Here is a 230,686-nt window from a genome sequence, read left to right on the forward strand (position 1 = left end):
AAGGGCGAACGGTGGATGCCTTGGCACCAGGAGCCGATGAAGGACGTGGGAGGCCGCGATAGGCCTGGGGGAGCTGTCAACCAAGCTGTGATCCCAGGGTGTCCGAATGGGGAAACCCGGCATCAGTCATGTGATGTCACCCGCACCTGAACACATAGGGTGTGTGGGGGGAACGCGGGGAAGTGAAACATCTCAGTACCCGTAGGAAGAGAAAACAAATAGTGATTCCGTGAGTAGTGGCGAGCGAAAGCGGATTGAGGCTAAACCGGCTGCGTGTGATACCTGTCAGGGGTTGCGTGGTCGGGGTTGTGGGACCCTGCTCAACAGACTGACATCTGTTGGAGAAGTTACAAAGCCAGTGGTTAGTCGAACAGTCTGGAATGGCTGACCGTAGACGGTGATAGTCCGGTAGGTGAAAGCTGCTGGTCTTCTGTGGGTGTTCCCGAGTAGCGGCGGACTCCTGAAATCTGCCGTGAATCTGCCAGGACCACCTGGTAAGCCTAAATACTTCCTGGTGACCGATAGCGGACAAGTACCGTGAGGGAATGGTGAAAAGTACCCCGGGAGGGGAGTGAAATAGTACCTGAAACCGTTCGCCTACAATCCGTCGGAGCCTTGCGGGGTGACGGCGTGCCTTTTGAAGAATGAGCCTGCGAGTTAGTGGCATGTGGCGAGGTTAACCCGTGTGGGGGAGCCGTAGCGAAAGCGAGTCTGAATAGGGCGTTTTTAGTCGCATGCTCTAGACCCGAAGCGGAGTGATCTAGCCATGGGCAGGCTGAAGCGCGGGTAAGACCGCGTGGAGGGCCGAACCCACCAACGTTGAAAAGTTGGGGGATGACCTGTGGTTAGGGGTGAAAGGCCAATCAAACTCCGTGATAGCTGGTTCTCCCCGAAATGCATTTAGGTGCAGCGTCGCGTGTTTCTTGCCGGAGGTAGAGCACTGGATGGTCTAGGGGGCCCACAAGCTTACCGAAATCAGCCAAACTCCGAATGCCGGTAAGTGAGAGCGCGGCAGTGAGACTGCGGGGGATAAGCTTCGTAGTCGAGAGGGAAACAGCCCAGATCACCAGCTAAGGCCCCTAAGCGTGTGCTAAGTGGAAAAGGATGTGGGGTCGCATAGACAACCAGGAGGTTGGCTTAGAAGCAGCCACCCTTTAAAGAGTGCGTAATAGCTCACTGGTCAAGTGGTTCCGCGCCGACAATGTAGCGGGGCTCAAGCACACCGCCGAAGCTGTGGCATTCACATTTTAACTTCGTGCCTCCTTGATGGGGTATGCAGGTGTGTGGATGGGTAGGGGAGCGTCGTGCCGGGGGTGAAGCAGCGGGGTGACCCAGTTGTGGACGCGGCACGAGTGAGAATGCAGGCATGAGTAGCGAAAGAAGGGTGAGAAACCCTTCCGCCGGATGACCAAGGGTTCCAGGGCCAGGCTAATCCGCCCTGGGTGAGTCGGGACCTAAGGCGAGGCCGAGAGGCGTAGTCGATGGACAACGGGTTGATATTCCCGTACCCGCGAAAGAGCGACCCTGACGAACCTCGTTGTGCTAACCACCCGAACCGCCGGCGGTCTTCGGACCAATGGTGGGGAGCGTGGGAACCTGGCGGGTAGTAGTCAAGCGATGGGGTGACGCAGGAAGGTAGCTGAGCCCGGCCGGTGGTTGTGCCGGGGTAAGCGTGTAGGCCGGTGTGTAGGCAAATCCGCACACCATTGAGGCTGAGACGTGATGCCGAGCCGATTCAGGTGAAGTCAGTGATCCTATGCTGCCGAGAAAAGCCTCTAGCGAGTTCTTAGCGGCCCGTACCCCAAACCGACACAGGTGGTCAGGTAGAGAATACCGAGGCGATCGGGCGAACTGTGGTTAAGGAACTCGGCAAATTGCCCCCGTAACTTAGGGAGAAGGGGGGCCGGAGACGTGAAGCCCCGCGCGGGTGGAGCGTTGTATGGCCGCAGAGAGCAGGGGGAAGCGACTGTTTACTAAAAACACAGGTCCATGCGAAGAAGTAATTCGATGTATATGGACTGACGCCTGCCCGGTGCTGGAACGTTAAGGGGACCTGTTAGCTCTTCGGGGCGAAGCGGAGAACTTAAGCGCCAGTAAACGGCGGTGGTAACTATAACCATCCTAAGGTAGCGAAATTCCTTGTCGGGTAAGTTCCGACCTGCACGAATGGCGTAACGACTTCCCCACTGTCTCAACCACAGGCCCGGCGAAATTGCATTACGAGTAAAGATGCTCGTTACGCGCGGCAGGACGGAAAGACCCCGGGACCTTTACTATAGCTTGACATTGGTATCTGAATTAGCTTGTGTAGGATAGGTGGGAGCCGGTGAAGTCCATACGCCAGTATGGGTGGAGGCAATCTTGAAATACCACTCTGGTTGATTTGGGTATCTAACTTCGGACCGTTATCCGGTTCAGGGACAGTGTCTGGTGGGTAGTTTAACTGGGGCGGTTGCCTCCTAAAGGGTAACGGAGGCGCCCAAAGGTTCCCTCAGCCTGGTTGGCAATCAGGTGTTGAGTGCAAGTGCACAAGGGAGCTTGACTGTGAGACTGACAGGTCGAGCAGGGACGAAAGTCGGGACTAGTGATCCGGCACTGGCATGTGGAAGCGGTGTCGCTCAACGGATAAAAGGTACCCCGGGGATAACAGGCTGATCTTCCCCAAGAGTCCATATCGACGGGATGGTTTGGCACCTCGATGTCGGCTCGTCGCATCCTGGGGCTGTAGCAGGTCCCAAGGGTTGGGCTGTTCGCCCATTAAAGCGGTACGCGAGCTGGGTTTAGAACGTCGTGAGACAGTTCGGTCCCTATCCGCCGTGCGCGTAGGATACTTGAGAAGGGCTGTCCCTAGTACGAGAGGACCGGGACGGACGAACCTCTGGTGTGCCAGTTGTCCCGCCAGGGGCACGGCTGGTTAGCTACGTTCGGAAGGGATAACCGCTGAAAGCATCTAAGCGGGAAGCTCGCTTCAAGATGAGGTATCCCACCCACTTTGTGGGGTAAGGCCCCCAGCTAGACGACTGGGTTGATAGGCCGGAAATGTAAGCCCGGTAACGGGTTCAGTTGACCGGTACTAATAGGCCGAGGACTTGACTACTAAGCTGCTACGCGTCCACTGTGCAACTCTGAACACACAACAACCCGTGGTTGGTTGTTTGATATGTTCATAGAGTTACGGCGGTCATGGCGGAGGGGAAACGCCCGGTAACATTCCGAACCCGGAAGCTAAGCCCTCCAGCGCCGATGGTACTGCACTCGGGAGGGTGTGGGAGAGTAGGACACCGCCGGACAAACTTCCAGTCGAGGGCCGCCCCAGCAGGGGCGGCCCTCGACTGCGTTAGCGTTCTCGGCGGAAACGCCATCAGGAAGGATGTACCTGTGAGTTCAGGACCCCAGGGCGGGGACCGCCCCCGTCGTTACGAGGATCGCGCCGACCGTGGCCAGGGGCGTGGTGACGCCGGCCGCGACGGCCGTCGCGATGACCGTCCCTCGTACCGGGGCGGCCGCGACGACCGCCCGGGCGGCTTCCGTGGTGGCGACCGTGACAGTGGTGCCCGGAGCGGTGACCGCCGTGAGGGCGGTTTCCGTGGTGGCGACCGTGAGGGTGGGTTCCGGAGTGGGAACCGCCCGGGCGGCGACCGTCGCGAAGGCGGGTTCCGTGGAGGCGACCGTGACGGTGGCTTCCGTGGCGGTGAGCGTCGCGAGGGTGGCTTCCGTGGCGGCGACCGTCGCGAGGGAGGCAGCCGCGACGGCGGCTTCCGCGGTGGCGACCGCCGTGAAGGCGGCTCCGGCGGCGGTGACCGTCGTGAAGGTGGCTTCCGTGGCGGTGACCGTCGTGAGGGCGGTTTCCGTGGTGGTGACCGTGAGGGTGGGTTCCGGAGTGGGAGCCGCCCGGGCGGTGACCGTCGCGAAGGCGGGTTCCGGGGGGGCGACCGTGACGGTGGCTTCCGCGGTGGTGAGCGTCGCGAGGGTGGCTCCGGCGGCGGTGACCGTCGTGAAGGTGGCTTCCGTGGCGGTGACCGTCGCGAGGGCGGCTTCGGCGGTGGCGACCGCCGTGAGGGCGGTTTCCGCGGTGGCGACCGTGAGGGCGGGTTCCGGAGTGGAAACCGCCCGGGCGGCGACCGTCGCGAAGGCGGGTTCCGGGGCGGCGACCGTGACGGTGGCTTCCGTGGCGGTGAGCGTCGCGAGGGCGGCTTCCGCGGTGGCGACCGTCGCGAGGGCGGCGCCCGCGACGGCGGCTTCCGTGGCGGTGACCGCCGTGAAGGTGGCTTCGCCGGTGGTGACCGTCGTGAGGGTGGCTTCCGTGGCGGCGACCGCCGTGAGGGTGGCTTCCGGGGCGGCGACCGCCGTGAAGGTGGCTTCGCCGGTGGTGACCGTCGTGAGGGCGGCTTCCGCGGTGGCGAGCGCCGTGAGGGCGGTTTCCGTGGTGGCGACCGTGAGGGTGGCTTCCGCGGCGGGGAGCGCCGTGAAGGCGGCTTCGGCGGTGGCGACCGGCGCGACGGTGGTTTCCGTGGTGGTGACCGCCGCGAGGGTGGCGCCCGCGAGGGCGGTTTCCGTGGCGGTGAGCGTCGCGAGGGCGGCTTCCGGGGCGGTGACCGTGAGGGCGGTTTCCGTGGTGGGGACCGTCGTGAAGGTGGCTTCGCCGGTGGTGACCGTCGTGAGGGCGGCTTCCGCGGTGGCGAGCGCCGTGAGGGCGGTTTCCGTGGTGGCGAGCGCCGCGAGGGCGGCTTCCGCGGTGGTGACCGTGACGGTGGTTTCCGTGGTGGCGACCGTCGTGAAGGCGGTGCCCGCGAGGGCGGTTTCCGTGGTGGTGACCGTCGCGAAGGTGGCTACCAGGGCGGCGACCGCCGGGAGAGCTACGCCGGTGGCGACCGCCGCGAGGGCGGTTCCCGGGGCGGTGACCGCGACCGTGGCTTCCAGCGCGACGACCGGGGGCCGGGCGGTTTCCGGGGTGAGCGGGACGGCGAGCGCCGTGGCTACGGTGACCGGCCGGGTGGCGACGACCGCCGTGGCAACTACGGTCCGCAGCGCGAGCGCCGGGACGAGCGTGGCGAGGGGCGTACCGGTGAGGCGCCGGAGCTGCCGGACGAGGTCGTCGCAAGCGACCTCGACTCGCCCGTCCGGGCGGAGCTGCTCTCCCTCGCCAAGCCGGTCGCGGAGACTGTCGCCCGGCACCTGGTCGCGCCCGGGCTGCTGATCGACGAGGACCCGTCGCTGGCGCTGGCGCACGCCATGGCGGCCCGCCGGCTCGCCTCGCGGATCGCCGCTGTGCGGGAGGCCGTCGGGCTTGCCGCGTACCACGCGGGTGAGTGGCAGACGGCCATTGCCGAGCTGCGGACGTACCACCGGATGAGCGGCCTGCAGAGCCACCTGGCCGTACTGGCCGACTGCGAGCGGGCCCTGGGCCGGCCGGAGCGGGCGATCGACCTGTTCCGCGGGGCCGACCGGGACAAGCTCGACCAGGCCGTCGCGATCGAGCTGCTCATCGTGGCCGCCGGCGCGCGCGGCGACCTCGGGCAGAAGGACGCGGCCGTGGCGATGCTGCAGGTCCGCGAACTGACCGGCGACTCGGCCGAGCCGTGGGCCGCGCGACTGCGCTACGCGTACGCGGACGCCCTGCTGGCGGTGGACCGGCGCGAGGAGGCGCGGGAGTGGTTCTCCCGGGCTGCCGACGTCGACTCCGAGGGGGAGACCGACGCCGCCGAGCGGCTGCTGGAGCTGGACGGCGTGGTCATCGAGGGCGACGACGAGCCGGAGGACGACGCGGACGCGTCCGAGCCCTCGGCCGAGGACACCCGCGACGAGGACGACGACGAGGACGACCTCGACGACGACGATGACGACGATGATGACGATGATGACGATGATGACGATGATGACGACGACGATGACGACCTCGACGATGACGACGACCGCGAGGATGACGCGCGTCTGAGCGGCGGCGACGACATCACGTCGGGTGCCGGCGGGGACGCGGCACGGGCCGGCTACCGGGACCGTGACGCCGGCGATCTGGACGACGACGAGCTGACCGACACCGAGGCCGGCTCCCTCGCCACCAGCACCGCCACCACCCCGACCTTCGTCGCGGCGGCCGACGAGCCGACCACCACCGCTCCGGACGCCGACGACACCACGGCGGACAAGGCCGACGCCGACCGGCCCGCGCCGGGCGACGCCGCGGCCGGCGAGGGCGAGGCGGCGGAGCGCCGGTGACCGGGTACGGCGGGGACACCGCTACCGGCGCGGACCAGGGGCGACCCGGCCGCGCCGGTGCGGGCGGCCGGCTGGTCGACGCGTACTCGCTTGTCGTCTTCGACCTGGACGGCGTCATCTACCTGATCGACCGGCCCATCCCCGGCGCGGTCGAGGCGGTCGGCCGGCTGCACGCCGAGGGGCGCGCCGTCGCGTACGCGACGAACAACGCCTCCCGGCGCTCCAGCGAGGTGGCGGACCTGCTCACCGGCATGGGCGTCCCGGCGCAGCCGGCGGAGGTGCTCACCTCCGCGGCGGCCACGGCCGAGCTGCTCCGGGACCGGCTGCCCGAGGGCGCGCCGGTGCTCGTGGTCGGCGCGGAGGCGCTGCGGGCCGAGCTGCGCGCGGTGGGCCTGCGGCCGGTGTCCACCGCCGACGAGGAGCCCGCCGCCGTGGCCCAGGGCTACGGTCCGCAGGTCGGCTGGTCCGACCTGGCCGAGGCGTCCCTGGCGGTACGCGCGGGCGCGCCCTGGTACGCCACGAACACCGACCGCACCCTGCCCAGCCCGCGCGGCCCGCTGCCGGCGAACGGCTCACTGGTCGCGGTGCTGCGTACCGCGTTGGGTCGTGACCCCGACGTGGTGGTGGGCAAGCCGGAGCCGGCGCTGTTCGCCACCGCCGCGCGCCGGGCCGGGAGCGGGCGCACGCTCGTGGTGGGGGACCGGCTGGACACCGACATCGAGGGCGCGCGCCGGGCCGGGCTGGACAGCCTGCTGGTGCTCACCGGGGTCAGCGACGCTGCCGAGCTGCTGGCCGCGCCCGAGGAGCGCCGCCCCACGTACGTCTCGTTCGACCTGGCGGGGCTGTTCGACCCGGCCGCGGTGGTGGCGGTGCCGGGCCGGGCGACCGCAGGCGGCTGGTCGGTGACGGAGGCCGGCGCGGACCTCGTGCTCGACGGCGCGGGACCGCCGCTGGAGGCCCTCGCTGCGCTCTGCGCGGTGGCCTGGACGGCGTCGGCCGGGCCGCGCGTGCGGGCGCAGTCCCCGGCGGCGGCGGAGGCGCTCGCCGCGTTCGGCCTCGACGGCTGAGCGGCGAACCGGCCCGACGGCTGAGCGGCGGGCGGCCTGCGCGGCGGATCGACTAGAGCAGCTTGCGGAGCTTCATCAGGTCGAACGGGTTCGCCTTGATCGAGACCCGCCGGGAGGCGACCGCCGACATCACGTCGAGGCGGCCGTGCACCAGCGCGACCAGGTCGTCGCTGCCCGCGCTCAGGGCGATCTTCGCCTTCGGATCGTCGCCGTCGGCCAGGTCAACCAGCCGTCCGCCCTCCAGCCGCCCGTGAAAAGCCGTGTCGAGATCGGTGATCCGGCAGGCCAGGGTGCGGTCGAGGTCGATGCGTCCCTGCGCCTCGGCGTTGCGGTCCAGCCGCGCGGCCAGGTCGTGCAACGCCTGCCGGCACTCGTCCACGCTGGCCACATCGTCTCCTCACCACGAACCACGCCGTTTCCCGGCACCGTACCGCAATGGGGCGTCCGGGGTGCCCGGTAGCGTGGCACCTGCACACCTCGCCCCGCGGAAGGACTCAGGCATGCAGGACGCGTGGCGCGCCTACCTCGAGCTGGCCATGGGCCTGACGGAGGCGCCCCGGAAGAAGGCACAGGACGCGGTCATGCGCGTCGTCGGCCAGGGTGGCGCGACCGCCGCCCAGATCCAGACGCTCGCCGAGGAACTGGTCGCCACCGGCCTGGCGAACCGGGAGTCGCTGACGAAGCTCGTCCGCTTCGAGGTGGACCGGGCGCTGGGCGCGGTCGGGCTGGCCACCGCCGACGAGGTCGCCGAGCTGACCCGCCGGGTGCACGACCTGGAGCGGCAGTTGCGCGAGGCGCGCGGCAACCTCGGGCCCGGCGAGACGCCGCCCGCCGGAGCGTCCGAGCCCGCCGCCCCGACCCGGGCCGCCGCGGCGCCGTCCGGCGCGGCCGCTCCGGAGACCGAGCCGTCCAGCGCCGAGCCGTCACCGGCAGCGCCGTCCGGGGCCGGGCAGCCGAAGGCCGCCGCCGGGACCCCGGCGACGACGCCGACGAAGGCGGTGGCGAAGAAGACGGTGGCCAAGAAGGCGATCGCGAAGAAGCCGCCCGCCACCATGGCCCGTACCCCTGCCGACGGCTCGCCCGCCGCGCCCGCCCGGCCGGCGAAGAAGGCCACCGGGCGCCGGGCGGACGGCTCGTGACCGCGCCCCGGCCCGGTCCGCCGCCGGGCCCGCGGCCCGGACCGCCCCCTGGGGTACGCCCCGCGCCGGTCGAGGAGTTCGGCGAGGCGCGGCACCCGGCGGTGGACGCCGCCGTGCTCGGCATGGCCAACGCCGAGGCGCTCGCCCCGGCCGACCAGATCGCCCAGTACGAGGCGGCGTACGAGACGCTGCGCGAGACCCTCGCCACCATCGACCAGGCCTGAGCAGAGGCGGAGACACACCTGATGGCTCGTCGTACCCGGCTGGACGCCGAACTGGTCCGGCGCGGCCTGGCCCGTTCCCGGGAACAGGCCGCCGCGCTCGTGGAGGCCGGTCGCGTCCAGCTGCGTGGAGTGCCGGCGCGAAAGGCCGCGGCGATGGTCGACCCGGCCGACCCGCTGCTGGTCACCGGCGAGGATCCGGCGCAGGAGTACGTCTCCCGGGGCGGCCACAAGCTGGCCGGCGCGCTCGCCGCGTTCGCCCCCGGCGGGCTGACCGTCACGGGCCGGCGCTGCCTGGACGCCGGCGCGTCGACTGGTGGTTTCACCGACGTGCTGCTGCGCGGCGGCGCCGCAGAGGTGGTCGCCGTGGACGTCGGCTACGGGCAGCTCGCCTGGTCGCTGCGCACCGACGAGCGGGTCCGGGTGTTCGAGCGCACGAACGTGCGTACGCTCACGCCGGAGGCGATCGGCGGCCCGGTCGACCTGACGGTGGCCGACCTGTCGTTCATCTCACTGCGCCTGGTGCTGCCCGCGCTGGCCGCGTGCACCGGCCCCGGCGGCGACCTGGCGCTGATGGTCAAGCCGCAGTTCGAGGTCGGCAAGGAGCGGGTCGGCGCCGGCGGTGTGGTCCGCGATCCGGCGCTGCGCGCGGAGGCGGTGCTGGACGTGGCCGCGGCGGCCGCCGGGCTCGGTCTCGGGCTCGCCGGTGTGGCGGCCAGCCCGCTGCCCGGGCCGAGCGGCAACGTCGAGTTCTTCGTATGGTTGCGCGGGGACGCGCCCGCCGCGGACCCGGAGCGGGTCCGCGCGGTGGTGGCCGCCGGTCCGCAGGGCGCCGCCACCACGGCGGCCACGACCGAGGAGGTGTCCGGGTGAGCCGCACCGCGCTGCTGGTGACGCACACCGGCCGTCGACGCAGCACCGAGCACGCCCGCGCGGTGGCCGCCGACCTGATCGCCGCCGGTTTCGAGGTGCGGGTGGTGGCCGAGGAGGCCGACGACCTGGACCTGCCCGGAGTGGTGCCGGTGACCGGTCCGGAGGCGGCCGAGGGCGCCGAGATCGTCTTCGCGCTCGGCGGGGACGGCACGTTCCTGCGCGCGGCCGAGCTGGCCCGTCCGACGAAGGTCCCGTTGCTGGGCATCAATCTCGGCAAGGTCGGCTTCCTCGCCGAGGCGGAGATCGACGACCTGGACACCGCGGTACGGGACGTGGTCGAGCGCAACTACAGCGTGGACGAACGGCTCACGCTGGACGTCACCGCCGAGTTCGAGGGCGGGCCGACCATCGAGTCGTGGGCGCTCAACGAGATCAGCGTGGAGAAGGGCGAGCGCGCCCAGATGCTGGAGCTGCTCGTCGACGTGGACGGCCGGCCGCTGTCCCGGTACGGCTGCGACGGCGTGATCTGCGCGACCCCGACCGGCTCCACGGCGTACGCGTTCTCCGGCGGTGGGCCGGTGGTCTGGCCCGAGGTGGAGGCGCTGCTGCTGGTGCCGATCAGCGCGCACGCGCTGTTCAGCCGCCCGCTGGTGACCGCGCCGACGTCGACGTTCGTCATCACCGTCGACCCGTTCACCACCCTGGCCGTGCTCTGCTGCGACGGCCGGCGCGTCTACGACCTGCCGCCCGGCGCCCGGGTCACGGTACGCCGGGGCACGTTGCCGGTGCGCATCGTGCGGTTGCGGGCGCGCCCGTTCACCGACCGGCTGGTGGCCAAGTTCGACCTGCCCGTCCAGGGCTGGCGGGGCAACCGTCGCTGACCGACGGATCAGCGGAAACCTCCGTTCGGACCACCGGTCCGGGCCGCCGCGCGCGTTACGGTGGGCGTACGGGCCGCGATGAGGTGAGTCCGGGCGCGGCGGTGAGGCCCGCCGCTTCCGGATGCGTGGCCCCGATGTCGCGGGCTCGGCCAGGGGGTGGTCGGGGCCGCGACGGTCGGGACGCCGGAGCGTCGAAGCCGGCCGCGGCGGGCGGACCGGCGCGCCGCGTCCGATCGGGTGTCGACCCCGTCGGGCGGACAGGTCGCGGAGCCGCCGCCGGAGGAAGCGGCGGCGCGCGAGCTGGGCGACGCGATCTCCGGCGTCCCGGCCCTCCACCGCGCTGTGCTCGTGTCCACCGGCGACATGCCGCCGGTGCGGCGGCCGTCAGGTCGGCCAGCCGCCGTGGTCGGACACCAGCGGGCAGATCGCGGTGCGACCGTCCGCCACGGCCAGTCGGCGGCCCAGCCGCTGCGCGAGCTCACCGACCCGGGCCGTGTCCGCCCGTACCAGGCTGCGGTGGAGCTCCTCCTCGTCCGGGTCAGGCCTCCAGCACGGGGCTGAACCGTACGGATGCCCGCGGCTCGACCTGCCGGCTGGTCAACTGTCACACGGCGGGGCTACTGTCGGGTGCTGTGCTGGAAGAGCTGCGCATCACCGGACTGGGCGTCATCGAGGACACCACGCTGCCGCTGGCCGCGGGGATGAACGTCATCACCGGCGAGACCGGCGCCGGGAAGACCATGGTGGTGACCGGCCTCGGCCTGCTCTTCGGCGGCCGCGCCGACGCCGGCCGGGTGCGCGCCCAGCCGGGCCGCGCGGTGGTGGAGGGCCGGCTGCGCCTGGGCGGGCGGGTCGCCGAGTCGGTGCACGCCCGCATCGTCGACGCCGGCGGTGAGCCCGACGAGGACGGCTCGCTGCTGCTCAGCCGCACCGTCACCATCGAAGGGCGCTCCCGCGCGCACCTGGGCGGCCGGGCCATGCCGGTGTCCACGCTCGGCGAGGTCGGCGAGCAGGCGCTCGCCGTGCACGGCCAGTCCGACCAGCTGCGGCTGCTGCGCCCGGCCGAGCAGCGGGCCTCGCTCGACCGGTTCGCCGGCCCGGAGCACGAGAAGCTGCTCGAGGCGCTGCGCGAGACGTACGCCCGGTGGCGCACCGTCGTCGACGACCTGGCCGACCGGCGGCGCAACGCGCGCGAGCGCAACCAGGAGGCCGATCTGCTGCGGCTGGGCCTGGACGAGATCACCCGGGTCGACCCCCAGCCGGGGGAGGACGACGAGCTGAAGGCGGAGGCGCAGCGGCTGGAGCACGCCGAAGGGCTGCGCACCGCGGCGCAGGTCGCGCAGCAGTGCGTGGCCGGCGGCGTCGAGGCGGCCGACGAGACGCCGGACGCGGCGACGCTGCTCGGTACCGCGCGGCGCACGCTGGAGGCGCAGGCCGGCACCGACCCGGCGCTGGGCGAGCTGGCGGCCCGGCTGGAGGAGGCCGCCACGCTGGTCACCGACGTGGCCGCGGAGCTGTCCACCTACCTGGCCGCGCTGGACGCCGACCCGGCCCGCCTGCAGACCATCTACGAGCGGCGGGCCGCGTTGCGCGGGCTCACCCGCAAGTACGCCGACGACGTCGACGGCGTGGTCGCCTGGGCCGAGCGGGCCCGGACCCGGCTGTCCGATCTGGACACCTCCGACGAGCTGCTGGACGAGCTGGACCGCGAGGCGACCCGGCTCGCCGGTGAGGTGGCCGACCTCGCCGGCCGGGTGTCGGCGTCCCGGCGGGAGGCCGCGGTCCGCTTCGCCGAGCAGGTGACTGTCGAGCTGGCCGGGCTGGCCATGCCGCACGCCCGCATCGAGGTGGCGGTGCTGCCCCGCCCGGCGGGCCGGTCCGAGCCGAGCCTGCCGGTCAACGGCGTCGAGACCGGCGTCGGCGCGGACGGCGCCGACGAGGTGGAGCTGCGGCTGCTGGCCCACCCGGGCGCGCCGGCGCTGCCGCTGCAGAAGGGCGCCTCCGGCGGCGAGCTGTCCCGGGTGATGCTCGCCATCGAGGTGGTCTTCGCCGGTTCCGGCGGCCCGCCCACGCTGGTGTTTGACGAGGTCGACGCGGGTGTTGGCGGCCAGGCCGCGGTGGAGATCGGCCGCCGGCTGGCCCGGCTGGCCCGCAGCCACCAGGTGCTCGTGGTCACTCACCTGCCGCAGGTCGCCGCGTTCGCCGACCGGCACCTGGTGGTGGCCAAGGACACCGGGGGAGCGGTCACCACGAGCGGGGTGCGCGTGGTGGAGGACACCGAGCGCGCCCGGGAACTCGCCCGGATGCTCGCCGGTTTGCCGGACTCGGATCTGGGTATCGCCCATGCCGAGGAGCTCCTGGCCGTGGCGGCCAAGGAAAGGCGTCCGTGATACCCCGATTGTGAGCGCAAGCACACCGGGGCGGGTTCCGGTGTGCTTCCCTGGGTAGGCGGCCCTGCTCAGGCATGTCGCGACAGCAAAACCTGCCTCACATGCCAGGATGGTCACGATGCGTCTACCCATACTGCGCCGGAGCCGGAACCCGGAGCCGGGCTCCATCGTCGGCACCGCGCGCCTCGACCGCCGGACGAAACGGCTGGTCGGGCGGCTGCGCCCCGGCGACATCGCGGTCATCGACCACGTCGACCTGGACCGGGTGGCGGCCGACTCGCTCGTCGCGGTGGGCGTGGCGGCGGTGCTCAACGCCAAGCCGTCGGTCTCCGGGCGCTATCCCAACCTCGGTCCGGAGGTGCTGATCTCCGCGGGCATCCCGCTGCTGGACGACCTCGGTGAGAGTGTCTTCGAGCAGGTCCGCGAGGGCGACCGGGTCCGCATCGAGGGCAACACGGTCTTCGTGGGCGACGAGCCGGTCGCGCACGGCACGTTGCAGGACGCCGAGACCGTGGCCAAGTCGATGGCCGACGCCCGGGAGGGCCTGTCGGTGCAGTTGGAGGCGTTCGCCGCCAACACGATGGACTACCTGCGCCAGGAACGTGACCTGCTGCTCGACGGCGTCGGCGTACCGGAGATCCAGACCCAGATCCAGGGCCGGCACTGCCTGATCGTGGTGCGCGGCTACGACTACAAGGCCGACCTGGACGTGCTGCGCCCGTACATCCGGGAGTTCAAGCCGGTGCTGATCGGCGTCGACGGCGGGGCCGACGCGCTCGTCGAGGCGGGCTACACCCCGGACATGATCATCGGGGACATGGACTCGGTCACCGACGACGTGCTGCGCTGCGGCGCCGAGGTGATCGTGCACGCCTACCCGGACGGGCGGGCCCCGGGCCTGGCCCGGGTCAACGGCCTCGGCGTACCGGCCATCACCTTCCCGGCGGCGGCCACCAGCGAGGATCTCGCCATGCTGCTGGCCGACGAGAAGGGCGCCTCCCTGCTGGTTGCCGTCGGCACCCACGCCACCCTGGTGGAGTTCCTGGACAAGGGCCGCGGCGGCATGGCGTCGACGTTCCTGACCCGCCTGAAGGTGGGCGGCAAGCTGGTCGACGCCAAGGGCGTCAGCCGGCTCTACCGGCAGAGCATCTCCGGGTCATCGCTGCTGCTGCTGGTCCTGTCGGCGGTGGCCGCGATGGCCTCCGCGGTGGCGGTCTCCACCGTCGGGAAGGCGTATTTGGGCGTGGTCTCCGAATGGTGGGACAATTTCGTGTTCCAGCTCGGCCAGCTCTTCTAGCTCCCCCGACGATCAAGAGGCTGCAAGCGTGATCAACTTTCGCTACCACGTGGTGTCCCTGACCGCGGTCTTCCTGGCGCTGGCGATCGGCCTGGTGGTCGGCACCGCCGCGCTCAACGGGCCGGTCGCCGACTCGCTGCGGGAGAACGTCAACGGTCTGCGCAAGGACAACTCGCTGATGCGCCAGACAGTCAACAGCATGCAGAAGCAGCTGGAGACCGAGGAGGACTTCGCCGCCGAGATGGCCCAGCTCGTCCTGCCCGGCAAGCTGACCGGCCGCCGGGTGCTGGTGCTCACCCTGCCCAGCGGCCGCGACCAGGCCGAGGGCGTGACGAAGATGCTCCAGACCGCCGGGGCCGACGTCACCGGCCGCATCGACGTCCAGGACAAGTTCGTCAACCCGGACAGCAACAACAACCTGCTGGAGCTGGCCGTCACCGCCGCCCGGCCGAACAGCGCCCCCACCGCCAACCTGCCCGGCAACGGGCACGGCGTGGAGACCTCCAGCGCGCTGCTGGCGAACGTCCTGGTGGACCGCCCCGCGGGCAGCCCGGCGGTCAGCGAGGCCGACCGGCGCACCGTGCTGGAGCACTACGCCACCGCCGGCTACCTCACCCCGGCGGACAAGATCTCCACCGCCGCAGAGGCGGTGGTGATGGTCACCGGCCAGCCGTACGTGGACAAGGACTCGGCGAAGAAGGACGAGTCGGTGGTGAAGATCGCCGAGCAGTTCGACCATGCCGGGGCGCTCGTGGTCGCCGGCATGGGCTCGACCGGCGGGAACCTGGTCTCCGTGGTGCGGGGCGACCCGGTGCTGGCGCAGACCATCTCCACCGTCGACAACGCCAACACCGTGCAGGGCCAGCTGGGCACCAGCCTCGCCCTGGCACAGCAGCTCACCGAGAAGAAGACCGGCCAGTACGGCGTGGGCGACAACGCCACCTCCCGGGTGCCTACACTGCCCCGGTGACCGCTGCGGGCCGCCCGGTCCGTGCCGCGTCGCGTTCGAAGTCCGGATCGAGGAGGTCCCGTGAGACTGGGTCGGCTGCTCGCCGTGGGCGCGGGGGTGCTGGCCGCCCGCTACGCGCTGCGCCAGACGCGCACGTCGCCGGGCGGGCCGGCGCTGGAGCGCACCAACTACCGGGGCCGCACCGTGACCCTGGCCGCCGGACCGGCCCTCGCAGTGGGCGCGGCGACCGGGGCCGCGCTGGGCGCCGGCAGCGCCCCGGCCGGCGCCGCCGCGCTCGTCGCCGGGCTCGGCGCGGGCGCTGTCGGCCTCTACGACGACGTGGTCGGCGCACGCCCCGAACAGAAGGCCGCCAAGGGCTTCGCCGGGCACCTCGCCGCGCTGCGCGAGGGCCAGGTCACCGCCGGGATGGTGAAGGTCGCCGGGGTGGGTGTGGCCGGGCTCGGCGCCGCGGCGCTGCTCGCCGCCGACCGGCGGGTCGCCGCACACCCGCGCCGCCAGCGGGCCGGCGCCTTCGGCCGAGGGCTCGACGTGCTGCTCGGCGCCGGCGTGGTGGCCGGCACCGCCAACCTGGTCAACCTGCTCGACCTGCGGCCCGGCCGGGCGCTGAAGTCCGGCATGCTGCTCGGCGTGCCGCTGACCGCCGGCCAGTACGGCGGCATCGCGGCGGGCGCCGTGGGCGCGTCGGCCGCGCTGGTCGGGGACGACCTGGGCGAACGGGTGATGGTCGGGGACAGCGGCGCCAACGCGCTCGGTGCGCTGCTCGGCGTGAGCCTGGCCGCGCGTACCGGGCCGCTGGGCCGCGCCGGCGTGCTGGCCGTGCTCGCCGCGCTCACCGCCGCCAGCGAGAAGGTCAGCTTCACCCAGGTCATCGCGTCCACGCCGGGGCTGCGGCACCTCGACGAGCTGGGCCGGCTCCCGGACTGACGTGACGAAACCGGCTCCTCTCGCCGCCGCCGGCCGGGTCGCCGGGGCGGCCGCCCTCATCGCCGTCCTCACCGTCCTCAGCCGGCTCGCCGGCTTCGGCCGTACCGCCGTGTTCACCTGGATGCTGTCCACCAGCGACCTCGGCGGCGCCTACCTGGTGGCGAACTACGTCCCGAACTTCATCTTCGAGATCGTCGCGGGCGGGGCGCTCGCCAGTCTCGTCGTACCGCTGCTGGCCGGCGCCGTCGAGGCGGGTGACCGGCGCGCGGTGGCCGCCACCACCGGCGCGCTGCTGACCTGGACGCTGAGCCTGCTGGTTCCGCTGGCGGTGCTGGTGGCGGTCTTCGCCGACCCGCTGCCGGGCCTGATCGGCGACGGCCTCAGTGAGGCGCAGCAGGCGTCCGGGGCCCGGATGCTGCGCGTCTTCGCGCCGCAGCTGCCGCTCTACGGCGTGGGCATCGTGCTCACCGGGGTGCTCCAGGCGCACCGCCGGTTCGCCTGGCCGGTCATCGCGCCGCTGCTGTCGAGCATCACCGTCATCGGCGTCTACCTCGCCTTCACCGCGACCGAGGGACGGCTGGCCACGATCGGCGAGGCCGGGCGCGGCGGTGAGCTGCTGCTGTCCGCCGGCACCACGCTCGGCGTGGTGGTGCTCTCGCTGTCGCTGCTGATCCCGCTGCGCCGGCTGAGGCTACGGATCCGGCCGGGCTACCGGTTCCCGGCCGACGCCCGGGCCCGGGTCGGCGGCCTGGCCGTCGCCGGGGTGGTCACCGTCGCCGCCCAGCAGATCGCCCTGGTCGTCGCGCTCAACCAGGTCACCTACGGCCGGACCGCCGACGTCGGCGTCTACAACCTGGCCCAGACCGTCTACTTCCTGCCCTGGGCGGTGCTGGCGGTGCCGCTGGCGGTGGCGGCGTACCCGACGCTCGTGGCGGCCCGGGCCGGCGGCGACGAACGGGCCTACCGGGAGACGCTCGCCCCGGCGGTACGCGGCGTGGTGCTGTTCAGCCTGCTCGGCGCCGCCGCGCTCGTCGGCACCGCGATCCCGGTCGGGCACTTCTTCTTCGCCGACCCGCTCGACGCGCGCACCGCAGCGGCCGGGATCGCCGGATTCGCGCCCGGCCTGCTCGGCTACGGCCTGTTCGCGGTGCTGACCCGCGCCCTGTATGCGCGCGGCGAGACCCGCTCGGCCACCGTCGCCACCGCGCTCGGCTGGCTCAGCGTGCCCGCGTTCGCTGTCCTGTTCGCCCAGGCGCTGCCGCTGGCCGACCGGGTCCTCGCGGTGACGCTGGCGACCTCCGCCGGCATGGTGCTGCTCGGCGCGCTGCTGCTCGCCGCCGTACGGCGTGCCGCCGGGGGTGAGGCGCTCGCCGGGATCGGCCGGGCCGGCGCCGCCGGGCTGCTCGCCGCAGTGGTCGCCGGAGCGGGCGGGGCGGCCGTCGCGGCGGGACTCGCCGCGCTGGGTGACGGCACCCCGACGACACCGCAGGCCCTCGCGCAGGGCATGCTGTCCGGGGTCGTGGTCGGTGTCCTGTTCCTCGCCGTCGCCTGGCTGACCGACGCCCGCGACCTGCGGCCGCTGCTCGCGGCCGTGACCCGCCGGCTGGGCCGGCGACGCCCGTCCGGCGGGGACGACGGCCCGCCGGCGCAGCAGCACCCCGGCGAGCGGGGCGACGGAAAGGAGACCGTTTCCTCATGACGGACGCCTCGCCCGCACCGCGCTGGCCCGGGTCGGTGGCCCTGGTGCTGGCCTCCAGCACCGGCGGGGTCGGGCAGCACGTGCGCTCGATCGTCGGAGGACTCACCGAGGCCGGAGCGTCGGTGCTGGTGTGCGGCCCGGCCGCCACCGAGGAGCAGTTCGGCTTCACCGGCGCCGGCGCCCGGTTCACCCCCGTCGAGATCCCGGCCAGCCCCACACCGGGCGACGCGCGCGCGGTCACCGCGCTGCGCCGCGCGCTCGCGGACACACCCGTCGACGTGGTGCACGCGCACGGGCTGCGCGCCGGCCTGGTCGCCGCGCTCGCCCGACCCACCGCACCGCTCGTCGTCACCTGGCACAACGCGGTCCTCGCCACCGGGCTGCGCGGCGTGGCGTCCCGGCTGGTCGAGCGGATCGTCGCCCGCGCCGCCCGGGTCGCCCTGGGCGCCTCCGCCGACCTGGTCGAGCGCGCCGCCGCGCTGGGCGCCGCCGACGCGCGCCTGGCCCCGGTCGCCGCGCCCACCCTGCCCGCGCCGCGCCGCCGCCGCGCCGCCGTCCGCGCCGAGTTCGGCGTCACCGCCGACCGTCCGCTGATCCTCTCGGTGGGCCGGCTGCACCCGCAGAAGCGGTACGACCTGCTCATCGACGCCGCCGCCCGCTGGCGAACCCGTACCCCCGCCCCGGCCGTGGTGATCGCCGGCAGCGGACCCGCGTACCTGCCGCTGGCCGCCCGGATCTCGGCCGCCCGCGCGCCGGTCACGCTGCTCGGGCACCGCACCGACGTGGCGGACCTGCTGGCCGGCGCCGACCTCGCGGTGGTGACCAGCGACTGGGAGGCCCGCCAGCTGTTCGCGCAGGAAGCGCTGCGCGCCGGCGTACCGCTCGTCGCGACCGCCGTCGGCGGGCTGCCGGAGCTGGTCGGCGACGGGGCCGTGCTGGTGCCACCCGGGGACGTGGACGCCGTCGACGCGGCCGTGCGCGACCTGCTCGACGACCCGGCCCGCCGGGCCGAGCTGGGCCGCCGGGGCGCCGCCCGCGCCGCGACCTGGCCCACCGAGGCGGACACCGTGGCCGCCCTCGCCGACCTCTACGCCGAGCTGACACCCCAGCACTCCGCCGGGAACCGCTGATGCTGCGCCGACTGACCCCGGTCCTGCTGACCCTGGTCGTGGTGGCGCTGGGCATCACCGCGCTGGCCGCCCGGCCGGACGACGGCGCGCACCGGCCCGGCGCCGACTTCGTGGTGCTCGTCGGCGCGGCCGGCCTGCGCTGGGACGACGTCGACCCGGAGAACACGCCGACGCTGTGGCGGATGGCCGAGCAGGGCGCGATCGGCTCCCTGTCGGTGCGTTCCGCGCACCGGCCAACCTGCCCGGTCGACGGCTGGCTCACCCTCGGCGCCGGGAACTTCGCCGCCTGGCCCGGCGCCCGCCCGGGCGGTGGCTGCCCGGCCGCCGGCGTCACTGTCGAACGGCCCGACGGCATCGGCGCGAACCTGCCCGACCAGCCGAGCGTCGTGGCGCACAACCAGGAGCAGCTCGCCTGGGGCGCCAAGCCCGGCGCGCTGGCCGAGTCGGTGCGTTGCTCGGTTGCGGTGGGGCCGGGCGCCGCGGTGGCTGCCGCCCGTCCGTTCGGCCGGGTCGACAGGTACGCGCCCACGCTGCCCGAGAACCCGGCGGACCTGCTCGGCTCCTGCGTGCTGAGCATCGTCGACGTCGGCACCGTCGACGACGACGACCCGGCCGTACGGGCGGCTCAGGCGCGGCAGGCCGACGCCCGGCTGGCCCGGGTGCTCGCCGCCCGTCCGCCGCGCTCGCTGGTGCTGGTAGCGGGCGTCTCGGACACCGACTCCCCGGCGCGGCTGCACGTCGCGATCGCCGACGGCCCCGGCTGGGACGGTGGCTGGCTGACCTCGCCGAGCACCGCCCGCTCCGGCTACCTGCAACTCGTCGACCTGGCCCCGACGGTGCTCGCCGTGCTGGACCGACCCGCCCCGGATCGGGCCTTCGTCGGCCGGCCCGCTGTCACAGTCGACGACCGGCCCGACGACCTGCGGGCCGCCATCGAGGCGCCGGCCGACGCGGACCGGGAGGCCGCCGCCCAACGGCGCGTCGCCGGCTGGTTCTTCACCCTGCTCGCCGCCGCCCAGCTGGCCCTCGCGGTGGCGGTGCTGCCGCTGTTGCGCCGGGCCCGCCGGCACGCCGGACCGCACGGCCCCGAACCGGTGTCCCGGCGCGTCGTGGCGGTGGTGGAGCTGCTGCTGATCGCCGCCGCCCTCGCCGTGCCCGCGGCGCTGCTGGCCGACGCCGTGCCCTGGTGGCGCGGCAGCCACGCCGGCCTGTGGTACGCCTCGGTGACCGCGCTGCTCGTCGTCGGCGGCACCGCCCTCGTCCGGTTCAGCCCCGGGCACGAGCGGACGCTCGGCCCGCTCGGCGCGGTCGCCGGGCTGGCCGCGCTCGTGGTCGGCGTGGACGTGCTCACCGGCTCCCGGTTGCAGCTCAACGGCGTGGTCGGCTACTCCGCGCTGGAGGGCGGCCGGTACGCCGGGCTGGGCACCGTCGGGCTGGGCGTGTTCGTCGCCGGGTCACTGCTGTGCGGCGGCTGGCTCGCCCAGCGGTTCCGCAAGGGCTGGCGGCCGATGGTGATGGTCGCCGTCGGAGGACTGGCCGTGGTGATAGTGGGCAGCCCGTACCTGGGCGCCGACTCGATCGGCGCGATCGCGCTCACCGCCGGGGTCAGCGTGGCGGCCGCCATCTGCACCGGCGGCTGGCTCACCGTGAGCCGGCTGGCCTGGGCCACCATGGCCGCGCTCGCGGTCACCATCGGCTTCGCCCTGGTCGACCTGGGCCGACCCGCCGAGGAGCGGGGGAGCCTGGGCCGGTTCCTGGCCGCGCTCGGCGACGGCACCGGCGGGCTCACCGTGCACCGCTCCGGCGACTCCAACATCCAGACGCTGGTGAACAGCCCGCTCACCGTGCTGGCCCTGGCCTGTGCGGCGCTGGTCTGGCTGGCGTTGCTCCAGCCGTGGGGCGGGCTGATGCGGCTGTTCGGCATCTACCCGGCGATCCGGGCGGCGATCGCCGGCACCGCCGTGGCCGTCGGGCTGGGCGGTGTGCTGGGCGGCTCGGCGTTGGACGTGGCCGGTGCGGCGGCGGCGCTCGTGGTGCCCATGGCGGCGCTGTCGGCGCTGCGGGTGCTCGACCACTCCACCGACCGCACGTTGCCCGACAGCGGCCGTCCCGGCGGCGAGAGGGATGCGGTCCCACCGGGCGGCCCGGACAGCCCTTCCCGAGGCGGCCCGGCTGGCGACGGCCCGGCTGGCGACGGCCCGGCTGGCGACGGTGCGGGTGGCGACGGTGCGGGTGTTGGCCGGCCGGCGGGCGACGGGCTGGCCGATGGCGGTGCGGATGGTGGTGGCCGGCCGGCTGCCGACAGGCTGGGCGGTGGCGATGGGTCGGCGGGTGACCGCCCAGTCGGCGACGGTGCGGGTGGTGGTCGGCTGGATGATGCCGGCCCGGTCGGTGACGGTGCCGGCGATCCGGGGGAGGCCGGAGAACCGGCCGAACCCGATCGGCAGGGCCATGTCGGCAGTGAGGCGCCGAACGGGCCGCCCGTCGCAGGGGCGCGGGTCCCCGCACAGCCGACCCCGGCGTCCTCGGAGATCCCCGCCGGCTGACCCGTCCCGCGGCCCTCCGGGTCGGTGTGCCGCCCCCGCCCCGCCCGCCAGTTCGGGGAGGTGGTGGGGTCGAGGCCCTGCGGAAGGCACCACACCGGCGATGTGGTGTTGATCAAGGGCCCGGACCGGGCTGGACCCGGGCCGGAGGAGCGCCCTACGAGCGCCGGGGGAGGGCCGGCACCGGCCTCACGTGCGCCGACAGCGGGTGCGACGCCGGCTCACGGTCCGGATGGTGTTACCGTGGAATCCCGTGGATCGCGTGATCACTTGTCTGATCGGCACGGCGGTTCGCACGACCGCTACGGACGACACGGGAGCAGGCCTTGGCCCCTACAGCACGGACGACCAGGCACATTTTCGTCACCGGGGGCGTCGCCTCCTCGCTGGGTAAGGGCCTCACCGCCTCCAGCCTCGGCAGTCTGCTGACCGCGCGCGGACTGCGCGTGGTGATGCAGAAGCTCGACCCGTACCTGAACGTCGACCCCGGCACGATGAACCCGTTCCAGCACGGCGAGGTCTTCATCACCGAGGACGGCGCCGAGACCGACCTCGACGTCGGCCACTACGAGCGGTTCCTCGACCGGGACCTCTCCGGCAAGGCGAACGTCACCACCGGGCAGATCTACTCGGCGGTGATCGCCAAGGAGCGGCGCGGGGAGTACCTCGGCGACACGGTGCAGGTCATCCCGCACATCACCAACGAGATCAAGGCCCGGATCCGCGGCATGGCCGACCCGGACGCCGACGGCCAGGTGCCCGACGTGGTGATCACCGAGGTCGGCGGCACGGTCGGCGACATCGAGTCGCTGCCGTTCCTGGAGTCGATCCGGCAGATCCGCCACGACCTGGGCCGGGACAACTGCTTCTACCTGCACGTGTCGCTGGTGCCGTACCTGGCGCCGTCGGGCGAGCTGAAGACCAAGCCGACCCAGCACTCGGTGGCGCAGCTGCGCAGCATCGGCATCCAGCCCGACGCGCTGGTGCTGCGTTGCGACCGGGAGATCCCGGACAAGGTCAAGGAGAAGCTGTCGCTGTACTGCGACGTCGACCGGGAGGCGGTCACCGCCGCCCCGGACGCGCCGAGCATCTACGACATCCCGAAGGTGCTGCACCGCGAGGGCCTCGACGCGTACGTGGTGCGCCGGCTCGGTCTGTCGTTCCGCGACGTCGACTGGACCCGCTGGGACGACCTGCTGGAGCGGGTGCACCAGCCGCGGCACACGATCACCGTCGCGCTCGTCGGCAAGTACGTCGACCTGCCCGACGCGTACCTGTCGGTCAGCGAGGCGGTCCGGGCGGCCGGGTTCGGCCACCGCGCCCGGGTGAAGCTCAAGTGGGTGCCGAGCGACGACTGCGTCACAGCGGCCGGCGCGGCCGCCGCGCTGTCCGGCGTCGACGGCATCGTGATTCCCGGCGGCTTCGGCGTCCGCGGCATCGAGGGCAAGGTCGGCACCGCCCGGTACGCGCGGGAGAACGGCATCCCGCTGCTCGGCCTCTGCCTCGGCCTGCAGTGCATGACCATCGAGGTGGCCCGTCACCTGGCCAACCTCGACGGGGCGAACTCCCTGGAGTTCGACGAGGAGGCCGTGCACCCGGTCATCGCCACCATGGCCGACCAGGAGGACATCGTGGCCGGCCGCGGCGACCTGGGCGGCACCATGCGGCTCGGGGCGTACCCGGCGAAGCTGGCCGAGGGGTCGATCGTCGCCGAGGCGTACGGCAGTACCGAGGTCAGCGAGCGGCACCGCCACCGGTACGAGGTGAACAACGCCTACCGCGACCAGCTCACCAAGGCCGGGCTGACCATCTCCGGCACCTCGCCGGACGGGCGGCTCGTGGAGTTCGTCGAGCTGGACCGCAACCTGCACCCGTTCTTCGTGGCCACCCAGGCGCACCCGGAGCTCAAGAGCCGCCCCACCCGCCCGCACCCGCTGTTCGCCGCGTTCGTCGGCGCCGCCGTGGCGTACTCGCAGGCCGACCAGCTGCCGGTGGACCTGGACGGCGCGTCGAAGAAGGCCGGCCGCGGCGGTGGCGCGAAGGCCTCGGCCAAGTGAGCGGGCGGTCCGCGCGGGCGTGCGGGGAGGCGGCGTGAGCGGCGTCGAGCACCGGTACGAGGTGACCGCGCGCCGCCAGATCTGGTCCGGCCGGATCTTCTCCGTGGTCAGCGACGACGTCACCATGCCCGGTGGCGGCGAGGCGACCCGGGACTACGTGCGGCACGTCGGCGCGGTCGCCGTGGTGGCGCTCGACGACGCCGGTCAGGTGGTGCTGATCCGCCAGTACCGGCACCCGGTCGGCCGGCACCTGTGGGAGCTGCCCGCCGGGCTGATGGACGTCGGCGGCGAGGACCTGGCCGCCGCGGCGCTGCGTGAGCTGGCCGAGGAGGCGGACCTGACCGCCGGGCGCGTGGACGTCCTTGTGGACCTGCACAGCTCGCCCGGCTTCGCCGACGAGGTGGTCCGGGTGTTCCTGGCCCGTGAGCTGGCCGAGGTGCCGGCGGAGCAGCGGCACGACCGGCACGACGAGGAGGCCGACCTCCAGGTGGTGCGCGTCGACCTGGACGAGGCGGTGCGGATGGTGCTGGCCGGTGAGATCACCAACGCGTCCTGCGTGGCCGGGCTGCTCGCCGCGGCCCGCGCCCGCGAGACCGGCTTCACCGAGCTGCGCCGGCCGGAGGCGCCGCTGCCGCGCTGATCGGGAACCGACGACGAAGGGGCCGCGCGGCGCTGTGCGCCGGGCGGCCCCTTTCCGTTCCGGTGGTCAGTCGCGCAGCGGGCGGCCCTGCCCGTCGACACCGCCGTTGACGAGGATCAGGATGCCGTCGACGAGGCCCCAGATCGCGCCGATACCGCACGTCACGAGCGTGACGATGAGCTGGATGACACCGGTCTTGGTGTCGCCCATGTAGAACCGGCCGATGCCGAAGCCGCCGAGGAGGATCTGGAGCACACCCGCGACGACCTTGCTCTTGTCCGAGACGCCCTGCGGGTACTGCTGGTAAGGAGTGGTCATGAGCGGACACAATAGTGATCGACTCGCGTCCTGTCGGCCCCGGCACCCCGTTCGTGGAAGGATATTTACCGAACTCTGTCCTGTCGGCTGATGACGTCTCCACCGGCCAGCCTGGCCCACGCCTGACACACCGTCAGCACCAGCGGGCACCGGATGTCACAGTGTCGCCGTCCGTGGGCTTCCCACGGCTCTAGACTGCCGCCGGCGGGACCGGTGTACCGCGCCGGCAACGGAGCCGGCGCGGCGCCGCGCAGTCGGGGGTGAGCAGCCCCGGAGGAAGGTGTCTGCATCGTGAAGGTCGGAATCCCCCGCGAGGTCAAGAACCACGAGTACCGGGTGGCGATCACGCCCGCGGGCGTCAACGAGTTCACCCGCCACGGCCACGAGGTCTTTGTCGAGGCCGGCGCCGGCGTCGGCTCCAGCATCACCGACGACGAGTTCGCCGCCGCCGGCGCGAAGATCCTGGCCACCGCCGACGAGGTGTGGGACACCGCCGAGCTGGTCCTCAAGGTCAAGGAGCCGATCGCCGAGGAGTACCACCGGATGCGCGAGGGACAGGTGCTCTTCACGTACCTGCACCTGGCCGCCTCCCGCGAGTGCACCGACGCGCTGGTCGACCGCAAGGTCACCGGCATCGCGTACGAGACCGTCGAGCTGCCCGACCGGTCGCTGCCGCTGCTCGCCCCGATGTCCGAGGTGGCCGGCCGGCTCGCCCCCCAGGTGGGCGCCTTCTACATGATGCGCACCGGCGGCGGGCGGGGCGTGCTGCCCGGCGGCGTCTCCGGCGTGTACGCCGCAAAGACCGTTGTCATCGGCGCGGGCGTGTCCGGCCTCAACGCCGCCGCCATCGCGCTGGGCCTGCAGTCCGAGGTGCTGCTGCTGGACAAGAACGTGGCCCGGCTGCGCCAGGCCGACGCCATCTACCGGGGTCACCTGCAGACCGTCGCCTCCAACGCGTACGAGATCGAGCGGGCCGTGCTCGACGCGGACCTGGTCATCGGCGCGGTGCTGGTGCCCGGCGCGAAGGCCCCGAAGCTCATCTCCAACGAGCTGGTCTCCCGGATGAAGCCGGGCAGCGTGCTCGTCGACATCGCCATCGACCAGGGCGGCTGCTTCGAGGACTCGCGCCCGACCACGCACGCCGACCCGACCTACAAGGTGCACGACTCGATCTTCTACTGCGTGGCGAACATGCCCGGCGCGGTGCCGAACACCAGCACCTACGCGCTGACGAACGTCACCCTGCCGTACGCCCTCGAACTGGCCAACCAGGGCTGGCAGCAGGCGCTGCGCAACGACCCGGCGCTGGCGCTGGGCCTCAACACCCATGCCGGCAAGGTCGTCTACGGCCCGGTCGCCGAGGCGCACGGCATGGACGTGCTGCCGCTGGACGAGGTGCTGAACTGACCGACACCGTGGTGCGCAGGGCCGGCGCGGAACCCGCGCCGGCCCTGCGCCGCGCGGTCCGCACGTACCTGGACCACCTCACCGTCGAGCGTGGGCTGTCCGCGAACACGCTCGCCTCGTACCGCCGGGACCTGGACCGCTACCTGGCCACGCTGGCCGCGGCCGGGGTGACCGACCTGGCCGCCGCCGGGCCCGCGCAGGTCGAGGCCCACCTGGCCCGGCTGCGCGCCGGCGACGACGACCACCCGCCGCTCGCCGTCTCCTCCGCCGCCCGCGCCGCCAGCGCGGTACGCGGCCTGCACCGCTTCGCGCTGCGCGAAGGGCTCGCCGCCGCCGACCCCAGCCGCGACGTCCGCCCGCCCGCGCCGCCGCGCCGGCTGCCCCGGGCGCTGCCCGTGGACGCGGTCCTGCGGCTGCTGGAGGCCGCCGACCTGCCCGGCGCCACCGGCGACGCCGCCGCCCGCGCGCTGCGCGACCGCGCGCTGCTGGAATTCCTGTACGGCACCGGCGCGCGCATCTCCGAGGCGCTCGGCGCCGCCGTCGACGACCTGGACCTCGACGCCGGCGCCGTGCTGCTGCGCGGCAAGGGCGGCCGGACCCGGCTGGTCCCGGTCGGCGGGTACGCGGCCGACGCGCTGCGCGCCTGGCTGGTCCGGGGCCGCCCGGCGCTGCTCGCTGCCGGACGCGGCACCCACGCGGTCTTCGTCAACGCCCGCGGCGGCCCGCTCACCCGGCAGGGCGCCTGGGCCGTGCTGCGCGCCGCCGCCGGCCGGGCCGGCCTGCCGGTCGACGGCCCGGACGCGATCTCCCCGCACACACTGCGCCACTCGTACGCCACGCACCTGCTCGACGGCGGCGCGGACGTGCGCGTCGTGCAGGAGCTGCTCGGCCACGCCTCGGTGACCACCACCCAGGTCTACACGCTGGTGACTGTGGAACGGCTGCGCGAGGTGTACGCCACCGCCCACCCCCGCGCCCGCTGAGCGCTCCGGGCTCGCGGCCCCGGGGTCTGTGATCGGGCCGCGCCCGCGGCTGACGGGCGGCCGACACGCCGACCCGCTACCGAACGTGCTGCTGGCCGGTGGCGTACAGTCGGCATCGGCGCGGGCCTCCAGGTACGACGGACCGGGGGTGCGCAGCGGCGCCGCGAGGGACGTCGGACGGCTCCGACGCCGGGTGGTCGTCGGGAGGGGGCAACGAGGACATGGCAGGAAACGGTGACCGTGCCGAGACCTGGACGTCGGAGCTCCGTGAGCAGCAGGCGACGCTGGGTGCCGATCTCGGCCCCGCCGACCCGGCCACCGCCACCATGCGCAAGCCGATCCCCGAACCCATGCCGACCGACCGGCACGGCCCGGCGCGGATCATCGCGATGGCCAACCAGAAGGGCGGCGTCGGCAAGACCACGACGACCATCAACCTGGGCGCGGCCCTGGCCGAGTACGGCCGCAAGGTGCTGCTCGTCGACTTCGACCCGCAGGGTGCCCTCTCGGTCGGGCTGGGCGTCAACCCGCACAACCTGGACCTGTCGGTCTACAACCTGCTCATGCAGGACGACGTCACCGCCGAGGACGTCCTGATCAAGACCGACGTGGCCGGCCTGCACCTGCTACCAGCCAACATCGACCTCTCCGCCGCCGAGATCCAGCTGGTGAACGAGGTCGCCCGGGAGATGGCCCTGGCGCGGGTGCTGCGCACCATCCGCAAGGAGTACGACTTCATCCTGATCGACTGCCAGCCCTCACTGGGACTGCTGGCGATCAACGCGCTCACCGTCGCGCACGGCGTGCTCATCCCGCTGGAGTGCGAGTTCTTCAGCCTGCGCGGTGTCGCGCTGCTGCTGGACACCATCGACAAGGTGCGCGAGCGGCTCAACTTCGACCTGGAACTCGAAGGCATCCTCGCCACCATGTACGACAGCCGCACCACCCACTGCCGCCAGGTGCTGCAGCGGGTGGTCGAGGCGTTCGGCGACAAGGTCTACCAGACCGTCATCACCAAGACGGTGAAGTTCCCCGAGTCCACGGTGGCCGGCGCCCCGATCACCACCCTCGACCCGGCCTCCTCCGGCGCGCGCAACTACCGGCAGCTGGCCCGGGAGGTCATCGCCGCCCAGGCGGACCGGTAGGGCGCACGCCGGCCGCCCGCCGCGTCGTCTACGGTTTCCCGGTGACCGCACCGCCCCTCGACCCGCCACACGGCACCGGTGACCCCGCCGTAGCCGCGGAGTTGGCCGCCGAGGTCGACGGTGTGGTGCCCGCCGACGCGGGCACCGGCGAGCAGACCAGTGGCTTCACGGTCCGGCTGGACAACTTCACCGGCCCGTTCGACCTGCTGCTCCAGCTGATCAGCAAGCACAAGCTGGACGTCACCGAGGTCGCGCTGCACAAGGTCACCGACGAGTTCATCGCGTATCTGCGGGCGATGGGCGACCAGTGGGACCTGGACGAGACCAGCGAGTTCCTGCTCGTCGCCGCCACCCTGCTCGACCTCAAGGCGGCCCGGCTGCTGCCCTCGGCCGAGGTCGAGGACGAGGAGGACCTGGCGCTGCTGGAGGCGCGGGACCTGCTGTTCGCGCGGCTGTTGCAGTACAAGGCGTACAAGGAGGCCGCCGCGCACATCGCCGAGCTGGAGGCGGTCGGCGGCCGCCGCTACCCGAGGGCGGTCACGCTCGAACCGCGGTACGCCGAGGCGCTGCCCGACCTGGTGCTCGGTATCGGTCCCGAGCGGCTGCGCAAGCTCGCGGTCAAGGCGATGAGCCCGAAACCGGTGCCCGAGGTGTCGATCGCGCACGTGCACATGGTCCGGGTCAGCGTCCGCGAACACGCCGGCATCATCGCCGACCGGCTGCGCCGCGCCGGCATCGCCACGTTCTCGCTGCTCTGCGCCGACTGCGAGATGACGCTCGAGGTGGTGGCCCGGTTCCTGGCGCTGCTCGAGCTGTACCGGCAGGGTCTCGTGGCGTTCGTGCAGGAGCAGGCGCTGGAGGAGCTGACCGTTCGGTGGACCGGCCCGGCCGACGGCGAGGCCGAGCTGACAGTCGACGAGTACGCCGGCAACCCCGAGCCCACCCCCGCCGCCGTGCCCGGCGACGGCACATCGGCCGACGCTGCCGCATCCGCTGACGCCGCCGTGCCCACCGAGGCGGCGGACGAACCCGCACCGACGCAGGAGTGAACGGATGAGCGACGAGGAACGCCGCGACTCGCTGGCCGACCAGGCCGCCGCCTGGATCCCCCCGTGGCAGCGCCCGTCCGCGCCCAGTCCCGAGGCTGAGCCGGACGACTCCAGCTCTGCGCCCGAGCCGCTCACAGATCTTGGAAGCCAAGGGCCCCTGGAGGGGCCAGATTCTTCCAAGATCGCTGAAACCACGGCGGATCTTGGTACGGAGGCGCCCCTTGAGGGGCGGGACCGTACCAAGATCTCGGGTGGAAGCCCGGCGGCGGGCGCCGACGGGCGCATCGAGCCCTCGGCCGACGCCGGCACCGACCCGGCCGCCTCCGCCGACACAGCCGGCGACGCGAACGCGCAGGAGCCGCGGGACCGGGCGGGTGGGGGAGCGGCGGGCGGCGTACCCCAGAAGCGGGGACGTCGGCGGGCCGCGCCGGAACCGCCGCCCGCGCCCGTCCTGGACGACGCGGAGCTGCGCGGCGCCCTGGAGGCGATCCTGCTGGTGGTGGACCAGCCGGTCAGCGAGCTGACGCTGGCCGAGGTCCTGGAACAGTCCCCGGAGCGGGTCGGCGCGATGCTCGACGAGATCGCCGCCGGGTACACCGCTGCCGGGCACGGGTTCGACCTGCGCCGGGCTGCGGGTGGCTGGCGTCTCTACACCCGGCCGGAATACGCCACCTACGTCGAGCGGTTTGTGCTGGACGGGCAGTCCGTGCGGCTGACCCAGGCCGCGCTGGAGACGCTCGCCGTGGTCGCCTACCGGCAGCCGGTGACCCGTTCGCGCATCTCGGCCATCCGGGGTGTCAACTGCGACGGGGTGCTCCGTACCCTGGTGGGTCGCGGCCTGGTCGAGGAGTGCGGCACCGAAGCGGACAGCGGCGCCTACCTCTACCGGACCACCACCATGTTCCTGGAGAAGCTGGGGCTCAACTCGGTGGACGACCTGCCGCCCCTGGCCCCGTTCCTTCCCGACGACGTAGAAGAGCTTGCCGATGCGACGCGATGACCGTGCCCCGAAGCCCGACGCCCCCGTGTACGAGGGCGCCGAGCGCCTGCAGAAGGTGCTCGCCGCCGCGGGGGTGGGTTCCCGGCGCGCCTGTGAAGACCTGATCTTCCGGCGGCGGGTGACAGTGAACGGGCGGGTGGCGCAGCTCGGCGACAAGGCCGACCCGGCCCGCGACGTGATCGTCGTCGACGGGGAGCGGCTGCAGGCCGACGTCCGCCTGGTCTACGTGGCGATGAACAAGCCGCGCGGTGTGGTCACCACCATGGCTGACGAGAAGGGCCGCACCGAGCTCGCCGACTTCATCGGCGCGCGGCTGGAGCAGCGGGTCTACCACGTCGGGCGACTGGACGCCGACAGCGAGGGCCTGCTGCTGCTCACCAACGACGGCACCCTCGCCCACAAGCTCATGCACCCGTCGTACGAGGTACTCAAGACCTACCTCGCCGAGGTGGCCGGGCCGATCCCGCGCAACCTGGGCAAGCGGCTGACCGCCGGCGTCGAGCTGGAGGACGGGCCGGTGAAGGTCGACGGGTTCAGGCTGGTCGACACGCTTGGCAAAACCGCCCAGGTGGAGCTGACCCTGCACGAGGGTCGCAAACACATCGTCCGGCGCCTGATGGCCGAGGTGGGACACCCGGTGTCCCGTCTGATCCGTACCTCGATCGGTCCGATCAAGCTCGGTGACCTGCGCACCGGGCGGCTGCGGCGGCTCACCAACGCGGAGGTCGCCGCCCTGTTCAAGGCCGTGGGTGACTGACCCCGACGATCGGGGTACGGCTCCCGGTAGGCTTCGACGCGGTCCGCGGGCCGGCGCGTGCCGCCCGGCGGGACGCCCGCGCGGCGCGGGCATGATTGACGACAGAACCATCCGCTCAACGGCGCCCGATAATCCGGGCGACCCGCGAGGTACGGGCTGAGGAGGACAACGGTGGAGGAGAACGTACCGGCCGGGCGATGCGTGGTCGCTGTGGACGGGCCGTCCGGTTCGGGGAAGTCCACCGTGTCGCGGCGACTCGCGGCGGGCCTCGGCGCCCGCTACCTCGACACCGGCGCCATGTACCGGGCGCTGACCTGGGCGGTCCTGCGCTCCGGCGTGGAACTCACCGACGCCGAGTCGGTGGCCAAGGTCGCCGCCGAGGCCGACCTGCGCATCGGCACCGACCCCCAGGGGTACGCCGTGACTGTCGACGGCACCGACGTGTCCACCGCCATCCGCGGCGCCGAGGTGACCGCCGCGGTGTCAGCGGTTGCCGCCGTCGCCGCCGTACGCGAGCTGCTGGTGGACCGGCAGCGGCGGGTGATCGCCGACGCGGGCCGGATCGTGGTCGAAGGCCGGGACATCGGCTCGGTGGTCGCGCCGGACGCGGAGCTGAAGGTGTACCTGACCGCCTCCGAGGCGGCGCGCGCGAAGCGGCGCAGCGCGGAGGACGCCGCCGACGTCGCGGCGACCGCCGCGGACCTGGCCCGCCGGGACCGCCTCGACTCGACCCGCAAGGTCAACCCGCTGCAGCAGGCCCCCGACGCGGTGGTGCTGGACACCACCGAGCTGGGCATCGACGAGGTAGTGGCGCGGCTGCGGGACATGCTCACGGAGCGGGGTGCCGCGTGAGCGACGATTTCGGTGGCTGGGTGGAGCTGCGCGAGCCGGAAATCGACTCCGGTGAGCCGACCGGCCCGCAGCCCGTCGTAGCGGTGGTCGGCCGGCCCAATGTCGGCAAGTCCACGCTCGTCAACCGCATCATCGGCCGCCGGCAGGCGGTCGTGGAGGACATCCCCGGCGTGACCCGGGACCGCGTGCCCTACGACGCGCAGTGGAACGGCCGGGCGTTCACGGTGGTGGACACCGGCGGCTGGGAGCCCGACGCCAAGGACCGGGCGGCGGCCATCGCCGCCCAGGCCGAGACCGCGGTGGCGACCGCCGACGTGGTGCTGTTCGTGGTGGACGCCATGGTCGGCGCCACCGACGTGGACGAGGCCGCGGTGAAGATGCTGCGCCGCAGCGCCAAGCCGGTGATCCTCATCGCCAACAAGGCCGACAACACCACCATCGAGATGGAGGCGACCTCGCTGTGGTCGCTCGGCCTCGGTGAGCCGTTCCCGATCTCGGCGCTGCACGGCCGCGGTTCCGGCGACCTGCTCGACGCCATCCTGGACGCGCTGCCCGAGGCACCGGCGATCGTGGAGAACCGCCCGCGCGGCCCGCGACGGGTGGCACTGGTGGGCCGCCCCAACGTCGGCAAGTCCAGCCTGCTGAACCGCTTCTCCGGTGAGGAGCGGGCAGTGGTCGACTCGGTGGCCGGCACCACAGTGGACCCGGTCGACAGCCTGGTGGAGATCGGCGGCGAGACCTGGCAGCTGGTCGACACGGCCGGTCTGCGCAAGCGGGTGGGCAAGGCCAGCGGCACCGAGTACTACGCCAGCCTGCGTACCGCCTCGGCGATCGAGGCGGCCGAGGTCGCCGTGGTGCTGATCGACTCCAGCGAGGTGATCAGCGAGCAGGACCAGCGGATCCTCACCATGGTCGTGGAGTCCGGCCGGGCGCTTGTCATCGCGTTCAACAAGTGGGACCTGGTCGACGGCGACCGCCGCTACTACCTGGACAAGGAGATCGACCGCGAGCTGCGGCGCATCCCCTGGGCGATCCGACTGAACCTGTCCGCCAAGACCGGCCGCGCCGTCGACAAGCTCGCGCCCGCGCTGCGCAAGGCCCTGGCCAGCTGGGAGACGCGCATCCCGACCGCGCAGCTCAACCAGTGGCTCACCGCGCTGGTCCAGGCCACCCCGCACCCGGTACGCGGCGGACGCGCCCCGCGCATCCTGTTCGCCACCCAGGCCGGGGCGGCGCCGCCGCGCTTCGTGCTGTTCACCACCGGCCCGTTGGACGCCGGCTACCAGCGCTTCGTCGAGCGCAAGCTCCGCGAGGAGTTCGGCTTCGAGGGCAGCCCGATCGAGATCTCGGTACGCCCGCGCAAGAAGCTCGGCCCCGGCGGCCGGGGCAAGGCCCACGGCTGACCCGCTCCCTGCTCTGCTGCACGCCACCCTCCTAGGACGCTCTAGGGGGTGTGGCGTGCGGCGCGGGAGGGCCCTCTGCGCACGGTGCGAAGATCCTGCGCTAAGCTGTACCGGCTGCCGCGGGGGAGACCTGGCGGGGGCATCGGGACGTGGCGCAGCTTGGTAGCGCACTTGACTGGGGGTCAAGGGGTCGTCGGTTCGAATCCGGCCGTCCCGACGCAGGTAGAAGGGCATTTCTCGCGATCATGCGATGCCCCGCGGGGGACCATTTGGGGACCTCAGGCCGGTGAGATGCGAAGACAGCGCCTCACCGGCGGCCCGGATCGACTGACGATCCGGATGCAGATATCGCTGAGTCGTCATCAACGAGCCGTGCCCGGCGATCTTCCGTAGAACGTGCACCGGCACGCCGGCATCCGCCATCCACGTCAGCCCGGTGTGCCGTAGGTCGTGCCGCCGCAGGTACTCGAAGCCCAGCGAGCCGACCACCTCGTCCCAGTGCGTCGCGTCGCGCAGCACCGCCGTGCTGATCCGCCCGCCGCGAGGACCGACGAAGAGCCGGCCGTCATCCTCGGTGAGCCGGTCGAGCTTCGCGGCCACCATCGGCCGCAGCTCCTCAATGATGGGCACCTGCCGCGCCCGCTTGCCCTTGGTGCCCTTGTCGACCAGGCCGCCGGGCCCGGTGGTGGTCTGCCGACGCACCGTCCACAGCCAGGTGTCACGGTCGATGTCGCCCTTGCGCACGCCGGACACCTCGCCGATGCGGGCCGCCGTGCCGGCCGCGAACATCACCACCTCGCCCCAGCCCGGATAGCGGCCGTGCGAGCGCCCCACCAACGCCGCCGCCAGGGTGGCCAGCGCGGTCCAGTCCGGCAGCGCCAGGGAACGCGGGTTGTCCAACTCGTCCTCCGCCCGCTGGTACTCCCGCTGCCACCCGGTCAGCCGCGCCGGATTCCGGTCGATCAGGCCGTCCCGCACCGCCTGCTCCAGGACCCGCACCAGGACGGCAAGGCTGTTCTTCACCGTCGACCGTCCGCAGCCCTCGGCGATCCAGCCGTGCGCGGCCCGATCCACCGCACCGTTTGTGATCAGCCGGACCGGCAGGTGGCCGAGCGTCGGCACCACCCGCCTACGCCACCCTGCCAAGTACGGGTCGAGCGTCTTGCCCTCCAGGCCGCGCAGCGCCAGGCGCATCACGCTCTCGCCGTACTGCGCCAACCGCATCGACGCCGCGTCGGGGTCGACGCCGCCCTTGGCCGCGCGCTGCATGGTGCCGAGCCAGGCTTGTGCCTGCTCGGCGTCCGCGAACGCCTGCGACTTGGAGCGGCGTCGGCCCGACGCCGGATCGACCCACCGGACCCGGGCACGGTACGGGTTCGGCCGGCCGGGCCGGTGCTCGACGTCGGTGGAGACGGCGACGCCGATCGGGAGCAGGGGAGTGGTCACCGAGCCGATTCCTCGGGATCGGTGCGGTGCCGCCCCAGCCACGCCCGCACGTCCTCCGGGTCGTACTTGACGACCCGGGCGGACAGCCGGATGAACGCCGGCCCCTGGACCGGGTCGGCGGTGCGCCACCGTCGCACGGTGGACGGGTCGACCTTCACGAGCCGGGCAAGCTCCTCTGTGGTCATCAGGACGCCCGGTGCTGCCAGTGCATCGGTACTCATCGGATCCCCAATGTTGTCGGTTCTACTGTCAAGGTGGGCTTGACGCTGAATCGCGCGTCAGGCGACGAGGGTCTGTAGGTACTCGCGTGCCGCGTCCTGCTGCTCTCGGGCCATCGCGGCGGAGGCGTTGGCGAGCAGCGCGTCGGCGGTGGTGTGCCAGCCGGCGCCCACGAATTGCAGGAAGTTGACCACCAATGTGGTCGGCTCGGTGCCGGCCGCGGCTTCCTCCGGCCCGCTGCTCTGCGCGCGACGGAACACGACGCGTTGGTTGCGCAGCAGGGCGAAGGTCACCGAGTAGCGGCGAGACTTGGTGAGGAAGTGGCCACCGAACCCGAGCATGTGCGCCCAGCGCCGCAGCCGCCGCCAGTCGCGGAGACGCCCGAGCATCCAGCAGGCGTCGATCAGCCGCTCGGTGTGGCTACCGGCCGGGTCGGCGTAGATATCGATGCTGTCGGCGGTGAGCCGGTTGGAGGCGTGGCCGGTGGCCTCGGTCGACTTGGTGGCGTACTTGGCCAGGTACGCCGCCACCTGGGCGTCGGTCACCTCACCCCGCCCGGCCACGGTGATTACCTTGGTGAGCACCTGCGTGCCCCAGGCGATCGGCCAGCCGCCCGGGTGGGCGGGGTGGTCGGCGGTGGTGAAGCCGACGGTGGCGGCGGCGTGGTCGACGGCGTCGACCAGGTCGGCGGCGTCGAGCTGCGGCGGGGCCGGCGCGATGGCGTCCGGGTCGGCGGGGTCGCGGCCGTCGAGTCGGATGATGGCGTGGAAGTGCACGACGCCGCGTCGCTGCATCTCGGCGGCTTTGCCGAACGACAGTCGCACCGGCGACACCCAGCGGGTCTTGCCGGTACGTGGCGAGGTCACCGGCACGTCCGGGATGCCGCGCGCCGTGGCTAGGCGGTGCATGTAGCGGTTGATGGCGATGGTGGTGCGCCGCCACAGCTCTCCGGCCGAGAGGTTCCAGACCGCTTGCGCGTCGTGGTCGTAGCAGTCCAGGCACAGCGGGGTGCCCAACCGGGCGTCGGTGTCCTCGTGGCGGGCGAAGCAGACCAGCCGCACCCCGTGCGGGCAGACGGTCGAGTCCCGGCGGGCGTGGCAGGGCTCGGCGCGGCAGTCGCAGGCAGTGCGGCGGGTGCAGGTGTGCCGCTTGACATAGCGGGTGTGGACCTCGCCGAAGGACGGGGCGGTGAAGGTGGGGAACACCGCCGGATGGTGGGCGACCTGCTCGGGCACGCCCTTGCCGCCGACGAGGCCGGCGCGGACCACCTGGTAGGCGTCGCGCTGGTAGAGCTTGGAGCAGGTGGGGCATACCGAAGCCCGGCGGTTGCCGCACGGCTTGTAGATGACGCCGTCGGGCATGTCGGCTGTCGATCGCTCCGACAGGAGGCGGCCGGTCGCGGCTTCGACGGTGGCCATGGTGCCGGCCAGGCGGACGGGCCGGGTGCAGCCGGCGGCCGGGCGGACGTGGCGCAGCCAGCCGGGCAGGTCCGGTTGGGTGAGCCGGGCGGCGGCTTGCAGCCGGATGTCGGAGGACGTGGCGTACCAGGGTGGCGCGGTCGGCTCGGCGCACGGGGCCGTACCCGAAGCGGAAGCTTCGGGTACGACGGTCAGCGTCGAGACGGTCAACGGGTCGCCTTCACGGGGCGGCCGTTGGCGGATCGGACGGGTCGGTTGTCGGTGTTGGGGTCGAGGTCCAGGACCGCGAGGGCTTGCGTGGCCTCCTCGGAGGTCACCTTGAGGCGGACGGCCAGTTGGCCCGGGGTGATCGGCGTGCCGTGCTCGATGCGGTACTGCTTCGCGACGCGGGTCGCTCGGGCGAGCAGGTCCGGGGCCACGATCGGCAGCGGAAGTTGGGCAGCGTCAGACTCGGTGACAGGAGTGTCGGTGGTGGACGGTGCCAACGTCGGTGCCGGGGTGACATCGGGCTTGCTCGGACGGGGACGGGCGGGGCGGGCAGTCGCATCGGGCCGGGGCGTCGACGGCTCCGGGGTCGGGGCCGGTCGCGGTGCGGTGATCCGGGTGGCGAGCTGGGCCGGGGTCGGGATCTCGGGCTGAGCCGGCGTCGGTGCCGGTTCGGCCGTGTCGATGGTCGGGATGATGGGTAGCTCGGGCCGGCCGGGCGTCGGTGCCGGGACGGCGGGAACGGTCATGGTCGGGGTTGGCGTCTCGGCGGGTGCCGGGAACGTCGGTGCGGTGCCGGTGGTGGCGGTCAGGGTTCGGCCGCTTTCCCGGCGGATCAGGGCGCGCATGTGCACGGCCAGGCCGGCGACGGCCGGCGGCAGTGCGCCGACGATCGCGGCCATGGCCACGCGCCAGGTTTCGTCGGTGTTGGCGTTGGTCTGGAGCAGGTGGTACGCCGACTGGGCAGCGATGCCGATGCCGGCCGCACCGTAGGTGTTCTTCTTGGCGAACGCGGCGACCCGTGCGGGCACGGGAGCCATCCACAGCACCAGGGCGACGACCACGTAGCCGTCGACCGCGATGGGCATCAGCCAGGCCAGGGCGAGGCTGACCGAGGTGCCGGGGATCGTGATGTGAGCGGTGAAGCCGGCGAGTTCGGCCAGCGCGATCCAGGTGGAGGCGGACAGGCCGAACGACGCGACCAGCACCGCCCACGAGGCGATCGACGCCAACCGGGGCTCACCGGCGTTGACGGGTGCAGTGTTGACGCGGATCACCGGCGTGCCCCCGTTCCGGAGATCAGAACGAGACGCGGCCGGCCACCCGGCTGCCCGGGGTGAGCTGCGGTGGAACGCTCGGCGGCGCAGGCCGCACAGTGGCGCTCCCGCAGCCGCACCGTCACGCCGGTCATCGAGCCGGTCACCGTGACGCCGCAGATGTGCGGGTACGGCTCGCCGGTGCTGACCGGCCGTCCGAGGGCGTAGCTCGCACCGATCCACTGACCGGTGCCGGGCGGGTTGGATGCGATGTTCACGCCGAAGCCCTCCCGTCGCTGAGGCCGAACAGGGTCGGCTCCGGACGGGAAGCCGGGGGCGTGGGTTGGGCCGCCCTGCGGGTGGCCGTCCGGTTGGTCCGGGCGGCCTTCGGGTTGTGCAGGTCGGCGAGCTGGTCAGGCGTTAGCACGGACAGCGCCTGCTTGTCCTCGCCACGTCGCCGGTACAGCAGCGGACGAACCGTGGCGTTGGTGGGGCAGTCCGTCACCCCGTCGGGGTAGCGGAAGCCGCAGCCCGGGCACACCGAAGCGGCCGGGCTACCGGGGTGGTGATCGGCGAACACCTGAGCGAGGGTCGCCACCGTGACGCCGAGGCCGGCTCGGGTGAGCCGCTCGTCCAGGGCGATGCGGTCGGCGCGGTCGCCGTAGCGCATCTGCACCGCCTGCCGGGACACGCCCAGCCGGTCGGCGATCTCCGACCACGAGTAGCGGTACGGAGGCTGTCGCAGACCGGTGACAGCGAGCCGGGTCATGGCGTCCACGTCGGTGGACAGCGCCGCGAGTGACTGCAGCGCCTCGATGTCGCCGGCCGCGACCCGACGGGCGTACGCCCGCAGGATGCGGCGTGCGAACGCGTCGAACTCGGTGGTTTCCACCTGCCGCTTGGCGCGCTTGGTGCGGGTGCGCGTCAAGCCGGGCTTGACGGTGTTCTTGCTCATGCCGCACCACCGTTGGTGCGGTCCCACGCGTTGGCCGCTGCGTTGAGAACGGCGATGACAGCGTCGGCGGTCTGGCCCTTGGCGTCGTTGAAGTCGTAGGCGGTGTCGAGCCTCTCGTAGTACTGGCTGTCGGCGAACCGGAGGGCCAAGTACCAGTCGAGGTAGGTCAACGCGGCGTTGAAGTCAGCGAACTCCGGGGCGTCGAACATCTGGGCCGGGGCGTCGACCGGGCCGCCGTAGCAGACCATGCCGACCGCGCCGACCAGACAGGCCGGGGGAGTGAACGACCCCGACGTGGCGTCGTAGTAGGCGCCCTGCGTCCAGCCGTGGCGGGACAGGTACAGGGCGGCGTCCCGCAGCGTGCGGGCCGGGGTGGTCACCTGCTCGGCGACCGTGTTTTGGGTAGCGTGCATGACGGCAGCTCCTTCCGGGCTGTTGATGGGGCGGGTCGGCGGCGTCGGGGTGCTTTCCTAGGGCGAACCCGTTGCTGCCGGCCCGTTTCTATGGCGTTCGGCGCTGAGGGCGGACCATCCGCCGCAGGGCCGAGTCGAACTCGGTGACGATCCGCATCAGGTGCGCCCGAGCGCTGATGTCGCCGGGAGCGAGGCTGATGCGGGTGCGGATCTCGGCGTGCTGGCTGCCGTCGGCGGCCAGCACCCGGGTCAGGACCACCACACCGCGCCCGGGAACCCGCAGGGTCACCGGCTGAGCCCGGTGCTCGCCCAGGCCGCAGGCGTGCCCCCGGGCGCACCAGTCCGGGTGCGACAGGTGGTCGTCGGTGCCGGGCCAGGTCGGCGACGTCGCCGGCCGGGGTCGGATACGGATACTCATGCCGCACGCTCCTTGCGGTCAGCCCGCAGACGGGCGGCGTGAATGGCGATGCGAGCGCAGGCCGCGTCATCCAGGTACGCGGCTTTGATCAGTTGCGGGGTACCGCCCTCGGCGATGAGCAGGCCCACGCCGGGGTTGGTCGGGCTGATCGTGTTGGCCGACCAACCCCGGTCCGCCCACCCGTGCCCCAGGACGATGTCCGAGGACACGTTGGTGGTGCACCGGAACGCGCACCGCCAGGCGAACAGGTCCCGCAGCGACGTCGGGATGATGTCCGACGACGGTCGCTGCGTCGCCGCGACGACGATGATCCCGACCGCCCGGCCCCGCGCCACCAGGTCACGCAGCAGACCCGCGAAGTCCTCCCGGGTCTTCTTGTCCCCGACGGTGGCCGAGAAGTAGGCGATCTCATCGACGGCGACGAGGATCGGACTGAACACGTCATCGCGCTGGGTCTTCCGGCGGCCCGCCACTTCCAGGTAGGCGTACCGGTTGTCCATCACGATCTGCATCCGCCGCAGCGTGGCCAGGGCATGCGTGATGTCCGGGCCGACGAACACGTCAGCGCAGCTCTTCCACTGACCCAACTCGACCTGCTTGCCGTCGAGCAGGCACAGCCGGCAGTCGAGCGACAGGGCGGCGTGAGCCACGATCAGATTCAGCAGGGTCGACTTGCCGCCGCCCGGTTCCCCACCGATCAACAAGTTGCGGTAGATCAGCGGGACCCGCACCGGGTGGCCGAACTCGTCCACCCCGACATGCACCGGGTCGAAGATCGACACGGGCGGGTCGGCAGGCGTGCCACCCGGTACGGCGGGAACGGTCAGCGTCGACATCAGCCCGTCTCCGCTCAGGCCACCGACGCCGGCGCGGCGGTCGACCACGGGTCATCCGCCGACGTCTCCGGAGTGAACCCGTCCCCGTTACGGGACCGGGCCATCTTCTTCACCGTCGCCGTGGCGAACCGCAGCGACGGGCCGACCTCGTCGACGTCCAGGCCGTACGCAGAGCGCTTCTCGCCCTGCTCGTTCTCCCACCGCGACAGCCGCAGCCGCCCGGCTACCACCACGCGGGTGCCCTTGGCGAGGGACTCGGCGATGTGCTCGGCCAGGTCCCGCCACGCGGTGCAGGTCAGGAACAGCGGATCACCGTCGCGGTACTCACCCGCGTTCCGGTCGAACACCCGAGGCGTCGACGCCACGGTGAACTTCACCAGCGCCACCCCGGCCGGGGTAAACCGCAGTTCCGGGTCGGCGGTCAGGTTGCCCACCACCGTCACGGTCGTGTCGTTTGCCATTACAGATCCTCCCTGGATCGGTTTCCGAGGTGAGCCGCCAGACGCGGCACCACCTAGCACACGTCGCACGACGTGTGCGAGTTTTCGAGGTCAGCGGCGCGGACTGCGCTGCTGCGGCGGTGCGGGCTCCGGCACGTCCAGCAGGTCCAGGCCCACCGGCGGCACAGCCGGCGACACCGGGGCGTCCTCGTCGCGCATCCACGCCACCCAGGCCGACAGCGGCGACGCCACCAGGCCGGTCAACGGGTCACGACGGGTGATGTCGACCCGCACCAACGCGGCATGCCGGGCCGACGCGCGGACCATCCGCGCCTCACCCGCCCAGCAGGCCACCGCGAGCTTGTCCGCCTTGCCGTCCAGGTCCGTCAGGTCCAGGCCCGGCCGCAGCCACACCCACACCCGCTCCCCGGCCGGCGTCGGCCTCGCCCACAGGATCAGCGGCAACCGACCCGGGTGCAGCCGCGACGCGGACCGGATGAACTCCGTGAAGCAGAGCCGCAGCCGATGCCGCACCACCACGCACCACACCCACGCCGACACCCGCCGACGAAGCCGACCGACACCGAAAAGCACACCCAGCACCACGGCCAGGAGCACCAGCGGCACCGCCGGATGCGTCGCCCGAGACAGGTACGCCATGCCCACGAACACCGTGACCGCAGCGACGATCTCGACCGCCCACCACCACAGCACCCGCAGCGCCGGCCACACCCGGACCACGCACGCGACGACCAGGCCGCACACCCCGCCGGACACCAGACCGACCACTACCGCCAGCGGCAGCGACAGCGCCACCGATGCGGTGGCCGCCACCACCAGGGCGACAGACGCCGCCACGACGAGGAACGCCACCCGAGCCTTCTGCGCGTACGACCGCGACACCGGCGTCTCCACCAGCGTCACCGCGCCCACCGGGCGCTCCCCGAACATCCTTCCGGCCATGCTTCGACTCCCCTCGGTGGTCCAAATTACTAACCGAGTTAGTACTCTGGACGCTACGACACCGCGCCGTTGATCGCCAGCCCCAGCGGGCAAGTGATCTTCCGGCAACGGAACTTGTAGATATGACGATCGCTCAGCTACTCAGTCAACGACAGGTGTCACTGCGGGGTCAGGCCGCTGTCCCCTTCCCTGTCACCCCCCTAGCGGGGCCATACTGGGCTCATGGGAGACACGGGCAGCGCGGGCGAGAGCCGGCCTCTGTGGGCTCGGCGCATCCGAAACGAACGGGCCGCCCGAGGGTGGTCGCAAGCCGGGGCGGTTGAAGCCCTCCGGGCGCACGCCTCATCCGAGCTGCCGTCGAACGGCAGCCTGCTCCGCAACTGGAAGCGCTGGGAGGCGGGGGACGCTGAACCGGATGACTTCTACAAGGGCCTCATCGCGGCTACGTTCGGCACCGTCACCGCTGCATTCTTCCCACGACCTGGCCGCGAGGACATCGACAAGACCTTGATGGCCGGCGCTGGCCTGGACACCCTCGAAATCGTGACCCGCATGCGCGCGTCGGACGTATCCCAAGCGACCCTCGAAGGGCTGAGGATCACCGCCGACAGGCTGTGCAGCGAGTACCCCTACGCCGACTCGGCCGACCTCCGCGTCGAGGGACATGCGTGGCTGCGACGCATGACGGCACTGCTCGACGCTCGCCTCACGCTCGCCCAGCACCGGGAGTTGCTGACGTTGGCGGGAACAGTGGCCCTCCTGGTGGGTTGCGTCGAGTACGACATGGGTCGACGCACCGAAGCCGAGGCGACCCGCAGGGCAGCCTTGCAGCTCGGCGAAGAGTCCGGGGACGTGAACGTCGTCGGTTGGGCACAGGAGATGCGGGCGTGGTACGCGCTGACCGCAGGTGACTTTCGTGGCGTGGTTGCCGCCGCTGAGGCAGGCGAGGCAGCCGCGCCGCACCAGAGCGTGGCAGTTCAACTGGCCGCCCAGCGTGCGAAGGCGTGGGCGCGCATGGGAGACCGGCGTCAAGTTGAGCTTGCTCTGGACCAGGGCCGCCGCATCCTTGAAGGACTGCCCTACCCGGAGAACCTGGATCACCACTTCGTGGTCGACCCGGCCAAGTTCGACTTCTACGCGATGGACTGCTACCGGATCGTCGGGGAGAACGGGCTCGCCGAGGTCTACGCAGACGAGGTGATCCGCTCATCCACGGACAGCAGCGGCATCGTACGCAAGCCGATGCGGGTGGCGGAAGCGCAGATCACCCTTGGTGTGGTGGCTGCACGAGCAGGCGACTTGGACCGCGCCGTCGACCTCGGCCGCCAGGCGCTCAGTGGCAACCGCCGGTCGCTGCCGTCGCTCGCCATGGTGGCCACGGACCTGTCGTCAGTGCTGGCGAAGCAGTACCCAGACGCGCCAGAGACGCGGGACTTCGCGGACGAGCTACGGGCAGTCAAGGCCGGCCCGAGCGCCTAGCGATCAGCCTCCTCGACTGACGGCGGTTGTGCATCTGCTCGCATCCTGCCGCCGACGCCGGGCCTAGGTCGCGCCGCATGCCAGCTGACGATATGCGCCGGCCGCCACACATGCGTCCGTCCAAGGGTCAGGTCCGGCGCAGGCATCTGCCCTCGCTTCCGGTATGTCGCCACCGTGCCGACCCGCACCCCGAGGTACGCGGCGACGTCCGAGGTCGTCCACCACTCTGCGTCAGGGTCAGGTCTCGTCACTCCCGCCATTCTGCCTGGGTTAGGCGATCAACGCACCCATGCACCGGATCAATGCGAGCCACTATCCGTCTAAGACCCCCGCCCAGCGGTGGGCCACGCTGGCCCCCTTACTGAAGTTGCGTGGCGTGGCCCACCGCAATGAGCGGCAGCCGCCGTTGGGGTGTCGGTGGCGAGGGTGTGGTGGCATGGCTACAGCGGAGAAGTCCGGCGTAGGATGTCCATGTAGGAGGGGTTTGTGTCCTTATTTTGCCAAGCGCCAATTACGTGTTCAGTAAGGCGCGGGACGTCTTTTTCGACCGCGCTCTTCCACAAGGTGGAGTTGTAATCCCAGACGCGTAACGCATTGTCCACATCGAAAATCGGTCCAGTGCCGCGTGAGCGCACTAACACAACAGGCTTATTTACTGCCATTCGAATGCCGAGTTCGAACAGCACGTTCGGGTTGTGCTCTGACAAGTCGGCAAGCACTAGGTCGGCATTTATGAGCTCATTCAAAAGGGTGTGGTGAATCAAGTCAGAGCCGTACTGGATTGCCGTCTTCACCTTAAACCCTGCATCTTGCAGGGCTGGCGTGAAAAGGTTCTCCAGCACCTCTGTAAAGTACCCCGGGGGGTGGTCTTCATGCCGCTCGGTGAACGGCATCGCAATGAAGCAAGTGAGCTCAGGCGTGGGACCTCCAGCGGGCGACGCCAAAGTGATCAATGCCGGCGGGGTGGCTGCAGCCTTGGGCGAACTCTTTGAAGAAGCTACGTCGAATTCCTCGCCGACACCGACATATCGGCAATTCTTCTCGAACAAGTCGATGAATTCGGCGTGGATTCGTGGGTCAATCTTCAGAGTATTTTGCAGCACGTTCGACAAGAAGCGTTCTTCAGGGAGTTTGCTGCCCTTATAATATTCTACGAGTTGACGGAAAGTGGCGACACTAAAGAATGCATCTAAAAGTGCTTGCCGTTCTTCGTCCTGATTCTCCGGATATACGACTCGCCTACCCAGACTCGTGAGCTTGATTGCGGGCGAATCTCGATTACCTTCAGTCAAGCCGAAGTCGCGAGACGCGTTCGTTAGATAGTAGTAATTTCCAGACTTGGGACCCAGGTTGAGTGCGGCAGCGATTTCCGCTGGGTCCCACGGGTTGCCGGCGTTGTGGTCTTTGATGGCATTCGGGATGCGCAGAGCTTGTTCAAGAGACCGACGAGGATAGGAACGGAAGATGTTGCCTTGGCCTCCCTTGGATCGTGATGGTGGCGACCCCCCCACTTCCCCATCCGCTTCGAATTGCTCGCTGCCTACAGGCTCATCCTCTGGCACACTGACCCCCTTGGCCCTTAGGTCGACGTCGCGGTCGTCGCATCTAGGTCTGCCAGCCGCGAGCTTACGAGCAGGCGTCCGCAACTTGAAGTCTCCTGTCGGCATGTCGTCACCACGCCATGGCACTTGCGGTCCTAGGCCACGATCATGTCGTGATGTGCTACAGCAACTAACCGCAGTTGCTGCGAGCTGTACCTATGTCGGCCGCAATGATCGGAGCGTTTCATGGATCGAACGGTGCCACCAATATCGGACAGCTCTCCGGTCGTTGCGCAAGGGTTGTGGAACGAGCCCGACGGACCAACGGCGGAGCAACCTGCGAGAATTCCCTATGTCGACATAGTGTTCGAACAGTACAAAGTGTTCGTGGAGATGGCGGACCGCCTGAGTTCCCGGCGAAACTTGACCAACACATTCTTTCTTGGACTCAACACCACGGCGATTACCGTTCTAGGGATCTTCTGGCAGAAGCAGCCGCTCGTTTCAGCCTGGTGGCTGCTCGCGCCACTGATTGCGCTACTTGTGCAGTGCGTCGCCTGGTATTGGCTAATGAGGTCCTATCGTCAGCTTAACTCGGCGAAGTTTGCGGTAATAGTACTGCTAGAAGAGAGGCTTCCGGCGGCTCCATTCCGAGCCGAATGGGAGTTGCTGGATAAGGGAGTGAATTGGAAGAGCTATCTCTCGCTAACCCATCTGGAGCAGGTAGTGCCCGTCGCCTTAGGCTTGACCTACATTGCGGCGTTTGTTCTGGCACTGTCTACCAATTAGTGGAGCGTTGAGCAGTAGCGCTGCCGCGTCTGCAGTGGCCGATGCTCTTTAGGTGGCCAGGGCAGGATGACAAGGTGGAGCACTCCTGTCGGACGTCCGGCACCCAGAGTGGGCATGCCACCTGGACGCCACTGGTGAGAACTTTCCATACGTCTTCAAGGCGGCCCTTCGGGCCGCGTCGTCCGGCCCCTGCCGGTTCCGCCTTATGCCTGCGGCAACGGCGGACCGGCAGTCGGACGCAAAGATGCCCTGCGCCGTTTGGAACTCGGCGCAGGGCATCGAGGATCGGTTGGGTCAGCCCGGCTCAGGCGCACCCGGCTCAGTGCGGTGTCGACTCATCTCGGCGAAGGCCAGTCGCTCAAGGCGTCGCTGGATCGCGCTTGGCTGCCGCTCGAAGGACGCGGCCAGCTCGTCAATGCTGCGGCCAGCCAGGTAGCCCTTCACCAGCGCCGAGTCAGCCTGACGTGTCCACTGGTCGTACGCCTGCGGGTGACGCTGCCGGATCGCGGCGATCCCAGACGGTTGACCCTTGGGGCCGGCGCCCGTGTCGGCCAGGTCGTAACCGTCCTCCTCGGCCGGCGGGTCGTAGACCCACTCGGGCTCGCCCCGCTCCTGCTCGTTCCAGTCCGGTTCATCCATGACTATCAAGGTAACGACCTGAACGTGAGCATGGAAGCACAGATCGTGACGAGGACTCACCTGGGCGGCCGGACCGGCAAGAGCCTCGCCTCCGGCGGGCAGGGCCTCCGGCCCTACGACCCGGGGATGGCCTCCGGCGGCCGGGGCTACTCGCCCCGAACCCTCGGCGACTCTGGGATGCCTCGGCCGCGACCGGGGGCCCGTCGCCCACCAGAGGCCACCAGACCGCGCCGACCTGGTCCAGGTCGTACGTCCAGTGGGGCGCTCCACCTGGACCAGGTCGGCGCGGCCCGGCAGGGCGGAGCCTGCGCGACGGGATGCCGGTACCGGCTTGTAGCGGAGTACTGGGGACTTACAGTCCATACAGGACGGCCTGCTCTCTGAGCGACAGCCCGTCGCGCCGGTCACCCGTAGAATCCACACCCAGTAAGCAGCGGCATGCCGACCCGTGAAGTTGAACCGGAGGAGGACGAGGCGTGAGCTACGAGGACGACGGCTGCGTGGCGTACGTACCCGTGAAGGTCTACGACAGCGGACTAGCAGTCCCGTCAGGGACCAAGTTCTACACTGACCGGGAACAGACGCAGGCGTACGTCGACTGCTTGAACGCGAAGGCAAAGGCAGAAGGTGACGACGCCAGTTTCCGCGTTGGAGGTCTCGCGCCGCTTCGCGACGTCCCGATCGGCCGCGACTACACCGGACCGTTTCACTCCATGACCGACGACTGCTCCGAGGGTGACCAGTAGGTAGGAACCGGTCGGGGACCAGCCGGGGACCACACGTCTGCCCCGGACCGCAACGGACAGCCCAACCGCCGACGATGTGCCGTCGGGCAGACCGTTGCTGACGTGTGTGGATGCGTACCGCGACGTCCTGGGGGTCAAGGGGTCGTCGGTTCGAATCCGGCCGTCCCGACAAAGAAAAAGCCCTGACCAGCGGGAACACTGGTCAGGGCTTTGATCTTCTTCGATGGAGATTTGAACCGCCCCCCGAAAACCCCCCGTTTACGCGGTGCGGCAACCAAGTTCGTCACCGGTGTGCATCGTTCTCTCCTGGCGACGATCCTTGGCTGCTCGGGTGGCTGCCGAGCCGTTCGAGGATGCCGGACACGTCTGGGGCTTGTACCGGCTTGGCGATGTAGTAGGTGTCGGTGACCTCCTCGCTGGAGTGCCCGAGTTGCGCTGCCGCGCTCTTGGTATCGATCTCCTCCTTGATCAGGGTGGCGACGGTCTTTCGGAAGGTGTGCGGGGTGACCCAGTCGAGGTCGGCTTCGGCGCGGGCCTGGCGCCACTGACGGCGGACGTTGTTGGGTGAGAGCCAGGTGCCTCGTCGGGAGGCGAAGATCGCGTCGTGGGGGTTGTCCGCGGCGGTGAGTTTGCGGGCCATGAGCATGCCGACCGCGAACCGGGGGAGGACGACCCTCCGGTAGCCGGCGTCGCTCTTGGTCCAGGGCTGTCGGAAGAAGCCCTGGCTCTTGATGAAGACCAGCGTTCCGCAGATCGTCAGGGTTGGTCGTTCGGCGGCGAGGTCCAGGTCCTCCCAGCGGAGGGCCAGGATCTCGCCGATACGGGCGCCGGTGGCGAGCATGAGGTCGACGACGTCGGCCAGGTCGCCGCTGTGCCGAGGCCCGGGCTTACCAGGGATCGGTCGCTGCCATTCGCGGATGGCCGTGCGGACGGCTTGGAGTTGCTCAGGCGAGAGGACGACGACGGTGCGGCGGGGTTTACGGAGCCGGCCGGTGTCGCGGACCGGGTTGGTGGGGATGGCGCCGTGGCGTACGGCCAGAGCGAACATCTGACTGAGTACGACCTTCACGCCTTTGGCGGCTGAAGGGCGGTCCTTGGCGATGTCGCGCAGGAACCGGTCGAGGCGTCCGACGCTGGCTTCCCGGATTCGGAGGTTGCCGAGGGCTGGCAGGATCGAGGTGCGGACGCTGGTCGCGTATCGGTGGATGGTTTGTGGCGCGATGCGTTCCTCGGCGGTGATCTCTTCGACCCACAGTTCGGCGAGGGCGCTGATGCGGGTTTCGCGGGTGATCTCGTCGTCGGTGGGGGTGGCGCGGTCGCGGAGTTTGACCTTCAAGGCCCGTTCGGCGGCGGGCCCGGTGGTGTCGGTGGCTTCGATGTCGCGGGTGATGCCGTCGTAGTCGCGGAACCGGGCGCGTGCCCGGAATCTCTTCGGACCGAGTTTCTCGATCCGGATTTTTCCGGAGGTGCCGATGGCCAGTTCAGGTCGGGCCATGGTTCACCGCTCCGCGTCGGTGTGGTCTTCGAGCCAGCGCTCGACCTCGTTGCGCCGGTAGCGCAGGGTGTTGCCGACGCGGATGGCGCGAGGGCCCTTGCCTCGGCTGTGCCAGGCGTAGAGGGTGTTCTTGGGCTTGCCCAACCAGGCCGCGAGGTCGTCGATGGTCAGGAGTGGGTCTGGTCGCCATTCGGAGGCGGCGGGGCCGTTCATCGCCGGTCCAGGACGTCGGTCGAACCGGGCTGCCAGCGGCGCGTCGTGCGGTTGGCAGTTGGCCTGCGTGCGTCGGCACGTGGTCTGAATTCCGGGCCGGTTCGGGGTCGGGGCGGGCATGGATCGTGCTTCCTTTCGTTGGCCCGGCGTTGTTGGGGCCGGGGGTGAACGGGGTCGTCGCTACGACCCGCGGGTGCGGCATCTGACAGCTGTGGCCGTCTATCCATCCGTTGTGTCCCCCAGGGGTCAAGCCAAGGGCTGGGCTCGTCTTCGAAGAGGCATTGCAGGCTCGGTGTCGATCGCGGACGGACGGCGTCCCCCTGGTCCTGCGGACGGCTGGATGGCGGGCAGAGGGCGTCAGTCGAGCCCTCGCTCGCCAGTTGCGAGACGCGGTGCGTCCCCGTACCGAGCTGGGTGTGGAAACGTGCGATCCGGGGCGCGGTGCTTTTGCGCCCGGTCATCTCGATGCAGATTGGGAAGTTCTGGAGTGTTCTCATCGTCAGTTGCCTTTCGGTCAGGCTGATGTGTGGGTTGGTGCTGGTCGTGGTCTGGGATATCCGGGCGCGTGGAACCGGTGACCTCCTTGCGTCAGAGGGCATGCGTGGCTGGCCCGCCGAGCAGAGAGGCTCGGCAGGCTGGCTGGATTGAATGGACGGCCCGCCGAGATCGGCGGGCCGTCATCTGTTGGAGCGCTGCCTGGTGCTCACGCCGGTGGCGCCGTCATTGGCCGGACAGCGGTGAGTCCCGAGGGTTGGCGCCGTTGTTTGCTCTGACGACTCGTCAGGCTGTGTGGCTGCTGCCCGCGAGTCGGCGCAATGCCTGCCCGGCGCCGGGGTAGGCGAGCCGCAATGTGTAAGCGGCGAGTTGGACGGCCCACCAGGTGAGGGCGACGAGGTAACCGACCAGCAGGGCGCTGCTGGTGTCGCTGGTGAAGACGATGGCGTAGCCGATGGCGAGGCCGGGGACCGTGATGGTGCGGGTGGTGCGGCTTCGGCTGGTGGTCAGGGCGGTGGCGATGCCGAGCAGTGCTGCTCCGGCGCTGCCGATGAGGCCGGGCATGCCGGTCAGGTCGACCGGTGGGGTGAGGGTGATCGCCGCGCGCATGAGGCAGATGCCGGTGGCGGCTACGGCGGCGGGCAGGGCCGCCGGAGGGGTGCGCGCGAGCCAGTTGGACAGTTGCGGAGCCGCGATGCGGGGAGCTGTGGCGGCGATGATCGCCGCGCAGGCGGCGAGGGGGAGCGCGGAGCCGAGGGTCCATTTCAGGTATGGCTCGTAGCCGAACTGGACGGCGGTGCCGGTGGCGAGGCCGTAGAGGGCGGCGGCGGTTGATCCGCCGACGGCGGCGGCGAGGTATCCGCGTCTGATGAGGTGGCCGGTGGTGGGTCTAGTGGTGGCTGCGTCGGTGGTGCCGGCGAGCCAGGTGGTGGGGGCGAGGTGCGCCACGGCGAATGCGGTGAGCATGGTGAGGGCACCGGCGATGCCCAGTTGAGGCAGGGAGAGGCGGACGCCGACGACCTGGACGGAGTAGGTCGTGACGATGTCCGCGGTGAGGATGGTCTGTAGGAGCACGGTGAGCGAGCAGACGCCGAGGATGATGGCGCTGGTCAGGTCACGGACGCGGAGCCGAACTCGTGGCAGTGCGGTGTCGTTGGCGGTGCTTGTTGTCTGGTGATGGGCTGCGGTGAGCGCGAGGGCGCCGTCAGCGAGGGCGTGGGAGTGACCGTCGAGGGCGATCGGAGTGTGCCCGGTGACGGCCACGAGGCGTTCCTGAAGGCCCGGGATTGCTCTGGCTTCCCGGTGGATCACGTGGCTGAGGTGCTGCTGGCCGATGTCGGCGGCGTCGAGGATGCCTTGGACGGCATTGGCGGCATCGTCGAGGAGGGGCTGCGCTGCGACGGTGACGTCGTCGCGGGTCAGAACGGCCGGTGGGCGGGGCGAGGGCAGGAGAACGGGTGCGCATTCCTGAGTTGAGAGGGCGGTCCTGGCCTGGCGGATGGACTCCAGCAGTGCCGCGTCGGCTGGCTCGGGTGCGGCCTCTCTTTCGGTGCGGTGTGAGGGATCGTCCGCGATGTTGCGGGTCAAGAGGTGCTGCGCGAGGTCTCGGTCCAGGTCGCGGCTCGGGCTCACCTGGCGGGTGGCGAGTTCCTGGTACCCGTCGCGGCTGGCTTGCAGGACGGTCAGCGTGATTGGACGCCGCTCGGCATCGCAGATCAGCAGACATGTGCCATCCGGGACGTGGCCGGCGGTCGCGTAAGCGGCGAGTGCTGCTGGCGCGGTGACCATGGCCGGTGCGGGCAGGCCCGCCCGGGCTGCCGCGTCGGTGAGATGCCCCCGTCGGCGTGGTCCCCAAGCGGATGGGATGGTCACGGTCAGAGCGGCGACCGGTACGGCGACTTGGCGGACTGCCTGGTCAGCCACATGCCACAGCTGCCCGGCGAGCAGCTGTACGGCGTCCACCGGCGGCTCGGCGTCAGCCGCGTGCAGGAGGTCCACCGGGTCTCGGATGAACTGGTGACCTACCGAGGGCTCCGGCAGCCCGTTGACGCCGGGGTGTAGTTGACCGGCGGGGTCGATCACGATGCCGTGCGGCATGACGATGCGGCCGTTGAGCAGGACGGGGATCCGGGTGCCATCGCGGTCGACGGTGGCGGCGATTGCCGACGACGTGAGATCGATCGATAGTCGCGTGCCCCCGCTTGGCATGCGAGGCAGTCTCTCCCGACCGGGGAGTGGATCGTCAACCACGTTCTCGTCCCGTGATCGATTGTGCGCGCATGGTGAGAATCCTTCCTGAAGAGATGGCCCTCGATGGGTATCGCCGTGTATGCGAGAGGAAAGGGATCTACCAAGCGGGGGGACGGACAGGATGTCGCAGCAATCCCCGGACAGCGGCAACCGGCTAGCCGAATACGCGCGTCCCACGGTGTACGTCCCGCCCGTGTCGACACCGCCGCGCCACACAGCGGGGCGGGTGTCCTCCGTGATCCGACCAGTCCGGGCCACCGTGTCCACAGCCGTGTTCCTGGCCGGGGTACCGACGTTGCTGGTGTCCCTTGACGGGAACCCCTTGCGGAGGTGGCCGTCGTGGACGCAGGTGGTGGCATGGTTCGATCAGCCGAACGAACGGTTCACCTCGACCGTCCTGGCCGGCGCGGCTGTGTGGGCGGTGTGGCTGTTGTGGGCCGTGCTCGCGCTGCTGCTGATCGCCGAGCTGATCGCGCTGGCGACCCGATGGCGGATCCCGGTGCTACGGCTTCCCGCACCACTGCACCGGCTCGTGTTCGGCCTGGCCGGCACCGCGGCGATCGCCGTCACCTCCGTCGGCCAACTGAACACCGGCGGCGTTCGACCACCGGCGGCCATCGACGCGGCCGAGGCAGTGGCTGTTCCTCAGCAAGCTCTCGCGCAGGGGCCGGCGCTGATTCAGGTCGGCAACACCCGTTACCTGTACACCGTCGAGCGACACGACACCCTGTCGAAAATCGCCAAGCAGTGGCTCGGTGACGCCGGCCGCTGGCCGGAAATCTGCCGCATGAACAAACACCGCCACTTTCCCCAGGTCGGCGGCACCCTGCGCGACTGCGACTTGATCTACCCGGGCTGGGAACTGCGCCTACCCGCCGATGCCCAACCCCCACAGACCGCCATCCCGGACCGCCGCCCGCCCTCACCGCGACCCGGCACCGTCGCCCCCTCCCCACCGCCGAGCAACCCGCCGGAAGCCCCGCAGACCACCGATCCACCCACACCGGACAACCACGAGACGGCCGCCACGCCCAGGAGCTCTTCGCCAACCACACCCACCGCACCGGATCCCGGGTCACCCACCGACGCTCCCACGCGGCCTTCGTCCTCGCCGGAAGCCGACGGCGCGCAACGCCCGCAGGACACCGACCACCAGCGGGGTCTGCAGCTGACCTCCGCGGAGTGGCTGCCCTGGTCCCTCGCCGCCGCCATCAGCGCGGCAGCTGCCCTGGTGTGGCGACAACGCCGGCGCCGCTACACCGGCGACCCCCACGACGATCCACCCACTCACCTGCCGCCTTCGGTGGCCGAGCTACGCCGTGCCGTGGCCCGGAACCCCGAACTCCCGCACTCCGACGACGGGGCACCACTGGCCGCCCTTGTCCCGCTGCCGCCCGGTGGCGTCGGCCTCGTCGGCGACGGCGCAGCTCCCGCCGCACGCGCCACCCTCGTAGCAGCGCTGGCTTCCGGCGACCCGCAACACCCCAACGCGCATGGCGAGGTCGTCATCGACGCCGCCACCCTCACCACGCTGCTCGGCACCGAAATGACGACCGTCAGCTCATGGCCGCGCCTGCATATCACCGACACCCTCGACGACGCACTCACCACGATCGAGACCCTGCTGCTGCACCGCAGCCGCCTTCTCGACGAACAGACGCTGACCGACCCCGACGAGCAGCAACAACCCAAGGCTCCGGAAGTAGAGGTTCTGTCTCCGGTCGTCCTCATCACAGAGACACCAGCCGCAGCAGCCGCAGCCCGCGTCAAAGCGGCTCTGGCCGCGGGCGCCAGCAGGCAGGTATTCGCGGTACTGCTTGGTGAGTGGCCCCCCGGCGTCACCATTGACGTAGCCCCAGACGGACGGGCCACCCTCATATCCGGTCGGCCAACCGAACCGCTACCGCCGCGCCTACCCGTGCTCGAACCCACCACAGCGATCCAGACCTTGACCACGCTGCGCGAAGCACAAACCGGCGAACCTCCAGCGACAACCTCGCCAGGCGTACCGGCCACGGTCATTGCCCTGCACGCCAGCCGGAACGACGCGGCATCTCAGGATCAGCCCGCGGCAACTGCAACTCCCTCCGCCGCTGTCGTCGGGAAGGCCCGACTTCGGGTGCTCGGCCCGCCGCGGATCGAGGACATCACCAAACCGGGACGGCCCCTGCGCGCCAAAGCCCTCGAACTCGCCGTCTTCCTGGCCTGCCACCCCGACGGCGTCACCACCCGCGACATCGGCGAATACCTCGAACCCGACGCCCGCCTCAGCCAAGCAGACCAACGCGTACACACCAACGCTTCGAACCTGCGACACGTCCTCGGCCGTGCCGGCACCGCCGAGACCAAAAACGCCTACATCATCAAAACCGCCGGCCGGTACCGACTCGACCCGACGACGGTCGACGTCGACGTGTGGACTCTCCGCGACCTCATGCGTCGCGCCACCATCGCCACCGGACTGCGCCGCCACGAACTGTTGACCGCCGCCTGCGAGCTCTACGACGCGCCACTGGCCGAGGGGCAGGACTACGAGTGGCTCCAACCCCACCGCGAGACGGTGCGCCGCTGGGGCACCGAAGCCCACCTACTCCTCGCCGAAGACCTGCTTAACCAAGACCCGCAGACCGCATCAGACCTGCTGAACAAAGCCATCGTCCTAGACCGGTACAACGAAGCCCTCTACACCAAGGCTATGCACGCCCGGCACGCCCTCGGCGATGCCGACGGCATTCGTACGCTTCTGCGCGCCCTGACGAGAGTGCTCGCCGACCTCGACGCCCAACCGAGCGAAGACACCATCGCCCTAGGGCCTGTGTCGAAGTCGGTGCCAGGGCTTGAGCCGGCTTGAGGATCTTCGGCGTGTCGGAGATCGAAAGTAGGCGAGGTCTCCGGTAGATGGTTCAGCGACCAAGCAGAACCTGAAAACCGGAGACCTCGTGGACACCCTAGCGGTGACGAGGCGGTTCGACCTGACCGACGTGCAGTGGGCGGTGCTGGAGCCGTTGCTGCCGACGCCGAAGCGGCCGGGTCGACCGTCGTCGTGGAGTAGGCGGCAGTTGATCGATGGGATCCGGTGGCGGATCCGGGTGGGTGCCCCGTGGCGGGACGTGCCACCGCAGTACGGGTCCTGGTCGGCGGTGTATGCCCTGTTCCGACGGTGGCAGCGCGATGGGACCTGGAAGAAGCTGCTCACCGCGTTGCAGACCCTCGCTGATGCGGCCGGGCGGATCACCTGGGACGTGTCCGTGGACTCCACCATCGCTCGGGCCCATCAGCACGCTGCCGGAGCGCGGAAAAGGGGGATCTGCAGGTCGAACCGCCTGGCGGGGTCAGCGTCGAGCCGGCAGACCACGCGCTCGGACGGTCCCGCGGTGGGTTGACCACGAAGCTGCATCTGGGCTGCGAGCAGGGACAGAAACCCCTCGCCATCGTGCTGACTGCCGGGCAGCGCGGCGACAGCCCGCAGTTCATCCCGGTCCTGACCGCCATCCGCGTTCCCCGCCTGATCCCCGGCCGGCCGAGAACACGACCGGACCGGGTCCTGGCCGACAAGGCGTACACCTCGAAGGCCAACCGGGCTTACCTGCGCCGGCGGGGCATCGCCGCGACCATCCCGAGCAAGGCCGACCAGGACGCGAACCGGCGGGCAAAGGGATCCAAAGGCGGCCGGCCACCGGCCTTCGACCCGCACATCTACCAGCAACGACACGCCGTGGAGTGCGGCATCAACCGCCTCAAACGCAACCGAGCCGTGGCCACCCGCTTCGACAAACTCGCCGTCCGCTACGAAGCCACCATCCACCTCGCCGCCATCAACGAGTGGCTGTGACCGACTTCGACACAGGCCCTAGGGCGTGTCCTGTCGATCATGGGAGCCAGATGACGGCAGCGATCAGGACGAGGCCGGCTCGGTAGAGGGATGCGCGTTTGGCGTATCGCGTTGCCAGGTCACGCCACTGCTTGAGCCGGTTGAAGCAGCGTTCCACGACGTTGCGCTTCTTGTAGATCACCTTGTCGAAGGCCGGTGGTCGCCCGCCGTGGCTGCCCTTGGCGGCCCGGCGAGCGACCTGGTCGCTGCGTTCCGGGATGACGTGCCGGATCCCGCGTTGTCGCAGGGCTCGCCGGGTCAAGTCATGTGCATAGCCCTTGTCCGCGATCAGCACCTCCGGTCGCTTGCGGGGCCGACCCGGCCCGGGTTCGTTGACGCGGATCGCGTCCAGCAGCGCCAACAGCTGCGGGTTGTCGCCGGCTTGGCCGGGGGTGAGCAAGATCGACAGCGGCCGTCCGCGTCCGTCGACCGCGAGGTGCATCTTCGTGCTCAACCCGCCGCGGGACCGGCCGATGGCCTCGCCATCTTGCGCACCAGGCGTCGCCGCACTTGCCTGGGCGCCCCCTTTTTGCGGGCGCCAGCGGCATGCTGGTGCGCCCGCACGATCGACGAGTCGATGCTGATCGTCCACTGCACCGGTGTGCCGTCATCGTGCACCTGCGCCGCCGCGAGGATCCGATCCCATGTCCCGTCAGCGGTCCAGCGGCGTAGCCGTTCGTGGCAGGTCTTCCACGGCCCGAAGCGTTCCGGCAGGTCACGCCACGGCGCACCCGTACGCAGCTTCCACAAGATCCCGTTGATGACCTGACGGTGATCCCGCCACCGCCCCCGAGCTCCGCCAGGTTCCGGTAGCAGCGGCGCGATCACCGCCCACGCCTCATCGGTCAACTCACCACGACGCACCACCGGCACATCGTCAACGATCAACCACTACATGATCGGCAGGACACGCCCTAGGCGGCGGGCACGCGCAACTCGTCCCGTCCTGCGGCCTGTTCCTCCCTTGTCCGGTCTGTGACTCCGTGCCCGGCGAACGGTGCATCAACGTGCCCGGTCATCCGCTGGCCAACACCACCCTCCACCCCCAGCGCGTCCAGTTGGCGGAGCGGGCGCTGCGGGGAGAGGTGCCACTGCCCTCGTCCCTCGCCTGACCGGCCAGCCTCACTCGCCGGCGTCGGCGCCGGGCCGGGGTCTGACGGGCGCAGTCGGGACGCCGCGGTCACCGCGTCGGTCATCGTCGACAGGTCCACAGTGCAGAGACTCGACGCGTCGGGGGATGGAAGGTCGAGTCCCGCGTGCACTAGCCTGCGGCGCATGCGGACCGAGCGCGGGGTACGTCGATCTCTGCTGGCCGCCCTTGTCCTCACGGTGACCAGCATCGTCGTGAACTACTCGACGTCCCAGGTGCCCACCTTCCTGGCCGGCAACCTGTGGCTGGCGTGGGCGCTGACCGTCCTGTGCGTGGTCGCCTACCTGGTGCTGGAGTTCCGGCCCACCGCGGATCCGGCGGAGCTGGGACACGTCAGCCTGCGGGTGAGGCGACGTCACCTGCGTCCCGCCCTCGAACTGGACGCGATCCCGGTCGCCTCGAACGTCCGGATCAGCGCGGTCGAGTACGGCGAGGGCCCGCAGAAGCGGGTGCTGGTCCCGGGCCGCGACCTGTACGTCCTACCGGCCGACTGGTCGCTTGCCGCAGCGGAGGGGGCGAACCCCCGCAGGGTCGACCTGCGCACCGCCTTGACCGGGGCGGACCTCGCCCGGGCCACGCCGCTGCCCCATCGATTCGTGGTGCGCGGCACGTGTCGCGCGGCGGCCGGTGTCGTCCTGCACATCATCACGGACCTCGCCTACCTGCAAGCCGTCTCCGGACGGCCCCCGCACCGTCGCTTCGCCGCGGTCGGGCTGCTCGACCGCGGCGGCATACTGCCGTACGTCGACGGAGCGGCCCTGCACGCCGGGCAGGTCGAGGTGGCGCGATCGACGGGTACGCCGGGACTGGTCGTCGCGGTCGAGTGCATCGGCGGCCGGCCGGTGTCCCGTACGCCCTACCTTCTGGTCGTCCGTGCCGGGATCCGCTATCCCGAGGACGTCTGGCGCTCACCGGCGACCGGTCGCCCGCTCCTGTCGGATCCGGACCCGGAACGTGCCCGGGTGGCGTTCGAGTCGCCGCAGCCGAACGGGCTGGCGACCGACATGTTCGCCTGTGACCTCGACGGCCGAAGGATGAACAACCTGACCCGCAAGAGCGTCGACAGCTACGACGGTTTCGGGGACGGCACGCAGGTGACGTGGGTGGACCAGAAGCACCTGCGGGTGTTCTCGGAACTGGCTCCCGACCAGAGCACGCGCATCGTCCAGGACCGGGTCGAGGGGCGGCGTCGCCACGGCGACGAGGCGCGGTAGTCCGCCGGATCGGCGCACCCTCCGGCCACTGCCCTTCGAGGGTCGATCGATCAAGGAGTTCGTGTCAGGATCCATCGCGCGCTTGCGGCAGGCCCGCGTATCGTCCCGGTCGAGTGCAGTCAGGAGCATCACGGCCCCACTGAGCCATTTTCATCGTGATCGAGGGCTCCTGAGCAGGCGCGTAGCGGAGTGTCGCTGCTCCAGATAGGACGAAGCTCCCGGTAGGACAGCAGTCGACCAAGGCGCACTGCCCAGCACAGGAGCTTCGTTGCTGACCTATCCTGCCAGCATCCCGCTGTCCACGCCTGGGTCGCGCCAGGACGTGGTGGTGGTGCCGGTCAGCCGGCGGATGAGGTTCGCCGTCGAGGCCCACCAGGTGCGTGACACCGCGGAGGCGGGTCGGCTCTCGTATTCACGGACCAGACGGCGGTGCAGCATCAGGGTGCCGTTGGTCTGCTCCACTACCCACCGGCGGGCGATCGGCACGAACCCGGCCGTGGTGTCGGAGCGTTTGACCTGCTCGACGTCGATGCCGTTCACGGCGCCGTGGATCTGCACGTCGTCTTTGAACCCGGCGTCGACCCATGCCTTGGTCACCGTCGGGGTGTGAGCCACGACGTTGTCCAGCAGTCGCACGCCGATCGCGTTGTCGGTGACCGACGCCGCGGTGACCACGACCGCGATGATCAAACCGAGGGCGTCGACGGCCAGGCCCCGCTTGCGGCCCGGGACCTTCTTGCCGGCGTCCTTGCCGGTCGTCGCTGCCGGGACGTGGTTGGCGGCCCGGATCGACTGTGTGTCCAACACCACCGCGGTCGGGTCCTCTGCCCGGCCGGCCTTCTCCCGCGCCTGGCAGCGCAGCAGATCGTGGATCACCTGGTCGGTGCCGTCATCACGCCACAGAGCGAAGTAGTAGTAGGTGGCCGACTTTGGCGGCAGGTCGTGCGGCAGGTACGCCCACTGACAGCCGGTCCGGTTCTGGTAGAAGATCGCGTTCACGATCTCCCGCAGCTCGTAGCGGCCCTGATGCCCCGACACCGACGGATGCCGGTCCTTCCACGCCTGCAGGAACGGACCGACCACCGCCCACTGCTCGTCGGTCAGGTCACTCGGATACGCCGCTCGCTCGCCCATGATCGGCCCAACGCGACCGGGACCTCACCGGTTACGACCATCGCTCGCATTCACATCCCGAGCCAAGCCCACAATGGGCAAAGGCTACCGAACCGCCCTCTCAGGCAGCGTCCTCCAAGCCAGCGGCCTTGCGTAGCGCGACAATCAGATTTTTAACGGCGGTGTTGAATGCGACCAAATATGGATCGTCGGGCTCCACTTCCGGCTGGCCATGCTCGTCTACTGGGGCTTCCTCGAGCGCGTGCCAGCGTAGCGCCGAGTCCGCATCTTGGAACGCATCCCACTTCTTGATGAGGTCGCCCGTGCCGAGTAAGTGGAGTCGACCGCCGATCGTGGCTGCTGTCGTCCAGTCCGGGCTCGCTCGGTTCGTCTCGTACGGATCATCCGGATCACCTGACATTTCCAGCTGCTGCTTGCGCGCGTAGGCGAACTGCATCGCGTCGGCGTAGACGCTCAGTTGCTGGTCGTAGCGCCTGGCTTGGGCCGCGTTCCGTGCTGCGAATCGGCCCTGCAGAACCGGGGAGAGGACCCCTACGGTGGTGGTAGCGATGAGTCCGGCGATCGAGACAACGACGGTGGCGTTCACGGCGCTGCAGCCTACGCGGTGATGTGCTGCCGCGGGAACGAGACGTTGGTGCAAGCCGAGATAGTCCCGGCAGCACCGCGACCTGCAGACGAGTCGTTGAGGGGCCAAGATCGGATGCACGGTTCTGCCGCGATCCGCGCGCCAATCCGCGTCTACCGACCCTTCGTCGTGGGTGTCTAGACTGGATCGTCGAGTCGCACTTCAGTCGATGGTTGAGCAGATGCGAGGGCCAAGGCACCCGGCAAGCGGCATCTGGCGGCATCGACTGTCCCGAACCCAGGAACGTGCCCTTCTCAAGCCGGCTCCTTGACAATCCGTCGGATCTTGGCGATCTGGTCGTTCCAGCTGCTCAGTTGAGTGATCTTGACGACGTCGCCGGTCTGCGGGGCTTGGATGATGAGTCCTTCGCCGAGGTACATGCCGACGTGGCGTGGGTGGGCCAGGGTGCCGTTGCTGCCGGGGATCAGGATGAGGTCGCCGGGTAGCAGGCGCGTCGGGCTAGCTACTGGTGTGCCGGCATTGGCTTGGTCGGTGGTGATGCGGGGGATGGAGATGCCGGCTGCTCGGTAGGCGGCTTGCATCAGGGATGAGCAGTCGCACTGTTTGTGGGGTTCGTTGGCGTGGGGGTCGGTGCACGTGCCGCCGAAGTGGTAGGGCGTGCCGAGTTGGGCAGCGGCCCAGAACACTGCGGTTGTCACGGCTGGCGGGGTGTCGGAGGGCAGCGTGAATCCGGCCGGTAGGGCGGCCAGTGCGTCGGGGGTGCAGTCAGGGAGGGTGCTGGTGAGCTGCTCCACTAGGCGGAGGGCATCGTTGGTCCATGTGGCGTACGCGTTGGGGTAGGCCGAGGCTTGGACCGCCTGGGCGGCCTCAGTAAGCGGCATCGATTCCCAGCCGGAAATTGTGAGGAGCTTGTCGAAGAACTTGCCTGCTTGATAGGCGGGTTCAGACAGTTGCGCGACGGTGCCCCATCCCTGGCTGGGGCGTTGTTGGAACACCCCGATGGAGTCGTGGTCGTTGCGGGTGCTTAGATGCGGCAGGTTGCGGAGGCGGGATTCCTGCATGGCGGCGGCGACAGCGATGACCCAGCCCCATCGAGGGACGCCTTTGGTGACGCCGATGTCGATGATGATCGCGGCTACGTCAACTTGCTCGACATCCCAGGCACCGACGGTAGGCGGTCGCCCGGAGGGATGCATGTTGGGTAGAGCGGCGGCGCCGCACCCTTTGGAGCCGCCGCCCATGACGGCCGTCAGCAGGAGCATGGGCAGGCCGAGGCAGGCAACGACGACGAGGCTGACAATGCCGGTGATGGCTCTGGTCATGGCGGCGGCCTTTCAATACGGCTGGGGATAGCTGATCGGACAGGGACAGCCGGGAGCTGTCGGTGTACGGGTTCCGGTGCAGAGCCAGGTACGCCAAATGTGCAGGCATGGGCGAGTGGCGCTGGGGACCTTGGGGTGCCGGTCCGCCCCGGCGACGCACGTCCGTTGCTTACGATGAGTAACCGGCGGAGGTGGGCCTTCGCCCGAATCGCGGCATAACGGGGAGTTGTCATGGCGCCCTGCCAGCATGCTCCGAACCCGTTCAGAACCGTCCCTGTCCGATCGGGCGCGTCAATTGGTCTGGCGAAGGAGACCGCTTCGCACCGTGTCAAAGGGCTGTCGCTCGATGGCATGATGCAGCGGTGCTCCTCACGCGACGTTCCCGCCATGACGGCGTCGCGGCGCTGCTGGCCGGGTGCACCGATGGTGAACTGGCAGCGTTGTTGCGGGCCGCGTCACTCGACGGCGTGGGCGTGGGCGGCAGCTCTTCGATCGCCGATGTCGACGGCGTGCCCGTGTTCGTCAAGCGGGTCCCGATCACCGACCGGGAGCTGGCTCATCCGCACAGCACGGCGAACCTGTTCGGCATGCCAGTCCGTTGGCAATACGGCATGTACCGCCTGGCTGGTCCGGGCTTCGGCGCGTGGCGCGAGCTGGCCGCGAACCAGAGCGTCACTGAGGGCGTCCTCGCTGGCGAGTCGGAATCGTTCCCGTTGCTGCACCATTGGCGGGTGCTGCCCGGCCGCCCGCCGGTCGCGGCCGAGCACCTCGACATCGACGCCGTCGTCGCCCAGTTCGGCGGTAACCAGGCCGTGCGTGCGCGGTTCGAAGCGCTGGCGGGCGCCACCGCGAGCCTGGTGCTGTTCCTCGAACATCTCCCCGACGAGCTGCCTCGCTGGTTGAGCGACCCGGTCGGCAGAGCCGCGGCGGTCGAGCGGCAGCTGTTCGAGATGGTGGCGTTTCTACGTAACCGCGAGATGCTGCACTTGGACGGACACTTCGGCAATATCCGGGCCGACGAAGAGCGGCTCTACCTCGTCGACTTCGGGCTCGCCACCTCACCGCGCTTCGACCTGTCGGACGCCGAGCGCCACTTCGCTGCCCGCAATGCCGGTCACGATGCCGACTATGCTTCCATGCGGCTGGTGAACTGGCTGGCCACCTCGGTATGCGGGGTGCCCGGGCCGGTCGGCGGCGGTCCCGTCGCACGCGACCAGTTTGTGCGCCGATGTGCGGCCGGCGATATCCCACCGGACCTGCCGCCGCCCGTAGGGGAAATCATCGCCAGACACGCCCCCGCCGCTGCCCGGATGAACGACTTCTGCTGGCGCTTGTTCGACGGCGACCTTCAGGCCGAGTATCCCGGCAACGGGAATACAGTCCAGATCGTTGCGGATCGGGCGAGTTGAGCAATGGAACTATGCACTCACATCGGCAGATCCGCGCACTGCCGGGTCGACCAACATTGCTGGCTGTAGTTGATCGTTGCAGAGCAAGCTCGGCCGCGAGCCGCAGCCGCACTTGCAGACGTCGATAGCTGCTGCGTACCCGGTGCCGTACCTGGCTCTGCACTCGAAGCCGTACGCCGACAGGAGCGCGCTCACCGGCGGCGGAGCGGACAGGTGCGCGGAGGGCTTCCAAGGTGGTGAAGCGGAGAATGACCGTGGGCCGCCCACGTGGGCGGCCACCTCAAATTGCTCGATCAGCCGATGAACGTGAGGCGTGTCAACACCGGCTGACCTCACACCCCTGTACCTCGGTCGTGCCTGGACCGGTCCTTAGTTGTCTGGTCCCTCGTGATGTGGCTGTAGATCGCGATGCATCGGAGGATCAGCTCGTGTGATGGCAGGGTCAGTAGCCGCTGCCGTTTGTCCTCGCGAAGCTTGTCCCAGATGAGGACAGTGACGCTGGCGGACCACACGTCCACAAGCACGCCGTCGATCTTGGCGTACTGCCGGGCGGTGACGATGCGTCGCAGCGTGTCGATGAGCGTGGCGTCGCCCGGCGGATGGTTGGCGTCGTCGGGTCGGGCGGCCTCGGGCAGCAGGGTGTGGCTGTTTCGCAGGTGTAGTCGATGCGCGGCGGGTTGTCGGTTTCCCACCGCTGCACGTCGGTGGCGGGTAGGCCACATACCGACTGCCGTAGATCGCGGGGGTGGCGGAGGTGGCCGGTCATCGGCGGATCCTTTGGTATGCATCGAGCCTTCGGGTGCTGGGCGGCGTCACGTGAGGTGTCCGTTCCTATGGGCCGGGGCAGCGGCGCGGGTGACCGCTGCCCCGGCGGCTATGGGTGTGGCGGTCAGATCTTCAGTAGGTCGAAGGCGGCGACTTTCAGGTCGCCGGTGTTGCCGGTCAGCACCCGGTTGGCGCGGACGAGGTCGTTCTTGGCGGGCTGGTAGTGGTCGAGGTATTCGGTGATGGCCTGGTATCCGGCCCACCGGCTGCCGGTGATGGCTTTCTGGGTGTCGGCCTCGCGGATCAGGTACTTGAGGGTGCCGAGGCGTTGTTTGGCGTTGTTCTTGGCCTGCTCGGACGCGGTGTCCTTGACCGGCCATACCTGCGCGACGACGTTTTCGAACTCGCGGATGGTCAGCTCCGCGTTGAGCATCCGTTCGGCGGCTTTCTCGAAGGTCTCCATGTAGGTCCACATCAGGCCGAGGGCTTCGCGGGCCTGGCTGATCTGGGAGTTGACGTTGGAGGTGTGCCGGAAGGTGTAGTGGCCGACGGCGTGCTGGAAGGCGGCGCGTAGGGTGTTGGCGCAGACCACCCGGATTGGGCTGGCGTCTACCCGCAGGGCGGCGCTGCCGTCGTGGGAGGTGGTGCCGATGAGGTACAGGTCGAGGCGGTCTACCCCGGCGATCTCCATCGCGTCGGGCAGCTTCATCGTGACGAACACGCTCTTGCCGCGGCGCAGGCTGCCGGCGGTTTCGAAGTGGGCGCCGCCGACCTGATCGACGAGGCGGTCGAGCATCTCGGCGCACTGTTCGTTCTGGACGACCGTGTAGTCGGTACCGACGATGCCCAGGTATTCGGTCTGGCCGGTGACCGGGTTGCGGCGTACGGTCATTCGCTTGTCGTCGGCGGGGACCTGTACCTCGACGCCGTTGACGATGTCGATGCCGACGGTGCGGATGGTGCGGACGCCCCAGTCGCCGAGGCGGGCGGCGGTCATGATCTTTTCGGCCTTCATCGTTTCCTGGGTGACGGTGCCGAGCTGGTGCCAGGCCGACAGGCGTGCGCTGGCAAAGGCAGTTGTTCCGTCGGTGTAGGTCTCGAGTTCGTGCGGCACGGATTCTCCTCTCGATGTGCTGGCGGGGCCGAGCACGCGGCTCGGCCCCCGCAGGGGAGTGGCGTTGGTCAGGACTGGTCGGTGCTGCCCGCGTCGGTCTCGACGGGGTTGTCGCTGTCGGGTTGCGCCGGGTGGACGAAGGTCAGCGGCGCGTCGGAGACCAGGACGATTCGGCCGCTGGCGGCGGCCTTGGTGCAGTTGTTCCGTACGGCCCCGGAGCTGATCGCGCGGCCGAGTTGGCCGGCGAGCACGGTGGCGATGTCCTGCGGGGTCATCTGCTGGCCGGGGTTGGCGGCCAGGACGTCGAGGGTGAGTCTTTCCAGTTCGCCTCGGCTGAACGGTGGGCTGCCGTCGGCGTTGACGGTCCCGTCACCGCGCGGGCCCGTGCTGCGGGCGACGCGCGGCGTGCGGCCGGGTGCGCGCAGCGGCATGGCGACGACGTGGGTCTCGCCGTCTGCGTCGACGACGTGCAGCGTGCCGTCCGGTCGGATCAGGGGCAGCACCGCCGCTGCGGCGATCGGCATGCTCGTTTGGCCGCGGATGACCTGGGAGCACAGCGGGCAGCGGGGCGGCTCCGGGTTCGGGTCCACCTCACTGGCTCTGGTCGGGCCGGCGACCCACCGCTCGGGTAGGCCGGGCAGTCGACGGGCGGCGTCGGCCTGCTCCATCGCGGTCAGCAGCCGGGACGCGGTGGCGTGTCCGATGCCGCTCTCGACCACGATCAGGTCGATGGTGGCGCCAGCGTCGCCGTAGTCGGCCAGGACTCCCTTGATGGCCATGACCTTGCGGTCACCGGGCCGCGCTGGCTGCACCGCAACGACGGCGGAACTCTCACCGGCCTCGCTGCTGTCGTCGTCGCGTCCGCGGCTGTCGTCGTGATCGGTCTCGTCTCCCGCCTCATCCGGCGCCTTGTTCGCGTGGTCGTCGCGGGATGGATCAGCTGCGCCGACGTTGGCAGGTTCGCTCGCCGAAGTGTCGAGATTCGATCCGATGAGCTGCTCGCTCTCGTCCGCGGCGGCGGTCTGCTGGTCGCCGAGATCGACGGCAGCGTCCGGTTCCGCAGCGGCGGCGCCGTCCGGGGCGGGCAGGGCCCACCGGGTGGACGCGCCGTCGGCCGCATCGGCGTCCGTGTCCACCGGCACGATCAAGCCGGCGTCGGCCAGGGTCTTGAGTGCCTTGTCGGTGGTCGAGCGAGCCTTTCCGGCGCGGTCGGCCAACTCGTGCACGTCACCCTGACCGAGATCGGTCAGGGCGTCGAGGACAGCCTGCGCTGCAGGCGTCAGGGACAGGTCTTTCATGGGGTTCCTCTCTTGGGGACGTAGTTCGGATAGCGGCGCGAGTGAGGCCGCCCGGATGGTGAGCCGGGGTCGCGGGTGATAACCGGGGCGGCCGGCGCGCGTCGGGAGCGCCGTGCCGTGCGAGGTGTGCCATTCGTCGCCGGTGAAGGGCGCCGCGATGAGACCGGTCGATTACCGGCCTGAGGTGGCGGGCGCGCCTGCTGCGAGCTGCAGCATGTAGAGGCGGCCCTCGGTGCGGTCCCGGTAGATGCCGGCGTCGCTGTGGGACAGCCGCACCGCGCTGACGCTGCCGGGCGGCCGAAACCTGGCGTCGGAGCTGCCCACCCTGACGTGGGCGGTCTGTCCCGCGAGGTTGAGCGCGCGGCAGGAGTCGGTGTGCGGCAGAACGACCAGCACGGTGTCGCCGGGGTCGACGTAGCGCCGACGTACCTGCTGCCCAGGGTGGGTCAGCGCGTAGGCGGTCCGCGTCTCGTCGCCGATGAGGGCGTCGATCCGAGCGCGAGTGTTGCCGTACTCGCCGGCCAGGTTCTGGATCGTCTTCGCCGATCCCGTGATGGCGGCGGCGGATGCATGTAGGTCGTCTTCGTTGAGGAGTCTGGTGCGCAGGTGGTCGACGGCGAGCAGCAGCTCGTCGCGTAGGTGTCGGAGATCGTCGGCGGCCTCGGGCAGGTGCGCGGCGGCCGGGATGGGGTCGACGGCGTGTTGGTCGAGGGTGCGGCCGGTCGCCGCGGTGATCCACCGCTCGACCAGGTTGAGGTGCGGCATCACGCTGCCCCGCGTCAGTCGGTGAGGTGGGCGAGTTCGGCGGGGGTGAGCTGTGCGGGAGTGCGGTTGTGCCAGGCGTCGGAGTGGCGCAGGTTCCACCAGCGCAGCAGCGTCCGGCAGGCCGAGGTGAGCTCACCCCGGATCGGCAGGGAATACACCGTGGCGAGCGGAACCTGATGCGCACGGGCGACGTAGGCAGTCGGCGCCCATCCCCGTTCGGTGCGGGTGACCTCGCCGACGATGCGCTCCGGGTAGGGGATGTCGAAGACGGCGGCGGCTTCGGCGTCGGGTATCACCAGCCACGTGTCCGGATCCTTGCGCTGCAGGGTCGCCACGCCACGCGACGGGTCGCAACGCCGCAGAAGCACGTGTCGCTCGTCGCCTTCGTTCATCGGCCGGTGGTTGCGCCAGGCTCGGTAGCAGGCAGTGAGCGTGACGCCGAGGACGGCGTGCCGCTCGCGGGCGGCGAGAGCATCGGTTACAACCTGGTGGTGACCGGGGACGGAGAGGCCAGCGTGCGCAGCCAGTCCTCGTCGGCCTGTTTCGGCGAGTGCACCCAGCCTGGTGAGGGCCTGGTCGAAGTTGGTGGTGCTCTCGGTGAAGTCAAGCGCGGCCTTGTGCAGGAGGCGGGCGAGGTCGCCGATCGGTTCGTCGGTGGCGGTGTCGTGGCGCCACTGTTGCTCGGGCAGGACGTCGTTGGTGTCGGCGGCGATACGCCGCAGCACCGGATCGGTCAGGAACATCAGGGGTCTCCTTCCAACGGTGGGACATGGCGAAGGCCGGTCGCAGCAGGGCTGCGACCGGCCGTGGTGTTTCGGGTCGAGGGGTGTCAGGCGATGGTGACGGCGCACAGCCGCGCGCGTGGGTCGAGGCTGCGCAGGTACGCGCAGGCGTCGTTGAGGAAGCGGAACCGGTCGGCGACGGAGCCGCCTGCCGGGGTGAGGAGGCGACCGTCGGTGGTGATCAGCGCATCGCCGACCAGGGCGATGCGCCAGTGCAGGCCGGTGTAGGTGGCTTCGCCGGCTTGGTATGCGGGCAGCTCGTACGGGTCGAGGTGGTGGGCGAGCATCGCCAGGACGCGGGGTTGCTGCTCGAAGCGTCGGCGGGCCTCGTGGGCGCTGACCTTGGCGGGGTCGGTGTGGTGCTGGGCGAGGTAGTCCTCGAAAGGCCGGGCCGGGGGAGTGGTCGCGGCGACGTGGGTGTGCCAGGTGCGCCAGCGCAGGGCGGCGTTGTGTGCGGCGGTGGCGGCGGTGCCGGTCAGGTCGAGGCGGCTCTTGCGGCCGCCGGCGGCGATGGTGATCGCGCCGAAGCGGCGGGCGGCGTCGAGCAGGTAGTAGCCGATGAAGCGGGTCAGCCAGCCGATGAGGCGGCGGTGTCGGACGCGGTAGCGGCGCGACGGCGTGCCGTTGGCTTGCAGGAGGTCGTGGACCTTTTCTGAGGCGGCGAACCAGTCGGCGTCCTGGCCGGGGGCGAAGCAGACGGTGATGACCTGGTCGGTGAGGGATGTGTTGGTGGGTGCGGGCATGACGGGGTGCTCCCTTCGCGAAGGCGCGGTTCGACTGCGGGTGTGGTGGTGCCACCGGGATGCGGCGTCTGTGGCGGAGTACTGCCGGGAATGGCGCGGGGCGGGGTCACGGGGCCGACCGGATGGTGGGCTGAGGGGTGACCCGCTGGCGGGCAGATCCGGGGAGAACAGACGTGCTGCGGTGCGAACAAAAGAGAAGAAGCTGCACCGTAGCGCCGTGACCTGACAGCACGCCCTCGACCAGTAATCGTGATCATGTGCTTCACCTGCGGTGACAGGTTCCGGCTGGTCGGCTGACAGGTCGTGTCAGAGGACGAAGACTCCGTCGTCGAAGTTGGGGTTGTCCGCCACCGGCTGACCGTGGTCGGTGGGTAGCTGCGCGAGCCCGACTCGGCCGGTGGCGCCGACCGGCAGCCACACCGCTTCGGCTGGGTCCGTCTCGTGGGTGGCGGTGGCGACGAGTACGTCGCCGCGTCGCCCGCGTAGGAGCCGGTGCAGGTGTTCCTCCCGGGCGGCGCTGCCGAGCCAGAACAGCACCGGGTACCGGATGCCGACGCGTCGGGTCAGGGTGGCGTAGCGGTCGAGTTTGCCGATCAGCCGGCCCAGCGGCTCGGTGCCGGTGTCGGCCTCCAGCCAGAACCCGACGCTGGCGCCGGCGGCGGTCCAGATGCCGTGGCCGTCGGCGGTGATGGTGCGGAACTGCCGGGTGGTGGTGCGCTCCGACCACCACCGGTCCAGACGCGCCTCGGGATGGCGCCGGGTGTGGGTCTTGAGCCGGACGAAGAACTCGTTGACGGTGAGCAGGTGGGTCAGGGTCGGGCTGGCCGACACCCGTTGCACGGCTTGCCGGCTCGCCCGGGCGGTCGGCTCGGGTCGTTCGTGGGCGGCGGCCTGGAACCGGTGTCCGTTGTGGCCGAGGGTCCAGTGCCACGGCTGGCTGCCGCCGCCGGTGCGCGCGAACCGGAACCGGTCCAGCAGGTCCAGCCCGTACAGCTCGCTGAGGCGGATCTGGCAGGTACGTCGGGCCAGGAAGAACAGCTGGTGGATCTGATCGGTGGTCAGGACGTGATGGTCGTCGAGGAGTTGGAGCAGCTGCCGGTCCCGGCTGGTGATGTGCGGGTAGATGGCCAGCAGGTCAGCAGAGCGTGATTGCGGCATGGGTACCCCTGCGGAGAGAGTCCCGGTAGGGAGTCTGGACGAGTTGATCTCGCGGACAGGCTGACGGCGGGCCGGGTATGGGCAGTTCAGGTGCCTGACAGGTCGGCGGGGGAGGGCTCGGGTGAGGTCTCGTCTCGCCGACACCCCCAAGCGAGCCCTCACCGCAGCACCCGGACGAGGCCCGAAACGAGCAGGCCTTTGCTCAGCGCTCGCGGCCGGCCATGCGCCGTTTCATCGTCGATCGGGCGATCTGCTGCATCGGCGGCTCACCGTCGGCGCGGCGGTGGGCTGCGGCGCACTCCTGACGGATCGCGGTCGCCTCACCCACCACGTCCGCCGGCGGGTTGGTGGTGAACGTGAACGACGGCAGCTCCCGGTTGCCGACCAGCAGCCGCGCGGTGGCGGTGTAGACGTCGAGGTGGGCGAGGTCGTGTTCGTCGAGCTCCGGTTTGGTGTGGCGCGACAGTTCCCGGGCGTCGGCCGGGTCGACGTTGAAGAACAGCTTCGACCGGGCGTTGGCGGACACTGCTGCGGCGACATCCTTCGGGAGCTGCGCCAGGTCCTGGTGCGCCAGCACCAGACCCAGCCGGAACCCTCGTGCCTCGGCCAGCATGTCCCCGACCGAGCCGGGCAGGGTCAGGAAGTTCTGACACTCGTCGATGTACAGCACGGCGTCGCGGCGCTGGTCCTCCGGGATGCTGGCGCGGGCGATGGCGGCCTGCCAGACGCGGGCGACAATCAGCGAGCCCAGGATCCGCGTCGTCTCCTCCCCGAGCACCCCCTTGGGCAGCCGGCACAGCAGCACCCCGCCGTCGAGGACCCGGCCCATGTCGAAGGAGCTGTGCGCGTTGCCGATGACCGACTTGACGAAGTCGCGCAGGAGAAACGCGCGTAGCCGGGCGAGGACGGGGGCGATGACCTGCCCGCGGAACTGCTCGTTGATGCCGTCGTACCAGACCCAGAACCCGCCGAGACCGTCCGGGTCGTCCAGGCCGTGGGTGAACCGGGCCCGGAAGTCCTTGTCCTGCAACAGCGACGGCACGAGGCTCAGCGTCGGTTTGGCGTGGCGCATCAGCGTCAGGCACGCCACCCGCATCGTGTCGTCCATCCGCGGCCCCCACTGCCCTTGGAAGATCTTCGCGAAGATCCCCACCAGGTTGTCCACCGCCAGGTGCGGGTCGCCCCGGTCATCGAGCGGGTTGAAGCAGCCCGGGTTCTCCTGGTCCGGGTCGATGATCACGATCTTGTCTGCGGAGGTGGCGGGGAGCCGGTCGAGGATGTCGGTGATCAGGTCTCCGCGCGGGTCGATGACCACCGTGCCGCGGCCGGCTTTGATGTCGCCGAGAATCATGTTCAGCAGCAGCGTGGACTTCCCGACGCCGGTCTTGCCGACCACGTGCAGATGCTGGCGGGCGTCGGTGACGGTCAACCCGACCTTGTGGCGGCCGATCTGCGCGCGGCCGAGCATCTTGACGCCACGCCCACCGCCGGGAACCTGCACGGGCGCCGGAACAGCCTTCGCTCGGGCGCGGTCCAGGCCGGGCACGGCGAGGTCTTGCGGCAGCGCGGCGAGGGCCGCGAGTTCCGCCACGGTGGCCAGGAACCCTCGCCGTAACCGGCGCCCGGCGAGGGTGGAGACCGGGTGGGGCATCTTCATGCGCCGTAGCCGGTTCGGTCCGGTGTACGTGGCGGCGGCCGAGGCGATGGTTTGTCCCAGCCCGATCAGCCGCTGACGGGTCTGCCGGGCCCGCCCCGCATCCGGTGATGTGGTGGCCGGGTCGCGGGCGACGGCGAACCGAACCGCGATCTCGAAGTGCGGCACCCGCACCGCCTTCTCCACGACCGTGCGGGCCTCGGCAGTGGCCACCGGATCCCGCTCGGCCACCCGACCCGCCGCAGCCGAGCCGCGCGACGGCCTGGACGGGCCGGGCGTGAACACGTCGAGCAGCCACAGCAGCGGCTCGACGGCCAGCCTCGCCGCACCCGACACCGCCCGCGCGGCCAGATCCGGCCGCCCGTGCGGGTGGGTGGCGGCGGTTGCCGCCGCCCTTCGGGCGGCGCGGACGCGGCGGGCTCGCGCTGGCCGGGCGAGGACCTGCACGCAGGCGTGCTCGCGGGGGCCGACCTCGGCGCCGGCGGCGAGCAGCGCCCGCAGCGGATCGGTGTCGTGGTCGCTGCGCAGCGGCAGCCCATCGGGGTGCTGCGGCCAGTGCGCCCCACCCACCCCCTCACCGACCTGCGGCGGGATCGGCGCGGCGGCATCTGTGGTGGTGATGGTGGCGGCGGGCCAGGCCGCGCGGACTGCGGCCTCGACCGCTCCGGGCGGCACCGTGCCGGGCACCCAGACCCGGATGGTCAGCGCGCGGCCGGTCCACGTGTACTCCCAGCCGACATGCGGGTAGCCGAACACCCGGCGGCGCCACACCGACGGCGTGAGGACGCCGGTGAGGGTGGTCCAGAACGCTGCAGCGGCCTCGGCGGTGACCTGCGGTGGGGCAGCGATGGTCAGCCATCGCGCGCCAGCGGTGAACCGCCGATGCCGCCAGGCGAGCACCTGGTCATGCCCGAACACCGCCGCGACAACGATCGCGGCAGCGACGAAGGCCAGCCACGGCCGGGCGAGCACCCAATGCCCTATCTCGGCGGGCCAGCCCGGGGTGGCGGTCACTCGGTCTCCCCGATGCCCGTGACGGCGATCGTGTGCTCCGCGGCCGACCCGACGGCACGGAACGGGATCCGCGACCGGCCCGCGACGAGCAACCCCTCGCCCCGGGGCGCGGCCAGCAGCAGCCGCGCCTCACCCGCAGTGAGGTTGAACGCCTCCACGACAGCGTCGATCGACTGGGTGCTCTGGCGCATCAGCACCTGCGTCGCGGCGTTGGACACCACGGCGAGCCCCAGGTCGGTCGACAGCACATCAGCCGCGTCCTGCGTGACGACGCACAACCCCGCCGACCGCTTGCGGGCCGCCTTCGCCATCCGGAACAGGAACCGCGCGCCTTCACCGTCGCGCATCAGCAGCCAGGCCTCATCCACCACCACCAGATGCCGACCCCGGCTAGTGCCGGCTGGCGGGGTGTCGATGCCCGACCAGATCGAGTCGAGCGCCAGCAGCGTGCCGATGGTCCGCAGCTCGTCGGGCAGGTGCCGCAGCGACCAGACCACCAGGTGCCCGTGCGGGACGGTGGTGGTAGGCCCGTCGAACAGCCCGGCGAAGTTCCCCACCGTCCAGGGAGCAAGCCGGGCGGCCAGCTGCCCCGCGGCCGGATCATCGTCCCCGGCGAGCACCTCGGCCAGGTCGCGCAGCAGGGGAGCGGGCTTCGTCCAGGTGCCCGGGTCGGCGTTGATGCCGGCGCGGACGTAGGTCGCGGTGATGGCCCGGTCCAGGGCGGCGCGCTCGGCCGGCGGCGGCGCCGCGCCCAGCATGACCGCGATCAGCGTATGCAGGTACAGACCACGTCGAGTGAGCGTGTCCGGCCGCCGGTCGTCGGGCAGGTCAAGCGGGTTGATGCGCACCCCGGGCACGCCCAGCTGCACGACCGTGCCGCCGACGTGCTCGGCCAGCGGCGTGTACTCGTCCTCGGGGTCGATGACGCTGACGGTCGTGCCCTGATACAGGTTGCGCAGGACATCGAGCTTGACGAAGTAACTCTTGCCCGCCCCGGAGCGGGCGAGGACGACCGAGTTGTGGTTGTCCTGCCCCCACCGGTTCCACACCAACACCCCGTTGGAGGTCGTGTTGACCCCGTACAACACCCCCTCCGCAGGGGCTATGTCGCCGGGGGTGGGGGCGGGGAGATCCGGCGAGGCGAGAGGAAACGCCGCCGCGAGAGCGGTGGTGTCCAGCACGCGGCGCATCCGCAGCGGATCCACACCGACCGGCAGCGTCGAGAGCCAGCCCTGCTGATGGCGGAACGTCGCCGGCTGCAGGTCCAGCAGCACACTCGCCGCCGCCGACTTCACCCCAGCGGTGAGGGTGGCGAGGTCGTCGAGGGTGCGGGCGTGGAGGGTGACGTAGATGCCGACCTCGAACAGCTTCGCCGCCCCGCGGGCGACACGCTCGGCCAGGTCCGCGGCGTCGGCTGCGGCGGCGTCGACCATCGGGTCGCCCAGCCGGCCGGCGTCGGCGTCGAGGCGGCGGGAGGATTCGAGGCGGGCGCGTTGCCGCTTCAGCATCGGCGCGGCCAACTGCGGCACCACCGGGTCCAGGTGCACGGCGACGTCGACGCGTCCTGGGTAGGACAGCAGCGGGTCCAGCCACGCCGGGCCGACCTCCGCCGGGTAGCCACACACTACGTAGGTGGCGGCGTACCCGTCACCAACCCGCACATGCGACGGAGTGACCGACAACGCGGCCGGTCCCGGCATACCCTCGGTGCCTCGGACACTGATCTTGGGGGTTTTCAACAGGTTCATGTGCTGCTCCGCAAGGTGATGGGGACGCCGGGCACCGCGCGGGGGCCGGGTGCCGGTGGGGAGAACGGGTCGACCGCGCCCGCGAGCGCGGCGCACACCGCAGGCCCGTCCAACACGGAGGCGTGCACGCCGAGCCCGGACAACGCCCGCACCGCGGTGTCGCCCGCTCGCGCGCCGGTGACGACCGCGAGGACCTGCCGGCGCAACGGATCCCGGTCGCCGTCGAGCTTCAGCAAGAACTGGGCGTGGTCCTCGGCGGCGGCCTGCAGCGCCCGGTGCGGCAGGCGCCGGGCGTGATCGGCGACGGCCTGCGCGTGTGCGGCCAGGTCGTGGCGCTGCGCGGCCACGATGATCTGCGCCGGCCCGGTCAGGCCGTTGAGGAACCGGCCGAAGCCGTCCAGCAACGCGCCCTGCTCACCGCCGGTGCGCAGGTGAATGTTGGTGGTGCCGCAGGCGATCACCACCTTGTCGCTGCCCCCGCTGGTGAGCACACCAGCGGGGCTGACCGCCGTCACCGGCGACCGCAACAGCGCCGGCACGATCGGCTTCGCCTCCACCGCCGCGACCGGGACCGCGCGAGCCGTCCCGGGTGTCAGCATGCGAGGGCTGTGAGAGAGCGTGAAGGCGTGCCGCAGCCACACGTCCAACGGCAGGCCGTCGCGGCGGCCGAGCGCCACCACGACCGCGACAGCGAACACGACAGCACCAACGATGAGCCACACGGGCCGCGGCAGCAGATGCCCGAACGAGCGGTAGACACCGGCAGCGGCCAAGCCGACGCCGCCGATGATGCCGAGCTGACGGAAGGTGAGCCCGAACGCGACCCGGTCCGGCTCGTTGACGTTGGCCGGCACCACCGCACGCGGCACCGCATCATCCAGACTGTTCATTGATCACTCCGGGCTGGGGTAGACGCCGGGCATGTGGCGGTAGGGCGGGCGGATGGGGTTGCTCGACGCCAGCGGCGTGCGCCGGACCGGGGCGGCTCTGAGTCGGCCCAGGTTGCGGGTCATTCCCTGCAGGGCCACCGTTCGCAGGACGACGCCGCCGATGCCGACGCTGCGGCCCTGCTGGCCGGAGAACCGCCGCACCAGGCTCGGAACCTTGACCGTCATCCACAGCACGACGACCACGAGCAGCAGGTTCAGGGTGTCGGAGCCAGGCAGGCCGAGCAGGACCGGCAGGTTCCCCCGCGGATCGATCACCAGGTTGACGCCGGCCGAGAAGGTGACCGCCTGGATCGTCGGGGTGGCCAGACAGCCCAGCACCGACCGCCACCACAACTGCGCGACCCGCTCTGTCCAAGGGGTCGCGTGGCACGCCAAGGCCACCGGCGCGACACCGGCCAACACGACCAGCGCCGCGATGCGGGTCAGCCAGCCGCCGACGAGCAGGAACATCAGCACCACGATCAGCAGCCCGATGATCAGCATCAGCAGGCCTGAACTCGGGTCACCCACCGCGGAAGCGAGCCGCGCCTTGACGAACGTGACCGCCTCGGTCGTCGGGGCGTCCACGCCGGCAAGCGACGTGGTCAACGCGTTCGCCACCTCGATGAGCACGCCGGTCAACGGAACCGCGAACGCCGACAGCACGAACCCGACCACGAGCCGCGGCACGAGCTGCTTGACCGTGTAGCGGGTCTCGACGGTGTCGCCCAGCATGACCGCGGCGCCCGCGGCGATGATCGCGAGGATGAAGCAGGCGTCGACCACGAGGGCGCTTTTCCCGGCGATCGACTGCACCTGCGGCAGCCCTGTCACATCCGGCGCCACGAAGATCGAGGACGTCAGGAAGGCCAGCAGGCCACCGAGAAGATCGATTACTCGCTCGGCGAGCCAGCGGACCAGATCGTTCATCACCCAGGTGGTCATCCTCAGCCGCCGAGGATGCCCTGCAACACCTGCAGGATCACCGGGGCCAACACCGCCAAGGCGTAGCCGACCAACGCAGATTTGAAGTTGCCCTTGGCCTGCTCGACCTGGGCCGGGTCACCGCCGGCGGCCATGTAACGCAGACCTCCGATGACCAGGAACATCGTCGCGACCAGTGCGATGATGCCCATGATCCAGCCGGTGATGTTGGAGATGACCTGATTGATGGAATTGACCGCTACCGGCTGTGGCGCGGCGGCGATCTCCGACAGGACAGACAGCTTCAGGTGCATGACGGCACTCCAGAACGGTTCTGTGTGCCGCCCGGCGGGGACCTCGGGGAGGGACCGGTGTGGGTCGGTGGGGGCGCTCCTCCCTCGCGGTCTAGCGCAGGGATCGCGGTGTCAGTACGCCGCGCCGGCCATGCCGAACTCACCTCAGACCCGCCACGCGAACGACCTCCGCCGGGCGGACATGCCATGGAAGGCATGCATCGCCCAGAACTGCGCTGTTAGACAGATCGAACCCGGCTGCCGCCTGTCACGCCCTGACACGACCAGTCAGTGAGCGGACGACGACTCGATCCTTGGCCCTGCTCGGGCCAGCCGGGGCGGCACCTCGAAGCTCAGCCACAGGCACGGCGCAACACACTTCGGCCATCCCCACTCCCGGCCTGCAGGCGCGGCAGCACCAGTCCTCTGCCGCACCCGTCGTCGGGCGTCTCGACCCGATGTCCGTCCCCGGGGAGCACCAGCTCCCTCCGTCCAGCGGAGAAGGAGCACGGTGACTGTGGCACGGGTTCACCCCACGATGCCGACGGGAGACCGCGCGGGACCGGGACGCAGTGACCGCCAGGTCGGCAGTGCGCTCGCCAGCACCGCCAGGAGCAGGCAGAGGCCCACCACCCCGCCGACCACGAACCACGGCAGCACCAGGTCGACCGGTACGCCGGCCTGCTCGGCGAGGCCGGCACGGATGCTCAGCAGACCGACGAACGCGACAGCCCCTCCGAGCAGTGCACCGATCAGCACCACCAGGGCGGACTCGGCCGTGACCAGCCAGATGACCTGCCTTCGGGTCGCACCGGCCAACCGGATCAGCCGCAGGTCCGCCACCCGGCCGGCGGCGGCCATCAGCAACGTGTTCGCCACCGCGACAGCCCCGTAGCCGGCCGAGACACCGATCAGTAGCAGCGTGAAGAGCCAGACGAGGCGGTCCTCGGCGCGGTCCGCCTCGGCCGCCCACCCGGGCACGTCGACGATCCGTGCTCCGATTGGAGGATCGATCCGGTCCTCAACGTACACCGTGGAGGTGAGCGCCGAGGGGTCGTGTGCCCGCACCACGGATCGGGGCAGTAGCAGGTCGCCGGGGATCGAGTCGTCGGTGACGACCGCGACGACGCGCAGCGACACCAGCTCCCCATCGGCGAAGACCAGCGCGTACGGCTCGGCCGGCTGCCGGTTCGCCGAGGCGGGGAGCACCACCGTGTCGTCGCCGCTCAGGTCGTTCAGTGAACCGGCGACGACGGTGAGCGCCCGGTTCGCGGCGGCGAAGCCCGCCGGGTCCACGCCGAGCGCGGTCAGTGGCCGGTTCGCCGGCGGCGAGTTCGGGTCGCTCTCGTAGACCGTCGTCGGGAGGAGGGCGGTGCCCCGGGTTGCCGCAACGGCCTGGTCCGACAGGCCTGGTGCGCGGTCGGGCACGACGATCCAGCCGGCGTTGACGTTGTCGGCCCGGCCCGCCGCGTAGGCAGCCGTGGTGGTCCGCACCATTCCGGCGACAAGCACCGCGAACGCAACAGTGAGCAGCACCGGGGCGGCGATCGAAGCGGTCCGCCGGGTCGCGGTCGACACCCCGGCCCGGACCAGCATCCCGATCGCGCCACCCGGTCGGCGCACCGGCCACCGCAACATCCGCACCAGCGGGCCGACGACCGCCGGAGCAAGCACTGTGGCACCGGCCACCAGGGCCATCACCGCGTACAGGGCGTACTGCGCCGCGACGCGGGCCTCGCCGGCGGTCGCCGTCCCGACGCTGAGAGCGCCCCCCACCGCGACGAGCAGCGCGCCGGTGGCGATGCGCAGCCGCCCGATCGGTCGCTGCTCGACCGCGGCATCGCGCAACGCCTCAAGCGGTCGGACCCGGGCCGCCCGGCGCGAGGCCGACCAGACTGCCAGCAGCGAGATCACCGGCCCGGCGACGAGCGAGAGCGCGACCGGCCAGTGCTCGTACCCGACCTTGAAGGTCGACGGTTCGAAGCCGGTGTCGACGAGGAGCCGACCCAGCAGCGGTGCGAGCCCGCCGCCCACCAGCAGGCCGGCGATCCCGCCCGCGGCGCCGACGACGAGCGCCTCGCCGTACACCATGCGGCGGACCTGACGCCCGGTGGCGCCGACGGCGCGCAGCAGGCCCAGCTCACGGCGGCGCTGCGCGACGGTGAACGCGAAGGTGGAGGCGACCACGAACACCGTGACGAAGCCGGCGAGGGCTGCCGTGGCGGTGAGCACCTGCATGCCGATCCAGCGGGTGCGGGCGTCGTTGCGGGGCTCCAGGGCGCCACGCGCGTCGCCGGTCAGAACCGATCCGTCCGCGCCGACGATTCCGCGAGCCGCCGTGGCGACCCGCTCGGGGTCCGCGCCCGCCGCGAGCACCAGCCCGATGGCCCGGACGCCGGGCGCGAGCGTGGCGGCCACCTCGTCGGCGACATGGACGCCGGGCCCGTCGACCAGGCCGGTAACGGTGTACGGCTGCGGGCCTGCCGCCGTCAGCAGGGTCACCGGCACGCCGGGGCGCAGCCCGAGTGCACGGTCCACCACCACCTCGCCGGGCCTGCGGGGCGGCTCGCCGGCGGTGAGGCGCAGTCCACCGAGTCGGGCGCTGGCCCAGCCGTGCCCCTGGTGGGCGTCCTCCCGCCGTCCATCGGTGCCCGAGGGGCGACCGTCGACGAGCGGCTGCGCGTAGAAGGTCCGGTCCGGCACGGCCGCCGCGACACCGGGCAGGGCGGCCAGCCGGCCGACGAGCTTCGCCGTCGTGGTGGCGGACCAGGGCCGCGTCGGCACGAACGAGTCCGGCGATGCGCCCGCTTCGGGGCTCTGCACGACGACCGCCGCCCGCGCGAGCCGATCCGGCACCTGCGGGCGCCCGGAGGCGAGAAGCAGGGTGGCCGCCGCGACCAGCGTGACCCCGATGGCCACGGCCACGAACGCGCTGACCGACCGCCTGATGCTCAACACGACGGCCCCGCAGACGCGGCCGCGTGCTCGGACGGGCGGGCTTCCCGCTCGGCGATCCGCGCGGCGACCACCGCCGCGGTGATCTCGCCGTCCATCTCGTCGACGACGCGGCCGTCGGCGAGCAGCAGGACCCGATCGGCGTACGCGGCGGCGGCGGGATCGTGGGTCACCATCACGACGGTCTGCCCCTGGTCGTCGACCAGTGCGCGCAGCAGTCGGAGCACCTGCCGGGACGCCGCGCTGTCCAGCGCGCCGGTCGGCTCGTCGGCGAAGACCACCGCCGGGCGGGTGATCAACGCCCGGGCCACCGCGACGCGCTGCTGCTCGCCACCGGACAGCTCACCCGGCCGGTGCCCGGCCCGGTCAGCCAGCCCCACGGCGTCGAGCGCGGCGGCGACGTCCCGGGCCGGCGGGCGGCGGCCGGCCAGGCGCAGCGGCAACTCGACGTTCTGCGCCGTGGTCAGGGTGGTCACCAGGTTGAACGCCTGGAACACGAATCCGATCCGATCGCGGCGCAGCCGGGTCAGCTCGTCCTCACCCAGGTCGTCGAGGCGGGTGCCGTCGATGGTGACGGTCCCCTCGGCCGGGCGGTCCAGCCCTGCCGCGCAGTGCAGCAGGGTGGACTTGCCCGAGCCCGAGGGGCCCATCACCGCCGTGAACGTGCCGCTCGCGAAGCCGGTCGTCACGCCGTCGAGCGCCGTCACCCGCCGGGTCCCGGTGCCGTACACCGCGCGTAGCCCCGTCAGGGTCACCGTGTGTGTGGTCATGGCCGCCACGGTGCCCGGTGTGCGGGGTGCGCGCGTCGTGCCGGCGTGGACACTTTCCGGCCCTCCGCCGGGTGGAGGCGGAGAGCCGGAATCACCGGTACGTCGTCCTCCGGGATGACCGCCCGCAGGTGGACGCATCGGACCCGGCCGGCCGATACCGTCGTGCGGGTGACAGCTCCCCTGCTGACCCGGCGGCTGCGGCCGGTGGACCTGTACGTCGTGGACGCCGTGCTCGCCGTGGCGGTCGGCGGGCTGCTCTGCCCGTACGCGGCCCTGGAATCACCGCTGCACGGTGGCGTACGCGAGCCGCTCTGGGTGTCCGTGCTCGTCGGGACGTCTCTCGGGCTGCCGTTGGCCGTCCGGCGACGGTGGCCGGTCCCCGTCGCCGTCATGATCAGCGGCAGCACCGCAGCCGCCCTAGTCACCGGCGTGATCCCCAACTTCGCCGCTGCCGCGCCGGCGGTCGCCGTCGGTCTGTCCTTCTACACGGTGGGCGCGTCGACAGCCACCCGCCGGTCGCTGCTCAGCGCCGCCGGTTGTCTCGCTCTGGTGAGCGTCGCGCTGGCGCTGACCGCTGGTGATCTCTGGTCGCGGACCGGTGCCGTCGTCTACGCCGCCGTCATGATCGCGCCCGCCTGGGCGATCGGCTGGTTGGTCCGTGAGCGACGCGCCCTCGCCGCCCGGCAGGGTGAGCATGTGGTCCGGCAGGCCGTCGCCGAGGAGCGGTTACGGGTGGCGAGGGAACTGCACGACGTGGTCGCCCACACCTTGAGCCTCATCGTGGTGAAGGCGGCAGTCGCCAACCACGTCGCCGAGACCGACCCCCGCGAGGCGGGGGCCGCACTGCGGGTGATCGAGGAGACCGGCCGCAACGCGCTCACCGATGTACGCCGGGTGCTCGGCATACTGCGTGAGGACACCCCGTACGCCCCGGTGCCCGGGCTGGACGAGCTGCCCGTGCTCGCCCGGCAGGCGGCGATCGGTGGGGTGGACGTTCGGCTCGACGTACGGCGGGAGGAACCGGCCGGCGCGGTGCCAAAGTCGGTGGGACTGACGGTGTACCGGATCGTGCAGGAGGCGGTGACCAACGTGGTGAAACACGCGGCGCCGGCCGCCTGCCGGGCGACGGTGACCGTCACGCCTCGCGAGGTCCGGGTCGAGGTGACCGACGACGGCCGCCGGCCTGTGCTGTCCGGCGGGACGGGGCACGGGCTGATCGGCATGCGGGAACGGGTGACGTCGCACGGAGGTGAGTTCCACGCCGGGCCACGCTCCGGCGGCGGCTACGCGGTGACGGCGCGCGTGCCCTATCGGGTGGCCGCGTGATCCGGGTGCTGATCGCCGACGACCAGGCGCTGCTGCGCGGCAGTTTCCGGCTGTTGGTCGATTCGACGCCGGACTTCACCACTGTCGGCGAGGCGGGCACCGGCGTGGAAGCTGTGGCGCTGGCCGCCGAGCACCGGCCGGACGTGGTGCTGATGGACGTGCGGATGCCGGAGATGGACGGCATCGAGGCGACCCGGCGGATCTGCGGCGACCCCGCCATCGCCGGCACCCGAGTCGTCATCCTGACCACGTTCGACCTGGACGAGTACGTCTACGGGGCACTGCGGGCCGGAGCCAGCGGGTTCCTGCTCAAGGACACCCCGCCGGCGGAACTACTGGCCGGCATCCGGGTGGTGGCCGCCGGAGAAGGGCTGCTCGCGCCGACGGTGACCCGGCGGCTCATCGACGAGTTCGCCCGTCGGCCCGAACCGGCCCGGCCGCTGCCACCACGGCTGGACGGGGTGACCGAGCGGGAACGTGAGGTGCTCACGCTGATCGGCCGGGGCCTGTCCAACGCGGAGTTGGCCACGCACCTCGGTCTCAGCCTGGCCACCGTGAAGACGCACGTCGGGCGCTTGCTGACCAAACTGGCGGTACGCGATCGGGCGCAACTGGTCATCGTCGCCTACGAAACGGGTCTGGTCGAGCCTGGCCGCCTGCGCTGAGAGCATCGCCCCTCTGCACCGGCCCGAGTACGGAGACCGACGGGGACGGAACGAGGAGCAGGTGCGCGGATCCGCCTACCGTGCCGAAGAGGCGCGCCTCGGTTCCTTGCGGTTTTCACGCCGTGGCGCTCCGCCCCCGGAGGGTTCGACGGCCATGGTCAGTGCTTCTGAGCTCGGTACCCGGAAGGAATCGGGCCGGACAGGTCGCCCCGGCTGACAGCGGCGGCCACGAGGTGCTCGGCACGACGCCGGCGCATCCGCAGTGCAGGTGCGGTCACCCCTTGCTCGCCGGCCAAGTGCTCGATCAGGGCGTCGCCGAAACGGGTCGCGCTGATCAGCTCGGCGGTGTCGGGGGTGATCAGGCCAGCGGCAGCTGCCCGGCCGAGCAGCAGGTCAGGATGCCCATAGGGCATTCTGGGTGTCCGCGAGCCGGTAGCGAGGTCGGGTGGCAATTCCTCACCATCGTCGACCTTGACGACCGCGACTGCGGCGCGCCAGGCAGCCCAGCACAACCGGAGCCATAACCGAGGCGGCGCCAGGTCTGCGGTGCGGAGAGCGTCAAGGAAACCAGCGAGGACTTCGGAGTCCACATCGTCGGCGTGCCTCCGACTGCCGCGGCTGATCCTTGCCGCAAGGTGCGTCAGCGCCGGGAGCGCGACGCCGATCGCGCCTACGACCCAGGCCGGCCCCCACTCGCGGGCGTGGTGGGCCAACTGTCGCCACAGCACGTCGGTGGTGTCGCTGCTGTGATGCTCGCCCAGCAGCAACGTGCGTAGCTCGTCCAGCGGCAGTGGCCGGTCCGGCAGGCCCGGTACCGGACGGGCGTCGAACATCAGCGGTGCGGGTTCGCAGGTCAGCAGCTCGAACGCCTTCTCGGCGGTGCTCAACGCCGTGTGGGTCGGCATTGCATGCGTCGTTGGTGCCACGGTGAGGTCCCCTCGACCGGAGGACGTCGCCTGGTGCGACGTTCCCGAGGCCCTCGATTGGGACAGCTCAGCCTGACACCAGAGTCGGTTGTCAGGGTCGGACGGGTCGTGTCCGACCCTGTCAGGCCCACACCGGTCAGAGCGGGTCGACCTGCTGACCTGGCGCCGCTTGCCGCCGGGGTGATGGGTCCTGTCAGACCGGGGGTGGTTCGATCGGCCTGTCAGCGCGGCCCTGGGAATCGTCAGTACGTCCGCCGGTCTGGGGGCCACCGTGCCTATGACCGACAAGAATCCACGTCGCGCACCCGATCCTGTAGGGGATGTGGTGCCCGGCGACCCGCCCGTGCCGATCACCGTGTGGCCGGTCCCCGCGCCGCAGGCGGGGGAGACCATGTCCAACGCGATGGGCGTGCGGCTGGTCCACAATCTCAGCCACTCATCCGATCTGATCATCGACTTGACGGTGGGGCCGCAGTTGGCCCGCGCGATTATCGGCACGCAGCGCCGTGCCCATCTGACCCTGGCGGGTCCTGGAGAGCGGGGCCCGGAACCGGCGACGCTGATCGTGTCCGGCTGGCCGCCCCACGAGGCCGCCGCGCCGGAAGAGTTCTTCACCCGCTGCCGTGCGAGTTTGCTGCCTGGTGGCTGTGTCGCGGTGCTGCTGCCGCACGACGACGTTGCCCTGCCTGTCGACGTGGTCGTCGCCGCCAAGCGGAGCGGACTGATGTATCTGCAGCACGTCGTGGCGGCTGACCGACCGCCCCGGCGTGGCCTGCGCACGCACCTCGACATCCACACCGACGTGCTGATCCTGACCCGAGGCACCACGCAGCGCGGCGACGGCCATGGGTGACTCGCTTCCGATCACCTCGGTGTGGCTGACCTGCCAGATACCCGCCCGTGACCAGCGGCGCGGCCGGTACATTCCGACGACGTCGAGCCATCCGGCCAAGATGCTGCCCCACGCGGCTGCTCATGCCATCGCCACCTACAGCCGGCCGGGGGATCTGGTTTTCGACCCGATGTGCGGGGTCGGGACCACCCTGGTCGAGGCCATGCACCTCGGCCGTCATGGACTCGGCATCGACATCGAACCCCGCTACACCGCCATCGCCGAGGCCAACATCGCTCTTGCCACGGGGCAAAACGCCCCCGGAACCGCGCGGGTGTTCACCGGCGACGCCACCGGACTGCTCGACCTGGTGCCCGCAACCATCGTCGGCCAAGTTTCGCTCGTGCTCACCTCGCCGCCCTACGGACGCGGCACTCACGGACTGGTCCAGACGACGAGCGCCGGCGTGCGCAAGCGACACCACCACTACGGGGACCGGCACAGCGGCAACCTCGCCTACGGTGGTTGGTCGCGTCTGCTCGATGGGTTCGCCACGATCCTCGCCGCCAGCTACCGGCTTCTGCGCCCCGGCGGGATCGTCGTGATCACCTGCCGGCCGGTGCGCCGCCAGCGCGACGACCTGATAGATCTGCCTGGCGAGCTGCTCGCCGTCGCCCGGTCGGTCGGGCTGATCCCGGTGCAGCGGTGCGCGGCGATGCTCGCCGCTGTCCGCGACGGGCAGATCGTCCACCGGGCCAACATGTTCGTGCTGTTGGCTGTGCGCCGCGCCCGCGACGACGGCATTCCCATGCACTTGATCGCGCACGAGGACGTCCTCGTGCTACGGCGTCCATAGACGCCTTTGTTGGCGCTGCCGCCGAGCTGCCGGCACCGCGGCGGCTGGGCTGTCAGGACCTGACAGATAGCCAGGTCTGACACGTCGGGCCCTGTCTCCGGGAGCCCGAATAGCCTCAGGGCTCCTTCTCTTCTCTTCCTCTCGCGCTCGTCTGACGCGTCCGCGACGGCATCGCGCCCACCGCTCCCGGTCGGCCGCCACCGCCAGCCTCAGAACGCCGCAATCCGTCAAGCCCGCTCGTGTCTTCGGCGATCAGGCGCTCCATCCATCGGTCAGGCGGCCACCACTCGGGTGGCCGCCGCTGCCGTCTGTCACGAGCCGGACGCCGACGCCGGCACCACCTGTCAGCAGGGCTACGCACCCCGCTCGCCCGCATGCCGTCGGCAATCCCATCCCCTCGAACCGAGTCACATCGTGGAGGTCATCGTGTCGTCACCCGAGAACAAAGTGACAGTCCGCTCGCCGGCCGATCTGGCCGCTGCAGTGCCCTATCTCATCGGCTTTCATCCCAGCGAAGGCAGCGTCGTCGTCATCGCCTGCGACGACCGACGGATCGTCTTCGCCGCTCGCGGTGACCTGCCGACCGGTGCAGAGCACGCACACCAGCTGGACGCCCTCGCCGATCAGTTCATCCCCGTCGTGCAGCGGCAACAACCGCTCACCCACGTGGTGATCATCGGCTACGGTACGCCGGACCCCATCGACCCGGCGCTGCGCGCCCTCAGCGACGCCTTCGCCGCCGCCGGACTGCCCGTCGTCGACTTGCTGCGGATCGCTGGGGATCGCCTGTTCAGCCTTATCTGCGCTAATCCTGCCTGCTGCCCGCCCCAGGGAACCCCGTTCGACCCCATCGCATCAACGGTTGCGGTCCGGGCGACCATCGCGGGCGTCGTGGTTCGACCCGACCGGGCGTCGGTCGCTGGCCAGATCACGCCGGTGCGCGGCGCCGCGCGCGACGCCATCCAACGGGCCAGCCGCGAGGCGCGCATCCGACTGGAGGCATTGCACGTGGTCGGCGGCACCGCGATGTATGAGGCCGGTGAGCGGGCAGTCCGCGACGCGCTACGTCGACACGACGCGGGAGCGCGACTCACCGATGACGAGGTGGCGTGGCTGACCACATTGCTGGTCGACCGGGATATCCGGGACGTCGCCGTCGGCCTCACCGAGCCACACAGCCGGCACGTCGACTTCTGGGCTGACATCACCCGCCGCGCCGACGAGCCGCTCGTACCGGCACCGGCCACCCTGCTCGCCGTCACCGCCTGGCGCTGCGGCGACGGCGTCCTCGCCGCCATGGCCGCCGAACACGCCCTCCACATCGACAGCACCTACCAGTTCGCCGAGACGGTCCTTCACGCCCTACAGGCCGGGGTGCCCCCGACCGTCATCGAGGAGGCCCTCGCCGACGCCGACTCCGAACCGCTCGCCCTGCCCGACGACCCGATGGAACAGGAGTAACGATCATGGATCCCGTTCGCGCCATCCTGCTGGCCCTCGCCCGCCGAGCAGAAGAAGCCCGGCTGTCCTGGAATGCCGAGCGTGCTGCTCTGCGCGCCCGCGGCGAAACACCCACCCACGGCAACTCGTGGCCTTACAGCGTCCAAGCCGACCTCTGCCTGATCACCGCCATCACCGCAGCCGACCTGCCCGCGAACTTCCGTCTCTACGACACCTCGCTGTCCCGAGACCCCCTCGCCGCAGCCGCGCAACTCCGCGAGGTTGCCTCCGCCTACGACCACAGCGGCCCGATCGAGGCCGAACACGAAGCAGCCCGGCTGGCGTACAAGCAGGCCTTCGCCGAACCGCTCACCCCACAGGAACAGCACTACGTCGAACTGCTCGCCGATCTTCCCGCCGCACGCCGAGACAAGGTCATCGAGGCGGCGGAGGAACGTCTCCGACACCGTCCGGCTTGAGCCCCAGCTCGCCGCGACGCCTGCCGCCCGGGAGGTCAGTCTCCCGTCGCGCCTATCGCAGTACGCGCGTGACAGGCCCGAGCAGCGCCAGCCTTTCCGCAGGGGTCAAGAGCGGGGGAGCGCGGCACCGGAGAACTAGTGCCGCTGGCGGTCTCCGGGTGAGCCTTTGCGGCTTGCGGGTCGTCGTAGGCGTGGACTCGGCAACGTCGCGAGATCTCCGCGAAAGGAACCCATGAGCCTCTACACCCTGATACCCAAGCCGGGCTTTGACCGGTACACGATCCAGGTCGGCTGGAGCCCACACCGCACCTACGTCGCCACCCTCGTCGACTTCACCTGGGACCCGGTGACCGAACCCGATCGGCAACCCGCCGTCATCCACCTCGGCCGGGTCGAGACCATTCTCGACCCGGCCGAAGTGCTCTCGGCCTTTGAGCCCTACGCCGACATCCCCGCCGAGCTCCCGGCCAGGCTCCGCGCCGACCAGGCCAAACACCCGGTACGCCGCTGACACCATCTCGCGACCAGTCACGAGGTGACTGGCTGCTGTCGTATCTGCAGTGCGGTTCGACGTGCCGCTGTCCGGCGCCGCCGGCCTGGCCCTGGCCCGAACGCTCTCGGCACCAGTGCCGCGATTCCTGCAGCAAGAACCGAAACTGGCCCGCCACTGGCGGGCCGTCGTCGTATCAGGATCCGGGACGCGCCGCCTACGAAACGTCCGCGTCCCGGGTTCTCCCGAAAGGAGGACCCCAGTGTCCCGACCACTGCTCATGATCGCCACCGCCGTGGTGGCCTACGTCCTGGGCCGGCTCACCGCCTGGCCGACCATCCACCGCCTACGCCACCAACTCGCCGACACCCACCGCTCGATGCTCTACGACCCGCTCACCGGCATGCTCAACCGCGCCGGCCTCCGCGCCGTCCACGCCGCCCTCGCCGACGAGCCCTCCGCCCAGCCGATCATCGTCGCCCTGATCGACCTCGACGACTTCAAGCACGTCAACGACACCCACGGTCACGACCACGGCGATGAACTCCTCATTGCCATCGGCGACCGCATCGCCGACCTCGCCGCCGTCCACGGGGGCGCCGCCGCACGGCTCGCCGGCGACGAATACGCCGTCCTCCTACCCACCCGCGCTGGCGAACCGGACCGCATCGCCGACGCGCTCGCGACGATCATCGCCGAGCCCGTCGCCCTCGGCACCGACGAGCACTCTGTCACCGCCAGCATCGGCCTGGCCCTCGTCGAAGCCACCGATCCGCTCACCGACGTCGCGCTCCACCGGGCCGACGTCGCCATGTACCACGCCAAACGCAACGGGCGGAACCGATACGCCACCTACCAGCCAGGCATGACCATGCCACCCGCGCCCCACCGCCGCGGACCACGCCTGCGCGACCGCCGACGCCCGATCGACGGAGCCCCAGCATGACCACCCCACTCGAAGAGATGGCCTGCCGCACCTGCCTGGTCCCGCTCAACACCCTCGGCACACCACCCACCCACGTCCACCCGGTCCACCTCGCCACCGACGGACACACCCCCGAGCCCGTCCCGGTCAGCCAACTCGCCACCGTCCGCCGGACCTGCGACTTCTGCGGCGACCCCTACCCGATCTGGACGCTGCACGGCGCAAACGTCACCGCCGTCGCCATCGGCTCCACCGCCACCGTCGTGCAGAACTTCGGCGAGACGTGGGCAGCATGCGCCACCTGCCAAACCCACATCGACGACAGCCGCCCAGACCTGGTCGTCGACCGCGCCGTCCAAGCCCTCGACGTCCGCACCAACCCGGAAGTACGAGGGCGCATCCAGGAACTGCACCTGGCATTCCTCGACGCCCGCCTCCCCGACCGCACGCTCCTCACCACAACCCCCTGGCCAGCGGCATCCATCGCAGCGAAGGACCTGCCCAAGGTGCGCGACCGGCTCACCCACCTCTACCGAGGCAACGACCACCTGCCCGCTGCGCTCGGACTTACCGAAACACGCGCCCAGGTCGCTGACGGACTCGACCAGTCGCGCCTGTACTGGATCGACGACGACTTCACCGACCTCGCCGAACACGCCGCCACGCAGCTCACCGCCCTCACCATCGGCCACGACCTCGGCCCGCCGGCCAACGTACTCATCACCTGGTCGCGGCCCGTGACCCAACACCAGATCACCGCCGCCTCCTGGACCTTGGCCAACGACGGCTGGCAGGTGGTCCTCTACCGCGCCATCGGGGCCGGACTCGACGGCAAACCTCTGCAACGGCTCCGGGAGCAAGTCGGCTGGCTCGTACCCATGACGGCCGCCCACCTCACCGAGCAACATCTGATCGATGCCGACCACCCCGCAGCCGCCCTGTTCGCTACATGGCTGCTGATCACTCAGAAGGCCGCAGAGGTCGACGTCGCGAGAGTCGACAAAACCATCGCCAAGGCCTATGCCCGTACGAAGCGGGACCAACCAGAGGTGCGCATCGTGCGGATCCGCGGCCGCCGCAGCCCGAGCGACGCAGCAGAGACGACGCCGGGGGAGCAAGGGCGGCGTCAGAGTAGCCGGTTCTGGGTTTCCGGCCACTGGCGCAACCAAGCCCACGGCCCAGGCCGATCGCTTCGCCGCCCGGTCTACATCAATCCATTCCTGAAGGGGCCAGCCGAGTCGCCGGTGAAGAGCAGTACCACCGTTCGCATGCTCAGCAGCCACAAACCGCAGGGTGAGGAGGGGACACCACGACCAGCGTGACCTGATGCCAGTGGTGACAGGGGCCTCGTCCCCTGTCACCACTATCAGCAAGAGCTCAGCTCTGCGTACAGTCGCCTCCACGGAGACCATCGGCCGACACTCACCATGCACTGAGCCGGCGAAAAGCCAAGGACGCGCGCCGGTTGCCTGCCGGTGCAGCAAACCCTCCCTCACCTTGCAACCGAGCGGCGGATCAACTCATTGGCGCTCTCATCAGCTTCTGCCGCCCACTTCGTGCCGCCACCGAACGGTTGGTAGGCGAGCTTTGCTGGCAGGGTCGTGCGGAGGTTGACGCCTTCGACAACGGAGATCTGCCACTCGCCGCGTGTGTCGCCTGGCCGGGCGGTCATCCACGGACCGACTGGCACCCACGAACCTGTGCTGGGGTTGTACAGGCCGACCGAGTTCTCAGCTAGAGGGATGTCGCTGGTTATCTCGGTACTCGGCAGCACCGGACCGGTACCAGTCACGTGGAACGCGGTAACCCGATACCGTTTGGCGTCGAAGCGCAGGCCCTGAGCGATCATCACGGTGCGGTCCGGGATATGACGTAAGGCTGTCGCGAACTGCTCCAGCAATGGATCCACTTCGTCGAGCATGCGGGTCACCTCGTCGTTGGGGCGCTCGGAGTTGTGACTGACCACGTTGCGACCGGTTTTCACGACGGCGAGCGCGTCCAGATCCAGACTGCGGATGACCTGCCCCGCATAAGAGTCCTGTGCCAGCCGCGATTCGAGCACCTTCAGCAGTTCAACACGTTTGCCCAGCATCATCTGAGATGCGAGTGCCGGCCGTGGCACTCGTGCGTCCGGGTGGCCGCCCACGAGTTCGCCGATCCCTACCGCGCTGATGAAGCGGAGTGCGTCCTCCAAGGCCGCATGGCCTGCCCGCACTCGCAGGTTGGCCACCATCTCCGACTCGTAACGCTGCAGGCCGAGTGCCACCGGTAGTGGTAGATGCTGAAGGTCGCTGCGGCTGTGCCGGCGGAGATGAGACAGGACCTCCTCGACGACGGCAGCAAGTTTCTCTGCCGCGTCCGCCTTGGTCACGTACTTGAAGGCGCCCGCATTGAGTGCATCGATTGCCTGGTCGAAGCTGCCCTCACCGGAAAGCACAACAACCGGCACTCGGCGGCCTTCATCCTTCATACGCCCAAGCAGCCACAGCCCACCCCAGGGCTCGGGTGGCATCTGCAGGTCGGTGACCACGATGTCGTAGTGCTCGGTGCTGAGCCTGGTCAGGGCGCTTTCACCATCGTGCGCGATCTCTACCCGGGCGATTGACTCAAGGTGCCCGGCCATCGTTCGAGCGACGTTCTCTTGGTCATCCACGAGCAACACCCTGACCGTGCGGCGGGACGCAGCCCTCACCTGCGGGCTCGTCGCCGATCGTCGCTCCGGTAGGCCGCCTATAACCTCCTCGCGCGGCAGGTCGATGACCCACCGTTGGCCATGCGCGGCCGGGTCGTCGGAGATCGTGGCACCCAGCCGACGTAGGTCCATGCGGACCAGCCACAGCCCCATGCCTGAGCCGTGTTCCTTGGTGGTTGTGACCGTTTCGTCACGCCAGAATGTCTCGCGAATCTCGGCGGGCAGCCCTGGGCCGTCGTCGTGAACGATGAGGAATACATGACCTGGCTCGGTGTACCAGTCGACGATGATCTGGCCACCATTCGGCATCGCCTCGACGGCATTCTTGACGAGATTGTCTAGAACCCCCCGCAGCAGCGACGCCGAGAACGCCACCTCACACTGGCCGGAGTTGGCGGGCGCGATCAGGCGTACATTGGCCCTGTCTCTGAGCTCTAGGACCTTGGCGGCGCAGTACTCATCAAGCCAGCGGCCCAACTCGACTGTCTCTTCGTCGGCATCCGCCAGCGCTCGGTTGGTGCGATCCAGGTGGTTGGCCAATTGGAGGGCCGCTTCGTGGTGCCGGGCGGCATCGGCGAGCCGGTGGAAGCGGGTCACCCGTTCGGTGGCCAGCGCAGCCTTCTGCGCGACGTCCTCCATGCCGATCAGCTCATTTTTCAGCCTGTGCAGGACGTTCGCCAAGATCTCGATGCCGTCCTGGTCCTGGCAGCCGTCCGCGAGGCTGCCGGCGGCAGCAAAGGACCGGTCGGCAGGCCCAGGGGAGTAGGCGGCGCTGATCGTGTGCGTGTCGGGTCCAGCAACCACCTCAAGGCCAGGCGCCGTCTCGGCGAGTAGGCCGACCAAGGTACGGACACGGTGGGCTGCGTCCGGGGCTGTCGTGACACATTCAAGCTGCACGCCGTCGGAAGCCCGCCGGAAATCGACCGTTCCGACGGAGGCGTTGGAGAATTCGCGGAGCAGCTCACTGATGGCAGCAGCATCAACCGCGGAGAGGAGTGAAGTCGACTCGGGGCCCTGCACTGGCCACGAGCCGGACAGCTGATTCACCGTCTTCTGCTCCCGGGCGGCACCAGCCCGTAGCGCTCCGGCCACCGCCAGGAGGAGCTCCCACTGGGGTGCCCCGCGAACCACGACGTTGCCTTCCGGGTCGAGATTCCGTACCCAGGCCGCTAAGTCCCGCAAGGCGTCCTCTAGCCTCGGCCGCGATCGTGCCTTGACCACGCTCCCGTAAGCGGCCACCAGATCGTTGAAGACCTCGTCGTCCATCGGGCCGACAAGCGAGTCAACTTCCTTCGCCCAGTTGAGGAAGTCGCGGAGGCTGCCGTCCGAGGCGGCCAGCAGGCCCAATCCCAGAACTCCGTCTTCTACACAGCGTCGAAGGTCACGGCCACGAAGCATCGACAGGCGCCGAGCCAGGTGGCGCAGAAGTAGCATGCTCTCCTCACGCTCCGCGGCTGTTCCGCCAGACGCCGGAAAGTCTGATCTCAGGGTGAAGAGCTGGTACAACTGCTCTGCGGCCAGCCGTGTGGCCTCCTTCCTCCCGGGAGTCGGAGGACCGGTGCGAACGATCTCGATCTCGCCGATACGAAGAGTCAGGGTCGCGGTGAAGCGCGAGTCGTGCGCCGGGCCGGCGGAGGTATAGCTCGGGGAGATTTCGCCGCCGAAGGCGGTACAGAGGCGCTGCAGCCGGCTCAGCTCGTCGAGTTCCCGCGCGCGGGTCTCCCGCAATATCCAACCTCGCAGCGTCTCCGGGAGGCCGGCTTCACCGAAGCGCCAGGCGACCGCCACGATCGCCTGGAAGGCTTCCGCCTTCATTCGGGGTTTGCATTCGGCCTCGCCGCGCCCGCGAAGCACGGCCGACTCCGCCACGAGGCGGTCGAACATGTCGACATAACAACGCTCCGGAAGCGAATGGATCGCACCGTCCTCCGGTTCGGGCTTGAGCGTGCGGCGCAGCAGGTCGCGGGTGAACTCCGCCGCCGACACCGCCCTGACGACGAAGGACCCGTGGTTGGCCAAGAGCTCATAGTCTCTCTGCCGGGCCTGGCGGACCAACGGCTGATTCTCGTAAGTCCATGACTTATGCGTGAGAGCTTGCTGCAAGTAGGCCTTGTGCTCTGCAGCGAGCCGGAGTGTGGCGGCTAGTTCTGTGATTGTGCGTTCCTGTAGGCCATCCGCTGATGCGAAGCGACGGGGCGCCTCGGTGAGCCGCGAGATTGAGCGGTCACCGAGGCGCGCGACGACCTCGCCGTAGAGGCCCACGTTGCGCAAGTAATCCTGGGCCGCTAGGTGCCTCGCGCCGGTTCGTTTCGGGGAGTCACCACGCCCACGTCGTCCCCGGTTGTCGACGATTTCCCGTGTGAACGTCCGGTCGTGGTCCGGGCCCTCTTCATCGTCCCGAATTCTGAGCTGTTGAACGGGCACGAGCCGGGCCAGCTCACCCCACCAGTCGATGCCTTCCGTGAGCACCTGCTGGAGTGCCTGCTCGTAGACCTCCGTCACCAGCCGCCTGACGGTGGTGTAGCCGCCGAGGAGCACCACCACGCCGAGGGCTTGGTGCATGACGTCCTCAGCCAGGCGCGACGTGGTCCGGCGATTAGGCTCTTCGCCTCTGCCCAGGTTCATGGACTCGGCGACGGCCAGGCTGTCGGCGACCTGCTTGGCAATGCAGCCGGGCATGTGTGCAACGAGATGGTTCTGCTTGCCGACCTTGTCGGGACGAGTGCGCTCCACCACCAGGTCGGCTCCCGCGAGCGCCAGATGGGTGGCCCCTACCTTGCCTAGCAAAGCCAGTGCAGCAACCGAGATCGGCGGCCGGTCGAACTCGTACAGGTAGGTGGAGTGACAGGCCGCGAGCCGTAACCACCGTGCCCGCAGCGGGTCATCGCCTACCCGCCAGCTGCGCTTGCCGAGTTCGGCCACGAGCGGGCTACCGAGCGGCACGTCATCCGCCGTAGCGGGCAGGCTGGGAAGAGAGGCGAGGGCGGATCGGGGCATGCCGGCGGTGTCCTCCAGGTAACGAAAAGTTCGGGCAACTCTAGCCGGACCGCATGACACAAGGGACGGTCGTAAGTCGTTGAGCCGTGCGTAAGCTGGTCGACAACGGCGCAGGGTGAAGCTGCCAGTCAAGTTGTACGCGCATATTTCCAGGAACCGGGGCCGCGCCGTGCGAGGCGGAGTTGGCGTCGTGAGTTCGGGGGGCCACGGCCGAGGGCGAGACCTGCGACCTATTCGTCACAGCCGTAGCCGTCATTGTTCCGATCAAGCTTGTAGATGTCATAGCCGATCACCTTCACCGGACCCTTCACGTAGGCAGGTCCGTTGCCGCTGCCCCCCGCGCAGTCCACGTCGCTCGCGATCGGTACGCAGCCCTGGTAGTTCAAGTCGCAGTTCTTCGTCCCGACTGCAACGACCTCGGTAACTGGCTTCGTCGTGACCTGCGTCTTGACCACCTTCCTTGCTGTCTCTACCCCGTCGATGACAGTTACCTGGTACCTGAGTGTCCTGGTGCCTTCCACGCCGCGTGTCCGTAACTTCGTGATGCCTTTCGGCATCGACGAATCCTTGACCTTCTTGGTCCGGTATGGGACTGGCTCAGTAGCGGTGACGGTCAAGGTTTCCACCACGGCGCGGCTTGGTGTGACGGCGGGCGACGACTTGGCGGCATCCGTCGCAGCGATCCTGGTTGCGCCACTCGTAGTGGATGCCGGTGCGGGCGCCGGTCCTCTTGCTATCTCGCCGTCGGTGACCGCGTCTACGGCTACTGCGCCGAACCCGAGCACCGCCAAGATCGTGGCGCTGACAATGATTGACCTTAGATTCCCGCCGCGCTGTTGATGGTCGTGGGTGCTCACGTTGGTTAGTGTGGCGGACCACCGCCAGAAGCGTCCGGCCTCGGCGAGCATAATGGGACGCGTTCGTCCGGTGATATGATCATGGCCGCCCCGGCGGGCGGTCGCTTTCAAAGGTCGAGTGGCACAAGGCAAGAAAATTCGAGAGGCGCTTCTCTGCCCAGCTTGGGAGCCGGCCACGGCCGAGGCCGCTGTTCAGCACGAATTCCGCGAGCTGCACTGCCTGGCGGTGGCTAATGCCTGCCGCCATACCCTGGTGGCGGAGGATCTCCCGAGCGACTCGAGCATCGCCCCAGGCGGCGCAGTTTGCGACCAGAGTCGAAGCGAGACGTAGCAGTGGCGCATCCGCTGTTCCGCCGGCCGCGTCGATTAGCGTCATACCGAGGCGAGCCTGGAAGATGGCGAGAGGCTTCGCTGGCTGCATTCTGAGGTAACCGTCCACCGCAAGCCTCAGCTGTCCCTCGGAAGACCTGTCACACAGGTAGGCCAGGCATGCGGTGACCGCGTCCTCCCAGGGTTCGCCAGGGGCGGTCTCCGCGACCATCGAGCGGGCCAACACGATGTGGCCAGCCGCCAGGTGGGCGATCATCGCTACCTGGCGCCCATCGAGCATCCGTTGGCCGATGCCGTGATGTCGCTTGAGATGTTCATGCGCCTCGCTCCACCGGCCCGCGCTGGCCAGCGCACGGGCACCCTCTGCGACGAGCACGCTCCACAGCCATCGCCTGACCTCGCGGTGGTCGTCCTCACCGCGAGTCAGCCGGCTCGCCGGCAGGGCCTGGCCGTCGATCATCGCGTCCGTCCGTGACGACACTGCCTCGAAGAGACTCGTGAGGAGTCGAAGGGCGGCGTCGCCGTCGCGGTCGCGAATATGCAGCCGAGCGAGATTGACCAAGGGCTCCAGCGCGTGGCGTGCCGCCTGCGCGTCCAGAGGAACGGCCCGCAGGTACGGGGCGGCATGCTCGTGGCACCACCGACGGGCCAGATCCGGCTGGCCGCAGTCCGAGGCGAGGAGAGCGGCCTGGTTGTAGGCGGCCGAGGCCGCGGCTCGGTCGTCCTCTCGGGCGGCGCGTTCCGCCAACGCGCACAGATCGTCGATGCGGGCGGCCAACGGTCCGGCGATGGGCCGTGGTCGCGCGACCAGTGGGAAGCGCCGAAACAGCGCGCTGTCCGACTCCACGGTCACTGCCAGGTGACGGTGATGGGGTGCTGCGGCCGGGGAAGGAAGAAGCGTCCGGCCGAGGGGTCCGCCTCGACGGGAGCGTCGGGGATCTCGAAGCGGACCCGCCGGGAGCGATAGGTGGCATTCCAGACGCGGATCTCCTCGCTGACGAGAGCCGCGAGACCTGCGCCGTCCGGGCCGTGACCGATGACGCCTACCTCGTACAGTCTGCTGTCGCCGGGTCTGGTCGGCGTTGGCCTGATGGTGAGGTAGGCGAGGTCGGCGCCGCGGGTGGTAGCCATCGCGCCCCACGGGAACATCGGGGTGACGGCGCCGCGTTCGATGGCTGCGGGTTGGACGTTCATGCGCATGATGGCGTTGTCGAGCCGGCAGGCCAGCCAGAGGTCCATCCACTCGTACGGCACCATCGGCGGGAAGAACACGTTGGTCCAGATCCTGCGCCGCTCGGTGTCCAGCACGCCGGCCAGTGCCGCGGCGTCGACGTCCTGTTCCTTGTGCACCTGCAGGATCACGTCCTGCTCCAGTGCGATCGGCACCTGCCGGCGGGCGTCGCCGCCGATGCCGCGCAGCGGCATGAAGACGGCCAGCTCGCTGCCCTGGTCGCGCCACCCGCCGTCGTACCGCTCGAAGATGATCGAGCGGGAGGCGGCGCCACGCAGGCGCAGCGGTACGACGAGTCGCCCGTCCGGGGCGAGCTGCTCCAGCCAGGCAGTCGGGGTTTCGTAGGCGCCGACGGTGGCGATGATCCGGTCGTAGGGTGCGCCGTCGGGGCAGCCGAGCGCTCCGTCGCCGAGGATGACGTCCACGTTCGTGACGCCCACAGTGGCAAGGTGTTTGCGGGCCCCGTCGACGAGGTCCTCGTCGACGTCGAGGGTGACGACGCGTCCGTTGTCGCCGGTGAGGGCGGCGAGCAGGGCGGCGTTGTAGCCGGTGCCGGCGCCGGCTTCCATGACCCGGTGGCCGGGTCGTACGTCGAGTTGTTCGAGCATCATTGCCACGATCCGTGGCTGTGAGGCGGCGCTGATGGAGGCGCCTCGGCCGTCGGTCTTGGTGTAGACGGGAGCATCGGCGTACGCCTGCTTCAGCGGTACGCCGGGTAGGAACAGGTGCCGCGGGGTGGCGCGGATGGCGGCCTCGACGCCGGGCGTGCGGATGATGTTTTCGGCGCGCAGTCCGTCGGTGAGCGCGGCGCGCAGGTCGGCGGGGTCGCTGGTCACTCGATCGACGCTAGTGCTCGTGGGCGTGGGTTCTGCGATCGACACGGTGCTCCTCGTGGTGTGGTGGAAGACGTTGCGGACCGCGAGCGCGGCGAGGGTGGACTGGTCCTGAACGGACAGGCCAAGTCGGTTGGCGTGGAAGATGACGTGGTGTGCGATGACGGCGCGCAGCCCTCGTCGAAGGCGGCCGTGTCGGGCGAGGTCGGCGAGCGCCTGCCCGGCGGTTGCGAAGGCGTCGAGCCATGGGCTGAGCCCTACGAGCGGTCCGTCTGTCTTCGCGAGGCTGTGGGCGTCGACGGTCATGAGCCGGTTGATCGCTCGGGCCAGTTCGGCGGCGGCCTGCTCTGGCACTGCGAGGCCGGGGGAGGGCCGCAGGTCGGCGACCTTCGCCCAGGTGTCGCCCTGCTCGTACCAGTCCAGACCGGCGCCGCGCATCAGGACGCTGCACAGCAGCACGGCGAGCTCTCGCCTTCCCAGCGTGGTGGCGGGAGGAAGTCCGAGTAGCACGTGTCGGCTGTCCTGATGAAACAGCTCGTGGGCTACCTGCATGCCGGCCGACCCGCCGAAGGCCAGGGTCTCCGGTTCGTAGACGCCTCGGGTCCAGTTGGTGATTCGGTCCTGGCCCGCGAGTGTCTCCAGCAGATCCTCCACGCGGTGGGAGGTCGGGTCGTCGGCAAGGTAGCGCCACCGCCAGGTGGGGTACTTCCGGACGTACCACCAGCCGTGCAGCACGCTCTCGTTCTGTGCGGCGGCCAGCGCCGGGGCCAGGACGGAGGCGGCGACGTCCTCGGCTGCGGTGGGGTCGGGGAACTCGACGGTGTACTGCCGCCAGCCGGGCATTGGCATTCGACGTCCTCACGTCAGGGGATGGGCGATGGGGGCGGTGAGCAGGCAGGCGTCCCAGGAGCTGGTGTGCGCGCCCGCGCTGCTGCAGCTGAGGGCGGCCAGCGCGACGCCGGCGGCGCCTTCGAGCAGGCCGGGGCTCGCGGCGACCAGGGCAACTGCGGTACGCCGAGGCCCGGCGCCGTCCGGGTCGAGCGCGCCGAGGAGCCGAGAAACCAGCGGGCCGAGCGTCCCGGCGGTATCGGGCAGGGCGTCGGCGGCCATCCGGTGCGCGATCTGGGCCAGGCCGGCGTGGCCGTGGCAGAGCGACGGGTCGGTGGTCGCCGCGAGCTGGCACGGGTCAGCGAGAGCGCGTACGAGTGTGCCTTCGGCCGTGGCGCGGCGGACGTGATCGTTCAGGGCCAGGGCGGCGAGTTGCTGGGCGCGCGCCAGCCCGGCGGTGCCGTAGCACCAGGACGGCCGCTGCACGCGGTGGGTCGCGGCGCGGTCCGCCCGGAGTTGCGGTCTGGTGATCCAGTACGGCCAGAGCGCACCGGCCATGGAGTCGTGGCGCCATCGGTCGAGCCAGGTGCAGATTCTCGCGATGGCAGCGGTCTGACCGTCGACGACAATGCCGTGCAGGGCCGCGAGCGCCAGTAGCGCCAAGGGTCCGGCGATGCCGTGGGCCATGCCGTGGTTGCCGTGTCCGCCGGGGAAGCGGGAGTCGACGTGGCCGGAAGGCCCGCTGCCGGTCCACCAGCCTGGTAACACCTCGCTGCCGACGGGTAGGGGTCGCGTCAGCCGGACCAGATACCCGAGCACCGCGGGCAGTTCCTCGCCGTCGGGTGCTCGGCGGAGCAGGTACGCCCCGACCCCGGTCAATCCTCGGATGGCGTCGAACTCGGCGAGCGCCGGTAGTTCCCCGACGTCGATGCGGGCGTGCGCGGCGGCCACGCGGCGTCGCGCATCGGCAGTGATCACCTGGTCGAGCTCCTCGAGTGCGTGCGCATAGGCGCCGGGCCGGTGGGTGGCGGCGCAGGCGAGGACGTAAGCGAGCGCGGGTGCGCCGTGGAAGGGGTGGCTGTCGGGGCCCGCCGTTACCGGTCGGCTGGTAGCGGCGGCGAGCCAGTGGTGGGGGCGTTGCCAGGGTCTTAGCCCTGCCGCTGCCAGCTCGACGTGGAGCAGGGCGATGCCGGGTACGCCGAGGGCGAGCGACTGCCGCCACCAGGGTTGCTGGATCGGCAGCCGGGGGTCGTCGGGATGGGCGAGCAGATCGGCGACCGCGACAGCGAGGTCGTGGCTCTCGTACGGAAGGGTCATGGCCGGCTCCGGGCGAAGTAGGCCAGGGCGGCGGCGCGGGCGAGGTAGCGGCACCGGTCCTCGTCGTCGAAGTCGATGCCGACCGCGCGGATGTAGTGGGCGTGCATGAGGGAGCCGAGGAGGTCGTCGCTGTTGATGCCGTCGGTGTGCGGTCCGGGTAGGTGGGTCCGGTAGACGGCGAGGGCGATGTCGCGGTTCTTCCAGGCGTCGACGATGGCGGTGCCGCCGGGGACAGCGCGCAGTGCGGCCCAGTCGTCGCCGGGGTGGGCGAGTCGTACGGCTTCGTGGAACAGCGGCCGCTCGACCGGCTGCGGCGCGGTCGGGGGTACGTGGTCGATGAGCCAGCGCATGCCGGCGTCGACGTTGCCGGTGTAGGCAACGGCGATAGCGGCGATCTGCGCGGCGACGAGTGCCTGTCGGCGCGGGCGGACGGGCTGGCGTAGCTGCGTGAGGACGGCGTGGGAGTCGGCGATGAAGACCGCCTCGGCGGCCTGCATGGCCGCACCGGATCCCCACCGCCCGGTCTCGGGGTAGGAGGTGGCGTACTGGATCTCCCGCAGCAGGCCACGTCGGCGTAGATCGTCGGCCCATGCGCTGACACGTCCGGCGGCCGGTCCGAATGCCGACGGGTCGGGCAGGGCGATGCGGAGGCGGAGATGCTGGTCGGGGTCGCGGAACCGGAGGAACCACCAGTCCGGCGGCACCTCCCACTCAGTGAGCAGTCGGGGCAGGTGCTCGGCGAGGAGGAGGTCTTGTCGGCGGATGTCTCCGTAGAGTTTCGCGAGCAGCAGCGGAGAAGCGGCAGGGCTCAGGCACTGGTCTCGTCCGATGACGCGGGCCGGCGTCGGTGTGGGCAGGGGTGGCCAGGGTGGTCGCTCAGTGGCGTGCAGCGTCAGGATGACCTCATGCGGACGGCCGCGACACCAGCCGAGGTCCTGCGGGGTTGGTGCTTCCACGAGGACCGCTCGCGGTGCGGTGAGCAGGTGGGTGCGCAGCAGGACGCGGTGCGCGGACTCGTCGAGGTCCAGCGGCAGACGCCGGTCGGCTTCGACCAGCTGCACCAGGCGGGGCAGGCGCCGGCGGGCCCGCCACTGGTCGAGGGCGTCGTCCCAGGCGTACCAGGGCTGCCGCCGGTCGGGCAGCTCGGTAGCTTCCGGCCGCCAGGTGGCGGGGGCGAGGATCGCGCGTCCGTAGCGGATGCGGGGAAGGAACGGCAGCTTGGCCCGGGCGGCGGCGCCCCAGTCGAAAGCGGTGACCTGGGCGCACTGGGCGCGGCCGAGTTCGATGAGGAACCGGGCCAGTGGTGGGGTGTGGGTGCGCAGGTTGAGCGCGTGCATGCCGACGGCTTCGAAGCGGTGGCCCTGGTCGGGTGCAGCGAGGTACATGCGTCGGCCGTCGCAGCCGACCGCCAGGTCGTCGACGGTGAGTACCGACCGGTTCGGGCGCCGGTGCTCGGCCAGGCTGATGACAGTGGGCAGGATCTGCATGGCGCGGGTGACGTGGGTGGTCGCGGGATCCAGCGGCGGGAACGACATCTGGGCGGGCACCGTGTCGTGATCGGCGGTGGGCAGGTCGGTCAGGCCGGCGGCCAGCTTCGCCGCGTCGACCGCCCGCAACACGCTGAGGAACCGGCCGGTGAGTCCCCCGGCGCCCCGCGACACGGAGGTGACCTCGACGGTGAACCTGCCGCGCGCCAGGGCGGCTTCGCCGGCGGCGTGCACGCGGACGCTCGTCTCCAGGTGTGCCGGTAGCCGCAGCCGTGGCGGCCCCAGCTCCAGTTCTGCGATCAGCTCCTCGTCGAGCAGCACCTCGTCCGCGCCGTCCAGGGCGGCGCGCTGGGCGAGGGCGAGGAGCAGCTCGTCGCGGCGGGACAGGGGTGATCGTGGCTCGTCTGCTGGGGTGCCGGGGTATCCGTCGGGGAAGCCGATGCCGCTGTCCGGGTCGACGACGTCGCGTACCGGCACCAGCGAGCCGATCCCGTACCGTTCGTAGAAGCGCTGGTGGTAGGCGCGCCACGCCGCGGTGCCGTAGGGGTGGGCGCTGAGCCGGGTCAACGCCAGGGCGGCGCGTTCCACCTCCCGCGCCACCTGATCGGGCAGCGTGACCGACGCGTCCAGCCGGAGATCCACCGCGAGAGGCTCGTGGACGGAGATGCCGAGGGCACGCATCCGGGAGGTCACCTGGGCGCGGGCCTGGCGACCGTCTGCGCCGTGGGCGGTGCGGTGGCGTCGTAGCGCGGTGTGGATGTCGCGCAGGGCGCGGACCAGGTCGGCGACCGCCGCGATGCCGCCGGCATCGACGTCGTCGAGCTGGAGCAGCAGGTACGCCAGGGCGTCGGGTTCCGTGCCGGGCGCGTGCAGGCTGGTGATCAGTGCGCCGCGGGTGATCAGCTCGGCGAGCATCCCCTCAACGGTCGCCGGTGCAGCGCGCGGGAACGCGGCACACAGCTGCGCGGACAGTGCTTCCACCCGGATCGGGGCGTGGGCGGCGGTGATCGCGGCGCGGACCGGCGCGGTGTACCGCAGCGACACCTCCACGGCCGTCGTGCCCTGCGGTCGGGCGTGCGGCTGGTAGGGCAGGACGAGCCGGTCGTCGCGTACCGTCATGGTGTTGTTCGCGACCACCGAAAGCCGGGCGACCAGGTCCGGGCATCGTTCCAGGTGGCTGATCATGTCGGCGAGCCACGCGGCGCCCGCCCGGGCGACGGCCTGGTGTGCGGTGCCCCATCGGGTGGGCGAGCGTGATCCGAACACGGCGGGTGCCACCCCGGCGAGGAGACCGAACGGGGTCGGCCGGCCGCGTAGGCGCTGCGTGTATCGGGCGACGGCCTGGATCACCCGCCGGGTTTCCCGGACGGTGAGGGCGTCGCCGGCGCACAGCCTGGCGACCTGCGCGGCGAGTACCGGGCTGGCGTGGCTGATCGCGTCGACGAGGGTTTCGTTCGTCCACACCTGCCGCAGCCATGCCACCCAGCCGGGGACGAGGGCGTGGCGTGGTTCGGTCAGGTCGGGCCACGGCGGCAGGTCGATGTGGGGGTGGGCGGCCGCGCGGACGAGCGCGGCCCCGGTCGACCGGTATGCTGGAGAGCCTGTGGGAGAGCGCACGCTGCACCTCGGGTGGATGTCGGTTCGGGTGCCGGCCGGCGCGGAAGATGGGGGCGTGTTGCCGCGCCGGCCGGCCTTTCCGGGGAAGGGTTCGTCGGTCAGGCGACGTTCGTGGTGCAGGCGGTGCAGGTGCTGCCGCAGCCGTCGTCGGTCAGGTTGACCAGGCCGGCCACGTCCGCCACCTCCAGCAGGCTGACGTCCAGGTCGAAGTCCCCGCCGTCGGCGGTCGTGCTCTGCTCCGCGGTGCTGGTGGACATGTCTTCCTCCGATCTTGAGATCCCTTCGGGCCGAGGTGACCCGAGGTGGTGCCGGGTGGCCGCGTCCCGGTGACGCGTCACCCCTACCGCCCGATGCGGACGGAGCTTGAAGCGGCAGTCGGCCGGGTTCGCCGACGTGGTCGTTGCTCGGTGTCGGGAAACGCGGCCGTGCCTGCGGCGCCGGCCGGCCCGCGCCACATCCGCCAGATCGTGGGTCCGCTGATGGGCAGGATCAGCGGCGGCCCGGCCCGGTAGCCGAGCCGCAGGTACAGCCTGCGGTTGCGCATGTTGCTGGCCTCCAGGTAGGCGGGCAGACCCAGCGCGTCGAGCCGGCGGTGGTAGCTGTCGAGCAGGGCGGTTCCGACGCCGGAGCTCTGTTCGTCGGGGCTGACCGCCACGTACGCGAGGTAGTGGTGCGGTTCGCGGGGGTGGAACACGTCGAACATGGCCTCGAGGAGGGTGAACTTCGGGGCGTACGGTCCGGTGGCGGCTTCCACCGCCGCCTGGTGCTCCGGCGGCGCCGCGGGTGGAGGTACGGGCCGGGCGTACCAGATCGCGACGGCGGACCGGTCGGTGGTGGTGTCGACGTGGCCGTGGGTGAGACCGTGACGCAGGACGAGGGTGAAGTACCGGCGGTAGACGGCGCGACGGTCGTCGTGGTCGGGGACCAGCCAGTCGGCGACCGGCCCGTCGAAGAACGCGTCGACGAGTACGGAGACCAAGGGGTCGATGTCGGCGGGAGTGGCGCGACGGATGCTCACGCCGGTGCTGGGGACGGTCATGGTGAGCTCCTTGTTCAGACCGGCAGGCGGAAGCTGTCGGTGCGGCGCAGGGGCGCGGTGGCGCTGTCGGCGCCGAGTCCGATGGCGTCATAGACCTGCGGCCGCGTTGCGCGCAGGACCAACGCCCAGGCGATGCCGGCGAGGGCGGCAATGGCGTAGGTGGCCGGGAAGAGCCAGCGCAGCGGTGAGTGCGCGCTGACGCCGAGGAGGATGTCGAACTCCCGTAGCGTGGCGGCGAGGAACCCGGTCAGCGTGAGCGTGGCGAGCAGCGGCGCGACGAACGCCGGCCACCAGCCCTCGCCGTGGGCGATGCGGGCGAAGAAGCCGATCACGGCGGCGGAGGTGACGGTCATCAGGATCAGGACGCCGAGGCCACCGGTCACCGTGACCCAGAAGAACAGGTGCACGATCGGGTCCGCGCCGGCAGTGGCGTAGGCGATGAGGACGACCACCGCGAGAATGCTCTGCAGGATCGATCCGACCTTCGGGGCGCCGGTGCGGCGGCTGGTCCGGCCCAGTACGCCGGGCAGGACCCGCTCCCGGCCGAGCGCGAACAGGTACCGGGCCACGGTGTGGTGGAAGCTCAGCAGCGCGGCGAACAGGCTGGTGATGAACAGGACCCGCCCGACGGTCACGATGCTGGACCCGAGGTGCGGTGAGACGAGGTTGAAGATGAGGTCGGTGCCGTCGGTGCGGGCCGCGTCGACGATCCTGTCCGGGCCGGTGGCGACGGACATCGCCCAGGCGGACAGGCCGTAGAGCAGGCCGGTGGCGGCCACCGCGATGTAGGTGGCCCGCGCGACCGTCCGACGTGGGTCACGGGTCTCCTCGGAGAACACCACCGTGCCCTCGAAGCCGACGAAACCCGTGATGGCCGTGACCAGTGCGGCACCGATACCCGCGGCGAGGATGTGCGACGGGGCGAGGGTGTCGAAGGTGACCGTCCCGCCGGCGGGGTGCCCGACCATCACCGCGTCGAAGACCAGCGCGACCGCGCACTCGGCGACGAGCATGACCGCCAGGACCCTGCCGTTGAGGTCGATGCGCAGCACGCCGAGCACGGCCACCACGGCCCACCCGATCAGCGCCGGCACCCACCAGGTGAGGTTCAGGCCGTACTGATCGCGCAGGAACGTCGCGAGGACCGCGCCGAACCCGCCGTACAGGCCGATCTGCATCGCGTTGTACGCCACCAGCGCGACCATCGCCGCGCCGACACCGGCCGGACGGCCGAGCCCTCGGGTGACGTAGGTGTAGAACGCGCCGGCGTTGACGATCCGCCGGGACATGGCCACGAACCCGACCGAGAACAGCGCCAGCACGGCGGCGACGACAAGGTACGCCACCGGAATACCCGCCACGCCGGTGACCGCGTAGCCGGTGGTCGCACCGCCGGCGACCACCGTCAGCGGCGCGGCGGCGGCGATGACGAAGAACACCACCGAGGGGATCCCGAGCCGGCCGCGCGCCAGAACCTCGGAAACAGTGTCAGTAGTCGAATGCGACATCAGGTCTCTTTCACGAAGAGTGGATGGGTGTTGCCGTCAGGAGGTGCGGTGGCTCAGGACCGCGCCGCCGACGACGCTGCCGAGATCGGCGAGCAGATCCCGCAACGGCGGCCACGACTGCTCGACCAACCGCCGCAGATGCGAGCGCGTCGCCAGCGAGGCCCCGTCGAGCAGCGTCGTGTCCAGCTGGGTGTGCAGCGCCAGGCCGGCCAGCGCGAGGTCCACGCCGTTCAAGCTCCGGCCGTTGCGCAGGTGCTGGGACAGCCGCGCCCACGACCATGCCGCGGTGTTGATGTCGGTCGGCACGTACAGGGTGCGTTGCCGCCAGAACGGGCCCGCCTGCTGCGGCCGCACCAGACCCGACTGCCACATCCGCTGGGCGACCTGCTCGTAGGCGGACGCGCCGAGGAAGGCCAGCCACACCCGGGTCGCGGTGTGCTGCTGCTCGGCCGCGATCCGGTCCAGGACCAGGTGCTGGAGCCAGTCCTGCGGCGGCCGGATGTCCTTGACGCGCACGTGCCCGCGCTCGAACGTGATCCGCCCGCCGTAGTAGAGCTCGACGAGCAGCCCAGCGGCCAGGCCGTGCGACAGCGCCGAGTCGAACAGCCGAGGTCGGCCGGTCCGGTCGTCGTGGCACATGAAGAAGAACTCGTCCGCGATCCGGCCGGTCGGCGCGGAGGCGGCGCCGGCGGGCGCCGGACGGGGGACCGGGACAGGCTCGGAACGGACATACGAGGCGGCGTGCTCGTCAGCGGCGCCGAGGGCTGGATTCACCGCGGCCGTCCTTCCTGAATCGTGTCGTCTGCGGAGTCGAGAAGCTGGAGCTGTACGAGGAGGCGAGGGCCACCGGGATGACGGGACAGCTCCTCCAGCGCCCACTCGTTCTGGCGACATACGCCGTCGTGGCACTGAAAGCAGGCTCCGCCCTCCTTGTGGGCGAGCACGGTCCGGCGAGCCGCGTCGAAGCGGTCGACGGGACGGTCGCTCTCCTCGACCCCAGTCACGGCGCGGGAGTGTGGACTGGCCGTTGCGGCGGCGATCCCCGGCGCGGCCGGAATAGGATGTGAGTCACCGCCTTTACAGTCACTCCGGCGGACGATGCTCCGCCGCCGCGGCTCCTGATCGGCTCGTACGACTGGCAGTGCTTCGGAGGGGCGGGCCATGCGAAGCGGGTCATCCGGACACCTCCTCATCAAGGTGCGCGGCCGGGCCCTACCCGACATCGACCGCGTACCCGGCTCATGTGCATGAGCAGTCTCGGATTCGGAGCACGCGCGTAGGCCGTCGTGGGCGCGCGCTCGGCCGATGCTGCTCCGTGCAGCCCTCACCCCAAGCCGGCGCCCATCTACGACCTGAGAAACCACGTCGGCGACGAGGCCCAGTGTCGGAACCTGCCCGCCGTCGGCGACGGATCCCGGACTGAGGACCCTCGGATCGGGGTGGCGTCTGGCTTGCACAGCATGACCTTGGTCGATGCTGTGATCGCTCAGCTAGCCAACGGTGAGCGCCCCACGGTGGGGCTCTCACCGTGAGACGACGGCCAGCGTCAACTGCGGCAGGCCGGACATCTCACCCGCGGGCGACTACTGTGCGCAGTAGTCGCGGTCGGAGGGAGTGACCATCCATGCAGCGGGTCGTCAGGCCGCAGTGGTGGCACGAGGGCACGTTTCGCGGCGCGGCCATACGCGTACACCTCGCGCGTCACGACATGGCGGCGGCCTTCGGCTTCCTCAAGGAACGGGGCTTCAGTTGGTCTGCGATCGCGACGGCGACCGGGCTGGGCGCCAGCCGGGTCTCAGAGATCGCAGCTGGGCGCCGCGTCGTCACCGACTACGCGGTGCTGGAGCGGATCGCCGAGGGGTTGTCCATCCCGCGTCACTTCATGGGGCTTGCTCTCGACGAACAGGCACTCCACCATCGGCGGGGTGACGCTCCTGAGCCGGCCCGAAGCGCTGGGCCCCTCGACCCCCACGAGTTGCTCGGGGTCGTCGCCAGCATCGCGGTAGGAGCGATACCCGAAGGCGTGGAACGCTGGCTGCCCAACTCCCAGAAGACCGCCCTCCCGGCCACTGTCGGTCCGGACGAGGTAGCCACCGTTCGCGCCGTTACCGCCTTCCACCGCCGGCTCGATGCCGCCGCCGGAGGCGGCCGGTGCCTGCAATCCGCGTGCGGCTACGTGGCATGGGCGACTCAGCTCCTGCAGGTGAAGTGCGCCGATACCGTCGCTGTCGACCTCCGTACAGCGCTTGCCGAACTGCACAACCTCGTCGGCTGGGTGGCGCACGACTTCGACGATCACGACATGGCCCGCCGGCACCTCACCCAGAGCCTCGTCCTCGCGCGACAGACCGACTCGCTCCCGCTGCTGGCCAACACGCTGTACCGCCTGGGTAGGGTCAGTCTCCACCAAGGGCAACCGGCGGAGGCGCTCCAGCTGTTCGGCCTCGGTCAGCTCGCCGCACAGCAGGCCGGGTGCCATGCCAGCGTCGGCATACTGCACGCCAACTCCGCCTGGGCCTACGCCCTCCTCGGAGCCGACCACCAGGTCGTCGACAGCCTTTCCCGGGCACGGCGGGAGCTCGACCGGGCCGACCCGGACACGGCGCCCGCCTGGACCCACTTCGCGCTCACCGAAGCCGACGGACACGGGATCTCGGCCGTCGTCTACTCCGCCCTCGCCCGTCACCCGGAACACCTTCGATACGTGGAACGGGCTGCCGAGCACTCCCATCAGGCTGTGCAGCTTCGCCGGCCCCAGGACCGACGATCGTTCATCTTCGACACGATCTCCGTCGCCACAGCGAGTATCCTTGCCGGTGATCTCGCAACCGCTGGCGAGTACGGCACGAAGGCGGTGGGGCTGGTGGTGGACGGGGGAATGCGGTCGGCCCGTGTCAACGATCGTCTGGATGCGCTCTGGGCGCTTGCCGCGCCCAAGGCCGAGCGGGAGCCGGCGCTCGCCGCTCTCGGCAGCCGGCTCGCGGAGCTGCGGGCGGTCTGATGACCACCGCTCTCAGCGACGCTGTCGCCTCGGAGCTCCGTGCTCATCTGGGCGAGGTCTGTGCGGAGCTCGGTATTGAGCCGGATAGCGCCAGGCTCGTGAAGTACACGATGAATGCAGTTTTCGAGGCGCCGCCGTTCGTGATCCGACTTGCTGCCGGCCCCCACGCCTTCACGCTGGCGGAACGCGTGGTCCCGGTCGCTCAGTGCTTGGAGAAGGCGGGGATGCCGACTGTGCGGATCTCCTCCGGCGTCGCCTGCCGACCGATCTTCAGCGGGGAGTGGGTCGCGACGGCCTGGCAGTACGTTCCCACGGTTCGCGATGAGCCCAGGCCTGTCGACCTGGCCATGCCGTTGCGCGCCCTACACGGTCTTGAACAGCTCAATGTGCCGTTGCCGCGCTGGTCGCCGATCCCGAAGTTCCGCCGCCGTCTGGACGCCGCCGCATCGCTACCGCCACGCGAGGCTGACGACCTGGAGGGATGGTCGAGGACTGAGTTGGGGCTCAGCACCCAGGATCTGTTGCGTGATCTCCGCTGGCGCTGCGACCGTGCCGAAGAGGATCTCGATCGGGTGGCTTGGCAGTTGCCTCCGGGTGTGATCCACGGCGATGCTCACACCGGGAACATCCTCCTGCCTCTGCCGGGCCAAGGGGCGAGCAGTCCAACACCTCTGCTCTGCGACCTGGACGGGGTGTGCCTCGGTCCGCGGGAATGGGATCTCGTGCCCACCGCCCATGGCGCCACCCGGTTCGGGCGATCCCGGATCGACTACGAGGATTTCGTCGATGCCTACGGGGTGGACGTCACCACCTGGACGGGCTGGCCGGTCCTACGAGGCGTTCGGGAGCTGCAACTTGTCACGAGCACGATTGATGCTCTCGCTGGCCGCCCAGACGTGGCCAAGCAGCTTGCCCACCGACTCAGGTCACTCTTTTCCGGTGATCTGGAGGCGACCTGGTGTCGTTACCGGTAAGGGCCCGACCCTACCGGTGCCCGTGCAGGCGGCACCCGCGTCGACAGGGCCGTCGGAACATCAGCCGTTACAGACTGGCCCCTGACCTCGCCCGCACCTGCTCCGGCAGATCGTGGTCGGGCGTGCTCCCAGTTGTCTTCGCCTGCAATTGCTCGATGGCCTCTTTCGTGTAGTCGTCCACCAGCTTTGAGAGTTGTACATCGTCGAGCGATTCGAGGCTGACCAATACCGCAAGTCGCCGGAGTCTGCGCGCGGTGATCCGCAGGATGTCGGTCCTTGCGGCGCCGGCCTCACCGGCTACGGTCAGGTGGCCATGGGCAATGGCGCGGGCGACGCGTGGATGCGCACCGAGCGTCGGGCGCTCGAGGATCGCGACGGCCTCGTCCTCGTAGAGTCGGGCGCCGAGGTCCTCGCCCAAGCTGTGGACACGGGTCCAGAGGCGTCGGAACACGTTGCGCGGACGGCCGATGATGCGTTCGTAGCCTGGCCGCCGTAGTGGATTGGGCCACCGCCAGAGCGCGATGTCCGGCAACAGGACCAGGCTGAGAAATGACCAGACCTCTTCGCTCGCCGCGTCGGCGGGCACGATGGTCATCTGCCGGTACAGGGCCGGTGCCAGTAGCCGGTCGAAGGCTGTGCCGTTCGTCTTGCCCAGAGGTGCCGGCCAGTTGGCTTCCGCGGCGATCCCGCGGACGGTCTGCTGCAGGGCACGGAGGTCGTCCTCCGCTACGCGGTGGGGTGCCGTCGGGTACCAGGTGGTGCGCGCATCGGCAGTGGCCGACAGCCTGCGCAGTTCGACGAGGTCCCGGCCGGTGTGGAGGGTCAGCAGCCGTTCCGCGACGTGGGCAGGTAGACGCGGGTAGACGTACAGCCGGTTCATGCGAGGACCCGGTCGAGACCTTGGATGACCGCCTCCAGTTCGCTCGGGTCGTTGCGGTGTTGACTACGTAGGTCGGAGAGCGACCGGTCGGGGAAGTACCTGCGTATCAGGTTGATGAACAGCTCGCCGAGTGTGCCTTCGCCGTGGTCGTGCTCGTCCTGGAGGTCCTCGCAGCGTAGCGCCGTCTGAATGAGCTGACGGACGACATCGTGCCGGAGCACCTCGGCGAGTGTCCTGGAGGCTTCCGCTTCCGGCTGGTTGAGCATCGTGGTGACGGCGGGGTGGTCCGAGTTGAGGTACAGCCGGATGCTGCCGGTGTCCGACCCGTCGAGATCCGGGGCGCAGGAGAGGTACCACAGCGAGCGGCGTCCCTCGGCGAGCCCACTTTCGGCGAAGCTCGTGGCCACCACGGGGAACCGGCTGCCGCTGCCTTCCAGGGTGAAGCGCCGCCGGGCCTGCCAGAGGATGGCGCCGGGTCGGAAGGCTGCCAGCGGCGAGATCGGTGTCGGGTCAGGTGCAGCCAGGACCATCCGGGCGGTCAGGGTGAGGTTTCCGCCGATCTCGGTGCCCGGGATCGCAACCGTCAGTCGGTTTTCACCGTCAACCAGTCTGGCCGGGGTGGAATTGTCGCGGCGGTTGGTGCTGCTGCTGTGCCAGGTGACCAGACAGTGCACGGCTGCGGCGGGCGACAGGCCGCAGTCCTGCAGTACCCCGGGCAGGTCGACATGCAGGGGCCAGTTCGCGGTGAGATCGGTGAAGTAGTCCCAGTCAGGCACCGGCTCCCCCTCGGGGACGGGTGTGCCCTGAGGACCGGTGACCGTCACGGTTCCGGATTGGATGCGCTCCTCGGCCGGGGTCAGGTGGCCCGCACTGATCGGGGCGCTCACGTCGGTGTCACCTCCTCCTGGCGTATCCGCACGGTGACGGCTGCATCAGCCGGTTGGGTGAGAGTGACGGTCCAGTGTTCCGACGTCTCGGTGGTCAGGGTCAGTTGCGGACCGGGCGTGAGGTCTCCGTTGTCCCGGTCACGCCAGTGCAGTACTTCGACCGGAGTGGTCTCGTCGGCGGGCTCCGGTGCTCCGTCAGCGATCGCGACCAGTGGCTGGGCGATGAGGGTCAGCGACGCACCGGAGGCTCCGGTGAGGTCGATGTCGAATTCAACCGCACGGCCGCCGTCCCTCAACACGATCTGGCGGGGACGGGGGTGGAAACGCAGTGTCGGACCGGTCGTGGAGCGCGACCCCCGCCCGTGGTGCCTCTGCTGGCGTCCTTTGCCTCCGTTGTGCACTGTCGGTGTGTCGTTGTGGCCTGCCGGTGCTCCCGACGAAGTGGTCGGTGGATCGTGCACCGGGTTGTCCGACCCGGCCGGGATGCGGATGTCCGTGCCACCCGCCTGTGTGTCGAGGAGTGTGCCGAGGACGTTCGCCAGCCGTGAAACCCCCGTCGCGGCCTCGGTGGTGGGGGTCGTCGCGTTGTCCGTACGGCGTTCCTTGAAAATCCGGTCGATGCGGTTGAGTGCCTGGCTGACCGGGTTACGGGCGTACCGCTGCCGTTGCGCCAGCCTCGGCTGCCACCTGTCGTGCGTCGGTGGTTCGGCGCGGGCGAAATCCCCGTCGAGTTCGGGATCGGCGATGAACACGCCGCTGATGGCGTGCCCGAACGGATCCGGAGTGACGTTGCGGTACTCGACAACGAGGCCCGGTCGGCGCATGAGGGCGATCTCCGCGGGTGGCCGGGCATGGCTGCCTGAGGCGGCCGCCCTGTACGTCCGCCATGCCAGTACGCCGAGACGTTGCTCCGGACGGCTGCCGACGATCTCCTGGACAGCCCAGGGCCATGGATGGTCTCCTGCTGCGCCGTCGAAGACCGAGCGGCAGCGCCGGTGCGCCTCGACGAAGTACCGCAGCCGGGCATCGGTCGCCGGGTCGGGAAGATCTATCCGTGACCCGTCGCAGGTGAACCGCAACGTGAGCCCGGGAGGTGACCCCACTTGCCCGACGGTGTTGGCCCACGCGTACCTCGTGGCGGTGTCGGCCATCACGGCGACCACGTCGGACAGGTGCTCCTCTCCGGTCCGGGGAGCGATGACCATGACCGAGGTGCCGGTTGCGTCTCCGGACAGGTGCGTCAGTCCGATGGCCCGGGCCATGTGCTCCGCCGCCGGGCCGGTCACCGGTTCCACGCCGACGTCGCTGTGTGGAACTCCCCACCAGTGGCGTCCGGTGTACTGATGTCGCCCGACCCGGTAGGGATCGGTGAGTGACATGCCGATCAGTCGGCACTCGGTACCGGCGCTGGTCCTGATGCGGGTGAATATCACCACGGTGTCGATGCTGCTCGCCTCGAACAGCACGGCCTTGCCGTAGCCGTAGGTTCCGCCACCGAACCCCTTGTCGGGGTGTCGGCCGATGTTCCGGACGAGGTCGACGAAATTCCGTGGATCATCCTCACCCACCCGGTCCGCCCTGGTGGGACCGGTGAGCCCTTTCGTACCGGTGTCGGTGACCGTGAGGACCTTGAGGCCCGGGTTGTCCAGGTCGGCCCCGGGTAGAAGACGACGCAGGCTCTGCAGTTGCCCGGGATCGAGGGGCCAGCCGTCCACGGAGAACTCGGCGGGTCGGCCCTCTGTGGCGGCGTCCCAGCTGTTCTGCAGTGTCTCGCGCAGGAACAGCTCCCAGAAGTCCATGGAGTAGGTGCCGAGTGTCCGGCGTACCGACCGCGCGTCGATCCCTCCTGATGGTGGGAGCGGCTCGGCGTACATGGCGATGCGCGTCATGGCTGTTCCATAAGCGCGGCGGCTGCCGCGGAGGGGTCGGTGAGATGATGATCGAAAGCTGACAGATCGATACTGTAGTTCAGGCGGACCAGGTGCTGCTGCAGTGACGCATCGAGCTGCCCGGACGTCACCCGGGGGAAACCCGGGCTGTTGACGTGGTACGAGGCGGCGCGTTTCACCCGGTGCCGGTCCCGGCGGTACGCATCGGCGTCGTCGTTGCGGTAACCGATTGTGGCCAGGGCGTCCAGCAGGATACGCCTGTCCAGTCCCGTACCGAGGAGCCTGTCGACGACGTCGGGGACGCTGTCGCCGGCGCTGTCACGTTCGAACTGCTCGACGTACAGGTAGAGATCGGTGCCTGGGCGTTCCTCCAGTTGGTCGGCGCCGTGTACGCCGACGACCAGACGGTCGCGGTGCGTTGTGGCCTTGACTTCAACGGCAGCGGTGACGGAGGTGAAGTCCGCGCGTGCCTTGTGGGGACCGGTCCAGAGCTGGAGCGGCTCGGGGCCACCGAGCCCGCAGATCCGTTCGAGGAAGTGCAGCTCGGCGAGCAGGCCGAGCAGCGCCTCCGGTCCGAGTATCGGACCGGGTGCGGGGGAGAGCAGCTCGCGCCACCGGTGCAGGAGCTCCAGGCAGACCCGTCCGGGATCGCCGGGGCGGCGCTGCAACTGTCGGCTCAGGTCGTCGGTGAATGCCGTGAAGATGTCGTTGAGCTCAGGTAGCTGGCAGACCACATCCGCGTACCGTCCCGGGTGACCGGAGTCGTCCTCCAGGCTCCGGGTGGTGACGGTGACGCCGCGGCTGGTGGTGTCCTGCACGGTGGGGTGCCGGTCGGTCAGCGGGATGAGCAGATGTCGGCGCCCGGAGGCGTCGACGCCGACAGCGACCGGCCCCGCGGCCACCTCGACCGCACTGTCCAGCACGCGCATCTCCCGTGGCGGATCGGTCGCCTCCAGTCGGCGGAACATCTCCTCGGCGCTGCCTGTCATGACGCGGCACCGTCGGTCAAGGCTTCACCCGCCCGTTCGTCGGCGGCGTCGATCTCGTCGATGTCGACGGTCTCGAGCTCCTCGTCGACCGGCGCGAGGCTGGACAGGTCGACCGAGACGTAGTCACGGTCCTCGGGTCCCCGGGCCTCGGGAAAGAACAGACCCACGCCGAGTATGTCCTCCACGGCCGCGAGCTCGGTTCTCGGATAACCGCGTTTGCCACTGCTGCGCTCGACCGTGGACCTCCTGCTCACGGGATAGAGACACAGGAGCCCGGTGCCCCCCAGCTGCCCGTCACGCAGCTCCCGTAACCTCCGGTCGGTGGGGTCTCCGTCGATCATGTCGCTGATTCTGATGGAGGCCGGTAGGTCGGCGACGCGGTCCAGGGTCGAAACCAGTGCCTTGATGTCGGCATAGTCCTCCGGCACCTTGAGCCGGCTGCGGTTGATCATGTGGTACTTGCGGCCCGCCAGGGCCATCCCGCCCAGGCGGTCGCTGCCCTGGTCGATCACGACGATGTTCCAGGTGCGCAATGCGTCGTAGTCGTTCTGCTTGGCGATGTACTCGCACAGGGCTTCCGGGCGGAGGCTGGGGCTGCGCTCATGGAAGCGGTAGTCGCGCAGGAAGGCCATCACTCTCGCGGCCGGCACCCCGGTCAATGCGGTGCGGCCGGCCCGCACGGGAACCTCCCGTACTCCGGGAAGCTTAAGGGCGGCGGTGAGGAGACGGTCGCCGGCGTCGATGTTGTGTCGCAGCCACCCCTCGTCCCGATGGTGGAATTTGATCGTCTGCATGACCTGGGAGCCGAAGCTGTAGCGGACCGTGACGCCCGCGCGCATCTTGGCGGCCGACGTCACTGCCATGGCCGGGTGTTTACGGATCATCACCGCCAACTCTCGTGGCGTCTTGTGCTCCGTCTCGTAGCGGCGGATCTGCTGCCGGATCTCGGCCTCCACGGTCGCCAGGTCCACGAACCATGCTGCGAGCTCGCCTGTCATCCATATCCGGGGCAGGTCCTCGTAGCCGTGGCGGTAGCCGAACCAGCGACCCATCTGCAGCAACGTGTCGTAGGCGGAGGCCGCCCGGACGAAATAGCTGCACACCAGGCCGGCGAGGGTCAACCCACGGGAGAGGGTGTTGCCCCCGATCGCAATGGCGGTGACCGGCTCCTCTCCGTAGCTGAGCCGGACGTCGGACTGGTAGTTGTCGACCACCACCCGGACGTCGGCCATGACGCCGGGGATCCGGTCGTAGACCTGCGGCCACGGTACGGCCGGAAGTCCGAGATCGGCGGCGGGCACCCGGCCCGTCTCCCGTTCCCACTGCTGGTGGAACAGGTCGCGGAGGGTGGCGGTCGACCAGCCGCCACGGAGCGTTTCCAGGTACGCCTGCACGACCTCGGCCGTCCGCTGGTGTGCGACGGCGCGCATCGACGTGTGGATCAGCATGGTCGAATCGGCCGGTGCACCGTCGCGGCAGCGGCGGGCGGCGGTGGCCAGGATGAACCAGCGGACAGCGTCGCCGAGGCTGCCGGTGACGGTCGGCCTCCAGTCGCCGAAGCCGGCACGGGCGCCGGGTGGCCGGACCGAGGGGACCTCGTCGTCAGGGACCGTCCGTACGACATCCAGGCCCCGGTCGACCGGCCCGGCCTCGTAGGTCAGCAGGTCGCGTCCGAAGATCCGCTCGGCACCGAAGTAGTCGTCGGAAGGGGGAAGGTCGACGATGAAGTCGGCGGGGTAGAGGTCGTCGGGCACGGTCGGATCCACGAGCAGGTTCGCGAACGGTGTCGCGGTGTAGGCGACGTAGGCGACCTTCGGTTTGCTCAGGATGCGGCGGATCAGGGAGTTGATGGTCGACTGCCGCCCCCTGTTGCCCACGTCGATGCTCGCCTGGTCGGCCTCGTCGTCGATGACGAGGATGGGACAGTCCTGCAGGATGGTGCCGGCGGCCTCCAGGAAACGGGCCAGTTTACGGAGGCGGTACGGGTTCTTCTTGACCACAGCGAGGAGCCGCTGGTCGGGATTGCTGAGCAGGTTGGCGGCATTGCGGGCCTGCCTGTCGTCGAAGTCCGTTTCGCCATCGGTCAGCAGATGCCAACGGCCGCGGTCGTCACCGACGAGAATCTGTTCCAGCCGCTGCTGCGTCTGTGACCGCAGGTTGTCGGTGATGCCGGACAGCACCACGACCAACCGGTAGCGTGCGTCGCACAGCTTCGCCGCCACGGACATGAAGTTGGTCGTCTTGCCGCTCTGGACGTGTCCGAGAACCAGGCCGCGACTGCTGAACCGCTCGGTCCCGGGTGGTGGAACAAACGAGACGATCTTGCTCGACGAGTCGTTGATACGTTTGATCGGCTCGTCGTCGAGACCCGTGCCCTCCAGACGGCGCCTCACCGACGGCCAGAAGACGTCGTCGGACCGGGGGATGTACCAGGGTTCCAGTTGTGTCAATGGATCCGTCAGGGAGCGGGGCTCGTGCAGGTCACGGGGGCGCCCGGCCCGGGCCTGGTACTCCGTGATGGCGGCGTCGAGGATATCGGCCGGAACGAATTTACCCAATTGGCGACGGATCGCCGGGATCGTGCTGTTGCCGTACACGGCACTGGCGATCTGTTCGACCAGATCGTTGAGGTCCTCGTCGCTGATCCGGTGCATCCGTGCCCTTCCGTCTTCGTGGTGCCGATGGGGTGGTTCCAGTGGGGACACCCGGCGGAGCATTGTCCGGTAACCACGTATACAGCATGCGTGGCGCAGGTCACCCTCCTCCGGGACCGTCCGATTGTCCGGCCGGCCAGCAGGATCGCGCCGAAGCGATCCGATCCCACACCGGTCGTCGGTTCCGCGCTGTCCGAGCCAGGGAAAGAGCCGCATTCCGGCGCAGGCGTCCGCGCCGGGGCATGCTGGGCTGCGGGCGCCGTCACCGGTAACGTTCGTGCACGTGACCGACCGCGCCGCCGAGCCCAACGCACCCGATCCCACCGCCCGTCGCGGTAAGTACAAGGTCAGACTGGTACGTGGGCCGTTCGTGCAGCTGGCGCCCCACCCCGACGCCGTCACCGACAGCGACCAGCTCCTGCGGTACGCACAGGCGTCCCTTAGGGGAGGGCACCGGTTGGCGGTCGACCTGTTCAGCGGAGCGGGTGGTCTGAGTCTCGGTATGCAGAACGCCGGCTACCGCGTGGTCCTTGCGGTGGACCACTACCCGGAGGCGGTCGAGACCCACCGCCACCACCACGGTGGTCTGAGCGTGGACTGGGACCTGGGTGACCCCGCGCGCATCCGGGAGGTCGCCGAGCTCGTCCGGCATGCAGGCGTCGAGTTGCTGGCCGGCGGGCCTCCCTGTCAGCCGTTCTCCAAGGCCGGCCGGTCGATGATCCGCCACAAGGTGCGCCACGGTCTGCGTGATCCCTATGACGAACGGCGCGATCTGTGGCGATCGTTCCTCGAGGTCATCCGGCTTGCCCGTCCCCCGGCGGTGCTGATGGAGAACGTGACGGACATGGCTCTCGACAAGGAGATGTTCATCCTCCGGACGATGGTGCACGAGCTGGAATCGCTCGGTTACGCGGTGGAGGAGAAGGCGGTCGACACCTTCCGGTACGGCGTTCCGCAGTTCCGTCAACGGCTCATTCTGGTCGGCCTGCGGGACGGTCTGGCGTTCGACTGGCCAGGGGAGCAGCCGGAGCGGGTCACCGTGTGGAACGCGATCGGCGACCTACCGGAGGTGGAGGGGGGCTGGCGTCCGGAAGGGGGTGCCGAGGGCTGGGCCCCCTACGACGTGCCCTTGACAACTTTCCAGAAGCGCATGCGGGAGGGTGTGGCTGAACCGGATACGCACAAGGTCTTCGACCACATCACCCGCCCGGTACGTGAGGACGACCTGCGTGCGTTCGAGATGATGGATCCGTCGACCCGGTATTCCGATCTACCGGACGAGGTAAAGCGGTACCGCGACGACATCTTCGACGACAAGTACAAGCGCCTTGGCGAGAACGAACTGTCACGGACCATCACGGCGCACATCGCGAAGGACGGCTACTGGTACATCCACCCGCGGCAGAACCGCACCATCACCGTTCGTGAGGCAGCCCGTCTGCAGACCTTCCCCGACTGGTTCCGCTTCGCCGGCCCGCCGTCGGCCGCGTTCAAGCAGATCGGCAACGCTGTACCCCCGCTGCTCGGTGAGCACCTGTCCCGGGCCGTGCGCGGTGCGCTCGACAACCCCCGGCCGGCACACGTGTCGACGCGGGAGGTCGCCTCGACGCTCGCAACCTGGTTCGCCTCCGGTCAGGTGAGCGGCATTCCATGGCTGCGTGCGGAGACACGGTGGCAGGTCATCCAGGCGGAGATACTGCTCGACCGTGCCCACCCGGACGTGATGCGCCAGGTGTGGACCCTGCTACGGACATGGCGCCAGCCACAGGACACGGTGGCGGCGGAGGAGAATCTCCGTCGCACCGGCGGATTCATCTCGAGGGCGAACCGGGCCGGGACGGTGGTGGAGCTCGCCCAGCGACTCGCCGATGATCCCCGGGCACTGCGGGACGACGATGAACTGCGGCGGGTTCCCGGTCTCAACGAGTCCATCGCTGACCTGGCCGTGCTGGTCGTTCCCGCGGGCGCTGAGGATGAATCGGAGGAGCCGGTACTCGTCACGAAGGGTGTGTTGCGGGTGGCAGCCCGCTTCAGTGGCCATCCCGTCGACCGACGCAACCGCCTGACGGACGGCCGGCTGGAAGTCGCCCGCATGATCGGGATCGACAGCGATGCGCGCGCCGCGCATCTGGGCCTGATCGAACTCGCGAACACATTGTGCCGGCCGGTCGAGCCGCTGTGCCAGGAATGCCCGTTGGTGAAGAAGTGCGCCGGTGCGCGGATCGACCGACCTCAGCTGTTCTGACTTCCGGTCCGGGTCAGCGGTCCAGCCCGAGGAGCTGGGCCACCTCCGGCGACTGGGTGCGGAGGGTCTCCTCGATGCGCTGCCATGCTCCCCACTGATCCGCCTGCATGGCGGCCATCCGCAGAGCGAGGCCGGCGGTCGTGGCCGCTTGGGTGGCTGCACGCACCTCAGGTGATACATCCACATCCGTCGGGAACGGTCGTCCCTGTCGCCGCGAGGTTCTGCGGTAGGCATCGTTTGCGAGGACGCACAGTTCGTTGACCGGTGCCTCCAGGATGTGGCGCAACTGGGCCGGCAGGCTGACGCGCATCTTGGCGACGTTGATGTTGAATGCGCTGTCGAGGTCGTTGTCAAAATCCAGCGCCGCCCTGGCCAATTTGGTGTGCTCGTCGATACCGCGGATCCCTCCCCACCCGCCCCACTGCACCAGTCGGTTGGCCCGGTACACGTACAGGCCCTGCTGCCGGTTCCAGTTCAGAGGGCCGGAATGCCGTTCGAATTCTGCGGCTGAGGTGAAGCAGTCACGCGGCGGTAGAACGAAGCGTCGGAGTTGAACCAGTCCCGCTGTGCCCGCCATCTCGATCTCGAACTGCTGCCGGGGCAGCTCGGAGGTGTGCGGCTCCTGCAGAGCGAACGGGTTCCACGGGCGCAGTTTCTGTCCATTGACCGAGATCACGATCGGGGCGAGTCCGTCGGACCCCTCCAGGAAGCGGTGGAAGACCATGCTCAGGTGGTCCGACGTGCGCGCTGCCAGGGATTCCAGACGCCGTCGGGCCCAGCCGCCCGCCGGGCGCTTCTCGGGCAGTACGCGATCGAGCGCCTGCCAGACGATCACGGTGCCGGTTCCCTCGGCCAGCCATTGCCGGGCTCTGCCGACCACCGGATCCTGCGGGGACGGGTCCACGACGACCCACTGGTCCCATTCCTCCACAAGGTCGAGGTCCAACTGCCGTGCGCTCGTCCGCGCAACCGTTCGGCTGCTGCGACTGATCACGGTGAGTGTCCGGCACTGGGAGAGCGACGCGGTCTTGAGGCCGAGGCCGTACCGCCCCAGCTCGCCGCGACGGTACGAACGTCTGGTGCCGAACCGGAGAGCCTCCGTGAGCTGGCCGGCTGACATCCCGTGGCCGTCGTCGGCGATAACGACACGGGAGTCCTCCCCGTCGAACTCGACCGTGACGTCGATGCGGGTGGCCCCGGCAGCGACGCTGTTGTCGACGATGTCCGCCACAGCGGTCGGGAACTCGTACCCGATGTCCCGCAGCGACCCGGTCAGTCGTGCGGCCGAGGGCGCCACGTCGTACCACGCTCTACCCGGCATCGGCACCTCCGCTCACGTCGTCCGTGAGGACCAGGATGCCACACCCACCCTGCCTCACCCGACCGCCCACGCTGTGGTCCCGGATCGGCACCGTTCCCGCCAGAGCTGCTCGACGACATCCGCAACGGCCACGGGATCCTCGTGCTCCCAGAAGTGCAGCACCGTCCAGCCGAGTGCTGTCAGGGCCTCGTCCTTCTCGCGGTCACGCAGCACGTTACGTTCCAGTTTCTCCCGCCACCACGTGGCGTTGTTCTTCGGCAGCACCGCATGCTCGGGGCACAGGTGCCAGAAGCATCCGTCGACGAACACGGCCAGACGTGCCCGTGTGAAGGCGATGTCCGGTCGGCCGGGCAGACCGGGATGGTTCGCCCTGAACCGTAGCCCCCGTCGGTGCAGCTCACGTCGTACCGACATCTCAGGCTTCGTCCGCGACCGCGGCATCCGGCTCATCTGCGCCGACACGGCGGCGTTGAGAGCGGTGGGACGTCCCGTCATTGCCGACAACCTACCCCACGCGGCACGCCCGCCGCCGGTGGTTCCCGGGCCGGAGGGCCTTCACGGTGGTACCGCCGCGTTCGGATGTTCCGGGTCCGGGCTTACTGCCCGTCCCGTTCCGCCCAAATGAATGCCTGCGGCGGACGGCGGTGGGGCGCCGGGCCCCGGGGGATCGACCGACGAGATGGTGTCGAACCCACGGCGAGGTGCCGGGGCGCTGTCTCCCGCCTCGGATGTGTGGCAGAACGGACATCAGTTCATCAGATCGTCGGCATCCGGCGCTGCGCCACCCAGGCGTGCCCTCATCCGCTCACGGAGCTGTGGCAGTGCCTTCTGCTCCAACTGGCGGACACGCTCGCGGGTGATTCCGAGTCGGCGTCCGATCTCGTCGAGGGTCATGGGGACGCCGGTTCCGACACCGGCCCGCCAGGCCAGGATTGCCGCCGAGCGTTCGGGGAGGTCCGCCAGCGAAGCCCGGAGAAGAGTAAGCGTCTCCTGACGCTGTGCAACCAGATCGGGTCGCAGTGTGTCGCGGTCCGGAGTCACGAATTCGGCCAGCGACGCATTGCCGTCCCCGATCAGCAGATCCAGCGACACAACTCCGGCATGCAGCCTGAGGCATTCGATTACCGTGCCCGGTTCCAGGCCGAGCTCGTGACAGATTTCCGACACCGTCGCCCTGCCGGAATGCGTCAAAAGCCGGTTCCGGATCGCCACCACCCGACGTACCTGGTCGGACTTGTAGACCGGAAGGCGGATCAACCGGCTCTCGTTCGCGACTGCTCTCGTCACGGCCTGGCGGATCCACCAGACCGCATAGGTGGAGAACTTCAGACCGCGGGTGGGATCGAACCTCTCGACCGCCCGCATCAGGCCGACAACGCCGTGCTGGTCCAGGTCCTCGCTCTCCATTCCCTGTCCCAGAAAGCTGCCGGCGACCGAAGCAACGAGCCGCCGATTGTGCAGCACCATGGCGTCGAATGCCTGCGCCCGCTCGTCCGGGAGCTGGAGACCTGCGCGGTAGCCGTGCGGAACCTCTTCGTCCGGCCGGTACTGTTCCCCGCGCAGCAGCAGCGCCAGGCCGACCTCCTCGGAGGCCGTGAGCAGGCGGTCCCATGGCCGGGACGACGCCCTGTCCCTATGCAGGAGCCTCCGGGCGTCGGCAAGGAAGCGTTCCGTGTGGGACGGGTCGACCAGTCGAGCCGGCCCACGGCCATCGAGCTCGTCGCCATCCGGTGGGACGACGGCGACACCGAGCTTGACCAGCCTCTCAAAGACCTGCTGCCGCACCGTCGCCCGTGGGTCGCCGACCAGCTCGAGAACGCTGTCGACCTCCCAGTCCCCGACCGACCTGTCCCGTACGTGCGCCAATATCAGCTGTACGCACGTGTCGACAACCTCCTGATCGGCCGAACAAGTCACACCGGCCATTGTGGCCCCCACCGACAACAGCGAGGTTCGGCGGGAGGCTCCCTCATCGTGCACAATCCTGCGGGTGCGGATGGTTCCTGAGCCGATCTCCCCGTCGATGAAGAGTGCCGCCGAGGCCGAGATCTACAGACGTCTCAAACTTGTGGATGCTGGATGGAGCTTCGCTCTGCACAGCCTCAATCTCCCCGAGCACGGATGGAAGCGCGTCAGCGAGATCGACTTCGTGGTGGCGGGACGACGGGGTGTGTACGTAATCGAGGTCAAGGGCGGCTACGTCGGCTGCGCCAACGGTGTCTGGACCTACCGCGACCGCACCGGCACGGAGCGGCGGCGCAGGGAGAGCCCTTTCGCGCAGGCGACAGGCGCCATGTTCACCCTGCAGCGCCGTCTCGAGGACCGCCTCGGCCGCGAGACGATGCGTGATATCCCCATCGGGTTCGCCGTGGTCTGCCCGGACTGCCGGCTGCCCGAGCAGACCTCGGTCGAGTGGGACGAAGAGACCCTGATCGACCGTCGGCAGCTCGACCGCACCGACGGCCTGCAACGCAGCCTGGGCCGGATGGCGGACTACTGGCGGGCCAAGCCCGGAGGACGTCGGGCCCTGCTCGGGGAACCTCTCCTGCGGGAGGTACTGCAGGCCCTGCGGCCGGACTTCGACGCCGTTCCCACGCTGCGCCAGATCGTCACCGACGCGGAGGCCGACCTCGTCGCCCTGACCGCCAGCCAGTACCGCACGCTCGACTACGTGGGAGACAACCCGCGGCTACTGGTCGAGGGTGGCGCGGGCACGGGTAAGACGATGCTCGCAGCCGAGATGTCCCGCAGATCGGCTGCGAGCGGCAAACGGACCCTGTTCACCTGCCGCAGCCAGGTGGTCGCCGGGTTCGTGCGGCACCAACCCGGAATGCAGGACGTCCATGTCGTGCCCTTCGCCAACCTCGCGGCCGGCAGTGAGGGGACCTTCGATACCGTCGTCGTCGACGAGGCACAGGACCTGATCAACTTCGCCGACCTGTCGTACCTGGACAGCAGGCTTGCTGGCGGCCTCACCGACGGCAGCTGGTACATGCTGCTCGACAGCAACAACCAGCGTGGTCTCGTCGGTTCCTGCGACGACGAGGCACTGGAATATCTCAGATCCCTACGGCCCACGCAGGTGCGGCTGCAGGACAACTGCCGCAACACCCGGCAGATCGTCACGTCGACCCAGCAGATGACCGGAGCGGACACCGGTGTCTCATCGGCCGGGGAAGGGCCCGCGGTGGTGGTGGTCGAGGAGCCGGACCGCTCCCGTCGCGCCGCGGCAGCCGCCGCCGAGCTCGACCGGCTCCACGACAACGGGATCCCGAACACGGACATCATCCTGTTGTCACCGCTGCCCCTGGCGGATTCCCTGTTCGCCGACCTGCCGGCCCGCTGGCGACACCGCATCGACGTGCTGGATCTGCACACGCTGCGGAAACCTGGACGGGGCCGAATCGCCTTCGCCAGGGTCGAGGACTTCAAGGGACTGGAGAGCCGGTTCATCCTCCTGGCCGACATCGGCCCGGTCGATCCCCGTCGGATCAGCAACCTCTATGTAGGAATGACACGCGCGAGAGTGGGACTCTGGATGGCTGCCGGTGGGCAGGAGCAGGGGCAGGAGGACAACCGGTGACATCGTCGCCCGTTCAGAGTGGCTCCGAGGACCGGGCTTCGGTCCTGGACTACCTCCGCCGGCAGCTTGTCGGTCCCTGGTACGGCGAGGACGAGGTTCTCGCCGAGCGACCCGACCGCCGTTACCTGGCCGGCATTCTCTTTCCCGGTGAAGTACCCCTCGACACGCACGATGACGACATCGTGGACGACAATCCAGCCGTCGGATCGAACGACGAGGCCGAGAGCGACGAGGATCCCGTGGCGCTGGCCGGGCAACTGATGCCGAGCTCGGTAGGACTGAGCTTCGTCATCTCCAGGAGGTCGACCCTCCGGATCGAGGTGACAGCCGCCCGCTACCTGCGCGAGGACCGGCAGACGTGGCGACGTCAGCCGATGGCTGCAACCGGCAGCGCCGCCCTGTACGTCGAGCCGCCGGGGTCAAGGGGACGGCGGACCGAGCACCACCTGTTCGACGGGGACGCCTCCGTTGTGGTCGTCTGGCGGGAGTTCGGCGACGGCGTACTGGTCACGGTATCGCTCGTCAATGAACGGAAGCTGTCGGAGCAGGGGAAACTCGACCCCGCTGACTGTCTGCTGCAGGTGACGCTACGGTGCAGCCCGGTCGAGGGCGCCATAACCCCGTATCCGTCCACACTGCGACTCCATTCGGACCCTGAGGAGGAGGAACTCGCGCTCCTCTACCGCAAGGTTCCTGTGTTCGCCCTGGGCCACGGCGCCGCCGCCAGTTGGCAGGCGGAAGGTGACCTCGCCACGTCGGTGCAGACGACCTTCGTGCCCAGCCACGTCGTCCCCGATGTCGCGTTCGAACTGCCGGGTGACCAGGAGGTACTGAGTCTGAATCTCCTCACCAGGCTCGAACGGGATACGGAAGGAATCATCAGCAGGCTGTTCAACTTCGTGGACAGCTACGACAACTGGGCCCGGAGCAACCACACGCGACGGGATAAGCTCACGCAGCCCCTCGTTGCGGCGGCTGACCGGCTCCTCGAACGCGTCGATCGCGCCCGTGCACGGATGCGGGAGGGTGTGGAGCTGCTCCAGCTTGACCCCACCGCCCGGCGTGCCTTCGTCCTTGCGAACAGGGCCATGCTGATGCAGATGATCCGGAGCGCGCCCGAATTCGCCGGCACGGGTCGCGCCTGGAACGACCGCCTTCCCGCCGCGCCCGACTACAACGACCCGCAGCGCCGCTGGCGACCGTTCCAGCTGGCTTTCGTCCTTCTGTCCTTACCTTCGATCGTCGACCCACAGCACAACGACCGTGACCTCGTCGACCTGATCTGGTTTCCTACGGGCGGCGGAAAGACCGAGGCGTATCTCGGACTGGTCGCCTTCACCGTCTTCCACCGGCGCCTGACGGGCGGTGACGCCGGCGCCGGGACCACTGTCATCACCCGTTACACACTGCGACTACTGACGGCCCAGCAGTTCCAGAGGGCAGCCACCCTGATCTGTGCCTGTGAGCTGATCCGGCAGGAGCGCGTCGAAGAACTGGGGACCCGGCCGGTCTCTATCGGGATCTGGGTCGGCGGTAACAACAGTCCAAACAGTTTCGCCGACGCGGCCGACCTGCTGCAGACCGTGAGGAATCGCGAGCCGACGACCAAAAGCTTCCAGGTCGAACGCTGTCCCTGGTGCGGCACCCAGATCCTTCCGACCGGTGACGCCCCAGAGGACGCATGGGGAGTGCACGCCGACAACAACAGCTTCCGGATCAACTGCCCCAACGTCGACTGCGACTTCCACAGATCGCTGCCGGTCTCGTCCGTCGATGACGCGCTCTACGCGGATCCGCCGACGCTGCTCGTCGCCACCGTGGACAAGTTCGCCCGGTTCACCCGCGAACCGCGGGCGGGCGTGTTCATCGGCGCCGGCGCCGATCCCGGTCCGGCGCTGATAATCCAGGACGAGTTCCATCTCATCTCCGGGCCGCTCGGCACCATCGTCGGGCTCTACGAGGCTGCCTTCGACGTGGCGATGACCCGTCACGGTGCCCGCCCCAAGATCGTCGCCTCCACTGCCACCATCCGTCGCGCCGATGCCCAGTCCCGCGGCGTCTTCGGACGCCCCATCGCTCTGTTTCCGCCCTCCGGCCTCGACGCGGAGGACTCGTACTTCGTCCGATCGGACCATGGCCGACCCGGCCGGCTCTACGCCGGGGTCATGCCCCAGGGGCACACACCTCTGACCGCGATGGTCCACCTCTCGGCGGCGATGCTCAACGCTCCCATCGAACTACCGCTCGGACCGCAGTCCGCGGATGCCTACTGGACCCTTGTCGCCTATCACAACAGCCTCCGTGAACTCGGCAAGACGGTCACCCTGGCGCACGACGACATCCCCGCGCGGCTCGGCGTCATCGCACCTGCCGAGGACGACCGACGTGACCTCGACGACGCCGAGATCATGGAACTGACCAGCAACATTCCCCCGGCGGACATCCCGCGTCACCTTCAGCGGCTGTTCCTGGAGCGCGGACAGCCAGGTGCGGTGTCATTCGTGCCCAGCACGAACATGATCTCCGTCGGTGTCGACGTCCCGCGACTGGGCCTCATGCTGGTCGTCGGGCAGCCGAAGACGACCGCCGAGTACATCCAGGCCACGAGCCGGGTCGGGCGTCGCCACCCCGGCCTGGTGGTCACCCTCTACTCGCCGTCCAAACCCCGCGACCGCTCACACTACGAGTCGTTCATCCCGTACCACACCTCCCTCTACCGGGTGGTCGAACCCACCTCGGTGACACCGTTCTCGGTGCCGGCCCGCACCCGCGCGTTGCATGCGGGACTTGTGATCCTGGCCCGTCATGTGCACATCTGGCGTGACGACCGCTCTGCTGCCGCCTTCGACCCGGAGGATCCCGCCTGGCGGGCCCTGGTGGAGGAGTTCATCGCGCGCGCGGAGGCAGCGGATCCGGACGAGGCCGCCGACGTCGCCCGACACGTGGAACAGCTCGAGGAACACTGGGCCGGCCTCGTCGACCGGGCACATCCGCTGGGAGGGCTCAGATATACCGACGGCGGGCGTGAACGTATCCAGCTGTTGAGGCAGTTCGACAAGCCCGGGCCGGGATGGCCGACACTCGATTCCATGCGCAACGTCGACACGGACGCCCGGGTGCTGGTGCGGGGGGAGGGACAGTGACGGACCGTCGGCTGCGGCGCATGCAGGCCCTCTCGCCGTTCGGCGTCGGCGCCATCGTGGACATGTTGGGTGAATCCTTCGTCGCGGAGGACGTAACCCGTTGGAAGGGGCGGCGGATGACTCTGGCCGCCCCACGCATCGCGGCACACTTCGGCGTCGAGGAGCTACGCCTTCCCCCGGCGCCGCGTGACGGTAGATTGCCCTACTACCGCTTCCCGCAGTGGCTGTTCTGCGGCACGTGCCGCACGATGACGCAGTGGAGCGTCCGCCGGGAGCAGCCGGGGAGAATACCCCGCTGCCAGCACTGCAGTCGTAATCCCCAGCTGGTACCTATGAGGTTTGTGGCGGTGTGCGGCAACGGCCATCTCGACGACGTCCCCTGGGTGCGGTGGGCCCACTCCGGGGGCGGCCGGGGACGCGAGCAACGCCAGTGCGGACGCGCCGAGCTGCAGTTCGATCACCTGACGACCGTGGGCGGCGGACTGGAGTCACTCCGGGTCCGGTGCCGGACCTGCCGGGCCGACAGGAACCTCGCGGACCTCACGTCGCCCGGCGCCCTCGGACGCATCAGCATCCAGTGCCGCGGGCGGCAGCCCTGGCAGCGTGATACCGAGGCGGTGACCTGCGATCAGACACCCGTGGTCCTGCAGCGGGGTGCATCGAGCGTCTACTTCCCGGATACCGGATCCGCGATAGACCTCCCACCTGATTCCGACTGGGTCACCTGGGGCGGCACGGCTGCGCGGGTCGAACAGAACCAGTACTTCCTTCTACTCCACAAGGAACCCGAGAGCGGCATCCGTGAACACCTGATCCGCATGATCGCCGAGCAGGAAAACGTCAAGGAGCAACAGGTCATCGCCATCCTGAACGACCGACTCGGCGTCGCCGGCGCCCAGGCCGGCTCGGGCACCTCCGAGGAGCTGGCGGAGCGCGAGTGGCATGCGTTGACCAACCCCAGGGGCGGACACCACCCAGACGACCGCTTCATCACGCGGCGCACCCCGTTCCCGGCGTCGGAGGGGCACGGCCGGTTGGACCCCGTCGTCGATCAGATGAAGGCGGCCATCTCCGACATCGTTCTCGTCGACCGCCTGCGCGAGGTCAGGGTTCTGAAGGGCTTCCGCCGTCACACCATGGATGTCCGTATTCCGGCCGACCTCGGAACACGCAGTGCGTCCCTACCCGCCGTAGAGGTGTACGGCGAGGGCATCTTCATCGTCTTCGACGAGGAAAACCTCCGGCGGTGGGAACTGCAGACCCCGGTGGTGCGGAACGCGGCCACACTCCACAAGCGGTTCGCCGGCAGCATGCACGCCAGGTGGATCGAGAGCACACCCACACCGCGACTCATCCTTCTGCACACCATCGCCCACCTTCTGATGCGGCAACTGACGTTCGACGCGGGCTACCCCTCCTCGTCGCTGCGCGAACGCATCTACGCGAGCACTCCGGATGCCGACACACCGATGGCCGGAGTACTGATCTACACCGCTGCCGGCGATGCCGAAGGCACTCTCGGTGGGCTCGCCCGATCCGGCCAGGCCGAGCGGCTCGTCAGCACCCTCGCCGCCACCCTCGCCGCCGCCCGATGGTGCTCGCTGGATCCGGTGTGTCGGGAGTCGAAAGCCCAGGGCCCGGCCGGACTCTCGATGGCGGCCTGCCACGCCTGCGCGCTTGTCCCGGAGACCAGTTGCACCATGGGCAACGTGCTCCTGGACCGGACTCTCGTGATCGACGACGAATACGGGTTCATGCGTGACCCCCTCGCCGAGCTCATCGCCGTGCAGGCGGCCACGACGTGACTCTGCTACTGCCGCCGCTGCTGGACCTTAGTCCCGCTCAACGGGAGGTTCTCGCTCTGCCGTTCGAGGAGTCACACCTCGTCACCGGTGGTCCCGGGGCCGGCAAGACCATCACGGCGATCTACCGGGCAGCGGCCCTGCACCGATCGGGCAGACCGACCGTCATGCTTATGTACAGCAAGGTGCTGTCCGCCTACACGCGCGCCGCAGTGGCACAGATCGGAGCGGCTGATGTCGCGACGACCTACCACAAATGGCTCCACGCCTTCTGGCAGCAGCACTACCGCCGGAGCCCGCCGAAGCTCGATCGGTACGACATCGACTGGATGGCCTGCCTGACGAAAATTATCAGCGATCCGCCGGTCATGGAGCAACGACCGTACCTCGTCGTCGACGAGGGTCAGGACATGCCGGCCGACTTCTACCTCGCCCTCGGAGCTCTGGCCTCGTCCGTGACCGTGTTCGCCGACGAGAACCAACGCATCGGGCCCCGTCAGAGCACCCTCCGGGAGATCGCCGCCGCGGCAGGAACCAAGCCGCCTGTGGCGCTCCAACGCACCATGCGCAACAGCCGTCCTATCCGCGACCTCGCTGACCACTTCTGCCCCGGCGGCAGCAGCACGGACCTGCTGCCGGACGGTCCTGCACCTCGCCTGATAAGGGTGCCGCACAAGGCCGACGTGGCTGACCACCTCCTCCTACACGAGAAGCAGCACCCGAACGAGACCATCGGCGTGCTGTCCCACCGCAGCAGGGACCTGTTCTACTACCACCATCAGTTGAACCATCGAACCGTAAATCCTTTGCAGGGTTACGTCAGTGGACGCAGTGCCGGAACCCTGTCCGATCCCGCCTTCGAAGGTCCCGGGATAAAACTGATCACCTGGCAGAGCGTGAAGGGTCTCGAATTCGACTCGGTGGTGGTCCCGGAACTCCAGACCGTCCCCGGCGACGTCGGCAGTGACAGCATGCGGATGAACCTCTACGTACTCGTCACACGGGCGCGGCGTCACCTCACCTTCATGTATTCGGGAGTGGGTGAGCCGGCACTCGTGGACGCTTTACCGAAGCATCTGCTGGACCTGTCGCAATACAGGCCCTGAGTGCTGGTGGTCGTGACCTGACTGCATGGGCGGAGGCAGCCTCGACCCACCCTGTGATGGCTGCGCTCGTTCAGGGCAGGTCGGACCGGTGCTGCCGCCAGTGTTTCTCTATCCAGCCGATCTGCCCGCGATCCAACCTGATCGTGAGCGGCTGGCCCTGCAGAGGCGTGTAGGCCGGGTACCTGGCCAGTTCATCCCTCAGGCTGATGGTGAGGGTGCCCGGATCTACAGCAATGTCCCCCTGATCGAAGAGCCGGTGAATATCCCGTCTCAGGAGCAGCCCGCCATCGTCGTGGTGCTGGCCGACTGCTGCGTAGCTGTACAGGTGCGCCGCTTCCAGCGCCGCAACGGGGCCGGGACCGGTGAAAGCGCATACCGGTCCGAAGGACGCAAGTAGGCGTTGCCTGAACCCACGCTGACCCACACGGACGCGCACTCTCGCCGGTCTGTGGCCTTCCGGGCGTGACTGGACCCACCGGGTTGCGTCCTCGAGGAACGTTGCACCCCTTCCCCTGCCGGCACTGCGCAGTGCCTCGACAAAAGCGTCCCAGACGAGCGGACGCATGCTCAGCTGGGATTTCGGAGAGACACAGAGGCTGCGCAGAGTCCTTCCGTCCATGCAGCGGCCGAGGTCGAGCCAGTTGGCATCGTGGCGCGACCTGAAAGTCTCGACACGTTCCACGCGGGTGGTGGCAACGTCAAAGGTGTCCGAGCACGGGAAGCACCTGAACTGCGGTGATTGACGCTTGCGCCTCTTGATGTCCGCCCTGTTGCAGCGGGGGCACCGGTAAAGGATCTTCTCAGCGTGGCCGGTCTCGATCTCCTCGATCAGGGAGGCGCCGATGACCGCCTCCCTGTCCCACAGGACGATCCGGTCACCTACAGCCACAGTCCGGGCGTTCGGAACCGTGTCGTCCCAGCTGTAGTGGACGTCCGGGTCGTCGTCGTAGCCGTCGTTCCCGCCGTGCTGTCGATCCGTGCCGACAGCAAGCATCAGCCATGCTCTGGGCAGACCAGCATCCACCGCCACAGTCGCCTTCCTTTCCTGCGCGGGAGAGAACCTATCTGAGGGTTGCGACACGAGCCGGCCCGCCGAAGACGGTCGGAGCAATGATCGGAGTCGAGCAGCCGTAGTGATCATGAGTATGGATGAGATAGTCGGTGTCCCCACATGCTGAAGAAAATTGGGTGACACGAGTAAGGTCTCGCTGTGCAATCGCCAGCGCGCATTGGCGTTTAATAGTAGATGGTTTCCTTGGAGGGGGTTGCCGCCGCTCACTCATAGTTCGCTCTTTGCGCTTCGTGCGTTCTTGGGGCGTCCATGAGAAGTGACACGAGGTCTTCGAGGATAATGAGGTCGCAGTGACGTGCGCCAGAGTCAGGGTCTTGAAGAACGTGGGTTACTCCATGGTACTCGCGCTGAGATACGTTTTCCGGCAGTAGAAGAGAAGTGACTGCGAATCTCTCCCGCCACTGCTCGCCCATCTTCCATGCCACACACAGATCGATGTCCTTGAGATTCTTTTCCTGTGAATCTAGGTCGTTGAGTAGGCCATCGACAGAATACTTGTATTCTAATACCTTGGGCTGAGTAACCTTTCCTTGAAGTCCATCAAGCACCTGTGCGTCGATGCCCAGTGGATTGCTGTCCTCGTCGAATTCAAGTAATTCGCGATCGTGCTGAAAATTGATCCGGAAGAGGCTGTCGTACTTGAATCTCTCGTTCGTCGACATGATGGATAGGCCGCGCACCACCCCGCCGGAAATGATCTCATGAAACAGGGCGATTGCATCTTGTTCGCGCGTAGGGGTGGAGGTGATGCTAATCCGCCTCGTTGGGGCGAAGAAGTGTTCAGAAGAAAGAAGGAGGGGTGAGGTGGCTTCATGTTTGATCATTTCCTCCTTCCAGTCGTCAAGCTTGAGCTCCCGATCAAGATCGGGTGCGATGCCGGAGTCGCGCTTCATGCTGGAGCGTAGCCGCGTGATTGGCCCTTGGACAATTGCAACAGCGACATCGGTGGCGAAGTCGACAAGCGGCTTTGCGAAGCCTTTTCTGCCAAGGTCCGGGGTGTAGTTCTGGAAGTGGATGAGGAGGTGGACCTGATTTTGTCGACCGGTATACCTGGTTAACGGAACCTGAATTACATCGCCCTGCGGCATCCCGTTCGCAGCAAGCTGAATTCCTGCCCTCAGTACCTGCATGTTGCCTCGGACGCCCAGCTTCTCGTTGAACACCTTCCAGAGTTTGGTGGTGTAGCCATACTCCACCCGAATGGTCGGCTTGTGTGCTTCGACTATTTCTTGGTGCTCTGCAAATACGTCAGGGGCCAAAATTCTCTTGCAGTCGATTGGGTGATACTCCTCGAATATGAAGTCAAGCTGCCGATAGGCGTTCGGCAACGGCTTTAAGGGCCCATACTTTTCGAAGAACTCAGATGCCTTCTGCTCTACATCTCTGATGCGAGCGGACTTGCTCTTCCCCTCGTGCAGCCAGAGATAAGAAATGCCGTCAGTGGTTGAAGTCGAGGTTTCCCCGCCGGCGATGCAAACCACTTCGATCTTCTTGTCCGACGCCGGTTCTACGGAGCCGATCCCAGTCTTCACTCTCAGGATGGTAAGCCATGTTTCGGCGCTTCTGGCAGACAGCCAACTTAGTTTTCTCGGCTGCGTTTGCCCGTCGAAGCGAACCGTTACAGATGTGCCTCGATCCATCTCTCTGAATTTGTCATCAATGTCGGGATTTGGATCGGGTTCTACGAGCGGAGCATCGCTGCCCCCTGGCCCTTTCAGCCATGCGCGGCCGCCTAGGATTCGTCCGCAAGACTCATTTCCGAGCCCCCGGGTGTGCACTCGGAGATAATTGAAACCGTAGGCAAGGTATGTCGCTCCAACGCCTTTATGGCCACGCGACGTGGCTTCCTCTTTGAATGAGAAGTTCGGCGCTAGGAAGCGCTGAAACTCTTCATAGGTCATGCCGCATCCGTTGTCGGAGACAGTCAACTGGTTCTCGTCCAGGTCAACAATAACGCGCAGCTGTTGCGAGTATTTGCCGCTTGTTCCCGCCAACTCTTCGTCGCGTGCCCGTTTCTCCAGAGCGTCTAGCCCATTTTGGACCAGCTCGCAGAAAGGGTCGTACCATCCGACGTACGAGCTCAAAATGTTCTCGATCTCGCGCCTCAAGGCCCGCTGCGCTGCCAGGCTGTTTTCTAGCCGACCCTTTACCTGCAGCGGATCGAAGGCGGTGAAGGGCTGATTGACGGCCACAGTGTAGGTCACGACCGTAGGATAGTGGTTCCGTCGATGCGCATGCATCAGACGCTCGGAGACATGCGTTGACCGACACGCCGCATGGCGGGAAATGCCGCGTGGCACGCCGAGTCGACACGACGTGCAGAAATGCGTGACTTCCGCCCAGGTTCACGGTTGCTGAGGGGTCACGACGACACCGTGCCCTGACGCGTCAGCCAGAGCCTGCAAGACGGTCAGGATCTCGAGCTCGCAGCGACACCGGTGGGCCGGTGCTCAGCCTGCGACTGGGATTGGGAACCGGCGGGTGCTGCGTTCCCGGGCGGCCTGGAAGAGCCTGGAGCGTAGCCGGCCACGGGCGCCGTCGGGAAGCTGCTCGGTGAGGCCGAGTATCCACGGGGCCACTACCTGCTCCCGGGTTACCGCAGCCTCCAGCGCGTCGGCCACTAGGTACGGGTCGCGGCCTAGCAGGTGCTCGGCCAGCTTTCGGCGGTCGTCGGCGGGCAGCCTCTCGACCAGTGCCGTCACGGTGTAACGCCACTTGACCGCGAGCGTCTGCCGCCAGTGCACCGGCCCGGGATGCAGGGCGTGCAGCCTGTCGACGATGTCGAGCAGCACCTGCGCGGCCTGACGCTGGTCGACTAGGAGCAGGCGGTCGACCAAGCGGCCGAGCAGCGTCACACACGGAGTGAAATCGTGCAGGCCCTGCGTGGTCCGTACGTTGTAACCGGCGGCGAAGACGTAGTCGATGGCCTGCGTCGCGTGCTGCTGCCGCGCTGTCCGGTCTGCTGGCAGTGAAGCCGTCCGGGCAAGCAGCCCGACAAGGATCTGGCGGGCCTGGGCGGCACCGCCGTCAAGGCACCGGGACACCGCCGTGAGCAGGTCGGAGACGTCCTGCTCCGGCCAGGCGTCCTGCTCGATCGCCTCAATCGCCAGGCCCAACAGGGCTCTGCGCAGCCGGTCGGCCCGGGTAGCCAGCAGGTCGGCGAGCCGACCGGGCTCGGGCGGTGCGTCCAAGCCGTTGCGCACCAGCGTCCGCCACAGTACGTATCCCTGGGCGCTGGCGGCCGGTTCCCGCTGGGCCACCAGATCGTCGCGGAGCGCGCGCACGTCGGCGAGCACGTCCGGCTGGTCGGCCGACACGTCTGCCGGCAGTCGGTCCAAGGCGAAGACGAGCGACGCCGGGTTACGGGTTGTCCTTACCAGCCTGACCAGGTGGGTCAGCAGACGTGGCGCGTTCTCGACAAGATGCTGTAGGCGAGTGCCGAGATCACGCAGCTGCTTCGCGGAGACCACCGACGCCGCTGCCGGGGTGCCCGCCCAACTCAGTGCCGCCTCGGCTCCGCCGCCGCCGACCGACGCGGCGTCCACCAGGAGCGGGTGCAATGGCCCGAACCAGGCCTGCGGGTCGCCGTCGGCGTCGGGCAGGATCCGGGCGAGCACTGCGGCGTCGAGCCCGGCGTACCGGATCCCGGCGACGAAGAACTCGACCTCGGCGGCCCGCGCCGCCGCGGAGGCGAGGACGGCCCGGCTCGCGGCCCGCACCAGCCGGGTGGCCGGCGGCTCGGCGGCGCTCCGCCGGTGACCGCTCAGCAACTCGGCGAGCACCGTCGCCCGGTGGTTGGTCTCGGCCGGATTGCCGGTGTCGAGTAGCGCCGCCAGGAACGCGGTTGGCTCCGGCAGGTCGAGCGCGGCCCGGCCGACCACGCGCAGGCGGGCCCGGCGCCAGGTTTCCCCGCCGTCGCCGTCGCGCAATGCCTCGCGTAGCGCCTCCTGCGGGTCAACCGGCAGGTCACCGGCGGCGGCCACCAGATCGGCGTACGCCACCTGCAGCTGCACCGCCGACTCGTCGCCCGGTGTCGCGCGCAGCCCGGCGGCGATCACATGGCGATGCTCCTGGCCGGGCGTGCCACCGGCCGGGTCGTGGCGGGCCACGAAGGCGACGATGTCGGCGAGCCCGCCCACGATCCCCTCGGCTGCGAGCGGTTGCCAGAAGCGCATTGCCTGCTCGGCGGCCCATCCGGGATCCACCACGGCGACGGCGGAGAGCAGGCGTAGGTGAGGACTGTCGTGGTCGCGCCACCGCTGCACCGGCCGGATCTTAGTGTCAAGCAGCCACTCGACGCAGTCGTGCTCGATCGCGAAACGCCGGGCGGCGACGGAATCGGCGGCCGCCAGCCGGATCAGCGCGTCGAGCACGACCAGGCGCACTGTGCTCCGTTCCCAGGCAACGGCTAGGTCAGCGGACCAGCGCTCTGCGTCGGGGTGGCTGACCGAGGGCAGCAGCCGTAGGAAGTCCTTGGTCACCCGGTCGTCGGCCGCGCGCAGCGCGCGGGCGGCGTTGGCCCGCAGCCCTGCCGACGGCTCCCGAAATCGGGCGTACGTGCGGAGGGCTAGCGCCGGCATTCCCGAGGTGTCGTCGGCGAGCCACGCGCCGAGCAGCCGCTCCGCCAACTCCTGCGCCACCAGCGGGGTACGCCCGGCGAGCAGCACCAGCTGGCTGGCGACCTCCCCGAAGAACAGGTCGTACGGCTCCTCGGCGACGAACCGTCCTAGCTGCGTTGCGGGCGTCTCGCCCCGCCGGGCGACGGCCCGGGCAGCGGTGTACTCGAACCAGGTCTGATGCCAGAACCAGAGCCACGGCGACTCGGGACGTCGGGTCACGAGCGCGCGGGCGACCAGCAGGGCCAACGCCTCGTCGACCGGGCGGACACCGTCCAGCCAAGCGGTGAGCTCACTACGCCGCAGCGCGATCCGACCGGCGCCGAGCATGGCGAGCGCGGTCTGCTCGACGTCGCGGCTCAGGTCGGGGCCGCCGTCGGGGGTGGCACGGTCCCGTCGGTCCGTCACCACCCGGCGCTGCCACATCAGGGTGTAGAGGCCGATGCTGTCGATGTCGCTGTCCGGGCGCTCGCCGTCGCCAGCGTACAGCTCGAACAGCATGCGCAACGTCAGCGGGTTCGCCACCACCTCGCGCAGCGGACGGCCCCGGACCTGGGCGTCCTGCACCACAGCGAGCACCTCGTCGCCGTCGTCCGGGTAGGCGGCCCAGGCGTACGACTCGATCGCCTCGCGGCGCTCCCGCTCGTTGAACGCGGCCAGGTACATCGGGCGGATCGGCACGCCGTAAGACTCGTCGCCGTCCTGGTCCAGGTGCAGCAGGGCCGCTTCGGCTGGCCGGCACGCGACCACCATCGGCACCCGGCACTCGACCGCGGTGCGCATCAGCCGCCGTACATCGACCCGGGTCTGCTCGCTGTGGGTGAGCAGGTCGATGGTGTCGACCAGCAGCACCGGGTCGCGGCGCTGCCGGACCGCCGCGCGCAGCGCGGTCCACAGCTCATCGACGGTGACCGCGCCCGCGTCCCGGTCGCCGCGGCTGCCGCGCAGCAGCGCCGTCGCCGGGATGAGCAGGGCCAGCCGGCCGGCCTGGCCGAGGCGTTGATGGAGGTGCCACAACACGGCGGTTTTGCCGTAGCCGGCCTCGCCGCGCAGCGCGGTCAGCGACCGCGGCCGGATCGACTCGGCGATCGTCTGCTCCACGTCGCGCCGTACGTAGACGTCGCTCAGCCGGAGCCGGTCGGCGATGACGTCGCAGTCCTCGGCGGCGGCCGAGCTGAGCGCCAGCACCCGGTCGAGCACCGCGCGATCGGCCGTTGTCAGGTCGACCTCGACGGCCCGGGTCGCCGTGAGTAGGGCGGTCAACGTCCGATCCGAGTAAAGCGGGAACCCGCTGTTACGGTCGGTGCATTGGCAGCGGACGACGTCGCGCAGCGCCATCAGTGCCTGCGGCACAGGTCGCTGCCGGCCCTTCTTCCAGGCGCTCAGGGCCTTCGCGCTTCGTCCGCCCGGAATCCCGTGCCGATCTAGCAGGGGAACCAGGTTCTCCATTAGGGACTTCTCGGTTCGCGGCCGCCAGTGCCCGATGAAGTGGTGCACAGCGTCGCCCACCGGGTCAAGGCCAGTCATCTCGCCTCGTCTCGTGCCGTCTCGTGCCGTCTCGTGGCGGAGATGCTATCGCCACCGCCCGGACGGGCGAGGACACCGGTTTCGGCGTCTCGCGCTTCGGCGAGACGGTCGGCGGCGGTCGCATAGTGCCCAGGTCGAACCGAGACGAGGAGGCCGAGATGGACACCGCAGGGCACCAAGACAGCGTTGGTCAGGTCCTAGCACGGGCGTACGCCGCCACTGACCTGAGCCGGTTGCGCGCGCTGGCCGAGCAGACGCGGCACCTGCCGTTGCCGCCGGCCGACCTCCGCGACGCCTTAGCGGAGTGCCTGACCGGCCTGGTGAATGACTTCCGCGGCGAGGAGGAGCACATCGTCGCGTACGTGCTGGCGGTGCTCGCCGAGCTCGCAGGGGAGGAGACATTCGACGTCGAGCTGTTCCGCCGGCACTACGGCGCCGGCCGTTCCATCCCGGGACGGTCGATGCCCACGCTCTTCGAGGCAACCGTGGAGTCCGTTCGGCGCCTACGCGACACGGGGCGGCTTGAGGAGGTCCTGGCTGGCAGCGGCACATCGGGCATCCTCTGCGGATCCACCAGCTACGGACCGTTCTACAACGTACGCTCGGCCTCCGACCTGGATGTCGTCATCGTGATCGAGACCGCTTCAGCCGCGGCTGCCGTAGCGGACCGGCTGCGCCACCTTGCGGGCGTCAATCCGGAGTCGGTCGCGCTGCTGCGGGCTCGGGCCGATCTGTTCCGCGACCGGTACGACGACGGCCGTACCACGCTAAGCCACAAAGTGCGGCTCTGGACCGGTCCCGATGACCCGATGCTTGCGGAGACAGGGCTCCCCGGTGACTACCAGCTTAGCCTGCACCTGGTCACCGACCGGGTGCTCGGCTACGCCCTCGTGGAATCGACGCCTGTGCTGGAACGCAGAACGGTCGGCGGAGTCCGTACGGTACGCGACTACCGGGACACTGCGACCACCCGGCCCGACCTGCCGTGCACCTTCGCCGGACGCGAGCATCCTGTCCTCGCGCGAGTCGAACCGGTCATTTTGGGCTGGCTCCGATCAACCACCGCCTGCCAGTTCGACGACGCGGACTGCTACTGCCCGGGTTTCCTGCAGACGCTCCTGCTGCCCTTGCTCGACGTACGTTGGGACGAGCGGAACTGCCGCCCCCGTCTGCGCGCCTTTGAGCGCAAGTTCCGGGACCGCTACATGCTCGAACGCGCCCGTTCACCACACGCCTTGCTTCGACCCAGTTTCACCCACCTCCGGCGGGCGGTCTTCGCCCCGCACGTCATCCGCGCCTTCGACGGGGATTGATGACAGCTCCTGGGCCGAGATGCTCGGTCTGCCCCCACCCCTCAGGAGACAAACGCGGAGGGCAGGCCGAGATCGGCCCGGGCCGTCTCGATGAATCGGCGCTCGGCCTCCCAGAGCGCGTCGAACCGGTCAGCTTGTAACGCCTCCACGCCGCTGTCCGCTCGCGCGGCCGCCAGGAGACGGGCCTGGCGGACCAACTCTGCCGAGACGCTCACCACCTCGGGCCGACCGGCCACCAGCCGGAGCGCGGTTTTGGTGCTCTCCAGCCGCTCCCTGTAGCGGCTACCCACGTCATCGAAGAACGGCATCAGGTCACCAGGATCGCGAGGGCGCGGCACCACGGTGATGCGGGCCGCCGGATTGAGGATGAAGGCCACGTATTCCCGGACCGCTCCGATGAAGTCGGTGTACGCGTTCAGCCGGATGTCCCGCCACTGTCTTTCCTGATCGCGCCGCCACAACCGGTCCTGAGTCCTGACGGTGAGCCACCCGCCGATCAAGACTGCCAGCAACGTCGTCGCCGCGGTGACACACGCCTGGATCAGGCTCACTGGCACCACCGATACTGTTGAGTCGACACTCAGCATACCGTCGGTTGTCGCGTACGCCGCTAATCGCATCCGCTGACTGCGGCTCACCGCCCGGTGCCACCATGACCGGCCACACGGACTCCACGAAAGATGTAGTGCGCTGACTTAGTTTTCAACTTGTTCGGCATGGCCTCGGGTCATTTGAAGTCTTCGTTCTCTTCGTGCCGTCCTTCGGGTTGGTGCTGGTGCCGGCCGTGACGATGTGGACGTAGTGGCAGGCTGCCATGTGGCGGTTGGGTAATCCGGGTGGTCGGCCGGGTTCTGGCCGGGAGGGTTTCGGTGCGCAGGCGGGGTTACCGGCTTTGTTGCACAGGCGTCGAAACCCTCGCCAGACGCGGGCCGGGGCGAGCCGCTCGGGCGGTGCTGGGCGTTCCCACGGTCGGCGCAGGTCGGCAACGGCGCCTCGGGCGAGGCGTAGCTGGGCCGGGAGATTTTATACAAGCGAGACAGCCCAGGTGCGGTACCGCCCTGGGCGCGACACGCACTCCCTGCGCAACGGCGACGTGGGCAGCCATTACGTCCGCCGCTCCGCCGGCGCGATCGGGTGGCGGGTCGCGTCACAGCGAGAATCAGCCGGCGCGCGCCCGGCTGCACTACTGGCGTCCCCAGGACGGCCCACGAGTTCGCCCGCGTCGCCCTAAACGATGACTAGCGTCCCGGACTATCGAGTGGTACGCCACGTCCCTGGCGGCTGGTTACTCTGGGTCAAGCTTCAGGAGTTCAGGCACGCTGATCTCGCTGTATGGCGACGGCCCTGTATCCCCCTGGCTGCCATCCTGACCGGACGCGACCTGCGCCGCCGGGCGCAGCGCCGACCTGGCCCAGGCCGCCTTCCACTCCGGTGTGCTGGTGCGGGGCAGGCCGCCGGCGATGCCCAGGTCCAGCCGAGCGGCCTGGTAGTAGCCCGCGCGGGCCGCGCCGAACTCGCGGACCGCGGCCTCCCACTCGACGCGACCGCTGACCAGGCCGCGGGCGAAGCACTCAAGGTGCCAGACGGACTGGTGCCATCGGCGGGCGGCGGCGATTGTCCGCGGGTTGCCGATCAGCAGCACCGCCTCGAAACGGGCCGCGCGATCCGCCTCCGCCTCCGTCAGAGCCGTGTCGGCGTCCGGAACGACCGATCGCAACGGGCCCTGACCGTAACCGTGCCGCATCGCCACAGCCAGTACGACCTGGTACATCTGGCGCACCGCGAACCCGTACTCGGCGTAGACCGACATCCGCTGCGGATCCCAGCGGACGGCCACGTCACGCCGCCAACGGGCACGGTCGGCGACGGCGGAGAGCGTGAACGAAAGGAGCGCACCCACCGCGACCCCGATGAACGCCCCCGCCTGCCCCCACACGTGGCTCATCGGGGCGCCGACGGGGGCCAACTGTCCGACACCCAGTCCCCGGCCCCTGCGACGAGTTGTTCCAGCGAAATGTGGCGGTAGCCGTCCAGCCGGGGCGTTGCCGGCCCCGGGGGCACCGCCACCGTGCACCCCGAGATAGTGATCAGATGGATGTGGCCGTCGGCGAGCCACACCACTTGCAGGTGAACGGCGGGGAACGGCTCGTGCGGGTCCGGCACCGCACGTAGCCAGCCGTCCTCGCCAGTAGGCCCGGAAAGTTCGGCAATCACGTCGGCGAGCAGTTCGGCCGGGATCCACTCGCCGAGCCCTGGATGCTCGGGCCAGGCCGGGAACTCCAATTCGTTCATCGCGCACCGGCCTCCGGTCGTACGGCGAGGATCTGATCCACGCCCATCCGCCCCTCCTCGAATGCCTGTGCACCGCCGGCGAGATAGAGCCGCCAGATCCGGGCCCGCTGCGCGCCGATCAGGCCGACCGCCACCGGCCACTGCGCGTCGAGGCGTGTCAGCCAGGCACGAATGGTGCGGCCGTAGTGCCTTCGCATCGCCTCGACGCCGTAAATCTCCAGCCCGGCCCCGTTCAGCATCGACACGGTGGCCGCTAGCGGCCGCATGTGCATGTCGGGGGCGATGTACGCCTCGATGAACGCACCGCCGCCGGGCCGGGCGGCTCCCCGGGACATCTGTTGAACCAGCACCCGCCCGCCCGGGCGCACAAGGTCGTGGAGGCGGGCCGCGAAGGTCGGATACTCGTCGGCGCCGACGTGCTCGCCCATCTCCACGGTGGCGACGGCGTCGTAGCTGTCACCGGCCGGGTCGCGGTAGTCCTGGAGCCGTAGGTCGATCAGGTCGCCGAGGCCTTCGGCGGCGATCCGCCCGGCAACGAAGTCGTACTGCATGCGCGAAACGGTGATCGCGGTGATCCGGGCGCCGTAGTAGCGTGCCGCGTGGCACGTCAGTGACCCCCACCCGCAGCCGATGTCGAGCAGCCGGTGTCCGGGAAGCAGACCCAGCTTGCCGCAGATCAGATCGAGCTTGGCGCGCTGCGCCGCCGCGAGGTCCGTCGATCCGTCCTCCGGCCAGTAGGCACAGGAGTACGCCATCGACGGGTCGAGGATGAGCCGGTAGAACTCGTTGGACAGGTCGTAGTGGAAAGCGACGGCAGCCCGGTCGCGGCCACGGCTGTGCCGGCGGCCGGCCAGCACCGCCTCCGCCTCGGGCCGGGCCGGCGGGCGGCCGAGCATGCCGTGCCGTATCCCGAGGGCGGCGGCCCGAACGCCTACCCCGGTCCGGATGCGCCATGGTGCACGACGGGCTGCGACCACCTCGGCACGCGCGCGTCGCAACGCCTCCGCGAGATCACCATCGACATCGATCTCACCGGTAGCCCACGCCCGGGCCAGGCTCAACTCGCCGGGACGCCAGAACAGACGCCGCAACACCGCGCGGTCGGTCAGCACCAGCGCCGGTGCGTCCGCTGGGCCGGCCTCGCTGCCGTCCCAGGCCCGGAGCCGTATGGCCGGGGGCCGCCCGGTAACGGCGCGCGCCAGGTCCAGCATCCGGCCCGCCACGCCGGCGTCGGAATTCGGCCGCATCGTCATGGCGGTCATTGCGCCCGGTCCAGCAGGAGGTGTTCGACGTCCAGGTAGCCGGCGGCGAAGCCGGCCTCGGAGTACGCCAGATAGAGGTTCCAGGTGCGTCGGAACTCCCGGTCGAGGCCGAGAGCGGCGACCTCTCCGGCATGTCGGTCGAACCGCTCCCGCCACAGCCGCAGTGTGGCGGCGTAGTGCGGACCGTACGAGCCGACCTGCTGGACACGCAGCCCGGTGTGCCGCCGGCAGGCCTCCTCGATCGCGGGGACCGAGGGGATCAGGCCGCCCGGGAAGATGTAGCGGTGGATCCACGTGTCCTTGCCGCGGGTCGCGAGCATGTCGTCATGACGCATGGTGATGGTCTGGATCGCCACCCGGCCGCCCGGCGCCAGCAGCCGGTCGAGGGTGGTGAAGTAGTGGGGCCAGAACTCGTACCCGACGCCCTCCAGCATCTCGGCGCTGACAATGGCGTCGTAACCGCCGGCCTCCCGGGGACGGATGTCGCGGTAGTCGCAGAGCTCAACGGATTGGGTCCCCCTATGCCCCTCCGGCGGGCCCGCCAGCGCACTGGTTGACAGAAGCGTGACGGTGGGAAGCAGCGCCACGTCTGGCGGCGGTCCATGCGAGCCGATCGGTGCCGGTCTCCCAACAGCCGGGTGCCGCTCCCAGACGCCGAGGTCGGCATCCGACGTAATTGCGAGCCTGCGCCTCGGCTGAGCGTCTCGTCCGCCTGCGGCTGTCCTTTGCGGAATCGTGTGGGAAAGATCGCCGCGGTACGTCATTGTCTCGTCCAGGAACAGCGCGAACAGTTCGTTCGGCAGGTCATAGTGGTGCCGGACGTTGCGGGCTGCGGCGTGGTGGGTGTTGCGGGTCTCCGGCGAGCGGCGCCGGTCTGCCTGGACGCGGGTCAGCCACAGCACCGGCCGCGGGGCCATCCTCCGCAGGTGTCCGGCCACGGTGGTCAGAAGGGCGGGCAGGTCGTCGGCGTCCCACTCACCGGCCTGATAGGACTCTCCGAATCCGATCGGTCCGAGCGCCCCGAAACGGCGGTAGAGCGACTCCGGGTCGTGCAGTCGCATCAGCGGCGCCCGTGGGTCACCGCCTCCGAGGGTCCGCCCGTCGGGCAGCGCGACCCGGACGCCGAGCCGGCGGGCCATGGGCGCGACCGCGAGGCGCGTCAAGTGACCTCGGACCCGGGCGGCGGGGATCGTGCCCGGAGGCCGCCACCAGGCGGTGTCGTCCCGGATGACGGGCAGGGATTGTCGGATGCTCACTGCTCCTCCTTGTCGCCACGGGCGGTCGTGGCGTGTGGATGGGTCGGTAGGCCGAGAAGGAAGAGACGGATGCCGTGGAATCGGATCCCGGCGCTGACCGCGACGGTGGCGAGCGGATGGCGGGCGGCCAGGCGCAGCAGCGAGCCCGTGGTGCCCGGGTGGCGCCGGCCGGTGATGTCGGCGACGAACGCGGCGGCACCGTCACGGCGAAGGGTGACGCCGACGGCGAGCCGTTCACCGGGCGGCGGGACCCGGATCAGATAGGAGCCGTCGACCGGGAAGAACGGAGAGACCGGGAAGCTCTTGGCCACCTCGGCACGCCAGCGGGCGTCCGGATACAGCACATACCGGTGCCACCCGCCGTAGGTGTTGCGGACCTCGGCGATCACGGCGGCCGGGGTCCCGTCCGCATACCAGCACCAGTAGAGGGTGAGGGGGTTGAAGACGTGACCGGCCACGCGGGCCTGGGTCAGCATGTGGATCCGTCCGCCACGCAGGTCGATCCCGTGTGCTGCCAGGTTTTCGTCGACGCCGGTGCGCAGCGGACCGCCGGCCGGGCCCAGGTGGTCGTCGGCGCGGAAGCCGGCGATCGGGCGTAACCACCACGGCAGCACCGGCAGGTCGTCGAGGTCGACCAACCACAGGTAAGTGCGGTGCCGGAAGCCGTAGCGGACCGGTGTGAGCCGCCGGTGGCGCACCACACACTCGTACAGGCAGGCCGCGCTCACCGCACCGCTCCCCCGCGCGCGGCCGCGGCGGCCCCGGACCGGCAGCCGTCCTCGTGAAAGCCCCAGCCGTGGTAGGCACCAGCGAAGACGACGCCGCCCTCGTTCAGCTCGGCCAGCCCGCGTTGGGCCTCGACCGCCCGCCGGGTGTAGATCGGATGCTCGTACGTCATGCGGGCGAGCACGCGCTCGGGTGCGATGTGGCCGTCGCCGTTGAGGGTCACCACCACCGGCGTGCGGGTCGGCAGTGATTGCAGCGTGTTCATGCAGTAGCTGATCCGGACCCCGCCGTTGGCCGGTCGGCAGTTCGGCTGGGTGTAGTTCCACGCGGCGCGCACGCCTGGGCGGTCGGGTAGGACCGATCCGTCGGTGTGCAGCACCGCCTCGTTACGGGCGTAGGCGAAGGCGCCCAGCAGCTCGCGCTCGCGCCGGGTCGGCCGCTCCAGCAGGCGCAGCGCCTGGTCGGCGTGCGTCGCGACGACCACGCCCTCGAAATCGCTGGCGTCACCGGTGACGTCATGGACGGTCACGCCGCGGCCGTGCCGCCGTACGGCACGGACGGCGGCACCGGGGCGTACGGCGCTGAGCTTGGCCGCGACGGCCCGGACGTACGTCCGGGATCCGCCCCGCACCGTGCGCCACCCCGGCGAGCGGCGCACCTGGAGCATGGTGTGGTTGTCCAGGAAGGCGAACAGGTGACGGGCCGGGTAGTCGGCCGCCAGATGCGGGCCGCAACTCCACACGGCCGCCACGAGCGGGGCGACGAAATGGTCGACGAAGTATCGGGAGTACCGGCCGGCGGCCAGGAACTCACCGAGGGTCGGTTCGGGCGCACCAGTCACGGGCGGCTCGGCGAGCAGGTGTCGTGCCCGGCGGTAGAACAGCGGCACCTGACCGAGCAGGGCCAGGTAGCGGCCCCGGTCCCCGCGCGGCAGCAGCCCGACCGGCCCGCGCGAGCCGGCGTAGGCCAGCCCGCAGCCGTCGCACCGGACCGACATGCTCATCGCGGCCGGCTGGGTCTCCACACCGAGCTCAGCGAGGAGCCGACCGAGGAGCGGGTAGGTCCGCTCGTTGTGAACGATGAAGCCGGAGTCGACCGGCAGCACGCCGTCGGCAGTTCTCACGTCGTGGGTGTGCGCATGGCCGCCGAGTCGGTCATCGGCCTCGTAGAGCGTCACCTCGGCGACCCGTTGCAGCAGGTGGGCAGCGGTGAGCCCGGCGATGCCGGCTCCGATTACGGCGATGCGGCGAGGGGAATCGGGCATCGGGCTCACCCGACCAGGGCGGTCGAGAGGTCCGCCAGGCCGTACGCCTGGCTGATCTGCCGGTAGGCGGCGAGCGCTGTCCTGGCCGCGCCCTCACCGGAGTCGACCGGATAGCTGTTCCGCAGGTAGGAGCCGGCCAGGAACAGGCCCGGCACCGGGCGGGTGAGGACGGTATCCGGGCGCAGGTAGCTGGCCGCGTACACCGCCTCGTGGGGCAACTGGTTGGCGCGTACGCGGACCGCCCGGAACGGATGTCGGAGGCCGAGATATTCGCGCACCTTGCCGAGGACGAAGTCGTCGGCGGTGCTTGCCGCCCGGGTCACCAGGATGATGCCGCGTCGGTGGCTGGAATGCAGCACTATGTTGATGCCGTCGCGGCAGTACATCGCCGGTCCGGCGGTGGCGAGGACCGGCTCGGCGGGGTCCAGCTCGACGGTGAATGCCTTGCAGTGCGTGTGGTTGAGGTGGCGGGCCGCCGATGGCAGGCCGGAGGCGGCCAGCAACGGGATGACGTCCGGGATGAACGCGGTGATCACGACAGCGTCGAAGACCTCGAAGCCGCCGCCCGACCGTACGGTGATCCGGCCCGACCCCGGCGTCAGCTTCGTCACCGGGCAGCTCGACCGGAACGTGACACCTCGCGCGGTCAGGTGCCGGACCCAGGGCTCCACCAGGTAGGTGTGCGTCGGACCGTCGAACGTGTAGGCGGTCCGGGACCGCAGCAGGCTCAACGCCATGCGCAACAGCGCGGGCCCGGAGTAGTTCTTCAGCGAGCCGTAGCGGTTGGCGTTGGCACCCGGGTGCTGCTCCGCGACCAGCGGCGAGCGTGGCCGCCGGATCATCCGGATCCGCTGGCCCAGGGGGATCTCCCTGGCGAACACGCGGTACAGGTGGGACGTCTCGACCCAGCCGTGGCCCGGGGCGTAGCTGAACCGGCGCAGTCGTCGCAGGTGATCGTGCACGGTGCGCCCGTCCGGACCGACGATACGACGCAGGATGCCGGAGAGGGTGTGGTAGTCGCTGAGGAAGATGCGCGGGCAGTGCTCGCCGTCCGCATCGGTGTTGGCGCGGCCACCGAGCACGTCGTCGCGCTCGTACACCACGATCTCGACGCCGGGGTGTTCGGCCAGATAGAAGGCGCAGCTGAGGCCGGAGATTCCGGATCCGATGACGGCGACGCGCACGCCTGCCTCCCGCTCGGTCGGGCCCTGCCGGACTGGCCGGGCCGTGGACCTCCGCAGGAAACCGCGGGGAGCCAGGTGGGTACCAGGGGATGATCCTGGTCCGGATGGGGTCCGTACAGGTCCGTACGGCGGTCACGTGCCCTTGCGCAGGTCCGCGATCAGCCGCCGCCCGGCCTCCGGCTCGAGCCCGGCGAGCAGGGCCGGAAGCTCGCCCGCGCGCAGGTCGAACGCCGCCTCGACTAGGTCGGCCCGGTAGGCGATGGTGGCCCGCCCCCGCAACCAGCCGGCGACGGCCAGGGTCGCCGCGACGACGAGCAGCGGCCACCACACCAGGCCGATGGCGCCGAAGGGGATGGCCCACGCAGCCAGGTGGGTGCTGCGGTCCCAGTCCGCCTTCGCGGTCCGCAGTTCGGCGCGGGTCGGCTCGGGTAGGGCCAGCCACAGCCGCGGCCAGGCGGTGACCAGGTCCAAGCCGTACGCCTCGTCGATCCGCGGCTCGACCGCGGACCACCGATCCCCGATCCACGTCGGGCGGCACGGACGGGACGGGGCGATCCGCGTCCGTCGGGCCAGCGCGTGGGCCTGCGATTCGTCCGGCGCACCCCGATTGGCTAGCTCCTCGACCAGTTGATGGGCCCGATCCCAGCGGGCCTGCCGCCGCGCTGTGAGCGCGCCCGCCCCGATCGGCCACCGGCCGAGCCACAGGGCCGCGACCGTCGCCGCGAGCAGCGGGACCAGCAGGCCGATCGAGGCCCACACCAGCACGAAGCCGGCTGCCGTGACGGGCGCCTCCGGGATGTCGAGCCGACGCGGGTCGTGGCCGGGCGCGGCGGCGACGGCCGCGGCGGCCACCCAGACGGCGGACAGTGGCCCGAGCGCCTGCCGCCAGCGGTCGGGCCGCACGCCGTACGCGTCGTCGCCGGTCACGTGTCTACCGCATATCCTGGGTCATGGCCGTGCCCAGCAGCGGGCACCGCGGCCGTCCACCGCCCGGCGCACGTCGCGTCTCCCGCCCGCAGGACCGTTGCAGCGGGCAGGTGAAGACCTCGCCGACAACCGGGCGTCCGCCGCCGAACCCGGTGAGGCCGTGGCGCACGTCCTCGTCGTCATCCGACAGGAGCCGGAGGAGGGCTTCGTAGTCGGCGGCGACGTCGACGCCGAGGCGGGCCCTGGCAACCAGGGACTCCACCTCGCCGCTCAGCCCGCGCGGCCCGGCGGTCGCCCGCAGGGCCGGCAGGTTCACGCACAGCATCGCGACCTGGCCGCCGTCGGCCGTGGCGTGGGAGGTGATGCTTCCGGTATCCGCCCGGTCCGTCGTGAAGGCGGTGCCGTCCACATCGCCGAGGTAGGCGGCGGCCGCCCGCGCGGCCAGCCGCAGGTACCACTGCCGGTGGATCGGTGCGGTCGTGGGACGGCCCAGGAACATGAGCGCGCAGGCGGACAGCGACAGCAGCGTCTGCTGCCGCCATTCGTCGATGAGGCCGAGGTCACGCACCCAGTCGAGTTGGACGTCGCGCACCTGGTCGACGAAGTCGGGCAGCCATCGCGGCAGCATGTCGCGCCCGTCGGTGGCCCCGTGGACGAGCAGGTCGAGCAGCAGTTCGCGTTGCTCGTCGGTGCGCTCGTCCATGGTGCGGTCCAGGATGGTCAGGACGAGCTGGACCGGGTCCCGGGTCAGCGGCCCGGCGTGCTCGTAGCGGGAGAGATCGATCAGGAAGTAGTCGCCGGGACTGATCTCCGTGCGGACCAGGATGTTCTCCGGGTGCAGGTCGCCGTGTGCCCGCCCGACCAGCAGCGGGACCGGTGCCCGTCGCGCGGTGGACTCCGGGTCGCCGGCCAGGGCGAACGGGTTCGGCAGTCGGTGCGCCTCGCCGGGCAGCGTCAGCCAGGGTTCGGTCCACCGGGCCGCCTCGGCGTGCAGGGGCTGCCCCGGCTCCAGCCGGTGCTGGAGATGCCGGCGCATCACGTCGGCGACCGGCGACTCCACCATCGTGGGCTTGCCGGCCCAGTCGGCGAGCAGCCCGTGCACGACTGCGGTGCAGACGGCGGCGAAACTGGCCCGGTCGCAGAGGCTCACCAGGCTGCGGTCGACCCCTGCAACCTTCGCCTGCGGCACACCGGCCAGTAGGGCCGACAGCACCCGGTAGTCCTTGAAGCTGCCGCCGGCGACTTCCTGGAAGGTGATCCATGAGCCGTCGCCGACCCGGATCGGCTCGCCGACCGGGGCGATCAGGTGCCGCTTGGCGAAGTCCGCCGCGTCGGTCACCGCGACGTGGTGCCGGGCGTACTCGGCGAGGTCGAGCCGGCTGCTGTCGGCCATGTCGTGCTTGAGGATGAGCTTGCGGGTCGATCCGCCGCCGACCGCGTAGACGGCCGCGACGTTCGCGGTCGAGCGGCCGTTCACGAACCAGCCGGCGTAGCGGTACCGCGTGCCGCGCAGTGCCGCCGACTCGGCCAGCGCGTCCGCGGCCGGTGCGCCGAGCTCCTTGCGCAGATTGGGGTCGATCCAGTTGTCGTCCATATTCCACTTCCTCGTGGGTCTCGTACGGCCCGTCAGCGGGCCGGGCGCAGGCGTAGCGCGTCAAGGTCGGCGCGGCTGGCGGCGGTGTCGCGATGCCGCGGGCCGAGCACCCGGCGCCGGCCGTCGAGAGCGGCGCTGAGTTCTTGGTCAGCCGCCTCGAAATTCCCGCGGCGGGCCAGGATCTGTCCGAGCCGGTGCCGGGTCGCGAAGGTGGCCGGGTGGTCGTCACCGAGAGTGCGCCGGCGTACGTCGAGTAGCGATCGCACGGCCGTCTCGGCTTCGGCGAGGGCGCCGAGTTCGTACCGGACGTCGATGAGGGCCTGCAACGCGGTCAGCGTGCGCGGGTGCTCGGCGCCGAGCACCCGGCGGCTGATGTCGACGAGCCCGGCCAGGCCGTCGGCGGCGGCCGGCAGATCGCCGCAGTCGCGCCACAGCAACGCCTGGTGGTAGCGGGTGACCAGGGCCGCCGGGTGGTCGAGGCCGAGCACCCGGCCCTGGGCCGTCAGAACCGCGTCCAGCTCCGGACCGGCCAGGTCGGCCCGGCCCCGCGCGCGCAGCAGGTCGGCGGCCACGTTGCGGGTGGTGAGCGTGTCCGGATGCTCCTCGCCGAGGACCACCCGGCGGCGCTCCAGCGTGTGGCTCAGCAGGCGTTCCGATCGACCGAGATCGCCTTGGTCGCGCAGCACCCGGGCCAGGTAGTGCTGGGTGGTCAGGGTGTCCGGGTCGTCCGGGCCGAGCACCCGCTGCCTGGCGGCGAGAACGGTTCGCAACTCGCGCAGCGCGGTGTCGAGGCGGCCGAGGCCGTACTGGATCCGGCCGTGTTCGTGGGCGACCCCGAGCATCTGTGGATGATCGGGATCGAAGACCCGCTTGCCGATGCGCAGCAGGCGTTGCTGCGCGGCCTCGGCGCGGTGGAGCTGCCCGGTGGCCCGGAGGAACCGGGTGGCCTGGATGGCCGGGGTGAGCAGGTCCGGCGGAACGTCGTGGGAGCCGATCCGGTGCTCCTCGACCAGGCTGAGCGGGCTCTGGCAGTGCTCGGCGAGCGCCTGCCAGCGTTCCCAGGTGCTCAGGTCGCGCGGGTCCAGCGGTCCCGTCACCTCATTCAGCAGGCGGGTGAGTAGCGCGAGGTAGCGGTGCACGTCGGCGTGGAGGTCCGGCTGCTGCCGGGACGTCTCGCGGACCAACGGATGGATGGCGATCGTGGTCGCCAGCGTGGGGTCGGCCGATTCGGTCCGGGCGATCTCCACGAGCCCGAATCCCGTCAGGGCGCGCAGCGCTTCCCACACCTGGTATCGGTCGGTGCCGGCGAAGAGCGCCGAACCGGCGAGCACCTTCGATTCCAGAACCAGACCGTGCGGTATCCGTCCGGGCTCGAAGCAGGCGAGCAGGCGCAGCATCGTACGGGTGTGGGCGACACGCTGCCGACCGAGCAGCTCCAGCGACGGCTCCCAGGCCCGCCCGATCAGGTCGCGGGCGCGGCGGTCGGCGGGACCGGCTGCCTCCGACGAGTTGATGAACAGCTCGTCGTGGCGGCCGTCTGCGAGCGCCTCAGCGAACGCGCGATACGTGCGCACCGGACCCGGCCCGGCGATGGCCGGTGGCAGACGACCGGCCTGGGCGAGGTACTGCCCGGTCAGGCGCAATGCCAGCGGCAGGCCACCGAGCTGGTCGGCCAGGTGCTCGGCGTCCTCCCGGCTGCCCGCGACCGGTCCGGCGAGGCCGGTCAGGAGCGCCGCGCCGTCGGCGTCGGACAGCGGGCCGACCGGCAGTAGCCGCAGCCAGGGGGGTGGCGGGTCGCCCCAGGTGACGTCCCGGCCGTCGCGGGTGGTCAGCAGGACCATGCCGTACCGTCCGTTGATCGGGCGCAGCCAGCCGGTGCCGTCGGTCAGCTCGCTGTCCGGCAGGGCGAGGCCACCACGGGGATCGTCGACGTTGTCGATGATCAGCAGCCACGGCTCGTCCTGCTCGTCGAGCAGGCGCCAGAGCAGGTCGGGGGAGCTGCCGAGGCTCAGCTGCTCGGTGCTCGCGCCCAGTTCGGCGGCGAGCGCGAGCATGCCCGCCCAGACGCTCTCCGTGCCGCCGGCGAAGACCCACCAGGTCCGGATGCCGCACGCCATCGCCTGCCGCGCGACCGCCAGGGCGATGGTGGTCTTGCCGCAGCCGCCGAGACCGTGGAGCACGTATGCCGGGCGGGGCCCGGTGGTGTCGCCGGCCCGCAGGTCGGAGACCAGTCCGGCCACGAGGTCGTCGCGTCCCCGCAGCTCCGGTTCCACGGTGAGCCGGTCCACGGGTGGGCGGGTGGAGACGAGTGCGGTCCGTCGCAGCCATCCCGCGCCGGCCGGCCCGGAAGGCGGGCCGGTGCGCTGCCGCGGCACTTGCGGTGGCTCCGGAACATCGGCGGCGCCGACACTGTCGCTCACCGGTCCCGCGGCGTTCCGGCCGTCCCGGACCCGGCGTAGAGCCTCCTCCCACTCGGCGAGCGTCCGCTCGTCGGTGACGCCGCACGCCCGCAGCAGCCGGCGCAGGGTGTCAGGCGGGTTGCGGGCCGGCAGGTGCTTGCCGCCGAAGTACCCGCCAACCGTGCTCGACGGCAGCCCGATCTCGTCCGCTACCTCACGGACGGTCCGGCCGGAGGCCGCCCGGAGCCGGCCCAGGCCGGACGAGAACTGCATACGCGTGTTGATGGCGACCGCGTCGACCGGTGTCGTCACTTCGTGCTCCGTGGCGTGGCGTGCCGGGTCGGCGCCGCCGGTACGGCCGGGTCGGCCGTTGCGCCCGGGTCCGGCAGTGGCGCGTGCTGAAGCAGCACCAGGGTGATCGCGAGCAGGCCGCCGCCGACGAGGAGCCGGGCCGGCCAGGGCGCTGCCGGCGGTGCCGTCGAGCGGGGGGTGCCGCTGAGCGGTCGGACGAGACCCGCCACCACGATGACGAAGGTGCCGGCCAGCCACGGGGACGTGGCGGTGAGGCCGTTCGCCACCGGACCGAACGACAGCACGGCCAGGTGCAGCAGGCACACGGCCATGACGAGGCGGCCGGTCAGCGCCGCGAGCACCCGGGTCAGCCGGGCCCCACCGGTCCGGCCGGTGGTCTTGCGGGCGAGCGCCAGGCACGCGACGACGATCCCGGCTACGACCGCCGGGCCGACCCAGCGCGTGGTGTCCGGCGACAGCGTGGACTGCCAGGCGCCGAGCGGGTCGGTGGCGCCGGTGACGAAGTCCGGTGTGTTCGATCGCAGCCAGGTGACGCCCTGCCGGATCGATCCGTTGATCTCCGGGTCGGAAGCCGCCCACGTGCGGACCGTCGGCGACAGCCCGAACGCCTCGACGGCGGCGAAGACCACCACCAGGACCCACGGCCAGGTGCGCTGCCCCGCCCGCTCGTCGAGACGGTTCGCCAGCCGGTCGACCCGTGCCCACAACCTGGTGCTCGACCGGGCGCCGGTCTGGTCACCGGCCACCCGGCGCGCCTTGGACAGTGCCTGCTGGTACGCCCGGGCGAAGGGGCGCAGAGTCTCGGCGACGACCAGGGCGGCGAGCCCTTCGGCGTTGTCCGGCTCTGCGGCGAGTGCGGCCCGTCGGCGCAGCTGCCACCACGGCTCGTCGGGGCCCCGGGTGAACCGGAGCGTGAGCTGGCGGCCCCTGGGCGGTTCCGGCTCGGTCGCGAGCAGCACCGCCGCCGCGCACACGTCCCGCTCGACCACTGGCGTCAGTACCCGTCCGGCGGCCGGGTCGATCGACGCGGCCTGTTGCGCGTCCTTGTCGCCGAACTCGCCGGGCAGCGCCGCCAGGCTGTTAATTGCGATCGCGACGGCGCGTGGGAGCAACTGGCCGAGCCGGGCCAGCCGCAGGCAGCCGTCGTCCCCGGCCGTGGTGACGCAGTCGAGGTGGTCGCAGCGATGGCGCGCGGCGTACGGGAGCACCCCTCGCCGAATCACCTCGACAAGGGTCTGGTGGCGGGCCGGGTCGGCCGCCAGGACACCGAGTCGCTCCGCCGTCATCGCCGCACCTCGGTACCGGGGCGGCAGGTTCGGAAGGTAGGTGGCGGCGAAGGCAGCTACGACGACATGCGCGGAAACCGTCTCGCCGCTGATGTCGGCCAGCAGGCGGCGGTCGAAGCGGTGGTCTCTCAGATCCTCGCCGAGCCACTGGCCGAGGCGGGCCGCGCCGGAGCCGCAGAGCCAGTCCGCGGCTTCCTCGCTGTTGTCGACCATGGCCGCGGCCAGTGCGATCGGATCGTTGTACGGGGTACTCGCGAATGTCACCGGCATGTGGGCCGCACCCTTCGCCCCGCGCCGGACCGGCACCTTGCGCCCTGCCAGCCAGTCGCGTACCTCCCCGGCACCCCACCGGTCCTCCAGCCGCCGCGTCAGCAGCCCCGCCGCCAGGTCCCGCCACTGCTCGGGCAGGTCGTCAACGTCGGGCTCGTCGAAGATCAGCGCGACCCGGACGGTGTCCTCGGTGAGATCGTCACCGAACACCCGCTGGCCGCTGAGCAGTTCGTAACAGATCGCGCCCAGGCTCCAGTAAGGCCCGAGCGGATCGTTCAGCCCGGCTAGCGACTCCGGTGACATGTAGGGGGCTTTCGCCATCAGATCGCCGAAGCGCTTGCTCCTGCCGGTGCCGACGATCCCGCCGAAGTCGCCCGTCACGAACTCGGGGCGGGGGCCGTCCGCGCGCACCAGGATGTTGCCGGGCGACACGTCGGTCTGCCGGCTCCTGACCGTGTTCTCCCAGAATTCGAACGAGTCGACCAGTTCGGCCACGATCGCCCGCAGCCGGTTGTCCGGCAATGTCCCGCCCGACCGCGTCTCCCGGGTGACCAGGTCGGTGAGCGTGCCGAGCGGGAAGTACTCCATCGCCTCCCAGCCGACCTCGATGCTCTCGGCCAGGCGAGCCATGCCGTACGCGTGGAGCTCCGGAACGTGGCGCCGCCAGTCCGGCCGGTCGAGCCGACGACGCAGGTCCAGGTCGAACGGTGCACCGTGCCGGTATACCTTGAGCGCCATCGGGTTGCCTGGCTCGCCGGCGGGGTGGGCGAGCCAGACGGTGGCCTCGCCGCCGGAGCCGAGCTGCTTGCCGACGACGAACCGGTCCCGAAGTTCGGCCGGGACGACCTGGACCGGATCCCGGCCGGTCGCGTCGGTCGGCCGCGGGGCGTTCTGGATCCGGGTGGCGGCGGGCTGCTGCCGTGGCGTGTTCTGGATCCGGGTCGCGACAGGCTCCGGCTCTGTGTGTCGATCGGCCGAGGCACGCCGGGGTCCCTGGAGTCGGGTGGGCGGGTCGGCCGGTCGGGCCTCGGATGCTCTCTCCTCTGGGGTCACATCGGTTCTCCGAACTCATTGAGCTGCACGATCTTGCATGGCACGTCTTCCGCGAGGCGCAGTTCCTGTCCGGCGGCGAGGGCCATCGGCTCGCCCGGGTTGACCCGGACGCCGTCGACGAAGGTGCCGTTGGCGGACTCGGTGTCGTCGACCAGAAGCCGACCGTCGACCCAGAACAGTCGGGCGTGGTGGCGGGACACCTGGTCGTAGGGATCGATGCCGCCGCCTCGGAACGCCGGGGCCGACCGGCCGATCGCCAGCCCGCAGGCCGGGATGTCGACAATCTGGCCCCACAGGCAGTCGATGGCGAGGGTGGCCGGGGGCGCCGCTTCCGGCTCCGGCTCCCGTCGCGGCTCGGGCCCGCTCTCCTCGACGACGAGCTGCACGAGGTCGTCCGGGCAGCTACCCGGACGGTCCCGCCGTACCGGGCAGCCTCCGACCGGGCACACCCAGCTCAGGGCCGCCACGACGACCGTCCCAGGTGGACGTCGGCGGCACGCAGGCTGCGCTCCATCCGGGGCAGCGCTCCGGTCCGCGGCACCCCGACGTAGGAGACCTTGTCGTCGTCGACGACGAACTGCATCGGTGGCTGCTCGGGTCGATACTGCTCGTAGTCCGCGTACCGCTCCCGGCCGAGGTCGCTGAGCAGGTGCAGCCGCTGGTTGGCCGAGCCGCGCCAGATCAGGTCGGTCGGCTCGCTCACCCGGTACGGGCCGGTGACGAGCGCGTCGGCCAGGTCGGCGCCGCCCGGTACGAGTGTGGCGAACTCCGTACGGCTGCGGCCGGTGTACACCAGCACGTCGGCGGGTTCCGTCCCGTGCGGGGCGGGCGCCGACCGCACCGCGCGCAGCAGGGCGAGCAGGGACTGCGGCTGCTCGGTCGGTTCCCCGCCGCTGACCGTGAGCCCGGTGGCGCCGCGGGCCAGCGCCGTCGCCCAGGCGCCGGCGAACCAGTCGTCCGGCACCACGGTGCCACCGTCGGCCGCCCAGGTGTCCCGCGACATGCAGCCGGGACAGGCGATCGGGCACCCCTGGAACCAGACACCGAGCCGACGGCCGGGGCCGAGCGCCGTGACCGGAAAGTAGACGCGTGCCAGCCGGGCCATCAGTTGACCTCCACGCGCCAGTCGCCGTCAGAGCCGGCGATCGACGTGAGCGTGACGACCGAGCCGGGCGCGGGCGCCTGGTCGAAGATCCAGCGACTGAGTGGGTTGACCACCACGGTCTCGACCAGAGTGCCGATGGCGCGGCCACCGTCCTCGAGGCGCTCCAACATGATGTCGCCGAGCTTGGTCTCGACGTCGGGCCGAACATCCAGCCGCAGGTCGTGGACCCGGGAGACACGGGCGGCGACCGACTCCACCGCCTTTGTCAAGATGCGCGGCGCGACGTGCGGGCGGATGTAGTCGAGGACGACGTAACTGTCGCCGAACCGGTTGCGCAGCTCGGGGCGACCGAGCGTCTGGTTGAAGAAGTGGGTGAACGCGTCCCGCAACATTCGTTCGACCTGGGCCGGCTGAGTGTGGTAGCTGACGGTAGGCGTTACCGCGGCGGGGGCGGGCCCACCATCGGGGGCCTTCGCCTCGCTGACCCCGAGGTTGGACGTGAAGATCAGGAAGCACTCGGTGAAGTACACGGTCGCGCCGCGGCCGTCGGTGAGCCGCCCGTCCTCGAGGATCTGCAGGAACAGGTCGAAGATGCGTGGATGGGCCTTGTCGATCTCGTCGAAGAGCAGGACGCTGACCGGGTTGGCGCGTACGAGGTTGGTGAGCTCTCCGCCCGCGGCGTATCCGACGTAACCGGGCGGCGCGCCGATCAGCCGCTGGTGGGCCTCGTCCGCCCGGAACTCGCTCATGTCGAAGCGGTGCGGCTCGGCGTCCCCGCCCAGAACCAGGGAGGCGATCGCCTTGGCCAGCTCGGTCTTGCCGACGCCTGTCGGGCCGGCCAGGAACAGCACGCCCCGGGGCCGGTTGGGCGAGCTGGACGTGTGCGCGCCGTTGAGGCCGACGGCCGAGCGGACCAGGATGTCGACGGCCTTGCGCACCGCCCGCTCTTGGCCGAGCACACGCGCGTTGAGGTAGTCCTCGGCCTTTTTGATCTTCTCGCGGAGTCGCGTGGCCGACCACGGGTCGTCGGTGATGCCGACCTGGAGCAGCCGCGCGGCGTCGGCGTAACGGTCGGCCGGCAGGCCGCGGTCGCGAGCCAGCTTGCCGCAGGCGATCACGTCGCGGACCGTCATGTCGTGGGTGACCTCGCCGATCGCGTGCGCCCGGGCCTTGCGTTGGTCGGACGACGAGTCCTTGAACAGGAACTGCGCTGCGGTAGCCCGGACGTCCAGGGTCGGCCGGGGGACCGGTATCACCCGCAGCATCGGGCTGCCGATCGGGAACAGCGCGTGCAGTTCCTCCTGTCGCTCGCACGCCCAGACGATCGTGTTGAACGGTGCCATGGTGCCCGCCGCTCCGGCGCCGCGAGTCGGCGTGGCCTGATGGCCGAGCACCTCGGCGCGCGTCAGCAGAGCCCGGTCGGCCGGTTCGAGCAGGCCTTCGGCCGGGGCGAGCCGAGCGGTGTACGGCAGGGCGAGCGCGACCGGTGCCTCCCGGTTCTGCACCACCTGGACGAGTAGGCCACTGATCGCCGCCGGGGTGTCGTAGACGGTGCTCAGCAGCGGCGCCGTCCACTCCGGCGGCTTGTCGGCCGATCGCACGTCGACTCTGGCGGTGACCGGGTTCAGCACCAGCATCGCGGCATAGCCACGTCGGGACACCACCGTCCACACCATCTCCGGCAGGTCGACCAGGTCGACCTCGTCGTCGCCCGCGGTGACCAGCGGATACAGATCGCGCACGTTGCCGCTGAGCAGGATCTGCGGGTGCAGTGGCAGCGACAGCTCGACCTCCCGCGCCCATGCCGGCAGCGTCCGAGCATTCTCCGGGGTTGTCATGACGTCCGTCCCTTCGTCCGCCGGCCGGCTTGCCGTTGCCGCTGGTACTCGGCCTGCTGCGCCCTGGTGGTGGAGGCGGCGGTGGCCGGCCAGTGGTGGGCGGGCATCGTCGCGACCCGGTCCTGGACCGGTCGGCGCAGCACCCGGTGCAGGCTGAGCCCGCCGGTCGCGAGGTCTGCCTCAATCTCGTCTAGGGCCTCGCACAGACCCTCCTGGGCCTCCTGATCCCGGCTGGTGTCGCTGGCTCCCTCACGCCGCACGGTGGTGGCCTGGAACCGGTTGTGTTCCGGGTCGAGCAGCAGGCGTACCCCGTGGTCCGGAGTCTCCGTCGAGGTCAGCACCGTCACCCGGGGGCCGTCGGTGAGCAGGTCGTCGAAGGGCTCGCCGAGCTCGTACCCCCGTTCGCGCAGGGCGGCCAGCACCCGCGCGGTCACCTCGGCGCGGGCCTGGCGGTGGTGGTGTCGCTCCACGACGGCCCGTACCTCGTCGCGCAGACCGGCCAACTCGGTGGCCGGCGTCCCGTCTATTCGCCGGCGCAGCGCCGTGCGCTGCTCCGTCGGTAGCTCGCCGACCAGGGTGAGCAGTTCGATGCGGGTCTGTTCGGCGTGATCGGAGTCGCGACGGCGGCGGATCGACGACGCCACCCGCGACTCGATGTCGACCAGCGCTCGGCGGGCGCGCACCGGGTCCAAGCCGCCGACTCTCTCGGCTCGCCGTCGCAGGTCGGCGAGCTGGTCGTCGGCGCAGCGGGTGGCCTCGAACGCGACCAGTTCCTCGGCGGCCCGGGCCAGCGTCGCCACCACGGCGGCCTCTGCCCGGGCCCGTTCCTCGGCGAGAGCCGTCCCGAGCGACGGCTCCGATGGAAGCTCGACCGCCGCGACCGGGGTCGCCATCCATCTCGCCGTCCGTTCCCGCGTGCGCTGGGCCACCTCCTCCTCCAGGCGGCTCTCCAGCGCGTCGAGGCTGGTGCGTGCCTCGGTCACGGCGATGCTCAGTTGGGCCGAGCCGGCCTGCGTGTCAACCTCGGCCACCTCAGCCGAGGCGGTCCGGATGCCCTGGGTGGCGAGCGCCACCTGGAGCCGCCGGAGTTGTCGCTGCCGTACGCGCAGCCGTTCCAGCTCAGCGCGCAGCTCGGCCTGGCGTTGCCGTTCACGCTCCTGTTCGTAGGCCCAGTCGTAAGACGTTCCGGAACTCAAAGCAGAACCCCCGGGTAGGGAACGGAGTCCAAGCGGCGCCTCATCCCAGATGGGCGAAGCCGGCCCAGCGGTACGGCTCGCCGAGCCGCTCCGGGTCGACCTGGCGCGCGAGGTCGGCGGCACCGGCTGGCACCGGCCGTCGCGGATTGAGCATCCACAGTTGCGCCAGGCGCAAGGCCTCGCCCGGATCACCGGGCGTGTCGCGCAGGAAGTGGTGAAACATGAACATGAGCAGCGCCGTGCTGGCACTCGGCACTGCCCACAGCGATCCGACGACCGAGTCGGCGCCGGCGATGAGGAACGCGGTGGAGAGAGTGAGCGCCTCGTCGTACTCGTCGCCGGCGACGTTCGTGGTGCAGGCGGCCAGCACCACCGTGCCGATCCGGCGATGAGCGACGGCGAGCCGGACAAGGTCGTCGGCGCGCAACGGGCCGCCGTCCAGCCGCAGATGGGACTGGCTGGGTCGGTCCGGCTCGACGACGCCGTGACAGGCGGCGTGCAGGACTGCGGCGGGCGGTGCGTCGGCGGCGGCGAGCCAGCCCAGGACCTCGGCGGGCGTACCGGTCCCGGCCGCCGAGGATGCCGGCCGGCCGAGGTAGGTGGCATCCGGGTAGAACGAGCGGCGGATGCCGCCGGCCTCGTCCGCGGCGCTGGGTAGGGTGCCGGTCGGATCGGCGATGATCAGCACCGGGCCCTCGCCGGGCGGGGTCACCGGGGGCCGAGTGACAGCATCGCTCCAGGTCCGGGCGGACGCGGCGTAGGAGATCGTCACGTCCTGGATCGCGTAGCGGCGCTCGGCCCCGTCGACCAGCCTCCAGGCCGCGTGCCAGGGCACCGCGGCGAGCGCACCGGTCGGGACCAGAACCAGCTTGGGCCGGTCGTCCGGGGCGATGGTGCGGCAGTGGTCGACGAGTGTGCCCATCCCGGCCTTCCACGCCCACGACGACAGTTGGCTCAGCGACCATCGCCAGGCCTCGACGTCGCCGCCGGTGAGAACCTGCACGCCGTGGTAGGTGTGCAGGTACCAGCCAAGCGGGGAGCCGTCGATCCGCAGCGCGGGCAGGGGGAGCAGGTCGATGTCGCCGCTGGCGCCGACGACCACGGCGTAGCCGGGTGCGGTGGTGTCGCTCGCCACGAGGTAGACCAGCGCGTCCCGGTCCGCGGTCACCAGGGCGGCGCGGATCTCGTCGGCGGTCACCGGCGCGAACAGGTCCGCCTCGGCGTCCCGGGCCAGCGCCTCCACCACCCGATGCCGCAGGTCTGCCGGGTCGAACTGCGGATGGGGATGGTCGAACCGCTCCCCGGCCAGCCATAGCTCGGCGAGCGCGACCTCACCGCCGGCAACGAGCGCCTCGTGTACGGCACCGGCCGCCGCGGCGACACCGAGGACCAGGCCGCGGCCGGCGTCGAGCGCCTGAACCAGTTCGGCGAGGATCGACTGGCGCGCGAGGGGCTCGGCCATCTCGACGTCCTCGCGGCACCACCGGGCCGCGAGCCGTACGTCACCGGCCCGTCGCCGGGCCGCGATCAGGCCGTAGTCGACATCGTGTTGGAGGACGATCTGCCAGGTCCGGCCGCGCAGGGCGGACAGCGCGTATGCCCGGCTGCGAACCAGGTCGTCGGGATGGCTCCTGCGCCGCAGCATCCGGGCGAGGTTCAGCCACGCCGACGCCCAGGCCTGGTCGCTGGGGTGCGCGCAGTTGGTCACATTCTCTTCCGCCCAGCGAAGCGCGGCCTCGGCGACCGCCGGGTCGGAGTGCCGGTCGAGCAGGTCGAGCGCCTGGCTCACGGCGATGTTCAGCGTGCGCGTGCGGACCGGCCGACCGGCATTCACCCCGTCCACCGCCTGGACGAAGGCCTGCCCGGCGGCCGACATCTCGGCTGGCTTGCCGTGGTTGTAGGCCGCGACCACGCTGGCGGTGGCTTTCACGAACCGGATCATCTGTCCGACGCGGTATCCGGACAGGCCGCCGGACATGCTCTCACCGGACGGCAGCGAGTCGACGAACTTGGCCAGCTCGGCGGGACCGGCTCCGTCGCGGATCATGCGCGGCACCCGGAGCGCGGTGCTCAGGAGTGTCTCCAGCGGGCCGGCAGGGCCGGCATCAGTGTTGATGACGGTCATCAGCCTGTCGGCGCGGTCCAGTTCGGCCTGCGATGCGATCGGATCGTCTCCGGCGTCGGCGCGGATGAGTGACGTGAAGGTCAGGAACAACTTCAGATGTCGGCTGCGCGCCGGATCGGAGGTGGCGTCGCGATGGGCGTGGTACAGCCCGCTCATGGCACTGTCCAGGTCACGCATGTCGCCGGTCCGCGAGCCACGCACAAACTTCGCGACCGACATCATCTGCCGCAGTTCACTGGTCGTCGACGTGTCGAACTCCGGCATCTCCAGAGCCTCGGCGAGCGATTTCATGCCATAGCCGCCGCCGTCGTCGTCCGCCCGGTGGATCTCGACGGTGCTCTCCACGATCGACAACAGCTGCTGCCGATGCTGGTCGGGCGCATGGCGCCGAGCGATTGTCAGCAGCTCGCGGAGGCGTTCCATGTCCGGTTCCAACACGCCCTCGCCGACCAGGGCGACCATCTGCGCGGCGAGCAAGGCGGCCAGATCGGACCGCACGTCGTCCCTGCCGCCGGGCTCGAGGCGCAACTGCTCGTCCGCGGCCAGCACCAACGGCACCCGGGCGGCGGCCGCCTCCCTTTCGCCGACCTCGCCGGCCGCCACCCGCCGCTGATCGAGGTCGTGCCGTCCCTTGAGCCGGTCGCGGTGCGCCGTCAGGCGCATGTCCGGATCCGGCAGGCCGGCGTCGATCGCGCCACTCAGCGCGTCGAGCAGGTGTGCGAGGTCGTCGACGTCACCGCGCTGGGCCCAAAGCGCGAGGTAACAGTCCGCCTGCCACAGCCGGGGGTACCAATTGGCCTTCGGATCGGTCCCGGCGTTCGCGGCCACGCCCGCCCATACTGCCGAGGACGCCATGTCCTCGGCGTTCTCGTACAGCTCGCCGCGATCGCCCAGCAGCTCGGCGAGGGCCATCGCGAGCTCGGGGTCCGGCTCCGCGGACAACTCCACCGCGTGCCGCAGGCAACGGATCGCCTCGTCGCGGTCGAGATGGTCGTCGGCGCGCTCCAGCCGCTGACAGAGGAACAGGTACTGCACCCAGCGTAGGTTGATCACCCGCGGCTCCTCGGCCGGTTCGAGCCGGGCGGCGGTCCGATCGGCCAGCTGGATAGCGAGGTCCCAGTCGGTGAAGCGCTCGTCCTGCTCACTGCGTGCCCGGTATGAGGAGCACAGGAGCAGAGCGCCCGTGGCCACCTCGGGGGCGTCGGCGGGCAGGTCATCGACCGATGCCTCCAGCAGCGTGATAGCAGCGTCCAGATCGGACCTCCCGCCGGAACGCTGGAACCGCTCCGCGTGCGCCGCCCCGAGCATCAGCCGCAGCTGCGCCGTGGCGAGCGGATCCGGACCGTCTAGCTGCATCGCCGTGAGGGCCTCGATGTGCGTGTCGAGATGACGGTCCACCTCGGGAGCTTCGCGGTACTGGGCATACCGTGACCAGTAGAGCTCGCCGAGGAACACAGCGAACGGCGGGCGGTCGATCTCCGCCGCGTCCGTGAACGCCCGCTCGCCCCACGCGATCGCTACTGCCAGTTCGTCGCCCGCACCGTCGTCGAAGCGGTACGCGTGTGCCACTGCCCGGCAGTAGCACCAGAAGGAACGCTGCGGATGGTCGTCGGCGTGCTCGGTCGCGAACGTCAGTTCCTCGATCGCGGCGCCCAGGTCGGCCCCGTCTAGACCGAACTCGTACGACTCCAGCCGCCAGATGCCTCGCCGAGCATGTTCCGCCGCCGATGCCGCTGAGATGGACGAGATGGTCACCCTCCCAAGGTCACTCTGCGTCATGCGAAGCGTCACCGTATCCACACTCGAAGATCGAGACAATGGTCCGATCCGGCTCGCCCGGAGCGATGACCTGGCACCGTGCGACGACCCAAGAGTCTGTCTCCACGAGGGTCCGTCCTTTGTCTATCGTCGATCCCTACTCCCAGGGCCGGATCCAAGGACAGTTGAGGGTCAGCCTTCCGGATAGGGGCGTTGCGGGGTCCGGACAAGGTCCGTACAGGCTGTGCGAGCCCTTCGGACACCGGCCTAGGGCCGTGTTTCGTAGGGCGCGGAGCCATTGGTTGATGGCGGCGATGGTGAGGGTGGCTTCGTAGCGCACGGCGAGTTTGATGCCCCTATGGATGTCAAGCGGTCGATGGCACGCTCGTCTGCTGCGGTGTCCGGGCGATGAGTTCGTAGAGCTCGCGTGCGACGTAGCGTTTCAGGCAGCGGATCGCTTCGCGTCTGGTTTTGCCTTCGCTGACGCGGCGGTCGATGTAGGCGCGGGTGCGCAGGTCCCAGCGGAGTCGCGCGATGACGATCATGTAGAGGGCTGAGTTGGCTTGGCGGTCGCCGCCGCGGTTGAGCCGGCGTCGTTGGGTCTTGCCAGAGGACATTTCGATGGGGCTGACTCCGCAGAGGGCCGCGAAGGACGCTTCGCTGGTGAGCCGTTGCGGGTTGTCGCCGGCGGCCAGGAGCAGAGCTGCTGCGGTGTCGGGGCCGACGCCGTAACGCTGCAGCAGTTGGGGCGTGTGGGCGTTGATGGCCTCGGTGATCCGCTGGTTGAGGTCCTCGACTTCGCGGGTGAGTTCGATGATCCGGCGAGCCAGCAGGCGCAGGGTGTAGGCGGCGGCTGCCGCCGGTGTGTCCGGCTGACCCGGGTCCAGGTCGGCGCATCGGCGGATGAGCTTGGGGTTACTGAGCCCGGTCATCGAGTCGCGCAGCGCCGGGTCGGCGCCGACGAGGATGGCTTTGAGCTGGTTGATCGCCTGCGCTCGCGACTTGGTGGCCGAGGCTTTGGCCAGCTTGAACAGCCGTATCCGCTCGACATGGCCGTCGCCTGCCTTGGCGAGGGCGGTAGCTGTGCCCGACAGGACTGCTCGAGCTGCTGCTTCGGCGTCGATGGCGTCGGTCTTGCCGCGGCGGCGCCGGTGGGCCTTGTCCGGCTGGTTGACCTCGATGACGCTGATTCCTGCGGCTAGTAGGTGGCGAGTCAGCGCCGCGCCGTAGGAATGCGTGCCCTCCACCCCGGCTCGTCGAATCGGGCCGAGCGCAAGGGCCCAGTTCACCATCGCCTGGTAGCCCTCGGCGGTGGTGGGGAAACTACGGCTGTCGAGCAGAGCACCGTGGATGTTGACGGCCGCCGCGACGTGGACGTCCTTGTGCGTGTCGACGCCAAGGATCACCTCATCGGCGGTGTCATGCTGTTGGGCCAATGGCGGGTGGGACATGCTGGTCACGGTTGTTCGGCTCCTGATGGCTCGGGAACGGATGGCCGTCGCCGGGCCGGCAAGGGGGCGGTCAGGACTGTGAAGGCGCCTTGTTAGCGGCAAGGCCCCTATCGGGACACGTCCCGCCGGTCCGGCGGCAGCAAGCACCACCCGGGACCCGAGCCGGCAGATCAAACTCAAGGCACCGAAGGCCGGTCGTAACGCGGGTCAGACCCGAGCCCCGGGCGGCACCCGATCATCCTCACAGTCGTAGCGGGTGGCCATGGCGCGGTGTTGTTTGAGCTGGTTGATGCCGCACTCCACGGCGTGGCGTAGGCGGTAGAGGTCGGGGTCGAAGGCGGGTGGGCGTCCGCCTTGGGATCCTTTGGCCTTGCGGTGCGCGTCCTGGTCGGCCTTGCTCGGGATGCACGCGCGGATGCCCCGGGATCGCAGGTGGGCGCGGTTGGCCTTGGACGTGTACGCCTTGTCGGCCAACACGGTGTCGGGGCGGGTCCGTGGTCGGCCACCACCGGCTCGCCGGATGCGGATCTTGGCCAGCACGGGGATGAACTGTGGGCTGTCGCCGCGCTGTCCGGCGGTCACGACCAGGGCCATCAGTTTGCGGCCCTGCTCGCAGGCCAGATGGGTTTTGGTGGTCCAGCCGCCCCTCGATCGGCCGAGCCCATGATCTGCCGGCTCGGCCTGCACACCACCAGCAGGCTCCTTCTGCGCCTGGCCGTCGCGGCGGGCTCCCGCAGCGTGCTGGTGGGCGCGGCTGATGGTCGAGTCCACGCTCACCGTCCAGCCAATCAACCCCGCCTCGTCCGCTCGGGCCTGCAACGAGGTGAGAATCCGGGCCCAGACACCGTCACGCTGCCACCGCCGAAACCATCGATACAAGGTCTGCCACGGCGGATACTCCGCAGGCACATCGCGCCACGGCGATCCGGTCCGGACCCGCCACCGGATCCCGTCGATGATCATTCTCATGGTCCATCTGCGCGGCCGAGCATGACCCATTCCGGCAGGCAGCAACGGCTCCAGCGCCGCCCACTGCACATCGGTCAGGTCATGTCGCCTCACTGCCGTTACGCTCGGCACGAGGTCTCCGGTGTGAAGTTCTAGCTTGGTCGCTGAACCAACTACCGGAGACCTCTCCCATTAGCGACCACCGCCACGCCCAACAACGACGCCCTACGAAACACGGCCTAGACCTCGGACATGTCGGCCGGGTCGGCGTCGTGGGCTTGGGCGATCCGGGGTGTGGCAACCTCGAGGTCAGCCGGCGCCGATGGCGGCGCGGTAGCGCTCCAGTTTGGCGTCGCACTCGGTGGTGACCGCCTGGGCTGCGGTGTCCGTTGTGGGCGGACGGTTGAGGGGTTGGGCGTCGGCCATCGCGGTGATCGTTTTCGATGCGGTGGCGCGCGAAGCCGGAGGCCAGCCAGGTGTCGAGCGGGAACCTGGTTGGTGAGGGCGTACTCCTGCGGAAGCGGCAGCGGTAATAGGCGTGGTTGTACTGGCCCTGCATGCGTCGGTCGCGGGCCGCGGAGTAGATGGGGCCGCGGAGCACGTACGGGATGCGGGTGCGCTGCCGGACGTGTTGTCCACCGGTTCCGGTCGGCATCCGGACGGACCCGTGCGGCGCTCCGGGGTCGATGCCGGGCCGGCCGTCGGTACCGCATCTCGCCCTCAATCGATACCCTTCTATAAAGGTTCGTGCGAGGAAGCCCATCGGGACGGCATTCGCCGTTCCTCGGAAAGGAGTGCGGATGAGAGACATGTTGCGGCGCGGTCCGCGATACGCGGCGGTAGTGCTCGGCGTGTGGGCGCTCGGGGTGAGCATGCTGCCCGCGTCCGCCTCCGGGGCGAATCCGACCCGGCCGGTTGCTCCGGCGTCGGTCCGGGCGCCGGAGGCGGCACAGTTCTCCGCCGAAGGCGTCACCACTGTGGGTGAACTGCGCACACTCGACACCACCCGCACCGCCGACCGGCCGGGTGCGCGTCAGCTCATCCGGCATCCCGGCGCCACGTACGTCAAGGTCCACTTCAGCGCCCTGCGGCTGAACGATGGGGACTACGTCACGGTGTCCAGCCCGGATGGCCGGGAGACCTACCGGTACGACCGGAGCCTCGACCGGACGACCGGCTCGGACTACACCACCGACGGCGGGCCGGGCTTCTGGGCGATGTCCGTGACCGGGGATACCGCCGTGGTGACGCTGCACAGCGCGCGGCCCGCTCGCGCGGTCGTCGACATCGACCGGTTCTGGCGAGGGTACGACCAGGCCGAGATCGCCCAGCACAACTTCTCGACCACGTCCGTCTGTAGCACCGACGCCCGCCGGGACGTGGTCTGCTACCAGAGCACACACCCCACCGAGTACGCCCGGGGCCGGGCGGTGGCACGGTTGCTCATCGGTGGCGGCGGACTGTGCACCACCTGGCGGGTCGGCAACACCAACCGGATGCTGACCAACAAGCACTGCTTCTCGACCCAGTCAACGGTCAGCGCCAGCGAGGCGCAGTTCAACTACCAGTGCGCCACCTGCGGTGGCAGCAACCCCGGCCCGGGCACGAAGGTGAGCGGTGCGACCCTCTACCGAGTGAGCAGCGGTGGCTCGGGTGAACTGGACTACGCGCTCTACTCGGTGAACAATTTCGCCGCGATCCAGGGGTTCGGCACGCTCTACCTGAGGACGACCGCGACCAGCACCGGCACCCGGATGTACGTGCCCGGGCACGGTGATGGCAGCCCGAAGCGACTGTCGATCTACGAGGACACGCAGAACGGTGGTGTCTGCACGGTGCGCAACGCGAACTACAACACCTGGAACATCAGTTACAGCTGCGACACCTCGGGCGGCAACTCGGGCTCCCCGGTACTCGACGCCAATCACCGCGTCATCGCCCTGCACCACCTCGGTGGGTGCCCGTCCAACCAGGGGGCGAAGGCACACCTGATCTACAACGAGATCGCCGGTCTGATCGACAACGGCTGACGGGCGCTTGCCGGTGGCTCGCCGACCGCACCCGGCGGCCGGGCCACCGGCGCGTCGCGGTCGCCACGCGCCGGCCGACGGTCGGTCCGTTGCCCCCACCCGCACCCGATCCGAGTCGTTGGTTGACACGACGAGCGTCGATTGGTCAGTCTGGGAGAGCGCTCTTACGCGCCGGGAGGTCAGCCGCCTCTCGACTCTAGCGGGAACCGGACGATGCCATGAGACGGCAGCGGATGCTCGGCAAGCTCCTCGTCGCCGTTCTGCTCGCCGCGGCCGGCTTGTGGCAGGTGGGGTTCGTCTACTCGCCGGCCGAAGCCGCGCAGAGCATCCGTGCGGCGGATCCCAGTGTCATCCGGGTCGGCGGCACCTACATCTCCACCCAGTCGGTCGGTGACGGCATCGCCGTTCGTCAAGCCTCGTCACCCGACCAGTTGAGCGGGGCGGTTCAGCGCCAGGTGTGGACGGACACCCGGGGCCGCGGCGGCGTCTGGGCACCGGAGATCGTCCTCGACGGTGGACGCTATTACATCTACTTCGCGCTGGGCGCGGGCAGCAGTCGCCGCACGTTCGTGATCAGCTCGACGTCGCCGGACGGTGGGTACACTGCCGAGCAGAAACTGGCATTGCCGGACGACAAGTGGGCGATCGACGGGTCGTTGTTCACGTTCAACGGACAGCGCTGGTTCGTCTGGTCCGGATGGGCCGGTGACACCAACGTCGAGCAGAACATCTACCTCGCCAGGATGAGCAGCCCGACGACGCCGGTCGGGGCGCGCTACGTCATCTCCCAACCCCGGGAGCCGTGGGAGCGGGTGGTCGGCAACCCATTCATCAACGAGGGGCCGGAGCCGATCCGAGACCCGAACGGCCAGTTGCACATCGTCTACTCCGCCAACGGCAGCTGGAGCGACCAGTACTGTCTCGCGGACCTGCGGCTGCGGGCCGGAGGCGACCCGACGTACGTGTGGGACTGGTACAAGTCCAACGGCTGCCTTTTCGGCTCGAACCGGTCCACCATGATGTCCGGCTGGGATCCGACCCTCTACGTCAACGGCCCCGGGCATCACTCCTTCGTGCTGCTGCATGGCGACATCGCCACGAGCCCACCGGCCGGGCCGCGATTCCCGCTGATGTTCCACGCGGTGCCGAAGGGAACGCCCTACACCTGGAGCAACCGGTTCTGGTACACCGGCACGTTCTGCTGGTGGGGCAACACCACCTACCGGCGGGCTAACGTCCCCGGCCCGAACACCGACACCGGCTGGAGCCTGAAGTTCTTCGAGTAGCGGCCGGTAGGGGGACCGCACGGGCGGCGGACAGCGCGGACGCCACTCGTGCCCGCGTGTCGGCATCCGGGCCCGCCCGGTGGCGTGCAACAGGAGCTTGCTGGGGCAGGAGGGAACGGGCCATGGCCTGCCGGAAGGCCGCCGCCACGTGGCCAAGCTCCACCTCGCCCAGCGGCGAGTCGGTTTCGGCTGCGGTGAGGATGTCGAGGGCACGTGTGCCGGCTCGTGTGAGCCATCGTCCCTCTTCGAGGGCGGGCGCCGGTGCCGGGGCCCACCGCGTGCGGAACTGGCGTCGCGCGTGTGTCCGGTCCACCCCGCGCAGGGTCAGCCGGCGATCTGGTCGAGCAGTTGCAGCAGGTCGTGCGCGGCCAGTTCGACGTCTTTGTGCCGCCACTCCGAGGCGCGGTAGACGCACGCGACCAGACCGGACCGGTGGACGCGGCGGAAGTCGCCGTAGGCGAAGGCGTACCGGGCCTTCGTCTCCTCGTTCGCACCCTCGGTACGGCCGAGGAACCATTCGCCATACTCGCGCCACGAGTGCTTGTCGAGGTAGCCGTTCTCGTCGGTGGCCCGGGGCTGGACAACGCCCCAGTCACTGTCGAGCACGTACTGGCGTGCTTCGATGAGCCGCCGGGCGCGGACGACAGCCGCCTGATCCACCGAGTACGAGGCCATGCCCGGCAGTATTCCCCGGCGAACGATCCGCCATGCCTACCGAGGTGGCCTCCAGGGTTCGGTCCGGCCATCCTGACTGGCGGAGTAGCGGGTCCGCCTCGGCGGGCTCGTCGGTCCGCCGGGGGCCGTCGGTCACCATGGGCGCAGCGCGGAACCGGCTCGCCAGCACCCGCGACGAGGGTGATCGGCGCAACCGTTCGACACCGGTCACTGCGCGGTGACGGCCGCACCTGAGCTGGCACGTCCCGGGGCGACACGGCGTGCCGCCGTCGGCCCACCTCGGACCGCCCCGGGCGGGACGCCGTGTCAGGCCTCGGATCAGCCGGAGCGCCACTTCTGGTTGGCGGTGCCGGCGCACTCCCAGAGTTGCAACCGCGCACCGTCGTTGCCGTTCCAGTCCTTGATGTCGACGCACTTGTTGGCCGGCGGGTTGACCAGGTCGCCGGCGGCGGACAGCACGAACTGCTGGGCCGGGTTGCCGCTGCAGGTGGCGATCTGGATGACCGCTCCGTTGTCCCGGGAGCCCCAGGCGACATCCATGCACATGTTGTTCTGCGTGCGCAAGCTGCCGCCGGTGAACGTCCACGCCTGCGCGGCCGTGCCGTTGCAGTTCCACGCCTGCAGCGGGACTCCGTCGGAGAAGTTCGAGTTCGGCACATCGACGCACTTGTTGTTCCAGTTGCTGATGATCCGGGTGCCGGAGCCGCCCCCGCCGGTGGTGACCAGACTGAGTCCGAAGACACCGAGGATCTCGTTGACCGGCTGGAACCACATGGTGCCGCCGGTGGTGCAGTTGCCGGATCCGCCGGAGGTGACTCCCTGGGCCTGGTCGCCGGAGAGCCAGGCGCCGCCGGAGTCGCCGCCCTCGGCGCAGGCGTTGCTGCGGCTGAGCCCGTAGACCGCGCCCTGCGCGTAGTTGACCGTTTCCTCCCGGCCCAGCAGTACGCCGCACCGCCAGCCGGTCGTGCGTCCCGACCGGCACACGGAACTGCCGATCACCGCGTCCCGGGATCCGGCGACGGGAGCGTTGCCGCCGGCGTAGTTGTTCACCCACGGCCGCGGCGTCCAGTCGGCGTTGGTGCGGACCCAGGCCCGGGAACGACGAGCCGGCGAAGGTGCCCTGGGCTGCGTTATTGAAGCCGCGGGTGGGGCTGCCGGCGGCTCCGCAGTGCCCTGCGGTGACGAATCCGCCGACCACGGCGAAGCCGACGGAGCAGAGTACGTTGCCGTTGATGACGAACTGGTCGCCGCCGCGGATGTCGTACATCGGGCGCGGCGCGTCGGGCGCAGGCGCGTAGCGAACGAGCGCGTCGGCGAGGCCGGCGCCGCGCACGAACGCTCGGCCGGTGCGTTCCTGTCCCGGTGCCACCCGCACCACCACCTGGTTGGCGGCGACGTCCACGTACCAGCCGCGGACGGCGGCCCCGGGCGGTTGACCGGCGGCCCTCCGGTCCAGGGCCGTACGCGTCGATGTCAGGCTCGTGAGCGTCCGAGGGACGAACCTGGGCCGGGCTCCCTCGGCGCGCACCGCGTCGGCCGCGGAGGCGTCGGTGACGGCGACCGTGAGCGGGCCGTCCGTCTCCAGCCACGAGCCGGCGTACCCGGTGCCGAGGCGCCCGCGCAGCCGTCGGTCGACCAACGCCGCGGCGGCCTCGGCCGCGAGCCGGGCGGTGAGTTGATCGTCGGTCAGGTGCAGGTCGCGGCGCATCGCGGCGGCCATGCCGAGCGGCAGGCCCGCCACGGCCGGCCGTGCTTCGGAATGGTGGGCGATGTGAGCCGCCGCTGGGACGGCCGGGACAGACAGGCCGAGCATCGCAGCGGTGAGCAGCGCAGTTGTCTTGATCATCGAACTCCTTCCGGGTTGTTCGTGACGCACCGGAGGCGATGCGGGAGAGCGCTCTCAGCCTGAAACCGTAAAGAATCCTTATCAATAGATTAAACTCGATGTGCGCCCAGTGGAGCGGCCGTCGCGCCCGTCTCGGCGGATCGACGGGACGAGCGCCGGTCGCCACCCGGACGTCAGCGGAAGCTCCACGTCTGGTCGGACTGGCGGTTGCCGGAGTCCATATGGTCGACCGGGGTGCCGTCCACCGTGACGCACTGGTGCGGGCCGTCCAGGTCGTGTTTCCTAGGCGACATTGCGTCGTGGCGCCTGTGCGGGCACCGCTCGGAGCGGTGGTCATCTGCACCTAGACTGCGCCGATGGATGCTGAATTCGCGGCCAACGCCGCGGCCACCGCCGCGATTTTCGGGGTCTTCGGGATCGTCTGGTTCGGCTGGGCGCAGGAGGCACCGCCCAAGGCGTGGCGTCCGTGGCTCGGCATCGGTTCGGTGTTGTCTCTGGTCGCAGCGATCATCGGTGGCATCGTCACCGCACGCACCTGGGACAAGGGCAGTTCCGTGGACGAGAGGACGGGGCCGGTCTTCGGGGTGATCGTCCTGATCGAGGTGGTCCTCTGTGCCGTCGGCGCGATCTGGCTCCGGCGCGCCGGCCGCACCTCCCTGGTTCCGGTTTGGATCGCCCTGATAGTCGGCCTGCACTTCTTCCCCCTAGCGCCGCTTCTGGGGTATCCGGCCCTCGCGATCTGGGCCGCGCTCGTCACCCTGGTCGCGCTCGTCAGCGTCCCTGTCGCCCGACGGTGCGACTTCACCCCCAGCGCCGTCGTCGGTGCCGGCACGGGTGTGGCCCTCCTGGCCGGAGCGGCGACCGCACTGGTGCACGCGCTCACCTAGGTGTATTGCCGGAGTCGCTTGTGCCGCACAGCGCTTGGACGTGTCTGACCGACGGCGAAACGGTGGGCGGCCCGCTACGCCGAGCTCCGCACCGATGCGCCGGACGGATCGGCCGTGACGGCCGCAGGGACAGGCGCGCCGGCCGGCAACGGTGAGCCCGGGACGACTTGCGGCGGGTGCGGCCACGCCCGCACCGTCACGCCGGCTGGGCGGATCACGCTTCGGCCACCGGTTTGTGCCCGCAGGCCAGCTCCCAGCCGCCGGGCAGCACGGCCACCCGGTCGAAGCCGACCTCCTTGAGCAGGCTGGTGTAGAACTCCACCTCCCGCAGCCGACTGACGCAACTGTCGACCCCGATGAGGAAGTAGCTCCAGAAGAACTGCATCGCTAGGCGGTCCGGGGTGCGGAACTCCTCGCAGATCACCAGCAGCCCGCCCGGTTCGAGGGCCGCGTACGCCTTCTCGACCAGCCGGCGGGCGACGTCGTTCGGCCAATCGTGCAGCACCCGGACGAACGCCATGGCGTCGTAGCCCGAGGGCAGCGGCTCGGCGAAGAAGTCGCCACCGACGAAACCCAGCCTGTCGACATGCCCGGTGCGGCTCCGGGTCGCCTCCACCAGCGGAGCCACGGCCGGCAGGTTGTACACGTCGACCCGTAGCCCAGGCACGTCGTCGAGGATGTGCGCGGCGAGCGTGCCGTCACCCCCGCCGATGTCCAGCAGACGGCGCCGGTCCGACCACAGCCGGCTGGCGTTGCGATGCATCGTCTCGATCACCGGACCGAGACCGACGGCCATGCTGCGCTCGAAGTCGGCAGTCTGTTCGTCGGTCTTCGGGGGCCAGGCGAAGTCGTCGTCGCTCATGCTCACCTCGCCACGCAGGCTCTCGGCCAGCCGGCCGTGCAGCAACCGCCAGGGGTAACGGTCCCGGTCACGTTCGACAGCACCGGGGCCGACGACCGCCATGACGGCATCCCGGAGGCCGGGTACCGCACGGTACGTTGCCATCGCGATGTCGTCACCTGGCTCGCTGCGCTCAACGACACCGAGGCTTTCCAAGCAGTCGAGGAACTTGTAGAGCCGCAGGGGCCGCACGTCGAAACGGGCGGCCAGCTCACCGAGGCTCGCCGGCCCGGGCTCCAAGGCGTCGAGCAGACCCGTGCCGAGCGCGGTCTCCAGCACGTCCATGGCCTTCGGCCCGTTGGCGAGCAGACTCATCAGCGCGCGTGAGGACAGCGTGACCTTCACCGTTTCAGCTCCTCTTCCAGGGCGTCCATGAACGTGTCGATCTCGTCGAGGGTGTTGTAGACGTGCGGGCCGACCCGCAGGTAGCCCCGCCAGCTGCAGACCATGTCGCGAGCGACCAACCGCCGCTTGACCGCCTCGCCGTCGGCGACGTCCAGGCACACGACGCCACCGCGCCGGTGCGGCTCGGTCGGGCTGACCACGTCGATGCCAGCCTCCGCGGCCCGCTCCAGGATCCGCTGGGTGCAGGCGAGCGAGTGCCGCCGAATCGGGCCGGCACCCACCCCGGCCAGCAGATCCAGGCCGACCTGGGAGATCAACGAGGTCAGGGGGAACGGCGTCCCGCCGGCGAACCGTCGGGCCCCACCGGCCCAGCCTGTCGACGGCTGGAATGTGAACGCCCGGTCACCGGCCTGCCAGCCGGTCGCCGCTGGCTCCAGCTGCGGCACCAGACCCGGGCGCACGTGGAGGAAGGCAGTGCCGACTCCGCAGAGCCACTTGTGCGCGCCGCCGAGAACCACGTCGACGCCAAGCGCCGTCACGTCCATCGGCATGACCCCTACGCTCTGGAAGGCATCAACGACCACCAGCGCGCCGACGTCGTGGGCGCGCTGCACCAGCCGGGGCAGGTCGACGGTGGCCCCCGAGGAGAAGCTGGCGTGCGGGACGCACACCAACAGCGTGCGTTCGTCGATCCGTGCCTCGACGGCGTCCTCGTCGAACCGCGGGCCGCCCGAGCCGACCACGTCGAGCCGGGCGCCGTACCGACGGAACGCGTTCCAGATGAACGGCACCGTCGGATACTCCAGATCGGTGGTGACGATCCGGTTCCGCGGCGGACGATAGTCGAAACAGGACGCTACCCGGGCGAGCAGCGTGCTCAGGTTCGCGTCGGTGACCACGCTGCCCGCCGGTGCGCCGATGAACGCGGCGACGGAGTCGGCGTACCGGTCGAGGCCGGCGTGCCAGTCCTGCCAGACCTCGTCCCGCCAGTTCCGCAGCGTCCGCCAGTAGCGGGTGAGCACCTGTTCCGCGCCCCGCGGCACCGCGCCCGTCGAGTTGTTGTTCAGGTAGACGCCGGTGCTCAGCAGGGGGAACTCGGCGCGCAGCGCGGCGTGCGCGCTGGCGTCGAGGCACTCGGGCGTATCGAGGTCGGAGTTCCGGTGCGGTGGGCTCACTCAGGGCTGCCTCTGGTCGGCTCGATGGGGGACGGGGGGCGGGGGCTCGCAGGCGACGGAGGTGAAGACCGGGATGGATCGGACGGCGGCTAGATAGGGCGTGCCCTCCGTGTAGCCGGTGCCGGCCCGCGGGCCGAGCATCCGGGTCGCGAGCCGGTAGTGCGTGCGCCGCCACTGGAATACCGCGGCGGCGAACGACCGCATCTCCTCCTCGACCCGCCCGCCGTCGGGCGCGGCGAGCAGGCCGTCACGCACCGCCGCCCGGAACGCGTCGTCGATCGACGGCTGGCCGGCGTGCACCAGCTCGCGCACCTCCGGGACCTGGTGGTACGCGGCCGAATCCAACCGCGACCCCTCGGGTGTGCGGCACAGCGACTCCATGAGCTTGTAGGAGCGGGACTGGATGGCGCTGGCCCCCGCGGTGTACTCCCGGAACGTCCGGAACGCCTCCGGCTGCATCGTCGCCAGCAGCGCGAACAGCGGCCCGGCGGCGGTGAGCTGCTGTCGGGCGTACACCAGCCGTGCGGCCGCCCGCCCCGCCTGGCCGGCGGTCAGGGCGGCGACGGTGGCGCGCAACTCCTCGGCGACCCCCGCGAAGAGACATTCGTACGACTGGAGCACCCGGATGAACAGGTACTCGTCGTGCGACACATGGACCGGCAGCATGCTCAGCCGCAGGACCAACTCGCCGGCGGGATCAGCGTCGGCGGCGACGGCCCGCAGCTCATCCGGGGTCGCCACAGCTTCCCGCCCGGGGACCATCCCGGCGATGCCCAGTCGGGCGAGAGCGGGTGACACGGCCCGCACGCCGAGCCGGTAGCGCTTGGACACCACGTCCCGGCTCGGGCGCCGCTCGGGCAGCAGGTCGGTGGCACCGGAGGCGGCGGTCAACTCGAAGGCCAGCACGTCGGCGACCAGGCGAACGAGGAGCCGGTCCCGGTCCCGTCGGGCACCGAACGGGCCGGCGACGTCGTCCCCGCCGGGCAGCCGGAGCAGTCGCAGCGCGAGATAGCTGCGGTAGTCGTACCGGCCGTCCCACTTGTCGAGTGCGACGTCGAGGAAGTCACCCAGCAGCCGGGCCTGCGGCTCCCGCGTGGTCGCCGGCACCGTCAGCTGCGTACGGGCCTGGTCGAGCAAAGCCAGCACTTCCTTTTCGACGAAGTGTTTACCGACCCGGTGAAACTCCGCTAGCACGGCGGAGTACGGAAAACGGCAGGTCTGACCGCCGCCGGACAGCCAACTCGTCAGTTCATGCACGAAACCGCACCTCGACATTTCGGTCGCTACGCAGGTGGGTGAGGAGGAATTGACAATTACTGGTGAACGAGGATTGTCAACGTTGGTCGGTCTGTGATTCGTTAGCGGATCCGTCGGAGGGCTTCAGGCGGGCCCGCCACAGTGCAGGGAAGAACCGGTGCCCGACGAGCTTGGCGAGCATCGTCGCCTCGGCGCCGCCGGGATCGTGGCCCCCGACGCGCAGGGCGACCCGGTAGTGCCGCATACGCCACAGCGACACCCGCTCGTCCCACTCTATGAGCGCCTCGGCGAGCCGCTGGACGGGGTCGGCGGGATCCGGCCGACCCAGTGCGGCCGGTTCAATTCCTCGGACTTCGAGGTGCTCGGCGAACGCCCGGCCGAGCTGCCGGCTCATAGCGTGGACCTGCCGCCATCCGGGTGACTCGGCCCCGGATCCCTTACCCAGCGCCGGTTGCATGGCCTGGAAGTCGGCCGGGGACAGGTGCCGGAACATCTCCAGCTGGTCGGTGACCAGCCGGATTCCCAACGTCGCCCGAGTTAGCAGCGACTCGGTCACCGCCAGCTCGCCGACGCGCAGCCGGGTGACCGCCTCGGCCAACTCGGCGGCGACGAGCTTCAGCCACAACTCGGTGGATTGGTGCACCACCTGGAAGAGCAACTCGTCGCGGTGCATCATCTCGTCCGGCCGCCGTTGCAGGGCGAGCAGCGTGTTCAGTCGCATGTAGCGCGCATAGTCCGTGGCGCCGTCGCCAGGCAGCACAGGTGAGTGGTCCTGCTTCACGGAATTGGTTCCCTTCGGTCGACGTCGCTGCATCGGAAACCGATGGTGCGACCATGCGTGCAGCGGACATTATGCAACCACAAACGACAATGTGCTATACCTGTGTCCGGGCCGATTTGAGGGCGGAAATCGGGCGCCTTCCGCTGCCTGGAACGGTCAGGCCGGGCAAAGTGGGATTCGGCCGCCCGTGGACCCGGCGGTCGGGCGGCGGCCGGTACTGGGTGTTCTCCTCAACGGTCGGCCACTCGGCGCTCACCGCGAGCATCCCGGCTACGTTCCTGACAGCGCGGTCGTGACCCGGGACCGGGGCCTGCGGCTGACGTGCCGGACGCCGCCGCGCACCGCCACTCCGCCAGCCCACCTGCTTCAAGGAGCCATTCGTGAACACCTCACGCACCGACCGCTGCCTCCGGCGGTGACATCGGCTCCGCCTCCTCGCCGCCGCCGCGGTGATCGTGACCCTGATCAGTGGGCCCCCCCGCGACGGCATGGCCCGACGAGCCGGCACATCCCGCCGCCGGGGGGAGCCGGAGCGGACCACGACGGTCTGCGAGAGGTCTCCCGCCCGGGCTCACCCGAAGACCCGGGTCACCCTGATCGCCGGCGCGGACCGGGCGGCACCGACGCTCGCCTGCACGCTGCCCATACCTGCCCGCTGACGTTCCTGGTCTCAGGGGCGGAACCGGACCACGCCATCGGGGCGTACGTGTTCGAGCCCGAGAACCGGCACCTGTACGCCGGCGGTCCCGGCGCTGCCGGCTGCCGGCCGAGAACGGCACGACCACGACGGCGTGGATCTTCACGTCCGGAGCCGTCGCCCGCGACGAGTCGCTGAAGGCTTCCTGTACCCCGGGGATCGGGCAGCCCATGGCGCGCCGCCCGGTCCGGTCGCTGAACAGCACTCACGCAACAAGACGCCCTCGACCACGTGCGCTTGTCGGGGCGACCGTAAGTCTGGGCGTGGACGTTGCATGGCGGACCCCCGGATCCGGGCGACTGGCTGTCCGGGCCCGATAAGTCGTCCGGCCGGGCGGTATAGGCCTCGCCAGACTTCCCGGGTGCCAGGCAAACCCGCCCTGGTCGCCCGGGCGCCGGGATCAGGCCGGCTGGTGATGCGCCTCGAACCGCTCGCGGGTCAGGAACGCCAGCTGTGCCCGCTTGTCCGGCATGTCGATCTCGGAGGCGAATGTGAAGCCCTCGGTTCGCAGCCGTCGCAGCGCGGCCTCGTTGCGCACGTCCGGCTCGACCACGATGCGCCGCGCGGCGACGTCCCGTGGGAGTAAGAGGCCGTTATCGGTGGGGAGCACGGTCTCTGCCGAAGCACCGCAGCTGCCGGCGCCTGCTCCCGCTGCCGGCTCAAGCGTCGTGATCCCGCTCGGTGTAGCCGTGTGCGAGTAGCGCGGCTAGGAGTTGCGTGTTCCATGTCCGCTCATCGGCGTCGTGCCATCGGTGTTGCCGTGGGCACTGCCAGTTCGGTACCGGTTCTTCGGGGATGAAGCATCCGCCGAGCGCAAGCTCGCCTGCGGCTGCGGCCTTCCTGGCTTCCGGCGCCGGGAGGCCGAAGAGCAGAGGGACGTCCGCGGCGTGGCAGTCGGGACAACTCGGAATCACCTCGTCACGGTAGCGAGCCCACCTCATCTCGACCCTCGCAGCGCTCGCCTCCTCTGCCCCGTCCCGTGGGTTGTCGTCGATCTCTACGGTGTGGTTACGGGGGTACGGCAGGGGAGGTGCGGCCATGGGCATCTGCGTCGTGTGCCGGGCGGATCAGCGCACGGTGGTGCTCATCAGCAGTTGGGGCGTTCCGCACGGTGCCTCGGGGCACGAGGGCAACTATCGCTGGAGCAGCGTGGTGGCCTGCCCGGAGTGTGGTGCTGGACTTCTGGTGCGCTTTGATCACGATTGCTTCCACCCGCCGTGGGAGGAGCCGTGGGACATGGACTGGTCGTGGCCGGTCGACGACGACGGGGTCCAGCGGCTGATGTCTGCCCTCGTCGGGTGCCCTGACCCGCTGCAGCCATCGTGCGACTGTCCCGCGCACCGCAGCTTGCGGGATACCACCGAAAGACCACCACCGCGTGAGGTCCCGGTGACGATCGTGTTGACCAAGGACGGGCTGCCGCAAGTCCGGTCGGTACACGACCTATGAAGCTGGCAGGACCGATTGATAGACGGCCAGACGTGACGACGTTCAACCGTGCCCCCGTTACGACGTTCAACCTTGCCCCCGTTTACCCCCCGAAAACCCAAGCCAAATATCGGCGAAGAGTGACAAGAGTCGGTGACGGCTCAGTGACGTCCTTGCAGCTCAGCGACCACTTCAGGCAAGTAGTGACAAGCCCGTTTCGGCTACTTTCCGTTACAAGGGGTCGTCGGTTCGAATCCGGCCGTCCCGACGCAGGTCAGAGGGCTGATCCGGATGACGGGTCGGCCCTTCTTGGCGTTCTGGGGACCAAGATCAGTCAAGTTGGAGCGTGCGTGGCGCTGCTTGACCGACGGTCAAGTTTGAAGTGTCCAGCCGGGATGGCTGCCGAATCGCTCGTTCTCTGGATCAAGGCGGCCCGCAAGCGGGCCGCGCCGGCCCGGCCTCGGCCTGCTGGCGACCTTGGGCCGGCATCGGCCGGGCCAGCCGTCCACGCTGAGGGGTGTTGGTCTTCTCTTGGACTGGCGTGTGCTGGGGCCAGTTGGCGCGCTGACGTTCTGCCTGGGCTTTCGGCGATCCAACCGGCGACGACGGGCGGGTCGACGCCAGCATCGAGTACCGCCCGGTAGCGGGCCAGTTGACGTCGTACTCGGCGATTGTGGTTCCGTAGGGCCGCGTCCTTGGCGGCCGCGGTGGGCGTGCCGGTGGGCCTGGTCGAGGAGCGTCAGGCCGTACCTTGGCGGTTGACCCGCCCCTCCCGGGCCACCTTCGACCGGCTATGGTCGCGCTCGGTGCCGGCTGATCCGGTCGCGGTGCGCTCGTGCCGCTGATTCGGGGAGTGCTCCACAGTGGCCCCCTGCCGGCCCCGTGCCCCGCTGCCCGGGTGCCGGCGGCCCCGCGCCGACTCGCCACCGCTGTCATGCTTGTTGCGCTGTTGGCTTCCCATGCCCGGGGATACCCGGTGCCTGGGAGCCCATGCTTTCGCGCGACGGCTCGTGAAGGATGCCGACCTTTTCGAGGTCGACGAGAGCCAGGCCGCCCATCGACTGCGCCGGCTAGGGCGTCCGCAGGCCGATTGTGCGGTGCGTGGCGATCCGTCGATCGTGTCCGGCTCGCCAAGTGACGTGGGAGTTCCAGGGTCGGGTCGAAGCCACTGGCCGGCCGGAGGCGGGCCCAGACGACGACCGCCATCGGGGTTGATTTCCGACTTGCTCGGCGGAGGACTTGACACAGACTCATGCGCCACGGCCGATGTCGGTCAGCCCTGCTGCTGTTGCCCCTGCGGTCCTACCAGGCGCGCCGTGATCTGCCTCAGTGGCTGGCTGCTGTTGACAATCCTCTTCATCCGTTGCCAGGCTGCTCGGGCAGGAGTTCCGCCCAGGCCACCAGCTGACACCCCCTGGTTCTGAGCCAGTTGTCGGGTGGTCTGTTGCAGCGTTTGCGATAGCGGTCCTTCAGGACCCAGTGCCTCCTGCGCCGTCTGCCCTACATGGTCGAGTGTCCGAGCTAGTGGCCCCTGTGGCCCGAGCGCCTGCTGAGCTGTCTGTCCGACCTGGTTCGCGGCGGTGTCCACGGTCTTGACCAGCGACTCGATGATCTGAGGGTTGCGTTCGATGGTGTGGAGGGCGCTGTCGAGGATGCCGCGGAGTTCGTCGAGTCGAACCTCGAGCATCGCCTCCGCCTCGACGCCCTTAATGTCGATCTTCACCGTGCCGAGCTGCGCCTGGACGCCCACGTCGAGCTGCAGCAGGCTACCCAGTCGGGCTCGTAGGGAGACGGAGGCGTCGAGGTTGTCGACCTCGACGTGGATCTGATCGATTTTGGCCTGCGGGATCTGGAGGACGACGTCCGGGTCCGACATCGTCTTGCTGCTGCGTCCGCCGGTCGGCCGGGGCAGGTCGTGTTCACCACGCTGTGCGGCGGAGTATCTGCTCGGCCCTGCATTCGTTGGCCCGTCGGTGGCACCGAGGTCTTGGCCCCGAACCGAGACTTCCGCGCCCTCCTCGGCGTCGCGCTGCGGATCGATGTGGTCGCACGGTTGCGCGGGCGAATCCCGTGCGTTGCTGTCCCGGCTCTCCGGTTCGGCCATCCCGCACCCCTCGGACCTCGCCTGCATGCGGACCGGACGAAGCCACCATCTGTGGCTCCGATCCTCGGCCCACCCCTCGGACCGGGTCGCGGTCTACCCGTGTGCCGAAGGCCCACCCCTCGGACCGGGTCGCGGTCTACCCGTGTGCCGAAGCGTCAAACGGCTCAGCGGTCGGTCGACGAGACAGCGGATCAGCTGTGTTCCGGGGTGCCGCTGGTCGAGTAGACCTCCGGACGGCGCCTGCTGTGCGATCTAGGCAAGCGACCGATTGGCAGGGGTTCAGGTGGTCCGTGGGGGGTATGCCGGCCCCGCTGGTCCGCCGCCCCGGTTCGCGAGGGATCGGGGATGTTCGGCCAGGCACGATCGGATAGGGAGGCCACCCGTGACTCGACTGGCAGTCCGAGAGGCAGCGAAGGCCAGGCAGGAGGAGGCGCAGCGGCGGGGGCGCGGGCTCGGCTGGATGAGTGTCGGTCTGGGCGTCGCGCAGTTGGCGGCGCCGGACACGGTGCGCCGGATCAGTGGCGTTGACGACTCCCCAGCGTCTCGAGTAATGGTGCCGCTCGTCGGGGCGCGGGAGCTTGTACACGCGGCCGGGCTCCTGACGAGCCGGCGGAAGGGCGTCTGGGCGTGGACCCGGGTCGTGGGCGACGCGATGGACCTGGCCTCGCTCGGAATGGCCCTCGCTCGCCGGGGCGGGCGCCGCCGGCGGCGGCTTGTCGGTGTCACCGGAGCCGTCCTCGGGATCACGATGCTGGATCTCCTGACCGCTGTGCACGCCAGCCGGGCGAAGCAGGCCGGCTCCGGGCCGACGATAGAGGGCGCCCGCAGAGGAGGACCCATGGAGCTCACAGCCACGACAACGGTTCGCAAGCCCCCGTCGGAGGTTTACGCATTCTGGCGTGACCTGGGCAGACTGCCGACGTTCATGGCTCATCTCGAAGAGGTTCGGCCCACCGGTGACCGGACGAGCCACTGGTCCGCCAGTGCTCCGTTCGGCAAGAACGTCGAGTGGGACGCCGAGATCATCGGCGACGTGCCCGGCGAGAAGATCGCGTGGCGGTCGACCGGGAATGCGGACGTGCCGAACGCCGGTACGGTTCGGTTCGTGCCCGCCCCGGACGGTGTGAGCACCGAAGTGCACGTCCTCCTGACCTACGACATCCCGGGCGGCGCGGCCGGCAAGGCGGTCGCCAAGTATTTCGGCGAGGAGCCGCACCAGCAGCTCGACGACGATCTGCGCCGGCTCAAGCAGGTGCTCGAGACCGGCGAGGTGGTCCGTTCCGACGGTGCCCCGTGGGGCAAGCGGGCCCGTAAGGAGTTCCCGCAGCGTCCAGCGCAACCGCTGTCGGATTCCGAGCTAGCGAAGGGAGCGGGCGCGTGAGGGCGAACACCTGGGCGGGCCGGAACAAGGTCAAGGTCCGTGACGTACCGGACCCGAAGATCCTGAACAAGCGCGACGCGATCGTGAAGATCACCTCGACCGCGATCTGTGGCTCCGACCTGCACCTGGTGGATGGATATGTGCCCACCATGCAGGACGGCGACGTCATGGGTCACGAGTTCATGGGCGAGGTGATCGAGGTCGGCTCGGGAGTACCCTCGGACAAGCTCCGGGTCGGCGACCGGGTCGTCGTGCCGTTCCCGATCGCCTGCGGTAACTGTGGTGCCTGCGCCGCCGAGCTGTACTCGTGTTGCGAGAACTCCAACCCCAACGCGGGGATCGCCGAGAAGATGTTCGGCCATCCGGTCGGCGGGATTTTCGGCTATTCGCATCTGACGGGTGGCTTCGCGGGCGGTCAGGCGCAGTACGCGCGGGTGCCGTTCGCCGACGTCGGTCCGTTGAGGATCGAGTCTGACCTGACCGACGAGCAGGTGCTGTTCCTCTCCGACATCCTGCCCACCGGCTTCATGGGTGCCGACCTGTGCGACATCCAGAAGACCGACGTGGTAGCGGTGTGGGGCGCCGGCCCGGTCGGCCAGTTCGCCATGGACAGCGCCCGGGTGCTCGGCGCCGCGAAGGTCGTCGCTATCGACAAGGAGCCGTACCGGCTGCAGATGGCGGAGCGGGCGGGCCACACCACGATCAATTTCGAAGATGTCGACGTGCGGTCCCGGCTGCTGGAACTGACCGGCGGGCGAGGACCGGACAAGTGCATCGACGCCGTCGGCATGGAGGCCAGCCACGGTGCCGCGCACGTCCACGCCTACGACCGGGTCAAGCAGGCGGTCCGCTCCGAGACCGAGCGCCCACACGCGCTGCGCCAGGCGATCATGTCGTGCCGCAGCGGCGGCATCGTATCGGTGATCGGCGTATACGGCGGCTTCCTCGACAAGTTCCCCGCCGGCGCATGGATGAACCGGGCGCTGACCCTGCGTACGGGGCAATGCCACGTGCAGCGCTACATGAAGCCGCTACTGCAGCGAATCGAGCGCGGCGAGATCGATCCGACCCGGGTGATCACCCACACGCTGCCCCTCGAGGAGGCGGAACGGGGCTTCGATATCTTCAAGAACAAGCAGGACCACTGCGAGAAGGTGGTGCTCAAAGCCTGACGAGCGGCCACCGGTGGGCGCGGCGGCCGGAGGCGGCGGCTACGGGGGAGGGTTGGCCGTACTGGTTCGCATGACGGTCCGCGGCTGAACGGGCGTTTGCCGCCGACGCCCGATACCAGCCCTGTGAGGCTCAGGGGCGACCACTACACAACTCGGTCCTCGGAGCCTCCGCGATTTGGGGACTCACGCCCAATCCGGTGATAGCTCCAGATTTCCCGTGCCCCATCCGGCCTAGCCGGAACGCTCGACGGATGGAGCAGGGATCGGGAGGTCGGGATCTGGGGCGTCTGCTGTCGGTCAGGCGTGTCCTGTGGTCGCTGGTCGTCGGTGTTGTCGCCGGGACGGTCACCGCACTGATTGGGGCGCCGGAATTGACGCCGCTGGTGATCTGGACAATCGCGGCGGGCACAATCCTCGTGTGGGTGTGGCGGTCCTGCTGGCCGGCGAGCCCGCAGCGTACCGAGCAGCTTGCCGAGGCGGAGCAGCGCTCCCGTTCCACCGACTCGGCGATCCTGATCGCGTCCGTTGTCAGTCTCGCCGCCGTGGCCGAGGCGCTCGTCCGCGCCCCGGACCAGCAGGACGTGGTGGCTGTCACGCTGGTGATCCTCAGCGTCGTCGCGGTGGTGCTGGCGTGGACGCTGGTGAACACAGTCTTCGCGTTCAAGTACGCCCGGATGTATTACTGCGACGACGGCCGTGGCATGGACTTCAAGCGGGACGATCCTCCCGCGTACGCCGACTTCGCATACGCCGCCTTCACGGTTGGCATGTCCTACGCTCCGGGAGAGAACGAACCGACCAGCAACCGCATGCGCCGGGTGGCGCTCGGACACGCGCTGCTTTCGTACACCTTCGGAACTGGCATCCTGGCCGTCGCCGTCAACCTCGTCACCAACCTGGGCCAGTCGTGACACGGGGAATGCCCTGCGCGCGCTGCGGCAACGGATCCGAGTGGGCGAAATCGACCCGAGCGTCGTCCTCATCCTCACGATGCCGCGCGACGCGCGCGGTGGACATCCGCGCGGGCCGCACCAGGAGGCGGCGAACGGCGGCGATCGGATCGAGACTCCGACCGCTTGGGCGCGCCGCGTGACCGCGAGCGTGACGGCTGGGAGTGCCTCGATGAGGGTTGCCGGTAGCAGGAAAGCTGGTTGATGACCACGAGGACCGTCCTGGTGGTCGCGGTGGCCGTGGTTGTCGCAGCGGGCCTGCTGGTCGGCGTGCAGGTCCAGCGTCGCGCCGCTGATCACAGGTACCGTTGGCTGCTCGCGCCGCTGTACCGCGCGTCCCGACGCCCCGCCGTCGCCGTGCTGCTCCTCACGGCACTCTATGTCGGGATCCGCGCGTACCCCGGCCCAGGGCCCCGTGCCGTCCAGCGCGTCGTCGTGGTGCTGTTGATCGCGAGCATGACGTGGCTGGTGCTTCGCGCCCCGCACATCGCCGAGAGGGCCGCGTTCAGCCGGCTGCCGGGCGAGACACGGGCCGACCGCCGGGCCCGCCGCGCCCGCACCCAGATCCGACCGGTACGGCGCCTCACCTCGGTCGTGGTGACCGTCGTGGCGATCGGCCTGGTCCTGATCACGTTCCCTCCGCTGCGCACAATCGGGCTGTCCGTGCTCACCTCGGCGGGTGTCGTGGGCGCGCTGCTCGGACTGTCCGCACGCACCGCGCTCGGCAACGCCTTCGCCGGCATCCAGGTCGCGTTCGCCGACGGACTCCACGTGGGGGACGTGATCGTGGTCGACGGGCAGTGGGGGCGCGTCGAGGAGGTGAAGCTGACGAACGTGGTCATCCGGCTCTGGGACGACCGGATGCTCATCCTGCCCACCACCTGGTTCACCGAGCACCCCTTCCAGAACTGGACCCGGCATGAGACGCGGGTGATCGGCGAGACACGGCTCCACATCGATCACACCGCCGAGCTGGACGACCTCCGCGCCGAGACGAGGCGGATCATCGAATCGTCACCGCTGTGGGATCGGCACCAGTGGGTGCTGCAGATGGTGGATGCAACGCCTCAGACCGTCGTCGTCCAGGTCCAGGCATCGGCGGCCGACGGACCGAGCGCGTGGGACCTTCGCTGCGACGTGCGTGAAGGGCTCGTCCGGTACCTGCGCGACCACCACCCCGAGTGGCTGCCCCGCACCCGCGGCGAGTTCCACCCCTGAGCGCGCACAACAGCCGTCGAGGTCCCGAGCCCGCTTCTCGGTTTTCCGGCCGGGTCCTCCATGTGCTGTTCCGTCAGCTCTCGACGGCGATGGAACGATGGGCGCTCGCGCGGGATCTGTGCCGAGGTGGGCCTCGCGCCGTACTCGGGCTGGTAGCCCTCGGTTGGCCAACCACTGCGCGCGGCGAGGCAGGCACGCGTCACGTGGCCGACGAAGCCGATCTCGCCTGGCTTCCCGAGGCGGCCGCGTGGGCTGGCCGAACCGGACGCTACCGAAGGCCCGGCGCTCACCGCGCTCCACCGCCGAATCTCCCGGACGCTACAACATCTCCAGCGGTTGCGGGCCGGCCGGCGGCGGGAACGCCGCGTCGAGTGCCGCCACATCCTCCGCAGCCAGATACAGGTCGCGCGCTTCCGCGTTCTCCCGTGTGTGTTCGGGGTTGGACGACCGGGGGATTGCCGCTATCGCCCCCTGCCTCAGCAGCCAGGCCAGCGCGACCTGAGCAGCGGTGGCCTCGTGCCGGGCGGCGACCTCCGCGACCTGGGGGTGCCCGAGCAGCCTGCCCTGCTCGATCGGCGAGTACGCCATCACCGGGATCTGGTGCTCGCGTAGCCACGGCAGCAGATCGTACTCCGGACCGCGGCGGGTGAGGTTGTACAGAATCTGGTTGGTCGCACAGGCGCCCCCGCCCGCCTCCAGGAGGTCCTGCATGTCCGAAAGGTCGAAGTTGCTCACGCCCCACTGCCCGATGTCACCGGCCTCGACGAGTTCGCCGAAGGCTTCGATGGTCTCGGCGAGCGGATGCGTGCCGCGCCAATGCAGCAGATAGAGGTCGATGTGGTCGACGCCGAGCCGTTGCAGGCTGTGCCGGCAGGCCCGCACGGTTTCCCGTCGGCTCGCATTGGATGGCAGCACCTTGTCGACCAGAAACACGTCGGCGCGTCGTCCGACGATCGCCTCGCCGACGAGTTCCTCGGAAGCGCCGTCACCGTACATCTCGGCAGTGTCGATCATGGTCATATCCAGGTCGAGCCCGGTGCGTAGGGCGGCTAGCTCATCCCGTCGCCTCGCGGGGCGCTCACCCAAGTACCACGTGCCCTGACCGAGCACGGGCATCGTCTGGCCGGACGGCAGTTCGATCGCGTCGGCGGCGAGGGTCATATCGTGACCTTTCCCGAGCCTGGGTACCAGTGGGTTGTTGAGTGCCTTCCCGCTGCGACAGGAAGCACTCTCGAACGGCTGTTTTAGGGCGCCGACACCGGGAACGCGGCCACCGTCCAGGCGGTGTCCGCCCGACCGTCGGACAGGATCCGCAGCGCCCCGCTGCACATGCCGGGCCTGCAACTCGCCGTCAACGGCGAGGACCGCGACGTGGCTGCGCCGGCCGTTCGCCGCAGGCGTACGGATGATCCAGCCACGCGACTGCGCTTCCTCGGCCAGCTCGAAGACAATCCCGAAGCGCTTGGCCAGCAGCCAGGCGCGAACGTCGTCGCTCAGCCGGTCGAGCTGGGTCTGCGCGCCGCGGGCCGGCTCAAGCCGCTGGCGCCGGGCCTCCTCGGCCTCGCGCACAGCCCGGACCTGCTCGGACACCGCATCCACCTTCTGCACGAGCTTGATCTCGTGCGGCGTCCGCCCTGCCGCGATCGTCTTCAGGAACGCCTCAATGAACCCGTCTTCGATCGCGCGCACATCGAGGCTAGACAGACGGCTGAACTCGCCGGTCTCCCGGCCGCGCTCGGCCGTGTTCACCAGCTCGACCCGCCACCCCTTTCAATCTCCGCCATCGAAGCCAGCGAGGAACGCCTCCTGCGCGAACCGATCGCCGAGCAGCAGCTCGACCGAGTGCGACCGGCCTTCGGCGAAGGTGACCACGGCCCGGCATAAACCGCGCCGGGATCGGTCTCCGCTCGCGGCAGCGCCCGCACCTTCTGCAGCGCAACACCACCGAGCATGGTGAACACCGGACGCAGCAGATTCAGCAACGGCACAGTTGGACTTTGCCCGCTGCCGCCACATGACAGCCAGACCCGGACGGCGGCCCGTTATTGCCACCTGATGAGGTAGATGCCTTGCCCGTGGGTGGTGAAGTGCCCGTCCACGGGGTGCACTGTCGCGGAGTGGTAGGTGCCGGGATGGCTGGGGTCGGGCCGCCGGAGCGCCATGTCGAGGACGTACCGGGCTGTGCGCCGGAACGCGACCGCGTTGCCGGCCATGAACAGGGTGTGAGCGTGCAGGCGTTGGTGGAACCTGTCCCTGTGACCGGAACGCCGACGGGCTTGGCGATTGAGTTCGTGGACCTCGTCCCAGGCGGGAACGTCGTTCGGGTTCCAGGAAATGGTGTGCGGAGCCCCGGCTCCCAGGCGGTGACGTAGCTGCTTCCACCGGTTCGGGGCGAACTGCAGGTCGTGGTGACTGAGTACCAGATCGAGCTCACCGACGGTCACGGTGGCGAGGGAGGGCTCCGGTGGCGGCTTGCCCCGTAGCGGTAGGTGGATCAGTGTGTGGCGTGACCGGGCTGCCAGCATCCACAGGCCCGTGATGGTGAACGCGGTCTCGGCGTTGAGTTCCAGGACGAACCAGGGGTTGTTGTCGACCAGCACCGCGCCGGTCACCGGTTCGGCTGGGCGGACGACGCGGTACTGATCGGCGCCGAGCCGTCCCTGATGTACGCGGATGTTGAGGTTCATGCGGTGGCGAGCTGCGCGCGGGCGTGCATCAGCGCGAACCCGAGGAGGTTGCGGCCGCGCCATTGGGTCGGATCGTGGGCGCGTGGGTCCGTCGCGGAAAGACCGATGCCCCAGACCCGATCCATCGGGCTGGCTTCTACCAGTACCCGACTGCCCGTACGAGACAGGTACCGCCCGAGGTCAGGGTGCTGGCTGAACTTGGCCACGATGCCGGCGGCGACCAGGTCGAAGGCTGTACGCATCCCAGGCGGCCTGGTCGAAGTCGTGGACCCGCCGGCCAGGGCCTTAACCGCGCCCGGGTGCGGCGCCGTGAGCATTTGCGCGGCGATCGCTTCGTCGCCGAGCTGGTGCCCCCAGAAGAACAGGTACGTGACCTGCCCGCCCGCAGCTCGGGCAGGCTGCGCGGCGAGGAGGTGGTGTCGGGCATGTTCGGCAGGGTGCCAGAACCGTATGGTCACGCGCCATCGGGTTTGCTCCGCCGGTCGCAGGTTTGCCGGCCGTCCTCCCCGGGGTTGAGCGGGCCGAGAGCGACCTTGCTGCCCTTCGGTTTGAGGCGAGCCGCCTCGGCCTTGCGAGGCGCGGAGATTTTTATTGCTGAGTCAAAAATTCGACGTTCATCTCTGGCATTGGGAGTGGTCGTGCGTTCATGATGTTGGCGGTACGGCTGCCCGGAGATCCGCCCACCCTGTTGGATGACGCGCTCGGCAGGGCCGGCCGGTCCCCGGGCGCGTCGCTTTTCGACTGGGAGGTAGTCATGACACCGACGGGACCACGCAGGCCCGCCCTGCTCCGGTCCGGCATCGCGGCCGCAGTAACCGTGCTGGCTCTTGCCGCGAGCACCGTGTCCGCGACGGCTGCCCCAGCCGAAGGTGACATCCTCGCCGCGGGCGGCCCGACCGCCGTGGCTGGCTCCTACATCGTCGTGTTGCGGGACTCCGCGGTCAGAGCCACCGCCGTGGACACCACTGCCCGTGACCTCACCGCACAGCAGGGCGGCGGCGTCGGCCCGGTCTACCGGCACGCCCTGCGAGGCTTCGAGGCCCGACTCTCCGAGCGCGGCGCCCGCCGCCTCGCCGCCCATCCGGCCGTCGCCTCCGTTACGCAGAACCACACGGTGTCCGTGGCAGGCGTGCAGAGCCCGACGCCGTCCTGGGGCCTGGACCGGATCGACCAGCGTGCGTTGCCGTTGGACAACTCGTTCACCTATCCTCGCGTGTCGCCGGGCGTGCGTGCGTATGTCATCGACTCCGGGATCAACCTGACCCACACCGAGTTCGCCGGGCGGGCGGTGTCCGGCTGGGACTTCATCGACAACGATGCCGACGCCACCGACTGTATGGGGCACGGTACCCACGTCGCCGGCACGGTCGGCGGCACCACCTACGGGGTGGCCAAGAACGTGCAGTTGGTGGCCGTACGCGTCTTCAACTGCGACGGCCGCGGCACCACCTCGAACGTTCTTGCCGGGGTCGACTGGGTGACCGGCGACCATGATCCGGGTGAGTTGGCCGTGGCGAACATGAGCCTCGGCGGCCCGCCGTACGCGCCCATGGTCGACGCCGTGCGACGGTCGATCGCAGACGGCGTCACCTACGTGGCGGCTGCGGGCAACGAGAGTGGCGCCGACGCGTGTTCCTACAGCCCGGCCTCCGTCCCGGAGGCGATCACCGTCGCCGCCACCGACGCCACCGACGCCCGCGCATCGTTTTCCAACATCGGTACGTGCGTGGACCTGTTCGCGCCCGGCGCCGAGATCACCTCGGCCTACATCGGCAGCAGCACCGCAACCCGCACCGCCTCCGGAACCTCGATGGCCACCCCGCACGTCACCGGGGCGGCGGCGTTGATCCTGGCCGACAACCCCACCTATACCCCGGCGCAGGTGGCCCAGGCACTTCTGGCCGACACCACTCCCGGCGTGGTGACCAATCCGGGTGTCGGCTCGCCGAACCGGCTGCTCTACGTCAGCGCCACCACCCCGGCCAACGACTTCGCACTGACCGCTACCCCCGCCAGCGGCACCGTCACTGCCGGCGGCACCATCTCCACCACGATCACCGCGACCGTCACAAACGGTGCGGCCCAACCGGTCTCCCTGGTGGCCCGCGGCCTACCCGGAGGCGCCGACGCCACATTCCAGCCCGCGAGCGTTCCCTCCAATGGCAGCACCACCCTGACCATCAACACAGCGTCGACAACCATGGCCGGCGACTACACCATCACGGTGATCGGCACCGGGACCGGTGCAACCCGCGCGACGGCATTCCAGCTACACGTCAACGACCCGGCCGGCTGCGTCGGCTCGAACGGCACAGACACGGCGATCACCCAGAGCACGAGCGCCCTGGTCCCCATCGCGATCACCGATTGCCCCGCCGCCGCCGCTCGCAACAGCACCATCGAACTGCACATCGACCATTCTGGCATCGGTGACCTCGACATACGGCTGCTCTCACCCGACGGCACCTGGTACTACCTGCTGGACCGCACCGGCGGCCACAGCGAGGACATCGACTACACCTTCACCCACGACCTGTCGTCCGAGACCGCGAACGGCACCTGGACGCTGTGGCTCAACGACCTCCTGCACTCGGGCACCGGGTTCCTCGACTCGTGGCGCATCAACCTCGCGGGCGCCGACCTGCCGGCACCAGCATGCGGTGGCCGCACCACCACCAACCTACGGATACCGGCCGGCGGCACGGTCGAATCGTCAATCAGCGTGGCCGACTGCGGCCTGGCGCCGTCGACCAAGAGCTACATCGAGCCCAACATCCGTCACCAGTACGGCCGAGACCTTCGAGTCTCCCTCATCGCGCCGGACGGGCAGGAAATCCTGCTCAAGGATGCCTACGTGGGGTCGTACCGAGCAAACGTCCGCGAAACCTTCATCACCGATCTGTCGAGCAAGCCCACAGCTGGCATCTGGAAACTGCGGGTCGAGAACGTCGCCAACTATGAAGGCATGTTCGAAGGCTGGAAGCTGACCCTCGATGGCGGCACCACACCGCCGCCCACCACGCCGCCGCCGACGACGCCTCCCCCCACCACGCCGCCGACGACGCCACCGCCCACCACCCCGCCTCCGACCACCCCGCCTCCGACCACCCCGCCCCCCGGTGGGAGCCCCGCCTGCACCGCCGTCTACTCCGTGCAGGACCAGTGGAACGGTGGGTTCGTCGCCAACGTCAACGTCACGGCAGGAGTCACCCCGCTCACCGGCTGGCGGGTCACCCTCAACCTGCCGGGCGGTGCCTCGGTCACCTCGCTCTGGAACGGTGTCAACAGCGGTACCAGCGGGACCATCACCGTCGCGAACCAGAGCTACAACGGACGGCTGGCCGCAGGCCAGCCCACCAGTTTCGGATTCCAGGGCACCGGAAACGGCAACGGCGCCACCGCCACCTGCACCGGAAGCTTGAGCTAAGAGCGACCGGCAATAGGTAGGGCGTCTGGACGGAGGGGACCCCGAGGCAGCAAGCGGGCACGGGCCCATTGATCACGATACTTCTCTACGCTTCGTGACCGATGGAGTCCCGTGCCTGCATAGATCGGGTGCCGTCGGCGACGGTGAGCTGGTCGATCCGCCGCCGAAGCGCCGGCACCAGAGCCAGCAGTGGGGCCGAGGGTGTCGATGACCCTCTCCGCCGCCGAGTGCGACCCCCCGAACAGTGGGCCCACCCCTGGAAGGCCGTCGAGATCACCTGCACCCATCGGCGTCCACGATGGACGCAGAACGAGGTACGCGAGAAATGCCCTCAGCGGGCGCGTTGACCACTTCGCCGAGCTGCACCCAATCTGCTCTCCCCAACCGGGCTCGCACCGGGGAGCATGCCCACGATCGCCGCGCCGTGTCAGCGGCATGAGCGCACACCTGATCAAACGGTCCTGGCGACCGCGTCGCGCCTGATTGGCGGTAGATGTGCGCACTGTCCCCAACTCTGTGGCCGTGCGTTACGGGTCGAGTGGTTCGATGACCTGCTTTCGGGCGTGTTGGTAGATGACGGAGCTGCGGAACCCGACGATCTCGCGGCGTCCGCTGAACTTGTCCATGAGGAAGGAGTGCAGGCCGTCGACGCTGGGTACGGCGACGTGGACGAGGAAGTCGTCGCCGCCGGCCACGACGTACACCGACAGCACCTCGGGCAGCTCCATCGCATATTTCTTGAAGCCGTCGATGACGGTGCGGCTCAGGGGCCGGACCTGCACGTGCAGCAATGCTTGGACGCCGCGGTTGAGAGCGGCCAGGCTGATCTCGGCGTGATAGCCGGTGATCACGCCGCGTTCCCGCAGTGCGCGCACGCGTTCCAGGCAGGTGGACGGCGCGATGCCGACCGCGCGGGCCAGTTCGCGGTTGGTCTGCCGCGCATGTGTCTGCAGGTGCTCGATGATCGCCGTATCAAGTTCGTCCACGACCGGGATCTTGTCATCTTCTCCGAACGATGTTCGCTTCGAGCTGGTCGGCGCCAACCACCTGCCTACTGTCGATCCCGTTCCGGCGAGCGCACGACAGGAGCCATCATGGTCGCGACCCACCTCGACACCGAGTCGATGCACGAACACGTCGTCATCAGGCGGGGCATACGGTCCGGCCTGCCGATCGTGGTCGCGGTGCACTCCACCGCGCTCGGTCAGGCCATCGGCGGCTGCCGGCTCGCGCACTACCCGCACTGGCGTGACGGGCTCACCGACGCGCTGCGGCTGTCAGCCGCGATGTCGGACAAGTGCGCGCTGGCCGGCCTGCCCAACGGCGGCGGCAAGACCGTCGTCGCCCTGCCCCCGGGCAGGACACTCGACACGGCCGCCCGTCGGGCGGTGCTGCACGACGCGGGCGACGCGATCGCCGGGCTGGACGGCGCCTATGCCACCGGACCGGACGTGGGAACCGGACCGGACGACATGGTCACGATCGCCGAGCGGACCCCGCATGCGTTCTGCCGACCGGTGCACGCCGGTGGCAGCGGCGACTCCTCCGGACACACCGCCGTCGGCGTCCTCGCCGCGCTGCATGCCCTGTGCGCCGAGCGATTCGGGTCAGCCGATCTGTCCGCGCGCAGCTTCGCCGTGCTCGGCCTCGGCCGCGTCGGCGGGCACGTACTGCGCATGCTCGCCGACGCCGGCGCGACCCTGGTGGCCGCCGACATCGGCGAGGGTAGACGAATGCTCGCCGACACCGCGGGTGCCGCCTGGACCAGCCCGCAGGACTGCCTGACCGCCGACGTGGACGTGCTCGTCCCCGCCGCCCTCGGCGGTCTGCTCACCCCCCACACAGTGCCGACACTGCGCTGCGCCGCGATCGCCGGACCGGCCAACAACCAACTCGACACCCCGGCCACCGCCGACCTGCTGCACCAGCACGGCATCCTCTGGGCACCGGACATCATCGTCAGCGCCGGCGGCATCATCCACGCCACCGCCGTCGAGCTACACCGGCAAACGTCCGCCCAGGCCACCGCCCGGGTCCACGGCATCGCCGACACCCTCACTGACATCCTGCGCACCGCCCGCGCCACCGGCTCGACCCCGGCCGCCGCCGCCCGCTCCCGCGCTCGCCACCGCATCGAAAGCGGCCGCCGCTGACCCTGCCGCCACCCGACCGCAAGACAACGGCCAACCGCCACCGTTCCCGACGCAGCCGCACCATCGATACCCGGCCGACTGAGACAGCGACCGAAACGCATCTACGCCGACCCTGGCTAACGGTGACTGGGGCGGACGGGTTCGGCCTGAGCTGGCGCCAGGTGGTGACCCGGGCGCGGTGGTGGCGGGTCGTCGGCTGAGCGCGATAGCCGCTCACCTTGAGCTCTCGCCCGATATACGACCGGGTGGTGGCGTGCCGCGCACAGGGACCTGAGCGAGAATGGTCCAGTTCGAACTCTACGCAACCCCGGAAGGACCCTCCCTTGGCCAGTGGACTCGTAGCCCTGCTGGATGACGTGGCGGTGCTGGCCCGAGCCGCTGCCGCGTCGATCGATGACATCGGGGCGGGCGCCGCGAAGGCCGGCGCCAAGGCTGCGGGGGTCGTCGTCGACGATGCTGCCGTCACGCCGCAGTACGTGCGGAACCTGGCGGCCGAGCGCGAGGTGCCGATTATCAAGCGCATTGCCCTGGGGTCGCTGCGCAACAAGTTCTTCATCATCCTGCCGGCGGTGCTGCTGCTCAGTCAGTTCGTGCCCTGGCTGCTCACTCCGATCCTCATGCTCGGCGGCGCCTACCTCTGTTACGAAGGCGCGGAGAAGGTGTGGGCCAAGATCGCCCATCACGATGCCTCCGGCGCGGGCGAGGAAGAGGTGCAGGACGAGACGACGCTGGTGTCCGGGGCGGTACGAACCGACCTGATCCTCTCGGCGGAGATCATGGTCATCACCCTCAACGAGGTGATCGATGAGGCGTTCTGGTCCCGCCTGGCGATCCTGGCTGTCGTCGCCGTCGTCATAACCGTCCTGGTGTACGGCGTGGTGGCCCTGATCGTAAAGATGGACGACGCCGGGCTGCGCCTGTCGCAACGTTCCGGCGCCGTCGCCACGTTCGGCCGCGGTCTGGTGAGGGCGATGCCGGTAGTCCTCACCGTGCTGACGGTAGTCGGCACCGCGGCGATGCTGTGGGTGGGCGGGCACATCCTGCTGCTGGGCACGAACGAGCTGAACCTGCACTTCCTGTACGAGGCAGTGCACCACGTGGAGGTCGCCGCCCACGACGCCACGGGTGTTCTCGGCGGGCTCGTCGGCTGGCTCGTCAACACGGTGGCCAGCGCGATCCTCGGGCTGATCGTCGGAGCGCTGGTCGTGCTGGTCATGACTCTCACGCTCCACCGCCGCAAATCCAAGCCTGCGGCTGCGACTGCGGCGGCCACGACTCGTACTGACGCCACCATCCCCGCGCAGCCGAGCCGTGCAGCTCGGCGTCGCGACGCTCCTGCGGACCGAGCGCCGCGTGGTTGACCGCAAAATCATCGCAACTCGACCACGGGGTCAGGCGTTCTGGTGCTGAACCGCGCTTGGTATTCCAGCCGCACCTGGCTGAGTCGGAGTCTTCGCTGGTAGTAGGCCGCTTTGGCGCGGTATTGGTGTCGTCGTCGCCATCGTGACCTACCGACTCAGAGACCGCGACCTCGGCCGCGTCCCCGCAGCCACCAAGTCCAATGACTAAAGATCAACCAAACCAAGGTGGTCCAGTTTCAGCCGGACCACGGTGGACGGACTGACCATCCCGCGCGGTCCGCGGGCCAGCGGCCGCACCGCTCGATGCCAGACCGCCTGTCGGCTCCGCCTGAAAGGCTGGGGTTGGGCGGCGTTGACAGGAGCCCACCGGCCGTACCGTCCGTCGCTGGAACTGACCGTGGCCGCGGTCGGGGGCGGTGTCGGTCACCTTGGCGGAGGCTAGGGTGGTGGGAGCGCCCCCGCAGCGGGCCGTCCGTCCCTCGTTCACGCCACGGGAGAGACACCATGACCTCCACGTTCGCACGACGGTTGACGGGCGCGGTCGGCCAGGTCGCGTTGGGCGCGATGCTGCTCGTTGCCGGCATCGCCCATCTGACAGTCGCGCGCCAGGAGTTCTTGGCGCAGGTGCCCTCCTGGCTCCCGCTCGACGCCGATCTCGTCGTCGTCGCCTCCGGAGTGGTCGAGATCTGTCTCGGGCTGGCACTGCTCGCGGCTTGGAGACAGCCCGTACGCGGCCTCACCGGAGCGGTCGTAGCGGCCTTCTTCGTCGCGGTCTTCCCGGGCAACATCGCTCAGTTCACCGAAGGGCGTGACGGATTCGGCCTGGATACCGACGCGGCACGGGCGGTCCGCCTGCTCTTCCAGCCGCTGCTCGTACTCTGGGCGCTCGCCGCCACCGACGCGGTTCCCGCGCTCCGCTCACTGCGCCGTCGCCCCTGACACACGAACCGAATCCAACGACATCGTCAGCCCGTTTGCCGCTCGCTACCTGGGTGCCAGTTGCAGATCATCTCTGATGGCGACCGCTTGGGCGACGAGATCGATCGCTGCGTCGAGGTCGGCCGCATCGACCGCGGCGAAGGCGCTAGGTCCCTGCCCGGCGCCAAGCTCGTCGAACCACTCGACGTTGCCCAACGCTCGCCCTTGTCGTGCGTCACTCAACGCCTCGGCAGCAGGACGAACAGCCACTGGGCCGACCTTCCAGTCGGCTAACACTGTCAGCCCTTGATTGGTACGAGGAACGTCGTCATTTCAACGGTCACCAATGACGGCAAGATCATCCCGCCACAGACATCAACCCTCGGCCTGCGGTGAGGCAAGGTGCACGACCTCCCGTCGTGCCCGTCAAGTAAACACCTCAGTCCGCCGGGCTGTCATCGGCAGAGTCGCTCGTGGTGGCGGGCCCTGGGACCATTCCTGCTTCGCGGTCGGCGTGGTGTCCTTGCGGCATGAGAGTGCACCGCCGACCAGTGAGTGCGAGAGCCGTGGTGCGCTGCGTCGCGTAGCCGCTGCTAGGTTCGCCGGCATGACGGTGCGGATCACGGCAGGGCAGTTCCACGCGGCCGACGGTGTCGAGGACTGGCGCTGCCTCTACCACGTGGTCTCGGCGTATTTCCGCACCGGCTCGCTGGCCAAGGGCATAGCGTTCGTCGATGAGGTCGGCCGGCTGGTCGGTGGCGCGGAGCAGCAGTACGTCAACATCGATCTGCGTCACGTCGGCGTAACGGTGTCCCTGTTGTCGCGCGACGTTGCGCTGGCCCGGCGGATCTCGGCTGCCGCCAGGGAGCTCGGCATCCCCGCCGACCCGACCGCCGTGCAGCTCATCAACGTCACCCTCGATGCCCTGGTGGGCGCGGAGGTGCTGCCGTTCTGGCGGGCGCTGCTGGGTTACCGCCAGATCGACGACGACTATCTGGCCGACCCGGCGCGCCGGGGCCCGGGCTTCGGGGTGCAGCCAATGGATGCTCGGCGTCCACAACGCAACCGCATGCACCTTGATGTCGCCGTCCCACATGATCAGGCCGAAGCCCGCATCGCCGCCGCATTGGCTGCGGGTGGCCAGCTGGTTTCCGACATGCACGCACCAAAGTGGTGGGTCTTGGCCGACGCCGAGGGCAACGAGGCGTGCGTCGCCACCTGGGTCGGCCGATAACAGCGGACAACTTCAAGGTTCACGGCCGCAACCGACCGTATCGACGTCGCTCGCCGACGTGGTCCGGCATCAACAGACACACTGGCTTGACCGTCGACCACACTTACGGCATGACGACGATCGTGCCGATAGCCCCCGCCCATCCGGCGTTCGATCAGGTAGCTGCTCTATTCGACGACTACCGGGCCCACTACGGCCAACCGTCAACCCCAGAGCTCACCCGCTCCTGGCTGCACGACCAGATCGCACAACACCGGATCTCCGTCGCTGCCGCCATCCGAGCTGATCACGTTCGCGGCTTCATCACGGTCACGATCACGCCGGCATCGCTCATGCTGGGCACCTCATGGTCGATCCGCGATCTCTACGTGGCCCCGCTCCATCGCCGTAGCGGTACCGCGAACGCCCTGCTCCAGCACGTCATCCGCGACGCCCGTGCCGCTGGCGCGCATCGCGTTTCACTCCAGACCGAGACCGACAACATTCCCGCCCTGACGCTCTACACCGACATCGGCTTCCAGCCCGTCACCGGCCTGGAACTACTCAACCTCACTCTCGTTTCCATCCGCCAAGATCCAGGAGACACAGAGAGGTGCCGTTAGCGAGAAAGGCCCGAGGCCGCTGATGCGCCTCGGGGCCTGCCTCATGTGGAGTGGCTCACGTCAGTAGACGTTGAAGCGCTGGTTCCATTTGTTGTTGCACGTGAAGACCTGGAGCCTCGCGCCGTCGCTGTACTGAGCGTTGAGGACGTCGAGGCACAGCTCCTTGTTCCGCATGTTGTGGAGCGGACGCCAGTTCGCGTTCTCCTGGACGGGCTCCGCGTACCACCTCTGGTTGGACGCGTGGCTGCACGACCAAGTCTGCACGCGGGTGCCATTGCCCACGGTGCCGTCGACGGCCATGTCGAGGCATTTGTCGGCGATGTTGCTGTGGAACTCGTAGACATCGAAGCCGTTGTAGTAGCCGACGTGGTGGATGGTCCAGTACTGCTGGGTGTTGTAGTTCAGTCGCCACAACTGGACCGGGGTCCCGTTCGCGGCATTGCCGTTCAGCACGTCGAGCACCATCTTGGGGCTGTCCTGCGGCAGCACGCTGATGTACGTGTTGACCGCTGCGCTGGCGGGCGTGGGCATGGCGAACACGGTCGCCAACACGACGAGGCAGGCGGCGATGGCTTTGAAAACCTTTCGGGTGCGCATCTTCGGCACTCCATCTCGGGTCGGGGCGGTGCGGGCCTCGGCACCGCGTCTGACGCCATCCTGAGACGGCCCGGCAGACGCCGGCCAGACGTTTCAGGCTTGCCTTCAAGGTGTGACCGGCACGGCCGTCGGGTCACGACGATCGCACCGACGGACTCGACGATCCAAGCAAGCCGGAAACGAGCTTGAATATGCGTACGCGTAGGAGTGTGGTGGGGATCCCGCGTACCTTGCTCGTCGCCGACACCGGCCCTCAGGCCGTCCGTACCGCGTGTCGGGTCTGGGTTCACCCGGCTTGGGTGGACCGAGGCTGCCGGTGCCCTTGCCGAGGATTCGGAGTTGCGAGGGCGGATGAGCCGATGCCGATGCCGATGTGCCGGGCGACGGTGCGGCCGCTGGCGCCAACCGATGGATCCTCGCGCGCGATGATGACCGCCGCGGATGCACGACTTGATGGCAGCTCACGGAGCGGGTCCTGGATCGGCGCTCGAGGGTGTGATCATTGATCACCAAGGCTATGGCAGGGGCCACCCGGCGAGTGAGAACGGTGGAAGCTCCCGCAATGGTGTGCGGGCCAAGACGGTGCTGACGGATGAGCCGGTGGGATGGGCCCCGGCCACCTGACGGCGGCCGGGGCCTCGGTTCAGCAGACGTACATGGTTTTCTGGCCCACGAACGCCGCTTCGTCGGTCAGCGGTACGGTCAGATATTCCGTGCCGCTGGTCAGCAACTGGTTCTGATAGCCGGGGCTACCGATGATGTCTTCGTAGGTGCCGGTCTGCATCCGGCAGTCCTGGTGGCTGTACATCGCACCGACCATGCTGCCCTCCGCCCGGTTCTCGGTCGCGGGGATCATCAGCAGCCGGGTGCTCAGCGGAGAATTCTCCCCGCCGGTGAAGAAGTCCCAGGCGCCACCCTCCTCGGAGGTGTAGAACGGATACTCGTCGCACTGGTCCTCGGGGCGCGTCGTCGGGCAGGAGGTCTGGCCGTACGGTGCGTTCATGAACCAGCTACGGGACTTGAGCACCTTGGGCTTCTCCGTCGAGCCGTTGACGTAGCGCAGCTGCACCCAGGGCGGGTTGGCGTCGATCGCGGCGTCGTCGTTGCGGGCGGCTCCGCGGGCGTCGAAGGCGGTGGGGAACAAGATCGGTTTGGACAGGCAGGGGTTGCCGACGATCCCGCCGCGCCGGGTCAGGTCGAGGCAGCGTTCGGCGGCGAGTTTCGCCTGTTGGTCGGTGACGATCCACCTGCCCTTGTCGTCGGTCGGCGCGCGCTTCGCCGAGTAGTCGAGGATGCGTTTCTTGATCGCCGCCACGTCGTCCGCCCGCGGGCGCCGGGCGTCCGCGAAGGCCGCGGTGAGCAGGTCGGCGAAGCCCTGCTGGCCGCGGGCGGTCGGGTGGAAGGTGCCGGTGCCCGGCGTCTTCTCCCCGCTGCCGTCGGTGGACGTCGAGGTGACCGCGTTCAGCCACCGGTAGCCGTCGTCGCCACCGCACGCCCACTTCTTCTGTCCGCTGTTGCCGACGCTGATCGCCGCAGTGGTGTGGATGTAGCGGATGTCCACGCCTTCGGCGCGCAGGTCGTCGACGACCCGCGCGATGGCGATGGAGATGCGACCGGCCATCGCGTTGAGGAACAGCCGGGCCTGCGAGCTGATGTTGTAGCAGGCGTTGTTGCCTTCCTCGTTGGGGAACATCTGCGGGTAGCCCACGACGAAGATCTGGGCGTTCGGGGCGGCAGTGTGGATCGCCCGGTAGGTGGCCTTGAGCTTTGCCGGCAGCCAGTCCCGAATGATCTTCGTTTGGTAGTCGCGCAGCGGTTCGGGGTCGACGACGCCGTTCGACCGGGTCAGCCGGTAGTTCGGCCCAGAGCAGTCGTTGAGAGTGGCGATGCAACCGGTGAGCACGTCGGAGAACCGGGCGTCGTTGCCGCCGATCGAGATCGACACGTGCGTGGTCTCCGGGTCCAGCCAGCCCTGCTCCACCTGGGTCAGCTCGCCCCAGCGGTCGACCGCCTGTCCCCAGTCGGTGTGTCCCGCCGTGTCGGATCCGGCCGGCGGAACGTTGACCGCGTCGCGGGTGACGGCCGTGGTCGTCGCGCCCGAGCAGGCGAGGAAGCCGAAGCTGCCCCAGCTGTACTTCGTCGACATCTGTTCGATGGTGTAGTGGTCGTTCGGGAAGTCCCGGACGGAGTCGCGGCCGGGATCATGCACCAGGCGGGGGTACGCGCCGGCCGTCGACCGGTGGCAGGCGTCGACGTTGGAGCCCTTCGTGCCGTTGGTTCGCCTGAGGTCGCTGTTGCGGTCGTACGGCGCCACGCCCTCGCCCGACGAGTAGGAGTCGCCCAGCGCGACGTATCGGGGCATGCCGCCGACCTCTTCGGGCACGCCCGGCGGCGACGGGCTGGGCCAGCTGAACGCCACCGCGTCGAAGATGATGCTGTCGTCTCCGGTGCCGTCCTTGGTCACGGTGGTCAGCGAGACCGAGGGCTGGCCCCGGAAGTTGAAGGTGCCCAGGTCGACCCACTTGTTCTGCTGCCAGGTCTGGTTGATCACCCGGTACCGGGTTTCGCCGTTGCCCAGATCGATCGTGTACTTCGCCTGTTGCGTCCAGGCGCCGAACTCGGGCACGAACACCTGGACCCGCCGCCAGCCGGTGCCGGTGTCGTTGAGCCGCCAGGTGCCAGTGACCTTGAGGTTTCCGCCCTGGGCCGCCTGGGTCCGGGTGCTGGCCCGCCAGTAGTGGCCGCCGTAACCTCCGCCGACCTGGTGGAAATCGATCTTGGACGGGTAGGTGCCGTTGGCCACCCCCGTGAAGGAGAGCTGGAACGTACCCTGGTTCTGCAGCTGTCTGGGGCACGACCGCGGCGAGGGCGAGCCGAGCGGAACGTTGTCGACCACCTTGGCGCCGGCGGCGAGGTCACCGCCGCTGTCCTGGCAGTGCGACGGGTAGCTGATGCCGTCGCTCTCGCAGGCCGTCTGGCCGGCTGTCGTGCACCACGGGTAGCCCGGGTCGAACCGGATCTGCTCGTGGCCGCACGTGTCGCAGACGACTCCCGGCGGCGCCTTCCACCCGACCGCGGAGTGGGCCCAGCACCTCAGGTCGTACAGGCCCGTGGTGTTCTTGTGCAGACACGGACCGGGCTTCTCGCTGCTGACGTCCGGATCGTTCGGCTGCACGGAGGCGTACGGATCGCACTGGTTGGTGCTGTCACAGAAGGTCTTCAGCGGGGGCTTGACCTTGGGCTTGTCCTCGCTCAGGTTCCACCAGGCGTAGTTGAAGCCGGGCCGCTCGACGCCCGGCGACTCGGTCGCGGAGATCGGATTGCCGGCCCAGCCGAGCACCTTCTCCGGGTACGGCCAGTTCTGTGGCGTGCGAGCGTCGTCGTACGAGGTCATGAACGGGTGCCGGAGCGGGTCGTACCTGGGGTTGATCGGGTTGTTGAGCCACCCGACGCCCCACGGGTCGGTCTCGTTCCTCTTCGGGTAGAAGCCCGAGTTGTACGCCCACACCGCGTAGAACCAGTTCTCCAGCGCGGACGGATCGGCGTTGTGCACCCGCAGCCCTGCCGCGTAGGTCTGGTTCCACTTCTCCTGCAAGATCTTCAACCCGTACGCGATGTTCGCAGTGAAGTCGAGCGCGACCGCCCGCTGGGTCTGGAACGGCAGCGAGACCTCGACCTTGTTGCCGTTGGCGTCGGTCTTCTCGTGGCCCGCCAGGCGCATGCCGTCGGTCGCCTGGGTGAGCCCGTAGCCGCAGTCGGCCTTCGTCCAGTCGATGTCCCAGTCGTCCAGCGAGGTGGCGTTGTAGATGTCGCGCCCGTAGTAGTTGCCCATCAACGGGTTCGCCGGCACGCCGGGCAGCGCGAACTTCGACGCCTGCCACATGTTGGATTCCTGGGTGATGATGCCCAGCATGATCTGCGCCGGCACCCGGCCGCCGCCGGCCAGTGGTGGCGCCGGGAACAGCGTCTGCGGCTCGTACGCCGGCATGCCGTAGCCCTTCCAGTTCGCCGGGCGCGAGGCCGCGTCATTGAGCCGGCCGAAGACCGCCTGGTCGACCGCCCACTCGACGTTGCGCGGCTTCGGCTGCACGGTCTGGTTCGCCGGGTCGTTGCGCGGCACCGAGCAGTAGCGGTCCGCCTCGACCGGTTCGGCCGAGGCGTCGGCCGCGATCCGGGAGCGGGGCGTGGTGGCCGTGGCCGCGGCGCCGAGCTTCGGATGGGTGGCTCGGCCGGCGATCGCCTCGGGTCCGGCCACCTCGGGGCTCACCTCGAAGGTGAGCGATTTGCCGGTCCTGGTCACCGTCGCCGTGACGGCGACGTTGCGGGCCACGCTCGGGTCGCCGCCCTGGGTTCGCGGGTCGCCCGTGCCGGCCGCCTTGACCTGGGTGAGCGCCAGTTCGCCGCGGGTGGACAGCTCACTGTCGCGGGGAACGGCGATCCGGCGCACGGCGGCGGGCAGCGCGGACATGTGCGCCGGCCGGCCGGTGATGAAGGTCCGGCCGCCGTCACCGCGGGCCAGGCCGACATCGGCCGAGCGGCCGCGCGCGAGCTCCCGCACGGACCGGCCGACCGCCCGCTTCACCCGGGTCTGCTGGCCGTCGGAGTCCATGAAGATGACGCCGCCGGCTGCGTCGGGCGCCAGCCGGAACGGCACCCCGGTCGCCGCGACGGACCGGGTCACCTTGCCGGTCCTCGCCACCGAGACCAGCCCGCCGGCGGCCGCCGCCACGATGCCGTCCTTGACCGGTACGGGGGAGCTCAGCTCGGTATTCAGCAGGATCGGCTTGGACAGCGTGCGTGCCGCTGCATCCACGGTGAACAGCCGGCTCCGCGGCGCGGTGGGCGTCGGGTCCTCGCGGTTCTCACCGCCGAGCTGGGAGAGCACCGCCTCCTCGCCCGCGCCACAACCGGGGTTGAAGTAGGCGAGCGACGACTGCACCGGCAGCTTGGTCACCTGGCGCGTCTTCAGGTCGACGACCGCGGTGAACCCGCCGCGGTCGAACAGCTCCGCCTTGTTGGTGAAGGTGCGGGGTGCGTACACCACGACCAGCCGGCGACCCGAGCCGGTCACGCAGGCGTTGCCGATCCACAGGTCGACGTCGAAGCCCGGCTCGGCGAGGCTGGCCGCGGTCTCCCAGGTGTAGCCGGTGGCCGCCGTGGCGGTGAGAATGTGGAAGCCGTTGGCGTCGCCGGAGGTCGTCCAGATCCGGTCCGCGGAGCCGCGCCACCCCTTCGGCAGGACCCTGTCCCGGTCGCCGGGTGCGACGCGATCGGCGGGCCCGGCCGGGCCCGCCGGTGCCGCCGGCGCGGATGGCGGGGTCGCCGCCGGTTCGGCCCGGGCCACTGCCGACAGTGCCGGGCCGGAAAGCAGCGCAACGGCGGCCACGGCGGCCCCCACCGCCTTGCCAGGCGTCAATAACGTTCCTATCTTCACGGGTCTCCGTCCATTTACGGGCGTAGTGGAAACAATGGAGGGACCATGTTCTGGCTGCATGCCGACGGCAGACCACACCTTTAACCCGAGCGCGAAAGGTATGCGCGGCGAGTCTCGGACGCGTAAGGCGGCAAGGTTAATTGCATTCTCGAGTAACTGTGGCGCCGGCACCGAGTACAGCCGGCCTTGGCCAGCAGACCGCTCGCCACGCCGCCGCCCGTCGCGGCCGCGCACAGTTGCGGGGGCAGCATGACCAGGAAACCGAAGTCGACCAGGTCCCGGACCGGGCCGACGGTACCGATCACCGCCTCAACGACGGGGTAGGTCCGCAGCGTGACCAGGCGTGACCGGTCCGTGGCCGCCGGCCGGCCTGGCCTGCTTCACGAGCCCTTCGTCAACCGGTGATCCCCCTGCCGCTCGACCCAGAAGTGGACCTGTGCCTCATTGACCGCCCAAACGATCCGGCACCGGGGGCTGTACCGGAGGAGGACGCCGTAGCCCAGTGAAGGTTCGAGACGATGCCCTGGTCTCGGTGCCGTAGCCGGCGCTGCCACCGGCACCGTCCCAGTTCCGCCACGACGACAAGCGCCTTCGTGGCCCGGCCGACCAGCTTCCCGGTCGGGCGGCGCCGGCACCGTCCGACGACGGACGTCCACGCCCGGTGACCGGCGGGGGCGGAGCCTACGCCGCAGGACCCGCGGCGACGTCGATCGGCGCGCTTCGACGCGGGGTGTCGTCGAGCATCGCCGCGCCGAGTGGGGTGATCGTGTGCAGCACCGCCTTGCCGATGCGGGTGGTCCTGATCAGCCGGGCGTCGCGCAGCACGGCGGTGTGCTGGCTGATCGACGCCGCGCTCACTCCGACGCGTCCGGCCAGCTCCGAGGTGGTCTGGCCATCGCCTATTGCCTCCAGCACGTCCGCCCGGGTCGGTCCGATGAGGGCGGCGAGGGCGCCCGGCCCGGAAGGCCGCGTCGCGTCCAGGTGCCGGGTCAGGTCGTGCTCGACCGGATACACCAGCACCGGCGTGAGGGTCGGGTCCCGCAGCGTGTCGGGAGTCTTCCAGGACAGGTAGGACGGCACGAGCAGCAGCCCGCGGCCGTTGAGATGGATCGACTGGGTGGACGGCACATCGACCACGAGCGCCGGAGGCTCCCAGCGCATCATCGGCCGGAAGCTCTTCAGCAGCCCTTCACCGCCGTGCTCCAGCAGCACCCGCGCCCGCCGTGCCCGGTCGGCGTCCACGTGCGCCCGTGCCTCCGCCCAGAACGGGGCGACCGCGACCGCGAACTGTGACCGCATCGCGCCGGCCAGGCGGCCCAGCACGTCGCCGTCGCCGTCGGCGAGGCGCCGCATCCAGGACGGCAGTGGCCCACCGAGGCGGGCGAGCTGCTCCATTTCGGCGCGGAGCCGGGCCGTCGGAGTGCGTAGCAGGGCCTCGATCGCGTGCGGCAGACCGAGCCCACCCTCGGCCGGGGTCAGGAAATCCGGATAATAGGCACCGTTCACCAAGGGCCGGAGCATTTCCAGATCGGCGGGTCGCATGGCTGGCACGGCCCGCCGGCGCCACCGCCCGAAGATCGCCGCCGGCCCCGGGCGGTTGAGGCGGAACACGCTGAAGACCGTCTCCCACATCGGATCGGGTGCTGCGGCCACGCGGACCCGCCCGATATCCTCCGCCGTGAAATAGATGCGCAACGAGGCTCCCGAAGACGCATGTAAATGCCGTGAGCTCGCGGCAGTCTAGCCTTGGAATATCGGAGCGCGCCACTATCGTACGCAGGTGCGATTCGCGCTTCGTTACCTTCGAGGTGATTGTGTCGGTACCGTGCCACGAAACGTCACCTCGGGCGCGTCTCCGGTTCGCCGGCGTTGCCGCACGGCGGTCGCTGCCACCGCCGTCAGCCGACGAACGCGGAGCGACGCGGGTCGGCCAGCACGGCCGCGATCTCCTGGCGCAGGCCACCCAGCATCCCGCTGAGCACCCCGCCCGGGCACTCCGTCGGCCCCCAGTCTTGATGCCCCGCGATCGCGGGTACGCTGCGGCGGAGGCCGCTTATCGGATTGACGTAGGTCACGCTGGCCAGCGGATCGACGTGGCACCAACCGGTCAGGGCGGCGAGCAACAGGGTGAGGCTGCGCCGCGCAGCCGCCGTCGGTTCGCGCGCCACGAAGGTCCCGAGCAGGACGACACCCACGTTCCCCGCGTTGTAGCCGCCCACGTGCGAGCCGTTCACCATCCAACCGGCCGGGTCGAAACCGGGCAGCACGTCCCCGCCGGAGCGCCGGCCCTCGTAGACCCGGCCCGCCTCGTCGACGAGGAAGTGGTAGCCGAAGTCGCCGTAGCCAAGGTCGATCGCCTGGTAGCGGTAGATGGCGCGCATCCGCGCGGCCGGATCAGGATCGTCGTTGCCGGTGGCGGTGTGGTGAACGGTGAACGTCTGCACCGGCCAGAACGTGGGTGGGTACTTTTCCACGCCGGCGGCGTCGAACCGCAGGGACTCGTCGGCGCCCCAGGCGGCACGGCTCAGGAAGGGCAGCCCCGCCAGCCGGGAGCGTTCTGACACCTCGGCGGACGCGGGCCGCAGGGCCGGTCCGTCGGTGCCGTTGAGGACGACCGCCCGGCTGCCGGTCGGCAGGTCGAGGTCGACGGCCGGAGCGTTGGGTACGGTGACGAAGGCCAGTTGCTCGGTCGCGGGCGCGGCATCGCCCGCGCCGGCCGGGCAGCCGCCGGGCGCCGGGGCCCACCGGCTCCACGACCCCGACCGGTCGGCGGAGCGCCACCGTGCCGGCGCCGAGCCGGCCGGCGACCGCAGGGCAACGACCTGGGCGTCGAATCCAGGCCGAACGGTCCCGCTCCGCAACGGCCTTGTCGCCAGCGTCCGTGGAGCCGGGACACGGTCGGACGTCGGGGCGCCAGCCCGTGCGGGTCGTGGCGTGGCCAGGACGGTTGCCGCCCCAACACCGGCGCCGAGCGCGCCGAGGAGGGTTCGCCGGTCGAGGCCACCGACTGCTGGCGTCTCGACGTCAGGACGATCGGTATGCACGATTCCTTCCCTTCGCCCGCAGTGCACATGCGTACGACAGGCATCGTGAATTCCGTCGACGCGCCGCGGCAATTCCTTTCAGCGCAGCCTTAAAGGATCGGGACAGCGCCGCCCGAATTGTTGCCTGAGGTACGCGCCGGCGGCACGGGATGCCGGTCAAGTGCTGGTCGGATGTCTCGATCGAGCCGGTCCCGGATGTCATCGTGCTTGCTTATGCAACAATTTCCGGCGAGAGATCAGGATTTTCATGGGTTTTGCGAGGCGTTCACCGGCTGCGGTGGAGTCGGTGCTCCGGAGCCGAAGGTCGAGGTGGCGGGCCGCCTGCGAACGCTTTGTACGCGCGGATGGGCGTTGCGATTGCGTTGAATGTCGTTATATCGGCGTCTTCGCAGAACTTCATGGCATCCGCAAGACCGTATCGACCTTCTTTAACTTTCCTCTGGCTGCTGGTAGAAGTGCGACATGCCCGCACGGCGTGTCACATCACTGTTGGATGAGAGCGGATCGCGACGTGCTGGCTCGCGGCTGTTGCACGGGGCGGGCCTCGCCGGGGCGGGCGCCTCGGGTTTCATGATCGGTCGACTGCTGCTCGCGGTGCTTGCTGCGGGCGCCGATTCGGGGGAAGGGCGCTTTTCGCAGCTGGTCAGGGCAACTCGTCGTACAGCACCGGAGGTGGCTAGAGGTGTCGATGATCGAACTAGCGCAGTGCGTGAGCCGGCAGTTGCCGTTGCCGACGGTGTGACTCCAGACGTGTGATGAGCACACCTGCCGAGGTCGACCGCCTGCTCACCGTCGCCGACGAGATCACCGCGCGGGCCGGTCTCGGCCCGGACACCCGGGCGGCCGTTGAGCGGGCCGTTGCCGCTGCCCGCAGTCTCGGCGATCCGGGGCGTCTGCTGCATGCTCTCGGCCGCGCCACCCTGAACCTCTCTCAGGAACGGCTCGCCGATGGCGGTGACGTCACTGAGCTGCGGGAACAGGCCGAGGAGGTCGTCGCGCTCGCCGGCGATCTGCTCTCCGATCCGGACTGGCATGCCGACGCCGTGGTCCGCACCGTGCAGGCAGGCCAGATCCTGGCCGGCAGCGGGCTCGTCGATCGCGGGCGCGATGTCGTCGAACGGGTGTGGCGGTTGGTCGCGCCCCGGCCCGCCGACGGCCTCGACGCCCGCCGCGCTCGGACCGCGGCACTGACTGGGCTGGTCACCCTGCGACTCGAGACGGACCCCTCCGTCCTGGGACCGTTGGCCGCCGAGATGGTCGACCTCCAGCGTGGGCTCGCCCGCGACACCGGCGAGGCGGCCGCCGCGATCGACCTGGCGGACGCCCTTGGAATCTTCGCGCGGTTAGCCAGCAGTCTGGGGCGGCCGGACCTGACGCGGGTGGCGCTGACCGAACAGTACTCGCTGGAACAGATGTTCCAGGGCTCCGGAGCGCAGAAGCGACTAGAGCGGATCGAGGCGTCGCTGGCGCAGCTGCAACAAGCCGCGCCGGAAAACCTGGTGGTGCCCGACTCGGGCGCATGGCGGATACGCCGCTCCTACCTGGATCTGCTGGCCCAGCCCTCACCATCCGGCGTTACCGCCGGCGGGTTCGCGGCGCGGCTGGCGGCGGAGTCGCGGGTGACCGGCCTCGCACCCGGCAACCGCCCGCCCGCTGACCCGTTGGTGATCGCCGATTGTGCCGCCCGGCTCGACCAAGGAATCGCTCTGGCCGACGCGGACCAGATCATCGAGGCCGACCGCGTCCTCGCCGAGCTCGCCGACGAGTTGAGCCTGTACGACGGGGCGACGTCGGACCCGACCCGGCGGGACGTCGGGCGCCTCTGGTCCGCCGCCCTCTACCAGCGGGCGATGCTCCGGCACCGGATCGGCCACTGCGACGACGCCTGGGACCTTGCCTGGCTGTCCGTGGTCGTTGCCGTCCGGCGGCACGAGGGCCTGCTACGCGGGACCGCCACCGAGCGGGAGGCGCTGGCCGACGCGGTCACCCACATGGTCGACGCCGCCGTGGTCGCGGAAGCCACCGGACGTCACGAAGACCAGATCATGCTGCTGTCCGAGGTCATCGACCGCTGCGCGGACGCGGACGCGGCCTACCCACGGCTGCGTCGGATCCTCGGCACGGCCCTGCACAATCTCGCCGCCGCGCTGCTCGAACGCCGGCAGACGGCGACCGCGGCGCCCTTGGCCGAACATGCCTACGCCATCCGTCATGAGCTGGCCGCGCTGGACCAGCGCGCAGCCTGGGAGTACGCGAACACACTGCTGCTCACCGCCGCCCTCGCCGTCGACCGTCAGGACTGGCGAACCGCCGTCGAACGTCTCAGCGCAGTGGGGCGGCTGCTGGTTGCCTTACGGACGTACCCGGAAGCGATGGCCGGATATGCAGGACAGCTCGTCATCGAGGTCACCGCCCAGGCACCCGAGCTGGTGGACCGGGCCCGTGCCGCCGGCACCTGGCCATATCAGACTTGGACCCCTGAGGCGTAGCGTCCACACGTTCCGGGCTCGGCCGGCCGCTTTGGGAGCCCGCTCAACATCAGCGGGTGCGAGCGCGAGCCCGAGCCCGAGCGCCCAGCCCGAAGCCTTGATGCGCCAGTACATGACCTGGCGGCCGTCAGCCCGCACCCGCTGCTGGATTCCGTGTTCTGCGGGGAGCCCTCGCCTCTTGAAGTCGGCAGTGTCGTAGACCCCGCCCACCAGGTCGGCGCGGAAGCCTCCTTGCACGCGGGTGTCGTAGGCGAGCTCCCGGCCCCGGTGACGCCGATTACGGTGCCCTCCAGGTGCGCCTGGAGCAAAGGGATCGAGGCGTCGTACCGGCCCGCCAGGTGGTGCTTTCTGGCCAGCCCGAGAAGCCGGGCGCGCTCGCCGAACAGACGGTGAAGTTCAGGATCAGTGGCACCCATGACTGCGACGCGATCGCAGACCCGGTTCAAGCGCCACGCCCCGTCGCCCTCCCACTGGTCAGCCGGCAGATCGTCGGCGTCATCGCCCCTCGTCTCTTGTCTTGTCGGGTCCCGGGCACTCCTGTTTCCGCGACTCGCGTATGCGGGCGCCGGTCAGGTGCCGACGCGGTGTGTCTCGTAGGCCCACATCACGATCTCGACGCGGTTGCGGGCGTTGAGCTTGCGCATCAGGGCGGCGATGTGGGTCTTGACGGTGCTGAGGCTGATGGACAGCTCATCGCCGATCTCGCTGTTGGTCCGGCCGCGAGCGGCAGCCAGCAGGACCTGTTCCTCGCGAGCGGTCAGCGGCTCGACGGGCTCAGCGCTCCTTGAATGGGCGGTCTCGTAGTTGCGCGACGCGGGTGAGAGCGGGCTCCGAGCCCGTAGGTGCAGCTCGCCGTCGATGTCGAGCGGCACGAGACGGGAGGTTCAGGGCTTGGTGGAACTGCTCAGGCTTGCCGTCGGCCCGGAAAACCGGGTTCGATCGCCATGGGTGGCGAGGCAGGATGTCGCGGTGATCTGGGGCAGACGTGACGGGCAGGCCCTTCCGGCTTCGCCGGTGGAGGAGGACGGGCTGCTTTCGGTGGTCCGAGTTGCGGTCGAGGACGCCGGGGCCGGTCGATGGGAGGCGCTGGACCGGTTGGTCGACGTGCTGCTTGAGGTCGATGCTCATGGCGACGAGGTGGCGGCGCGGTCGGCGTTGGCGCTGGTGACGGCTGTGCCGGGGCTGGTGGTTCGGCTTGACGAGCACGCGCGGTCGGCGCCCTGGTACGGCCGGCACCGGGAACCCGCATGGCGGCGGGTCGCGGGACGGTCTTCTGCGATGCCGTCGGGGCCCGTGGCGACGGCGCTGGCGAGCATGCATGGCGATGGGCGGGTCCGGGAGCGTGCGGTGGCGGCGATGATCGCCCGCCCGTACGCGGAGGTGATGCCGTTTCTGGTGGTGCGTACCGCCGACTGGGTGGCCCCGGTGCGGGATCGGGCGCGGGCCGGGCTCGCGGTGTTGCTCGCTGACGATGCTGATGTCTACCTGCCTGCTGTCCTGCCGATGGCGCTGCGCCTTGAGGCGTGGGCTCGCGCCGGCTTCGCGGTCGCTCAGGTGCGGGTGGCGGTGCTGGTGGCGCCGGAGCAGTTGTGGCGCGGCCTGTTCGCCTCGGCTGGCGGCCGGGAGCGGCGGTTCGTCCTCGACACCGTGCTGGCGCGCGGTGGGCTGCGTACGCCGGATCTGGTGACCGTGGCCGAGTCGGATCCGGACGTGCGGGTGCGAGCGCGGGCGGCGGAGGCGGCGTGCCGCGACGCGGTCTGGACCCGGCGGCATGATCTCCTGCGTCGGCTCGCTCGCTCGGCTCGGGCGGAGGTGCGGGTGGTGGCGTTGACCGGGCTGGCTCGGGCCGGTCAGGACGCCGACGTCGCCGGACACCTGGACGACGAGGCGCCGTTGGTGCGGGCCGTGGCCCGCGACGCGGCCCGCCGACTCGGTAGGGATGCGCGGGAGCACTACCGCGCGGGCGTTGACGCCGACGAGCCGGTCGTGGGGGCGATCGCCGGATTGGCCGAGACCGGCTCGGTGGCGGACGCCCCGCTGTTGCTTCGACTGCTCGGCCACGAGAAGCCGGAGGTCCGGGCTCAGGCGGTACGAGGTCTGCGGCTGCTGGACGCGGTCGTGGTGGGGGAGTTGGTGGCGTTGGTGCGGGATCCGTCGCCGGCGGTGGTGCGGGAGGTGGCACTGGCGCTGCGCCCGGTTGCCGGCGCGTTGCCGCCGGCCCTGCTGTGGGAGCTGCTGCGCGACGGCCGGGTGGAACTGCGGCGCGCCGGCTACAAACTCCTGCGCGGTCGTGGCGCCGGCGTGGAGCTGCAGGCGGCGTTGATCCTGGTCGCTGACATGGATAAGCGCCTGGCCGAACGGGGCAAGGCCGATGCGATCCGCCTCGCCAGGGACGCGGCGAGCACGACCTGGCGCCGTTCCCCGCGACCGGAGTTGCGGGTCACCGAGGCAGAGCGGGTGGAGCTGCTCGCATTGGCGGCCCGAGCGGCGGCGAGGCTCGGAGACGAGACCAGCCAGCAGCTCGCCGGTTGGGTTGCGGATAGCCACCCTGTCGAGTGACGGAGCGTCACACACTGGAGGTCCTCAGCAACCCCGACGCTGGCAGGGCAACACCCTCGCGTCGTCCCGTGAGCCGGTCACCGGCCCGAATGAGCACGATGACCGGCGCGGCTTCGCCTGGCGAGGAGACACGTCGCCCCTGACACCCGCCGTCCGGTAGCGCTCCTTGACCGCTGATCAAGGACGCTGGCCTTGCGCTATCTAAAGCCCGGACGACTGCGCGCTGGGAACAGCTCGCATCCGGCGCGGTCTGTGCTCAAGGGAGCGTCCCCGACGAGGTCTCGGAATCGACGGCCGAGGTCAGTCGCTCCGCTCCTGCCGCGCAATAGCGGTGGCGCTGGCGGCGGGCAGGGCGCCTTCGGGTCCCGACCATCTCCTCTCGTGCTAACCTACCAATCGCTTGGTTGGTTGATTCGGACGTCATGCCGGCTCCCAGCTTCACGCGGGGGAGCCGCCTCACTACGCAAGGAGACCTCGCGATGGAGGTACTCGTGGTCGGTGGAACCGGCATGATCGGTGTCCACACCGCCCTTCACCTGCGCGACCGGGGCGACAACGTCACCGTCGCCGCCCGAGGGGCGGTCGATGCGGCCTCGCCCGTCGCCGACCTGCCGGTCCTCCGCGGGGACTACACCCGCCAGACCTTCACCCGGGAGGACCTGGCCCCCTTCGACGCTGTCGTCTTCGCTGCGGGGCAGGACGTGCGTCACCTGCCCCGCGACGCGGACGAGACGGAGTTCTGGAAGGAGACCCAGAGCGCGGGAGTGCCGGCCTTCGCCGCGCTCGCCAAGAGCGCGGGTGTCTCCCGCTTCGTCCAGGTCGGCAGCTACTACCACCACCTGCGACCGGCCCTGGCCGACACCAGCGCCTACGTCGCCGCCCGCCGGGACGCCGACGAGGGCGCCCGGGCGCTGGCTGACGACTCCTTCACGGTCTGCACCCTCAACCCGCCCTCGATCATCGGTGCCATCCCCGGCATCACGGCCAAGCGCTACCGCCGCATGGTGTCCTGGGCGGCCGGCAACGAGCCGCAGATCCCCGACCACGCGCCGGCCGGCGGCACGAACTACATGTCGGCCCGGTCCCTGGCCGAGGCGATCGGCGGCGCGCTCGACCGCGGCACGGCGGGCGCGGCGTACCTCGTCGGTGACGCCAACCTCACGTTCACGCAGTTCTTCCAGTTGCTCGTCGACGCGGCCGGGGGCAGCCGCACCATCGCCGAGCTCGACGAGCCGCACCCCTTCATGCCCGACTCGATGATCGTCCAGGGTCGCGGGAACGTCCTCGCCTATGAACCGGATCCGGCCGAGACCGCACTGCTCGGCTACACCCGCGGTGACTGCGAGCGGGCCGTCGCCGAGCTCGTCCAGGTCGTACGCGCGGCGACCGCTCGCGCGGCGTGACCGGCCTCGACGCGGCCGACCTCACCGCGCTGCGCGCACTCTCCGAGACGTACGCCGCGGCGGCCGACGACCGTGACGCGGCAGCGATCGGCGCGCTGTTCGTTCCGGACGGCGTCCTCGTGGTTCCCGAGCCGCCGGCGCACCTCGACCCGCACGTGTCCCACGTCGGCCGCTCCGCTGTCGTGGCCGCGCTCGGGGCACTCGCCGGCACCCTGGCGACGACTCACGTCGTGGCCGGGACGCGCTACCTGCCGACGCCGACCGGGGCCCGTGGCCGGGTCCGCGGTACGGCCCACCACCTGGTCCCCGGTCGCGACGGGCCCTCGGACCTCGTCTGGTTCCTGCACTACGACGACGAGTACGCGCGTACCGCCGAAGGATGGGCCTTCACACGTCGCGCGGTGACCATCAACTGGATCGAACGCCACCGCGTCTCCGTGACCAGGGCCGACGAGGAAGGAACCGGCAGATGAGCGCCACCCGCAGGCTCGAGGGCCGGATCGCTGTCGTCACCGGCGGCGCCCTCGGGATCGGCGGCGGCATCTCCCGCCGTCTCGCCGCCGCTGGCGCCCACGTCGTCCTCGTCGACATCGACGGGGAGGCCGCCGCCGGCACCGCCGCGGACATCCGGAGCGCCGGCGGCGAGGTCGAGGTCGTCCTCGCCGACGTACGCAACGCCGACGGTGTCGCCGTCGCGGTCGCCGTCGCGGCGGCCGTCGACTCGGGGCGGGTCGACGTGCTCGTCAACAACGTCGGCGACTTCCGCCCGGCCTCCAAGACCTTCCTGCACTCGACACCCCAGCAGTGGCAGGCGCTCTACGAGATCAACCTGTGGCACGTGCTCGCGATGACCCATGCGCTGCTGCCCGGCATGGTCGACCGAGGCCGTGGCGCCATCGTCAACAACTCGACAGTCGAGGCCTTCCGGGGTATCCCGGCGTGCGCCCCGTACTCCGCCTACAACGCCGGCGTCAGCGCCTTCACCAAGAGCCTCGCCGTCGAGGTCGCCGGCCACGGGGTCCGGGTCAACGCGATCGCGCCCGACCTCGCCGACACGCCCCAGACGCCGGCCGCGGCGATGCTGCGCGGACGCGACCCGGAGCTGATCCGTACGTGGATCCCCGTCGGCCGCTTCGGCGAGCCCGACGACTACGCCGCCGTCGTCGAGTTCCTCGCCAGCGACGACGCCCGTTTCGTCACCGGGCACACGATCCCCGTCGACGGAGGGACTCTGGCCGCCTCGGGCTGGTACGCGCGTACCGACCGCAAGGGCTGGTCGAACATGCCGAACGAGGCCTGACCGTGGACGCCGGATCCCGGCGTCCACGGCCGTGCTCAGCCGCGGCGGTCGAGACCGAAGAGCTCGGCTGCCGCCGCGAGCTGGTCGAGGTATTCGGCCAGGTCACGGTGCCGTACGACGAGGTTGACCACGGTGCCCCCCGCCTCGCCGATCCGGCCGACGAGGTCCAGCGCGGCCTCGGGGGCGCCCGTCGGGTCGAGGCGGGCCGGAGGCGTGATGACGACGTCGAACCCCTCCGGCAGGTCGTGCTCGGCGAGCATCCGCGGCAGGGTCTCCAGGTCCGGCCCGCGATACGTGACGGGGGCCGGCGCCCACCCGTTGCCCAGGGTGACCGCGCGCCGGAGGGCACGCCTGCTGTGGCCACCGACCCAGATCGGGACCTTCTCCTGAACCGCGTGTGGGCTGATCACCTGCTCGGTGAAGTGGTAGTACTCCCCGTGGTAGGTCGCGAGCCGTACCGACAGGGACGCCCGCAGGGCCCGCAGGGCGTCGTCGGCCCGTGGCCCGCGGTCGGCGAACGGACGTCCGAGCAGCGCGAACTCTTCTTCCAGGTTGCCGACGTCGACGCCGAGGACGACCCGTCCGCCGCTGAGGTGGTCGAGGGTGCCGTACCGCTTGGCCAACTCGAGCGGATGGTGCAGTCCGAGCACGAGCACGTACGGCAGGAAGCGGATCCGCTCGGTGATCGCCGCGAGGTACGAGAACGTCGCGACCGGGTCGTAGAAGCGTTCACCGCGCGCCAGACCCGGTGACACGCTGACGTGCTCCGGGCAGGTGAAGAACTCGTACCCGAGCCGGTCGGCGGTCGTGAAGACCGTCCGCAACTCGGCGACCCCGGCCTCGGCCTCCCACGGGGGCCGGGGCCCGGAGTCGGCCAGGACGGGGGAGCTGAGGCCGATGCGCACGACCTCAGGCCTCGGGTTCGACGGCGCGGGCGAGGATGTCGCGGCCCTCGTCGGTGCCGTCGAGCTGGCGGTTCCAGCGGTGGGTCACCTTCCAGCCCTCGTCGGTGCGGGTGAACTCCCACCGGTTGGACCCGGTACGCCAGATCCGGTAGCCGTTCTGGTCGGGGGCGCTGAGCACGAGCTGCGAGTAGTTCGTCACGACGGCCCGGTCGCCGTCGACGACGATGTGCGGCAGCCCCATGAGGTGGGCGGCTCCGGAGTGGATCAGGGCCTGGTGCCGCTCACCGTTGACCATGCCGCGCAGCGCGTCCCGGCCGTTGAGCACGACCGGGTAGGTGTCGTACACGCCCTCCTCGGTCCACAACTGGGCGGTGATCTCGGCCGAGCCGCTGTCCACGGCGGGGCCGTAGCTGGCGACGATCCGCCAGAGGGCGATCTGGTCCTCGGCTGCGGCGAGGCGCCCTTCGGCCTGTTCGAGGCGCGCCTCGAGCAGGGCCAGCCGGTCGGGCTGCGAGTCGGTCATGGTGGTTCCTTTCGATCGGGCCTCGCCGGCCGGGCCGGTCGACGGCCGGTCAGGTCGTGGACGCGTTCGCCTCGAAGCGTTCCGGGGCGAGCTCGCGCAGCGCGGCCATCTGCTCGAGGTGATGCGCCGCCGAGGTGGCCACGAGGCTCGCGTTGACAGCGGTCGCCCCGACGGCGTCGGCCGTGCGCAGGTGCTCGCGGGAGCCGTCCGGGTCCCCGAGCGGGTCCAGCGGCGGGATCTGCAGTACGAGGTCGAAGCCGTCGGGGCGTTCCACGGAGTTCCACATGCGGGTCAGCTCCCGCGGCCCGAGGCCGAACGGCGCCCATCCGGTGCCGTACTCCACGGCGCGGCGCAGTGAGCGGCGGGTGCGCCCACCGATCCACAGCGGCACCGTGGTGCGCGGCGCGTGCGGTTCGACGACGAAGTCGGTGAACGTGAAGTGGGGTCCCTCGTGGTGCGGCACGGCCCTGCCCCACGCCGCGCGCAGGGCCGTGATCGCCTCGTCCGCGATCGCGCCGCGCCCGGCGAACTCGGCGCCGAGCAGGTCGAACTCCTCTTCGAGGCTGCCGACCCCGATCCCGAGGACGACGCGTCCGCCGCTGAGCAGGTCGAGGGTGCCGTAGGTCTTGGCGAGGGCGAGCGGATGGTGGTAGCCGATGACCACGACGTTCGTCGCGAGCCGGACGCGGCGCGTCGCCGAGGCGAGGAACGACAGCGTGGCCACGGGGTCGAAGTACGTCGCGCCCCGCTCGACGGCGATCGGGGCGGGCACGGCGACGTGCTCGCTGCATGTCAGATGGTGGTAGCCCAGGTCGTCGGCGGCGCGGGCGACGGCGAGCAGCGCACCGCCGACGTCCGGGCCGGACAGGACGTCCCGTTCCCAGGCGGCCGCGGTGCGCGGATGTTGGACGACGACCGGGGTGAGCAGCCCGACGCGTGCGGTCATGACAGGGTCTCCGATCCGGCGACGCCGCGCGTCGCGCTGGTGGGTCCGCCGGTCGCGGGCGGGGTGCTGGAGGCGGCGCTCGTCGGGATGAGCCGGAGGCGTTCGAGCAACGCGCCGAAGTCCTCGTCGTCGTCCGGGTCGAGCGGCAGCCCGAGCCCGAGCCCGTCGGCGATCCCGCCGTAGGCCTGCCCGAGTACGTCCGGCAGTTCGGCGTAGGTGCCGTGCGGGATGAGCGTGGCCAGGGTCTCGTCGTCGAGGGTGCCGGCGAGTCCCGTCCAGCGCCCGGAGGCGGCCATCGCGGCGAGCCGTTCGCCGACCCGGCCCAGGCCGAGCCGGTCCAGGGTGGTGCGGTAGGCGGGTGTGGAGAAGAGGAACGCCAGCTCCTGGCGCGCGGAGTCGCGGGTCGCGGCGAGCGCGGCCGGCGTCGGACCGGTGATCGACTTGGACACCACGACGACCCGGGGGAGACCCGCGCGTCCGGCCCGCTCGGCCCCGGCGCGCAGCGCGGGGAGCACGACTGTGCGCAGGTGACTCGGGTGTGAGTTCGTCGCGTGGGTGACGAAGCCGTCGGCGAGTTCGCCGGCCACCTCGCAGACGCGGCGGTTGACGCCGCCGGTGTAGAGCGCCGGGGCGGCGGTCGACAGCGGGCCGGGATTGAAGTACGGCTGGAGCCGGGTGAAGCGGTAGTGGCTGCCCTCGTGCTCCAGGGGCTCACCGGTGCTGAACGAGGCGAAGATCGCCCGGATCGAGGCGAGGTAGTCGCGCAGGTTCTCGACCGGCCGCTCCCACGGCACCGAGAAGCGGCCGACGATGTTGCCCCGCACCTGGGTGGCCAGACCGAGCTGGAAGCGGCCCTCGGAGAACCGCGCGAGGTCCCACGCGGCGTACGCGGTCACCATCGGGCTGCGGGGGAAGGCCAGCGTCATGCTGGTGCGTACGGTGATCCGGCTGGTGTGCTCGGCGGCGAGCAGCGCGACCGCCAGGGAGTCGTGCGTCGTCTCGGGGATGTGCACGGTGTCGAAGCCGAGCCGTTCGATGCGTGCCACGACCGCGGGCACCTCGCGCAGCGCCGTCGTCGGCGGCAGCGTCGTGGTCAGCTCCATCCGGGCGGCGGGTGTCTGTGGTGTCGTCACGGGATGCGGCCCTCCAGGGTGGCGTCGACGACCTCGTCGCCGTTGACGATCCGGGCGAGTTTCTCCAGCCGGGGCGCGCGCCGCAGGTGGGCCCCGCCCTCGACGGGCAGGCAGGCGCCGGTGATCCATGAGGAGCCGGGACCGCACAGGAAGCGGACCGCGGCGGCGACGTCCTCGGCGCGCCCGATCCGCGACAGGGGCTTCTCGGCGACGGTCGCGGCGGCCAGCTCGGGGTCGGCCAGCAGCAGGCCCGGGTTGGCCCCGTCGGTGGCGACGATGCCGGGGCGTACGACGTTGACCCGTACCGCGAGGTGGCCGAGTTCGTCGGCGGCGACCCGGACGAGTGCCTCGAGCGCGGCCTTGCTCACCGAGTACGACGGCATGAACGGGAAGGAGTGCCCGCCGGCGCTCGACGAGGTGCACACGATCGCGCCGCCACCGTGCGCGGCCAGGGCCTGTCCGCCGTGCCGGATGGCGTGCAGCGCGGTGGTGACGTTGCGCCGGAAGTCGTGTTCGAGGGTCTCGGCGTCGAGGGCGAGCACGGGACGGAAGGTGCCGCCGCCGACAGTGGTGACGACGGCCGCGAGCGGGGTCTCGTCGGCGGCGCGTACCGCGACTGCCACGTCCTGCTCCTGGGTGGAGTCGCCGGCGCTGATCCGTACCGGTAAAGCTCCGGGGGCGTCCGCGGCGATCGTCTCGGCCGCCGCCCGCAGCGTCGCCTCGGTCCGTCCCATGATCGTCACGGCGGCCCCGTCGGCGGCCAGCGCGGCGGCGATGGCGCGGCCGAAGCCGCCGCCTCCGCCGATGACGAGCGCGCCGCGGCCGGCGAGCGGGCCGGGTGCGGCGGTGCTCGGGTGGGGATCCGTGCTCATGCCTGCTCCCTCGACGGCCGGCGGAACTTCTCCCGCGTGGACGGGTCGTCCATGAGGACGAAGGTGCCCGTGGCCGTGACGCACGTGAGGTCCCCGACGCGCAGCTCGCCGGAGCTGCGCACCTTGCGTCCGTCGCGCCCGTCGTGCCGGGCCAGGATCGTGATCGTCGAGCCGATCGGGATGGCCGCGCGGAAGGAGATGTCGAGCCCGACGGTCACCGCGGCGTATCCGGCGCGGGCGTTGGCGATGCCGAGGGCGTGGTCCATGAGCATGGCCGAGGTGCCGCCGTGCACGTGCCCGGGTGGCCCCTGAAAGGCAAGCCTCAGGGTGACTTCCCCGCGTAGTGAGCCGTCCGGTTCGACCCAGAGGGCCACCGGCGGCGACAGCGGGTTCTCGGTGCCGCCGGCGGGGTCGAAGCGGCCCGGGCCGGGCTGGCGCCACATTGTCGCGATCCGCTCGGAGAGGTCCGGGGCGTGGGCGTCGATCCGGGCGGTGAGCGCGTCGAGGTCGGCCACGATCCGGTTGGCGTCGGCGTCGACGGCTCCGCCCGCGCGCGTGATCGCGTCGATGAGCCGGCGGGTGGCCGAGGCGACCGCGTCGATGCCGGTGTCGCGGGGCTGTGCCGTGGCGAGGGGGGCTTCCACAGTGCGGACTCCTTTGGCGCGCATCAAGCAATCAAGCGCTTGCTTGATGCGCACCTTAGCGACCTGATCGCGAGCTGGCAACGGTTGCGCGCCGCGTGCCGCCCCTTGTCGATCATGCTGCCGTTCGCCTATTGACGTGCCCGCACGCTGCCCCTACGGTTCCCAATCGAGCGCTTGTTTGGATCGCGAACGGCCGCAACACCGCCAGCCTCGGGGCGCGGATGCCGATCAGTTCCGGGCAGGCGCTCCACATCAGCGCCGCCACCCATCACCTCCATGACCGTCGCGCCCGCACGGCCGCCGCCGAACGACCTCGGCGGCAAACCCGGCGCCCTCCGGGGCACCCGGGAACCCGCCGGTGACCCGCGGAGCCGCTCCCGCTCCCGGGCCGAAGGTCAGGAAAGGAACACTGTGTCTCGCCTCCCGCGCCGCCGACGCCTCGCCGTCGCCGCGAGCCTGCTCGCCGCCACCCTCGTCGTCGGAGCCTGCTCCGCCACCCCGACCAGCGACCCCGGTGCCACCACGGGTGAGATCGACCCCAACGCCGTCCTGCGGGTGAGCGCCTCGTCGCCGTTCCAGAACCTCGACCCGGCGCAGCCGGCCCCCGGCGGCTACCCCTACCTGACGCTGATCTACGACCGGCTCACCATGGTCGACTCCACGGACCAGGTCGTCCCCGGCCTGGCCAAGAAGTGGACCTACGCCGAGGACGGCTCCTACCTCGAACTCGCCCTGCGCGACGACGTCAAGTTCCACGACGGGACGCCCTTCGACGCCAACGCCGTCAAGGTCAACATCGAGCGCGGCCAGACGCTGCCCACGAGCACCATCAAGCAGGATCTCGCCAGCATCACCGGCGTCACAGTCGTCGACGCGCACACCGTGCGCCTCGACCTCAAGCCGGGCACCGGCGCCGTGCTCCCCTCGGCCCTGGCCACCGCCGCCGGGATGATGGTCTCGCCCAAGGCGATCGCCGACGGCGTCGACCTCAAGCGCGCCCCCGGCAACGCCGGCTCGGGCCCGTACGTCGCCACCGAGTTCGTCCCCAATGAGAAGTACGTCGTCAAGCGCGCCGAGGGCACCTACTGGGACCCCAACGCCGGACGCCTCGCCGGCATGGAGATCACCCGGGTCCCCGAGGGCGCCACCCGGCTCAACGGCGTCATCAGCGGTCAGACCGACCTCAGCTTCGTCTCCTCGGCCAACGAGATCACCCAGGCCCGCCAGCTCGGCGAGACCGGCCAGCTCAAGGTGACCACCCGCCCGTTCCGCAACGTCCTCGGCATCCTGCTGCGCGCCAACATGGGCGACCTCAAGGACAAGCGGGTCCGTGAGGCCATCGCGCGTTCGGTCGACCCGGCCGCCATCCGCGCGCTCTTCGCCGACACCTGCACACCCACCCGCAGCATCTACCCGAACAGCCCGTGGGAGGACCCGGCGGCGACCTACCCGTACGAGTTCGACCTGGCCAAGGCCAAGGCGCTGATCGCCGAGGCCGGCGGGGCCAAGGTGACGATCAGCTTCTCCGCCGGCACCAACACCGAGCAGCCCGCCACCGCCATCCAGGCCGCCATGTCCCAGGCCGGCATCGACGCGAAGCTCAACCCGACGCCGAACTCCGAGACCGAGGCCCGCTTCATCGCCGGCGACTTCGAGCTCGAGGTGTCCAACACCTTCAACCCGCGTCTCGACCCGGCGGGCACTGTCGACAACTACCTCACCGGCAACTACAAGCTCGCCACCGACCCCGAGGTCATCGGCCCGATCGCGGCCAAGGCCGCCGACCCCCGCTCCAGCGCCGAGGAGCGTGCCAAGCAGTACCACCAGCTGTGGGAGCGGCTGTTCACCGAGGCGTGGTTCATCCCGATCTGCAACCTCACCAGCGCCACCATCGCCTCCCCGAAGGTCGTCGGGGCCGAGCAGCTGCCGTGGACCAACCTCGGCCTGTTCGACCTGCGGACCGTGGCGATGACGAAGGGCTGAGTGTCAGGCGCCCGCCGTCCGCCACCGCGAGCGGCCGACCCGAAGAAAGGTAGCCAGAGCCAGTGAACCGTCCCACCGCAGCCACCCCGCTCCTGCCCGCCCTGTCCCGCCTGCTCGACGAGCAGCCGGACCTCACCCTCACCCTCGCCGGCGCCCCGTTCACAGTGGCCGATCTCGATGCCGCGTCGCGTCGCCTCGCCGGGTTCCTCGCCGACCGCGTCGCTCCCGGCGACCGGGTCGTCGTCCTCGCCCGCAACGGCCGCCTGGCCCTGCTCTCCTGGTGGGCGACGACGCTCTGTGGCGGTTTCGTCGTTCCGCTGAACACGAGCAACCGTGGCCCCGTACTGGCCCACCAGGTGCTCGACGCCGACCCGGTCGCGATGATCGTCGAGGACGAGTTCGTGCCCGTCCTGGACGACGCCCTCATCGGCACGGAGCTACGGGTGCCGGTCCTCGTCGGCGCCCCCATCCGGCCCGCCTCGGGCCCGGCGCCCGCCTGGGCCACCGAGGTCGTCGACTTCGACGCCGCCGTCGCTGAGGGATCGGCGGTGACGACCACCCCGGACCTCGACGCGTACGCCACCAGCCACCTCATCTACACGGCCGGCACGACCGGGCCGTCCAAGGCGTGCATGGTCAGCCACGGCTACGTGGCGAACATGGCCCGCCAGATGCACGAGAACCTCGAACGCCACTCCGGCGACGTCCTGTGGACGGCGATGCCGCTGTTCCACATGGCCGCCGTCGGGCACGTCATGGGTTCGCTCCAGCTCGGCTCGGCCATCGACCTCGCGTCGCGCTTCTCGGTCCGGGGCTTCTGGGACGAGATCCTGCGCAGCCGCGCGACAATGGCCGCGCTCATGGGCTCGATGCTGCCGATGATCGCCGGTGCCCCCGACTCCGAGGCCGCCCGCGAGGCCTTCGGCCGGCTGCGCGTCGTGTCCGGCTCGCCGGTCACCGCCGAGCTCGCCGCTCGCTGGGCGGAGCGCTTCGGCGTCGAACGGGTCGGCTCGGGCGCCTACGGCCTGACCGAGGCCTGCCTGATCACCCTCACCCCACCCGGGGGTTACCGCGCCGGGAGCGCGGGCAAGATCAACGACTCCTTCGAGGTACGCATCGTCGACGAGCACGACAACCCGCTGCCCGTCGGCGAGGTCGGCGAGATCGTCGCCCGTCCCAACCGTCCGGCGATCATGTTCAACGGCTACTGGCGTGAGCCGGAGAAGACGCTGGAGGTCTTCCGGGGCCTGTGGTTCCACTGCGGTGACTACGGCCGTCTCGACGAGGACGGCTACCTCTACTTCGTCGACCGTGGCAAGGACTACCTGCGCCGCGGCGGCGAGAACATCTCCAGCTTCGAGATCGAGGGCATCGTCGCGACCCACCCGGCCGTCGGCGAGGTCGCCGTCCACGCGGTCCCCTCCCCGCTGGCCGAGGACGACCTCAAGGTGACTGTCGTGCCCGCGCCCGGTGCGGAGATCGACCCGGCGGAGCTCTTCGAGTGGCTGCACCCGCGGATCCCGCGGTACGCCGTCCCCTCCCACATCGAGGTCCGCACCGAACTGCCCAAGAACGCCGTCGGGCGGGTCCTCAAGCGGGTCCTGCGCGAGGAGGGCGTGACCGCGCGGACGTGGAGCACGGACCCCCGTGCCGTGACCGGCCTCCCGGTCCCGGCCGGCACCCGGGAACAGGCGTGAGCGGCGCCCCCGGCCGGCGGTTCGAGGGACCGCTGGCCGGCCTGCGCCTGCTCGAACTCGGTGGGCAGGGGCCGGTGCCGTTCGCGACGATGATGCTCGCCGACCTGGGCGCCCAGGTGGTCCGGGTCGACCCGCCGGGTGAGCCCGACCGGCGCGAGCGCGCGCAGGTCAACGCGATCGACAGGGGCCGTACGACAGTCACGCTCGACCTGAAGTCCGAGGCCGACCGGGCGCTCGTGCACCGGCTGCTCGCCGACGCGGACGTGCTGCTCGACCCGTTCCGGCCCGGGGTGCTCGAACGTCTCGGCCTGGCCCCGGCCGAACTCACCGAGCGGTACCCGCGCCTGGTCGTGGCGCGGATGACCGGCTGGGGCCAGGACGGCCCCCTCGCCGCGGCCGCCGGACACGACCTCAACTACATCGCCGTCTCCGGGGTGCTCGACACGATCGGCCTGCCCGACACCGGCCCCGTCGTGCCGCCGATGTATCTGGCCGACTTCGCCGGCGGCGGCATGGTGCTGGCCTTCGGTGTGCTGGCGGCCCTGCAGGAGCGTGTCTCCTCCGGGCGTGGGCAGGTCGTGGACGCCTCGATGCTCGAGGGCAGCGCGCTGCTCACCGTCGTCATCCACTCGATGCACGCGCGGGGCGCCTGGAACCTCACCCGTGGCACGAACTACCTCGACGGCGGGGCGCACTTCTACCGGGTGTACCGCACCGCCGATGACAAGTTCATGTCCGTGGCGGCCATCGAGGCGAAGTTCTACCGCGCGTTCCTGCGCACCCTCGGCCTCGATCCGGAGGGCGGGCCGGGGCAGTTCGACGAGTCGGGGTGGGCCGGCTGGGCCGAGCGGATCGCGTCGGTCTTCGCCGGACGCACCCGGCAGGAGTGGACCAGCGTCTTCGAGAGCGTCGACGCGTGCGTGCACCCGGTGCTGGACATCGCCGAGTCGGCCGAGCACCCGCAGGTGCGTGCCCGGGGCGGCGTGGTCGAGGTCGAGGGGGTCGCCCAGCCGGCCCCCACGCCCCGGTTCTCGCGTACGCCCGCGGGCGTCCCACGGGCCCCGCGCCGGCGTGGTGAGGACACCGACCGGGTGCGCTCGGCGCTCGCCGCGAGCAGCCCGTGGGAAGCGTTGTCAAGGTCTTGACCTGCGGCAAGCCTCACTCTACGCTTCGACCAAGCGCTTGCTTGATTGCTGCCTCGCATTCGCCGACGGACGAGACGGAGCAAACGTCAATGACGACACAGGCCCCGGTGGCCCGGAACTCGGGACCCGCCGTCTTCGCCGACATCGTGCGCGCCCGCACGGGTGACGACCATCCCGGCCTGCTCTTCGAAGGCCGCACCATCACCTGGGGCCGGATCGTGCAGGAAGCAGCCGACCGGGCCGCCGCACTGAACGACGTGCCCCGGCCCGACGGCAGGCCACTGCACATCGGACTGCTCCTGGAGAACACCCCCGACTACGTGTACTGGATCTGTGCGGCCGCACTGGCCGGCGCCACAGTGGTCGGGATCAACCCGACCCGGCGTGGCGCCGAGCTGGCCCACGACGTGCGGCACACCGACACCGACCTGCTCCTCACCGAGGACCGCCTCGCCGGCCTCGTCGACGGGCTCGACCTGGGCATCCCCGCCGGGCAGGTGCGCAACATCGACTCCCCGGAGTACGCCGCCTGGCTGGCCCGGCACGCCGGCGCGCCGGTACCCACCGCCGAGGTCGACCCGCGCGCCAACCTGCTGCTCATGTTCTCCTCGGGCTCGACCGGGGCGCCCAAGGCGGTCATCTGCTCCCACGGGCGCCTCGCCGCGGTCTCCGAGGCGCTGCTGACCCGCACCGAGCTGACCCGCGACTCGATCAGCTACATGTCGATGCCGTTGTTCCACGGCAACGCCGTCATGCTCAACCTCGGCCCCGCCATGGTCTGCGGCGCGACCATCTGCATGGTTCGCAAGTTCTCCGCGTCCGGCTTCGTACGCGACGTGCACGAGCACGGCGTGACCTACTTCAACTACGTCGGCCGAGCCCTCGCCTACATCCTGGCCCAGCCGGTCGACCCTCGCGACGCGACGAGCACGCTGCGGCGCGCCGTCGGCACCGAGGCCTCGGCCGCCGACATCGCCCGCTTCGCCGAGCGCTTCGGTGTCGTCATCTCCGAAGGCTACGGCTCCAGCGAGGGCGTCATGCGGATCAACCGCACCCCCGAGACGCCGGCCGAGGCGCTCGGCGTGGCCGTCGCCGGCGCCGAGATCAAGGTCATGAACGAGGAGACCGGGCTGGAGTGCCCCCCGGCCGTGCTCGATGGGACCGGGCGGCTCCTCAACGCCGACGAGGCCATCGGCCAGCTCGTCGGCGTCGGCATGGCTGCCCGGTTCGAGGGCTACTACAAGAACCCCGAGGCCGCCGCCGAGCGGATCCGCGGCGAGGACTTCTGGTCCGGCGACCTGGCCTACCGCGACGCCGACGGCTACTTCTACTTCGCCGGCCGCTCCTCGGACTGGATCCGCGTCGACAGCGAGAACTTCGCGGCCGGGCCCGCCGAGCGGATCATCGAGCGCTGGGACCGGGTGGCGGTCGCCCCCGTCTTCGCCGTGCCCGACCCGCGTACCGGCGACCAGGTCATGTGCGCGATCCAACTGCGTGGCGGCGCCACCTTCGACCCGGAGGCGTTCACCGCCTTCCTCGACGAGCAGGCCGACCTCGGCACCAAGTGGCGGCCCCGCTTCGTGCGGATCGTCGACCAGATCCCGAGCACGGGCAACGGCAAGGTCGCCAAGCAGGTCCTACGCCGTACCGCCTGGGTCACGACCGACCCCGTCTACGTCCGCGACGGCGCGTCCACCGCGTACCGCCCGCTGACCGAGGCGGACGTCCGGGACCTCGAGAAGCAGTTCGCCGACAACGGACGTGCCGCGCTCCTGCCGGCCACCTGACCTGCCGGTCCGCCCGGCACACCGACTGGCGCCCACGCCCCGAGAATGAGGAACATCCATGTACCTGGAGTACACCCCCGAGCAGCGAGAGCTGAGCAGGGAGCTGCGAGCCTACTTCGCGCGCCTGCTCACGCCTGAGGTCCGCGAGGCGCTCGGCGGCACCAACGAGGACCGCCCGGCCTACCGCGAGATCATCCGTCAGATCGGCAAGGACGGCCTGCTCGGGCTCGGCTGGCCCACGGAGTACGGCGGCCAGGGCCGCCCGGCGATCGACCAGTACATCCTCTTCGACGAGATCAACCGGGCCCAGGCGCCGTTCCCCTTCGTCACCATCAACAACATCGGCCCGATGCTGATGCGCTACGGCACCGAGGAGCAGAAGCGCGCGTACCTGCCGGGCATGCTGACCGGCGACGTCATCTTCGCCATCGGCTACAGCGAGCCGGGCTCCGGCACCGACCTCGCCTCGCTGAGCGCCAGGGCCGAGGCCACGCCCGACGGTGGCTGGGTCGTCAACGGCCAGAAGGTGTTCACCAGCGGTGTCAGCCAGGCCGACTTCGTCTGGATGGCCGTGCGCACCGACCCCGCCGCCCCGAAGCACAAGGGCATCACCATCCTCATCGTGCCGACGTCGGACCCGGGCTTCAGCTGCACGCCGATCGCCACCAGCGGCATCACCCACACCAACGCCTCCTACTACGAGGACGTACGCGTCGGCCCGGAGGCCCTCGTGGGCGAGGTCAACGGCGGCTGGCGCCTCATCACCGGCCAGCTCGGTCACGAGCGGGTGGGCCTGGCCGCGATGGGCGGGCGCACCGAGCAGCTGTGGACCGACGTCGCCGCGTGGGCCGCCGAGCCCGACGCCGACGGCAACCGCGTCCTCGACAAGCCGTGGGTACGCACGGAGCTGGCCCGCGACTACGCGGAGCTGACCGCGATGCGCCTGCTCAACTGGAAGATCGCCGTAGTGGGGGAGGGCCAGAACCCGGCGCCCGCCGCCGCGTCGGTCGCCAAGGTCTACGGCACGGAGACCCACGACCGGGTCTGCCGCAACCTCGTCTCCGTCGTCGGGCCCCGCGCGACCCGGCGGCCCGGCGCGCCGGACGCCGTCCTCGGCGGGCAGCTGGAGGCGTACACCCGCGGCTCCTACATCAACACCTTCGGCGGCGGCACCAACGAGGTGCTGCGCGACATGATCGCGGTCGCCGGTCTCGGCATGCCGAGGAAGGGACGTTCCGCATGAGCACCACGACGCAGGCCCCCGCCCTCGACGCCACCGACCAGGACGCCTTCCTCGCCCGCCTGCGCGAGTTCGTCGGCCTCGAGGCCACGCCCACCCGCTACGCCCAGGACGCCGTCAACCAGGCGATGATCCGCCACTTCGTCGAGGCGATGGGCGACGAGAACCCCGTCTACGTCGACGACCAGGCCGCGCGTGACACCGGCCGCGAGGGTGTCGTCGCCCCGCCGCCGATGCTGTCCACCTGGCTCATGGTCGGCTACAAGGCCCACACGGCCGCCGCCGCGGGCGCCGCGCCGGACACCCCGATGGCCCGGCTGCTCGCGCTCCTCGCTGACGCCGGCTTCGTCGGGGTCGTCGCGACCAACGACGAGCACGAGTACGTGCGCGAGCTGCGTCTGGGCGACGAGATCAAGATGACGACTGTCATCGAGGACGTCTCCCCGCGCAAGACCACGGGGCTGGGCACCGGCCACTTCATCACGACGCTGCGCACCTACACCGACCAGAACGACGAGGTCGTGGCTCGCCAGCGCTTCCGCATCCTGCGCTTCGACCCGTCCCGTGCCAAGCCCGCGGCGCCGGCCGCCGCCGACCCGGCGCTGCGGCACAAGCCGTTCATCCTGCGCGACAACGCGTTCTGGTTCGAGGCCGCCGCACAGCGTCGCCTCGTCATCCAGGCCTGCACCGACTGCGGCACGCTGCGCCACCCGCCCGGCCCGATCTGCCCCTCCTGCCACTCGTACGCGTGGCACGAGGTCGAGGCGAGCGGCCGGGGCACTGTGCACAGCTACGTCGTCAGCCACCACCCGAAGGCTCCCGGGTACGACTACCCGCTCACCGTCGTGCTCGTCGACCTCGAAGAGGGCACCCGCCTCGTCGCCGACTTCGCCGGGGAGGCCGAGGAGGTCGAGATCGGCATGCCCGTGCAGGTCGACTGGCTCGACTACGACGAGAACCTCACGCTGCCGCGTTTCCGGGCCGCGACCTCCGCACCGGAGCCCACAGAAGAGGAAGGGAACTGATGGACTTCCAGCTCGCCGAGGAGCAGGTCACTGTCAACGACCTGGCGCGCGACGTGTTCTCGCGCAACGGCGACCCGCAGCGGCTCTTCGACATCGAGGCCGGCCCGGACCGCTTCGACCGCGTCCTGTACCGCGACCTGGCCGAGTCCGGCATCCTCGGGCTGCCCGTGCCCGAGGAGCACGGCGGCGCCGGGCTGGGCCTGTGGGAGATCGCCGGGGTCTTCGTCGAACAGGGCCGCACGCTGGGCACCGTCCCGCTGTGGGAGACCCTCGTCGGCGGCGTCCTGCCGCTGCTGCGCTACGGCAACGCCAAGCAGCAGGCCGAGTGGCTGCCCCGTGTCGCCGCCGGGGACGCAGTCCTCACCGTCGCCGTCGACGACCTGACCGACGCCCGGCCGTACGGCGCCCACGTCCGCGCGCGGTCCGGCGCCGAGCCAGGCGGTGACGGGGTCACCCTGAGCGGCACCGCGGTCGGCGTCCGTTCGGCGCACCTCGCCGACGCGATCATCGTCCCGGCCGCCGACGAGGCGGGCGCGGTCGGGCTCTACCTCGTGCCGACCGCCGGCGCCGGGGTACGCCGGGACACCTTCGAGCGCACCGACCGCGGACTCGCCTCCGACGTGCGCTTCGACGGCGCCGCCGCGGGGCTGCTCGCCGAGGGCCCCGAGGAGGACCGGCTCGACTGGCTGCTGCGCCAGGTCTGGACCGCCGTGGCGGCTCTGCAGAGCGGCATCAGTCAGGCCGCCGTACGCCAGGCCGCCGACTACACCTCGGGCCGTGAGCAGTTCGGGGTGCCGATCGCGACCTTCCAGGCCGTCGCCCACCAGCTCGCCGACTGCCACATCGACACCGAGGCGATGGAGGTCACCTACCTCAACGCGCTCTGGCGCGAGACCACCGGGCGGCCGTCCCGTGCGGCAGTGCACGTCGCGAAGTACTGGGCCGCCGAGGCGGGCGACCGCGTCGCGCGCACCGTGCAGCACGTGCACGGCGGCATGGGCGCCGACGTCACCTATCCGGTCCACCGCTACATGCTCTGGACCACGCAGCTGGCCAACACCGCCGGCTCGGGGGCCTGGCACCTGCAGCAGCTCGCGGACCTCGTCGGCGAGGGGGAGCAGCTGTGAGCGGCACGCAGATCACCATCGAGCAGGTGAGCCTCGGCGACACGCTGCCGGAGCTCGAGATCCCGCTGACCCGGACCGTCATCGTCGCCGGCGCCCTCGCGACCCGCGACTACGAGGACGTGCACCACGACCCGGCCCAGGCCGAGCGTCGCGGCACCCCCGACACGTACATGAGCATCAACCACACCAACGGGCTCGTCGGCCGCTACATCACCGACTGGGCCGGCCCCGCCGCGCGCATGGTGCGCCTGAGCACCCGCCTCGGGGTGCCGAACTTCCCGGGTGACGTGATGCGGCTGACCGGCGAGGTCGTCGGCGTCGAGGAGGACACCGTGCGCGTCGCGGTGCGTGGCATGAACAGCAAGGGTGGGCACGCCATCTCCGAGGTGACGGTGCGCCTGCCCCGTGGATCGGAGCAGTGACGTGACGTCCAACTTCCTGTCGGGTCGCACCGCGGTCGTCGGCATCGGCACGACGGAGTTCTCGAAGGACTCCGGCCGCAGCGAGCTGCAACTGGCCGTCGAGGCCGTCACGGCCGCCCTGGCCGACGCGGGCCTGAGCCCCGCCGATGTCGACGGCATGACGACCTTCACCATGGAGACCAACCCGGAGAACATGGTCGCCCGCAGCCTGGGCATCCCCGAGCTGAAGTTTTTCTCCCGGATCCCCTACGGCGGCGGCGGCGCCTGCGCCCCCGTCCAGCAGGCCGCCATGGCCGTCGCGAGCGGGATCGCCGACGTCGTCGTGGCGTACCGCGCCTTCAACGAGCGCTCCGGCGTCCGCTTCGGGCAGGGACCTCCGCCGGCGAAGACCCAGGCCACCTCGGACAACGAGTACCGCTCCTGGGTCAACCCGTACGGCCTGCTCACTCCGGCCCAGCACACCGCGATGTTCGCCCGTCGCTACATGCACACCTACGGCGCGACCAGCGAGGACTACGGCCGGGTGGCGGTGCTCGCCCGCAAGCACGCCGCGAACAACCCCAAGGCGTGGTTCTACGGCAAGCCGCTCACGCTCGAGGAGCACCAGGCTTCCCGCTGGATCGCCGAGCCGCTGCATCTGTTCGACTGCTGCCAGGAGACCGACGGCGGCCAGGCGATGGTCGTCGTCAGCGCCGAGCGCGCCAAGGACCTGCCCGTCACTCCGGTCTACATCCGGGGGGCGGCCCAGGGCCTGGGGCCGGACCAATACCAGATGGTCAGCTACTACCGGGAGGACCTGACCCGGATCCCCGAGGTCGAGCTCTGCGCCCGGCAGTTGTGGGCCCAGTCGGGGCTCGGTCCCGCCGACATGGACGCGGCGATCCTCTACGACCACTTCACGCCGTATGTGCTCAACCAGTTGGAGGAGTACGGCTTCTGCGGCCGCGGCGAGGCCCGGGACTTCATCGCCGACGGCAACCTGGAGGTCACCGGCTCGCTGCCGACGAACACCCACGGCGGCCAGATCGGCGAGGCGTACCTGCACGGCACGAACGGTGTCGCGGAGGGCGTCCGCCTCGTCCGGGGGACCTCGACCAACCAGCCCGACGGCGTACGCAACGTCCTCGTGACAGCCGGCGTCGGTGTTCCCACCAGTGCACTGATCCTCTCCGCGGAGGGCTGAGACGCCGGCCACCACCACAGATCTGAAGGCCGTCAGCGACCCACGGATCCCGCCCGGCAGCCGCCGGACGGGACAACACCACCTCTTATCAGCCGGAACGATTCGGCTCTTGTTTGGGAAGGATGAGAATGGGCGTCAACATAACGGCCCGCAAACGTGTGGTCGCGTTGATCTGCGTCGGGGCTCTCGCCATGGCCGGCTGCAGCTCGTCGGAAAACTCCGGCGGCGGCAGCAGCGCCGGGCAGGGCGAGATCGACACTTCGGCCGTGCTCAAGTTCGCGTCGGCGGGTCCGTTGCGTGACCTCGACCCGGCCCTCCAGACGAGCTACGGCGCCTGGGGCTACCTGTTCCTCGTGTGGGACCGGCTGACCATGCTGGACAAGGACGACAAGATCGTCCCGGGCCTGGCCAAGGAGTGGAACTTCGTCGAGGACGGCGGCGTCCTGGAACTCAAGCTCCGGGACGACGTGAAGTTCCACGACGGCACGCCGTTCGACGCCGAGGCCGTCAAGGTCAACATCGAGCGCGGCAAGACCCTCGAGGGCTCGACCCTCAAGAGCGACCTCGCCGACATCGAGTCGGTCGAGGTCGTCGACGCGACGACCGCGCGGCTCAAGCTGGTCAAGGGCAAGGGCGTCCAGTTGCCCGCGTCGTTCACCGGCACGGCCGGCATGATGGTCAGCCCGAAGGCGATCAAGGACGGCGCCGACCTCAAGAACAATCCCGGGAACGCCGGTTCCGGCCCGTACATCGCCACCCAGCTCGTCCCCCAGGAGAAGCTCGTCCTCAAGCGGGCCGACAACTACTGGGACCCGAACGTCGGCCGTCTCGGCGGCATCGAGCTGCAGCGCGTGCCCGACGCCGCCGCCCGCCTCAACGGCCTGCAGAGCGGCCAGGTCGACCTGGCCCCGCTCAGCTCGGCCGGCGAGATCGCCACGGTGGAGAAGATCGTCACCCCGGGCAGCGGTCTCCAGCAGAACCAGGTGAAGTTCAAGAACGTCGTCGGCGTCTACATGCGCGCCAACAAGGGCGACGTCGCCAAGCCCGAGATCCGCCAGGCGATCGCCCACGCGGTCGACCCGGAGGCGATCAGCGCGCTCTTCAGCGGCTACTGCACGCCGACCCGCCAGGTCGTGCCCGAGACGGACCCGAGCCGCATCCCGAACTACACCTACCCGTACGAGTTCAGCGTGGACAAGGCCAAGGCCCTGGTGCAGCAGGCCGGCGGCGCCAAGGTGTCCGTCACCTTCGCCGCGGGCACGAACGCCGAACAGCCGGCCAACGTCGTGCAGGCGTCCCTGCGGGCCGTCGGCGTCGACGCGACGCTCAACCCCGTGCCCAACACCGAGAACGAGCCGCGCTTCATCGCCGGCGACTTCGAGCTGATGGTCGGCACGTCGTGGAGCCCGAAGGCCGACCCGGCGGCGACGGTGAACACCTACCTGCTGAACACGTACAAGCTCGCCGCGGACCCCTCGCTCATCGCGGACAAGGCGGCCGAGGCCGCCAACCCCACGCTGCCGATGGACAAGCGCGCCCCGCTCTACCAGGACATCTGGAAGACGACGCTCGAGCAGGCCTGGTTCCTGCCGCTGTGCAACCAGACCAACGCGAACGTCTCGAAGGCGAACATCGTCGGCACCGACAACATCCCGATGTCGAACATCGGCATCTGGGACCTGCGCCACATCGCCGTCAAGAAGTAACCGGTCGCTCCTGACCACCGGTGGCGTCGCCGCCGGACCCGCCCGCTGCGGCGGGGGCCGGCGGCGACACCACCGGCCTTGCCGGCACCAGGCCGTGCGAGGCGCAGTCCCAGGCACACGCTCAGAGTCGAGGTAGGACATGATCCGCTACGCCAGCAGGCGCTTACTCGCGGCAATACCCCTGCTGTTCGTCGTCCCGCTGCTCGTCTTCGCCCTGATCGAGCTCGCCCCGGGCGACCCGGCCGTCGTGCTGGCCGGTGACGAACCGACCCCGGACCGTGTCGAGGCGATCCGCGAGGAGCTCAACCTCAACGCTCCGGTCCTGGTGCGATACGCCATGTGGGTCGGCGACGTCCTCCGTGGCGACCTCGGCACGTCCTTCCTCTCCGACCAGACCGTCATCGAGCTGCTGACGCGGCGAATGGCCACGACGATGTCGCTGGTGCTCGTCGCGATGATCTTCGCCGTCGTGCTCGGGGCCACCCTCGCCCTCGTGGCCACGCTGCGCTCCGGCGGCATCGTCGACCGG

General features: G+C 70.1%; 177 protein-coding genes, 1 tRNA gene, 2 rRNA genes and 4 pseudogenes (2 of these 184 cut by a window edge). 80 read left to right on the forward strand and 104 right to left on the reverse strand.

All coding sequences use genetic code 11. The annotated features are described in order from the left end of the window. Positions 1 to 3,097 (forward strand): 23S ribosomal RNA (locus MicB006_RS27370); it begins 12 nt to the left of the window's first position. A gap of 76 nt (positions 3,098 to 3,173) precedes the next feature. Next, a 5S ribosomal RNA gene (gene rrf / locus MicB006_RS27375) occupies positions 3,174 to 3,290 on the forward strand. A 94-nt stretch (positions 3,291 to 3,384) separates the two neighbouring features. On the opposite strand, the gene MicB006_RS32095 is transcribed toward rrf, so the two are convergent. Next, the gene (locus MicB006_RS32095; protein WP_192900143.1) at positions 3,385 to 5,229 is read right to left on the reverse strand and encodes a hypothetical protein; all 1,845 of its coding nucleotides are present in this window, start codon (positions 5,227 to 5,229) and stop codon (positions 3,385 to 3,387) included. Between the two features lie 3 nt (positions 5,230 to 5,232). Here MicB006_RS32095 and MicB006_RS32100 point away from each other — a divergent pair, with 3 nt between their 5' ends. Both MicB006_RS32100 and MicB006_RS27385 read left to right on the forward strand, forming a co-directional pair. Further along, entirely contained in the window at positions 5,233 to 6,216 is a 984-nt protein-coding gene (locus MicB006_RS32100) for a Replicase polyprotein 1ab (protein ID WP_192900144.1), read from the forward strand. 71 nt (positions 6,217 to 6,287) lie between these two features. Next, positions 6,288 to 7,283 carry an HAD-IIA family hydrolase gene (locus MicB006_RS27385; RefSeq protein ID WP_192900344.1) on the forward strand — a complete coding sequence of 332 codons (996 nt, stop codon included), beginning with the start codon at positions 6,288 to 6,290 and terminating at the stop codon, positions 7,281 to 7,283. A 52-nt stretch (positions 7,284 to 7,335) separates the two neighbouring features. Here MicB006_RS27385 and MicB006_RS27390 read toward each other — a convergent pair whose 3' ends face one another. Further along, complete coding sequence (locus MicB006_RS27390; RefSeq protein ID WP_073831639.1) at positions 7,336 to 7,671, reverse strand: SCP2 sterol-binding domain-containing protein; 336 nt, start codon at positions 7,669 to 7,671, stop codon at positions 7,336 to 7,338. Positions 7,672 to 7,783: 112 nt separating this feature from the next. Here MicB006_RS27390 and MicB006_RS27395 point away from each other — a divergent pair, with 112 nt between their 5' ends. The 13 genes from MicB006_RS27395 to MicB006_RS27460 all read left to right on the forward strand — a co-directional run bounded on the left by MicB006_RS27395 (position 7,784) and on the right by MicB006_RS27460 (position 24,047). Beyond that, complete coding sequence (locus tag MicB006_RS27395; protein WP_116509985.1) at positions 7,784 to 8,422, forward strand: phasin family protein; 639 nt, start codon at positions 7,784 to 7,786, stop codon at positions 8,420 to 8,422. Continuing rightward, positions 8,419 to 8,646, forward strand: coding sequence for a hypothetical protein (locus MicB006_RS27400; protein WP_116509987.1), 228 nt, complete (start codon positions 8,419 to 8,421; stop codon positions 8,644 to 8,646). The genes MicB006_RS27395 and MicB006_RS27400 overlap by 4 nt, the downstream gene beginning before the upstream one ends. Positions 8,647 to 8,667: 21 nt before the next feature. After that, the gene (locus tag MicB006_RS27405) at positions 8,668 to 9,516 is read left to right on the forward strand and encodes a TlyA family RNA methyltransferase (RefSeq protein WP_073831636.1); all 849 of its coding nucleotides are present in this window, start codon (positions 8,668 to 8,670) and stop codon (positions 9,514 to 9,516) included. Beyond that, on the forward strand, positions 9,513 to 10,397 hold the full coding sequence (locus MicB006_RS27410) for an NAD kinase (protein WP_073831635.1): 885 nt from the start codon (positions 9,513 to 9,515) through the stop codon (positions 10,395 to 10,397). Before MicB006_RS27405 ends, MicB006_RS27410 begins: the two co-directional genes overlap by 4 nt. 632 nt (positions 10,398 to 11,029) lie before the next feature. After that, entirely contained in the window at positions 11,030 to 12,787 is a 1,758-nt protein-coding gene (recN, locus tag MicB006_RS27420; protein WP_116509989.1) for a DNA repair protein RecN, read from the forward strand. Positions 12,788 to 12,905: 118 nt separating this feature from the next. Further along, positions 12,906 to 14,084 carry a putative cytokinetic ring protein SteA gene (gene steA / locus MicB006_RS27425; RefSeq protein WP_116509991.1) on the forward strand — a complete coding sequence of 393 codons (1,179 nt, stop codon included), beginning with the start codon at positions 12,906 to 12,908 and terminating at the stop codon, positions 14,082 to 14,084. A gap of 28 nt (positions 14,085 to 14,112) precedes the next feature. After that, positions 14,113 to 15,054, forward strand: coding sequence for a copper transporter (locus MicB006_RS27430; protein ID WP_116509992.1), 942 nt, complete (start codon positions 14,113 to 14,115; stop codon positions 15,052 to 15,054). A gap of 60 nt (positions 15,055 to 15,114) precedes the next feature. Next, positions 15,115 to 15,978, forward strand: coding sequence for a hypothetical protein (locus MicB006_RS27435; RefSeq protein ID WP_116509994.1), 864 nt, complete (start codon positions 15,115 to 15,117; stop codon positions 15,976 to 15,978). Position 15,979: 1 nt separating this feature from the next. Next, positions 15,980 to 17,677 carry a murein biosynthesis integral membrane protein MurJ gene (murJ, locus tag MicB006_RS27440; protein ID WP_116509995.1) on the forward strand — a complete coding sequence of 566 codons (1,698 nt, stop codon included), beginning with the start codon at positions 15,980 to 15,982 and terminating at the stop codon, positions 17,675 to 17,677. Beyond that, a complete protein-coding gene (locus tag MicB006_RS27445; protein WP_116509997.1) occupies positions 17,674 to 18,807 on the forward strand; it encodes a glycosyltransferase family 4 protein in 1,134 nt (377 codons plus the stop codon). Before murJ ends, MicB006_RS27445 begins: the two co-directional genes overlap by 4 nt. Further along, positions 18,807 to 21,353 (forward strand): hypothetical protein, encoded by a 2,547-nt coding sequence (locus MicB006_RS27450; protein ID WP_116509998.1) that lies wholly within the window; start codon positions 18,807 to 18,809, stop codon positions 21,351 to 21,353. The genes MicB006_RS27445 and MicB006_RS27450 overlap by 1 nt, the downstream gene beginning before the upstream one ends. A gap of 323 nt (positions 21,354 to 21,676) precedes the next feature. Further along, positions 21,677 to 23,407, forward strand: coding sequence for a CTP synthase (locus tag MicB006_RS27455; protein WP_116510000.1), 1,731 nt, complete (start codon positions 21,677 to 21,679; stop codon positions 23,405 to 23,407). A 34-nt stretch (positions 23,408 to 23,441) separates the two neighbouring features. After that, positions 23,442 to 24,047: an NUDIX domain-containing protein gene (locus MicB006_RS27460; RefSeq protein WP_116510002.1), complete on the forward strand. Its 606-nt coding sequence runs from the start codon at positions 23,442 to 23,444 to the stop codon at positions 24,045 to 24,047. Positions 24,048 to 24,113: 66 nt separating this feature from the next. Here MicB006_RS27460 and MicB006_RS27465 read toward each other — a convergent pair whose 3' ends face one another. Further along, entirely contained in the window at positions 24,114 to 24,428 is a 315-nt protein-coding gene (locus MicB006_RS27465; RefSeq protein ID WP_116511872.1) for a TM2 domain-containing protein, read from the reverse strand. A 228-nt stretch (positions 24,429 to 24,656) separates the two neighbouring features. Here MicB006_RS27465 and ald point away from each other — a divergent pair, with 228 nt between their 5' ends. The 9 genes from ald to MicB006_RS27510 all read left to right on the forward strand — a co-directional run bounded on the left by ald (position 24,657) and on the right by MicB006_RS27510 (position 33,178). After that, the gene (gene ald, locus MicB006_RS27470; protein ID WP_116510003.1) at positions 24,657 to 25,772 is read left to right on the forward strand and encodes an alanine dehydrogenase; all 1,116 of its coding nucleotides are present in this window, start codon (positions 24,657 to 24,659) and stop codon (positions 25,770 to 25,772) included. Between the two features lie 11 nt (positions 25,773 to 25,783). Then, complete coding sequence (locus MicB006_RS27475; protein ID WP_116511874.1) at positions 25,784 to 26,755, forward strand: tyrosine recombinase; 972 nt, start codon at positions 25,784 to 25,786, stop codon at positions 26,753 to 26,755. A 221-nt stretch (positions 26,756 to 26,976) separates the two neighbouring features. Then, a complete protein-coding gene (locus MicB006_RS27480; RefSeq protein ID WP_116510005.1) occupies positions 26,977 to 27,900 on the forward strand; it encodes a ParA family protein in 924 nt (307 codons plus the stop codon). A 101-nt stretch (positions 27,901 to 28,001) separates the two neighbouring features. Further along, complete coding sequence (locus MicB006_RS27485; protein WP_370013512.1) at positions 28,002 to 28,949, forward strand: ScpA family protein; 948 nt, start codon at positions 28,002 to 28,004, stop codon at positions 28,947 to 28,949. A 4-nt stretch (positions 28,950 to 28,953) separates the two neighbouring features. Further along, entirely contained in the window at positions 28,954 to 29,949 is a 996-nt protein-coding gene (gene scpB, locus MicB006_RS27490) for an SMC-Scp complex subunit ScpB (protein ID WP_192900146.1), read from the forward strand. Further along, positions 29,936 to 30,706 carry a pseudouridine synthase gene (locus MicB006_RS27495; RefSeq protein WP_073831622.1) on the forward strand — a complete coding sequence of 257 codons (771 nt, stop codon included), beginning with the start codon at positions 29,936 to 29,938 and terminating at the stop codon, positions 30,704 to 30,706. The genes scpB and MicB006_RS27495 overlap by 14 nt, the downstream gene beginning before the upstream one ends. Positions 30,707 to 30,877: 171 nt before the next feature. Continuing rightward, entirely contained in the window at positions 30,878 to 31,558 is a 681-nt protein-coding gene (gene cmk, locus MicB006_RS27500) for a (d)CMP kinase (protein WP_116510009.1), read from the forward strand. After that, a complete protein-coding gene (gene der / locus MicB006_RS27505; RefSeq protein ID WP_116510011.1) occupies positions 31,555 to 32,961 on the forward strand; it encodes a ribosome biogenesis GTPase Der in 1,407 nt (468 codons plus the stop codon). Before cmk ends, der begins: the two co-directional genes overlap by 4 nt. A gap of 143 nt (positions 32,962 to 33,104) precedes the next feature. Then, positions 33,105 to 33,178 (forward strand) — tRNA-Pro (locus tag MicB006_RS27510). 26 nt (positions 33,179 to 33,204) lie between these two features. On the opposite strand, the gene MicB006_RS27515 is transcribed toward MicB006_RS27510, so the two are convergent. The 11 genes from MicB006_RS27515 to MicB006_RS27565 form a co-directional block, all read right to left on the reverse strand. Further along, positions 33,205 to 34,230, reverse strand: a complete 1,026-nt coding sequence (locus MicB006_RS27515; RefSeq protein ID WP_225980851.1) for a site-specific integrase — start codon at positions 34,228 to 34,230, stop codon at positions 33,205 to 33,207. A gap of 173 nt (positions 34,231 to 34,403) precedes the next feature. Beyond that, positions 34,404 to 34,592 (reverse strand): AlpA family transcriptional regulator, encoded by a 189-nt coding sequence (locus tag MicB006_RS27520; protein WP_116510015.1) that lies wholly within the window; start codon positions 34,590 to 34,592, stop codon positions 34,404 to 34,406. Between the two features lie 93 nt (positions 34,593 to 34,685). Next, positions 34,686 to 36,254, reverse strand: coding sequence for a replication initiator (locus tag MicB006_RS27525; protein WP_192900147.1), 1,569 nt, complete (start codon positions 36,252 to 36,254; stop codon positions 34,686 to 34,688). Continuing rightward, positions 36,251 to 37,306, reverse strand: coding sequence for a hypothetical protein (locus MicB006_RS27530; protein WP_116510017.1), 1,056 nt, complete (start codon positions 37,304 to 37,306; stop codon positions 36,251 to 36,253). The genes MicB006_RS27525 and MicB006_RS27530 overlap by 4 nt, the downstream gene beginning before the upstream one ends. After that, positions 37,303 to 37,563: a hypothetical protein gene (locus MicB006_RS27535; RefSeq protein WP_116510018.1), complete on the reverse strand. Its 261-nt coding sequence runs from the start codon at positions 37,561 to 37,563 to the stop codon at positions 37,303 to 37,305. Before MicB006_RS27535 ends, MicB006_RS27530 begins: the two co-directional genes overlap by 4 nt. After that, on the reverse strand, positions 37,560 to 38,240 hold the full coding sequence (locus MicB006_RS32870; protein ID WP_370013376.1) for a hypothetical protein: 681 nt from the start codon (positions 38,238 to 38,240) through the stop codon (positions 37,560 to 37,562). The genes MicB006_RS27535 and MicB006_RS32870 overlap by 4 nt, the downstream gene beginning before the upstream one ends. Beyond that, complete coding sequence (locus tag MicB006_RS27545; RefSeq protein WP_116510020.1) at positions 38,237 to 38,653, reverse strand: hypothetical protein; 417 nt, start codon at positions 38,651 to 38,653, stop codon at positions 38,237 to 38,239. Before MicB006_RS27545 ends, MicB006_RS32870 begins: the two co-directional genes overlap by 4 nt. An 88-nt stretch (positions 38,654 to 38,741) precedes the next feature. Next, positions 38,742 to 39,071, reverse strand: a complete 330-nt coding sequence (locus tag MicB006_RS27550; RefSeq protein WP_116510022.1) for a hypothetical protein — start codon at positions 39,069 to 39,071, stop codon at positions 38,742 to 38,744. Further along, entirely contained in the window at positions 39,068 to 39,907 is an 840-nt protein-coding gene (locus MicB006_RS27555; protein ID WP_116511880.1) for an FtsK/SpoIIIE domain-containing protein, read from the reverse strand. The genes MicB006_RS27550 and MicB006_RS27555 overlap by 4 nt, the downstream gene beginning before the upstream one ends. Before the next feature lie 14 nt (positions 39,908 to 39,921). Then, positions 39,922 to 40,386, reverse strand: a complete 465-nt coding sequence (gene ssb / locus MicB006_RS27560) for a single-stranded DNA-binding protein (protein WP_116511882.1) — start codon at positions 40,384 to 40,386, stop codon at positions 39,922 to 39,924. Positions 40,387 to 40,458: 72 nt separating this feature from the next. Further along, positions 40,459 to 41,310, reverse strand: a complete 852-nt coding sequence (locus tag MicB006_RS27565) for a hypothetical protein (protein WP_116510024.1) — start codon at positions 41,308 to 41,310, stop codon at positions 40,459 to 40,461. Positions 41,311 to 41,532: 222 nt separating this feature from the next. Between MicB006_RS27565 and MicB006_RS27570 the strand changes: the two genes are divergently transcribed. Then, entirely contained in the window at positions 41,533 to 42,789 is a 1,257-nt protein-coding gene (locus MicB006_RS27570; RefSeq protein ID WP_225980523.1) for an XRE family transcriptional regulator, read from the forward strand. 440 nt (positions 42,790 to 43,229) lie between these two features. Here MicB006_RS27570 and MicB006_RS32510 read toward each other — a convergent pair whose 3' ends face one another. Next, positions 43,230 to 44,351 (reverse strand): hypothetical protein, encoded by a 1,122-nt coding sequence (locus MicB006_RS32510; RefSeq protein WP_225980524.1) that lies wholly within the window; start codon positions 44,349 to 44,351, stop codon positions 43,230 to 43,232. A 225-nt stretch (positions 44,352 to 44,576) separates the two neighbouring features. Here MicB006_RS32510 and MicB006_RS27580 point away from each other — a divergent pair, with 225 nt between their 5' ends. After that, positions 44,577 to 45,119, forward strand: a complete 543-nt coding sequence (locus MicB006_RS27580; RefSeq protein ID WP_225980525.1) for a hypothetical protein — start codon at positions 44,577 to 44,579, stop codon at positions 45,117 to 45,119. Positions 45,120 to 45,413: 294 nt separating this feature from the next. On the opposite strand, the gene MicB006_RS27585 is transcribed toward MicB006_RS27580, so the two are convergent. After that, positions 45,414 to 45,758 carry a hypothetical protein gene (locus tag MicB006_RS27585; RefSeq protein ID WP_152037892.1) on the reverse strand — a complete coding sequence of 115 codons (345 nt, stop codon included), beginning with the start codon at positions 45,756 to 45,758 and terminating at the stop codon, positions 45,414 to 45,416. A gap of 476 nt (positions 45,759 to 46,234) precedes the next feature. Here MicB006_RS27585 and MicB006_RS27590 point away from each other — a divergent pair, with 476 nt between their 5' ends. Further along, complete coding sequence (locus MicB006_RS27590) at positions 46,235 to 46,504, forward strand: hypothetical protein (protein ID WP_116510030.1); 270 nt, start codon at positions 46,235 to 46,237, stop codon at positions 46,502 to 46,504. Between the two features lie 283 nt (positions 46,505 to 46,787). On the opposite strand, the gene MicB006_RS27595 is transcribed toward MicB006_RS27590, so the two are convergent. From MicB006_RS27595 to MicB006_RS32640, 3 genes are all read right to left on the reverse strand, one after another. After that, on the reverse strand, positions 46,788 to 47,999 hold the full coding sequence (locus MicB006_RS27595; RefSeq protein ID WP_104115258.1) for a site-specific integrase: 1,212 nt from the start codon (positions 47,997 to 47,999) through the stop codon (positions 46,788 to 46,790). Positions 48,000 to 48,002: 3 nt separating this feature from the next. Next, positions 48,003 to 48,212, reverse strand: coding sequence for an AlpA family transcriptional regulator (locus MicB006_RS27600; RefSeq protein WP_104115259.1), 210 nt, complete (start codon positions 48,210 to 48,212; stop codon positions 48,003 to 48,005). Positions 48,213 to 48,992: 780 nt separating this feature from the next. Further along, the gene (locus tag MicB006_RS32640) at positions 48,993 to 50,915 is read right to left on the reverse strand and encodes a hypothetical protein (RefSeq protein WP_104115260.1); all 1,923 of its coding nucleotides are present in this window, start codon (positions 50,913 to 50,915) and stop codon (positions 48,993 to 48,995) included. A gap of 394 nt (positions 50,916 to 51,309) precedes the next feature. On the opposite strand from MicB006_RS32640, the gene MicB006_RS27625 reads away from it, so the two are divergent. Next, the gene (locus MicB006_RS27625; RefSeq protein WP_225980526.1) at positions 51,310 to 53,808 is read left to right on the forward strand and encodes a LysM peptidoglycan-binding domain-containing protein; all 2,499 of its coding nucleotides are present in this window, start codon (positions 51,310 to 51,312) and stop codon (positions 53,806 to 53,808) included. Between the two features lie 103 nt (positions 53,809 to 53,911). After that, positions 53,912 to 54,789 (forward strand): IS5 family transposase gene (locus tag MicB006_RS27630; RefSeq protein ID WP_370013377.1). Its coding sequence is split into 2 segments (ribosomal slippage): positions 53,912 to 54,277 and positions 54,280 to 54,789, totalling 876 coding nucleotides; the frame shifts between segments, so codons are not numbered across the junction. A 37-nt stretch (positions 54,790 to 54,826) separates the two neighbouring features. Here MicB006_RS27630 and MicB006_RS27635 read toward each other — a convergent pair. Continuing rightward, positions 54,827 to 55,692, reverse strand: a protein-coding gene (locus MicB006_RS27635; protein ID WP_225980853.1) for an IS5 family transposase whose coding sequence is annotated in 2 segments (ribosomal slippage) — positions 54,827 to 55,359 and positions 55,359 to 55,692 — 867 coding nt in all. Because the reading frame shifts where the segments join, the coding sequence is not laid out codon by codon here. Positions 55,693 to 56,103: 411 nt separating this feature from the next. Between MicB006_RS27635 and MicB006_RS27640 the strand changes: the two genes are divergently transcribed. Then, entirely contained in the window at positions 56,104 to 57,192 is a 1,089-nt protein-coding gene (locus MicB006_RS27640) for a hypothetical protein (protein ID WP_146074803.1), read from the forward strand. A gap of 276 nt (positions 57,193 to 57,468) precedes the next feature. Here the strand turns inward: MicB006_RS27640 and MicB006_RS27645 are convergent, their stop codons facing one another. The 3 genes from MicB006_RS27645 to MicB006_RS27655 all read right to left on the reverse strand — a co-directional run bounded on the left by MicB006_RS27645 (position 57,469) and on the right by MicB006_RS27655 (position 60,234). Then, positions 57,469 to 58,326, reverse strand: a complete 858-nt coding sequence (locus MicB006_RS27645) for an IS5 family transposase (protein ID WP_104112994.1) — start codon at positions 58,324 to 58,326, stop codon at positions 57,469 to 57,471. A 100-nt stretch (positions 58,327 to 58,426) separates the two neighbouring features. Continuing rightward, positions 58,427 to 58,912 (reverse strand): hypothetical protein, encoded by a 486-nt coding sequence (locus MicB006_RS27650; protein ID WP_116510039.1) that lies wholly within the window; start codon positions 58,910 to 58,912, stop codon positions 58,427 to 58,429. A 293-nt stretch (positions 58,913 to 59,205) separates the two neighbouring features. Then, positions 59,206 to 60,234: a C40 family peptidase gene (locus MicB006_RS27655; protein WP_104113260.1), complete on the reverse strand. Its 1,029-nt coding sequence runs from the start codon at positions 60,232 to 60,234 to the stop codon at positions 59,206 to 59,208. 362 nt (positions 60,235 to 60,596) lie between these two features. Between MicB006_RS27655 and MicB006_RS27660 the strand changes: the two genes are divergently transcribed. Next, entirely contained in the window at positions 60,597 to 61,643 is a 1,047-nt protein-coding gene (locus MicB006_RS27660; protein ID WP_166457694.1) for a serine/threonine protein phosphatase, read from the forward strand. A 332-nt stretch (positions 61,644 to 61,975) separates the two neighbouring features. On the opposite strand, the gene MicB006_RS27670 is transcribed toward MicB006_RS27660, so the two are convergent. From MicB006_RS27670 to MicB006_RS27735, 14 genes are all read right to left on the reverse strand, one after another. Beyond that, positions 61,976 to 62,335, reverse strand: coding sequence for a hypothetical protein (locus MicB006_RS27670; protein WP_225980528.1), 360 nt, complete (start codon positions 62,333 to 62,335; stop codon positions 61,976 to 61,978). A 197-nt stretch (positions 62,336 to 62,532) separates the two neighbouring features. Further along, positions 62,533 to 63,522, reverse strand: coding sequence for a DUF932 domain-containing protein (locus MicB006_RS27675; protein WP_116510041.1), 990 nt, complete (start codon positions 63,520 to 63,522; stop codon positions 62,533 to 62,535). 68 nt (positions 63,523 to 63,590) lie between these two features. Further along, entirely contained in the window at positions 63,591 to 64,820 is a 1,230-nt protein-coding gene (locus MicB006_RS27680; protein WP_104113263.1) for a MarR family winged helix-turn-helix transcriptional regulator, read from the reverse strand. A gap of 171 nt (positions 64,821 to 64,991) precedes the next feature. Continuing rightward, the gene (locus MicB006_RS27685) at positions 64,992 to 65,585 is read right to left on the reverse strand and encodes a hypothetical protein (RefSeq protein WP_104113264.1); all 594 of its coding nucleotides are present in this window, start codon (positions 65,583 to 65,585) and stop codon (positions 64,992 to 64,994) included. A gap of 14 nt (positions 65,586 to 65,599) precedes the next feature. Next, positions 65,600 to 66,328, reverse strand: coding sequence for a hypothetical protein (locus MicB006_RS27690; RefSeq protein WP_104113265.1), 729 nt, complete (start codon positions 66,326 to 66,328; stop codon positions 65,600 to 65,602). An 86-nt stretch (positions 66,329 to 66,414) separates the two neighbouring features. Beyond that, complete coding sequence (locus MicB006_RS27695; protein WP_104113266.1) at positions 66,415 to 67,110, reverse strand: hypothetical protein; 696 nt, start codon at positions 67,108 to 67,110, stop codon at positions 66,415 to 66,417. 306 nt (positions 67,111 to 67,416) lie between these two features. After that, complete coding sequence (locus tag MicB006_RS27700) at positions 67,417 to 68,268, reverse strand: replication-relaxation family protein (RefSeq protein WP_104113267.1); 852 nt, start codon at positions 68,266 to 68,268, stop codon at positions 67,417 to 67,419. A gap of 202 nt (positions 68,269 to 68,470) precedes the next feature. Further along, positions 68,471 to 70,936: a type IV secretory system conjugative DNA transfer family protein gene (locus tag MicB006_RS27705; protein WP_104113268.1), complete on the reverse strand. Its 2,466-nt coding sequence runs from the start codon at positions 70,934 to 70,936 to the stop codon at positions 68,471 to 68,473. Continuing rightward, a complete protein-coding gene (locus tag MicB006_RS27710; RefSeq protein ID WP_116510042.1) occupies positions 70,933 to 72,684 on the reverse strand; it encodes a VirB4 family type IV secretion system protein in 1,752 nt (583 codons plus the stop codon). The genes MicB006_RS27705 and MicB006_RS27710 overlap by 4 nt, the downstream gene beginning before the upstream one ends. Next, a complete protein-coding gene (locus tag MicB006_RS27715) occupies positions 72,681 to 73,574 on the reverse strand; it encodes a PrgI family protein (RefSeq protein WP_104113270.1) in 894 nt (297 codons plus the stop codon). Before MicB006_RS27715 ends, MicB006_RS27710 begins: the two co-directional genes overlap by 4 nt. A gap of 3 nt (positions 73,575 to 73,577) precedes the next feature. Next, positions 73,578 to 74,558 (reverse strand): conjugal transfer protein TrbL family protein, encoded by a 981-nt coding sequence (locus MicB006_RS27720; RefSeq protein ID WP_104113271.1) that lies wholly within the window; start codon positions 74,556 to 74,558, stop codon positions 73,578 to 73,580. 2 nt (positions 74,559 to 74,560) lie between these two features. Beyond that, positions 74,561 to 74,851 (reverse strand): pilin, encoded by a 291-nt coding sequence (locus MicB006_RS27725; RefSeq protein ID WP_104113272.1) that lies wholly within the window; start codon positions 74,849 to 74,851, stop codon positions 74,561 to 74,563. A 507-nt stretch (positions 74,852 to 75,358) separates the two neighbouring features. Next, on the reverse strand, positions 75,359 to 77,788 hold the full coding sequence (locus MicB006_RS27730; protein WP_116510044.1) for an FtsX-like permease family protein: 2,430 nt from the start codon (positions 77,786 to 77,788) through the stop codon (positions 75,359 to 75,361). Then, on the reverse strand, positions 77,782 to 78,555 hold the full coding sequence (locus MicB006_RS27735) for an ABC transporter ATP-binding protein (protein ID WP_192900150.1): 774 nt from the start codon (positions 78,553 to 78,555) through the stop codon (positions 77,782 to 77,784). The genes MicB006_RS27730 and MicB006_RS27735 overlap by 7 nt, the downstream gene beginning before the upstream one ends. Before the next feature lie 168 nt (positions 78,556 to 78,723). Between MicB006_RS27735 and MicB006_RS27740 the strand changes: the two genes are divergently transcribed. Then, complete coding sequence (locus MicB006_RS27740; protein WP_225980529.1) at positions 78,724 to 79,881, forward strand: sensor histidine kinase; 1,158 nt, start codon at positions 78,724 to 78,726, stop codon at positions 79,879 to 79,881. Next, positions 79,878 to 80,546 (forward strand): response regulator transcription factor, encoded by a 669-nt coding sequence (locus MicB006_RS27745; protein WP_104113275.1) that lies wholly within the window; start codon positions 79,878 to 79,880, stop codon positions 80,544 to 80,546. Before MicB006_RS27740 ends, MicB006_RS27745 begins: the two co-directional genes overlap by 4 nt. Before the next feature lie 158 nt (positions 80,547 to 80,704). Here MicB006_RS27745 and MicB006_RS27750 read toward each other — a convergent pair whose 3' ends face one another. Then, positions 80,705 to 81,433, reverse strand: coding sequence for a hypothetical protein (locus tag MicB006_RS27750; RefSeq protein ID WP_225980530.1), 729 nt, complete (start codon positions 81,431 to 81,433; stop codon positions 80,705 to 80,707). A gap of 316 nt (positions 81,434 to 81,749) precedes the next feature. Between MicB006_RS27750 and MicB006_RS27755 the strand changes: the two genes are divergently transcribed. The 7 genes from MicB006_RS27755 to MicB006_RS27785 all read left to right on the forward strand — a co-directional run bounded on the left by MicB006_RS27755 (position 81,750) and on the right by MicB006_RS27785 (position 87,816). Beyond that, positions 81,750 to 82,325: a hypothetical protein gene (locus MicB006_RS27755; protein WP_225980531.1), complete on the forward strand. Its 576-nt coding sequence runs from the start codon at positions 81,750 to 81,752 to the stop codon at positions 82,323 to 82,325. Continuing rightward, a complete protein-coding gene (locus MicB006_RS27760; RefSeq protein ID WP_091424747.1) occupies positions 82,318 to 83,160 on the forward strand; it encodes a TRM11 family methyltransferase in 843 nt (280 codons plus the stop codon). The genes MicB006_RS27755 and MicB006_RS27760 overlap by 8 nt, the downstream gene beginning before the upstream one ends. A gap of 414 nt (positions 83,161 to 83,574) precedes the next feature. Continuing rightward, positions 83,575 to 84,621 (forward strand): DUF4192 domain-containing protein, encoded by a 1,047-nt coding sequence (locus MicB006_RS27765; protein ID WP_225980532.1) that lies wholly within the window; start codon positions 83,575 to 83,577, stop codon positions 84,619 to 84,621. Positions 84,622 to 84,626: 5 nt separating this feature from the next. Next, positions 84,627 to 85,079 carry a hypothetical protein gene (locus MicB006_RS27770; protein WP_116510048.1) on the forward strand — a complete coding sequence of 151 codons (453 nt, stop codon included), beginning with the start codon at positions 84,627 to 84,629 and terminating at the stop codon, positions 85,077 to 85,079. A 232-nt stretch (positions 85,080 to 85,311) separates the two neighbouring features. Continuing rightward, entirely contained in the window at positions 85,312 to 85,590 is a 279-nt protein-coding gene (locus tag MicB006_RS27775) for a hypothetical protein (RefSeq protein WP_116510050.1), read from the forward strand. 241 nt (positions 85,591 to 85,831) lie between these two features. Continuing rightward, entirely contained in the window at positions 85,832 to 86,515 is a 684-nt protein-coding gene (locus MicB006_RS27780) for a GGDEF domain-containing protein (RefSeq protein ID WP_152037893.1), read from the forward strand. Continuing rightward, positions 86,512 to 87,816 (forward strand): hypothetical protein, encoded by a 1,305-nt coding sequence (locus MicB006_RS27785; protein WP_152037894.1) that lies wholly within the window; start codon positions 86,512 to 86,514, stop codon positions 87,814 to 87,816. Before MicB006_RS27780 ends, MicB006_RS27785 begins: the two co-directional genes overlap by 4 nt. Before the next feature lie 170 nt (positions 87,817 to 87,986). Here the strand turns inward: MicB006_RS27785 and MicB006_RS27790 are convergent, their stop codons facing one another. From MicB006_RS27790 to MicB006_RS27835, 10 genes are all read right to left on the reverse strand, one after another. Beyond that, positions 87,987 to 92,129, reverse strand: coding sequence for a response regulator (locus MicB006_RS27790; RefSeq protein ID WP_161565961.1), 4,143 nt, complete (start codon positions 92,127 to 92,129; stop codon positions 87,987 to 87,989). 284 nt (positions 92,130 to 92,413) lie between these two features. After that, positions 92,414 to 93,040 carry a G5 domain-containing protein gene (locus tag MicB006_RS32520; RefSeq protein ID WP_225980533.1) on the reverse strand — a complete coding sequence of 209 codons (627 nt, stop codon included), beginning with the start codon at positions 93,038 to 93,040 and terminating at the stop codon, positions 92,414 to 92,416. Positions 93,041 to 93,119: 79 nt separating this feature from the next. Continuing rightward, the gene (locus MicB006_RS27800) at positions 93,120 to 94,223 is read right to left on the reverse strand and encodes a hypothetical protein (protein WP_116510057.1); all 1,104 of its coding nucleotides are present in this window, start codon (positions 94,221 to 94,223) and stop codon (positions 93,120 to 93,122) included. Continuing rightward, entirely contained in the window at positions 94,220 to 96,283 is a 2,064-nt protein-coding gene (gene fxlM / locus MicB006_RS27805; protein ID WP_116510059.1) for a methyltransferase, FxLD system, read from the reverse strand. Before fxlM ends, MicB006_RS27800 begins: the two co-directional genes overlap by 4 nt. 9 nt (positions 96,284 to 96,292) lie before the next feature. After that, the gene (locus tag MicB006_RS27810) at positions 96,293 to 97,579 is read right to left on the reverse strand and encodes a lanthionine synthetase C family protein (protein ID WP_116511892.1); all 1,287 of its coding nucleotides are present in this window, start codon (positions 97,577 to 97,579) and stop codon (positions 96,293 to 96,295) included. Continuing rightward, entirely contained in the window at positions 97,576 to 100,683 is a 3,108-nt protein-coding gene (locus MicB006_RS27815) for a lantibiotic dehydratase (RefSeq protein ID WP_225980534.1), read from the reverse strand. The genes MicB006_RS27810 and MicB006_RS27815 overlap by 4 nt, the downstream gene beginning before the upstream one ends. A gap of 98 nt (positions 100,684 to 100,781) precedes the next feature. After that, positions 100,782 to 100,940 (reverse strand): FxLD family lanthipeptide, encoded by a 159-nt coding sequence (fxlA, locus tag MicB006_RS27820; RefSeq protein WP_104113317.1) that lies wholly within the window; start codon positions 100,938 to 100,940, stop codon positions 100,782 to 100,784. Between the two features lie 83 nt (positions 100,941 to 101,023). Further along, entirely contained in the window at positions 101,024 to 101,722 is a 699-nt protein-coding gene (locus MicB006_RS27825; protein WP_116510063.1) for a GNAT family N-acetyltransferase, read from the reverse strand. Positions 101,723 to 101,736: 14 nt separating this feature from the next. Further along, a complete protein-coding gene (locus MicB006_RS27830; protein ID WP_116510064.1) occupies positions 101,737 to 103,230 on the reverse strand; it encodes an APC family permease in 1,494 nt (497 codons plus the stop codon). 36 nt (positions 103,231 to 103,266) lie between these two features. Beyond that, positions 103,267 to 104,004, reverse strand: a complete 738-nt coding sequence (locus tag MicB006_RS27835; RefSeq protein ID WP_225980535.1) for a GPP34 family phosphoprotein — start codon at positions 104,002 to 104,004, stop codon at positions 103,267 to 103,269. Positions 104,005 to 104,854: 850 nt separating this feature from the next. Here MicB006_RS27835 and MicB006_RS27845 point away from each other — a divergent pair. Beyond that, the gene (locus tag MicB006_RS27845; RefSeq protein WP_116510068.1) at positions 104,855 to 106,231 is read left to right on the forward strand and encodes a tetratricopeptide repeat protein; all 1,377 of its coding nucleotides are present in this window, start codon (positions 104,855 to 104,857) and stop codon (positions 106,229 to 106,231) included. Further along, positions 106,231 to 107,205, forward strand: a complete 975-nt coding sequence (locus MicB006_RS27850; protein WP_116510069.1) for an aminoglycoside phosphotransferase family protein — start codon at positions 106,231 to 106,233, stop codon at positions 107,203 to 107,205. Before MicB006_RS27845 ends, MicB006_RS27850 begins: the two co-directional genes overlap by 1 nt. A 67-nt stretch (positions 107,206 to 107,272) precedes the next feature. Here MicB006_RS27850 and MicB006_RS27855 read toward each other — a convergent pair whose 3' ends face one another. The 5 genes from MicB006_RS27855 to MicB006_RS27875 form a co-directional block, all read right to left on the reverse strand. Further along, positions 107,273 to 108,085 carry a hypothetical protein gene (locus MicB006_RS27855; RefSeq protein ID WP_116510071.1) on the reverse strand — a complete coding sequence of 271 codons (813 nt, stop codon included), beginning with the start codon at positions 108,083 to 108,085 and terminating at the stop codon, positions 107,273 to 107,275. Continuing rightward, the gene (locus MicB006_RS27860) at positions 108,082 to 108,972 is read right to left on the reverse strand and encodes a hypothetical protein (protein WP_116510073.1); all 891 of its coding nucleotides are present in this window, start codon (positions 108,970 to 108,972) and stop codon (positions 108,082 to 108,084) included. The genes MicB006_RS27855 and MicB006_RS27860 overlap by 4 nt, the downstream gene beginning before the upstream one ends. Beyond that, entirely contained in the window at positions 108,969 to 110,438 is a 1,470-nt protein-coding gene (locus MicB006_RS27865) for a hypothetical protein (RefSeq protein WP_152037895.1), read from the reverse strand. Before MicB006_RS27865 ends, MicB006_RS27860 begins: the two co-directional genes overlap by 4 nt. Before the next feature lie 419 nt (positions 110,439 to 110,857). Continuing rightward, on the reverse strand, positions 110,858 to 111,850 hold the full coding sequence (locus MicB006_RS27870; protein ID WP_116510076.1) for a PD-(D/E)XK motif protein: 993 nt from the start codon (positions 111,848 to 111,850) through the stop codon (positions 110,858 to 110,860). Continuing rightward, positions 111,847 to 114,504: a Z1 domain-containing protein gene (locus MicB006_RS27875; RefSeq protein WP_116510078.1), complete on the reverse strand. Its 2,658-nt coding sequence runs from the start codon at positions 114,502 to 114,504 to the stop codon at positions 111,847 to 111,849. The genes MicB006_RS27870 and MicB006_RS27875 overlap by 4 nt, the downstream gene beginning before the upstream one ends. Positions 114,505 to 114,787: 283 nt before the next feature. Between MicB006_RS27875 and MicB006_RS27880 the strand changes: the two genes are divergently transcribed. Then, the gene (locus MicB006_RS27880) at positions 114,788 to 116,749 is read left to right on the forward strand and encodes a DNA cytosine methyltransferase (protein ID WP_116510080.1); all 1,962 of its coding nucleotides are present in this window, start codon (positions 114,788 to 114,790) and stop codon (positions 116,747 to 116,749) included. 13 nt (positions 116,750 to 116,762) lie between these two features. Here MicB006_RS27880 and MicB006_RS27885 read toward each other — a convergent pair whose 3' ends face one another. From MicB006_RS27885 to MicB006_RS27895, 3 genes are all read right to left on the reverse strand, one after another. Next, positions 116,763 to 118,046, reverse strand: coding sequence for an ATP-binding protein (locus MicB006_RS27885; protein ID WP_225980536.1), 1,284 nt, complete (start codon positions 118,044 to 118,046; stop codon positions 116,763 to 116,765). 78 nt (positions 118,047 to 118,124) lie between these two features. Beyond that, positions 118,125 to 118,565: a very short patch repair endonuclease gene (locus MicB006_RS27890; RefSeq protein ID WP_116510083.1), complete on the reverse strand. Its 441-nt coding sequence runs from the start codon at positions 118,563 to 118,565 to the stop codon at positions 118,125 to 118,127. Between the two features lie 252 nt (positions 118,566 to 118,817). Further along, positions 118,818 to 119,987: an RNA polymerase sigma factor RpoD/SigA gene (locus tag MicB006_RS27895; protein ID WP_161565962.1), complete on the reverse strand. Its 1,170-nt coding sequence runs from the start codon at positions 119,985 to 119,987 to the stop codon at positions 118,818 to 118,820. A 79-nt stretch (positions 119,988 to 120,066) separates the two neighbouring features. Here MicB006_RS27895 and MicB006_RS27900 point away from each other — a divergent pair, with 79 nt between their 5' ends. Genes MicB006_RS27900 through MicB006_RS27915 form a run of 4 tightly spaced genes read left to right on the forward strand, consistent with a single transcriptional unit; the run spans position 120,067 to position 127,704 of the window. Continuing rightward, positions 120,067 to 121,653, forward strand: coding sequence for a nuclease-related domain-containing DEAD/DEAH box helicase (locus MicB006_RS27900; RefSeq protein WP_116510087.1), 1,587 nt, complete (start codon positions 120,067 to 120,069; stop codon positions 121,651 to 121,653). Then, entirely contained in the window at positions 121,650 to 124,796 is a 3,147-nt protein-coding gene (locus tag MicB006_RS27905) for a helicase-related protein (RefSeq protein WP_116510088.1), read from the forward strand. Before MicB006_RS27900 ends, MicB006_RS27905 begins: the two co-directional genes overlap by 4 nt. Then, entirely contained in the window at positions 124,793 to 126,601 is a 1,809-nt protein-coding gene (drmB, locus tag MicB006_RS27910) for a DUF1998 domain-containing protein (protein ID WP_116510089.1), read from the forward strand. The genes MicB006_RS27905 and drmB overlap by 4 nt, the downstream gene beginning before the upstream one ends. Then, positions 126,598 to 127,704 (forward strand): AAA family ATPase, encoded by a 1,107-nt coding sequence (locus tag MicB006_RS27915; RefSeq protein WP_116510090.1) that lies wholly within the window; start codon positions 126,598 to 126,600, stop codon positions 127,702 to 127,704. Before drmB ends, MicB006_RS27915 begins: the two co-directional genes overlap by 4 nt. Before the next feature lie 70 nt (positions 127,705 to 127,774). On the opposite strand, the gene MicB006_RS27920 is transcribed toward MicB006_RS27915, so the two are convergent. The 3 genes from MicB006_RS27920 to MicB006_RS27930 form a co-directional block, all read right to left on the reverse strand. Next, positions 127,775 to 128,698: an HNH endonuclease signature motif containing protein gene (locus MicB006_RS27920; RefSeq protein ID WP_161565963.1), complete on the reverse strand. Its 924-nt coding sequence runs from the start codon at positions 128,696 to 128,698 to the stop codon at positions 127,775 to 127,777. 281 nt (positions 128,699 to 128,979) lie between these two features. Then, positions 128,980 to 130,980 (reverse strand): ATP-binding protein, encoded by a 2,001-nt coding sequence (locus MicB006_RS27925; RefSeq protein WP_161565964.1) that lies wholly within the window; start codon positions 130,978 to 130,980, stop codon positions 128,980 to 128,982. A gap of 246 nt (positions 130,981 to 131,226) precedes the next feature. Then, positions 131,227 to 134,655: an ATP-binding protein gene (locus MicB006_RS27930; RefSeq protein ID WP_152037898.1), complete on the reverse strand. Its 3,429-nt coding sequence runs from the start codon at positions 134,653 to 134,655 to the stop codon at positions 131,227 to 131,229. A 422-nt stretch (positions 134,656 to 135,077) separates the two neighbouring features. On the opposite strand from MicB006_RS27930, the gene MicB006_RS27935 reads away from it, so the two are divergent. Beyond that, positions 135,078 to 136,232: a hypothetical protein gene (locus MicB006_RS27935; protein ID WP_152037899.1), complete on the forward strand. Its 1,155-nt coding sequence runs from the start codon at positions 135,078 to 135,080 to the stop codon at positions 136,230 to 136,232. A 41-nt stretch (positions 136,233 to 136,273) separates the two neighbouring features. Here the strand turns inward: MicB006_RS27935 and MicB006_RS27940 are convergent, their stop codons facing one another. The 20 genes and pseudogenes from MicB006_RS27940 to MicB006_RS28035 all read right to left on the reverse strand — a co-directional run bounded on the left by MicB006_RS27940 (position 136,274) and on the right by MicB006_RS28035 (position 162,610). Then, positions 136,274 to 136,783 carry a hypothetical protein gene (locus MicB006_RS27940; RefSeq protein ID WP_116510096.1) on the reverse strand — a complete coding sequence of 170 codons (510 nt, stop codon included), beginning with the start codon at positions 136,781 to 136,783 and terminating at the stop codon, positions 136,274 to 136,276. A 151-nt stretch (positions 136,784 to 136,934) separates the two neighbouring features. Beyond that, positions 136,935 to 137,243, reverse strand: a pseudogene (locus tag MicB006_RS32690) (transposase); the annotation flags it as partial. Between the two features lie 274 nt (positions 137,244 to 137,517). After that, the gene (locus MicB006_RS27950) at positions 137,518 to 138,177 is read right to left on the reverse strand and encodes a hypothetical protein (protein ID WP_152037900.1); all 660 of its coding nucleotides are present in this window, start codon (positions 138,175 to 138,177) and stop codon (positions 137,518 to 137,520) included. After that, positions 138,174 to 138,524 carry a hypothetical protein gene (locus tag MicB006_RS27955; protein ID WP_116510099.1) on the reverse strand — a complete coding sequence of 117 codons (351 nt, stop codon included), beginning with the start codon at positions 138,522 to 138,524 and terminating at the stop codon, positions 138,174 to 138,176. The genes MicB006_RS27950 and MicB006_RS27955 overlap by 4 nt, the downstream gene beginning before the upstream one ends. Next, a complete protein-coding gene (locus tag MicB006_RS27960; RefSeq protein WP_116511896.1) occupies positions 138,521 to 139,777 on the reverse strand; it encodes a cyclopropane-fatty-acyl-phospholipid synthase family protein in 1,257 nt (418 codons plus the stop codon). Before MicB006_RS27960 ends, MicB006_RS27955 begins: the two co-directional genes overlap by 4 nt. Positions 139,778 to 139,782: 5 nt before the next feature. Further along, positions 139,783 to 140,847 carry a class I SAM-dependent methyltransferase gene (locus MicB006_RS27965; protein ID WP_161565965.1) on the reverse strand — a complete coding sequence of 355 codons (1,065 nt, stop codon included), beginning with the start codon at positions 140,845 to 140,847 and terminating at the stop codon, positions 139,783 to 139,785. Positions 140,848 to 141,038: 191 nt separating this feature from the next. Beyond that, positions 141,039 to 141,770: a DUF1365 domain-containing protein gene (locus MicB006_RS27970; protein ID WP_116510101.1), complete on the reverse strand. Its 732-nt coding sequence runs from the start codon at positions 141,768 to 141,770 to the stop codon at positions 141,039 to 141,041. Further along, positions 141,767 to 143,032: an NAD(P)/FAD-dependent oxidoreductase gene (locus MicB006_RS27975; protein ID WP_116511898.1), complete on the reverse strand. Its 1,266-nt coding sequence runs from the start codon at positions 143,030 to 143,032 to the stop codon at positions 141,767 to 141,769. Before MicB006_RS27975 ends, MicB006_RS27970 begins: the two co-directional genes overlap by 4 nt. Positions 143,033 to 143,037: 5 nt before the next feature. Then, the gene (locus MicB006_RS27980) at positions 143,038 to 144,216 is read right to left on the reverse strand and encodes an FAD-dependent oxidoreductase (protein ID WP_161565966.1); all 1,179 of its coding nucleotides are present in this window, start codon (positions 144,214 to 144,216) and stop codon (positions 143,038 to 143,040) included. 132 nt (positions 144,217 to 144,348) lie between these two features. Beyond that, a complete protein-coding gene (locus MicB006_RS27985; protein WP_116510103.1) occupies positions 144,349 to 145,143 on the reverse strand; it encodes a hypothetical protein in 795 nt (264 codons plus the stop codon). Positions 145,144 to 145,147: 4 nt separating this feature from the next. Then, positions 145,148 to 146,737 carry a hypothetical protein gene (locus tag MicB006_RS27990; RefSeq protein WP_116510105.1) on the reverse strand — a complete coding sequence of 530 codons (1,590 nt, stop codon included), beginning with the start codon at positions 146,735 to 146,737 and terminating at the stop codon, positions 145,148 to 145,150. 32 nt (positions 146,738 to 146,769) lie between these two features. Then, positions 146,770 to 149,448, reverse strand: coding sequence for a helix-turn-helix domain-containing protein (locus MicB006_RS27995; RefSeq protein WP_116510106.1), 2,679 nt, complete (start codon positions 149,446 to 149,448; stop codon positions 146,770 to 146,772). Next, the gene (locus MicB006_RS28000) at positions 149,445 to 152,057 is read right to left on the reverse strand and encodes a hypothetical protein (protein WP_116510107.1); all 2,613 of its coding nucleotides are present in this window, start codon (positions 152,055 to 152,057) and stop codon (positions 149,445 to 149,447) included. Before MicB006_RS28000 ends, MicB006_RS27995 begins: the two co-directional genes overlap by 4 nt. Next, a complete protein-coding gene (locus MicB006_RS28005; RefSeq protein ID WP_116510108.1) occupies positions 152,054 to 152,524 on the reverse strand; it encodes an FHA domain-containing protein in 471 nt (156 codons plus the stop codon). The genes MicB006_RS28000 and MicB006_RS28005 overlap by 4 nt, the downstream gene beginning before the upstream one ends. After that, on the reverse strand, positions 152,512 to 153,162 hold the full coding sequence (locus MicB006_RS28010; RefSeq protein ID WP_116510109.1) for a 4Fe-4S single cluster domain-containing protein: 651 nt from the start codon (positions 153,160 to 153,162) through the stop codon (positions 152,512 to 152,514). Before MicB006_RS28010 ends, MicB006_RS28005 begins: the two co-directional genes overlap by 13 nt. After that, complete coding sequence (locus MicB006_RS28015; RefSeq protein ID WP_116510111.1) at positions 153,162 to 155,000, reverse strand: AAA family ATPase; 1,839 nt, start codon at positions 154,998 to 155,000, stop codon at positions 153,162 to 153,164. The genes MicB006_RS28010 and MicB006_RS28015 overlap by 1 nt, the downstream gene beginning before the upstream one ends. After that, complete coding sequence (locus MicB006_RS28020) at positions 154,997 to 156,196, reverse strand: hypothetical protein (protein WP_116510112.1); 1,200 nt, start codon at positions 156,194 to 156,196, stop codon at positions 154,997 to 154,999. The genes MicB006_RS28015 and MicB006_RS28020 overlap by 4 nt, the downstream gene beginning before the upstream one ends. A 40-nt stretch (positions 156,197 to 156,236) precedes the next feature. After that, complete coding sequence (locus MicB006_RS28025; RefSeq protein WP_152037902.1) at positions 156,237 to 160,100, reverse strand: CHAT domain-containing protein; 3,864 nt, start codon at positions 160,098 to 160,100, stop codon at positions 156,237 to 156,239. A gap of 344 nt (positions 160,101 to 160,444) precedes the next feature. Continuing rightward, positions 160,445 to 161,530, reverse strand: coding sequence for an IS110 family transposase (locus MicB006_RS28030; protein ID WP_116511900.1), 1,086 nt, complete (start codon positions 161,528 to 161,530; stop codon positions 160,445 to 160,447). A 207-nt stretch (positions 161,531 to 161,737) separates the two neighbouring features. Then, positions 161,738 to 162,610 (reverse strand): IS5 family transposase, encoded by an 873-nt coding sequence (locus MicB006_RS28035; protein WP_116510114.1) that lies wholly within the window; start codon positions 162,608 to 162,610, stop codon positions 161,738 to 161,740. Between the two features lie 668 nt (positions 162,611 to 163,278). Here MicB006_RS28035 and MicB006_RS28040 point away from each other — a divergent pair. Continuing rightward, a complete protein-coding gene (locus MicB006_RS28040) occupies positions 163,279 to 164,508 on the forward strand; it encodes a serine protease (protein WP_116510115.1) in 1,230 nt (409 codons plus the stop codon). A gap of 218 nt (positions 164,509 to 164,726) precedes the next feature. Further along, positions 164,727 to 165,794 carry a glycoside hydrolase family 43 protein gene (locus MicB006_RS28045; protein ID WP_225980537.1) on the forward strand — a complete coding sequence of 356 codons (1,068 nt, stop codon included), beginning with the start codon at positions 164,727 to 164,729 and terminating at the stop codon, positions 165,792 to 165,794. 324 nt (positions 165,795 to 166,118) lie between these two features. Here MicB006_RS28045 and MicB006_RS28050 read toward each other — a convergent pair whose 3' ends face one another. Both MicB006_RS28050 and MicB006_RS28055 read right to left on the reverse strand, forming a co-directional pair. Then, positions 166,119 to 166,469 carry a hypothetical protein gene (locus MicB006_RS28050; protein ID WP_116510118.1) on the reverse strand — a complete coding sequence of 117 codons (351 nt, stop codon included), beginning with the start codon at positions 166,467 to 166,469 and terminating at the stop codon, positions 166,119 to 166,121. Positions 166,470 to 166,787: 318 nt separating this feature from the next. Continuing rightward, a pseudogene (locus MicB006_RS28055) lies at positions 166,788 to 168,315 on the reverse strand (ricin-type beta-trefoil lectin domain protein). Between the two features lie 356 nt (positions 168,316 to 168,671). On the opposite strand from MicB006_RS28055, the gene MicB006_RS28060 reads away from it, so the two are divergent. After that, on the forward strand, positions 168,672 to 169,202 hold the full coding sequence (locus MicB006_RS28060) for a hypothetical protein (RefSeq protein WP_047890634.1): 531 nt from the start codon (positions 168,672 to 168,674) through the stop codon (positions 169,200 to 169,202). Between the two features lie 214 nt (positions 169,203 to 169,416). On the opposite strand, the gene MicB006_RS28065 is transcribed toward MicB006_RS28060, so the two are convergent. From MicB006_RS28065 to MicB006_RS28090, 6 genes and pseudogenes are all read right to left on the reverse strand, one after another. Continuing rightward, complete coding sequence (locus MicB006_RS28065) at positions 169,417 to 170,448, reverse strand: methyltransferase (protein ID WP_116510119.1); 1,032 nt, start codon at positions 170,446 to 170,448, stop codon at positions 169,417 to 169,419. Next, on the reverse strand, positions 170,445 to 171,623 hold the full coding sequence (locus MicB006_RS28070; RefSeq protein WP_116510121.1) for an aminotransferase class V-fold PLP-dependent enzyme: 1,179 nt from the start codon (positions 171,621 to 171,623) through the stop codon (positions 170,445 to 170,447). Before MicB006_RS28070 ends, MicB006_RS28065 begins: the two co-directional genes overlap by 4 nt. Then, positions 171,624 to 172,898: a tryptophan 2,3-dioxygenase family protein gene (locus MicB006_RS28075; protein ID WP_370013379.1), complete on the reverse strand. Its 1,275-nt coding sequence runs from the start codon at positions 172,896 to 172,898 to the stop codon at positions 171,624 to 171,626. Positions 172,899 to 172,956: 58 nt separating this feature from the next. Then, positions 172,957 to 173,661 (reverse strand): tryptophan 2,3-dioxygenase family protein, encoded by a 705-nt coding sequence (locus MicB006_RS28080; RefSeq protein WP_116510125.1) that lies wholly within the window; start codon positions 173,659 to 173,661, stop codon positions 172,957 to 172,959. Between the two features lie 1,097 nt (positions 173,662 to 174,758). Then, positions 174,759 to 174,941 (reverse strand): annotated as a pseudogene (locus MicB006_RS28085) (GNAT family N-acetyltransferase); the annotation flags it as partial. A 76-nt stretch (positions 174,942 to 175,017) separates the two neighbouring features. After that, positions 175,018 to 175,398 carry a hypothetical protein gene (locus MicB006_RS28090; protein WP_225980538.1) on the reverse strand — a complete coding sequence of 127 codons (381 nt, stop codon included), beginning with the start codon at positions 175,396 to 175,398 and terminating at the stop codon, positions 175,018 to 175,020. Between MicB006_RS28090 and MicB006_RS28095 the strand changes: the two genes are divergently transcribed. After that, the gene (locus MicB006_RS28095) at positions 175,397 to 175,807 is read left to right on the forward strand and encodes a hypothetical protein (protein ID WP_116510127.1); all 411 of its coding nucleotides are present in this window, start codon (positions 175,397 to 175,399) and stop codon (positions 175,805 to 175,807) included. The two genes, MicB006_RS28090 and MicB006_RS28095, sit on opposite strands and share 2 nt — an antisense overlap. A 1,252-nt stretch (positions 175,808 to 177,059) precedes the next feature. Here the strand turns inward: MicB006_RS28095 and MicB006_RS28100 are convergent. After that, positions 177,060 to 177,890, reverse strand: a complete 831-nt coding sequence (locus MicB006_RS28100; RefSeq protein ID WP_152037903.1) for a hypothetical protein — start codon at positions 177,888 to 177,890, stop codon at positions 177,060 to 177,062. Between the two features lie 838 nt (positions 177,891 to 178,728). Here MicB006_RS28100 and MicB006_RS32105 point away from each other — a divergent pair. The 4 genes from MicB006_RS32105 to MicB006_RS28120 all read left to right on the forward strand — a co-directional run bounded on the left by MicB006_RS32105 (position 178,729) and on the right by MicB006_RS28120 (position 182,611). After that, positions 178,729 to 179,271: an SRPBCC family protein gene (locus tag MicB006_RS32105; RefSeq protein ID WP_192900151.1), complete on the forward strand. Its 543-nt coding sequence runs from the start codon at positions 178,729 to 178,731 to the stop codon at positions 179,269 to 179,271. After that, the gene (locus tag MicB006_RS28110; protein ID WP_116510131.1) at positions 179,268 to 180,443 is read left to right on the forward strand and encodes a zinc-dependent alcohol dehydrogenase; all 1,176 of its coding nucleotides are present in this window, start codon (positions 179,268 to 179,270) and stop codon (positions 180,441 to 180,443) included. The genes MicB006_RS32105 and MicB006_RS28110 overlap by 4 nt, the downstream gene beginning before the upstream one ends. A gap of 251 nt (positions 180,444 to 180,694) precedes the next feature. Next, positions 180,695 to 181,354, forward strand: coding sequence for a DUF1345 domain-containing protein (locus MicB006_RS28115; RefSeq protein ID WP_225980539.1), 660 nt, complete (start codon positions 180,695 to 180,697; stop codon positions 181,352 to 181,354). Positions 181,355 to 181,597: 243 nt separating this feature from the next. Then, on the forward strand, positions 181,598 to 182,611 hold the full coding sequence (locus tag MicB006_RS28120) for a mechanosensitive ion channel family protein (RefSeq protein ID WP_225980540.1): 1,014 nt from the start codon (positions 181,598 to 181,600) through the stop codon (positions 182,609 to 182,611). A gap of 318 nt (positions 182,612 to 182,929) precedes the next feature. Here MicB006_RS28120 and MicB006_RS32525 read toward each other — a convergent pair whose 3' ends face one another. The 3 genes from MicB006_RS32525 to MicB006_RS28135 form a co-directional block, all read right to left on the reverse strand. After that, complete coding sequence (locus MicB006_RS32525; RefSeq protein WP_225980541.1) at positions 182,930 to 184,360, reverse strand: aldo/keto reductase; 1,431 nt, start codon at positions 184,358 to 184,360, stop codon at positions 182,930 to 182,932. A 293-nt stretch (positions 184,361 to 184,653) separates the two neighbouring features. After that, positions 184,654 to 185,223: a hypothetical protein gene (locus MicB006_RS32530; RefSeq protein WP_225980542.1), complete on the reverse strand. Its 570-nt coding sequence runs from the start codon at positions 185,221 to 185,223 to the stop codon at positions 184,654 to 184,656. A gap of 71 nt (positions 185,224 to 185,294) precedes the next feature. Next, positions 185,295 to 185,756: an NADAR family protein gene (locus MicB006_RS28135; RefSeq protein WP_225980543.1), complete on the reverse strand. Its 462-nt coding sequence runs from the start codon at positions 185,754 to 185,756 to the stop codon at positions 185,295 to 185,297. 296 nt (positions 185,757 to 186,052) lie between these two features. On the opposite strand from MicB006_RS28135, the gene MicB006_RS28140 reads away from it, so the two are divergent. Next, positions 186,053 to 188,725 carry a S8 family serine peptidase gene (locus MicB006_RS28140; protein WP_116510135.1) on the forward strand — a complete coding sequence of 891 codons (2,673 nt, stop codon included), beginning with the start codon at positions 186,053 to 186,055 and terminating at the stop codon, positions 188,723 to 188,725. A gap of 527 nt (positions 188,726 to 189,252) precedes the next feature. Here the strand turns inward: MicB006_RS28140 and MicB006_RS28150 are convergent. Then, positions 189,253 to 189,768 carry an Lrp/AsnC family transcriptional regulator gene (locus MicB006_RS28150; RefSeq protein ID WP_225980544.1) on the reverse strand — a complete coding sequence of 172 codons (516 nt, stop codon included), beginning with the start codon at positions 189,766 to 189,768 and terminating at the stop codon, positions 189,253 to 189,255. Between the two features lie 51 nt (positions 189,769 to 189,819). Between MicB006_RS28150 and MicB006_RS28155 the strand changes: the two genes are divergently transcribed. The 3 genes from MicB006_RS28155 to MicB006_RS28165 all read left to right on the forward strand — a co-directional run bounded on the left by MicB006_RS28155 (position 189,820) and on the right by MicB006_RS28165 (position 193,178). Next, a complete protein-coding gene (locus MicB006_RS28155) occupies positions 189,820 to 190,878 on the forward strand; it encodes a Glu/Leu/Phe/Val dehydrogenase dimerization domain-containing protein (protein WP_225980545.1) in 1,059 nt (352 codons plus the stop codon). A 323-nt stretch (positions 190,879 to 191,201) separates the two neighbouring features. Next, positions 191,202 to 192,239, forward strand: coding sequence for a DUF808 domain-containing protein (locus MicB006_RS28160; protein ID WP_116510139.1), 1,038 nt, complete (start codon positions 191,202 to 191,204; stop codon positions 192,237 to 192,239). 504 nt (positions 192,240 to 192,743) lie between these two features. Then, entirely contained in the window at positions 192,744 to 193,178 is a 435-nt protein-coding gene (locus tag MicB006_RS28165; RefSeq protein ID WP_073831613.1) for a hypothetical protein, read from the forward strand. A 45-nt stretch (positions 193,179 to 193,223) separates the two neighbouring features. Here the strand turns inward: MicB006_RS28165 and MicB006_RS31890 are convergent, their stop codons facing one another. After that, complete coding sequence (locus MicB006_RS31890; protein WP_161565967.1) at positions 193,224 to 193,373, reverse strand: hypothetical protein; 150 nt, start codon at positions 193,371 to 193,373, stop codon at positions 193,224 to 193,226. 391 nt (positions 193,374 to 193,764) lie between these two features. Between MicB006_RS31890 and MicB006_RS28170 the strand changes: the two genes are divergently transcribed. Then, positions 193,765 to 194,391 (forward strand): VOC family protein, encoded by a 627-nt coding sequence (locus MicB006_RS28170; protein WP_116510140.1) that lies wholly within the window; start codon positions 193,765 to 193,767, stop codon positions 194,389 to 194,391. Positions 194,392 to 194,501: 110 nt separating this feature from the next. Further along, a complete protein-coding gene (locus tag MicB006_RS28175) occupies positions 194,502 to 194,993 on the forward strand; it encodes a GNAT family N-acetyltransferase (protein ID WP_152037904.1) in 492 nt (163 codons plus the stop codon). Positions 194,994 to 195,053: 60 nt separating this feature from the next. Here the strand turns inward: MicB006_RS28175 and MicB006_RS28180 are convergent, their stop codons facing one another. The 4 genes from MicB006_RS28180 to MicB006_RS28195 form a co-directional block, all read right to left on the reverse strand. After that, a complete protein-coding gene (locus MicB006_RS28180) occupies positions 195,054 to 195,590 on the reverse strand; it encodes an RICIN domain-containing protein (RefSeq protein WP_152037905.1) in 537 nt (178 codons plus the stop codon). A gap of 643 nt (positions 195,591 to 196,233) precedes the next feature. Beyond that, positions 196,234 to 201,024 carry a GDSL-type esterase/lipase family protein gene (locus MicB006_RS28185; RefSeq protein WP_152037906.1) on the reverse strand — a complete coding sequence of 1,597 codons (4,791 nt, stop codon included), beginning with the start codon at positions 201,022 to 201,024 and terminating at the stop codon, positions 196,234 to 196,236. 681 nt (positions 201,025 to 201,705) lie between these two features. Then, positions 201,706 to 202,530: a helix-turn-helix transcriptional regulator gene (locus tag MicB006_RS28190; RefSeq protein ID WP_225980854.1), complete on the reverse strand. Its 825-nt coding sequence runs from the start codon at positions 202,528 to 202,530 to the stop codon at positions 201,706 to 201,708. 392 nt (positions 202,531 to 202,922) lie between these two features. Further along, the gene (locus MicB006_RS28195) at positions 202,923 to 203,885 is read right to left on the reverse strand and encodes an N-acetylmuramoyl-L-alanine amidase (protein ID WP_225980546.1); all 963 of its coding nucleotides are present in this window, start codon (positions 203,883 to 203,885) and stop codon (positions 202,923 to 202,925) included. A 938-nt stretch (positions 203,886 to 204,823) separates the two neighbouring features. Here MicB006_RS28195 and MicB006_RS28200 point away from each other — a divergent pair. Further along, the gene (locus MicB006_RS28200; protein WP_116510152.1) at positions 204,824 to 206,557 is read left to right on the forward strand and encodes a hypothetical protein; all 1,734 of its coding nucleotides are present in this window, start codon (positions 204,824 to 204,826) and stop codon (positions 206,555 to 206,557) included. Between the two features lie 569 nt (positions 206,558 to 207,126). On the opposite strand, the pseudogene MicB006_RS28205 reads toward MicB006_RS28200, so the two are convergent. Further along, a pseudogene (locus MicB006_RS28205) lies at positions 207,127 to 207,333 on the reverse strand (response regulator transcription factor); the annotation flags it as partial. 118 nt (positions 207,334 to 207,451) lie between these two features. On the opposite strand from MicB006_RS28205, the gene MicB006_RS28210 reads away from it, so the two are divergent. The 4 genes from MicB006_RS28210 (at position 207,452) to MicB006_RS28225 (ending at position 211,819) form a co-directional block, all read left to right on the forward strand. Beyond that, positions 207,452 to 209,116 (forward strand): HEAT repeat domain-containing protein, encoded by a 1,665-nt coding sequence (locus MicB006_RS28210; RefSeq protein WP_225980855.1) that lies wholly within the window; start codon positions 207,452 to 207,454, stop codon positions 209,114 to 209,116. A 479-nt stretch (positions 209,117 to 209,595) separates the two neighbouring features. Next, complete coding sequence (locus MicB006_RS28215) at positions 209,596 to 210,519, forward strand: NAD(P)-dependent oxidoreductase (protein WP_116510154.1); 924 nt, start codon at positions 209,596 to 209,598, stop codon at positions 210,517 to 210,519. Next, on the forward strand, positions 210,516 to 210,992 hold the full coding sequence (locus tag MicB006_RS28220) for a nuclear transport factor 2 family protein (RefSeq protein WP_161565968.1): 477 nt from the start codon (positions 210,516 to 210,518) through the stop codon (positions 210,990 to 210,992). The genes MicB006_RS28215 and MicB006_RS28220 overlap by 4 nt, the downstream gene beginning before the upstream one ends. Continuing rightward, a complete protein-coding gene (locus tag MicB006_RS28225; RefSeq protein ID WP_116510158.1) occupies positions 210,989 to 211,819 on the forward strand; it encodes an SDR family NAD(P)-dependent oxidoreductase in 831 nt (276 codons plus the stop codon). Before MicB006_RS28220 ends, MicB006_RS28225 begins: the two co-directional genes overlap by 4 nt. A gap of 35 nt (positions 211,820 to 211,854) precedes the next feature. Here the strand turns inward: MicB006_RS28225 and MicB006_RS28230 are convergent, their stop codons facing one another. Genes MicB006_RS28230 through MicB006_RS28255 form a run of 6 tightly spaced genes read right to left on the reverse strand, consistent with a single transcriptional unit; the run spans position 211,855 to position 216,842 of the window. Continuing rightward, on the reverse strand, positions 211,855 to 212,724 hold the full coding sequence (locus MicB006_RS28230; protein ID WP_116510159.1) for a TIGR03619 family F420-dependent LLM class oxidoreductase: 870 nt from the start codon (positions 212,722 to 212,724) through the stop codon (positions 211,855 to 211,857). 4 nt (positions 212,725 to 212,728) lie between these two features. Then, complete coding sequence (locus MicB006_RS28235) at positions 212,729 to 213,247, reverse strand: nuclear transport factor 2 family protein (RefSeq protein WP_116510161.1); 519 nt, start codon at positions 213,245 to 213,247, stop codon at positions 212,729 to 212,731. 49 nt (positions 213,248 to 213,296) lie between these two features. Then, the gene (locus MicB006_RS28240; RefSeq protein WP_116510163.1) at positions 213,297 to 214,193 is read right to left on the reverse strand and encodes an LLM class F420-dependent oxidoreductase; all 897 of its coding nucleotides are present in this window, start codon (positions 214,191 to 214,193) and stop codon (positions 213,297 to 213,299) included. Next, positions 214,190 to 215,326: a TIGR03617 family F420-dependent LLM class oxidoreductase gene (locus MicB006_RS28245; protein WP_225980547.1), complete on the reverse strand. Its 1,137-nt coding sequence runs from the start codon at positions 215,324 to 215,326 to the stop codon at positions 214,190 to 214,192. Before MicB006_RS28245 ends, MicB006_RS28240 begins: the two co-directional genes overlap by 4 nt. Continuing rightward, positions 215,323 to 216,198, reverse strand: a complete 876-nt coding sequence (locus tag MicB006_RS28250; RefSeq protein WP_116510166.1) for an SDR family NAD(P)-dependent oxidoreductase — start codon at positions 216,196 to 216,198, stop codon at positions 215,323 to 215,325. Before MicB006_RS28250 ends, MicB006_RS28245 begins: the two co-directional genes overlap by 4 nt. Beyond that, positions 216,195 to 216,842 (reverse strand): PaaI family thioesterase, encoded by a 648-nt coding sequence (locus tag MicB006_RS28255; RefSeq protein WP_161565969.1) that lies wholly within the window; start codon positions 216,840 to 216,842, stop codon positions 216,195 to 216,197. Before MicB006_RS28255 ends, MicB006_RS28250 begins: the two co-directional genes overlap by 4 nt. A 411-nt stretch (positions 216,843 to 217,253) precedes the next feature. Here MicB006_RS28255 and MicB006_RS28260 point away from each other — a divergent pair, with 411 nt between their 5' ends. From MicB006_RS28260 to MicB006_RS28310, 11 genes are all read left to right on the forward strand, one after another. Continuing rightward, the gene (locus MicB006_RS28260; RefSeq protein ID WP_161565970.1) at positions 217,254 to 218,825 is read left to right on the forward strand and encodes an ABC transporter substrate-binding protein; all 1,572 of its coding nucleotides are present in this window, start codon (positions 217,254 to 217,256) and stop codon (positions 218,823 to 218,825) included. Positions 218,826 to 218,887: 62 nt separating this feature from the next. After that, positions 218,888 to 220,522, forward strand: a complete 1,635-nt coding sequence (locus MicB006_RS28265) for an AMP-binding protein (RefSeq protein WP_116510172.1) — start codon at positions 218,888 to 218,890, stop codon at positions 220,520 to 220,522. After that, the gene (locus MicB006_RS28270; RefSeq protein ID WP_116510174.1) at positions 220,519 to 221,667 is read left to right on the forward strand and encodes a CaiB/BaiF CoA-transferase family protein; all 1,149 of its coding nucleotides are present in this window, start codon (positions 220,519 to 220,521) and stop codon (positions 221,665 to 221,667) included. The genes MicB006_RS28265 and MicB006_RS28270 overlap by 4 nt, the downstream gene beginning before the upstream one ends. 89 nt (positions 221,668 to 221,756) lie before the next feature. Then, positions 221,757 to 223,454: an AMP-binding protein gene (locus tag MicB006_RS28275; protein WP_116510176.1), complete on the forward strand. Its 1,698-nt coding sequence runs from the start codon at positions 221,757 to 221,759 to the stop codon at positions 223,452 to 223,454. A gap of 58 nt (positions 223,455 to 223,512) precedes the next feature. Continuing rightward, positions 223,513 to 224,697: an acyl-CoA dehydrogenase family protein gene (locus MicB006_RS28280; protein WP_116510178.1), complete on the forward strand. Its 1,185-nt coding sequence runs from the start codon at positions 223,513 to 223,515 to the stop codon at positions 224,695 to 224,697. Then, positions 224,694 to 225,719: a bifunctional MaoC family dehydratase N-terminal/OB-fold nucleic acid binding domain-containing protein gene (locus tag MicB006_RS28285; RefSeq protein ID WP_116510180.1), complete on the forward strand. Its 1,026-nt coding sequence runs from the start codon at positions 224,694 to 224,696 to the stop codon at positions 225,717 to 225,719. Before MicB006_RS28280 ends, MicB006_RS28285 begins: the two co-directional genes overlap by 4 nt. Next, positions 225,719 to 226,846, forward strand: a complete 1,128-nt coding sequence (locus MicB006_RS28290; RefSeq protein ID WP_116510182.1) for an acyl-CoA dehydrogenase family protein — start codon at positions 225,719 to 225,721, stop codon at positions 226,844 to 226,846. The genes MicB006_RS28285 and MicB006_RS28290 overlap by 1 nt, the downstream gene beginning before the upstream one ends. Then, positions 226,843 to 227,268: a MaoC/PaaZ C-terminal domain-containing protein gene (locus MicB006_RS28295; protein WP_225980549.1), complete on the forward strand. Its 426-nt coding sequence runs from the start codon at positions 226,843 to 226,845 to the stop codon at positions 227,266 to 227,268. The genes MicB006_RS28290 and MicB006_RS28295 overlap by 4 nt, the downstream gene beginning before the upstream one ends. Before the next feature lies 1 nt (position 227,269). Then, entirely contained in the window at positions 227,270 to 228,451 is a 1,182-nt protein-coding gene (locus tag MicB006_RS28300; RefSeq protein ID WP_116510184.1) for a lipid-transfer protein, read from the forward strand. Between the two features lie 128 nt (positions 228,452 to 228,579). Continuing rightward, entirely contained in the window at positions 228,580 to 230,157 is a 1,578-nt protein-coding gene (locus MicB006_RS28305; protein ID WP_116510186.1) for an ABC transporter substrate-binding protein, read from the forward strand. A 139-nt stretch (positions 230,158 to 230,296) separates the two neighbouring features. After that, positions 230,297 to 230,686, forward strand: the 5' end (the start) of a protein-coding gene (locus tag MicB006_RS28310) for an ABC transporter permease (protein WP_073831584.1). The gene runs 552 nt beyond the window's last position; the window shows 390 of its 942 coding nt (coding positions 1–390); the start codon lies at positions 230,297 to 230,299; its stop codon lies beyond the right edge, outside the window.

Source organism: Micromonospora sp. B006, assembly GCF_003408515.1.
In the GTDB taxonomy this organism is placed as follows: Bacteria; Actinomycetota; Actinomycetes; order Mycobacteriales; family Micromonosporaceae; genus Micromonospora; species Micromonospora echinospora_A.

What these genes read in the sequence shown, in the direction of transcription:
- MicB006_RS27735 (WP_192900150.1), bottom strand. Translation starts at nt 78,555, where the DNA reads ATGACCACACACACGGTGACCCTGACGGGGCTACGCGCGGTGTACGGC.
- MicB006_RS27645 (WP_104112994.1), bottom strand. Translation starts at nt 58,326, where the DNA reads ATGGGCGAGCGAGCGGCGTATCCGAGTGACCTGACCGACGAGCAGTGG.
- MicB006_RS28100 (WP_152037903.1), bottom strand. Translation starts at nt 177,890, where the DNA reads ATGGCCGAACCGGAGAGCCGGGACAGCAACGCACGGGATTCGCCCGCG.
- MicB006_RS27975 (WP_116511898.1), bottom strand. Translation starts at nt 143,032, where the DNA reads ATGCCCGATTCCCCTCGCCGCATCGCCGTAATCGGAGCCGGCATCGCC.
- MicB006_RS27585 (WP_152037892.1), bottom strand. Translation starts at nt 45,758, where the DNA reads ATGGATGAACCGGACTGGAACGAGCAGGAGCGGGGCGAGCCCGAGTGG.
- MicB006_RS27545 (WP_116510020.1), bottom strand. Translation starts at nt 38,653, where the DNA reads ATGCACGCTACCCAAAACACGGTCGCCGAGCAGGTGACCACCCCGGCC.
- MicB006_RS28090 (WP_225980538.1), bottom strand. Translation starts at nt 175,398, where the DNA reads ATGGCCGCACCTCCCCTGCCGTACCCCCGTAACCACACCGTAGAGATC.
- MicB006_RS27725 (WP_104113272.1), bottom strand. Translation starts at nt 74,851, where the DNA reads ATGCACCTGAAGCTGTCTGTCCTGTCGGAGATCGCCGCCGCGCCACAG.
- MicB006_RS27785 (WP_152037894.1), top strand. Translation starts at nt 86,512, where the DNA reads ATGACCACCCCACTCGAAGAGATGGCCTGCCGCACCTGCCTGGTCCCG.
- MicB006_RS28305 (WP_116510186.1), top strand. Translation starts at nt 228,580, where the DNA reads ATGGGCGTCAACATAACGGCCCGCAAACGTGTGGTCGCGTTGATCTGC.
- MicB006_RS27395 (WP_116509985.1), top strand. Translation starts at nt 7,784, where the DNA reads ATGCAGGACGCGTGGCGCGCCTACCTCGAGCTGGCCATGGGCCTGACG.
- MicB006_RS27695 (WP_104113266.1), bottom strand. Translation starts at nt 67,110, where the DNA reads ATGCCCGCACCCACCAACACATCCCTCACCGACCAGGTCATCACCGTC.
- MicB006_RS28180 (WP_152037905.1), bottom strand. Translation starts at nt 195,590, where the DNA reads ATGCGCACCCGAAAGGTTTTCAAAGCCATCGCCGCCTGCCTCGTCGTG.
- MicB006_RS27685 (WP_104113264.1), bottom strand. Translation starts at nt 65,585, where the DNA reads ATGCCGCACCTCAACCTGGTCGAGCGGTGGATCACCGCGGCGACCGGC.
- MicB006_RS28285 (WP_116510180.1), top strand. Translation starts at nt 224,694, where the DNA reads ATGAGCACCACGACGCAGGCCCCCGCCCTCGACGCCACCGACCAGGAC.
- MicB006_RS27770 (WP_116510048.1), top strand. Translation starts at nt 84,627, where the DNA reads ATGGATCCCGTTCGCGCCATCCTGCTGGCCCTCGCCCGCCGAGCAGAA.
- MicB006_RS27990 (WP_116510105.1), bottom strand. Translation starts at nt 146,737, where the DNA reads ATGGACGACAACTGGATCGACCCCAATCTGCGCAAGGAGCTCGGCGCA.
- MicB006_RS28075 (WP_370013379.1), bottom strand. Translation starts at nt 172,898, where the DNA reads ATGTCGAGGTGCGGTTTCGTGCATGAACTGACGAGTTGGCTGTCCGGC.
- MicB006_RS28010 (WP_116510109.1), bottom strand. Translation starts at nt 153,162, where the DNA reads ATGGCCCGGCTGGCACGCGTCTACTTTCCGGTCACGGCGCTCGGCCCC.
- MicB006_RS27680 (WP_104113263.1), bottom strand. Translation starts at nt 64,820, where the DNA reads ATGAAAGACCTGTCCCTGACGCCTGCAGCGCAGGCTGTCCTCGACGCC.
- MicB006_RS32100 (WP_192900144.1), top strand. Translation starts at nt 5,233, where the DNA reads ATGGCGGCCCGCCGGCTCGCCTCGCGGATCGCCGCTGTGCGGGAGGCC.
- MicB006_RS27450 (WP_116509998.1), top strand. Translation starts at nt 18,807, where the DNA reads ATGCTGCGCCGACTGACCCCGGTCCTGCTGACCCTGGTCGTGGTGGCG.
- MicB006_RS27955 (WP_116510099.1), bottom strand. Translation starts at nt 138,524, where the DNA reads ATGAACGAATTGGAGTTCCCGGCCTGGCCCGAGCATCCAGGGCTCGGC.
- MicB006_RS27720 (WP_104113271.1), bottom strand. Translation starts at nt 74,558, where the DNA reads ATGACCACCTGGGTGATGAACGATCTGGTCCGCTGGCTCGCCGAGCGA.
- MicB006_RS27640 (WP_146074803.1), top strand. Translation starts at nt 56,104, where the DNA reads ATGCGGACCGAGCGCGGGGTACGTCGATCTCTGCTGGCCGCCCTTGTC.
- MicB006_RS28045 (WP_225980537.1), top strand. Translation starts at nt 164,727, where the DNA reads ATGAGACGGCAGCGGATGCTCGGCAAGCTCCTCGTCGCCGTTCTGCTC.
- MicB006_RS32870 (WP_370013376.1), bottom strand. Translation starts at nt 38,240, where the DNA reads ATGAGCAAGAACACCGTCAAGCCCGGCTTGACGCGCACCCGCACCAAG.
- MicB006_RS28250 (WP_116510166.1), bottom strand. Translation starts at nt 216,198, where the DNA reads ATGAGCACGGATCCCCACCCGAGCACCGCCGCACCCGGCCCGCTCGCC.
- MicB006_RS27480 (WP_116510005.1), top strand. Translation starts at nt 26,977, where the DNA reads ATGGCAGGAAACGGTGACCGTGCCGAGACCTGGACGTCGGAGCTCCGT.
- MicB006_RS28280 (WP_116510178.1), top strand. Translation starts at nt 223,513, where the DNA reads ATGTACCTGGAGTACACCCCCGAGCAGCGAGAGCTGAGCAGGGAGCTG.
- MicB006_RS28165 (WP_073831613.1), top strand. Translation starts at nt 192,744, where the DNA reads ATGACCTCCACGTTCGCACGACGGTTGACGGGCGCGGTCGGCCAGGTC.
- MicB006_RS28025 (WP_152037902.1), bottom strand. Translation starts at nt 160,100, where the DNA reads ATGACGCAGAGTGACCTTGGGAGGGTGACCATCTCGTCCATCTCAGCG.
- MicB006_RS27555 (WP_116511880.1), bottom strand. Translation starts at nt 39,907, where the DNA reads ATGTCGACGCTGACCGTTCCCGCCGTACCGGGTGGCACGCCTGCCGAC.
- MicB006_RS27845 (WP_116510068.1), top strand. Translation starts at nt 104,855, where the DNA reads ATGCAGCGGGTCGTCAGGCCGCAGTGGTGGCACGAGGGCACGTTTCGC.
- MicB006_RS27920 (WP_161565963.1), bottom strand. Translation starts at nt 128,698, where the DNA reads ATGCTTGCTGTCGGCACGGATCGACAGCACGGCGGGAACGACGGCTAC.
- MicB006_RS27850 (WP_116510069.1), top strand. Translation starts at nt 106,231, where the DNA reads ATGACCACCGCTCTCAGCGACGCTGTCGCCTCGGAGCTCCGTGCTCAT.
- MicB006_RS27875 (WP_116510078.1), bottom strand. Translation starts at nt 114,504, where the DNA reads ATGCACCGGATCAGCGACGAGGACCTCAACGATCTGGTCGAACAGATC.
- MicB006_RS27935 (WP_152037899.1), top strand. Translation starts at nt 135,078, where the DNA reads ATGGACACCGCAGGGCACCAAGACAGCGTTGGTCAGGTCCTAGCACGG.
- MicB006_RS28200 (WP_116510152.1), top strand. Translation starts at nt 204,824, where the DNA reads ATGAGCACACCTGCCGAGGTCGACCGCCTGCTCACCGTCGCCGACGAG.
- MicB006_RS27700 (WP_104113267.1), bottom strand. Translation starts at nt 68,268, where the DNA reads ATGCCGCAATCACGCTCTGCTGACCTGCTGGCCATCTACCCGCACATC.
- MicB006_RS28170 (WP_116510140.1), top strand. Translation starts at nt 193,765, where the DNA reads ATGACGGTGCGGATCACGGCAGGGCAGTTCCACGCGGCCGACGGTGTC.
- MicB006_RS27580 (WP_225980525.1), top strand. Translation starts at nt 44,577, where the DNA reads ATGGATCGAACGGTGCCACCAATATCGGACAGCTCTCCGGTCGTTGCG.
- MicB006_RS27890 (WP_116510083.1), bottom strand. Translation starts at nt 118,565, where the DNA reads ATGACGGGACGTCCCACCGCTCTCAACGCCGCCGTGTCGGCGCAGATG.
- MicB006_RS28290 (WP_116510182.1), top strand. Translation starts at nt 225,719, where the DNA reads ATGGACTTCCAGCTCGCCGAGGAGCAGGTCACTGTCAACGACCTGGCG.
- MicB006_RS27595 (WP_104115258.1), bottom strand. Translation starts at nt 47,999, where the DNA reads ATGGCCCGACCTGAACTGGCCATCGGCACCTCCGGAAAAATCCGGATC.
- MicB006_RS27960 (WP_116511896.1), bottom strand. Translation starts at nt 139,777, where the DNA reads ATGACGATGCGGCCGAATTCCGACGCCGGCGTGGCGGGCCGGATGCTG.
- MicB006_RS27600 (WP_104115259.1), bottom strand. Translation starts at nt 48,212, where the DNA reads ATGAACGGCCCCGCCGCCTCCGAATGGCGACCAGACCCACTCCTGACC.
- MicB006_RS32640 (WP_104115260.1), bottom strand. Translation starts at nt 50,915, where the DNA reads ATGCCAAGCGGGGGCACGCGACTATCGATCGATCTCACGTCGTCGGCA.
- MicB006_RS28155 (WP_225980545.1), top strand. Translation starts at nt 189,820, where the DNA reads ATGGTCGCGACCCACCTCGACACCGAGTCGATGCACGAACACGTCGTC.
- MicB006_RS27520 (WP_116510015.1), bottom strand. Translation starts at nt 34,592, where the DNA reads ATGACCACAGAGGAGCTTGCCCGGCTCGTGAAGGTCGACCCGTCCACC.
- MicB006_RS28175 (WP_152037904.1), top strand. Translation starts at nt 194,502, where the DNA reads ATGACGACGATCGTGCCGATAGCCCCCGCCCATCCGGCGTTCGATCAG.
- MicB006_RS27515 (WP_225980851.1), bottom strand. Translation starts at nt 34,230, where the DNA reads ATGCAGCGCGCGGCCAAGGGCGGCGTCGACCCCGACGCGGCGTCGATG.
- MicB006_RS27810 (WP_116511892.1), bottom strand. Translation starts at nt 97,579, where the DNA reads ATGACCCTTCCGTACGAGAGCCACGACCTCGCTGTCGCGGTCGCCGAT.
- MicB006_RS28275 (WP_116510176.1), top strand. Translation starts at nt 221,757, where the DNA reads ATGACGACACAGGCCCCGGTGGCCCGGAACTCGGGACCCGCCGTCTTC.
- fxlA (WP_104113317.1), bottom strand. Translation starts at nt 100,940, where the DNA reads ATGTCCACCAGCACCGCGGAGCAGAGCACGACCGCCGACGGCGGGGAC.
- MicB006_RS27715 (WP_104113270.1), bottom strand. Translation starts at nt 73,574, where the DNA reads ATGAACAGTCTGGATGATGCGGTGCCGCGTGCGGTGGTGCCGGCCAAC.
- fxlM (WP_116510059.1), bottom strand. Translation starts at nt 96,283, where the DNA reads ATGCCAATGCCCGGCTGGCGGCAGTACACCGTCGAGTTCCCCGACCCC.
- MicB006_RS28040 (WP_116510115.1), top strand. Translation starts at nt 163,279, where the DNA reads ATGAGAGACATGTTGCGGCGCGGTCCGCGATACGCGGCGGTAGTGCTC.
- MicB006_RS28115 (WP_225980539.1), top strand. Translation starts at nt 180,695, where the DNA reads ATGGAGCAGGGATCGGGAGGTCGGGATCTGGGGCGTCTGCTGTCGGTC.
- MicB006_RS27775 (WP_116510050.1), top strand. Translation starts at nt 85,312, where the DNA reads ATGAGCCTCTACACCCTGATACCCAAGCCGGGCTTTGACCGGTACACG.
- scpB (WP_192900146.1), top strand. Translation starts at nt 28,954, where the DNA reads ATGAGCGACGAGGAACGCCGCGACTCGCTGGCCGACCAGGCCGCCGCC.
- MicB006_RS28120 (WP_225980540.1), top strand. Translation starts at nt 181,598, where the DNA reads ATGACCACGAGGACCGTCCTGGTGGTCGCGGTGGCCGTGGTTGTCGCA.
- MicB006_RS27565 (WP_116510024.1), bottom strand. Translation starts at nt 41,310, where the DNA reads ATGGCCGGAAGGATGTTCGGGGAGCGCCCGGTGGGCGCGGTGACGCTG.
- MicB006_RS28095 (WP_116510127.1), top strand. Translation starts at nt 175,397, where the DNA reads ATGGGCATCTGCGTCGTGTGCCGGGCGGATCAGCGCACGGTGGTGCTC.
- MicB006_RS28060 (WP_047890634.1), top strand. Translation starts at nt 168,672, where the DNA reads ATGGATGCTGAATTCGCGGCCAACGCCGCGGCCACCGCCGCGATTTTC.
- MicB006_RS27495 (WP_073831622.1), top strand. Translation starts at nt 29,936, where the DNA reads ATGCGACGCGATGACCGTGCCCCGAAGCCCGACGCCCCCGTGTACGAG.
- MicB006_RS32105 (WP_192900151.1), top strand. Translation starts at nt 178,729, where the DNA reads ATGGAGCTCACAGCCACGACAACGGTTCGCAAGCCCCCGTCGGAGGTT.
- MicB006_RS27550 (WP_116510022.1), bottom strand. Translation starts at nt 39,071, where the DNA reads ATGAGTATCCGTATCCGACCCCGGCCGGCGACGTCGCCGACCTGGCCC.
- steA (WP_116509991.1), top strand. Translation starts at nt 12,906, where the DNA reads ATGCGTCTACCCATACTGCGCCGGAGCCGGAACCCGGAGCCGGGCTCC.
- MicB006_RS27760 (WP_091424747.1), top strand. Translation starts at nt 82,318, where the DNA reads ATGGGTGACTCGCTTCCGATCACCTCGGTGTGGCTGACCTGCCAGATA.
- MicB006_RS27710 (WP_116510042.1), bottom strand. Translation starts at nt 72,684, where the DNA reads ATGAACCTGTTGAAAACCCCCAAGATCAGTGTCCGAGGCACCGAGGGT.
- MicB006_RS28015 (WP_116510111.1), bottom strand. Translation starts at nt 155,000, where the DNA reads ATGACAACCCCGGAGAATGCTCGGACGCTGCCGGCATGGGCGCGGGAG.
- MicB006_RS27950 (WP_152037900.1), bottom strand. Translation starts at nt 138,177, where the DNA reads ATGAGCCACGTGTGGGGGCAGGCGGGGGCGTTCATCGGGGTCGCGGTG.
- MicB006_RS27965 (WP_161565965.1), bottom strand. Translation starts at nt 140,847, where the DNA reads ATGCGACTGCACGACCCGGAGTCGCTCTACCGCCGTTTCGGGGCGCTC.
- MicB006_RS27405 (WP_073831636.1), top strand. Translation starts at nt 8,668, where the DNA reads ATGGCTCGTCGTACCCGGCTGGACGCCGAACTGGTCCGGCGCGGCCTG.
- MicB006_RS27445 (WP_116509997.1), top strand. Translation starts at nt 17,674, where the DNA reads ATGACGGACGCCTCGCCCGCACCGCGCTGGCCCGGGTCGGTGGCCCTG.
- MicB006_RS27825 (WP_116510063.1), bottom strand. Translation starts at nt 101,722, where the DNA reads ATGACCGTCCCCAGCACCGGCGTGAGCATCCGTCGCGCCACTCCCGCC.
- MicB006_RS27855 (WP_116510071.1), bottom strand. Translation starts at nt 108,085, where the DNA reads ATGAACCGGCTGTACGTCTACCCGCGTCTACCTGCCCACGTCGCGGAA.
- MicB006_RS27830 (WP_116510064.1), bottom strand. Translation starts at nt 103,230, where the DNA reads ATGTCGCATTCGACTACTGACACTGTTTCCGAGGTTCTGGCGCGCGGC.
- MicB006_RS28215 (WP_116510154.1), top strand. Translation starts at nt 209,596, where the DNA reads ATGGAGGTACTCGTGGTCGGTGGAACCGGCATGATCGGTGTCCACACC.
- MicB006_RS27570 (WP_225980523.1), top strand. Translation starts at nt 41,533, where the DNA reads ATGGGAGACACGGGCAGCGCGGGCGAGAGCCGGCCTCTGTGGGCTCGG.
- MicB006_RS27690 (WP_104113265.1), bottom strand. Translation starts at nt 66,328, where the DNA reads ATGTTCCTGACCGATCCGGTGCTGCGGCGTATCGCCGCCGACACCAAC.
- MicB006_RS28140 (WP_116510135.1), top strand. Translation starts at nt 186,053, where the DNA reads ATGACACCGACGGGACCACGCAGGCCCGCCCTGCTCCGGTCCGGCATC.
- MicB006_RS27870 (WP_116510076.1), bottom strand. Translation starts at nt 111,850, where the DNA reads ATGACAGGCAGCGCCGAGGAGATGTTCCGCCGACTGGAGGCGACCGAT.
- MicB006_RS28030 (WP_116511900.1), bottom strand. Translation starts at nt 161,530, where the DNA reads ATGTCCCACCCGCCATTGGCCCAACAGCATGACACCGCCGATGAGGTG.
- MicB006_RS28240 (WP_116510163.1), bottom strand. Translation starts at nt 214,193, where the DNA reads ATGACCGCACGCGTCGGGCTGCTCACCCCGGTCGTCGTCCAACATCCG.
- MicB006_RS28225 (WP_116510158.1), top strand. Translation starts at nt 210,989, where the DNA reads ATGAGCGCCACCCGCAGGCTCGAGGGCCGGATCGCTGTCGTCACCGGC.
- MicB006_RS27755 (WP_225980531.1), top strand. Translation starts at nt 81,750, where the DNA reads ATGACCGACAAGAATCCACGTCGCGCACCCGATCCTGTAGGGGATGTG.
- MicB006_RS28235 (WP_116510161.1), bottom strand. Translation starts at nt 213,247, where the DNA reads ATGACCGACTCGCAGCCCGACCGGCTGGCCCTGCTCGAGGCGCGCCTC.
- MicB006_RS27900 (WP_116510087.1), top strand. Translation starts at nt 120,067, where the DNA reads ATGGTTCCTGAGCCGATCTCCCCGTCGATGAAGAGTGCCGCCGAGGCC.
- MicB006_RS27655 (WP_104113260.1), bottom strand. Translation starts at nt 60,234, where the DNA reads ATGACCAGAGCCATCACCGGCATTGTCAGCCTCGTCGTCGTTGCCTGC.
- MicB006_RS28050 (WP_116510118.1), bottom strand. Translation starts at nt 166,469, where the DNA reads ATGGCCTCGTACTCGGTGGATCAGGCGGCTGTCGTCCGCGCCCGGCGG.